Raw genomic sequence first — 225403 nt, 5'->3', positions numbered from 1 at the left:
CCTGCTGCGCGACAGCCTCGACGACGACGCGGCGATCGCCTGCTGCGTCTCCGGCATGCGGGTCGGCAAGGACATGCAGTTCTTCGGTGCGCGGGTCAACCTCGCCAAGTCGCTGCTGTACGCCATCAACGGCGGCCGCGACGAGATGAGCGGCGAGCAGGTCGCTCCGCCGACGCCGCCCATCACGGACGACGTGCTCGACTACGACAGCGTGCTCGCGGCCTATGAGCGGACGCTCGACTGGCTGGCCGGTGTGTACGTCGACGCGCTCAACGTCATCCACTACATGCACGACAAGTACTCCTACGAGCGCATCGAGATGGCGTTGCACGACTACCCGGTGCACCGGTTCATGGCCTGCGGCATCGCGGGGCTGTCGGTGGCCACCGACAGCCTCTCGGCGATCAAGAACGCGACGGTCCGGGTCCAGCGGGACGAGACGGGTCTCGCCGTCGGGTACGACGTCGAGGGCGACTTCCCGTCGTACGGCAACAACGACGACCGCGCCGACGACATCGCCGTCTGGCTCGTCGGCGCCTTCATGGACCGCATCCGCCGGCACCCGACCTACCGGGACTCGGAGCACAGCCAGTCGGTGCTGACGATCACCTCGAACGTCGTCTACGGCAAGGCCACGGGTTCGACTCCCGACGGCCGCAGGGCCGGGGAGCCGTTCGCGCCCGGCGCGAACCCGATGAACGGGCGCGACCGGCGCGGCGTGGTCGCCTCGGCGCTGTCGGTCGCCAAGCTGCCCTACGACGCGGCGCGCGACGGCATCTCGCTGACCACCACGATCACGCCCGCCGGGCTCGGGCGGGAGCGCGAGGAGCGGATCGGGAACCTGGTCGGCGTGCTCGACGGATTCTTCGACGCCGGCGGCTTCCACATCAACGTCAACGTGCTCGACCGGGCCACGCTCGAGGACGCGATGGCGCACCCGGAGGACTACCCGCAGCTGACGGTCCGGGTCTCCGGCTACGCGGTGAACTTCGTGAAGCTGACGCCCGAGCAGCAGCGCGACGTCATCTCGCGGACCTTCCACAAGGGGATGTGACCGTGCGGGCGAGGCGCGGGTGAGCGACGGCTGGGAGGCGTCCGTCCACTCGTGGGACCTCTCCACCGGGGTCGACGGACCGGGCACCCGCTTCGTGCTGTTCCTATCCGGCTGCCCGCTGCGCTGCCTGTACTGCCAGAACCCCGACACGTGGCACATGCGCGACGGGCAGCGGCGGCGGCTGGAATCGATCATGGAAGACGTCGAGCTGTACCGGCGGTTCCTCAAGGTCGCCGGCGGCGGGGTGACGGCGAGCGGCGGCGAGCCGCTGCTCCAGTCGGAGTTCGTCACCCGGTTCTTCCGCGCCGCGCGGGAGTGGGAGCTGCCCACCGCGCTGGACACCTCGGGCCATCTCGGCCTCCGGGCCGACGAGGAGCTGCTCGCGGTCACGGACCTGGTCCTGCTGGACATCAAGTCCTTCGACCCGCGCACGTACCGCCGCCTGACCGGCGAGGCGGTGGGGCCGACGCTCGCGTTCGCGGAGCGGCTCGCCTCGGTGGGCCAGGCGATGTGGATCCGGTTCGTGCTGGTGCCGGGCGTCACCGACGACCCCGAGAACGTGGCGGGGCTCGCCGGCTTCGCGGCCGCGCTCGGCCCGGCGGTCGAGCGCGTGGAGGTGCTGCCCTTCCACCGGCTCGGTCAGCACAAGTACGACGCCCTCCGGCTGCCGTTCCCGCTGGCCGACACGGAGCCGCCCGACGACGCGCTGATCCGACGGGTCGTCGGCCAGTTCGCCGACCAGGGGCTGCCCGTCCTCAGCGCGTAGCGCTGCGCGCCCGGCGCCGGTCCCCCAGACTGGGTCCGCTTGCGACGAGGCGACGACGAGGAGTGGCGATGGTCCTGGAGGTCCACGACGAGGCACGGGTGCGGACCCTGACGCTGAACCGCCCCGAGGCGCTGAACGCGTTCAACGAGCAGCTGTACGACGCCACCGCGGAGGCGCTGGTGGCCGCCGCCGAGGACCCGGAAGTCGCCGTCGTGGTGCTCACGGGCCGCGGCCGGGCGTTCTCCGCCGGCACCGACCTGCTCGAGATGGCCCAGATGTCCTCGGACCCCGATTTCGAGCGCGGCGAGCACGGCTTCAACGGCCTCATCGACGCCCTGGTCGACTTCCCCAAGCCGCTGATCTGCGCGGTCAACGGGATCGGGCTGGGCATCGGCACCACCATCCTCGGCTTCGCCGACCTGGCCTTCATGTCGGTCGAGGCCCGGCTCAAGTGCCCCTTCACCAGCCTGGGCGTGGCCCCCGAGGCCGCCTCGAGCTTCCTGCTCCCCCGGCTGGTCGGCCGGCAGAACGCAGCCTGGGTGCTGCTCAGCTCGGAGTGGATCGGGGCACAGGAGGCGGTCGAGATGGGGCTGGTCTACCGCGTCTGCGAGCCCGACGAGCTGCTGCGGGTGGCCGGCGAGCACGCCGAGACGCTCGCGCGGCGGCCGATCTCGTCCCTGGTCGCGGTCAAGGAGACGATGACCGCGCCGCTGCGGGAGCAGATCGGTGCGGCGCGCGAGCGGGAGAACGCCGCCTTCGGCCGCCTGATGGGTGGACCGGCGAACGCGGAGGCGCTGGCCGCCTTCGCCGAGGGGCGCGAGCCCGACTTCACCGCGCTGCCGCCCGGTCACTGAGCGATGCGGCGGTGGCTCCCGGGGCGGGAGCCACCGCCCGGTGGCCCGTCGATCAGCGCAGCGCGGCCTGCGCCCAGGGTGTGACGACGACGGGGCCGAGGAGCCCGTACTCCTGCCGGGTGCTGCCCCCGAAGTTCTCGGGGCGGCTGATCCGGAGGCGGTTGAGGAGCGTGGTCGCCACCTCGATCTCGACGGTGTTCCGGCCTCGCCGCAGCAGGCGGCCGATCTCGACCGTGGGCGCCAGCACGTCCATGCCGCCGACACGCCTGCCGTTCACCGCGACCCGCGCCGTGCCGCCGGCGACCGTACCGAGGTTGAGGGTGGCGCCCCACGCGCTGACCCACTCGTCGAGGACCAGGGTCGCCGTGTAGGTACCGATGCCGGAGACATCCTCCAGGCCGCCGATCTGGGTCCACGGGACGAGGTCGGTCGTCCCGACGTCGATCGCGCGCCTGGTGGTCTCGGCCGACCGGTCGCCCGTGGCGCCGGGGTACGTCGGCTCCCAGCTCTCGACGCGGAGGGACCAGTCACCGAGCGTGGCAGGGTCGGGCACGCCGGTGATCGTCGCGGACAGCCTGCCCGCGTTCGTCGTGGCGGTGTAGGTCCCGGTGCCCCCGCGCACCGCGAGCCTGCCGTCGGCATAGACCATCGACGGCGCGTCGGTCGACGAGGCGCGCGCGGTCGTGCCGATCCGGCACAGGTCCCGCCCGGTCAGGATGACGAAGCGGGAGTCGCCGCCGGCCAGGTCGACGTCGACGGAGACCCTGCCGCCCGAGGCCTCGTAGACGGGGACGGGCTCGATGCGGCCGGACCACGGGTCGACCAGGTAGGGACGACCGGAGCCCTCCAGCGCGACGGTCGCCGTGAGCCGGGAGGTGCCCGAGTTGTGCAGGTAGTAGTCGTCCCGGCCCTGACGCGCGCGCCGGACCGCCAGGAGTCCCGTCGGCGCTCCGCCCACGGAGGGCGTCGCGCCCAGCGTGGCCAGCGCGGCTGGCACGTCGGACATGGCGGCGACCTGCCGCACGCTGCGGAGGCGCACCAGGCGGGCCAACGTGCGGGCGAGGGCCCGATCGCGGGCCGCGGCGTCGGCGTACCCGGGCACCCGGGCGGGGAGGTCGCCGACCAGGACGATCGGCAGGCCGCGCCGCGCGTAACCGAGGAGTCCGCCGGCCACCTCGAGCAGCAGGCTGTCCCCGGCCGGGACGACGAGTGCCTTGAACGCCTGGTGCGCGGGCGCGAGACGCCTGCCCCGGACGGTTGCCGCCGGGAGTCCCAGCAGGCCCATCGTGACGGGCTGGTAGGTGAAGCCGGCCGCGGTCAGCGGGTCGCCGCCGACGTCGGTGTCGGTGGCATCGAATCCCTGGTGGTACACCGCGAGGTCCACGCGGTTGGTCCCGGTCTGGAGGAGCTGGTTGGTGGTGGCCATGTTGTCCGCCACCGGGCCGGAGAACTCCCACTGGGGCTGACGCGGCCCCCACGGCTCGGCGAAGGTGAACGTCGACGTCGGGCCGCCGAGCGGGAGGAAGGCGTGGTAGCCGGGCCACTGGGAGTCCGGCGCCGTGGCGTAGGCGAAGCCGTGGATCAGCTGCTGGTTGACGCCGACCGCGCAGTCGAACTGCGCCGTGGTCGCCAGTTGCGCCAGAGGGATCTGGTAAGCCCCGAAGAAGGCGCCGAGCTCGTTGCTCAGGACGGTCCGGTCGCCGAGGTCGCGGCCGGCGGCGATGACCCGGTAGGAGTCCGGCGAGCTGCCGAACGCGAGGCTCTCACCCTCGGGGACGTCGGTGTGCGCCGCGGCGAGGGCTCCGTCGATCGAGGTGCCGTACGCCTGGTTGCGCAGCGACATTCCCAGGGTATGGGCCCAGGCGCGCAGGGGGTCGGCGCGGTGGGCGATGAACAGGTCGCTCAGGGTCTGCTCGTAGTCCCAGCGGACCCGTTCGGCGACCGTGGCGTCCTCGAAGGTGAACCGGACCGTGTTCTGGTCGTGCACGAGCGGCAGCAGGTCCGCGACGTCGTACCCCCGGCGGGCCTCGAACTCGGCGAACAGGTCCGGCGTCCAGTGCCGCAGCGTCCTCAGCTCCAGGGAGTCCTCGAAGAAGGCGCCTCCGTTGCGGCGCAGCTCGCGCCGGAGCTCGCTGGTCAGCAGGTCCCGCTCCCACCAGTCGATGACGGCCTGGGCGCCGGGCTTCCCGAAGTGGTCGACGACGAACGACTGCGGGTCGGTGAGCTGGCTGTGGAAGCTCGGACCGAAGTAGAACATGTTCTGGATCTGCGCGGTGCCACGCGACCACGAGGCGATGACGATCCACTCCCCCGGGCCGGGCGGGGTCCAGTCCAGGGCGCCGTCCACCACGCTGCCGGTGAGGTTCACCAGGGACGTCTGGTCGAGCACCACCGGCGTAGCCGCGTCGCTGCCGACGAACCTCGCCGCATGGACGGCCTCGAGGACCGGCGTCACGGTGAACTCGATGCCTGAGAAGGCCCCGGAGGGATCGGACGTCGGCTTCGGCAGCTCGCCGGAGAAGGACTCGCCGCCGGCGAGGGTGTGCGTGGCGTAGGTGAGCTCCTTGGCGGCGGAGTCGTCGTCCGGCACGATCCCGGGCACGGCCGTCGGCCAGTGGGGCGCGAGCGTGATGTCCGCCTTGATGCCCCGCTGGTTGGCGGTGCGAACAGCCGCGAGCACGGCGGCCTTCCACCGCGGCGACCCCCAGCCGTACTCCTCGGGAGGCATCACCTCGTAGACGCTGTCGCGGACGTCGGCGATCTCGAAGCCGCCGAACCCGGCATCGGCGATGGCGCGCACCTCGGTCGCCACCTCCGCGGGATCGGGGTAGGCGCCCGGCCACCAGTAGCGGAAGCGGCCGCGCGTCGCGGCCGGCGCCGGGGGGACCTTCGCGAAAGCGTGGTGCGGCGCCGAACGGGAGCGCGCGCCGGCCGCCGCCAGCGCCGGCGAGAGCGCGTCGGAGGCGATGCCGGCACCGACGACGGCGGCGGTGGCGGTGGCTCCGCCGAGCCGCAGCGCGCTGCGGCGGGTGAGTGGGCTGGTCATGATGGCTCCTCTGCCGTTGGGGTGCGGCCCGGACGGCGGCTGTGCCGTCCGGGCCGCGGGTTGGTCGTGCGTCGCCCGGGTTAGCGCCCGCGGCCGCCCGTGGAGGCGGGCGCCGCCACGAACGTGTAGGTGCCGGAGCCCACGGTGAAGGCCGCGCGGTCGTCCGAGACCTCACCCGGCTGGGCGCCACGGGGCGTGCGGACCGTCTGGCCGTCCTCGATGGGGACGAGGACCTCGGCCGTCGACCCGACCGGGACCGTCACCCTCAGCGTCAGGCGGTCACCTCGCCGCCGCCAGGTCGAGGACACCTCGCCCTGGGGCGTCTCGATGGAGGCCGCGGCCCTGCGCAGGTCGCCGACCGGGTACGGCTGGATCCGGATGGTCCGGTAGCCGACCGAGGCGTTCTGGATGCCGGCCACGTACTCGTACAGCCAGTCGTCGATCGTGCCGCGGAACGCGTGGTCGTGCGAGCGGGCGCCCTCGCCCCAGGCCTCCCAGAAGGTGTCGACGACGATCTCCTCGCCGCCCGCGGCCGTGCTGCCGTCCAGCGTGAGGAACCAGTAGCCCCAGCCCGGGAAGGTCGGGTTGGTCGCGGCGGCGTACGCCGTCTCCGCGCCGCCGCACTCGGTCAGCGCCGGGAGGACGTCCTTGAGCACGACCGCACCGGTGGTGACGTGGTTCTCCTGGGTGACCGCGACGTCGTCGATCAGGTTCTCGCACAGCTGGTCGCGGTACTCCTCGGGCACCAGGCCGAGCTCCAGGGCGAGGACGTTGTCGGTCTGGAACTGGTCGGCGTTGATCTCGGCCAGCTCCTCCTCGGTGGGCTGCGGCGCACCCGGGAAGCCGCCGCCGCCGACGTACGGCCAGTCGTAGGTCGCCGTCGCGGGGTCGAAGTACTCGGCGTTCAGGGCGTCGCGCACCTGAGCGGCGAACGCCCGGTACTCGGCGGCCTTCTCCGCGTGGCCGAGCACGTCGGCGATGTCGGCCATCGTCGTGGCGGACTCGTAGACGTACGCCGTGCCGACGATGACGTTGTTCACCCCGCTGCCGTACGCCGGCTCGTGGTCGCCCCACGTGCGGTAGAGGGTGGTGTCGAAGAGGTAGCCGGTGTCGGCGACCATGCCGACCCACTTGTCCATGTAGGCCTCGAGGCCGGCCCAGTTCACCTCGAGCGTGCGCTCGTCACCGGTGCGTGCGTAGAGCGCCCAGTTGATCAGGGTGTAGCTGGACGACCAGATCGGGTCGTCGGTGCGGCCGATGAAGGGGTCGGACTGTGCCTCGCCGGGTGTCTGGTTCGGCACGATGACCGGGATGCCGCCGTCGTCGGCCTGGTTGGCCGTGTGGGTGACCATCCAGCTCTCCCAGAACGCGGCGGAGTCCAGGTTCATCAGCGAGTTGTCGCCGAACAGCATCGCGTCGGCGGTCCAGCCGCGCTTCTCGTACATCGGAGTGTCGGTGGGGATGCCGTGCAGGTTGTTGAGGGTCGAGCGGACCATCGCGTCGTGGTAGCGGTTCAGCAGCTCGTCGGAGCTGGAGAAGCTGCCGGTCACGTCGACGTCGGAGTGCAGGACCTGACCCTCGATCGCCGTCACCTCGACCCCCTCGGGGACGAGGACCTCGACGAAGCGGTAGCCGTAGTAGCTGTAGCTCGGTGTGTAGGACTCCCCCTCGGGGGCTCCCTTGAGGATGTAGTGGTTGGTCTGGCGCATCCCGGAGCTGAACTGGGCGTTGTAGTCGATGTCGACCGTGCCGTCCTCCTGCAGCTTCTCGCCGTAGGTGATCCGGACGTCGGCGCCCTCGGGACCGGTGAGGCCGACCTTCGCCCAGCCCGCGGTGATGGTGCCGAAGTCGTAGACCAGCGCGGTTCCGTCCTCGGTCTCGACCGTGCCCTGCAGCACCGGCTCGTCGAGCGTGTCGACGACCCGGATCGGCTCCATCTCCTGGGCCTCCAGCGCCCCGGTCGGCGGAGTGGTCAGCAGCGCGGGCTGCCAGGCGGAGTCGTCGAAGCCGACCGTGGCCCACCCGGGCTGCTCCTCGCGGGCGTCGTAGACCTCGCCCTCCTTGAGCGAGTTGGTGAGCGTCGGGCCCTCGTCGGCCGTCCAGGTGTCGTCGCTGACGATGGACTCGGTGCGGCCGCCGCGGTAGGTGACGTCGAGCTGGAGCTTCACCTCGGGCTCGCTCAGCCAGGGCGCCTGGTCGGTGTCGCCGTCGCCGTAGCCGGAGTAGTTGCCCCGCCCGAGGCTGACGCCGATGGCGTTGTCTCCCTTCCCGAGCATCTCGGTGACGTCGTGGGTGACGTAGAGGATGCGGGTGTCGTAGGGCGTGTACCCCGGGTCGAGCTCGTGGTCGCCGACGCGCTCACCGTTGAGGTACGCCTCGTAGAAGCCGAGGCCCGAGATGTAGAGCCGCGCCGACTCGATGCGGCGCTGGTCCAGGTCGAACTCCTTGCGCAGGAGCGGTTCGGGGGTCTCCTCGTCCGCCACGTCGTCGAGGCGGTCGACCTCGCGCAGGCCGATCCACTGGCCGCCGAACTCGTCGGCGTCGAGGAAGGCGGTCTCGAACCAGGCCGGACGGCTCCAGCCGGAGCTGCGCGCGCCGTCCCACACCCGGACCGTCCACCAGTACCGGGTGCGCGACTCGAGTGCGCCGCCGGCGTACTCGATGTCGGTCGAGTCGTCCGAACGGACCTTGCCGGAGCGCCACACGTCACCCGTCGCCGAGCGGGTCGAGGAGACCCGGATCTCGTAGGCGGACTGCTCGGCCCCGTTGTAGCCGGCCCCGACCACCCACGAGAAGCGCGGTGTCGACTCGTCGATCCCCAGCGGGTTGGTGAGCCGTTCGGTCGTCAGGTCTCCGACGGTGAGGCGGCCACCCGCCTGGTGGTTCACGGGGCTCGCTGCCGGGGCGGGTGGCGCGGCCCCCGTCGTCGCGCCCAGCGCGGCGATCGTGAAGCAGCTGATGAGTGATGCGGTGCGTCGACGTAACCTCATCGGTCCGTCCCTTCTGTCGTCCAGCAGATCCCGGCCGCCCGGTCTCTGAAAGGTTTCAATTCCCGGGCGTCAGCCATCCTGCATGGATGTGACGCAGGCCACATCCGTCGGGACGGGGACGATTTCGTACGTCAGACGACGTACGGATCACGGCGTGATGTGACTCACAATGGGCCCATGGTTGGTACGAGGAGTGGTGCACCGGGAGTTCTCTCCGGGGCGGGGTGGAGCGTGCTGCTGATCGGCTTCGTGTGGTGGACGACGCTGCTCGGGCCGGGGCCCCACGACGACTTCACGGTGCGCCTGCCCGGGCCCGTCGGCGTGCTGGTGCTGACGGCGGCCTCGGTCGGGCTGCTGGCCCGACGCCGCAACCCGGCGCTGTGCCTCGCGTTGACGGTGGGAGCCGACCTCGCCTCGGTGGTGCTCGACCTGGAGGGACTCGGCTACCACTACGCCGGCCTGTTCGGGGTGTTCTTCGTCGCCACGAGCTACTCGCTCGGCCGGGCGGTCGCCCTGGCGGCGCCCGCCATGGGCCTGGTGTACCTGGCCGAGGTGGTGAACGCCGGTGGGCGCTCGGTCGCGTTCGCCCCCGTCTGGGTCATCATCTCGACGGCGCTGGCCCTGGGCTTCGGGCAGGTGCGCTACCTCCGCGAGCACCTGGTGGTCTCGCTCCAGGAGCAGGTCGACAGCGCCGAGCGCACCCGGGAGGCGGTCGCCCGGACGCGCGTCGCGGAGGACCGTCTCCAGACCGCGCGCGAGCTGCACGACGTGGTCGGTCACCGGATCGCGGTCGTCCACCTGCGCGCGGCCGCCGCGCTCCGGTCGCTCGACGACGATCCCGAGACCACCCGCCGCGGCCTGGTGGACATCGACCACGCCGCGCGCGACATCCTGGTCGACATCGACCAGCTGCTGGCCGACCTCCGTGCCGACGAGCCGGCGCCCGCCCTCGACCACGGGCCCGTCAGGATCGAGCGCCTCCTGGACGAGTTCCGCAGCTACGGCCTGACCGTCCGCGCCCGCATCGACGGACAGCTCTCCGGCGTCCCGCCCCAGGTCGCGTGGACCGCCCACCAGGCACTCACCGAGGCCCTCACCAACGCGCTCAAGCACGGCGGGCCGGATGCCGTTGCCGAGCTGCACGTCCGGCTCGGCGCCGACGCCCTCGACCTGCGGGTCAGCAACCCCATCGGCGGGGCGGAGGGCGGCGCGGCCCGCGACGGCTGGGGCCTGCGCGGCCTCCGCGAGCGCGTGAGCGAGCTGGGCGGTCGGGTGAACGTCACGCGCGGCACCGACTTCGTCCTCGAGATCACGCTGCCGACGGCGAGGGCGGCGGTGACGCGATGATCCGGGTCCTGCTCGCCGACGACCACGCCCTGATCAGGGTCGCCATGCGCGAGCTCATCGACCGCGAGCCCGACATGACCGTCGTGGCCGAGGCCGGCGACGGCCACGAGGCGGAGCTGCGCGCGCTCGAGACCCGGCCCGACGTCGTACTCATGGACGTCCGGATGCCCGGCTGGGACGGGATCCAGGCCACCCGACGGATCACGATGCACCCCGAGCTCGAAGGGGTGCGGATCATCGTGCTGACCACCTTCGAGCAGGACGCCAACGTCGTGCGCAGCATCCGCGCCGGCGCCAGCGGGTTCCTCGGCAAGGCCGCCTCGGCGGAGGTGATCCTCGATGCGATCCGCACCGTCGACGAGGGTGGCAGCCTGTTGACCCCCGGCGCCACCCGCTCGCTGGTCGAGCACGTGGCAGCGTCGCAGAGCCGGCCGGACCAGTACCCCGGACTGGACCGGCTCACCGAGCGCGAGCGCGAGGTGCTCGAGCTCGTCGGCCGGGGCGCGTCCAACGACGAGATCGCGGACGCGCTCGGCATGTCCGCCGCCACCGCGCGGACGCACGTCGGCCGGCTCCTGTCGAAGCTGGAGGCCCACACCCGGGCGCACCTCGTCGTGGTCGCCTACGAGAGCGGCCTGCTGGTCCCCGGGGGCCAGTGACGCGCGTCGCCGACTACCTGCGGTCGATCCGGTACTGCAGCGTCAGGAACGGGAGTCCGAAGAGCCAGAACGCGTGCTCGGCGCGGAGCGCCCCGCCCTCGGCCCACACGTCGAGCTGCTCCTCGAACCCGTGGACGGCGAGGGCGGTCAGCTCGTCGGCCGCCGTGTCGATGTGGGTGAGGTAGTGGCCGGCCTGGCCGTCGTGGACCCGGCTGGTCAGCCTGAGCCCGGCGTCCGGTCTCGCCCGGGGCCGCAGCGTGGCGGTGAAGCTGCCCTCCGGGACCGGGAAGCCGACGCTGACGTAGCCACACCCGTCGACGCTGTAGGTGGTGTAGATGCCGAGCATGATCGGCTCGTCGTCGTCCGCGAACGACCGGACCCAGCCGCGGACCGAGATCGTGCCGTCGACGTCGGTGATGGTGTCGATGCGGCTGCGTACGCCGCGCTGGGCCTCCCGCTGGTTCATCGGCAGGCTGGCCTGCCCGAGCCGACGGGCGACCACGGTGCGGTACGCCAGGTACCAGGGCCGGACCCACGTCCGCCAGACCGGCACGACGTCGAGCGAGAAGCGCGTCGTGTGCTCGTAGAACTCGCGGACCAGCGGGTCCACGCGGGCCGGATCGAGCCCCGGACCGGCCAGGGCGTCCAGCGACGCCACGATCCCCGTGTCGGGCGCGGCGGCGGTGTAGGTCGCGCCGAGCTCGTCCGCGAGCTCGCGGACGTACCCGGTGCCGACGTACCCGGTGCGCGCGGGTCGCGGCACCACGAACGGCAGCTCCGAGGCCGGGACGCGCTCGGCGAGCAGGCTCACCTGGGCGTCCGGGAAGAGCAGCGCCGCCGCGGTCCGGTAGGCCACCACCGTGCTGCTCGCCACCAGCGCCGCCGACGCCCGCCGGCGCGACAGCAGCTGGCCGACGGCGAGGCCGATCGCCGGCCCCAGCGCCAGCTTCTGGGGACGCAGGCCCATCGCTCCCACGACGGCGCCCGCGCCGGTGCCGACCGCCCGCGGACCCGCGCCGCTCACCGCTCCGGCGGCCGCGCCCAGCGATGCCGCGAGCGCGCCGCTGACCGCGATCCGCTGCCACAGCGCCGGGATCTCCCCCTCGCGCTGCCGGGCCCTCGCCACGGCCTCGGAGGCACCCAGGGCGACCGCGCCGACCGCCGCTCCGCGACGCCCGCCCAGCGAAGCGCCCGCCGCGGCCCCGGCCAGTGCGGAGAACCCCACGGCCGACGCGACCTCGGAGGTCCGGCCCATGCTCGCCTCCCGCCGTTGCCGGTGCTCTGTTCCAGGATGGTGTCCCGGCGCGGTGCCGGTCCAGGGCGCGCTCTGGTAGTCATGCGATGTGATGCTGCGACGCCTGGAGTACCTGGTCGCCCTCGAGCGTGAGGGCCACTTCGGGCGCGCGGCCGAGTCGTGCCACCTGTCCCAGTCCGCGCTGTCGTCGGCCATCAAGAAGCTGGAGGCGGAGCTCGGCGTGCCGATCGTGCGCCGGGGCCAGCGCTACGAGGGGCTGACGCCCGAGGGGCTCGAGGTCCTCGCGTGGGCGCGGCGGGTGCTGGCCGACCAGGCCGCGCTCGCGCAGCGGCTGAGCGCCCTGCAGTCGGGCCTGACGGGCACGCTGCGGCTGGGCGTCATCCCGACCGCGGTGCCGGCGGTCTCCCGGCTGACCGCACCGCTGCGCGCCGCCCACCCGGACCTGCGCTTCCAGGTCCGATCGATGTCGGCCCGCCGGATCGTCGCCGAGCTCGACGGGTTCTCGATCGACGCGGGGATGACCTACCTCGGCGACGGGCTCGCCGGGTTGCGGGTCGTGCCGCTCTACGAGGAGCGGTACCTCCTGCTGACCCCGGCGGGTGGGGCGGCGTCGGATGCCGGCCCGGCCGCGTGGGCCGACGCGGCCGGCGTGCCGCTGTGCCTGCTCACCGGCGACATGCAGAACCGCAGGATCATCGAGGCCGAGCTCGCGGCCGCCGGGGTGAGCCCGGACGTGGTGGTGGAGACGGACAGCGTCGGTGGCGTGTACGACCACCTCACCACGATGGGGCTGTCCAGCATCGTCCCGCACGCCTGGCTCGCCAGCCACGGCGTCCCGCAGGGGTACGCCGCCCGGCCGCTGCCGCAGGCCGGCGAGTCCCACCCGGTGGGGCTGGTGCTCGCCGGGTCAGGCCCCGACCCGCTCGTCGTGCAGGCACTCCTGGGCGTCGCCCGCGACCAGGACCTGGGGCGCACCCTGTAGCGGCGCCTCGGCCACGCGGTCGGCGCGCGTGTAGACGTTCATCGAGGACCCGCGCAGGAAGCCCACCAGGGTCAGCCCGTGCTCGTCGGCGAGCTCGACGGCCAGCGACGACGGCGCGGAGACCGCCGCCAGCACGGGGATGCCGGCCAGCACCGCCTTCTGCACCAGCTCGAAGGACGCGCGCCCGCTGACCATGAGGACGGCACCGCGCAGCGGCAGCATCCCGTTGCGGGCGGCGTGCCCGATCACCTTGTCCACGGCGTTGTGCCGGCCGACGTCCTCCCGGAGCACGAGCAGCTCGCCGTCCGCGCTGAACAGCGCCGCCGCGTGCAGGCCGCCGGTGCGGTCGAAGACGCGCTGCGCCTCGCGGAGACGCTCCGGCATCTGCGCCAGTGCACCCGGCGCGACCACGACCGGGTCCGTCGCCACCGCCCAGGTCGTCGCCATCCGGACGGCGTCGATGCTCGCCTTGCCGCACAGCCCGCAGGACGAGGTGGTGTAGAAGTTGCGCTCGAGGCCCTTCTCCGGGAGGCGGACCGACGGGTCGAGCGCGACGTCGACGACGTTGTAGGTGTTCTGGCCGTCGGCGGTGGCCCCCGCGCAGTAGCGGATCGCGCGCACGTCCTCGGACGCGTGCACGACGCCCTCCCCGACGAGGAACCCGACCGCCAGGTCGAAGTCGTCGCCGGGCGTGCGCATGGTGACCGTGAGCGGGCTGCCCGCGAGCCGGATCTCGATCGGCTCCTCGGCGGCGAGCACGTCGGCGCGCCGGTCGACGACGCCGTCGCGGTACCGGACCACCGGCCGGCGCACCGTCACGCGGCCCATCAGCGCGTCCCCTCCGCGACCGGCTCCAACCGCACCACGATCCCCTTCGAGGTGGGCGTGTTGCTGATGTCCGCGACGCTGTCGAGCGGGATCAGCACGTTGGTCTCCGGGTAGTAGGAGGCCGCGGAGCCGCGCGCGGCCGGGTACGCGATCACGGTGAAGCCCGGTGCGCGCCGCTCGACGCCGTCGGACCAGACGCTCACGATGTCGACGCTCTGCCGGTCGGCGATGCCCAGGTCGGCCAGGTCGTCGGGGTTGACCATCACCACCCGGCGGGCGCCGTGGATGCCGCGGTAGCGGTCGTTGTCGGCGTACGGGATGGTGTTCCACTGGTCGTGCGAGCGCAGCGTCTGCAGGACGAGGTGACCCGCCGGTGCCTCCACCCACTCCAGGTCGTTGCGGGTGAAGACGGCCGTCCCGCTCGGCGTCGGGAAGCGGTACTCGTTGACCGGGTTGGGCAGGCGGAACCCGGCCGGGTCGGCGATCCGGTCGTTGAAGTCGTGGAAGCCCGGCACGACCCGCTCGATCCGGTCGCGGATCAGGCCGTAGTCGCGCGCGAGCTCCTCCCACGGGATCGTCGATCCCGGCAGTGCGCGGCGGGCGAGGCGGCTGATGATCGCGACCTCGCTGAGCAGGTGCTCCGACGCCGGGCGCAGCCGGCCGTAGGAGGAGTGGACCTGGCTCATCGAGTCCTCGACGGTGACGAACTGCTCCACCCCGTCCTGGAGGTCCCGGTCGCTGCGGCCGAGCGTCGGCAGGATCAGCGCGGTGTCACCGCAGACGGTGTGGGACCGGTTGAGCTTGGTCGAGATCTGCACCGTCAGGCGGCACCGGCGCAGCGCCTCCTCGGTGACGTCGCTGTCGGACATTGCCCGCACGAAGTTCCCGGCGACGCCGAAGAAGACGCTGGCGCGCCCGTCGCGCATCGCCCGCACCCCGTCGACGGAGTCGTAGCCGTGCCGGGTGGGCGGCGTGAAGCCGAACTCCTCCCCCAGCGCGTCGAGGAACCGCTGCGGCATCCGCTCCCAGATGCCCATGGTGCGATCGCCCTGCACGTTGCTGTGGCCGCGCACCGGGCAGACCCCGGCTCCGGGGCGGCCGATGTTGCCGCGCAGCAGCAGGAAGTTGACCACCTCGCGGATGGTCGGCACGCCGTGCTTGTGCTGGGTGAGCCCCATCGCCCAGCAGACGATGATCCGGTCGCTGGCCAGCACCAGGTCGCGGAGGCCCTCGATCTCCCCGCGGGTCAGGCCGGTCGCGGTGAGCACGTCGTCCCAGTCGGTACGGCGCAGGTGCGCCGCGGCCTCGGCGAACCCGCTGGTGTGGGCGTCGATGAACTCGCGGTCCAGCACGGTGCCCGGAGCGGCGTCCTCGGCCTCCAGCAGCAGCCGGTTGAGCATCTGGAAGAGCGCCAGGTCGCCGCCGGGGCGGATCTTGAGGAAGACGTCGGCCAGCGCGGTGCCCTTGCCGACGATGCCGCGCGCCTTCTGCGGGTTCTTGAACCGCATCAGGCCGGCCTCGGGCAGCGTGTTGACCGCGACGACCCTGCCGCCGTTGCGCTTGGTCTGCTCCAGGGCCGACAGCATGCGCGGGTGGTTGGTCCCCGGGTTCTGCCCGACCACGAGGACCAGGTCGGAGCCGTGGATGTCGTCCAGCGACACGCTGCCCTTGCCGATGCCGAGCGTCTCGTTGAGCGCCGAGCCGCTGGACTCGTGGCACATGTTGGAGCAGTCGGGCAGGTTGTTGGTGCCGAACGCCCGGGCGAAGAGCTGGAGCAGGAAGGCGGCCTCGTTGCTGACGCGCCCCGACGTGTAGAACATCGCCTCGTCCGGGGAGGCGAGCCCACGCAGCTCGTCGGCCATCAGGTCGAACGCCTCGTCCCAGGCGATCGGGACGTAGTGGCTGGCGCCGGGACGCTTCACCATCGGCTCGGTCAGCCGACCCTGCTCGTTGAGCCAGCGGTCGGAGCGCGTGCCGAGGTCGTCGATGGCGTGCTCGGCGAAGAAGTCGCGCGTGACACGGCGGGTCGTCGCCTCGTCGCTGATGTGCTTCGCGCCGTTCTCGCAGTACTCGTTCCGGGCGCGGTGCTCGCCCTCGGGCCAGGCGCAGCCGGGGCAGTCGATCCCCTTGGACTGGTTCAGGCTGAGCAGCGTCAGCGCGGTACGCCGCGTGCCGCTCGAGCCGATCGCGTAGGTGAGCGCGTGGCGGACACCGGGCACGCCGGCGGCGTACGTCTTGGGCGGCGTGACCCGGAGCTCGTCGTTCTCGTCCACTGCCTGGGTCATGACGCCGACCATCGGGTGTGACGCGGGTCCCGGTCAAACACGAAGTTCCGCTCGGCCGATCGGCTCCATCGATCACCCCAGGCGGAGGGGCCTCCGACCCGGTGCCGGGTCGGAGGCCCCTCGCGAGCGTGCCGACGCTCAGGCGTTCTTGATCGCCGAGATGTCGAACTCGAGCTTGATCTTCTCGGAGACCAGGACGCCGCCGGTCTCGAGCGCGGCGTTCCAGGACAGGTCCCAGTCCTTGCGGTTGATCGAGGTCGCGCCCTCGAAGCCGATCCGCTCGTTGCCGAACGGGTCGCGGGCCGAGCCGTTCGGCTCGAAGGTGATCGAGATGGACCGGGTGACGCCCTTGATGGTGAGGTCGCCGGTGATCACCCAGTCGGATCCGTCGCGCGCGACCTCGGTGGAGGAGAAGCTGATCTCCTTGTTGGTGTCAGCGTCGAAGAAGTCCGCCGAGCGCAGGTGGCCGTCGCGGTCCGCGACACCGGTGTCGATGCTGGCGGTCTGGATGGTCAGCTCGACCTTCGAGGCGGCCGGGTCGACGGTGTCGACGTGGGCCGTGCCGGCGAAGTCGGTGAACTGGCCGCGCACGGTGGTCACCATCGCGTGCCGGGCGCTGAAGCCGAGCCGGGTGTGGGTCGGGTCGATCGTGTAGTCGCCGCTGATGTCCTCGACGACGGCCGGCGCGGCGGCCTCCGGGGTGGTGGCCGCGGCAGCGGGGGCGGCCGTGGACTTCGTGGACTTGCGGGAGAAGAACGACATGGGAGTCTCCGATGAAGTAGTTGAATGTTGAACTCTTCACGCTGAACCAGGGCCGCGCCGGATCCATTCCCGCTCCGCCACATCTTCTGCGCGCGGCCCGCCGAGCGGTCGCCGCCGTCGCCACGCAACGACGAAGGAGCCCCGGGGACGACGACCCGGGGCTCCTTCGCGTTCCTGTTCAGCCCTGCTGGTAGAGGCCGAACTCGATCTTGCCGGCGTCGTCGACCCCGGCGTCCAGGATCTTGTCGTCGAGCGCGACGGCGGCGTCCGCGTCCAGGTAGACGATGGCGCCGTCCTGCGCCACGACGGCGTCGTCGGGCTCGGCCGCCTGGGCGGTCGTCACGGCGAACGTGTCGTCGGAGGCGCCGGAGATCCTCAGCCCGGGCGCCCCCTCGGCTGCGGGGTCCGCGGTCAGCTGCTTCACGATGGTCGCGGCGTTCTCGGTCAGGGCGAGCATGGGATGTTGCCTTCCCGTCGGGTGCGAATGAACCGTCCACCGTTCCAGGCCGATGGTTGCGGCTCAAGGGCCCGGGCGTGTCGGGCCCTCCATCACTAGAGTCGTCTGACCGACTCGTGGTCGAGCCTCGCCGGTCGCCGGGACCAGCGGCACGACCGACCGACGGGAGCTGGACGGATGACGTTGGGCCCACCCTCCGGCGGCGCGGCCGCCCCCGACGGCGCACCGCGCGGTGGCCGCACGTGGCTCCGCATCCTCCAGGTGGGCGGCGGACTCTGGGTCGTCACGCTGGCCAGCGTGGCCGTCAGCCGCAACGAGTACCTGGTGCCGACGCTGTTGGTGCTGGGGGCCTTCACGGTGCCGGTGGCCTCGGTCGCGTTCGCGCTGGACCGGGTCGGTCCCGCGCGGCTCGACGGGGCGACCGTGTTGTCGGCCTTCCTGGCCGGCGGCCTGATCGGCCTCGTGGCCGCAGCCATGCTGGAGTCCTCGCTGCTACCGGCGGTCAACTTCTACCTCGGCGTCGCGGTGATCGAGGAGCTGGTCAAGGGGGCGCTGATCGTCGCCTTCGCCCGCCAGCTGGCGACCCGGGAGCCCAGGGTGGGGATGGTGCTCGGCGCCGTCGTCGGTGCGGGGTTCGCGGCGTTCGAGAGCATGGGCTACGCGTTCAACGCCCTGGTGGACGGCACCGGCAAGCCGCTCCTCGCGGCCTCGACGGTCACGATCGCCCGCGCCTTCATCGCGCCGTTGGCCCACATCACCTGGTCGGCCATCCTCGGCGGCGCGCTCTTCGCGTCAGCGGCCCGGACCGGTCGCTACCTGTCCGTCCCGGTCGGGCTCACCTGGCTCGGCGTCACGGCGCTGCACACGCTGTGGGACATCGCGGCACCGATCGCGATCGTGGTCAACGAGGGGACCGACGGCCTGGGTTGGGACTGGAGCCTGCCGCTCCCCACGACCTGGGTGCCCCTCCCCGACGTCCGCGATGCCGCCATCTTCGTGGCGGCGTACGGCGTGCAGTTCATCGCCATCGTCGCCGTCGGGTCCTGGTGGCTCCTGCGCTCCTGGAGCCGCGGGGCCGAGCGAGGCGGCTGAGCCGGGTCAACCCGTCGCGCGGAGCCGTCGCCGCAGGTCGGTGGGGGTGAGCCCGTACCACCGGTTGATCGACCGGGCGAGGACGCTCTGCTCCGCATAGCCGAGCTCCCGGGCGACCTGGGTCACGGTCATCTCCGTGTCCCTCAGGTAGCGCTCGGCGTGCTCGCGGCGGACCTCCTCGAGGATCTCGCGGAACCGGGTGCCCTCCTCGATGAGCCTGCGCTCGAACGTCTTGGGGTGCAGCGCGAGCTGTCGGGCCACCAAGGGAGCCGTGACGGCGCCCGTCGGCAGCAGCTGCCCGACCAGGCGCCGCACTGGCGCCACCAGGCCGGGTTCGTCGCTGGCGACCAGTCCGTCCAGGTAGCGCAGGACCACCTGGTGGGCAGCGGGGTCGCCGTCGATCGGCGCCCCGAGGTCGGCGGCCCTGAGCGTGAACCCGGCCCGCAGCTGCGCGAAGAGCGCGGGGCATCCGTAGGACTCCTCGTAGGAGCGCGGCGGCGTCACCGGGTCGTGCGGGAGGTGCACGTCCAGCGGTTGGTAGGCGGATCCTCGCATGAAGCGGAAGACGGACAGCGCCAACGCCAGGGAGAGCTCCACTGTCTGGACCACGGCGCCGAGACCCTGCTCGACGATCCGGAACTCGAAGAACACGTGGTCGGGGTCGTCGGTCGGCTCGATCGAGACCGCGACCGACGGGCTGTACGCCGACAGGTAGGTCCCGCTGATCCGGATCGCCTCCCCCATGGTCGACGCCGTCCTGGTGGCCACCCCCACCGGCCCCAGCGTCTCCAGGCCCTGCCGGGCCCCGAGCAGGCGGCCGAAGTCCGCGCGACCGGTGACCCGGGCCGCCGCGTTCGTCACGGCGACGACGCTCCGATAGGTCAGGAAGGCGTCGTGGTCACCGGCGTCGACCGGCCGGATACCGGCGCTCCGGAGCAGCGGATCAGGGTCGGCGCCGAGCTCGGCGACGAGGTCTCGGTAGTACAGAAGGCCCGATCCTCGCAACAGCGCCATGTTCGTAACTGTCAGGGATCGTGTCGAAAAGTGTCAAGGCATGTGGGTCCGGTCACAGTCAATCTTGTGATGGCGGTCACCGAGAACCGCCGGCGCACGACCAACGTCGGGCTCTCCTCATCGCCGAACAAGCGAGGACACATGAAGGCACTACTGGCTGACATCGCCATCCAGCGCTACCTGTTCACGGCCGCCGCGCAGAAGCTGCCGCGCGGGCTCGGGAAGAACGCCGGATGGGGCCCCGGGGGCATCCTCCGCCTGATCGAGGACGACCCCGCGCCCCAGCTCCCCAAGGCCCCCGGTTGGGTGCGCCTGCGCCCCGAGCTCTCCCTGATCTGCGGGTCGGACGTCGGGCTCGCCCATGCGAAGGTGTCACTCGAGCTCGCCGCCTACTACCAGGAGACGCAGCAGATCCCCGGCCACGAGTTCGTCGCGGTGGTCGACGAGGTCGGACCGGGCGTGACCACGGTCAAGCCCGGCGACCGCGTCGCCGTGGACGCCGTGATCAGCTGCGCCCAGCGTGGCTTCGACGACCTCTGCCGCAGCTGCGAGGCGGGGATGCCGAACGTCTGCGAGCGGTTCGAGATGCCCGGCGTCAGCGGCTGCTGCTCGCCGACCCTCGGTTTCGCCCGGACCCTCGGCGGCGGCATGGCCGAGCAGGCGATCGCCCACGAGAGCCAGCTGTTCCCGATCGGCGACCTCCCGTCGAGGTTCGCCGCGCTGACCGAGCCGGCCTCGATCGGCCTGCACGCCGCGCTGCGCTGGCAGAAGCCCGCCAAGGGCGCCCGGGCGGTCGTCATCGGCCCCGGCGCGATCGGCCTGCTGACGGTGGCCGCGCTGCGCCGACTCCACCCCGACCTCCACATCTCGGTGGTCAGCCCCGGCCAGTTCGGCTCCGACTGGGCGTCCCGGGTGGGAGCGGACAGGATCCTCCCGGCCGGCCCCGCGGCCATCACCACGGTGGCCGAGCAGGACGGCGGCCGGCTGCTCAACCCGACAGCGACGCCCGGCAACCCGGCCGTCCCGATCCTCGAGCAGGGCGTGGACCTCGTCGTCGACTGCGTGGGCTCCTCCGACACGATCCACCTCGGACTGCACCTCCTGCGTGCCAAGGGCACCTTCGTGCTGGCCGGCGCGGCCGGGCAGCAGCAGATGAACTGGTCGCTGGTCTGGAAGCGGGAGCTCGACGTGCTGGGCACGACCGACCCCGGCCCGGAGCCGGCGCTGGGCGGTCGGCGTACCCAGGAGCAGGTGCTCGAGTGGATGAACGACGGCTACCCGGTCGACGGCATGGTCACCCACACCTTCGAGCTCGACGAGTGGCAGAAGGCCTTCGAGACCGCCTCCGCCGGCCCGGCCGCCCGAGCGATCCGGGTCGGCATCCGCACCAACCCGGACCTCCCGCTGGTCACCGGCTGACGGCCCCCTACCCCCACACCCACGAGGAGAGACATGAGCACGCAACGTCCCGCACCGGCCGTCCCGACGTCGGTCTTCATCACCGGCGCCGGCGGCTTCATCGGCCGGACGCTCGCCGCCCGCCTGCGTGAGCTCGGCGCCACCGTCACCGGCGTCGACCTCGTCGCCGACCCCGAGAACGGGATCGTCCAGGGCACGACCACGGACCCCAGCACCTGGGCGCACGCCCTCGAGGGCGTCGAGGCGGTGGTGCACACCGCCGCGATCGTCAGTACGGTCGCGCCGACCGCCGCGGCCTGGGAGGTCAACGTGCTGGGCACCAAGAAGGTGCTCGACGCCAGCGTCGCCGCGGGCGTGGGCCGCTTCGTCCACCTGAGCTCGATCGCGGCGTACGGCTGGGGCTTCCCGAAGTTCGTCACGGAGGACTACCCGGCACGGGTCACCGGCGGGGTCAGCACCTACGTCGACACCAAGACCAACTCCGAGCAGGTCGTGCTCGCCAACGCCCACCGCGGCACCGAGGTCACGATCGTCCGCCCCGCCGACGTCTACGGGCCCGGATCGGTCTGGGTCCGCGAGCCGCTGGCGATGGTCGAGGCCAACCAGATGCTGCTGCCTGAGGGCGGCCGAGGCGTCTTCGACGCGATCTACATCGACAACTTCGTCGACGCGATGGTGCTGCTGCTCGCCGCCGACGCCGCCGCCGTCGACGGGCAGATCTTCAACTTCGGCGAGGAGCTCGAACTGACCTGCGCCGAGTACTTCGGCGAGCTCGCGTCCTGGAAGGGCGGCAAGGTCAAGACCCTGCCGATCAAGGTCGCGGCGCCCGCGCTGACCGTCGTCGGCGCGGTGCAGCGCCGGCTCGGCATGAAGAGCGAGCTCGGCCCCGCGCTGATGCACATGCTCAACCGCGACGCGCTCGTCTCCAACGAGAAGGCCCGCAAGGTCCTCGGCTGGGAGCCGGCCGTGTCGTACGACGACGGAATCGCCCGCTCCAAGCAGTGGGCCCTGAACGAGGGACTGATCTGATGGCCACGAAGATGGACGCCGCGCGCGTCTACCGGATGATGGTCCGCAGCCGGATGGTGGAGGACGCCATCGTCGAGGCGTGGGCCGAGGGCCTGGTGCCCGGCGAGTACCACGCCGCGATCGGCGAGGAGGGCATCAACGCCGGCATCATCGCGCACCTGACCGAGCACGACACGATGGCGCTGGACCACCGCAACACCAGCCCCTTCATCATGCGCGGCACCGACCCCAAGGCGCTGATGCTCGAGGTGCTCGGCTCCGACGAGGGCATCAACCGTGGCATGTCCGGCCACATGCACATCTTCGACAAGTCGGTGAAGGCCGGCTCGGACGGGATCGTCGGCTCCGGCGGCCCGCTGGCCGTCGGCCAGGCCTACGCCCACACCCGGCTGCACCCGGGCAGCGTCGCGATCACCTTCCACGGCGAGGCGACCATGAACCAGGGCCTGCTGATGGAGTCCTACAACATGGCGGTGGCCTGGAACCTCCCGGTCGTCTTCGTCTGCAAGGACAACAAGTGGGGCATCACCACCTACTCCAAGGACGTCACCGGCGGTGACCCGGTCTCGCGCGCCAAGGGCTTCGGCCTGCACGTGGAGACCGCGGCCGGCCACAAGGTCCAGGACGTGTACGCCGCCGCCGGACGACTCGTCGAGCGCGCCCGCGCCGGCAAGGGCCCGGGCTTCCTCTACCTGACCTGCCACCGGCCCAACGGCCACTTCGAGGGCGACCCGCTGGTCGGGCTGCTGCGCAACCCGAAGAAGCAGCTCAGCGTCTGGGTGCCCGAGCTCCAGGGCGGCCTCGTCGCCGAGGGCGGCTCCGTGGCCGACAAGGCCAAGGCGATGGCGGGCGTCGGCGTCCGCGCCGGCCGCTACACCCGCGACGTCGCGCTGACGCTGCGCAAGGACCCGGTGCGCCGCGGTCGCTCGCTCGTCAGCAGCAGCGTCGCCACCAAGATCGAGGAGCAGGAGCGCGCCGAGATCCGGGCCGCGATGGACGAGGCGCGCGAGCGCGTCGGCCACCGCGTCGGCTTCGGCGTCAAGGGAGGAATCCGATGAGCATCACCGCCACCACCACCGCGACCACCACCATGCGCTACGACGAGGCCGTCGACCACGCGCTCGGCCAGGCGATGGCCGAGGACCCGACCGTGGTCACCTACGGCGAGGACGTCCAGATCCTGCGCCGCGTCCTGCACAGCCGCTTCGGCGGCGACCGGGTCAAGGACACCCCGATCTCGGAGTCGGCGTTCATGTACGCGGGCGTCGGCGCCGCGATGGCCGGCCTGCGCCCGGTCGTCGAGCTCTACATGATCGACTTCGCCACCGTCGGCTGGTCCGCGATCCTGAACGCCGGGTCGAAGTTCAAGGACTTCTCCGCCGGCGAGTGGAAGGTGCCGATGGTGCTCCGCGCGGGTGTCGGCGGCTGGTACTCCGACGGCGGGGAGCACGCGCAGACCCTGTGGGGCTCGCTGGCGTCGTACCCGTCCGTCGAGGTGGTCGTGCCGTCGACCCCGGCCGACGCCGCGGGCCTGATGCTGAGCGCCGTCCAGAGCGACGAGTTCACCGTCTTCCTCACGCCCAAGCTGCTCGACCAGCAGATCCTCGACTACCTGGCCGGCGACCAGCGCGACACGCTCGACCTGTCGCACATCCAGCCGGCCGCCGGTGTTCGCGGCGAGGTCCCCGCCCGTGTCGAGCCGATCCCGTTCGGCCAGGCCGCCCTCCGCCGCGACGGTGGCGACGTGACCCTGGTGTCGGTCGGCACCGGCGTGCACCGCTGCCTGGAGGCCGCGGACCGGCTGGCCGCCGACGGTATCGAGGCCAGCGTGCTCGACCTGCGCACGCTCGCCCCGCTGGACAAGGAGGCGATCGTCGAGCACGTGGCCCGCACCGGCCGCGTCGTCGTCGCCGACGAGGACTACGTCCGGGGTGGCCTCACCGGCGAGATCGCCGCGCTGCTGCTGGAGTCCGACACGAGCGCCCGCTACGCCCGGGTCGCGGTGGAGCAGACGATCCCGTTCGCCCCGCACCTGGAGTACGCCGCCCTGCCCAACGCCGAGCGCATCGCCGCCGCGGCCAAGTCCCTCGCCTGACCACGACGGTCAGCACCCCGAATGATCAGCCCCGAAGTGGAGCACTGACATGACCACCACCGACACCAACCGCCCGCTGGTCCAGATCGCACTGAGCGTCCACGACGTCCAGCACACGCAGCGCTGGTACGCCGACGTCTTCGGCCTCGCCGAGTCCGGCGGCACCCACGCCTTCATCCCCCTGCTCGGCTCCGAGGACGTCCAAGGCGTCCCGGGCGCCACCAGCGTCTGCTGGTGGATGCTCGACGGGAAGCCGGGCTTCCAGATGGAGTTCTTCGAGTTCTCGAAGCCGGAGCCCAAGCCGGTCCCCGCCGACTGGACCCCCGCGGACATCGGCTACACCACGGTCGGTTTCCACGTCGCCGACTTCGACGCGACGCTGGAGCGCCTCGCCCGCCGGCACACCCCGCTGCTCACCGAGCCGATGGGTGAGCCCGGTGCCCGCCGGGTCTGTGTGAAGGACCCCAACGGCGTGCTGTTGGAGCTGCTCGAAGCCGACGTCGCGCGCCCCGGCATGGCTCCCCGTCCGGCCACTCCGGCCGTCGCCCGGTTCGTCACGCTCTCGGTGCCGGACCTGGTCGCCGCCCGGAACACCTGGGTCGACGTGATGGGCCTGCCCGAGGTCGCCGACCCGATCCATGAGCCCGAGCACGAGGCCCTGTGGGGCCTGGAGGAGGCCAAGCGCGACTCGTTCGTGGTCCGCGCCGGCGATGCGCTGATCGAGGTCGTGCAGTACCTCGACCCGGCCGGCGAGCCGTGGCCCGAGGGCTACCACATCAGCGACATCGGCATCCTCAACATCGCGTTGGGCACCGACACCCGCGAGGAGCTCGACGCGCTGGTGGAGAAGGGGCGCCCGTTCGGGATCACCCCGAACTCGACCAAGGACACCATCGTCTCGAAGTGGTGGTACGCCTCCTACGTCAACGACCCGATGGGCTTCTCCATCGAGCTGCTCTGGCACGGCAGCAAGGGCAAGCGCTACCCGGTCGACCCGATGAACCTGCTCGAGCTCGGGTTCACCGCCAAGAAGCCGCCCGTCAAGCGCGCGGTCGCCACGGCAACCTCGAAGGCGTCCATCGAGGAGGTCTGGGCGGTGCTGGTCGACCACGAGGAGATGGCGGAGTGGGCTCCGTTCAAGTCGACCACGGTGGTCCGTGAGGGCGACCGCGACGGTGTCGGCCTGGTCCGTCGCCTCAGCGGCGGCCCGCTGGGCATGGGGCTGACCGAGACCATCGCGGCCGTCGAGGCGCCGTACCGCCTGGAGTACCGTGCCAAGGGTGTGCCGGGCCAGAGCCGTTACCACGGTTTCGTCACCCTCGACAGGGCCGGTGACGGTGGGACCCGCATCACCTGGGAGGCGCAGTACCGCAGCCTCCTCCCCGGGTCGGTGCCGATCACCGGCGCCATGCTGCGTACCCTGTCGGCAGCGCTCGCCCGGGCGGCCGAGGTCGCGCACGGCTGACGCGCGGGAGCCCCGTCGTGTCGGAGCAGCCTCCGGCCAGCCGTTGCCGGTCAGGGGCTGCTCCACCCGCACGACGGGGTGCTGCTCGTCCCGCGATAGACACCTTCCGCAACCGGCCGCACGGCGCGCTGGGGGCCAGGCCGCCCTGCGACGCTGAGAAACGACCGACACAGAAAGAGAGCCCGCCTTGCGCTCCTCCATCTTCGACGAGGACCACGAGTCCTTCCGTCAGACCCTGCGGTCCTTCATCGCCGCCGAGGTCTCCCCGCACTACGACGAGTGGTTCGCCGCCGGCGAGGTCCCCAAGGAGCTCTACAGCAAGCTCGCCGACCTCGGGGTGTTCGGCATCTCGGTGCCCGAGGAGTTCGGCGGCGCCGGGCTGGAGACGCACAAGTTCGAGGCCGTCCTGTACGAGGAGACGTCCCGCGCCGGCGTCACCCTCGGCGGTTCCGGCGTGCACGTGCTGCTCGCACTGCCCTACATCAAGATGCTCGCCACCGACGAGCAGAAGAAGCGCTACCTGCCGAGCTTCGTGGCGGCCGAGGAGATGTGGGCCCTGGCCATGACCGAGCCGGGCACCGGCTCGGACGTGGCCGGCATCCGGACCACCGCCAAGCTCTCCGAGGACGGCACCCACTACGTACTGAACGGGGCGAAGACCTTCATCACCGGCGGCGTCCTGGCCGACCGGGTGATCGTCGCGGCGCGGACCAGCGCCCCGACCGAGGGCGACCGCCGCTCCGGCCTCTCCCTGCTCGCCGTCGACGCCCACTCCGAGGGGTTCTCCATCGGTCGGAAGCTGGACAAGCTCGGGCTGCGCACCTCCGACACCGCCGAGCTGGCCTTCACGGACGTCAAGGTGCCGGTCGAGGACCTGCTCGGCGAGGAGGGCAAGGGCTTCTACTACCTGGGCCACAACCTCGCCTCGGAGCGCTGGGGCATCGCGTACGGCGCGTTCGCCCAGGCCAAGGCGGCCGTCCGCTTCACCCAGGAGTACGTCGAGCAGCGCACCGTCTTCGGCAAGACCGTCGCCTCCTTCCAGAACACCAAGTTCGAGCTCGCCGGCTGCAAGGCCGAGGTGGACGCCGCCGAGGCCGTCGCCCAGCGGGCCCTCGAGGCGCTCGACGCCGGCGAGCTCACCGCGGCCGAGGCCGCGTCGGCGAAGCTGTTCTGCACCGAGGTCGCCCACCGCGTGATCGACCGCTGCCTCCAGCTCCACGGCGGCTACGGGTTCATGAACGAGTACCCGATCGCCCGGCTCTACGCCGACAACCGGGTCAACCGGATCTACGGCGGCACCTCCGAGGTGATGAAGCTGATCATCGCCAAGGACATGGGGCTCTGAGGAGACACCACCAGCGGTGGAGCCGCCGTCCTCCTTCCGAGGGCGGCGGCTCTGCTGTGTGTGCGTGTCTGTGCCCGCGTCGGCCGGAGGGGGCGGAGCCAGCTCCGGCGTCACGGCACCCAGATCGAGGCCGCGCCTCATGCTCGCGGCGCTCTAGACACTCGCACCGACGTTGCGCGTCCGCGTCGTAGTCTGCCTGCGTGGACATCTCCAGCCTGAGCGCCTCGGAGATCGCGATCCAGGCGACGATCGCCGTCTTCATGATCGTCAACCCCATCGACCCGGTGAAGATCGTCATCTTCAACGACGTGACGTCGCGCCGGGGCCTGGACCGGCGGGCGGCCGCGCTCAAGATCGCGGTGATCGTGTTCGCGGTGCTCGGCACCATGGCGCTGGTCGGGCGCGAGCTGCTGCAGCTGTTCGGGATCGACCTCGGGGCGTTCGGCGTCGTCGGCGGCCTCGTCGTGGCGCTGATGGGATTCGAGATGCTGTACGGCGGCGCCTCGAGCCGCGCGCAGGGATCGGCGGAGGTCGCCGCGGAGACGCCCGAGCAGTCGGAGGAGGACGGGCTGATCATGCCGCTGGCCATCCCGCTGATGGCCGGACCCGGCGCGATCACGACCGTCATCACGATGTCGTCGGCGACCGACGACGTCGCGGCCCTGATCGCGACACTGATCGGCGTCGCCGTCGTCTCGGTGCTGGTGTGGGTCGGGTTCGCGCTCTTCGGGAACTGGTTCTCCCGGCTGAACGCCTCGACGACCGCCATGCTCGCGCGCATCGGCGGACTGCTCCTGGCCACGATCGGCATGCAGCTCGCCCTCGGCGGCATTCGCACGTTCTACGGGTTCTGACCCGCCCGGCGGCACCCCGGCTCGGCAGACGGAGACATCCCCACACGCCCATCCAGGAGGCGGAGCGACATGGACGAGGACCACCCCGACGGCCCCTCCCGCGCCGCCCGCCTGCGCCGCACCGCGCTGCGGATCCTCCTGATCGGCGTGGTGGCGCTGATCGTCTGGTTCGTCCTGAAGGACGTCCCGTGGGCGGACGTCGGCGACGTGCTGACCTCCGTCGCACCGCTGGACCTGATCCTCGTGCTCGGCCTGGTGCTGCTGCGGTGGGTCGTCGTCGGCTGGCCGATGAAGGTGCTGATCCCGGAGCTGACCATGACACAGGCGACGCGCAACGAGCTCGCCGCCCAGGTCGTCACCAAGGTCACGCCGCCACCGGCCGACCTCGCGCTCCGCTACGCGATGTTCCGGAGCTGGCGGATCGACCCCACCGACGGGCTCGCAGCGCTGACGCTCTCCTCCCTGATCTTCTACGTGGCTCGGTTCGCGGCGCCGATCATCGGCTTCGTCCTGCTCCTGCTGCTGCGCCGCTACGACGAGGAGTACCTGAAGTCGAGCCTGCCCGCCGCCCTCGTCGCCGTGGCCATCCTGGTGGCGATCATCCTCATCGCGCGGGCCGAGGGCACCGCCGCCTGGCTCGGACGGACCGCGGGGAGGATCGCGGCTCGTGTCCGTTCCGTCGACCCCGAGGCGTGGGAAACGGCGACCGTCATGTTCCGGCGCCGGATCCACGAAAGGTTGCGGGCGGGGTGGCCACGAGCGGTGCTCGCCACCTCGGTCCTGCTCGTCGTCGAGGCGGCCATCCTGGTCGCGTGCCTCCGCGCCGTCGGTGTCTCCGGGGAGACGCTCGCCCTCGCGGAGATCGCGGCCGCCTTCCTGATCACCTACCCGCTCAACAGCCTCCCCTTCGACGGCATCGTCGTGATCGACGGCGCGCTGCTGGAGATCTTCCTGCGGCGCGGGGCCGGGGAGGTCGAGGCCCAGGTCGCCGCAGGGCTCCTCCTCTGGCGACTGGCCACCCTGATCTTCCCCAGCATGCTCGGCCTCGGCGTGCTCCTCGACTGGCGACGCAGGGAGGGGCAGGACTTCAACTGGCGGCGCGCCCGCCCCGGCACGACGGAGGATCCCACCGCCGGCTGACCCCGCGGTACGGCCGGCGGTACGGCCGGCGGGAGTGGTCGACCGCCGCCGAGCCGCGCTGGCAGTCTGAGCGCATGAGCGAGCGAGACGGCAAGTCGTACGCCAAGTGGGAGTCGGCGACCGAGGGCCCGCTGCTGGTCCTGGCCCTCGTCTTCCTGGTCGCCTACGCGACCCCGATCGTCCTCCCGGACGCGTCCCTCGGCGTTCGGCGACTGGCCCGGTGGGTCGAGTGGCTCACCTGGGTGCTGTTCGCGGTCGACTACGTCGTTCGGCTCTCCCTGGCGCCGGACCGCCGCCGGTTCGTGCGCACGCACCTGGTCGACCTGGCCGCGGTGGCGCTTCCGATGTTCCGCGCGATGCGGCTGCTCCGGCTCCTGTCGATCATCGCGCTGCTGACGAAGCGGGACGGCGGCCGACGGCGCGCCACCGCTGCCACGGTCAACGTCGGCTCGTTCGCGCTCCTGCTCATCATCGTGTCGAGCCTGGCCGTGCTCGAGGCGGAGCGAACCGCACCGAAGGCCCAGATCGTCACCTTCGGCGACTCCCTGTGGTGGTCGATCACCACCATGACGACCGTGGGGTACGGCGACGTCGTCCCCACGACGGCCACCGGAAGGATCGTCGGGGTCGTCGTCATGCTCACCGGGATCGCCGTGCTGGGCGTGGTGACCGCGAACGTCTCGTCGTGGTTCGTCGCGGGCTTCCAGCGACCGGACGGCACCACGGACGCCGTCCCCGACGGCACGCCGACCCACGACGAGCTCCGGGCCCAGATCGCGGAGCTGACCGAACAGCTGGCGCTTGCACGCGGTGGAGCCGCTCCCACCGCGTCGGACGGCCCGGCGACGCAGACCTGACTCCGCAGGACGACAGGTCGTCGTCAGGAACGCTCTAGACCGGCCGCCGGGAGGGCGTTGCAGGCGCCGCCGGCCCCTGGGATGGTCGAGGAGCACCACCACCCGAGACAGGCGTGAGCACCATGCCCCTCAGCGAGTCCAAGGCCCCGCGGCCGGCCGACGCCATCGATACCGCCCCCACCTCCCGCCGGGGTGCGTGAGAGGCATGGGCACAGCCCGCGTTCCCACCGTCGGCCCCTACGAGATCTGGATGCTCGCCCAGGCCGCGATCGGGTTCTGCGGAGTCGGCGGGATGATGTTCCTCATCCCGGCCTACGTGCTGCAGCAGGGCGGCGACCCGGCGGACGCCGGCGCGGTCATGGCGGTCGCGGGCTCGATCGCCCTCGCCGCCCCGTTCCTGGGATCGTTCGCGGACCGCTTCGCCGTACATCGGGGCCTGCAGCTGATGTCGATCGCGCTGCTCGGGGCGGCGGCACTCGCGTTCGCCGCCGCCGAGCAGGTGCTGACGTGGCTCGTGGCCGCCTCCCTGCTGGGCCTGGGCATGGCGGGCCTCTCGGTGGTGAACGCGACCTTCGTCGTCGGCGCCGGCTTGGACCCGGCGACGTTGGCCAGGAAGCTGTCGCTGCTCCAGCTCTCCCTGCCGGCCGGACAGGTGCTCGGGCTCGCCACGGTGTCCGCGCTCGCCGGGGCCGGCGTGGCCTTCGAGTCGATGTTCGTCGTCCTGGCCGGGGCCGCCGCGGCCTTCGGCGTCGTGGTCGGTCTGGTGAACCGCGGGCCTTCGCAGCGGCTGGTGGCGGCAGCCGCCGCGACCGACTCCGGTGACCGCACCGACGGTGCGCGCGGTCCCACGTTGCGCGCGACGCTGGGTTCGCAGTTCGGTGTCGTGCTCGCGCTGGTGCTCCTCATCACGGTGAGCGCCCAGGCCATCGAGTCGCAGTACCCGAGCTACATGCAGTCGGCTTTCGGCATCGAACCGACCGAGAGCGCCGGGGCGCTCTCGGTGATCGTTCTCGTCTCCATCCCGCTGTACGTCGTCGCCGGCCGCTGGACCGCCCGGGCGGGTCCACGGGTACCGTTCCTCGCCAGCGCCGCAGCCCGAGCCGTCGCCGGTGCCGGCCTCCTGCTGATCCCCGGCGAGAGCGGCATCGCCGCGCTCGTGGTCTTCGGCGTCGTCATGCTCGTCTACCCCCTCTTCGAGCTGAACGCCGCGGCGCTGGTGGCCTCCACGTCGCCCATCGGCCCAGGAGGCGGCCAGGGCGCCCTCGGCGCCGCGATAGCGCTGGGGACGATCGTCGCCGCGGTGCTCGCCGGATGGGTGGCGGCGGAGATCGGATTCGCGGCGCTCGCCGGCATCACTCTCGCCGCGGCCGGTGCAGCGACCGGCCTGGGGCTCGTCGCCCTCAGGTCGCCCGCCCGAGGCCGCCGGGGCCCGGGCTCCTCAGCCGAGAGGAGCGCGCCGTGATCCTGGGGGCCGACGCCCGGGACCGGGTGGTGGCAGGATCGGTGCCGGACAGGGTCTCCTGCGAAGGGCGGGTCCATGCTGCGCGTGATCGCCGAGGTGGCGTTCTTCCTCGTGTTCGTCTGGGTCGTCCGCCGGATGCTGGGCACCCGCCACGCCGCGTTCCTCCGGGCCGCCGTGGCCGCGCTGCTCGGCCTCGCCGCCGGCGAGACCATCCGGGCGCTGCTCGTCCGCCGGGGCGAGCCGTCCGACCTGGCCGCGACCACGGGATTCGTGCTCGCGCTCGTCTTCGCGATGCTCGCGATCCTGGCCCTCGAGGCGCTCAGCGACCCGGCACGCCGCTCGGCCGGGCCAAGGTGGCGGTCGGTGCTCGACCTACGCCACCGGGTCGGCCAGGTGCGCCGGTCCGCGGAGATCGGCGCGATCGCGTCGCGCCACGGCCTCGGGCGCGGGTTCGGCCTCAGCCGTTCCACCGCCGACGACGCGGACCTCGCGGCCTACGGAGCGGACCTCCGTGCGGCGTTCGAGGAGGCCGGCGGCGTCTTCGTCAAGCTCGGTCAGCTGCTGGCCACCCGTGACGACCTGCTCCCTCCGGCCATCACCGGCGAGCTCGCGCTGCTGCACCAGGACGCCCGGCCCGTCGACCGCGAGACGCTCGAGCCGGCGCTCGAGGCGGCTCTCGGGCGGCCTGTCGAGGAGGTGTTCGACGCCTTCTGGTGGGAGCCGTTGGGTGCCGCGTCGATCGGGCAGGTCCACGCCGCGCGGCTACCGGACGGCACGGACGTCGTGGTCAAGGTGCGCCGCCCGGCGGTCTCCGCGACGATCGAGCGCGACCTGCGCATCGCGACCGACGTCGCCCGCGCGGTCCACGCTCGCAGCGAGCGAGCGGCGCGCCTCGACGTGGCCGGGGTGACCGCGCAGTTCGCTGCCCAACTGCGGGGCGAGCTCGACTACGCCGTGGAGGCCGACAACCTGCGCCAGGCCGCGGCCGAGCTCGAACCCGGCTCCCCCGTCGTCGTACCGGCGGTGATCGACGACCTGTCGTCCAGCTCCGTGCTCGTGATGACGACGGTCGTCGGCGTGCCGCTCGGGCGTGCCACGGCCGAGCAGCGCGCGGGCCACGCCCACCTGGCCGACACGCTCTTCCGCTTCCAGATCACGGCCATGCTCGCCGGCAAGCGCTTCCACGCCGACCCGCACCCGGGGAACATCATCCTGATGCCCGCAGGGCGCCTCGGCCTGATCGACTTCGGCTCCGCGGGCCGCCTCGACACGTTCGAGCGGGCATCGATGGGAGACATGCTGACCGCCCTCTCCCTGCGCGACCCGACGCTGCTGCGCAACGCGCTGGTCGAGGTGTCGGGCGACGCCGGCGACCTGGACCCGGCGACGCTGGACCGGGCCTTCGCCCGGATGATGGCGGACCACCTGGCGCCCGGCGCCGAGCCGTCGGCCGCGATGGTGGCCGACCTGCTCGGCATCGCCGCCGAGCTGCAGCTCGCCCTGCCGCCCAGCATGAGCCAGATGCTGAGGGCGCTGACGACGCTCCAGGCCTCCCTCACGACCCTGGACCCGGAGTTCGCGATCCTCGATGCTGCCCAAGCCTTCGCGGCGGACGAGGCCCGCCGCGAGCTGAGCCCCGACACCCTCACCGACCAGCTCAAGCGGGAGGTGATCACGCTCGCCCCGCTCCTGCGCCGCACCCCGCACCACCTGGACCGCATCGCGAGCCAGGTCGAGGGCGGCCGCCTGAGCGTCCGCGTCCGGCTCTTCACCGACGAGGCTGACGTCCGCGTCGTCTCCCGGCTGGTCAACCGGGTCGTGCTGGTGGCCGCGGCGGCGACGCTCGGGATCGTGTCGGTCCTCCTCTTCGGGCGGACGGGCGGGCCGTCGCTCTCCGAGAACGTCCAGCTCTACGACCTGCTGGGATTCCTCGGCCTGCTGGCCGGCGCGGTCCTCCTCATGCGGGTCGTCCTGGAGGTCCTGCGCGAGTCCTGACGAGCGCCTCGTTGGGGGACGACGCACGGCGCCGCCGTTGCTACGTTGAGGGCCATGATCTCGGACCCGTACGCGACCGCCGAGCAGCTGGGCCTCATGCGGGGGTTCCCGCCACCTCCGGAGAAGCGGGTCACCCGGGCCAACGCACTCATGACGCCGCCGTACAACCGGTGGTCCTACCAGCACATGCGCACCATCTATCCCTCGGCGCCGGTGCCGAGCGCGGAGCGCGCCGCGCCCCTGACCGTGGAGAGCGACGCCGGCATCCCGAGCCTCGAGGTGGCACGAGCCGAGGGGGGCGTCATCGACTTCGACGGCTACCTGCGCGAGTCCTACACCGACGCGCTGGTCGTGGTGACCCCGGACCGGGTCGTGCACGCGTCCCTGCTCAACGGGATGGGACCCCGCCAACCCCACCAGATGATGTCGGCGACGAAGTCGTTCGCCGGACTTCTCGGCCTGATGGCGGTGGCCGACGGCCTGGTCTCCGAGAGCGACCCGGTGACCCGGCACGTGCCAGAGCTCGCGGGGGCCACCGCGTTCGCCGACGCGACGTTCGGCCATGTCCTCGACATGGTCAACTCGATGGCGTTCGACGAGGACTACGCCGATCCCGCCTCCGGGATCATCCGGTACGGCCAGGCCCTGGGGTGGCTCGAGTCCCCCGCCGGCGGCCCGCCCGCGGACAGCCTCTACGACTTCCTCGCCACGCTGGAAAAGGACCCCACCGTCGAGCACGGCCAGGTCTTCCACTACCAGACCCCCAAGACCGACGTGGTCAACTGGATCACGAACCGGGCCACCGGGAGGTCGTTCCAGGACGCCCTGCACGACCGCCTGTGGTCCCGGCTCGGGACCGACGGTGAGACCTACGTCCTCCTCGACCGCAACGGGACGCTGGTCGCCGGCGGCGGGCTCAACGCGGGCCCGTGGGACCTCGCGCGCTTCGCGATGATGCTGCTGAACGACGGCGTCGCGGCCGGCGAGCGGGTCGTCGCCCCGGCGGTCATCGACACGATCGCGGCCGGCGCGAGCCGTGAGGCGTTCGCCGCAGGGCCCGACGCCACCGGCCCGTTCGCCGGCGGCGACTGGAGCTACCGGGCACAGTGGTGGGTCCGCCACACCCCGGGGCGGGAGGCGTTCACCGCCATCGGCATCCACGGCCAGTGGATCTACGTCGACCGCGCCCACGGCGTCGCCATCGTCAAGCAGTCCTCCCAGCCGGTGTCGCTCGACCTCGGGCTGGACGCGCTCAACCTCAACGCCTACGACGCGATCATCGACCACCTGTCGACCTGAACCCGGCGGCGTCGGCCCGAGGTTCTTCAGAGGAGGGAGGCGAGGAGATGGCGCGGCGTACCTATGCGGTCCGGCTGGAGCTGACGAGCGTCGACGACCTCTTCGCCGCGCCGTCCATCGACCCGTTCGACCCGCGGTACGGCGACCACAGCGACCGACCCGCGCTGGACTTCATCGCCGACGAGGTCTACTCGAACGGCTCCTACCGAGCCGCCACGGCCACCTTCGTCGTACCCGACCCCGAGCGAGCCGATCTCGACGAGATCCGGGCGGCGGTCCGACGCTGGTCCAGCGCCAGGGCGCGCAGCGCCCGCCAGGACGCCTCGGCCATGCGCTGGCGGGGCCTGCGGAGCCTGGTCTCGGGTCTCCTGCTCTTCGCGGTGCTGATCCTGGCCTCGAAGCTCCTGGAGAGCGACACCGACGGCGTGGCCGCCACCCTCTCCACCGGCCTGGAGGTCGCCGCCTGGGTCGTGCTGTGGTGGCCACTGGACACGCTGCTGTGGTCGGTGTGGCAGCACCGGCTCGACCGCCGCGCTTTCGAGGTGGTGCGTGACATGGACGTGCGGCTCGAGGCTGCCGGGCCCCGCGCTGCCCCATCCGCCGGGTGTGCCTAGACCGCCGGGACCACCGTTGCCATCGCCCTCGACTGCCTGGTAGAAATCGCGAGATGGCTCCGCCTCCGCTCCTGGTACGCCGTCTGGTGGTCGCACCGCTGGTGGTCCTGCTCGCGGTGCTGATGGTCCCCACCACGCTGATGCTGGCCCTGGTCGTCGGCGCGGCGCTGACCTGGGTGCTGCCCGGGCGGCTGCGGATCGTCCGGGCGTTCTGGATGCTGGCCTTCTACATCGTCTGGGACGCCGCGGCGCTCCTCGCGCTCCTCGGCCTCTGGATCGCCTCGGGCTTCGGGCTCGCCATGCAACAGTCGTGGTGCGTCAACGCCCACGTGGGACTGATGCGTCGGATGCTGGCCATCTTCTTCTGGCAGGTGCGCTGGACGCTGCGGCTGCACATCGTGGTGGAGCTCTGGGACGAGGACCACCGCCCCGTGCCCGACGTGCCGCTGGTCGTGGTGAGCCGTCACGCCGGGCCGGGCGACTCCTTCATCCTCGTGGACCAGCTCCTCGCCCTGCACGGACGGGCGCCGGCGATCGTGCTCAAGGACACCCTGCAGTGGGACCCCGCCATCGACGTGCTGCTCCACCGGCTGCCCTCGGCCTTCGTCACGCCCGCCCGGCGGCGTCGCCCCGGCCAGCCCACGACCCGGCAGACGATCGAGCGCATCGCCGGCGACATGGGCCCGGCCGACGCCCTGGTGATCTTCCCGGAGGGCGGCAACGTGACACCGCGACGACGGGCCGCGCGCATCCAGGCGCTGCGCGACGAGGGGCAGGAGTCGCTGGCGGAACGCGCCGAGGCGATGCCGAACGTGATGGCACCCCATGCCGGCGGCTTCGCCACCGCGCTCGACGCGGCGCCGACCGCAGCGGTCCTCGTCGTCGCCCACACCGGCCTCGAACGGCTGGTCACGTTCAAGGACATCTGGCGCGAGCTCCCGATGGACAAGACGATCGCGATCGGTGGCTGGTTGTCGACCGCCGACGAGCTGCCGGCGGGCGCCGTCGACCGGGCGGCCTGGCTCTTCGACCAGTGGATGCAGGTCGACGCCTGGATCAGCGAGCGCACCCCGGAACTCGAGCCCGAGGGCTGAGCCGAGCGCGTAGCCTGGGCATCCGCGATGCCCCGACGCGTCGGGAGGTGAACGCTCGTGCAGGAGGACGACCCCAGGGTGCCCTCCGGCGCGTCCCTGTCGCGCACCCAGAAGAGGCGCGCGCTGCTCACGCTCGCCCTCGGTCTGGCCGTCATGACCGTCGTCTTCGTGGGCATCCTGCCGCAGGTCATCGACTACGAGGCCGTCTGGGAGACGCTCACCTCCCTCAGCCCGGCCAGCCTCGCCACACTCCTCCTGGCCGGGCTGCTCTACCCCGTGCCCGAGGGGGGCAACTACGCCGCGACGGTGCCCGGTCTGTCGTGGTGGCGAGGGATCAAGGCATGGCTGGCCTCGGACGGCGTCGGGAAGACGGTGCCCGGCCTGGACTTCGTGACCCGGTTCGGCATGTACCGCTCCTGGGGCTGCACCGGCGCCGAGGCGACGCGCGGCATGTTCCTCTCCGGCGCCATCGACTGGAGCGTCAAGTTCGCCATGCCCGCCGTGGCGGCCGTCCTCCTCGTGATCGCGGGCGTCACCGACCTCGGCTACGTCGCCGTCTTCGCCGCGATCGGCTCCGTGGCCGCGGTGCTGATCCTCGGTCCGATCATCGTGGCCGTCCGGTCCGAGCGCGCCACGTCCTGGCTGGCCGCTCGCGGGGAGGCCCTGTCAGCCTGGGGGCTCCGGCGCCTGAAGCGAGCCCCCGTGGCGGACGTCGGCGCCCGGATCGTGGAGTTCAGGAACGACACCGCCGAGGTCGCCGGCAAGCGGATCTGGCGTGCCGCCGCCGCGTCCGCGGCAGGGAAGCTGTGGCAGTTCGTCATCCTGCTCCTGGCCCTGCGAGCCGTCGGGGTACCCGCTGACGTGGTCGGCTGGGACGAGCTGTTCATCGTGTTCGCCCTCGTCATCCTGATCACCATGATCCCTCTCACGCCGGGTGGGATCGGGATCGCGGAGTTCTTCTACATCGCGTTCCTGAGCGAGATCGCGGGCAAGGAGTGGGCCTCGATCCTGGCGGCGGGGGTGATGCTCTACCGCGTCTTCCAGTGGGCGCTGCCCATTCCGATCGGGTGGACGGTCACGCTCCGGTGGCGCAGGCAGGTCCAACGTGGTGACCTGCCGGATCCGTTCGCCCCCGGCGACGTCGGTCCGGCGAGATCCGAGGTGAGCGGCCAGGACCTCGGAAGCGGCGATGCAGGGTGAGCACCCATGAACCTCCAGCCTGATGTGGCTTGTCGAAGGCTCACCCCCACCGGACGCGCTACGCGCCGTAGCACGATGCCAGCACCGAACAGAAGAGCCCCTGACCTGTTCTCCCAGGTCAGGGGCTCTTCATCTGTGTCCGAGGGGGGACTTGAACCCCCACGCCCTAATACGGGCACTAGCACCTCAAGCTAGCGCGTCTGCCAATTCCGCCACCCGGACAGGGTGTCTTGCGACGGGTGAAACCGTAGCAAACACCCGCCCGGATCCCCGCATCGGGGACGCACTCAGCGTGCGCGCCAGCCGGTCACCTGCGCGCGGGTCGGCTCCCAGGGGTCGAAGCGCAGCCGCATGCCCGCCTCGACGGGGGTCCGATCGGCCTTGCGGCTGTTGCAGGAACCGCAGGCGGCGACGGCGTTGAGCCAGCTCCACGGTCCACCGCGGGAGCGTGGGACGACGTGGTCGACGGTGTCGGCCCGGGCGCCGCAGTAGGCGCAGCGGCGGCGGTCGCGGCGCAGCACCGCCTCCCGGCCGAACGCGGCCGGGCGGTGCATCCACGTGGCGACGACGTAGCGGACCAGACGCACGACCTTCGGCCACGGATGCGGGCCGATCGTGCGGTCAGCATCTGCCTCGTGCACCACGGCGACACCGCGGAACAGCATCCGCACGGCGTGCGGGAAGGAGACCAGGTCGTGAGGCTCGCACGAGGCGTTGAGCAGCACGACCGGCGCATGGTGGGCCAACGCGACCACCTCCTCGGCACCGCTGTTCTCTTCGAGTGTCAGTGTGCGTGACGGATACGTCCATCCAGTTTCGTCGATGTTGCCCCTCTGGTGCACCACTGTTGGCCTGACGCGCCGGGTCACGGCACCCGCCGACGCGTGCGGGATACTCGGCGGGTGGACCAGCTGCGCGTCGCCTTCGCCCCCGGTGTCACCCCCGACAAGTGGAAGCGCGTCTGGCGCGAGCGGCACCCGCGCCTGCCGTTGACGCTCGTCCCGGTCGAGGCCGACGAGGGGCGCGAGGTGCTCGACGAGGACCGCGCCGACATGGCGCTGCTGCGGCTCCCGCTGGACCGCGAGCGCCCGACCGCGCTGCACTGCGTCGTCCTGTACGACGAGCTCCCGGTCGTCGTCGCCGCCCGGGACCACTGGGTGGCCGCCGCCGGCGACCGCGACGAGATCCCGCTGGAGGACCTGGCGGGCGAGCAGCTCGTGCTCCCCCATCCGTCCGGGTGGACGCCGGACGTCGAGCAGCTGACGTTCCCACCGATGTCGGTCAAGGATGCGATCGAGGTGGCCGCCTCCGGCACCGGCGTGGCCATCGTGCCGATGTCGATGGCGCGGCTCTACCACCGCAAGGACGCCACGCACCGTGTCGTCGCCGGGCTTGATCCCACCCAGGTGGCACTGGTCTGGCACCGCGACGCCGACAGCCCGCTGCACCAGGACTTCGTGGGCGTGGTCCGGGGCCGGAAGGCCTCCAGCAGCCGCTGACGTGCCGGGGGTCGGCGTTCAGGCCCGCGTCACATGGATTCTCGTCGGCTTGCGGCCCGAGAGCGACCGGAATCCATGTGATGCGGCACCGGCTCACGCCAACGGATAGGCCTCGACCAGCCGCGCCGCGAGCACCCGCGCGCTCGCGTCGACCATCGCCACCCAGTCGTGGGCGGACTCGTCGGCGCTGTCCGAGACGTGCTTGATCAGGTGCGCCGGCACGCCGAAGAGGTCGGCGACGTACGCCACCGCGTACCCCTCCATGTCCACCAGGTCCGCCTGCTCCGCCAGGCGTGCACGGACCACCGGGTCGGTGACGAACACGTCCCCGGTGGCCAGCACCACGGACGAGTCGGAGAGCACGAGCCGCTCCCTCGGGTCCTCCCCCAGCGCCCGCAGCGCGTCGGCGCTCAGGTCGTGGTTGAGCACGGCGCCCGGCTCGAAGAGCCCGTCATGGTGGTCGTGCAGCGCGCCCGCGGTGCCGATGTTGACGACGGTAAGGCCGGCCAACCCGTCCGCCGCCTCGAGCGCCGCCAGCCGCCGGGAGACGACCGCGGCCGCGGCGGTCTTGCCCATGCCGGTCACCAGGACGTCGTACTCGTCCGGGACGTGGGCGGCCTCGGCCTCGGTGGCCGAGACCACCAGGACCCGCGCCCTCACCAGCTCGTCGCCAGCGGGCGACCCTCGTGGTAGCCGGCCGCCGACTGCACGCCCACCACGGCGCGCTCGTGGAACTCCGCCAGCGTCCGCGCTCCGGCGTACGTGCACGCCGAGCGGACACCCGCCGAGATCTGGTCGATCAGGTCCTCCACGCCGGGGCGCTCGGGGTCGAGATACATCCGGGAGGAGGAGATGCCCTCCTCGTAGAGCCCCTTGCGGGCCCGGTCGAACGAGGACTCCGTGGCCGTCCGGTTCGCGACCGCCCGCGCCGACGCCATGCCGAACGAGACCTTGTAGGCCCGGCCCTCCGAGTCGAGCATCAGGTCGCCCGGCGACTCGTGCGTGCCGGCGAACCAGGAGCCGATCATCACCGACGACGCGCCCGCCGCCAGCGCCAGCGCGACGTCGCGGGGGTGCCGGACCCCGCCGTCGGCCCAGACGTGGGCGCCGAGCTCGGCGGCCTGGGTGGAGCAGTCGAGCACCGCGGAGAACTGCGGCCGGCCCACGCCGGTCATCATCCGGGTCGTGCACATCGCGCCCGGCCCGACGCCTACCTTGATGATGTCGGCCCCCGCCTCCACCAGCGTCCGTACGCCGTCGGCGTCGACCACGTTGCCGGCAGCGACCGGCACCTCCGGGCTGAGCGCCCGGACCCTGCGGAGCGCGTCGATCATCCGGTCCTGGTGGCCGTGCGCGGTGTCGACGACGAGGCAGTCGACACCCGCGTCGAGCAGCTCGGTCGCCTTGGCGGCCACGTCGCCGTTGACGCCGATGGCGGCGGCGATCCGCAGCCGGTCCTTGGCGTCGACCGCCGGGGTGTAGAGCGTCGAGCGGAGCGCGCCCGTCCGGGTGAGCACGCCGACCAGGCGCCCGTCGCCGTCGACGCCGATCGCCAGCGGCGCGCGGGCGTGGCCCAGGGCGTCGAACGCGGTGCGGGGGTCGACGTCCGTCGACACCGTGACCAGCTCGGTGCTCATCACGTCCCGCACCTGGGCGAACCGGTCCACCTCGGCGCAGTCGTCCTCCGTGACCACCCCCAGCGGACGCCCGTCCCCGACGACCACCGCCGCGCTGTGGGACCGCTTCGGGATCAGCGACAGCGCCTCGGCGACCGTCTGGTCGGGGCGCAGCACGATCGGGGTGTCCAGCAGGACGTGGCGCGACTTCACCTCCGCGATCACGTCGGCCACGACCGGCAGCGGGATGTCCTGCGGGATCACCACCAGTCCGCCGCGGCGCGCGACCGTCTCGGCCATCCGCTTGCCGGCGATCGCGGTCATGTTGGCCACGACGAGCGGCAGCGTGGCGCCGGTGCCGTCCCCGGTGGCCAGGTCGACGTCGTACCGGCTCGACACCGATGACCGGCGCGGCACCATGAACACGTCGTCGTACGTCAGGTCGTGGGGCGGGGTCCGGTCGTCCAGGAAGCGCACCCTACGAATCTAGACGATCCCAGGCCTCCCCGATCGGGGATGATCGGCCGCGTGCGTTCCATCTCCGCCTTCGCGCCCGGCCGGGTCAACCTGATCGGTGAGCACACGGACTACAACGCCGGGCTGAGCCTGCCGTTCGCGCTGCCGCTGGGCACCTCCGTGACCCTCACCGAGCGTGCCGACGACCGGGTCCTGGTCTCCAGCCGCGAGGCGGGTGCGTGGTCAGGGACGCTGGCCGACATCGAGGCCGGCGGGGTGGCCGGCGGGGTGGCCGGGTGGGCGGGGTACGTCGCCGGCGTGCTCTGGGCGCTCGGCAGCGCGGGCCACCGGATCCCCGGCTGCGAGATCGAGCTCGCGTCGACCGTGCCGCTCGGCGCCGGGCTGTCCAGCTCCGCCTCGCTCGAGTGTGCCGTAGCGACCGCCGTCGCCGGCCTCCTCGGCCTGCCGCTCGACGACCCCGGGCGCCGGGCGCTGGCGGCGGCGTGCACCCGCGCCGAGACCGAGTACGTCGGCGCGCCGACCGGCGGCCTCGACCAGCTCGCCGCGATGCTCGGCGCCGAGGGCGAGGCCGTGCTGATCGACTTCGCCGACCACTCCGCGCACCGCGTCCCGCTGCACCTCGCGGAGGCCGGGCTGGCGATCCTGGTCACCGACACCGGGGTCCGGCACGAGCTCGCCGCCGGCGGCGGGTACGCCGACCGCCGCGCCGAGTGCGAGGCCGCGGCCCAGGCGCTGGGGATCGCCAGCCTGCGCGAGGCCGCCGCCGCGGACGTGACGCGCCTGGCGGCGAGCCCGGGCGGGTCGGTCACCACGCGGCGGGCCCGCCACGTGGTGACCGAGAACGAGCGCGTCCTGGCCGCCGTCGCGGCGACCGGGGCCGGCGACTGGGCGGGGCTGGGCCGGCTCCTCACCGCCTCCCACGCCTCCCTGCGCGACGACTTCGAGGTCACCGTGCCGGCGCTGGACCTCGCGGCGGCGACCGCCGAGGCGCACGGCGCCCTGGGCGCGCGGATGACCGGGGGCGGCTTCGGTGGGTCGACGATCGCGCTGCTGCCGCTCGACCGGGCGGACGCCGTACGCGAGGCGATCGACGGCGCGTTCGCCGGCGCCGGGCTCCCCCGCCCGGCCCACCACCTGGTGGAGCCGAGCGGGGGAGCCCGCCTGGGGTGAGGTCCCAGGCGCCCCGGGAGCGGCGGTCTACTTGAGCTCGGCGCTGGACAGGCCCAGGACGCGTCGCGCGATGATCAGCTGCTGGATCTGCTGGGTGCCCTCGAAGATGTCGAGGATCTTGGAGTCGCGGGACCACTTCTCCAGCAGCTCGCCCTCGCTGTAGCCGATCGAGGCGCACAGCTCGACGCAGGAGAGGGTCACGTCGGAGCCGACGCGGCCGGCCTTCGCCTTGGCCATCGAGGCCTCCAGCGAGTTGGGCTTGCGGTTGTCGGCCATCCACGCGGCCTGCATCATCAGCAGCCGGCCGGCCTCCCAGTCCGACTCGAGCTGGAGGAACGTCGCGGCGGCGGCCGACTGCAGCTGGGCCGGGCGGTCATAGTCGACCTCCACGCCTGCCCGCGCCAGGAGGTCCCGGGTGAGGTCGAGCGCGGCGCGGGCGCAGCCCACGGCCATCGCCGCCACCAGGGGCCGCGTGTTGTCGAAGGTCGCCATCGCGCCGGCGAAGCCCTGCTCGACGTTGACCTCCGGCGAGCCGAGCAGGTTCTCCTTCGGCACCCGGGCGTCGGTGAACGTGATCACCGCCGTGTCGGAGGCCCGGATGCCGAGCTTCTCCTCCAGGCGCTCCACCGTGACCCCGGGTGTGCCCTTCTCCACGACGAACGACTTGATGGCGGCGCGCCCCAGCGCCTTGTCGAGCGTGGCCCAGACGACCACGGCATCCGACCGCTCACCGGAGGTGACGAAGATCTTCTCGCCGTTGATCACGTAGTGATCGCCGTCGAGGACCGCGGTGGTGGTGATCGCGGCGGAGTCGGAGCCGAACGAGGGCTCGGTGATGGCCATCGACGCCCACATGCCGCGGAACCGTTCCTGCTGCTCGGCGTCGGCCACGGAGGCGATCGCGGAGTTCCCCAGCCCCTGGCGGGGCATCGAGAGCAGGAGCCCCGTGTCGCCCCAGCACATCTCGGCGATCGTGGCGACCGACGCCATGTTCGAGCCGTTCTTGACCTTGCCGGAGTCCGCGGTCTCCTCGCGTCCGACGCCGGCGGCACCGGCACCCTCGCTGGCGCCGGACTCGGCCAGCCCGTCGATCATCGCCGCCAGCATGTCGAGCTCCTTGGGGTAGGCGTGCTCGGCGGCGTCGTACTTGCGCGAGATCGGCCGCAGCATGTTCATCGCGACCTGGTGGGCCTGCTCGATGACGACCCGATGCTTGCGGGGTACCTCCAGGTTGATCGCCACTAGACCAGCACCGTCCCCTCCATGATCCCGATGGCCCGGAGATCGCGGTACCACCGCTCGACCGGGTGCTCCTTGACGAACCCGTGGCCGCCCAGGAGCTGGACGCCGTCGAGGCCGATCCGCATCCCCTTGTCGGCGCAGGCCTTCCGCGCCAGCGCGACCTCGCGGGCGAAGTCCTTGCCGGCGGCAGCCCGGGCCGCCGCGCGGTAGGTGAGCAGTCGCATCGACTGCAGCTCGATCGCCATGTCGGCGACCATGAACGCGACCGACTGGCGGTGGGCGATCGGCTCGCCGAACGCCTGCCGCTCCTTCACGTACGGCGTCACGTAGTCCAGCACCGCCTGGCCGGTGCCGACGGCGAGCGCGCACCAGGCGAGCCGCGACAGGCGGACGGCCTCGCGGTACGTCGAGCCGTCGGTCGCGCCGAGGACGGCCTCGGCCGGGACCCGGGCGCCCTCGAGCACCAGCCGGGTCATGCCGGCGGCGCGGACGCCCATCGGCGGGTCTGCCTCGACGCGCAGGCCGTCGGTCGAGGACTCGACCAGGAACAGCGTGGGCTGACCGTCGAGCAGCGCGCCGACGACGTACAGCTCGGCGTCGGCGCCGCGCGCGACCAGGCTCTTGACGCCGTCGAGGACGTAGCCGCCCGCGGTCCGCGTCGCCGTGGTCCGCGGCAGCAGCACGTCGGCGAGCACCGCCGGCTCGTTGAGCGCCAGCGCCGCGGCGGGCACGTCGTCGCCCGTAAATGCGGGGAGGTAGGTCTGCTGCTGCTGATCGGTCCCCCAGAGACCGATCGCGGTCGCCACGGACCCGGGCGCGAGCGCGGCCACCGCGAGGCCCATGTCGCCGTGCGCGAGCGCCTCGGCGACCAACGTGCCGGCCATCGCGGAGCGCTCGGGCGAGATGCCGCCCAGGTCCTCCGGGAGCCCGAGGATCGGCAGGCCGATCTCCAGGCTCGCCTTGAGCAGCGGGTCGGGAGCCGCGCAGGCGTGGTCGGCCTCGGCGGCCGCGGGCCGCAGCACCTCCGCGGCGAACTCGCTCACCACGTCGACGAGCATCTGCTCGTCCTCGGTGGGGGTCAGGTCGAAGATCCCGCTGTCCACGGCGGGCGCCGGCCGGACGCCGGGCGCCGCCTTCGTCCCCGCGCGGGCGAAGGTGCGGCTGGCCTTGGTGATCGTGCTGAACCCGGCACGGGTGACCGAGAAGACGGCCTGCTCGGTCTGTCGGCGCAGCCCGACGCGGTCGAGGAGGTCCGCCTGGGCGAGCCGGTGCAGCCCGGCGACCAGGTAGCCGATCGGGTCGCGGCTCTCGGTGGAGGGAACCCCGTTCCGGCCACCCGGCCGGAGTGCGTTCATCAGGGACATGATGTCACTGTAACTCAGAGTTACACTTACCGCCACGAAGTCGGGCAGGACTCCGGATTCGGAACGACCGCCGCCCCGGAGGGCCGCCCGCGGAATGCGTCCGTCGCGATGCTCGCACCTATGCTCGACGCCATGGCGACCGGCAGCAGCGAACCCGCGCAGGAGACCGTCCACGCCCCCTTCGGCCCGCTGCCGAGTGGCGGCTCGGTGCGTCCGATCACGCGCTGGGGGATGCCGGTCATGCACACCGCGCAGCAAAAGGTGACCGTCTTCGACGACGCGCTGCGCGCGCTGGCCGCGGACATGGTCGCCACGATGGAGGCCGCCGACGGCGTGGGCCTGGCCGCCTGCCAGGTCGGCGAGGACGTGGCGATGTTCGTCTTCGACTGCCCCGACGAGGCCGGCGAGCGCTGGGTCGGGGTGGTCTGCAACCCGGTGCTCACCCTGCCGGAGGGCAAGGACCGTCGCCTCGACGACAGCGACGAGGGTTGCCTGTCGTTCCCGGGTGCGTTCGTGGGCTGCGCCCGGCCCGACTACGCCACCGTCGACGGACTCGGCCTGGACGGCGAGCCGGTCCGCTTCTCCGGCGACGGACTGCTCGCCAAGTGCCTCCAGCACGAGACCGACCACACCAACGGGACCGTCTTCGGCGACCGACTCTCCGCTCGGGCCCGCAAGAAGCTGCAGAAGCAGCACGACGCGGCCGTCGACGAGTTTCCCGCCGACTGGCCCGCGTGACGCGCGTCACGCGCTAGCGTCGGGCCCATGCCCCTGGATCCCGACCTCGCTCCCCTGCTCCAGCTCGTCGCCGCCGGCACCCCGGTCCACCAGCTCTCCCCGGTCGAGGGCCGCGCGTCGTTCCGCACGATGGCCGTCGACCTGCGACCCGCCGGGTCCGCGCCCGACGTCGCCTCCGTCGAGGACGCCACCGTCGCCGGTGCCGACGGTCCGCTCGCCGCGCGCGTCTACCGTCCCGAGGGCGACGGGCCCTTCCCGACCGTGGTGATGTTCCACGGCGGCGGCTTCGTCCTCGGAGACCTGGACACCCACGACGCGATGGCGCGCGCGATCTGCGCCGGCGCCGAGGCCGTCGTGGTGAACGTCGACTACCGCCTGGCCCCCGAAGCGCCCTTCCCCGCCGCGGCGGAGGACGCGATCGCGGCCACCCGCGACGTGCTGCAGCGCGTCGCGGACTTCGGTGGGGCTCCCGTGGTCGCCGTGGCCGGCGACTCGGCGGGCGGCAACCTCTCCGCCGTCACCACCCAGCACGTCCCCGGGCTTGCGGCGCAGCTGCTGGTCTACCCGACCACCGACGTCCCCGGGGAGTACCCCTCCCGTGTCGAGAACGCCACCGGCTACTTCCTCGAGCAGGACACGATGGAGTGGTTCCGCGACAACTACTTCGTCGACGCCGACCGCTACGACCCCAAGGCCTCCCCGCTCCGCGGCGCCGTGGACGCCGTCCCGCCCGCCGTGGTCGTGACCGCCGAGCTCGACCCCCTGCGCGACGAGGGCATCGCGTACGCCGAGGCGATGGCCGCCGCGGGCGTCCCGGTCGAGCACACCACGTACCCCGGCCTCATCCACGGCTTCTTCGACATGGGCCCGTGGTCCGCGGCGTGCCAGAAGGCGATCGACGAGACCGTAGCCGCGTTCGGCGCCCTCCTCCGCCGAGCCGGGGCTTAGGGCAGGCCGAGCCGGGGCTCCGGGCAGGCCGAACAGGCGCTCGGGGCACGCCGAGCCGGGGCTTAGGGCACGCCGAACAGGCGCTCGGGCCGCGCCGAGCCGGGGCTCCGGGCACGCCCGGCGGACCACTTGTCTTCCACATGCTCCTGTCGAGGCGTCCCGTGCTCCACAGGTCGACCTCGCAGGCAACCGCTGAGCCCGGGCAGTACCGCACCGTCGGCGCATGCAGCCACCGTGCCCACCCCTTCCCGACCACCCGTTCACCGCCGCCCAGGCCCGCGACCTCGGCATCAGCAAGCACGCCCTCGCCCGACTGATCGCCGCCGGACGCATCCGCCGGGTCGTCCGGGACGCCTACGTGTCGACAGAGCTACCGGACACCATCGAGACCCGCACCGCCGCGGTCGCCCTCGGCGCCTCCGCCCACCACGTGGTCGTCGATCGGACGGCTGCCTGGCTCCACGGGATCGACATCCATCCGATGGTGGAGATGTCGCCGCTGCCTCCGGTCGAGATCTGCGCGATCCGTGGCTTCAACCCCACCCACCGGGACGGAGCTCGAGGACGGGAGCGGGACCTCACGCCGGCGGACATCATGCGTCTCGGACATGTCCAGGTGACGACGCCGCTGCGCACCGCGATGGACCTGGGCTGCGTGCTGCATCGCCGGGACGCGTACGCCGCCATGAACGCGCTCGCGAAGGGCCACGGGTTCGGCGCCGCCGACATCGTCGCCCGGCTGCCCCGCTACCGCGGCCGCCGCGGCGTCGTCCAGCTGCGCGCGCTGGCGGCCATTCTCGACCCGCGACCCGACTCGGTCAGGGAGTCGTGGGTGCTGTTCGAGCTCCTCGCCTCCGGCCTGCCGATGCCGGAGGTGCAGTACTGGGTGCACCGCGACGGCGTCCCGACCTACCGGCTCGACATCGCCTACCCGGCGGCGCGGGTCTGCGTCGAGTACGACGGGCGCGAGTTCCACGGCCCCGAGCAGCAGGAGGAAGACGAGAGCCGGCGCGCCTGGCTCCGCTCACGCGGATGGACGGTGATCGTCATCCGGAGCGGTGACTTCACCGGGCGCCACCTCGACCGCTGGCTCGGCGAGGTGCGGATGGCGCTGAGGGACGGCTTCACCAATCGCCGCTGGTGACACTGCGCGGATGCCTTCTCGACGCGGCACAAGCCCCGGTTCGACGCGGCGCAAGCCCCGGTTCGGCGCGCCCTAAGCCCCGGTTCGGCCTGCAGTGGGTCGCCGGATCAGCGGTGGGCGGTGACGTAGCAGGCGACGGCGCTGGCGGCCGCCACGTTGAGGGAGTCGATGCCCGCAGCCATCGGGATGATCGCCCGGCGGTCGGCCGACTTCTCCCAGCGCTGAGTCAGCCCGTGGCCCTCCGAGCCGAGGACGAGCGCGACCTTGTCGACGCCGGCCACCGCCTCCTCGATCGGGACCGCGTCGTCGGCGAGCGTCAGTGCGACCGTCGTGAATCCGGCCTGGGAGAGCGCCGGCAGGGCGTCGTACCAGTCCGGGAGGCGGGTCCAGGGCATCTGGAAGACCGCGCCCATCGCGACCTTGATCGCGCGGCGGTAGAGCGGGTCGGCGCAGCGGGGCGCCAGCAGCACGGCGTCGAAGCCGAGCGCCGCTCCCGAACGGAAGATCGCGCCGACGTTCGTGTGGTCGACGATGTCCTCGAGGACGAGCACGGAGCGGGCCCCGGCCAGCACGTCCTGGACCGGCGGCAAGGCCCGGCGCTCCAGCGAGGCGAGGGCGCCGCGGTGCACGTGGAAGCCGGTGACCTCCTCGGCCAGCCGCTCGGACATCACGTAGCAGGGGGCGTCGGAGGTGTCGAGGACGTCGGCCAGCCCATCCAGCCAGCGCGGCGCCATCAGGAACGACCGCGGCGTGAACCCGGCCTGGACCGAGCGTCGGACAACCTTCTCCCCCTCGGCGAGGAACAGGCCGTGCTCCGCCTCGAGCGCCTTCCGCAGCTGGGTGTCGCGCAGGTCGCGGTAGTCCGCGAGCCGCGGGTCAGCCGGGTCGTCGATCTCGATCAGGTGCGCCACCGGCCCAGCCTGACAGTGCGATCAGTCGACGAACGAATCGGGATGCGCGACCCGGACGACCTCGCCGATGACGATGATCGCCGGCGGGCGCACCGACTCCGCGACGAGGCGTTCGGCCAGCGTGCCGAGCGTGGCGAGCACGGTCCGCTCGGTGGGCATCGAGCCGTCGCAGACGACGGCGACCGGGGTCGAGCCCGACCTGCCGCCGGCGACGAGCGCCTCCGCGATGGCGGGTGCGTTCTCCACGCCCATCATCACCACGACCGTGCCGCGCATCCGCGCCAACGCGGCGTAGTCGACCAGCCCTTCCGGGTGCCCGGGCGGAAGGTGGCCGGAGACCACCGTGAACTCGTGCGTGATGCCGCGGTGGGTGACCGGGATGCCGACCAGCCCCGGGACCGCGACCGGCGAGGTGATCCCCGGGATCACCTGGACCGGCACACCCGCCTCACGGCACGCGATGATCTCCTCGAAGCCCCGCCCGAAGACGAAGTTGTCACCGCCCTTGAAGCGCACGACCCGCTTCCCCGCGAGCGCCCGGTCGACGATCACCCGGTTGATCTCCTCCTGCTGGGCGGAGCGACCGCGGGGCAGCTTGGCGACGTCCACCAGCTCGACGTCGGCCGGGATCTGGTCCAGCAGCTCGCGCGGTGCGAGGCGGTCGGCGACGACGACGTCGGCCTCCATCAGCGCCTTCCGCCCGGCCACCGAGATCAGCTCCGGGTCGCCCGGGCCGCCGCCGATGAGGGTGACCCCGGCGGTGTGGTCGCGGTGGTGGCGCGCGGTGATGCTGCCGTCCCGCAGTCCGGTCAGGATCTCGTCGCGGACCCCGGCGGAACGGCGCGGGTCCCTGTTTCCGAGAACCGCCACGGTGACGCCCGCATGGCGACCGACGGCCGGCGTCCAGGCGGTCCCCTGGGTGGCGTCGTCGGAGCGGACGCAGAAGATCCGCCGGTCCTCGCAGGCCGCAGAGATCGCGTCGTTGACCTCGCGGTCGTCGGTCACGGCGATCACGTACCAGGCGGGATCGAGGTCGCCCTCGTCGTACCGGCGCTCGTGCCACGTGATCTCGCCGCCCCCGGCCAGCCCCTCGATCGCCGGGGTCACCTCGGGTGACACGACGTGTACGTCGGCACCCACGGCGATCAGCCCCGGGATCCGCCGCTGGGCGACGTGGCCGCCGCCGACGATCAGGACATGGCGCCCGGCGAGGCGGAGGCCGGAGGGGTACGGCGCGAACTCACTCACTCCCCCATTCTCGCTGGTGAGCCCGCTGCGACCGTCGCGCGCGACCAGCCTGCGGACTACGTTGGCGCCATGAGCATCGAGCGTCCCGTAGCCCCCGACCCGTACCCGCTCCTACCGGCGGTGCCGTCCTTCAGCGTCACCAGTGCCGACGTCACCGACGGCGAGCCGCTCAAGGACGACCAGGTCGCCGCACTCGGCAACACGTCGCCGCAGCTGTCCTGGTCCGGAGCGCCGGAGGGCACGAAGTCCTTCACCATCACCTGCTTCGACCCGGACGCTCCGACGCCGTCGGGGTTCTGGCACTGGGTGCTGGTCGACGTGCCGGCGGACGTGACCAGCCTGGACACCGGCGCGGGCGCGGAGGGTGCGTCCCTGCCGGGCAGCGCCTTCATGTGCCGCAACGACGGCGGAGGTCATGCCTTCATGGGTGCCGCGCCGCCGCAGGGCGACCAGGTGCACCGGTACTACTTCGTCGTGCACGCGGTGAAGGAGGACACGCTGGGCGTGGACGCCGACGCCTCGGCCGCGGTCGTCTCGTTCAACCTGGCCTTCAAGACCGCCGGGCGGGCCATCCTGTACGGGACCTACCAGCACTGACCGGCAGGTCGGCGGTCAGGGACCGGCAGGTCGGCGGTCAGGCGTCGGGCGTGCTGGCGCGGCGGAGCAGCTCCTCGAACGGAGTGGGTGCGCCGAGCTCGTCCTCGACCAGGCGCCGAACCGGTACACCGGCCGCCACGGCTCCGGCTGCCGTCACGGTCGGGCAGCCGACGGCCTGGGCGAGCTCGGCGGTGGCGCGCTCGATGCGCTTGTCGAGCGCGGTCTCCGCTCCCGCGCCAGCAGACCCGAAGTCCTCGCTCGCGGCGAACACCCCGGTCGGTACGACGACGGCGTGGAGGTAGGCGAAGAGCGGCCGCAGCGCGTGGTCGAGGACCAGCGAGTGGCGGGCGGTGCCCGCGGTGGCGGCGATCAGGACGGGCTTGCCGTCGAGGGCGCCGTTCTCCAGGACGTCGAAGAACGTCTTGAACAGCCCCGAGTACGACGCCGCGAAGACGGGCGTCACCACGACCAGCCCGTCGGCGTGACGGACCTGGTCGATCGCGTCCGCCAGCGGCCCCGCCGCGAAGCCGGTGAGCAGGTGGTCGGCCAGCGGGTGGGCCAGCGGCCGCAGCTCGACGTACTCGACGTCGACCTCGGTGCCGCGGGCGTGCAGCGCGTCGGCGACGGCGTCGCCGAGCCGGTCGGCGAGCAGCCGGGTCGAGGACGGGACGGAGAGCCCCGCGGTGACGACGACGATCCTCCTGCTGGTCATAGCGCGTCGACCTCCTCGCGGTCGCTCGTGCCGGTGGCGGTGTCCTCGGCGTGCACGCTGGTGTCCTTCGCTCCGCCGGCCGCGGCGACCAGCGAGGCGTGGGTGGGCGCCTCCGGGATGTGGGCGGGACGTCCCTCGGCGAACCCCTTGCGCATCTCGGGCAGGATCTCGCCGAGCAGGTCGAGCTGCTCCAGGACCGTCTTCAGCGGCAGGCCCGCGTGGTCGATCAGGAAGAGCTGGCGCTGGTAGTGGCCGACGTAGTCGCGGAAGGAGAGCGTGCGCTCGAGCACCTGCTGCGGCGAGCCGACGGTCAGCGGCGTCTGGGAGGTGAAGTCCTCCATCGAGGGGCCTTGGCCGTAGACGGGCGCGTTGTCGAAGTACGGGCGGAACTCGTTCCAGGCGTCCTGGCTGTTCCTCCGCATGAAGAACTGGCCGCCCAGGCCGACGATGGCGGTGTCGGCGGGGCCGTGGCCGTAGTGCTCGAACCGCTGGCGGTAGAGGCCGACCATCTGCCGGGTGTGCGAGGCGGGCCAGAAGATGTGGTTGTGGAAGAACCCGTCGCCGTAGTACGCGGCCTGCTCGGCGATCTCGGGGCTGCGGATCGAGCCGTGCCAGACGAACGGCGCGACGCCGTCCAGCGGCCGCGGGGTCGAGGTGTAGCCCTGGAGCGGGGTGCGGAACCGGCCCTGCCAGTCGACGACGTCCTCGCTCCACAGCCGGCGCAGCAGCGCGTAGTTCTCGACCGCGAGGTTGATCCCCTCGCGGATGTCCTTGCCGAACCACGGATACACGGGGCCGGTGTTCCCGCGACCCATCATCAGGTCGACCCGGCCGTCGGTCAGGTGCTGGATCTTGGCGTAGTCCTCGGCGATCAGCACCGGGTCGGTGGTGGTGATCAGGGTCGTCGCCGTGGAGAGGATGATCCGCTCGGTCTGGGCGCCGATGTAGGCCAGCGTGGCGGTCGGGTTGGAGGCGATGAAGGGCGGGTTGTGGTGCTCGCCGGTGGCGAAGACGTCCAGGCCCACCTCCTCGGCCTTCTTGGCGATCGCGACGGTCGCCTTGATGCGCTCGTGCTCGGTCGGGGTGCGCCCGGTCGTGGGGTCGGTGGTGACGTCCCCGACGGTGAAGATGCCGATCTGCATGGTCCGCTCCTTGGTCGTGCGGTCATCCGGGCCGCTGCGGGTAGTTGACGTGGCAACTACCTGCTGAACCGCAGGCTCGTGCCGGCTATTCCCGACTCCCCCATGGTGCCCCACCCGGCACGTACGACGACGGCCCGCCCACCTCTCGGTGAGCGGGCCGCCGTACGCGTCGGCTAGTGCCTCAACGGCAGGTGCCTCAGAAGACCGGGGGCTCGCCCTCGGCCGCAGGGCCGGACTCGACCGGCTCGTGGTTGATCATCTGCGCGTACGCGTGGTTCTCGTGCTGGATCATCCGCACCAGGAAGCCGATGAACAGCAGCACGGCGACGATGGTGAAGATCACGGGCCACGCGGTGCCAGCGCCGGTGAAGACGGCGAACAGGCCGTCGACCTCGTCCCAGCTGTCGATCGGGCTCATCAGTTGTACTCCTCAGTGACGGTGACGCGGGTGACGGTGACCGGGATGCCCTCGGGGTACGGGGTGGCCGGGACCTCGGAGAGGTCCAGACCCGCGACCTCGACCTCGGCCGGGATCCGCAGCATGCCGAACTGCTTCAGCAGCAGCGAGATCAGGTAGCCCGGGATAAAGCCGAGGGCCGCCATCACGAGCATGCCGCCGATCTGGCCCAGCGGGTTGATCGCCGGCAGGTCGCCGACGTTCGGGTAGCCCCAGAGCACGAAGCCGGAGACGACCAGGCCGTAGACCGCGCAGCCGCCGTGGACGGTGACGGCGCCGACGACGTCGTCGATCTCGAACTTCTCGATGAGCTTGCCCATGTAGGGGATCAGCGCGCCACCGACGAGGGCGATGATGAACGCCAGCGCCGGGTGGTACAGGTCCATGCCCGGTGCCACCGAGATGACGCCGGCCAGGCCGCCGGAGATGGTCCAGAAGGGCTCACCCTTCGAGGACATGTACGCACCGAGGATGCCGCCCGCGAGGCCCATCAGCGTGCTGAACGCGACCGCCGAGAGGTTGGTCGGGTTGCCGAAGATCGAGAACATGCCCTCGTTGTCGAAGATCACGCAGCCCATCAGGAAGCCGAAGAAGCCGATGAAGATCAGGAACAGGCCGAGCATGGTCAGCGGCAGGTTGTGCGGCGGGATGGTGACGGCCTTGCCGTTGACGAAGCGGCCGATCCGCGGGCCGAGGTTGATCAGCACGCCGAGGGTGAAGGCGCCGGCGACGAGGTGCACGCAGCCCGCGGCGCCGAAGTCGTGCCAACCCCACTCGGTGAGCAGCCAGCCGGCACCGTGCCAGCCCCACGCGGCACCGATGATCCAGACGACCGACCCGAGCACGGCGGTCAGGATCAGGAAGGAGCTGGTGCGGATCCGCTCCAGCACGGCACCGGACATGATCGAGCCGGTGGTGGCGGCGAAGAGCGCGAAGGCACCCCAGAAGATGCCGGTGTAGTCCTGGTTGGCCGGGCCCATCGAGTCGCTCCACGGGAGCGCGGCCTTCGCGGTCTCGAGGTCGAGGCCACCGAAGGGGAACTCGTAGAACGCGTTGTAGAACCACCAGCCGAAGAAGAAGAAGGTGGCGATGACGACCGAGAACGTCAGCAGGTTCTTCATCGCCGAGGCGAGCACGTTCTTCGAACGCGACGCACCGACCTCGTAGGCGAGGAAGCCGGCGTGGATCGAGATCATCAGGGCGATCGAGATCCAGTAGAAGAGGTCATTGATGACGAGATAGTGCAAATCGGGATCCACGTGGACCTCCACATCTGGGACAGCAAGACAAGCCCGGGCAACACTGGCCGGCGATGCGAGAACGCTATTGACGCAGTGGCGCCCGATGGTCAACGCGTTGTTACGGATCCATGAACACTGCCAATGAACGGCGTCTACTCCCGGTAGCACAACAACGCCGGTCACCGTGGGGGTTTTCAGGCCCCGGGTGACCGGCGTTCGGTGCGGCAGCGGTCGGCTCGGCAGCGCTGCCGCAGGTGGCTCAGATCCCGTCGGGGAACGCGACCACCGAGAGGAAGCGGATCGGCAGCTCGATCAGCCGCACCGGGCCGTGCGCGCCCTCACCGTCCAGGGTGAGCGAGTCGCCGGGCGACATCCGGTAGACCGAGCGGCCGTGGCCGTAGTCCATGACGCCCTCGACCATGTGCAGGAACTCGGTGCCCGGGTGCTGGAACATCGGGTACACCTCGCTGTCCTCGGTCAGCGTCACCATCAGGCACTCCAGGCGCTTGTGCTCGCCGCGCAGCGCGCCGAGCAGCTCGTAGGAGTGGCCCTGCTTCGTCCCGTTGCGCGTGATCGTCGGGCCCGACCCCGACTTGGTGAACGACGCCTCGCGCTCCGCGTCCGCGCCGCGGATCAGCGCCGTGACCGGTACGTCGAGCCCCTGGGCGAGCCGCGAGAGCGTGTTGAGGCTGCAGGAGGTCTGGGCGTTCTCGATCTTGGAGAGCATCGCCTTGGAGATGCCGATCCGGTCGGCCAACTCCGTCACCGACAGGTCGTAGCGCAGGCGCAGCGCGCGCACGTTCTGCGCGATCGCCTCCTCGAGCTCCAGGTCGTCCCCGGTGTCACCGCGCACGCGGTCGCGAGCGATGCCGGCGACGTTGCGGATCAGGTCGTCGCGCTCGCTGGGGGCCTCTGCCATGCACATGAGCCTAGAGCCCCCTCGTCCGTCGGGTGAGCAGATGTTCCAGCGCGGCGGCCAGCGCCTCCGCGCCCGCCTCCGCGTCGGCGTCCTCGGCATGCTCCTCCGGCGCGTGCGAGACGCCGGACGGATTCCGGACGAAGAGCATCGCGGTCGGGACGTGCTCCTTGAGCACGCCGGCGTCGTGCCCGGCTCCGGTGGCCAGCACCGGCGCCTCCGGCAGTACGCCGCGCAGCTCGTCGCGCAGCGCCGCGTCGAAGTCGACGGTGGCGCTGAAGGACTCCTCCGTCAGCGCGGCGGTGCACCCCTGCTCCGCGGCTGCCGCGTCGGCGGCGTGCCGCACCTGCTCGACCAGGCCGAGCGTCGTCGCGTCGTCGGGGTGTCGGACGTCGAGCCAGAGGTCGACGCGGGAGGCGATCACGTTGGTGCCGCCGGGGACCGGCACCAGCCGGCCGACGGTGGCGCGCGCGTCCGGCACGGCGCGGGCGAGGCGCTGCACGGCGAGGACCAGCTGTGCCGCGGCGACCATCGGGTCACGGCGGTCGGCCATCAGGGTCGTGCCCGCGTGGTTGCCGACGCCGGCGATGCTGACCCGCCAGCGACCGTGGCCGAGGATCGACGAGCCGATCGCGACCGGCTGGTCGAGGTCGACCAGGCCCCGCCCCTGCTCGACGTGCAGCTCGACGAAGGCGCCGATCCGCCCGAGCGCGTCCCGGTCGACACCGACGTGCCGCGGGTCCGCGCCGCTAGCGCGCAGCGCGTCGGCGTAGGTGGTGCCGTCGGCGTCGCGCAGCCCCAGCGCCCGCTCCGGCGTGATCGCGCCGGCCATCAGGCGGGAGCCGAGGCAGGCGACGCCGAAGCGTGAGCCCTCCTCCTCCGGGAAGACCGCGATGGCGCGCGCCGGTGCGTCAGCGCCGCCGACGCCGCGCGCGGCGAGCCGGTCGAAGGCGACGAGCGCGGACGCGACGCCGAGCGGGCCGTCGTACGCGCCGCCTCCGGGGACCGAGTCCAGGTGGGACCCGGTGACCACCGCGCCGTCCCGGGATCCCGAGGGCGCGTGCCAGGCCCACAGCACGCCGTTGCGGTCGGTCTCCACGTCGAGCCCCCGCTTGCCGGCGTGGGCCAGGAACCACTCGCGCAAGTCGAGCTCCGCCGTGGAGAGCACCGGCCGGGAGTAGCCCCCGCGGACCGGGTCGAGGCCGATGTCGCCGATCTCGGCCAGCAGGCCCGCGACGGTGTCCCCGGAGCCGACGCCCGAGCCCGGGGTCACCGCATCTCCCCCGCGCCCACGTACGGGTGCTGGCTGCTCAGCGGCCGCCCCTCGGCGAACCGCTCCAGCCGGAAGTCGGCGGCGGGGATGTCGGAGTCGGTGCTGTCGCCCTCGAGCAGCAGGTCGGCGACCAGGTCGCCCACGGCCGGGCTGATCTTGAACCCGTGACCCGCGAAGCCCGCGGCGAGCACCAGGCCGGCGGGGCCGACGGGCGCGATCACCGGGTTCCAGTCCGGCGGCACGTCGTAGACGCCGGCGTAGGAGTGCGTGATCGAGGGGTCCGGGAAGCCGGGGAACCGGTGCATGACCTTCTCGGCGTACTTCTCGATGCTCGCCTCGCTGGCGATGTTGGAGTAGTGGTCGGGGTCGACGAACTTGTTCTCGGGCTCCTCGTGGTCGCTGTTGCCGACGAGGAACTGGCCGGTGCCCTCGATCCGGCAGTACTGCAGGCTGACGAGGTCCGAGACGACCGGCAGGTCGACCAGCGGCACGCCGGCGTCGACGATCAGCAGCTCGGAGCGGTAGCCCTCGACGGGGAAGTCGACGCCGATGTCGGCGAGCAGCTTCGCGGACCACCAGCCGGCGGCGACGATCACCGTGTCGGCCTCGAGCACCTCGCCGGAGGCCAGCTCGACGCCGGTGACCTTGTCCCCCTCGGTGAGCAGCCGCGAGACGGGCGTGTTCTGCCGGACCCGAGCGCCCTTGTCCCGGGCGAGCTGCCCGAAGTAGAGCGCGAGCTGGGTGGCGTCCGCGTAGCCGCCGCGTGCCTCGTAGCCGACCGCGGCCACGTCGTCGACGTTCATCATCGGCCACATCTGCGCGAACCGGTCGACGTCGAGCATCTCCGCCTCGATGCCGAGGGCCTGCTGCGCGGCGATGTTGGCCCGCAGCGCGGCCTCGTTCTCCTCCCCGACGATGACGCTGTAGCCGACCTGGCGGAACCCGACGGCGTCGCCGAGCTTCTCGAACAGCGGCACCCCGCGCCAGGCCATCGCCGCGATCGAGGGCACCCCGTAGTGGGCGCGGACGATGCCGCTGGACTTGCCGGTGCCACCGCTGGCCAGGCTGCTGCGCTCGAGGACGAGCACGTCCTCGATGCCGCGCTCGGTGAGGGCGCGGGCGATCGAGAGCCCGATCAGGCCGCCGCCGACGACGATGACTCGGTTGCTGGACATGGGACTTCTCCTAGTGGATGCGCAGGTGGATCTCGGCGACGGTGGCGTCGTGGAGGTCGAGGGTGAGGGGTGCTTCGCCGGCGACCACGGCGGTCGGGGCGGGAAGCGGATCGGTGGCGCCGGGGAGGGACGCCCCACCCGCCACCAGTACGACGGCACGGACCGCGGACGGCCAGGTGACCGCGCCGTCGTGGCGGGTCACCCGCACCTCGCCGCGGCCGTGGTCGCGCCACACCATCAGGTTCAGCGCCCGGGTCGGTGCGGGCAGGTCGTCGAGCGAGACGGCCGCCTCGCCGGGGAACGCGATCGGCTCCAGCGCCCGCGCCGCGACCGGCCGGCCGTCGACCGCCAGCGTGTACGCGCCGCCGAGCGGCACATGCACGCGGTCGACCCCGGGCAGGTCGGAGAACGGGCCGGGCGTGGTGAGGTCGGCGATGCTGAGCCGCCACCCGGGCGCGGTCCAGACCTGACGGGTGGTGCCGGCGCCGTTGTGCCACGGGCGCGGCGGGAGCGTGGTGGCGTCGACCACCACCGGCCCTCCCGCCGCGTCCGCTGCGTCCATCAGGGCTCAGAAGCCGCCCTGGCCGGGGATCCAGCTGGTGCCGGCGAGCGGCACGCGGGCCATCGCGGCGGCCTCGATCGTGACCGCGACCAGGTCCTCGGGCTCGAGGTGCGTCAGGTGTGCCTTGCCGCAGGCGCGTGCGATGGTCTGCGCCTCCATGGTCAGCACGCGCAGGTAGTTCGCGAGCCGGCGACCGCCCTCGACCGGGTCGAACCGGGCGGCCAGCTCGGGGTCCTGCGTGGTGATGCCGGCCGGGTCCCTGCCGTCCTGGAAGTCGTCGTAGAAGCCGGCGGCGGAGCCGATCTTCTCGTACTCGGCGGCGTACTTCGGGTCGTTGTCGCCGAGCGCGATCAGCGCCGCGGTGCCGATCGCCACGGCGTCGGCACCCAGCGCCATCGCCTTCGCCACGTCGGCGCCGGTGCGGATGCCGCCGGAGACGATCAGCTGGACCCCGCCTTCCGCCTGGCGGTGGACGCCGAGCTCCTGCAGCGCCTGCACGGCCTGCGGGACGGCGGCCAGCGTCGGGATCCCGACGTGCTCGATGAAGACGTCCTGGGTGGCGGCGGTGCCGCCCTGCATCCCGTCCACGACGACCACGTCGGCGCCGGAGTGCACCGCGAGCTTGGTGTCGTAGTAGGTCCGCGTGGCGCCGACCTTGACGTAGATCGGCTTCTCCCAGTCGGTGATCTCGCGCAGCTCGGCGATCTTGATGGCGAGGTCGTCCGGGCCCGTCCAGTCCGGGTGCCGGGAGGCGCTGCGCTGGTCGATGCCCTGCGGCAGCGTCCGCATCCCGGCGACCCGCTCCGAGATCTTCTGGCCCAGCAGCATGCCGCCGCCGCCGGGCTTGGCGCCCTGGCCCAGCACGACCTCGATGGCGTCGGCCTTGCGCAGGTCGTCGGGGTTCATGCCGTAGCGGGAGGGCAGGTACTGGTAGACGAGGTGCTTGGACTGGCCACGCTCCTCCGGCGTCATGCCGCCGTCACCGGTGGTGGTGGAGGTGCCGACCTCGGACGCGCCGCGGCCCAGGGCCTCCTTGGCGCGTCCGGAGAGGGCACCGAAGGACATGCCGGCGATGGTCACCGGGGTGTCGAGGTGCAGCGGGTACTTCGCGTTCCGGCCGCCCAGCACCACGTCGGTGCCGCACTTCTCGCGGTAGCCCTCCAGCGGGTAGCGCGACATCGAGGCGCCGAGGAAGAGCAGGTCGTCGAAGTGGGGCAGCGCGCGCTTGGCGCCCCAGCCGCGGATGTCGTAGATGCCGGTCTCGGCGGCGCGCTGGATGGCGGCGATGGCGCCGCGGTCGAAGGTGGCGCTCTCGCGGAGGCCCCAGGTGTCGGTGCTCATCAGTAGGCCCCCGTGTTGTCGACGTGGAAGTGGTAGAGGGACCGGGCGGAGCCGTAGCGGGTGTACGACGCCGGGTCGTCCTCGGTGAACCCGGCGGCCTTGAGCAGGCCGGTGAGCTCCTCGAGGTGCTCGGGACCCATCTCCTTGGCCACGCAGTCGGCGCCCAGCGAGGCGACGGTGCCGCGGACGTAGATCCGGGTCTCGTAGATCGAGTCGCCGAGACCGTCGCCGGCGTCGCCGCGGACGACCAGGCGACCGGCCTGGGCCATGAAGGCGCTGCTGTGGCCGACGTTGCCGCCCACCACGATGTCCACGCCCTTCATCGAGATGCCGCACCGGGCGGCCGCGTCGCCCTCGACGACCAGCAGGCCGCCGTGGGCGGTGGCGCCGGCGCTCTGCGAGGCGTTGCCCTTGACCACCACGGTGCCGCTCATCATGTTCTCGGCCACGCCGGTGCCGGCGTTGCCGTCGATGACGATCTCGGCCTGCTGGTTCATGCCGGCCGCGTAGTAGCCGACGTGACCCTCGACGGTGACCTTGACCGGGGCGTTGAGCCCGACGGCCACGTTGTGCGCGCCGAACGGGTTCACGATCGTGATGTCACCCTCGAGCTCGGGGGCGTGCAGGGCGGTGTTGACCTCGCGCAGGGGCGTCGCGGTCAGGTCATAGGTGGTCATGCGGATGCTCCCTCGGTGCTGCGGGTCCAGGCGTAGATGACCTCCGGCTCGGGCTCCCAGATCCGGGCGGACTCCACGCCGGGCAGGTGGGCGAGCGCCCGGAACTCGCTGGCCATCGCCACCCAGTCGTCGGTCTCGGCGATCACCGCGGGCTTGCACGCGATGGCGTCGCGGACCACGGCGAAGGAGTCGCGGTTGGAGACCAGCAGCGTGTAGAAGCCGTCGAAGGTCGCGCACAGCTCCTTCAGCGCGACCTCGACGTCCTTGCCCTGCGCGAGTTGGTGGGCCACGAACCGCGCGCCCACCTCGGTGTCGTTCTCGCTGTCGAACTCCACGCCGGCCGCGCGCAGCTCGCGCCGGATGGTGGCGTGGTTGGAGAAGGAGCCGTTGTGCACGAGGCACTGGTCGACGCCGACGGCGTACGGGTGGGCGCCCGAGGGCGTCACCGCGGACTCGGTCGCCATCCGGGTGTGCCCGACGCCCTGCCAGCCCTGGGCGCCGGCGAGGCCCCAGGAGTCCGAGAGGGTGCGCGGGTGGCCGACGCCCTTGAGCACGGCGAGGTCGGCCCCGAAGCCGGCGACGAGTGCGTCGGGCACCGCCGCACGGGCGGCCGCGAGGAGCGCCTCGCTCTCCGCCGCGGCGGTGAGCAGGTACGTCGCGTCCAGCACCTTCACGGCGACCGGGGAGCCCAGCTCCTCGGTCACGGCCGCGGCGACCTCCTCGGCGGTCGCGGTGACGTCCAGCAGCGAGACCGCACCGTGCCCGGGCGGGGTCCAGGTCGGGTCCCCGTAGACGGCGACGCCGGCGGAGTCCGCGCCGCGGTCCTGCATCTCGCACAGCATGCCCGAGAGCAGCTCGCCGAGGCGAGGGTGGAGATCGGGGTTGCGCAGGTGCAAACCGACGATGCCGCACATAGCTGTGGTCCTTTCTCTCTGTCGATTCAGACGGCCGTGATCAGAAGGCCGTGAGGTAGCGGTCGAGCTCCCAGGCGCTGACCTGGGCGTGGTAGTCGATGAACTCGCGCCGCTTGATGTCGGCGAAGTAGTCGGCGACGCCCTCACCCGCGGCGTCGAGGACGCCGCTCACCACGTCGTCGGCGCGCATCAGGTCGATGGCCTCGATGAGGGTGTTGGGCAGCTCCCTCTCGGGGCCGCTGCCGACCGGACCGGGGTGCGCGCCGCGCTTGATGCCGTCGAGGCCCGCGCCGAGCGCGCCGGCGACCGCGAGGTAGGGGTTCGCCGAGGCGTCGCCTCCGCGCATCTCGATCCGCTGGTTGTCGGGCACCCGGATGTAGTGCGTGCGGTCGTTGCCGCCGTACGTCGGGCGGCGCGGCGCCCAGGACGCGCCGGACGTCGTGGAGACGGCGCCGGTGCGCTTGTAGGAGTTCACCGTCGGGGCGATGAGGCCCTGCAGGGCCTGGGCGTGGTCGAGGATCCCGGCCACGAAGCTGTAGGCGGTCTCGGAGAGGCCCAGCGCGTCGGACTCCTCGCCCGGGAACACCGGGTCGCCGGCGGCCGTGAGCGAGAGGTGGAGGTGCAGGCCGCTGCCGGTCCGGTCGCCGAACGGCTTGGGCATGAAGGTGGCGATCATCCCGCGCTCCGCGGCCATGACCGACAGCAGGTAGCGCAGCGTGACGACGCGGTCGGCCGTCGTGAGCGCGTCGGCGTAGTTGAAGTTCTGCTCGAACTGACCGTTGCCGTCCTCGTGGTCGTTCGCGTAGTTGCCCCAGCCGAGCTGGTTCATCGCCGACGAGATCGAGGTGAGGTGGTCGTACATCCGGTAGACGCCGCGGGCGTCGTAGCACGGCTGGTCGGCGGTGTCGTCGGGGTCCGCGGTGACGATCGAGCCGTCGGCGTTCTTGCGGACCAGGAAGTACTCGACCTCGGCGCCGACCCAGGGCTTGAAGCCCAGCTCCGCCGCCTCGGCGATCACCTTCTTGAGGATGTTGCGCGGCGCGAACGGCCACGGCTTGCCCTCGACGTGCGGGTCGCAGTGGACCAGCGCCAGGCCCTCCTTGACGAACGGGATCGGCGTGAACGACTCCACGTCCGGGATCGCCATCACGTCCGGGTCCTTCGGCTCCTGGCCCAGCGCGCCGACGGCGTATCCTGCGAAGCCGACGCCGTCGGTCGCGAGCTCGTCGACGGCCTCGACAGGGACCAGCTTGGCGCAGGGCTTGCCCCGCAGGTCGACGAACAGGGCGAGGATGAACTTGGTGTCCGACTGCTCAGCGAGCTCGCGCAGTGTCTCCACGTCCGGTCTCCGTTTCTTGTCTTGAATCACCGTACACCCCTAGTAGACAGGGAGGGTGTTACGAACCCGTTACGCGGTGATGAGGTTTGTGGTTCGGGCGCTGCGGGCCGCGTCAGGCGCGCAGGTACGGCACCACGTGGTGCCGGTAGTCGAGGAAGCCCTTGTAGGCGGCCAGGTCCTCGGGGAGCTCCTCGATCACTCCTGCCAGCTGCGCGGCCCACGCCGGGATCTCCTTGATCTCGTCCAGCGACGCCATGTACGTCCGGATGTTGAAGGTGACCGTGCCGGTCATCGGCAGCCGGATGAAGTGCTCCACCTCCAGGCGCAGCTGCAGGGCGCCCCAGTCCTCGTCCCGGATCACCTCCGCGATGTCGGTTCCCCACTCGGGGAGCTCCTCGAGGCTGACGTCCAGCTTGCGCGACCCCGACGCCGACAGCGTCCAGTTCACCCGGCGGAACACCTGGTCGGCGGGGACCCGCCGCAGGAACTGCTCGGCCCGCGCCGTGATCCCGGTGTCGTTGAACCCGGGGACGTTGTGGTGGATCTCGTACATGTCCATGCCGACGTCGAACGAGACCGACCACGCGGCCGCGAACGTCACCGCGCCGGCGTCGAAGTAGAGACGGCCGTCCCGCTCGGTGACCAGCAGCAGGTCGTCGGGGACCTCGCGGGCCAGGAAGTCGAACGGGCCGCGGGGCAGCGAATCCCACTCGCCGAGGACGAAGGCCTGGTCGGTGCCGAGCAGGTCGTTGCGCCAGTGGAACCGGCGCGGGTCGCCGTCGACGCCCTCGGTGAGGTGCATCAGCTCCGGGTAGGAGGCGTCGAGGTCGCGCAGGTAGTAGAGCAGCAGGTCCCACGCCGCGAGCTCCATCCCCGGGCGCATCTTCACCCGGTGCGGGTCCTCGTCGAGGATCCTGCGCCGGTCGGCCATGATCGCCGGGTACTCCGCGCCGCCGAGGTCGCAGATCACGCGGCCCCACTCCCCCGCCGCCGTACGCCGCGGGGTCATCGCGGGGTCGACGTTCACGGTGTAGCGGAACGCGTCGAGGTCGTCCGGGAACGGCCACGGCAGCCCGGTGGTGTGGTCCACCGGCTGGGCCAGGTACGCCTCCGCGGCGGGCGTGAGCGGCGTCAGGGAGTTGCTCTCGGGGCTCTCGGGCACGTGCAGGGTCACAGGTCCACCTCGATCGTCGATCCGTCCGTTCCTCGCGAGACGCAGCACAGGATGCTGTCCCCGCTCTCCTTCTCCTCGTCGCTGAGCACCAGGTCGCGGTGCTCGACCAGGTCCGCGCCCGGCGCGCCGCGCAGGCCGATGCGACACTCGCCGCACACGCCCTGGCGGCACAGGCTGGGCACCGGGTAGCCGGCCTCGGTCAGCCGCGCCAGCAGCGAGACGCCCGGCGCGACCTCGAGCCGCTCGCCCGTCGAGGCGACCACCGCCGTGAACGGGCTGCCCGGGTCGAGCTCGGGTGCGGTGAACCGCTCCAGGTGCACGCGGGCGTCCGGCCAGCCGGCGTCCGCGGCGAGCGACAGGTAGCTGTCCAGCAGGGGCATCGGGCCGCACGCGTAGGCGTGGGTGCCCAGCGGCTGGTCGGCGAAGCGCTCCCTCAGCAGCGCGATGGTGCCCTCGACCGTCGTCGCCTCGAAGAGCCGGATGCCGGGCACCTCGGCCAGCTCCGCCAGCTCCGCCAGGTGCGCGGCGTGGCCGGGCCGGTAGGAGTAGACGATGTCGGCGGTGCCGCCGCGCGCCGCGACCGCGCGCGCGTGCGAGAGCACGGGGGTCACGCCGATGCCGCCGGCGACCAGCAGGGCGTGACGCTGGTCGAGGATCGGCGCGAACATCGAGCGCGGCCCCTCGACCTCCAGCAGGTCGCCCGGACGCAGGTGGTCGTGCAGCCAGTCCGAGCCGCCGCCGTCGCCGCGGCGCATCACCGAGATGCCGTACGACGTCGGCGCCATGCCGTCACCGACCAGCGAGTAGGCGTTGCGCTTCTCCCCCGCTGTCACCACCAGGTGGCTCCCGGGCTGGTACGACGCCAGCGGGGCGCCGTCGGCGGCGGCGAGCCGGAAGTGCGTGATCGTCTCGGTCAGCGGCACCACGTCGGTCACCAGCAGCGACCGGGCCTGGGTGCGGTAGGCGGCGTGGCGGTGCAGGTTGAGCTGGACCGGCCCGTCGGGGCCGGTCGGGAGCGTGGCGGTCACTCGGTCACCTCTCGGGCCTGGGAGTCGGATGCGAGGTAGCAGCCCATCGCGGTGGCGAGGAGGTCGTGCACCTCCAGCACGCGTGCGCAGCCGGGGCACTCGACGAGGCCGCCGGGCTCGCCGACGACCCGGCGGATCGCGCGGCAGTGGGCGCAGTAGACGGGCAGGTCGTCGGCGTGCGTGGCGCAGACCTCGATCTCGACCGGCAGCGCGCCGTGCTCGCGCAGCAGCGCGACCGCCCGGTGGGCGTCGTACCGACCGCCGACGACGATGATCCGGACGCCGACCCGGGCGGCGCCGGCCACCTCCTCCAGCGTGGCGAGGTCGGCGTCGGCGTCGATGTCGTCGAGCACGGCCAGCGTCGTCGGCGCGACGCCCTCGGCCAGCGCCGTCCGCTCGCGGGCCACCCGAGCCGTCTCGTCGTCCGCCCCGATCGCGATCACCAGGAACGAGCGGGCCGAGGTGTCGATCGTCGGAGTGGCGCTCATGCGGACTCCCCCGCGGCGAGCAACCAGGCCGCGGCGCGGTCCCGGTACTTGATGATCCCCTTGTAGTCGGCCATGTCCTCGGGCAGCTCCGCGATCACCGTCGCGGCGCGCACCCGCCACGGCTCGACCGTGGCGAGCTGCTCCAGCGGCAGCATGTAGGTACGGATGAGGAAGCAGATGGCACCGGACTCCGGCAGCCGGATCAGGTGCTGCACCTCGACGCGGAGGTGCACCAGCCGGCCGAAGGTCTCGTCGTCGACGTGCTGGATCATCTCCCGGTCCGGGCCCCACTCCGGGTAGAGCTCGGTGGAGACGTCGAGGCGGCGGCCGATGGTGAGCGTCCAGTTGGTGCGCCGGTAGGGCTCGTGCGGCTGGAGCCGCTTGAGGAACTCGTGGGCGCGCGTGATCACCCCGAGCTCGCGCAGCCGCGGCACCGGGCCGTGGATCTCCAGGAAGCTCATGCCCACGTCGAAGCCGAAGCTCCAGTCCGCCGCGAAGGTGACCACCCCCGCGTCGCCCCAGAGGGCGTCGTTGCGCTGGTCCAGCAGCACGATGTCCTCCTGGACCTGGCTGGCGATGTAGGCCAGCGGCTCGTCCGGGAGGGTCGCGTCGTCGCCGTACCGGAAGTCCTGGACGACGCCGAGCAGCCGGTTCTCCCAGCGCCAGGCGTGCGCGTCCCCGGTGCCGCCCGGGTCGCGGGTGAGCGTCATCTGGTCCGGGTTGGTCAGGGCCATCTCCCGCATCAGCGTGAGCAGCGTGTCCCAGGCCGCGCCGCGCATGTGCGGCAGCACGGCGTGGCGCCCGGGGTCCCGGGCCAGGATCTCGCGCCGCTCGTCCAGCTCGCGGACGTACTCGACGTCGATGTCCACCACGGCGGTGCCCCACTGGCCGGCGGGCGTGACCACGGCACCGCCTGCGGGCTCGACGTTGGTCGAGTAGCGGTAGCGGTCCTCGGGGAACGGGAAGGGGAACCCGGTCACCAGCGGGTCGTCGGTGCTGGTGGCGGTGCTGGTCGGGGGCATCAGAGCGGAACCTCCAGGGTCGGTCCGTCGGCGCGGGAGACGCAGGGCATGATCGCGTCGCACGCCTGCTTCTCCTCGTCGGTCAGGTACAGGTCGCGGTGCAGCGGGGTGCCCGCGGAGACAGGGATGCGGCACTCGCCGCAGACGCCCTGCCGGCACAGGTTCGGGACGTCGAGGCCGACGCCCTCGAGCGCCTCGAGCAGGCTGGTGCCCGAGGGCACCTCGACGTCGGTGCCCGTCTCGGTGAGGGTGACCCGGAACGGCTCGCCGGGGTCGAGCGCATCCAGCCCGAACCGCTCGGAGTGGACGCGGGAGGCGGGCCAGCCGGCCTCGGTGGCCGCCTCGAGGACGTCGTCGATCATCGCGCCGGGGCCGCAGACGTAGACGTGGGTGCCGAGCGGCTGCTCGGCCAGGACGGTCCGGAGCCGTTCGGTGAAGCCGACGCGGTCCCCGAAGAACTCCGCCGCGTCGCCGGCCAGCTCCTTGACGTCGTCGACGTGGGCACCGTGGCCCTCGCGGAAGACGTAGAGCACCTGGACGTCGCGGCCCCAGTGGCGCGCGGCGCGCAGGTGGGAGACGACCGGCGTCACCCCGATGCCGCCGGCCACCAGCAGGTGGCGGGTCGCCGAGGCGATCGGTGCGAACGCGCTGCGCGGGCGCAGTGCGCTCACCCGGTCCCCGGCGGCGAGGCCGTGCACCCACGCGGAGCCGCCCGACCCGTCCTCGACCAGGAGGACCGAGATCGCGTACTCCGCCGGGGCGATGGACTCGCCCACGAGGCTGTACGCGTTCGAGCGACCCCCGCAGTCGACGACCAGGTGGCTGCCCGGGACGAACGACGGCAGCGGGGCGCCGTCGGGGGCGACCAGCCGGACGGTGCGGACCGCGTGGGCGGACTCCTCGACCGCGGCCACGACGAGCTCGATCTGGGTGCCGGTCACGACACTGCCTCCTCGGCGTCGATCTGGAAGCCGAGGAACGTCCCGGTGCGCCTCGACACGTGGTAGTAGACGAGCAGCCGACGGTCGCAGCCGGTGCAGCTCACGACGTCGTCGATGCCCTTCTCGGACGGGGTGGTCGCCCCGCAGTGGCAGCACTGCACCGCGACGGGACCGCCGGAGGTCGGCGCGAGGTGGAGCTCGTCGTCCTCCACCCCGGCGCGGACGGCCACGCCGCGCAGCGCGAGGCAGTCGCCGACCGGGCCGGCGACCCGGATCCGTACGCCGACGCGGGCCGACGCGAGGGCCGTCGCCAGGCGCACACCGGCGGCCGCCTGGTCCTCGGCGAGGACCACCGTGACCGGGGCGCCGTCGAGGGCGTCGGCCCAGGTGGTCACCTGGCGCTCGCCCTCGGCGCCGACTCCGACCAGCAGGTAGGAGGTCCCCGTGGCGTCGGGTGCGGCCGGGGCCGCCCCCTCGGGAACGGCCCACAGCGGCACGCTGGTGTGCTCCAGGCGCGGCATCAGAGCAGCGAGGCGTCGCGGTGGCCGGCGTAGAACGCGAGCGCGTACGACGGGGTCGAGAAGTAGATCTTGGAGCCCTTCGGGAAGAAGATCGCGTCCTTCGCGCGGGCGACCATGCTCTGGCCGGTCTCCTTGTTCTCGAGGAGGAACTCGCCCTCGAGGACGACCTTCATCTCGTCGTAGTCGTATTCGTAGAGCAGGGGCTCGTCGGTGTTCTTCAGCTCGAAGAAGCCGCTGCACATCACGCTGCCCGCGGGGTTCTCGTACACGTCGGCGATGAAGCCCTCGGTGCCGGCGTACTGCGGCTCGTCCATCTTGGGGAGGTTCTTCCAGGCGTCGGGGATCACCTGGAACGGAGCCTGGGTGGTGGTGCTGTCCATCATCGATCCGTTCTCTACGAGGAACTGCTGACAACCACCATGAAACACAGCGCGTGTTTCGGGCATGTTGAGCCAGCGCGAAATCCGCGCGACGGATCGGGCTTTTACTGACCCATGGATCAGGAACTAGGACAGCTCGTGGGCGCCGGCCTTGAGCCGCACACCGGTGCCGCCCAGCGCCCGGGCGCCGACGATCAGCGACGCGATCGTCCGCGCCGCGGTGTCGTAGTCCAGGCCGTGCGGCGGCCGGATGTTGGAGACGCAGTTGCGCGCGGAGTCCAGGACGCCGGGACGCGGGTCCCAGGTCAGGTAGGCACCCAGGCTGTCGCTGGCCGAGAGCCCCGGACGCTCCCCGATCAGCACCAGGCACAGCCGCGCGCGCAGGGCCAGGCCCACGTGATCGCCGAACGCCACCCGCGCCTGCGTCGCGACGACCGGCGCGGCCACGCCGGTCGGCGCGTCCAGCAGGGGCAGCAGCGCGCCGAGCAGCGGCGCCGCGTGCGCCTCCACGGCCGCGGACGACAGCCCGTCGGCGACCACGACGGCGAGGTCGGCCTCCGCCCCGGCCGCGGGAGCGAGCTCCGTCAGCGGCGCGGCCGGCACCCGGCCCAGGTCCGGCCTCGTCAGGTACGTCGCCCGGTCCGGCGCGGCGGAGCCGACCACCCGCGCCTCACCGAGCCCCAGGCCGCCCAGCGCCGCGGTGAGCGCGGGCAGGTCGACCGGCCGGTGCACCGCGTCGCGCGCCAGCGCGTGGGCCGCACCCGCCTCGAGCACCGCCCGGGTGGTCAGGGCGTTGCCCGCCCGACCCAGCCCGATCCGGGCCGGCGTGGCGACCCGCAGGTCCGCCCAGAAGTCGCCGGCGCTCATGCCAGCGCCCGCAGGGGGCTCGTCGCGGGGTCGACCGGGCGGACCCCGCCTCCGGCGTCCAGCATGCCGAGGTCGGCCAGCCACTCCTCGAACTCCGGCGCCGCCCGCTTCCCGAGCACCTTCCGCGCCGCCAGGGCGTCGTGGAAGGACGTCGACTGGTACCCGAGCATCACGTCGTCGGCCCCCGGCACCGCGATCACGAAGGTGCAGCCGGCCACGCCGAGCACGGTCAGCAGCGTGTCCATGTCGTCCTGGTCGGCCTCGGCGTGGTTGGTGTAGCAGACGTCGACGCCCATCGGCAGGCCGAGCAGCTTGCCGCAGAAGTGGTCCTCCAACCCGGCCCGGATGATCTGCTTGCCGTCGTAGAGGTACTCCGGGCCGATGAAGCCGACCACCGTGTTGACCAGCAGCGGGTCGAACGCCCGCGCGACGGCGTACGCGCGGGTCTCCAGGGTCTGCTGGTCGACCGGCCGACCGTCGGTGCCCAGGTGGGCGTCGGCGGAGAGCGCCGAGCCCTGGCCGGTCTCGAAGTACATGACGTTGTCGCCGACCGTTCCGCGCCCCAGCGCGGTCGCCGCCTCGTGCGCCTCCGCGAGCATCGGGAGCTCGACGCCGAATCCGGCGTTGGCGCCCTGGGTGCCCGCGATCGACTGGAAGACGAGGTCCACCGGATGTCCCTGCGCGACCAGGTCGATCGTCGTGGTCACGTGCGTGAGCACGCAGGACTGCGTCGGGATCCGGTACCGCTCGCGCACCTCGTCGATCAGGTGCAGCAGCCGGGCCACCGTGGCCGGGTCGTCGGAGGCGGGGTTGATGCCGATCACGGCGTCGCCGCAGCCGAGCAGCAGCCCGTCCAGGATGCCGGCCGCGATCCCGGCCGGGTCGTCGGTGGGGTGGTTCGGCTGGAGGCGCGTGGAGAGCCGGCCCGGCAGGCCGAGCGTCGACCGGAAGCCGACGGTCACCTCGGTCGCCGCGCCGACCGCGATCAGGTCCTGGTTGCGCATCAGCTTCGACACCGCCGCCACCATCTCCGGGGTCAGCCCCGGCGAGACCGCGGCCAGGGCGGCACCGGCGTCGTCCTCGGCGGCCGTGGTCAGCAGCCACTCGCGCAGGCCGCCGACCGTCAGGTGGCTCACCGGCGCGAACGCCTCGGCGTCGTGGCTGTCCAGGATCAGCCGGGTGACGTCGTCGGTCTCCGGGGGCACGACGTGCTCGTTCAGGAACGTGGTCAGCGGCAGGTCGGCCAGGACCCAGCGCGCCGCCGCGCGCTCGGCGTCGCTGGTCGCGGCGCAGCCGGCCAGGACGTCGCCCGAGCGCGCGGGCGTGGCCTTGGCCAGGACGTCGACCAGGCCGTCGAAGGCGTACGTCCGTCCGTGCAGGGAGTGCTGGTACCTCACGCTCGCGGAGCGTAGGCGGCGATTGTTTCCGACTTGTGTTGCCGCCGCGTCGCGGGCGTGCGGCAGACTGACGGGCGTGACCAGCGACAGCTCCGCGACCCCGCTCGGCCTGCCCGACGTCCTCGGCGAGCCGTGGACCGCCGAGACGCTCCCGCTCGCGCCCGACGTGGAGGGCGAGGTCGTCGCCACGCTGGTCAGCCGGCACACGGCCACCACCACGGACCGCGCGCTGCTGCACGTGCACGGCTTCACCGACTACTTCTTCCACACCGAGTACGGCGAGTGGTGGCTCGAGCGCGACCACGACATGTACGCGCTCGACCTGCGCAAGTACGGGCGCTCGATCCGGCCGCACCAGTCGCCGACCTACGTCGACGACCTCGAGGTGTACTTCGAGGAGCTCGACGCCGCCTGGGAGCGCGTCACCGCGCGCGACGGGCACCGGAAGGTCGTCCTGGCGGGCCACTCCACCGGCGGCCTCGTCGTCGCCCTGTGGGCCGACTCCCGGCGGCCGCCCGAGCTCGCCGGCCTGCTGCTCAACTCGCCCTGGCTCGACCTCCAGGGCCCGGCGCTGCTGCGCACCTGGCTCGCCGGCTTCGCCCTCGACCACCTCGGCCGGGCGCGCCCGATGCGCGAGCTGACCCGCGACGTCTCCGGGTTCTACGGACGCAGCCTGCACCGCGACCACGGCGGCGAGTGGGACTTCGACCTCGACTGGAAGCCGCTGGGCTCGTTCCCGGTGCGCCTGGGCTGGCTGCGCGCGATCCGCCAGGGCCACGCCCGGCTGCAGGCGGGCCTCAAGGTGCCCGCACCGGTCCTGGTGCTCTCCTCGGACCGCTCCTCCTGGCCCACCGCCATGAACGAGGACGTCCACCGCACCGACATCGTGCTCGACGTCCGCCACATCCGGCAGTGGTCCGTCGCGGTCGGCAAGCACGTCACCTACGCGGCCGTGCCCGGCGCGATCCACGACGTCGTACTGTCCCGCAAGGCCGCCCGCGAGCGCGCCTACGACGAGATCGACCGCTGGCTCGGCGCCTACGTCCTGTAGCGCGAGTTGGGGGTTGCCGACACCCGAGTCCCGGGTTGACGACACCCGAGTCCCGGGTTGACGACCCCGGGCGGTCGCGAAGCCGCAACTCGAACGTCGTCAACCCCCAACTCGGCAGACGGGGTTCATCAGGTCAGCAGGACGACGAGCGCTGCCGTGCCGACGACCACGATGGTCGCGCGAAGCAGCAGGGGAGGCAGTCGGCGACCCACCGCCGCCCCGAGGAAGCCGCCGATCACGGCGCCCACGCCGATCAGCAGCACCAGCAGCCAGTCGACCTCGGCCTGCGTGCCGAACAGGTCGAGGCCGGCGACGACCACGAAGAGGATCCCGGCGATCCCGTTGACCACCGCGACCAGGACGTTCTTCAGCGCGTTCAGCCGCTGCAGGGCGTCGGAGATGCCGATGCCCAGGACCGCCATCAGGATCACGCCCTGCGCGGCGCCGAAGTAGCCGCCGTACACGCCCGAGGCGAAGGCGGCGAACGGCAGCCACCACGCCCCGTCCCCACCGTCGCGGCCGCGCGCCCGCTCGCGCGCGGCCACCCACGCGGACAACCGCGGCTGGACGATCACGAGCACGATCCCGAGCGCGATCAGGAACGGCACGACCGCCTCGAACGCGCCCGCCGGGAGCACGAGCAGCAGCAGCGCCCCCAAGGCGCCCGCCGGCGCGGAGACCAGCAGCAGCCGCCGCATCCGCGTGCGCTGGCCCGCCAGCTCGCGCCGGTACCCGACCGCTCCGGCCACCGAGCCGGGGACCAGACCCAGGCTGTTGGAGACGTTGGCGGTCAGCGGCGGTACGCCGAGCGCGAGGAGCGTCGGGAACGTGATCAGCGTCCCCGAGCCCACGACGGCGTTGATCGTCCCGGCCGCGACCCCGGCGAGCAGGACCGCGACCGCCTCGAGCGGGCTCACCTACCGGGCGTGTCCGGACCGTCCGGCTGGTCGCCCTGTACGTCGGCCTCGTCGGTCTGGCCGGTCGAGGCGTCCGTCCTCTTCCCGGGCTGCGCGGCGATCTCGGCCGCCTGGATGGCCGCCTCGACCGCGGCCTGGGCCTCGCTCACCTCGGCGTCGCTCTCCTTGCGCAGCAGTGCCTCGCTGGGGCCCATGTCGACGCGGGTGCGCGGTCCCTCGACCTCCTGCGGGATGCCCGGCAGGTTCGTGATCGTCGAGCCGAGACCCTTGAGCGCCTCGCCGATCTCGCTGGGGATGATCCAGAGCTTGTTCGCGTCGCCGTCGGCGATCTTGGGCAGCATCTGGAGGTACTGGTAGGCCAGCAGCGACTGGTCGGCCTGGCCGTCGTGGATCGCCTGGAAGACCGTCTGGATCGCCTGACCCTCACCCTGGGCGCGCAGGATCGACGCCTCGCGGTCCGCCTGCGCCCGCAGGATGGCCGACTCGCGGTCACCCTCCGCGCTCAGGATCGCGGACTGCTTGTTGCCCTCCGCGGTGAGGATCGCGGACTGCCGCTGGCCCTCGGCGGTCAGGATGAGCGCCCGCTTGTCACGATCGGCGCGCATCTGCTTCTCCATCGCGTCCTTGATCGAGACCGGCGGGTCGATGCTCTTGATCTCCACCCGGTTCACCCGGATGCCCCACTTGCCGGTGGCCTCGTCGAGCACGCCGCGGAGCCCCGAGTTGATCTGGTCGCGGCTGGTCAGCGTCTGCTCGAGGTCCATGCCACCGATGATGTTCCGGAGCGTGGTCATCGTGAGCTGCTCGATCGCGGAGATGTAGTTCGCGATCTCGTACGTCGCGGAGACCGGGTCGGTGACCCGGAAGTAGATGACGGTGTCGATGTCGACCGACAGGTTGTCCTCGGTGATCACCGGCTGCGGCGGGAAGCTCACCACCTGCTCGCGCAGGTCGATCTTGTGCTGCACGTTGTCGATGAACGGCACGACGAAGGACAGGCCCGCCGGCAGCGTCTGCTTGTACTTGCCGAACCGCTCGACGACGCCCGCGGTGGCCTGCGGGATGACCTGGACGGTCTTGTTCAGCACCACGATCACGAACAGGAACAGGAGTGCGAGCAGCACCCACGGGACGATCACGGGATCTCCTTCTCATCATGCGCGTTGGGGAGCGAGCGAGCGCGGACGTGGGCCGTGGCGCCCTGGATCTTCACGACCTCGACGTGCTCGCCGACCTCGAGGGGGGCGTCGGCCGAGGCGGTCCAGATCTCGCCGTCGAGGCGGACCCGGCCGGGGTGGAGCGCGGTGATCGACTCCGTGACGACCGCGGGCAGCCCGACCAGCCGGTCGTTGCCGAGCGCGATCTCGGGGCCACCGTGCAGCCGCTTGGCCAGCGAGGGGCGCACCACGGCGAGCATGGCGATCGACACCAACGAGGCCACGACCGCCTGGAGCGCGAAGGAGTCGGTGAGGAACGAGGTCCCCATGCCGGCGAGAGCGCCGACCGCGAGCATCGCCAGGAACAGGTCAAGGGAGAACATCTCGGCGATGAAGAGCAACCCGGCCGATCCGAGCCAGGCCGCCCACAGGTTCTCGCCCCACCAGTCCATGACTCGACCCTATCGGTGCGCCCTGAGGAAGCCCGGGGATTTTGCAGGTAACCGTGCCCGGTGGATCAAGCGCGGCGGCGCCGGCGCGCGGACCAGCGGCCGTCGTGCTGCTCGACGACCAGCGGCATGCCGAAGGTCGCGGAGAGCGAGGTCGCGTTGAGCGTGGTGTCGATCGGGCCCGCGTCGACCACCGCGCCGTCGCGCAGCATCAGCACGTGCGTGAATCCCGGCGGGATCTCCTCGACGTGGTGCGAGACCAGGACCGTGGCCGGCGAGTCGGGGTCGTAGGCGAGCACCGACAGCGTCGAGACCAGGTCCTCCCGCCCGCCCAGGTCGAGGCCGGCGGCGGGCTCGTCGAGCAGCAGCAGCTCGGGGTCGGTCATCAGCGCCCGCGCGATCAGCACCCGCTTGCGCTCCCCCTCCGAGAGGGTCCCGAACGTCCGGTCGGCCATCTTGGTGACGCCGAGCTCCTGCATCAGGTCGTCGGCGCGCTTGACGTCCATGTCGTCGTACTGCTCGCGCCAGCGGCCCAGGACCGCGTACGACGCCGACATCACCACGTCGCGCACCTTCTCCTCGCGCGGGATGCGCTCGCCCAGCGCGGCGCTGGTGACGCCGATCCGCGGACGCAGCTCGAAGACGTCGACCGTGCCCAGCAGCTCCCCGAGGATCCCGACGGCGCCGTCGGTCGGGTGCACCTGGGCGCTCGCGACCTGCAACAACGTCGTCTTGCCGGCGCCGTTCGGGCCGAGCACGACCCAGCGCTCGCCGTCCTGGACCACCCAGGTCACGCGGTCCAGGAGCGTCGCACGGCCGCGCCGTACGGAGACTTCGGCGAGTTCGAGAACTGCGGGCATGGCCGCAACCCTAACGGCCCGCCCCGGGCTATCGTCATCGACTCGTGAACCCCTCGACCGACCTTCTCCCGTACGCCGCCAGGCTGGCCTGGTGGGGTACCGCCTGGCTGCGCGGCGACCTCGGCCCGGACGACCTCCTGGACGCCGTCGTCGGCACCGACGTGGCCCACGTCGTGGTCGGCTCGGGCGCGGAGTCGGTCGGGCTGGTGCCCTTCCTGGCCACCGCGCGCGACCGCGGTGCCACGGCCGTCGGCGCCGCCTTCCCGGCGGCCGGGGACCCGGTCGGCCTGCGCGGCCCCCGCGGGTTGACCGCGGCCGCCGTCGACGCCGGGGAGGCCGCCCCCCTGCTGGGCGCCTCCGAGGCCCTGGTGCCGCGGGCGGTCGGGCGCGCCGTCGAGTGGGCCGCGCACCCCGCGGACCGGCGCCCCCCGCCCGACCTCGGGGAGGCGGACCGGGAGCTGCGGGCCGCGCTGCTCGACGCCGCGAACGGCCTGGCCGCCCTCGACGTGGCCTCGTGGAGCCCCGAGGTCGCCGACGAGCTGCACGACCTGCGGGCCGAGGAGCCGCTGCCCGCGCCGCCGGGCACGCCGGACCGGTGCCGCGCGCTCGCCGGTCGGGCGCTGCACCTGCGGGCGGTCCTCGACCTGGCGCTGGAGAGCGAGGGTGGCGCGCTCGGGCTGGCGGAGATCGCCCGGCGCCGCGAGCTGCTCGCGCCCCTCGACCGCGCCGTGCGGCGGGCGCTGACGGCGGCCTGCTCCCCCGACGGCTGGCCACCCCGATAGCCTCCTCGTCGATGAACGCTCACCCTGCAGCCGGCGAGACGCTGCTGATCACGGTCACCGGGACCGACCGCCCCGGCGTCACCTCGGCGGTCTTCGACACCCTGGCCCGCGCCGGTGTCACCGTCGTCGACCTGGAGCAGATCGTGCTCCGCGGGCGGCTGCTGCTCGGCGTACTGGTCTCCGCGCCGCGGGACACCGCCAAGCTGCGGGCGACCCTCAGCGCGGCGATGGCCGATCTCGGCATGGTGGTCGAGGTCGAGAAGGGCTCCGGCGACAGCGAGAGCCGGCGCGAGGGGCGCTCCCACGTCACCGTCATCGGCGCGCCGCTGCGGGCCGGCGCGATGGCCGCGGTCGCCGGCCGGATCGCCGACGCCGGCGGCAACATCGACCGGATCGAGCGGATGGCCCGCTACCCGGTCACCGCGATCGAGCTCGACGTCTCCGGGGCCGACCCCGACCGGCTGCGCGCGGTGCTCGCTGCCGAGGCGGCCGGCAGCGACTTCGACGTCGCCGTGCAACCGGCGTCGATCCTGCGCCACGGCGTGCGCCTGATCGTGATGGACGTCGACTCCACGCTGATCCAGGGCGAGGTCATCGAGATGCTCGCGGAGCACGCCGGACACGGCGCCGAGGTCGCCGAGGTCACCGAGCGGGCGATGCGCGGCGAGCTCGACTTCGCCGAGTCGCTCCGCGCGCGGGTGGCGCTGCTCGAGGGGCTCGACGCCACGATCCTGGACGAGGTCTACGAGCAGATCGTGATCAACCCCGGGGCCCGGACGCTCGTCCGCACGCTGCGCCGCCTCGGCTACCGGTTCGCGATCGTGTCGGGCGGGTTCAGCCAGATCACCGACCGGCTCGCGGCGGACCTCGGCATCCACCGTGCCCGGGCGAACACGCTTGAGGTCGTCGACGGTCGGCTCACGGGCCGGGTCGTCGGCGACATCGTGGACCGCGCCGGGAAGGCCCACGCGCTGCGGGAGTTCGCCGGTGAGCTCGGGGTGCCCGAGGCCGCCACCATCGCCATCGGTGACGGCGCCAACGACCTGGACATGCTCGCCGCCGCGGGTCTGGGGATCGCCTACAACGCCCGCCCGGTGGTGCGCGACGCCGCCGACACGTCGCTCAACGTGCCCTACCTGGACGCGATCATGTACCTGCTCGGGATCACCCGCGAGGAGATCGAGGCCGCGGACGCCGCGGCGGGCATCGTCACGCCGGCCCCGCCGCTCGACGCCTTCTGATCCCGCGCCGGCCGGTCGCTCCGGTCCGGCCGGGGGTCAGCCGCGACCGACGTGGAAGGACCGCAGCCGGGCCGACATCGGGTCGATCTCGGCCCACGGGCCGTGCAGGTCGAAGACCGCCACGGCGGAGGTCGGGAAGCCCCCGGAGAGCTCGCCGGACGCCTCACCGTCGCCGTCGTCGAGCAGCTGCGCGACCACCGCCATCGTCGGGTTGTGGCCGATCACCACCACGGTGCCGGTCTCGTCCTCGGTGGCGCGCAGCAGCTCCATCACGCCGCCCTCGTCGGCCCCGTAGAGGCTGTGGTCGAGGGCGGGCTCCAGCGTCCAGTCGGCCGCACCTGCGACGTCCTCCCAGGTCTCGACCGTCCGCTGGGCGGTCGAGACGTAGGCGACGTCCGGGACGATCCCCGTCTCGTCGAGCCAGCGTCCTGCGTCGTTGGCGTCGTCGTGGCCGCGCTGCGCCAGCGGCCGGGCGTGGTCGGTGGCAGCGAACGCCTCGGCCTTCGCATGGCGGATGAGGACCAGGACGCGCGAGGGCACGTGCCGAGCCTAGGGCAGCGCGCGGGACGCCGTGCGAGACTGCCGCGATGACGCCGTACGGCGTGACGCACCTGGTGCCGCTGGCGGTCTTCGCCGTCGGCCTCGTGGGCGTGGTCGCGGTCGGCCGCCGGCGCCGCGGGACGGACGCTCCCGGCACGCTGGACCGCGCCTGGGCGGTGGCGGTGGCGGCCGCGACGGTGCCGTTCCAGGTCGTCGACGTGCTCACCCGCTTCGAGGTGGGCGTCTCGCTCCCGTTCCACCTGAGCGACCTCGCCTGGATGGTGGCAGCGGTGGCCCTGTGGACCCACCACCGCATCGCCGTGGCGCTGACCTTCTACTGGAGCCTGCTCACGGTGCAGGCGGTGGTCACGCCCTCCCTCGGCGAGGAGTTCCCCGAGCTGCGGTACTTCGCGTTCTGGATGCTCCACCTGCTCGTCGTGTGGGCGGCGGCGTACCTCGCCCTCGGTCTCGGGCTGGCGCCCGGGTGGCGCGAGTACGGCGCCACCATCGCGCTCACGCTCGCCTGGGTGGCGGCGGCGTCGGCCTTCAACGCCGTCGCCGAGACCAACTACGGCTACCTGAGCGAGAAGCCCGCCTCCGGCTCCGCGTTGGACCTGCTCGGGCCGTGGCCCTGGTACGTCGTCGCGGAGATCGCGATCGTGGCGGGCATCTGGGCGCTGATGACCGTGCTCGTCGCCCCGAGACGGGCGCGAGTCGGCACCGTCTGACAGTCAGACGCCAGCAGTACGTGCTGGGTCAGGCACCCATCGCGTGGAAGCCGCCGTCCACGTGGACGATCTCGCCGGTCGTCGCGGGGAACAGGTCGGACAGCAGGGCGCAGACCGCGCGGGCGGTCGGCTCCTGGTCGCCGTTGTCCCAGCCGAGCGGGGAGTTCTGCTCCCACATCGAGTCGAGCTCCTCGAAGCCCGGGATCGCCTTCGCGGCGAGGGTCTTGAGCGGGCCCGCCGAGACCAGGTTGACGCGGATGCCGTCCGGACCGAGGTCGCGGGCGAGGTAGCGGGAGGTCGACTCCAGGGCCGCCTTGGCCACGCCCATCCAGTCGTAGACGGGCCACGCCACCGAGGCGTCGAAGGTGAGGCCGACGACGCTGCCGCCCTCGGACATCAGCGGCTTGCAGGCCATCGCCAGCGACTTCAACGAGTACGCCGACACCTGGACGGCCTGGGCGACGTCCGGCCACGGGCCGGTCAGGAACTTGCCGCCGAGCAGCGTCTCGGGGTTGCCGTAGGCGATCGAGTGCACGACACCGTCGAGCGTCGCGTCGGGGCCGAGGTGCTCGCGGACCTGGTCGGCCAGCCCGGCGAGGTGCTCCTCGTCGGTGACGTCGAGCTCGAGCACGGGCGGCAGCTCGGGGAGCCGCTTCGCGATCCGGCGGGTGATCCGCAGAGCCTGGCCGAAGTTGGAGATCAGCACCGTCGCGCCCTGCTCCTGCGCGAACTTCGCCACCGCGAAGCCGATCGAGGTGTCGAGCGTGACGCCGGCGACCAGGACCGTCTTGCCGTCGAGGATTCCCATGTGTGTGTCAGTGCCCCATTCCGAGTCCACCGTCGACCGGGATCACAGCCCCGGTGACGTATGCAGCTGCATCTCCGGCGAGCCAGGTGACTGCGCCGGCGATCTCCGCCGGGTCGGCGTACCGACCGAGCGGGACCTGGTTCTTGATCTCCGCCTTCTGCTCGTCGCTGAGCACGGCGGTCATGTCGGTGTTCACGAAGCCCGGCGCGACCACGTTGGCGGTGATGTTGCGCGACCCGAGCTCGCGCGCCAGCGAGCGGGCCATGCCGACCAGGCCGGCCTTCGAGGCGGCGTAGTTGACCTGGCCCGGCGAGCCCAGCAGGCCCACGACGCTGGAGATGAAGATGATCCGGCCGCGCTTGAGCCGCAGCATGCCCTTGGCGGCACGCTTGACCACGTTGTAGGAGCCGGTGAGGTTGGTGTCGATCACCGACGACCAGTCGTCGTCCGTCATCCGCAGGAGGAGGGTGTCGGCGGTGATGCCGGCGTTGGCGACGAGCACCTCCACCGGCCCGTGCGCGGCCTCCGCCTCCGCGAAGGCCGCGTCGACCGACGCTGGGTCGGTGACGTCCGCCTTGAGCTCCAGCGCGCCCTCGGGCGCGCCCCCGTTGCGGGTGGTGACGGCGACCTTGTCGCCCTGGGCGAGGAAGGCCTCGGCGATCGCGCGGCCGATGCCGCGGTTGCCGCCGGTGACGAGGACCGATCGGGGCTGGTTCACGTACTCGACGCTAGTGGTCGCCCCTGACGCTCCTCGCTGCCCCGGGACCCCAAGATCGGTGACGTTCTTTGTAGGGTTCCCACAAGGTCCGCCAGCGCGGCCCCGGGTGGCGTCACTCGTCCTCGAGGCGGAAGCCGACCTTCATCCCCACCTGGAAGTGCTCGACCTGGCCGTCCTTGATCTGGCCGCGCACCTGCGTGACCTCGAACCAGTCGAGGTGGCGCAGCGTCTGGCTGGCGCGCTCGATGGCGTTGTGGATCGCCTGGTCGATGCCCTCGGGAGAGGTGCCGACGATCTCGGTGACACGGTAGGTGCGGTTCGACATGAGGCGAGCCTATAGGCTGGTCGACGTGGCGACAGCAGGCGCCGGACCGATCCGGATCACCACGGCCGGCAGCGACCCCCGGGCCGATCTCGCACGGCGCCAGCGCAAGTACATCTTCTGGATGACGGTGCGGTCGCTCTGCTTCATCGGCGCCGCCTTCGCCGGCGTCGCCGGCATCACCTGGCTGTGGCCGTTCCTGATCGTGCTCGCGGTCGTCCTCCCCTACGTCGCCGTCGTGATGGCCAACGCCAACGACAGCCGCGACGACTCCCTGCCGCTGCCCGACGGCGGCTCGGCACAGCGCCAGCTGGGTGGCCCCGGTGGATCCTGACCTCTGCTCGGCCAAGGGGTGCCGGGCGGCGGCCACATGGCAGCTGCAGTGGAACAACCCCAAGATCCACACGCCCGACCGCCGCAAGATCTGGCTCGCCTGCGACGACCACCGCGAGTCGCTCGAGGCCTTCCTCGGCGCCCGCCAGTTCCTCAAGGACACCGTCCCGCACACCGCCGCCCCCTGAGACCCACCCCGCGAGTTGGGGGAAAGCGACACCCGAATCGGGGATGAGCGACCGTCGAGTCTCGGCGTAGCGACATCACCTCCGCACCACAGTGGGCCGGTTGTGCGGTCGAGCGCGGTGGATCCGGCGCCGGGCGTCCCCAGGCGGTGGCGACCGCTCACCGGATCGTCGGGCAGTGCCGGAGCGTGCGGTGGCATGAACCTTCCCGATCTCCCCCACCATCCGTTTCTCCTCCGGGACGCCGCACTGCTCGGCATCACCGAACGACAGCTCCAGCGCGCCGCCGCGCAGGGCCAGGTCTGCCGCAAGGCGCGGGGCGTCTACGTGCGCACCGACCTCGCAGACAGCGTGGAGCTCCGCGCCCAGGTCGTCGCGCTCGCCGCCTCGCCGCACCACGTGGCCGTCGACCGCACCGCTGCGTGGCTGCACGGTGTCGATGCGCTGACCTACGCGGAGCACGACCTGCTGCCGCCTGTCGAGACGTGCGCGCTGCGCGGCCACCACCCCACGGAGCGGAGCGAAGCCCGCGGTCGCACTCGCGACCTCCTGCCCTCGGACGTCGTCGATGTGTTCGGGGTTCTCACCACCACCCCGCTGAGGACCGCGTTGGACCTCGGCTGTCACCTGCGGCGGAGGGAGGCCTATGCCGCGATGTGCGCCCTCGCTCGGCTCCACGGCCTCCACGCGCACCACCTCGTCACCGAGCTGCCGCGGTTTCGCGGACGCCGGGGCGTGATCCAGTGTCGCGCGCTTGCGCCGCTCGTCGACCCCCGCATCGAGTCAGCGCGGGAGGCCTGGACCCTCCTCGCCATCGCCGACGCCGGACTACCGCGGCCGCTTCCGCAGTACTGGGTCGAGATCGACGGTGCTCAGGTGTACCGGCTGGACCTGGCGTACGTCCGGGCCAAGGTCGCGATCGAGTACGACGGCAAGGAAGCGCATGCCTCGCCTGCCCAGCGTCAGCGGGACCAGGATCGTCGAGAGCACCTCGCGGAACTCGGGTGGACGGTCGTCGTCATTCGGCTTGGCGACTTCTCGGAGGCGAGTCTCAGGCGATGGCTGGGCGAGGTCCGCGCGGCCCTGGGGCCGTCGTACACCAACCGGCGATGGTGACGGGGTGACGCGATCACCCAACTCGACGGTTGGTTTCCCCCAACTCGACGGTCGGTTTCCCCCAACTCGGCCGTCGGTTTCCCCCAACTCGCGGTGTGGGGGGTGTCAGCCGCCGATGGCGGACATGGGGCGGTCCGGCTGGAGGAAGGTGGGGTCGTCGATGCCGTGGCCGGGTGCCTTGGGGCGGACCGCGGCGAGCCAGCGCTCGGCGAGGTCGGCGTCGGTGGCGCCGGCGCGCAGCGGGCTGCGCAGGTCGGACTCGGTGCGGGCGAAGAGGCAGTTGCGGACCTGACCGTCGGCGGTGAGGCGCACCCGGTCGCAGTCGCCGCAGAACGGGCGGCTGACCGAGGCGATGACCCCGACCGTGGCCGGGCCGCCGTCCACGGTGAACAGCTCGGCGGGGGCGCTCCCCCGCGGCTCCTTGGCGGGCGCCAGCGTGAACGCGGCCTCCAGGCGCTCCAGGGTCTCCTCGGCGGTGACCATCGTGGACCGCGACCAGCCGTGCTGGGCGTCGAGCGGCATCTGCTCGATGAACCGGAGCTGGTAGCCACGGTCCAGGCACCAGCGCAGCAGCTCGGGCGCCTGGTCGTCGTTGATGCCGCGCAGCAGCACGGCGTTCACCTTGACCGGCCCCAGCCCGGCGGCGTCCGCGGCGGCCAGTCCGTCGATGACGTCGTGCAGCCGGTCGCGGCGGGTGATGGTGGTGAAGGTGTCCTCGCGCACCGAGTCGAGGCTGACGTTGACCCGGTCCAGGCCCGCCTCGGCCAGCGCCTCCGCGGTCCGGGCCAGCCCCAGCGCGTTCGTGGTCAGCGACAGCTCGACGCCCGGATCGATCGCGTGGGTCTGCCGCACGATGTCGACCAGGCCGCGGCGTACCAGCGGCTCGCCGCCGGTGAAACGGACCTCCCGCACGCCGAGCCGGGTGACGGCGACGCCGATCAGCCGGACCACCTCGTCGTCGGTGAGCTGGTCCTCGTTCGGCATCCAGTCCAGACCCTCGGGCGGCATGCAGTACGAGCACCGCAAGTTGCAGCGATCGGTGAGCGAGACCCGCAGATCGGTCGCGACCCGACCGAACCGGTCGACCAAGGGCAACACCTGCATGCGGCCAGCATAGGCACGCCGTCTACCGTTGGCCCGTGAAGATCGTGGCCTGGCTCGGGTCCTGGCGGTTCCTGCTGAGCCGACGCTGGGTCCTCTTCTTCCTCACCATCGTGCTCGTGGGCGCCGCGACCTGGTGGCTCGGCGAGTGGCAGTTCGGCCGTCTCGACGACCGCAAGGAGCGCAACCAGATCATCCGCGCGAACGAGACGCAGGACCCCGCGCCGGTCGACGACGTGCTCGCCGCCGACGAACCGGTGGCCGCCGAGGACGAGTGGCGGGTGATCACCGCGACGGGCGTCTACGACACCGCCGACACCGTGGTGATCCGCTACCGCACCGACGACCGCGGTCTCCCCGGCGTCGACGCGGTGGTCCCCCTGGTGACGGAGGACGGCACGGCGCTGTTGGTCGACCGCGGCTGGTTCGGCACCGACGACCCGCGGATCTCCCCCACCGAGATCCCCGCGCCGCCGACCGGCGAGGTGACGATCACCGGGTGGGTCCGCGCCGACGGCACCGGCGACAGCACCCGGGTCGACGACAACTCGGCCCGGGCCATCTCGAGCGTCCAGATCGGCGACGCGCTGGACCGGACCGTGTACGGCGGCTTCATCGACCTCCGCTCGGAGGACCCCGAGCCCGCCGAGCCGCTGGAGGCGGCCGAGCTGCCCGACCTCGGCAACGGCCCGCACTTCTTCTACGGGCTGCAGTGGTGGTTCTTCGGCGTCCTGGCCGCGGGCGGGTTCGCCTACCTCGCCTGGGACGAGCGGCGCCACGGACGTCGCGGCGAGCGCCGGCCGCAGCGTCGCGGCGGGCCGTTCTCGCGGGCGCCCCGCGACGACGTTCCCCCGGGCCTGCGCGCCCAGCAGGAGGCGCGCGCTCAGAGCGCCCGGGTCATCCCACCGTCCACCGGCAGCGCGACGCCCGACAGGAACGACGCGGCCGGCGAGAGCAGGAACGCCGCGACCCGGCCGAACTCCTCCGGCCGCCCGTAGCGGCCGAGCGGGATCTGGGCCACCGCTGCCGCCTTCGACGCCTCGGCGTCGCCGGTGGCCGCGTCCAGCTCGGCGACCCGGTCGGTGCCGATCCGTCCTGGCAGCAGCGCGTTGACCCGTACGCCGGCAGGCCCGAGCTCGTCCGCGAGCGTCTTCGCGACCATGGCCAGGCCCGGGCGCAGACCGTTCGAGATCGCGAGCCCGGGCACGGGCTGGCGGACGCTGGTCGAGAGCACCATCGCCAGCGCTCCGCCGGCGGGCAGCGCGGTGCCGATCTCGCGGGCCAGCCGCACGCCACCGAGGAAGACGCTGGAGAACGCCTCGGTCCACTGCTGGTCGGTCATCCTCGTGGCCGGTCCGGCGGGCGGCCCGCCGACGCTGATCAGCGCGCCGTCGACGCGGCCCCACTCGTCGCGGGCCGCCTCCAGGAGGCGCGACGGCGTCGCGGGGTCGGCGTTGTCGGCGGCCACGCCCAGCACAGCACCGCCCGCGTCCTGCGCCGCGGGGGCGAGGTCGACGACGGCGGCCTCGACGGCCTCGGGCGAGCGCCCCGTGAGCAGCACCCGGGCACCCTCGCCCACCAGGGCCTCGGCGGTGGCGCGGCCCAGGCCGCGGGTGCCACCGGTGACGATCAGGACGCGGTCGTGCAGCTGGAGGTCCACGCCCCGAATCTAGCGAGCGGCTCCGCCGACCCCGGCGGCCCCGCTACTCGACCGCGGCCACCTGGGTGACGGGCACGACGTCTGGCGCACCCTTGCGGGCGGCATCGGCGGTGTGGTCGTCGGGCTGGCGCTGGCTCTCGCGCTCGGCCTCGACGCGCTTGACGTAGTGCTCGACCTCGCGGGCGGTCTGGTCGGCGTCCCAGCCGAGGTGCCCGCGCACCAGCTCCGCGACGTAGGGGGCGGCGGCGACGCCGCGGTCGAAGGTCTCGAACGAGATCCGGGTCCGCCGGGTCAGGATGTCGTCGAGGTGCCGTGCCCCCTCGTGGGTCACGGCGTACACGGCCTCGACCGCCAGGTAGTCCTCGGCACCGGTCAGCGGCTCGCCCAGGACCGGCTCGGCGGCCACGATGTCGAGCACCTCCAGCACCAGGGACCCGTAGCGCTCCAGCAGGTGCTCGACCCGGTTCACCGCGAGCCCCGAGTTGCGGGCCAGCTGCCGGCGCTGGTTCCAGAGCGCCTGGTAGCCGTCGGCGCCCACGAGCGGGACGTTCTCGGTCACGCACGCGCCGACCGTCCGGCCCTGCACCGACTCCAGCCCGTGCACGGCCTCGTCGACGGCGTCGGCGGCCATCACCCGGTAGGTCGTGTACTTGCCGCCGGCCACCACCACGAGTCCGGGGACACCGTGCGCCACGGCGTGCTCCCGCGAGAGCTTCGACGTCGCGTCGCTCTCCCCCGCCAGCAGCGGCCGCAGGCCGGCGTACACGCCCTCGACGTCGTCGCGGCTCAGTGGCACCTCCAGCACGTCGTTGACCCGGTCGAGCAGGTAGTCGATGTCGCGCGAGCTGGCCGCCGGGTGGTCCTTGGAGAGCTCCCAGTCGGTGTCGGTGGTGCCGATGATCCAGTGCCGCTTCCAGGGGATCACGAAGAGCACGGACTTCTCGGTCCGCAGGATCAGGCCGGTCTCGCCGCGGATCCGGTCCCGCGGCACGACGAGGTGGATGCCCTTGCTGGACCGGACGTGGAACTGGGCCCGCTCGCGGGCCATGGCCTGCGTCTCGTCGGTCCACACGCCGGTGGCGTTGATGACCTGGGAGGCGCGGATGGTGAACCGGCGACCGGTCTCGAGGTCGATCACCTCGGCGCCGACCACCCGCTCGCTCTCCTTGACCAGTCCGAGGACGCGGGTGCGGGAGGCGACGGCGGCGCCGTAGGTGGCCGCGGTGCGGGCGAGGAACATGGTGTGCCGCGCGTCGTCCACCTGGGCGTCGTAGTAGCGGATCGCCCCGACCAGCGCGTCCTTGCGGAGCGACGGAAACGCCTTGCGCGCCCCGTGCCGCGTGAGGTGCCGGTGCAGCGGCGTGGTGTCGCCGTAGCCGCTGAACCGGGACATGGCGTCGTAGAGGGCGACGCCGGCGCCGGCGTACCAGCGCTCCCAGCCGCGGCCGGTGAGCGGGTAGAGGAACGGCACGGGCCGGACGAGGTGCGGCGCGAGCCGCTGCATCAGCAGTCCGCGCTCCTTGAGCGCCTCGGCGACCAGCCGGAAGTCGAGCATCTCCAGGTACCGCAGGCCCCCGTGGACCAGCTTGGAGCTGCGGCTCGACGTGCCGGAGGCGAAGTCACGCGCCTCGACCAGCCCGACCGACAGCCCGCGGGTCGCGGCGTCGAGCGCCGCACCGCCACCGACGACGCCTCCGCCGATCACCAGCACGTCGAGCTGCGTGGAGGCCATCCGCCGGAGGGCGGCCGAACGGGCGCGGGGCGAGAGTGACGCGGGTTGCATGGGTGTCTCCCTGTGGCGACTGGTTCCGACGGCTGGGTACGGCGGCTGGGTACGGCGTCGTGCTGCTGCGGGGTGGGGCTACCGGGCGGGGCCGGGCGAGCGCTCAGACCTCGACCCAGTCGAGCGTCCGCTCGACGGCCTTCTTCCACTGCGCGTAGCCGGCTGCCCGCCGCTCGTCGCCCCATTGCGGCTCCCAGCGGGTGTCCTCGCGCCAATTCTGGCGCAGCTCATCGGTCGATCCCCAGTAACCCACCGAGAGCCCCGCCGCGTAGGCGGCTCCCAGCGCGGTGGTCTCCGGCACCTCGGGTCGGCTCACGGGCACGCCCAGCACGTCCGCCTGGATCTGCATGCAGAGGCTGTTGAGGGTCACGCCACCGTCCACCTTGAGCACCTCCAGGGCGACTCCGGAGTCGGCGCTCATCGCCTCGACGACGTCGCGGGACTGGTAGCAGATCGCCTCCAGCGTGGCCCGCGCCAGGTGGGCGTTGGTGTTGAACCGGGAGAGCCCGACGATCGCGCCGCGGGCGTCGGAGCGCCAGTAGGGCGCGAAGAGGCCGGAGAACGCGGGCACGAAGTAGACGCCGCCGTTGTCCTCGACCTGGCGGGCCAGCGCCTCCGACTCGGCGGCTCCGCTGATGATGCCGAGCTGGTCGCGCAGCCACTGGACCGCGGACCCGGTGACCGCGATCGACCCCTCCAGGGCGTAGACGCAGTCCTCGTCGCCGAACTTGTACGCCGGCGTCGTCAGCAGGCCGGACCGGGACCGGACGATCTCGGTGCCGGTGTTGAGCAGCATGAAGTTGCCGGTGCCGTAGGTGTTCTTCGCCTCCCCCGGCGCGAAGCAGACCTGCCCGACCGTCGCGGCCTGCTGGTCGCCGAGGATGCCCGTGATCGGGACCTCGCCGCGGAACGGGCCGCTGGTCCGCGTGTGGCCGTAGGGCTCCGTCGCGGACGACTCCCGGATCTCCGGCAGCATCACCCGCGGGACGCCGAAGAGGTCGAGCAGCTCGGCGTCCCAGTCGAGCGTCTCGAGGTCCATCAGCATCGTCCGGCTGGCGTTGGTGACGTCGGTGACGTGCACACCGCCCTCGACGCCGCCGGTCAGGTTCCACAGGATCCAGGTGTCGGGGGTGCCGAACAGCGCGTCTCCGGACTCCGCCTTCTCCCGCAGGCCGTCGACGTTCTCCAGCAGCCATCGCAGCTTGCCGCCGGCGAAGTACGGCGCCGGCGGCAGGCCCGCGCGCTCCCGGATCAGGTCGCCGTTGCCGTCCCGCTCCAGCGCCGCCGCGATCGCGTCGGTGCGGGTGTCCTGCCAGACGATCGCGTTGTGCAGCGGACGGCCCGTCCGGCGGTCCCAGACGATCGTCGTCTCGCGCTGGTTGGTGATCCCGATCGCCGCGAGGTCCTCGTGCGAGAGGCCGGCCTGACCGAGCGCGGTCTGGACCACCGAGGAGGTCCGCTCCCAGATCTCGACCGGGTTGTGCTCGACCCAGCCCGCGCGCGGGAGGATCTGCTGGTGCTCGAGCTGGTGGTGGGCCACGACCCGGCCACCGTGGTCGAAGACCATGAAACGGGTGCTGGTCGTGCCCTGGTCGATCGCGCCGACGTACCGCGGCTGTGCCATGGCGACACTCTGGCACAGGCCCGCGACGCATCCGTCGCAGGTTCGCGGTGCGGGCGGGCCACCCGGGACCTACCCTGAGGGCGCCTCAGGGTCGATCCCGATGGCAGGTGTCGGCCCGTTCGGGCAGGCTGGTGCCATGACCAGTGCTCCGGCGTCCTCGCCTGCCCCCAGCACCGCCACCGATGCCCCGGCCGCCCGCGCGGTGGACCTGCGCAAGACCTACGGTTCCGGCGACTCCGCCGTGCACGCCCTCGACGGCGTCACCCTCGACCTCGCGGCGGGCCGGTTCACCGCGATCATGGGGCCCTCGGGCTCCGGCAAGTCGACCCTGATGCACTGCATGGCCGCGCTGGACGCACCGACCTCGGGCGACGTCGAGGTCGACGGCGTCGACCTGGGCCGCCTCAAGGACAAGGCGCTGACCACGCTGCGGCGCGAGCGGATCGGCTTCGTCTTCCAGGCGTTCAACCTGGTCCCCACGCTGACCGCGAAGGAGAACATCCTCCTGCCGCTCAACCTGGCCGGCCAGAAGCCCGACCAGGAGTGGTTCGACACCGTGATCGACGCGGTGGGGCTGCGGGACCGGCTCGGGCACCGTCCCAGCGAGATGTCCGGCGGCCAGCAGCAGCGGGTCGCCTGCGCGCGGGCGCTGGTCAGCAAGCCGTCGATCGTCTTCGCCGACGAGCCGACCGGCAACCTGGACAGCACGTCGGGCGCCGAGGTGCTCTCGTTCCTGCGGCGCAGCGTCGACGACTTCGGCCAGACCGTCGTGATGGTCACCCACGACCCCGTCGCCGCGTCGTACTGCGACAGCGTGGTCTTCCTCGCCGACGGTCGCGTCGTCGACGAGCTCCACGACCCGGAGCGCGAGCAGATCCTCGAGCACATGACCCGGCTCCAGGACGTCGCCGCAGCGCGCCGCGCCGAGGCCTGAGGCGGCCCGGCGTGATCAAGCTGACCCTGCGCAACCTGCTGGCCCGCAAGGTCCGGCTGGTGATGAGCGGCCTGGCCATCGTGCTCGGCGTCGCGTTCCTCTCCGGCGTGCTCGTCTTCAGCAACGGCCTGTCCAGCACCTTCGACGGGATCATCAACGGCTCCACGCCCGACGGCGTCGTCCGTCCGGCGGAGTCCGACTCGTTCCAGGCCACGCCGGCCCAGACCACCGAGACGCTGACGCCCGCGGTGGCGCGCGAGCTGGCGGCGCTGCCGGAGATCGAGCGGGCCGACGGCGACGTGGTCGGGATCGGCATGAGCCTGCTCGCGTCCGACGGGACGCTGGTCGGCGGCACCGGAGCCCCGACCCTGGCGTTCAACTTCAACGGCGCGCCCAACATGGCCGGCGAGTCCCCGATGGAGCTGACCAGCGGCCGGTGGCCCGACGCACCGGGCGAGATCCTGCTCGACGACGCCGCCGCTGAGAACGGCGACTACGCGCTGGGCGACGAGGTCCTGCTGCTCGCGCCCTTCGGGGAGCCGGAGCGCAGCGCCACGCTGGTCGGCACCGGCGAGTTCAACGGCGGCGGTACGGCGGGCGCGACCCTGATGGTGTTCAGCACCCAGGGAGCCCAGGACCTCTTCCTGGAGGGCCGCGACGAGTACAACCAGATCACGCTCACCGCCGCCGAGGGCGTCACTCAGGAGGAGCTGGTCGCCGCGGCCGACACCGTGGTCCCCGGGGGCTGGGAGGCCGTCACCGGCGACCAGGTCGCCGACGAGTCGCAACAGGCCATCGGGCAGTTCCTCGACATCATCTCCACGTTCCTCCTGGTCTTCGCGATCATCGCCGTGATCGTCGGCGGGTTCATCATCGTCAACACGTTCACGATCCTCGTCGCGCAGCGCAGCCGCGAGCTGGCGCTGCTGCGGGCGCTCGGAGCGGCCAGACGGCAGGTCACCACGTCGGTGCTGCTCGAGGCCGTCGTGCTCGCGATCGTCGCGTCGACGATCGGCATCGGCCTGGGCTGGCTGCTGTCCCGGGGCCTGGCGGCGATCTTCCGCGCCGCCGGCCTCGACATCGCCAGCGACGCCCTCACCCTCGGCGGCCAGGCGATCCTGGTCAGCTATGCGGTCGGCATCGGGGTCACCCTGGTCGCCGCCTACCTGCCGGCACGACGCGCCGGCAAGGTGGCGCCCGTCGCCGCGATGCGCCTGGACTCCACGCCCGAGCGCGGCTCCCTGCGCCGCCGGACGATCATCGGCGGACTGCTGCTGGCGCTGGGGGCCGGCGCGGCCGTGCTGGGCGTCGTCGGGGGCCCCGGCCCGGACGCACTGTGGATCGGCGTCGCGGCGGTGATCTGGATCCTCACCGTCGCCGCGATCGCCTCGGTGGTCGGGCATCCGGTCCTGGCGCTCTGCCGCAGCCTGTTCGGCGCCGTCTTCGGCACCACCGGCCGGCTCGCGGGCGAGAACGCGCTGCGCGACCCGCGCCGTACCGGGGCGACCGCGTCGGCCCTGATGATCGGTCTCGCCCTGGTCTCCACGATCGGGGTCCTCGCCGCCTCGCTGAACGCCTCCGTCGACGACCTGGTCGACGAGGAGTTCACCTCGGACTACCTGGTCCAGAGCTCGAACTTCCTGCCCTTCTCCACCGACGTCGGCGACCGACTCGCCGAGGTGGACGGCGTCGACCTGGTGAGCCGACAGCAGTGGACCGCGGCCCAGCTGGGCGAGGACACCGTGCTCGTCGCCGGCAACGACAGCGCCTTCGACGAGATCTACGAGCTGACGATGCTGGAGGGCACGCAGCAGGTGAGCGGGAACGAGGCCGTGATCACCGAGGACTTCGCGGCCGACCACGACCTCGGCGTCGGCTCGCAGCTCATGCTGAGCTTCCTCGCCGGCAAGGGCCTCGACCTCACGGTCGTCGGCATCGCGGAGACATCCGTGGCCACCGCCGAGATCAGCGTCCCCCTCGACCTCCTGGCCACGGTCGACATCCCGCGGCAGGACACCAACCTCTCGATCACCCTCGCGCCGGGCGCGGACCCGACCACCGTCGGCGATGCCCTCGACGAGGCGGCCAAGTCGACGCCGATCGTCGCCGTCAACGACAAGGAGGAGTTCTCCGACTCCATCCGCGGCCAGGTCAACCAGCTGCTCTACATGATCTACGGCCTGCTGGCGCTCGCGATCGTCATCGCCGTGATCGGGATCGTGAACACGCTCGGCCTCTCCGTGATCGAACGGACCCGCGAGATCGGCCTCCTCCGCGCGATCGGGATGAGCCGGGCCCGCCTGCGCCGGATGATCACCCTGGAGTCGGTGGCCATCGCGATCCTGGGCGCCGTGCTGGGCATGGTGCTGGGCGTGCTGATCGGCGTGCTGCTGCGCGAGTCGCTGAAGGACGACCTCACCAGCCTCGGGCTGCCGCTCGGGAGCCTGGCGGTGTTCCTCGGGATCTCGATCGTCGTGGGCGTGCTCGCCGCGGTGATCCCCGCGATCCGCGCGGCGCGGCTCAACGTGCTGGCGGCCATCGCCTCGGAGTGACTGCTCGCCGAGTCGGCAGGAAGTTTCTGCCGACTCGGCGCCGCTGCCTCAGGCCAGGCTGACCAGGTCGGCGTAATCGGCGTTCCAGAGGTCCTCGACGCCGTCGGGGAGGATCAGCACCCGGTCCGGCTCGAGGGCGTGGACGGCGCCCTCGTCGTGGGTGACCAGGATGATCGCGCCCTCGTAGCGCCGGATCGCGCTGAGCACCTCCTCGCGGGAGGCCGGGTCGAGGTTGTTGGTCGGCTCGTCGAGCAGCAGCACGTTGGCGGCCGAGACGACGAGCGAGGCCAGGGCGAGCCGGGTCTTCTCGCCACCGGAGAGCACGCCGGCGGGCTTGTGGACGTCGTCGCCGCTGAACAGGAACGAGCCGAGCACGGAGCGCGCCTCGGTGTCGGTCAGCTCCGGGGCGGAGGACTGCATGTTCTCCAGCACCGTGCGGCCGACGTCGAGCGTCTCGTGCTCCTGGGCGTAGTAGCCGACCTTGAGGCCGTGACCCGGGATCACCATGCCGGTGTCGGGCGCGTCGACGCCGGCGAGGATCCGCAGCATCGTCGTCTTGCCGGCACCGTTGAGGCCGAGGATGACCACCCGGGAGCCCTTGTCGATGGCGAGGTCGACGGCGGTGAACACCTCGAGCGCGCCGTAGGACTTCGACAGGTCCCGCGCGGTGAGCGGGGTCTTGCCGCACGCCGCAGGGGTCGGGAACTTGATCGCCGCGACCTTGTCGGACTGACGCTCACCCTCGACGCCGTCGAGCAGCCGCTCGGCACGCTTCAGCATCTGCTGCGCGGCGCTCGCCTTGGTGGCCTTGGCGCGCATCTTGTTGGCCTGGTCGGTGAGGGTCTTGGCCTTGTTCTGCGCGTTCATCATCTCGCGCTTGCGCCGGGCCTCGTCGGTCTCGCGCTGCGTGAGGTAGTTGCGCCACCCCATGTTGTAGACGTCGATGACCGCCCGGTTCGCGTCGAGGTGGTAGACCTTGTTGACGGTCTCCTCGAGCAGCTCGTTGTCGTGGGAGATCACGATGAAGCCGCCCTTGTAGGACTTCATCCAGTCGCGCAGCCAGGTGATCGAGTCGGCGTCGAGGTGGTTCGTCGGCTCGTCGAGGATCAGCACCTCGGCGCTGGAGAAGAGGATCCGGGCGAGCTCGACGCGGCGGCGCTGGCCGCCCGAGAGGGTGCCGAGCTCCTGGCCCATCAGCCGGTCGGGGATGCCCAGGCTCTGCGCGATCTGGAGCGCCTCGGTCTCGGCCGCGTAGCCGCCGCCGGCGTCGAGCTCGTCCTGCGCGCGCTGGAAGCGCCGCATGGCCTTCTCGCGCACGGTCCCGTCGTCGGAGCCCATGGCCACCTCGGCCTCGCGCATCCGGCGTACGGCGTCGTCGAGGCCGCGCGCGGAGAGGATCCGGTCGCGGACGATGACCGAGGGGTCGCCGACCCGCGGGTCCTGCGGCAGGTAGCCGATCTCCCCGCTGTTGCTGACGGAGCCGGACGCGGGCAGTACGTCGCCGGCGAGCACCTTGGTGAGCGTCGTCTTGCCGGCGCCGTTGCGCCCGACCAGACCGACCTTGTCACCGGGACCCACCCGGAAGCTGACGTTCTCCATGAGGAGCCGCGCACCGACTCGAACCTCGACCTGGTGCACCGTGATCATGACGGGCCCGATCCTCCCATGCTGGACGCCCCCGACCCGCATCTGCGCGGCCGGGTGGGACGAGGGTCACGCCACCGCCGGACCCGGGCGAGCGACGTCAGCCGCCGATCAGCGCCTCGATCATCGGGAACGTCCGCTGCAGGTTGCGCAGGTGCGGCGCCACCGCGGGGTGCCGGTACTTCGACGCGAGTGCGCCCTCGCCCTGGGCGACCCGGGCCAGCGCCCACTCCGCACGGGTCAGGGCGGTGAGCACCGCGACGACGCGGGCCCCGGCGAGCACCGCGTCCCGGTCCGCGACCTCCGGCGGCAGGCCGAGCAGGTAGGCGTCCAGCAACGGCTCGAAGTCCTCGCGCGCCGACAGCGCCAGGTAGCCCAGGTCGCCGCCCACGGGGCCGATCCCCAGCGTGCCCCAGTCGATCGCGATGGCGTCGTCCCCGTCGCGACCGGGCAGGTTGGCGGCCGTCGGATCACCGTGCTGCGGCACCTGGGGAAGCGTGTCCAGCAGGTCGAGGAGCCGCTCGCGGCCGCGCCAGAGGTGGTCCGCGACGTCGGCGACCGTGGTCCGGGCCAGGGTCGGCCACCCGCCCCGCCGTGCCACGCGGTCCATCCGGTCACGCAGCAGGCGCCTCGCGAGGAACCGGGGCCGGGGCAGGTCGCTGCCCGCGAACCGTCCCAGCGCCACGGCGCAGAAGAGGCCGCTGTTGGCGTCGTCCTCGACCCAGTCCCGGGTGATCGTGACGCCCTCGTCATCCTCCTCGACGGCCGCCGCGGGGCTGCGCAGCCCCGGGGTCCGCAGCGTGAGGCCGGTCATCAGGACATCGGCCTCGCGCCGCCAGTAGCCGACGTGCTCGGGGTTCGACAGCTCGGCCGGGTCGCCCGGCAGCGGCGCGCCGAGCCGCTTCACGACGACCGGGCGGCCGCCCATCGCCGTGCGCCACACCCCGACCGTCGACGTGCCGGAGCCGCCCGGAAGGGCCAGCCACTCCGGCTCGGGCTGCCACATGCGGCGAAACTAGCCGATGTCGCGCCGCCGGAACGCCATTTGGCCCGCGAACGACAGCAGCGCCGCGATCGCCGCGACGAGCAGCACCGGCACGGCGTCGAAGTCCTCCACCGGCATCAGGGGCATGTGGTCGAACGGCGACACCCCCTGGAGCCAGTCCGGGAACTTGAGGAACTCGCCGAAGATCAGCACGACCACGCAGAACACGAGGGCGAGCCAGCCGACCAGCAGCAGCCGCGGGGCGACGCCGTACACCAGCCTCGCGATCCCGCTGAGGACGAGCACGGGCGGCAGGTACAGCAGCGCCGGCACGCCGTACCGCGCCAGCGCGTCCCAGTCGCCGGTGGTCGCGGCGTACCCGAGCCCGAGGCCGAGGCCGCCGCCCGCGAGCACCACCAGCGTGCCGAGCACGGTGACCGTGACGTGGCCGAGCAGCCAGCCCGACCGGCTGAGGCCGGTGGCGAGGAGCGACTCCATGTGCCCGTCGTCCTCCTCCGATCGCGGCCGCTGGACCGAGGAGATCGCGAACCCGCTGCCGATCAGGGCGAGGATCACCAGTGACGTCGAGTAGAAGGCGTCGACGAGGTTCAGCGCTCCCCCGCCCGCCATCGCGTCCAGGGCGAACTGGTTGTCCCCGAGCAGGTCCTTCACGCTGTCGCCCATGGCGCCGTAGGCCAGTCCGGTCATGAACAGGCCCGCCGTCCAGCCGTAGACGCTGCCCCGCTGCAGCCGCCAGGCGAGGCCGAGGCCCGATTGCAGCCCCGCACCGGCGCGCGGCGGGCCGGGACGGCTGACCAGGATGCCGGCACCGACGTCGCGGCGCTCGAAGAGCAGGTTCCCCACGACGGCGGCGACGACGGCGGCGACGACCAGGAGCGCGAGGGGCCACCAGCGCAGGCCCGAGTAGGGGTACATCTGCTGGTACCAGCCGATGGGCGAGAACCAGGTGAGCACGCCGTTGCCGACGTCGCCGACGGCGCGCAGCACGTACGACGCGCCGATCACCACGCCGGCGATGCCGTACATGCCGCGAGCGCTGGTGGTCAGCTGCGCCGCGATCAGGGCGGTGCCGCTGAAGACCCAGCCGACCGCGGTCAGGCCGACGCCGGTGGCAACGCTGTCGGGGATCGAGAGCGGCATCCCCTTGAGGTGGGAGTCGACGTGGAGCGTGAACAGGCTGAGCGTGAGCACCGCCCCCATCACGACGCTGGCGATGAGCGCGACGCCGAACGCGGCGACCAGCGGGGCGTGCCGGCCGATCGGGGCACCCCGGATGAGCTCGTCGCGGCCGGTCTCCTCGTCGACGCGGGTGTGCCGCCCGACCAGGAACATGCTCATCAGGCCGACCACCACCGCGCCCATGGCGCTGGCCTGCCAGAAGATCTGTCCGCCGACGGTGTCCAGGGCGCGGGCGGGGCCGAGCATCGCGATGAAGGCGGCGTTCCCGTCGAGGCTCGCCGCGGCGCGGTCGAGCTCGCCCTGGGTGGCGTAGACGCCGGCCAGGCCCGCGCCCTGCGACCAGTACAGGAACGCGGCGCCGAGGCTCCACCACAGGATCATCCACTTGTCGCGCCACAGGTGGCTGCGCAGCAGCAGGCCCGTGCCGACCAGGCTCGCGGAGGCGCTCACGGGGTGGCCCCCGACTCGGCGGGCGCCCCTCCGGTGGCCGTGGGAGCCTCGATCTCGTCGCCGTAGTGGCGCAGGAAGAGCTCCTCGAGCGTCGGCGGCTGCGAGATCAGGGTGCGGACGCCGACCCGGTGCAACGCGCCGAGCACCTCGTTGAGCTGGTCGGTCTCGACCTGGCAGCGCAGCCGGTCGCCGTCGATCTCGACGTCGTGGACCGCCGCGTGCTCGGCGATGCTCGCCGGCGATCCGGTGATCACCACGTCCAGCGAGGTCCTGGTCAGGTGGCGCAGGTCGGCCAGGGAGCCGGACTCGACGATCCGGCCGGACCGGATGATGCTGACCCTGTCCCCCAGCTTCTCGACCTCGGCCAGGATGTGGCTGCTGAGCAGCACGCTGCCGCCATTGTCGCGGAACTCGTCGACCAGGGCCGTGAAGGTCTCCTCCTTGAGCGGGTCCAGGCCCGACGTCGGCTCGTCGAGGAGGAGCAGCTCGGTCTCGGCCGCCAGCGCGGCGACGAGCGCCACCTTCTGCCGGTTGCCCTTGGAGTAGCTGCGGCCGCGCTTGGTCGGGTCGAGCTCGAACATCTCGATCAGCTCGTCGCGCCGCCGGGGGTCGAGGCCGCCGCGCAGGCGTCCCAGCAGGTCGATCGCCTCACCACCGGTCAGGTTCGGCCAGAGACTGACGTCGCCCGGCACGTAGGCGAGGCGCCGGTGCAGCGCAGCCGCCTCCCGCCAGGGGTCGCCGCCGAACATCCGCACCTCGCCGGAGTCCCGGCGGAGCAGGCCGAGCAGCACCCGCAGGGTGGTCGACTTCCCGGCGCCGTTGGGCCCGAGGAAGCCGTGCACCTCCCCGCGGCGCACCTCCAGGTCCAGCCCGTCGAGGGCGCGGACGGGACCGAAGGTCTTGACCAGGTCACGGATCTCGATGACGGCGTCGCCGGCGCTCTGCATGAGGGTGACGCTACACAGGCCCGCCGGCTCCCGTGCGGCATGCGACGCCTAGCATTTCGCCATGCAGATCTCTCTCGACGATCCGCGCCGCGACGACGTGCTGGCGCTGCTCACCGAGCACCTGGACGACATGTACGCCACGTCGCCCGCCGAGAGCGTGCACGCGCTGGACCCCGACGCGCTCGCCCGACCCGAGATCTCGTTCTGGACGCTGCGCGAGGACGGCGCCCTGCTGGGCTGCGCGGCGCTCAAGGAGCTCGACCCGGCCCACGCGGAGATCAAGTCGATGCGCTCGGCGAACGCGGCGCGACGGCGCGGCGTCGGCGTACGGCTGCTGGACCACCTGGTCGCGGTCGCGCGCGAGCGGGGCTACGCCCGGCTGAGCCTGGAGACCGGCACCGAGGACTACTTCCTCCCGGCGCGCACCCTCTACGGGTCGCGGGGCTTCGTGGCGTGCGAGCCGTTCGCGGACTACACGCACGACCCCAACAGCGCCTTCCTCACCCTGGAGCTGGCGGCGGCGAGCGCCTGACGCGCTCCTAGCGGCCGGCGTTGGCGACCTCGACCGAGATCGAGCAGGCGTCCACCACCGCCTGCTCGAGCACGCTGCGGCGCGGGTCGGGCACCGGCAGCCACGGCCCGACGACGGTGGCGCCCTCCAGGCGCGGATCGCTCAGGACCGCGTCGACGGCCGCGTGGTCGCCGCCGGCGAGCAGGAGGTCCACCCGCCCCTCGTCGACCAGGATCCGTACGGCGTGGCCGGCCGCCGCCTCGTAGGCCTCGCGCGCCTGGTTGTCCCGGCGCCGCGCGAAGCGCTGCTGGGACTGTCCGCCCGCCTTCGTGCGGCCCTGCACGTGACGCTGCCCGACCTTGGACGCCTCGATCACGCCACCGGCGAGGCGGGCGACCGCGAACCCGCCCTTGCGCACCAGCAGGACGCCCCAGGCGGCCGGCGGCGCGGCCGCGGCCGCGAACGCGGCGGCGTCGGCCTCGCCGTCGTACCGCCGCTCGAACGGGAGTCGCGCGCGGAACCAGGAGCCGTCGTCGGCGCTCCCGCACAGCGCGCCGTCCTCGACCCGCAGCGCCACGCCCGTGCGGTCCCTCCCGAAGCCGGCGACCCAACGCTCCCAGCGTGCCGCGGCGACCGTGACCTCCCTCGTCATCCCTCTCCTCCACTCCCCTCGCCCGGAACGAGAACCTGTTCTAGTCTCGATCCGTGACGACCATGCACCCGTGCGAACGCGTCGGCCTCGACTTCCTCGAGACCGCGCCCCACCGCTACGCCAACAGCGTCGACCTGGCGATCACCCCGGCACAGCTGTGGGAGGTGCTCGCCGACGCCGACTCCTGGCCGCGCTGGGCCAACGTGATCACCGACGTCGAGTGGACCACACCCGAGCCGCGCGGCGTCGGCACCATGCGGACGGTGACGATGCGCGGGCGGATGATCGGCGCGGAGGAGTTCCTGGCCTGGGACGAGCACGCCCGGATGGCGTTCCGGTTCAACGAGGCGTCGAGCCGGATGGTGACCGCGTTCGCGGAGAACTACGACATCGTGCCCACGCCGGAGGGATGCCGGGTCACCTGGACCCTGGCGCTCGACGTGCGCGGGCCGTCGCGGTGGACGATGCCGCTGGCGGCGCCGCTGATGAACCGGACGTTCCAGAGGTTCCTGAGGAACCTGCGGGCCTACACCGATGAGCGGTACGGCACCGGGGCCGCTCACTCCTCGTAGAGCACCTTCAGCCGTTCGACCACGACCTGACCGTCCGGCCCGACCGCGCCCGGGAACGCCTCGGCGTCGATCAGCCCGGCGACGTCGACCTGGTGCGGCGCCATCACCTCGACCGACCGGGTCGACACGAGGGCGCGCGGCCGGCCGGAACCGTCGAGCACGATGCCGAGGGTCCCGACGACCGGCGGGGCCTCGCCGTACTCGGCCGCCGGTACCGCCGTTGCATCCCGCTCGCCGGCGAGCAGCACGCCGAGCAGCCGGTCGGACTCGGCCGGGTCCTCACCGAAGGACCAGGTCGGGGGCGGGACCGACGCCAGCGGGGACGGCCCGAAGTACCCCGGCATCGTGGCCAGCTTCGCGCGCTCGCTCGCGACGGTCCAGAACCGCCGCACGCGCTCGTCCTCGCCGGCCTCGTCGACCGGGTCGTGCTCGATGCTGTCGGTCACGGTGCGACGGTAGCGCAGGCGTCGGAATCACCGGTCGACCGGTGATTCGGTCGCTTGACAGGCATTGCAGCGCCCGTCAAGCGACCGAAGCGCCTGTCCGCTGGGACGCACGGGGCGCCTGGGACCGCCAGCCCGGGGCGCGCGCGTCGCGCGCTCAGACGTTGAAGCCCAGCGCCCGCAGCTGCTCGCGGCCGTCCTCGGTGATCTTGTCCGGGCCCCACGGCGGCATCCAGACCCAGTTGATCGCCACGTCGTTGACCAGGCCCTCGAGGGCCATGGTGGTCTGGTCGGTGATGACGTCGGTCAGCGGGCAGGCCGCGGAGGTCAGCGTCATGTCGAGCACGACGTTGGAGGACTCGTCCAGGTGCACGTCGTAGACCAGGCCGAGGTCGACGACGTTGATCCCGAGCTCGGGGTCGACGACGTCCTTCATCGCCTCGGTGACGTCCTCGACGGTCGCGGTGGCGGTGCCGCCGGTCGCCTGGGGCACCTCGGGCAGGTCGGTGTTGTCGGTCACGTTCTCGGTCATGCTTCCTCCAGTGGTGGTGGTTTCGAGGCTCACTTCGTTCGCGCCTCAACCACCGGCTCGGGCGGTGGCGTCCTTGAACGCCATCCACGAGAGAAGGGCGCACTTGACGCGCGCGGGGAACTTGGCGACGCCGGCGAACGCGATGGCGTCCTCGAGGACGTCCTCGTCGGGCTCCACGGTGCCCTTGCCCTGCATCAGGGTCAGGAAGTCGCCGTGGACCGACATCGCCTCGGCCACGGTCTTGCCGACCAGCAGGTCGTGGAGGACGGACATGGACGCCTGCGAGATCGAGCAGCCGAGCGCGTCGTACGAGACGTCCTCGACGACCGCGTCGTCCCCCTCACCCGTCAGGTGGACGCGCAGCGTGATCTCGTCGCCGCAGGTCGGGTTGACGTGGTGCACCTCGGCCTCGAACGGCTCGCGCAGGCCCTTGCCGTGCGGGTGCTTGTAGTGGTCGAGGATGATCTCCTGGTAGAGAGCGTCCAGGTCCTGTGCGGACGACATGCTCAGCCCACCTTGAAGTACGAACGGGTGTAGTCGAGGGCCTCGACCAGGGCGTCGATCTCGGCCGGCGTCGTGTAGAGGTACGACGACATCCGGGTCGAGGACTGCACGCCGAACCGCGCGTGAGCCGGCTTCGCGCAGTGGTGCCCCGCCCGTACGGCGACGCCGCGGCTGTCCAGCACCTGCGCGATGTCGTGCGGGTGCACGCCGGCCAGCTCGAACGAGATCGCGCCGCCGCGCGGGCCCGACGCGTCGCGCGGGCCGAGCACGGTCAGCCCGGGGATGCTCTGGAGGCCCTCCAGCGCGTAGTCGGTGATAGTCCGCTCGTGCCGGTGGATCGCGTCCAGGCCGATGTGACCGAGGTACTCGACCGCGGCGCCGAGACCGATCGCCTCGACGATCGGCGGGGTCCCGGCCTCGAACTTGTGCGGGATGCCCGCGTAGGTCGAGCCCTCCATGCTCACGGTGGCGATCATCTCGCCGCCGCCGAGGAACGGCGGCAGTGCCTCGAGCACCTCGCGGGAGCCCCAGAGCACGCCGATGCCGGTGGGACCCACGACCTTGTGACCGGTGAAGACCAGCAGGTCGGGACGCTCGGCCGGGTCCATCCCGGCCAGGTCGATCGGCAGCTGCGGCGCGGCCTGCGACGCGTCGACGACGACGAGGGCGCCGACCGCGTGCGCCTTGCGGGCGATCTCAGCGATCGGGTTGACCGTTCCGAGCATGTTCGACACCCAGGTCAGCGTGACGACCTTGGTCCGCTCGGTGATCAGCTCGTCGATGTTCGACAGGTCCAGCAGGCCGTCGTCGGTGAGCGAGAACCAGCGCAGCGTCGCGCCGGTGCGCTGGGTGACCAGCTGCCACGGCACGATGTTGGAGTGGTGCTCCATCTCGGTGGTCACCACCTCGTCGCCGGGGCGCAACTGCCGCTCGCCGGGGAACGACAGGGTCTGCGCGACGAGGTTGAGCGCCTCGGAGGCGTTCTTGGTGAAGATCACCTCGTCCCGCTCGGGAGCACCGATGAACGCCGCGACCTTGTCGCGGGCGCCCTCGAACGCCTCCGTGGACTCCGCGCCCAGCTGGTGCATCGCCCGCGCGACGTTCGCGTTGTGCCGCTCGAGGTGGTCGACCATCGTGTCGATGACGACCTGCGGCTTCTGCGAGGTGTTCGCGCTGTCGAGGTAGACCAGCGGCATCCCGCCCGCGAGCGTGCGCTCGAGGATCGGGAAGTCCTTGCGGATGACCTCCAGCTCGGGGAGTAGTCCGTCCATCGGTGCTCCTTCGTGGAACGTGGGTGCCGTGCGGCGGGTGTCAGGCGCGGGCGCCGACGTACTTCTCGTAGCCGTTGGCCTCCAGCTCGTCCGCGAGCTCGGGGCCGCCGGACTCGGCCACCCGGCCGTCGACGAACACGTGCACGTGGTCCGGCTTGATGTAGCGCAGGATCCGCGTGTAGTGCGTGATCAGCAGGACGGCCTTGCTCGGGCGCTCGCGGAACCGGTTGACGCCCTCGGAGACGACCTTGAGCGCGTCGATGTCGAGGCCGGAGTCGGTCTCGTCGAGGATCGCGACCTTCGGGTCGAGCAGGTCGAGCTGGGCGATCTCGTGGCGCTTCTTCTCGCCGCCGGAGAAGCCCTCGTTGACCGAGCGCTGCGAGAACGTCGAGTCCAGGTGCATCCGCTCCATGGCGCCGTTGACGTCCTTGACCCAGGTGCGCAGCTTGGGGGCCTCCCCGTCGATGGCGGTCTTGGCGGTGCGCAGGAAGTTCGCGACGGAGACGCCGGGGACCTCGACCGGGTACTGCATGGCCAGGAACAGGCCGGCGCGGGCGCGCTCGTCGACCGACATCTCGAGGACGTCCTCGCCGTCGAGGGTCACCGTGCCGCCGGTGATGTCGTACTTCGGGTGGCCGGCGATCGAGTAGGCCAGGGTCGACTTGCCCGAGCCGTTGGGGCCCATGATCGCGTGGGTCTCGCCGGACGAGATCGTCAGCGTGACGCCCTTGAGGATCTCCTTGGGGCCGTCCTCGGTGCTGACCGAGACCTGCAGGTCCTTGATCTCCAGGGTGCTCATGCGGGGGTGACTCCGTTCAGGGTGGTGGTGATGTCGACGTAGACCGCGGGCCCTTCGGGCTCGTCGCGGACCTCGACGGGGAAGGTCGCCACCGGCTCGGTGGCGGGGAGGCTGAGGGGCTTGCCCGAGCGCAGGTCGAAGGTGGAGCCGTGCAGCCAGCACTCGATCTGGCAGTCGGCGACCTCGCCCTCGCTCAGCGCCACGGCGGCGTGCGAGCACAGGTCCTGCAGCGCGTAGACGTCGTCGCCGTCCCGCGCGATCACGACCGTGTACTCGTCGACGTCGACCGCGAGGCCCTCGTCGGCGCGCACGTCGCCGAGGGCGCAGGCGCGCTGGAACGCCATGTCAGGCGTCCTTCAGGACGTTCTTCGCGAGCTCGGTCTCGACGGTCTCGCGGAGCTGGTCCTCGACCATCGGGATGTCGATCTTGCGGATCAGGTCGTTGAAGAAGCCGTGCACGACGAGGCGCTGGGCCTCCTTCTCCGAGACGCCGCGCGAGCGCAGGTAGAAGAGCTGCTCGTCGTCGAACCGGGCGGTCGCCGAGGCGTGGCCGGCGCCGGCGATCTCGCCGGTCTCGATCTCCAGGTTCGGCACCGAGTCGGCCTGGCAGCCGTCGGTGAGCACCAGGTTGCGGTTCTCCTCGTAGGTCTCGATGCCCTCGGCGACCTTGCGGATCAGCACGTTCCCGATCCACACGGTGTGGGCACCGTCGCCCTGCAGCGCACCCTTGTAGACCACGTTGCTCTTGGTCTTCGGCGCGTTGTGGTCGGCGAAGAGCCGGTGCTCGATGTGCTGGCCCTCGTCGGCGAAGTAGAGGCCGAGCAGCTCGGCCTCGCCGCCGGGGCCGGCGTACTCGACGTTGGCGTGCATCCGGACGACGTCGCCGCCGAAGGTGACGGCGGCGTGGCGCACCGAGGCGTCGCGGCCGACGCGGATCGCGTCGCGGCCGAGGTGCACCGCGTCGTCCTCCCAGTCCTGCAGGGACAGGATGTTGACGTGCGCGCCGTCGCCGACGACGTACGACGTCGTGGTGCAGTAGCGGGCCGAGCCGGTGTGCTCGAGCACGATGGTGACCTGCGCCTGGGCGCCGATGCGGAACAGCAGGTGGCCCCAGACGAGGTCGTCGACCGAGCCGCCCTTGAGGCGGATCACGAGGGGCTCCTCGCTGGTGAACTCCGCGGGGACGTCGACCAGCGTGGCGCCGCCGGCGTTGGCGACCGCCAGCGCGGCGGGCCGCTCGTTCGGCGGCAGCTCGCCCAGCTCACGCGCCCGCTCGGCGGTGATGGTCGAGATCTCGACGCCGGCCGGGACCGAGGTCTCGGTGGCGAGCGCGCTCTCGGAGGCCTCGCCGTCGAGGATGCCGCGCAGCCGCTTCAGCGGGGTGAAGCGCCACACCTCCTCGCGACCGGTCGGGACCGGGTGGTCCGCCAGGTCGTACGACGGCGGCGGGTTGAGGTGGCTCTCCACGCGCTCCACCTCGAGGGCGTCGCGCACCGAGTCGAGGGCCGGGGTGGTGGTGTCGATCGTGGCCGTCATCAGCCGACGGCTCCTTCCATCTGCAGTTCGATCAGTCGGTTCAGCTCGAGGGCGTACTCCATCGGGAGCTCCTTGGCGATCGGCTCGACGAAGCCGCGCACGATCATCGCCATCGCCTCGTCCTCCTCCATGCCGCGCGACATGAGGTAGAAGAGCTGGTCGTCGGAGACCTTCGAGACGCTCGCCTCGTGGCCCATGGAGACGTCGTCCTCGCGGATGTCGACGTAGGGGTAGGTGTCCGAGCGGCTGATCTGGTCGACCAGCAGCGCGTCGCAGAGCACGTTCGACTTCGAGCCGTGGGCGCCCTCGTTGACCTGGATCAGGCCCCGGTACGACGTGCGGCCGCCGCCGCGGGCCACCGACTTGCTCAGGATCGAGCTCGAGGTGTGCGGCGCGGCGTGGACCATCTTGGCGCCGGCGTCCTGGTGCTGGCCCTCGCCGGCGAAGGCGATGGACAGGGTCTCGCCCTTGGCGTGCTCGCCCATCAGGTAGACGGCCGGGTACTTCATGGTGACCTTGGAGCCGATGTTGCCGTCGACCCACTCCATGGTGGCGCCGGCCTCGCAGACGGCGCGCTTGGTCACCAGGTTGTAGACGTTGTTCGACCAGTTCTGGATGGTCGTGTAGCGGCAGCGGCCGCCCTTCTTCACGATGATCTCGACGACCGCGGAGTGCAGCGAGTCCGAGGAGTAGATCGGCGCGGTGCAGCCCTCGACGTAGTGCACGTAGGCGTCCTCGTCGACGATGATCAGGGTCCGCTCGAACTGGCCCATGTTCTCGGTGTTGATCCGGAAGTAGGCCTGCAGCGGGATGTCCACGTGGACGCCCTTGGGCACGTAGATGAACGAGCCGCCGGACCACACCGAGGTGTTCAGCGCGGAGAACTTGTTGTCGCCCACCGGGATGACGGTGGCGAAGTACTCCTGGAAGAGCTCGGGGTGCTCCTTCAGCGCGGTGTCGGTGTCGAGGAACAGGACGCCCTGCTCCTCGAGGTCCTCGCGGATGGAGTGGTAGACGACCTCGGACTCGTACTGGGCGGCGACGCCGGCGACGAGGCGCTGCTTCTCCGCCTCGGGGATGCCGAGCTTGTCGTAGGTGTTCTTGATGTCCTCGGGCAGCTCCTCCCAGGAGGTGGCCTGCTTCTCCGAGGAGCGCACGAAGTACTTGATGTTGTCGAAGTCGATGTCCGACAGGTCCGAGCCCCAGGTGGGCATCGGCTTGCGGTCGAAGAGCTTCAGGCCCTTCAGGCGGAGGTCGAGCATCCACTGGGGCTCGCCCTTCTTCGCCGAGATGTCGCGGACGACGGCCTCGTTGAGACCGCGCTGGGCGGCGGCGCCGGCGACGTCGGGGTCGCTCCACCCGAAGTCGTAGCGACCGATCCCCTTCAGCTCGGGGTTGAGCTCTTCGATCGAAGTCATGAGATGACCCGCTCCTTCTCGTTGTTCGCCGACGCGCTGTCGTTGCCGTCGGCGCTCAGGCCTGTGGCGACCCGGTGGGTGTCCGGGATACAGGTGGTGCAGACGCCGTCGCCGTGGGCGATCGTCGCCAGCCGCTGCACGTGGGTGCCGAGGACGCGGCTGATCGCCGCCGTCTCGGCCTCGCACAGCTGGGGGAACTCGTGGGCCACGTGGGAGACGGGGCAGTGCTGCTGGCACAGCTGCTCCCCCGCGATCGGGGCGGCACCCGCCGGGAGGTCCCGGACGGAGGCCGCGTAGCCCTGCTCGGTGAAGACCTTGGCCAGCACCTCGGCCGGGCTGGCCTCGGGGTGCGTCGCCGCGACGTCGCCGAACCGCTCCTCGATGAACGAGGCACGCTGCTCGGCGAACGCCTTGACCGCCTCCTCCCCCGCCGTGTCGGCGAGGAACCGCAGCGCGGCGGCGGCCAGGTCGTCGTACTGGGCCTCGAAGCCGTCGCGTCCGTGCTCGGTGAGCGCGAAGACCTTCGCCGGGCGGCCGCGGCCGCGGCTCCCGACGGGACGAGGGTCCCGGGCCTCGACCGCGCCCTCCGCGAGGAGGTGGTCGAGGTGGCGGCGAACGGCGGCCGGCGTGAGGTCGAGACGCTCCGCGAGATCGGCTGCCGTCGAGGGGCCGTTGACCAGGATCGACCGCGCGACGCGCTGTCGCGTCGACTGGTCACTCGTCTGGTCCACGAATTCCACAACGCAAGTGTGGCGTTAATGCTTCCGCGGCTTCAAGGAAGGTCAACCTAAGTGACCTGGGACTCAGGTCCCGGGGTGCTCCGGCACGCGGCCCGGACGCGTGTGCCACAGCCAGGCAAGGCCCGCCACCGGCAGCAGCAGCGGCAGGAACCCGTAGCCCTGGCCGAAGTGCGACCACACGGTCTTGTCCGGGAAGAGGTCCGTGGCCAGGTAGCTGAGCGTGCCCACGCTCAGCACGCCGACCAGCTCGACCACGACCGCGCCCGTCGCGATCCGCCAGCCCCAGCGGCCGCCCAGCAGCAGGCAGGTGGTGGCGACCAGGTAGATCACGGCGGCCAGCAGCGAGAGCGAGTACGCCAGCGGCGCCCGGTCCGGGTACATCCCCAGCTGCACCGCCGAGCGCCCGGTCGCGGCCACCGCGAAGACGCCGTAGGTGAAGACCAGGGCGCGGCCCCAGCCCGACGACAGCTCGTGGCGCGGGCGGGCAGCGTTCGTCTCCGTGGCCCGCGCGTCCTGCTCAGACACCGGCGCCTCCCCAGATGTCCCAGAGCCGGACCTGCAGGGCGGCGACCGTGAGCATCGCCAGGAGCAGCACCGCGGTGCCGCCGCGGCTGCGCTCCGCCAGCGACCAGAAGGCCCCGATCGGCGGCGCCACCAGCACCCCGATCAGGTAGCTCACGAAGAGCACCCCCGACACCTCGCGGTCGGTGGTCGCCAGCGCCACGACGCCGACGACGGTCTGCAGGACCAGCGCGACCTCGACGAGGCCGAGCAGGATGAAGGTGCGGTCGGACGGGATCTCGTCGCGCACGAGATGGACGACGACGGCCACCGCGGTCACACCGCAGAGCACCAGCACCGCCCCGAAGAGCCAGGCGTTCACGGCCGCCAGCGTAGGCGCCGGGGCCGCCATCTAGACTTCCCGGGTGCCTGCAGGTCCCGCCGTGTCCGTTGACGGTCTGGTGATGAGGTACGGCGACAGGACCGCCGTCGACGGGCTCTCCCTCGAGGTGGAGCCGCACACCATCACCGCAGTCCTGGGCCCCAACGGGGCCGGGAAGACCACCACCCTCGAGACGTGCGAGGGCTACCGCCGCCCCCAGCAGGGATCGGTGCGCGTGCTCGGGCTCGACCCGGTCCGCCAGCGCGCCGAGCTGATGCCGCGGATCGGCGTGATGCTTCAGTCCGGCGGCGCGTGGAGCGGCGCGAAGCCCGCCGAGATGCTGCGGCACTTCTCCCGCCTGCACGCGCACCCGCTCCCGGTGGACCTGCTGATGGACCGGCTGGCGCTGCACGAGTGCGCCCGGACGCCGTACCGGCGGCTCTCCGGCGGCCAGCAGCAGCGGCTCGGCCTGGCGATGGCGCTCGTCGGCCGTCCCGAGCTGGTCTTCGTCGACGAGCCCACGGCCGGGATGGACCCCGCGATCCGCCGGGACGTCTGGGACCTGCTGGAGGAGCTGCGCACCGACGGCGTCACCGTGGTGCTCACCACGCACTACCTGGAGGAGGCCGAGCGGCTGGCCGACCGGGTCCACATCATCGACCGCGGACGCCTCGTCGCCAGCGGCTCGCCGCTCGAGCTCACCCGCGGCGGCACCGTCGCCACCATCCGGCTGGTGGTGACCCAGCCGTTCCCGCCGGGCGCCCCGCAGGACCTGGCCGGCGCGCTGGGCGACAGCACCGAGCTGATGGTGCTCGACGAGCACAGCCTGCAGCTCTCCGGCCCCGCCGACGGATCCACGCTGGCGACCGTCGCCGCCTGGTGCGAGAAGCACGACGTGCTGCCCGAGTCGCTCAGCCTCGGCCAGCGCAACCTCGAGGACGTCTTCCTGGAGCTGACCGGCCGGGAGGACCTGTCGTGAGCACCTTCTCCCCCGCGCCCGGCGCGGCACCCCTGACGCGGCAGGTCGCCGCCCAGACCGCGATGGAGGCGCGGTTGATGCTGCGCAACGGCGAGCAGCTGCTGCTCGCCGTGGTGATCCCGATCGTGGTGCTGGTCGGCGCGGTCCGCGCCGCCGAGCACATCGACCTCGGCCTGTCGGGGCGCGCCGTGGACGTCCTCACCCCCGGCGTGCTGGCCCTGGCCGTCATGTCGACCTCGTTCACCTCCCTGGCGATCGCGACCGGCTTCGAGCGGCGGTACGGCGTCCTCAAGCGCCTCGGCACCGCTCCCCTGTCGCGCTCCACCCTGCTCGCCGGCAAGGTCGGCGCGCTGCTCGTCGTCGAGGTGCTGCAGTTCGTCGTGATCGGGTCGGTCGGCCTCGCGCTCGGCTGGTCGCCGGAGGTGTCGGTCGTGGGCCTCCTGCTGGCCGCGCTGCTCGGCACCGCGGCCTTCGCCTCGCTGGGGATGCTGCTCGCCGGGTCGCTCCGCGCGGAGGCGACGCTGGCCGCCGCGAACCTCGTCTACCTCCTGCTGCTCGCCGGCGGTGCGGTGATCCTGCCCGCCGACGCTTACGGTGGCCTCGGCGACATCGTCGCCTGGCTCCCCTCGGGCGCGCTGGGCGAGGCGATGCGCGACGCCTGCGAGGGCACGGTCGCGTTCCGCGACCTGGCGGTGCTGCTCGGGTGGGCCCTGGCGGGCTCGGTCCTGACGGCACGGACGTTCAAATGGGAGTGACGGAGAACGTGGAGACGGTGGAGACCTCGACCGGTCGGCGACCCGAGGGCGCCGTGGCCCTGCGCGGCATGGCGCGGTGGCTGTGGCCGCTGGCCCTGGCCAACCTCGTGGGCAACATCGCGATCGTCGTCACCGGCGGCGCGGTGCGGCTCACCTCGTCGGGCCTCGGCTGCCCGACCTGGCCCCAGTGCACCGACGGGTCCTACGTCCCCCACGGCGAGCTCGGCTGGCACGGCGCCATCGAGTTCGGCAACCGGACCCTCACCTTCGTGCTGGTCGCGATCGCCATCTCCTGCTGGCTCGCGGCGCGGTCCGCCCTGAAGGCCGGCGTCGCCGGCGGCCGGCGCTCCGTGCGGCTGGCCACCGTGATCGCGCTCGGCATCCCCGCCCAGGCGCTGCTCGGCGGCGTCACCGTGCTCACGGACCTCAACCCGTGGGTCGTCGCCGGCCACCTGCTGCTGTCCATGGCGATCATCGCCGTCTGCGTGCTGCTGCTCGACCACCTCCGCCCGGCCGCGCGCGCCGCGGCGCCCGCGGCGCTGTGGCGGCTCACGCTGGCCACCTTCGCGGCCGGGTGGCTGGTGCTCTACCTCGGGACTGTCGTCACCGGGTCGGGCCCGCACTCGGGCGACCTGGAGTCGCGTCGTACGGGGCTGGACCCGCAGGTCATGTCCCACGTGCACGCCTGGGCCGTCTACCTGCTGGTGGCGCTCTCCGTGGCGGTGCTCGTGCTCGCCCTGCGGCGCGGCCTGCCCGTGCTGGTCCGGGCCGCCGTCGTACTGCTCGGGGTCGAGGTGCTGCAGGGCGTCATCGGCTTCTGGCAGTACTTCACCGACCTCCCCGAGCTCCTGGTCGGCGTCCACATGCTCGGCGCCGCCCTCACCTCCGCCGCGCTCACCTGGCTGCTCCTCGCCGCCCGCCGCCGCCCGCGCGACTAACCCCGCCTGCGCGAGTTGGGGGTTCCCGACACGCGAGTCGCGGGTTGCCGTCGCCCGAGTCGCGGGTTGACGTCGCCCGAGTCGCGGGTTGCCGACCCCGCGAGCAGGGGCGCGGCCAGCAGTTCCTCCGACAGCGGGTGCGCGCGGCCCCACTGCGCCGCGACTCGATGGACGCTAGACCGCCACTCGACCGTCGCTAGGCCCCAACTCGCAGGTCGGCAACCCCCAACTCGCGCGATGGGTGGGGGTCGACTACTTGAGCAGCGGGTCGATCGCGACGGCGACGAAGAGCAGCGACAGGTAGAGGTTCGAGGAGTGGAAGAGGCGCATCGGCTGGATGACGCTGAGCTCCTCGCTGCGGCGGGTGCGGCGGAGCATCTGGTGGGCCTCGAAGAGGAACACGGCGCCGAGCACCGTGGCGGCGATCGGGTACAGCAGGCCGGTCTCCGCGACGGGCCACAGGAGCAGCGACGTCGCGACCATCACCCAGCTGTAGGCGACGATCTGGCGGGCCACGGACCGCGCCGACTTCACCACCGGCAGCATCGGCACGTCGACCTGCGCGTAGTCCTCGCGGTAGCGCAGGGCCAGGGCCCAGGTGTGCGGCGGGGTCCAGAAGAAGACCACCGCGAAGAGGATGATCGGCACCCAGGAGAGCTCCCCGGTGACCGCGGTCCAGCCGATCAGGGCCGGGAAGCAGCCGGCGATGCCGCCCCAGACGATGTTCTGGGTGGTCCGACGCTTGAGCAGCATCGTGTAGACGAACACGTAGAAGGCGTTCGCGCCGACAGACAGCGCCGCGGAGAGGCCGTTGACGAAGACGGCCAGGATCACCGTCGACAGGACGCCCAGCACCACGCCGAAGATCAGCGCGGCCCGCGGGCTGACGATGTGGCGCGGCAGCGCCCGGCGCCGGGTACGCCGCATCTGCTCGTCGATGTCGCGGTCGTAGACGCAGTTGAAGACCGACGCCGAGCCGGCCGAGAGGGTGCCACCGAGGACGGTCGCGGCCACCAGGCCCAGGGGCGGGACGCCGCCCGCGGCGAAGAACATCACCGGGACGGTGGTCAGGAGCAGCAGCTCGATCACCCGAGGCTTGGTCAGGCCGACGTAGGCCATGACCACGTCCCGGACGGTCGCCTTGGGCCGATCGCCGGCCGGCAGCTCACCGTTGACACCGCGCCGGGCGCTCCGGTTGCTCACCTCGCGGCTTGCGGGGTCGACGTACGTCACGGAGATCCTCACTGCAGCGGACAACCCGTAAAGGGCAGAGCGTCGTGATTGTAGCGAGGATCGGCCGTTCCGCCGCTACCGAGGCGGTGCACGGGCTCTGGCGGCCGCCGATAGGCTCGGACGCATGATCCCGGACCTCGAGTGGACCGACCTCGACACCAAGGCCGTCGACACCGCGCGCGTGCTCGCGATGGACGCCGTTCAGAAGGTCGGCAACGGCCACCCCGGCACCGCGATGAGCCTGGCGCCGGCCGCCTACCTCCTCTTCCAGAAGGTCATGCGGCACGACCCCGCGGACCCGGACTGGATCAACCGCGACCGCTTCGTGCTCTCCTGCGGTCACTCCAGCATCACGCTCTACACCCAGCTCTACCTCGGCGGCTTCGGCCTCGAGCTCGACGACCTCGAGGCGCTGCGCACCTGGGGCAGCCTGACCCCGGGCCACCCGGAGTACGGGCACACCCGCGGCGTCGAGGTCACCACCGGACCGCTCGGCCAAGGCGTCGCGAACGCCGTCGGCATGGCGATGGCGCAGCGCAAGCAGCGCGGCCTGCTCGACCCGAGCGCCGCCCCGGGCGAGAGCCCGTTCGACCACCACGTCTACGTGATCTGCTCCGACGGCGACCTCCAGGAGGGCGTCAGCGGCGAGGCCAGCTCCATCGCGGGCACCCAGGAGCTGGGCAACCTCACGGTCATCTACGACCGCAACCAGATCTCGATCGAGGGTGACACCGACGTCGCGTTCACCGAGGACGTCGCGGCCCGCTACGAGGCCTACGGCTGGCACGTCCAGACCGTCGACTGGACGAAGGCCGGCGACCGGACCAACGGCGCCGACTACCACGAGGACGTCCCGGCGCTGTACGACGCCATCAAGGCCGCCGACGCGGTCCCGGACAAGCCGAGCCTGATCGTCCTCGACACGATCATCGCCTGGCCCGCGCCGCACGCGCAGAACACCGAGGCCGCCCACGGCTCGGCGCTCGGCGCCGACGAGGTCGCGGCCACCAAGGAGGTCCTGGGCTTCGACCCGGAGAAGACCTTCGACGTCGCCGACGAGGTCATCGCCCACACCCGCGGCCTGCTCGAGCGCGGCAAGGCCTACGGCGCGGAGTGGGACAAGGCGTACGAGGCGTGGGCCGCGGGCCACCCGGAGGGCGTCGCGCTGCTGCACCGGCTCAAGGAGCGGGCACTGCCCGAGGGCTTCGCCGAGGCGCTGCCGACGTGGGACGCCGACCCCAAGGGCGTCGCCACCCGCGCCGCGTCCGGCAAGGTGATCAACGCGATCGCGCCGATCATGCCGGAGCTGTGGGGCGGCTCGTCCGACCTCGCCGGCTCGAACAACACCACCATCAAGGACGCGCCGTCCTTCGTGCCCAAGAGCCGCACCACCCACGACTGGGAGGGCGACCCCGTCGCCGGCCGCGTGCTGCACTTCGGCATCCGCGAGCACGGCATGGGCGCGATCATGAACGGCATCGCGGTCCACGGCGGCACCCGCGTCTTCGGCGGCACGTTCCTGACGTTCTCCGACTACATGCGCGGCTCGGTCCGCGTCGCGGCGCTGATGCAGGCGCCGGTCACCTACGTGTGGACCCACGACTCCATCGGCCTCGGCGAGGACGGTCCGACCCACCAGCCGGTCGAGCACCTGGCCGCGCTGCGCGCCATGCCCGGCCTCGACGTGGTGCGACCCGCCGACGCCAACGAGACCGCCGCCGCGTGGGCCGCGATCCTGGCCAACACCGACCGCCCCGCCGGCCTGATCCTCAGCCGCCAGGGCCTCCCGGTCTTCCCGCGCGGCACGGACGGGTACGCCGACACCGCCGGCGTCGCGCGTGGCGGCTACGTGCTGCTCGACACCGACGGCGAGCCCGACGTCGTCCTGATGGCGACCGGCTCCGAGGTCCAGCACGCCGTCGCGGCGCGCGACCTGCTGGCCGCCGACGGCATCGCTGCCCGTGTGGTCTCGCTCCCCTGCCTGGAGTGGTTCGAGGAGCAGGAGGCTGGGTACCGGGAGAGCGTGATCCCGCCGTCGGTCAAGGCCCGCGTCTCGGTCGAGGCCGGGGTCAAGCAGGGCTGGCGCGAGTACGTCGGCGACGCCGGCCGGATCGTCAGCATCGACCGGTTCGGCGCCAGCGCCGACGCCGCCACCATGTTCCGTGAGTTCGGGTTCACGCCGGAGGCCGTCGTCGCGGCCGCCAAGGAGAGCATCGCCGCCGCCAGCTGAACCGACCGGCACCGGCCCGGCACCGTCGCCGGACCACCACCACGTTCGTAGGAGGAATCTCATGAGTGACCGTCTGAAGGCCCTCGCCGACGCGGGGGTGTCCATCTGGCTCGACGACCTCTCCCGGGAGCGGATCGAGTCCGGCAACCTCGCCTCGCTCGTCGCGGAGAAGTCGGTGGTCGGCGTCACGACCAACCCGACCATCTTCGCGGCGGCGGTCTCCGGCGCCGACGTCTACGACGCCCAGCTGGGCGAGCTGGCGGCATCCGGGACCGGTGCGGAGGCGGCGATCTTCGCGCTGACCACCGACGACGTCCGCGACGCCTGCGACGTGATGGCGCCGGTGGCCGGGTCGACCGAGCACGACGGCCGCGTCTCGATCGAGGTCGAGCCGACCCTGGCCAACGAGACCGAGGCCACGATCGCCAGCGCCAAGGCGCTCTGGGCGGCCGTGGACCGGCCCAACGCGCTGATCAAGATCCCGGCGACCCGCGAGGGGCTGCCGGCGATCACCGCGGTGATCGCGGAGGGCATCAGCGTCAACGTGACGCTGATCTTCTCCCCCGACCGGTACCGCGACGTGATGGAGGCCTACCTCGAGGGCCTGGAGCAGGCCAAGGCCGCGGGCCACGACATCTCCGGGATCCGCTCGGTCGCGTCCTTCTTCGTCTCCCGCGTCGACACCGAGGTGGACAACCGCCTCGAGAAGATCGGCACCGACGAGGCGCTCGCCCTGCGTGGCAAGGCCGCGGTGGCCAACGCGCGTCTCGCCTACTCGGAGTTCCAGGAGGTCTTCGCCGGCGAGCGCTGGGAGGCGCTGGCGGCGGCGGGCGCGCACGTGCAGCGCCCGCTGTGGGCGTCGACGGGTGTGAAGAACCCTGCCTACCCGGACACCCTCTACGTGACCGACCTGGTCGTCGCCGACACGGTCAACACGATGCCGGAGAAGACCCTGGAGGCGTTCGCCGACCACGGCGAGGTCCGTGGCGACCTGGTCAGCGGTCACGGCGCGGACGCGCAGGCGCTCTTCGACCAGCTGTCGGCCGTCGGGGTCGACCTCGACGACGTGTTCGAGGTGCTGGAGACCGAGGGCGTCGACAAGTTCAAGGTGTCCTGGCAGGAGCTGATCGACACCGTGCAGACGCAGCTGGACCGAGCGGCGGAGCGGTAACCGGGATGGCGACACCCGTCGATCCGACCGCCACGGAGGCCTGGGCGCGGCTCGACGCGCTCGCCAGCTCCTTCCACCCCGACCTCCGCGGCTGGTTCGCGGCGGATCCCGAGCGCGCCCGCCGCTGGAGCCTGTCGGCCGCGGACCTGCACGTGGACCTGTCGAAGAACCTGGTCGACGGCCCGGTCCTCGACGCCCTCCTCGATCTGGCCAAGGAGGTCGCGCTCGAGGAGCGCCGCGAGGCGATGTTCGCGGGCCAGCACATCAACGTGACCGAGGACCGCGCAGTGCTGCACACCGCGCTGCGCGCGCCCGAGGACGTCGACCTGGAGGTCGACGGCCAGGACGTCACCACCGAGGTCCACGACGTGCTCGACCGGGTCTACGCCTTCGCCGAGGAGGTCCGCTCCGGCAGCTGGACCGGCGTCACCGGCGAGCGCATCCGCACGGTGGTCAACATCGGCATCGGCGGCTCGGACCTCGGGCCGGTGATGGCCTACGAGGCGCTCAAGGCCTACCGGACCGACGAGCTCGAGTGCCGCTTCATCAGCAACATCGACCCGACCGACGTCGCCGAGACGCTGGTGGGCCTCGACCCGCGCACCACGCTGTTCATCGTCTCCAGCAAGACCTTCGGCACGCTGGAGACGCTGACCAACGCCCGCCTCTGCCGCTCCTGGCTGCTCGACGGCCTGCGCGCCGTCGGCGCGGTCGACGACGGCGCCGAGGCCACCGCCGTCGCGCGGCACTTCGTCGCGGTGAGCACCGCGCTGGACAAGGTGGCCGAGTTCGGAATCGACCCGGCGAACGCCTTCGGCTTCTGGGACTGGGTCGGCGGCCGCTACTCGGTCGACTCGGCGATCGGCACCTCGCTGGTGATCGCGATCGGCCCGGACCGCTTCGCCGAGCTGCTGGCCGGGTTCCACGCGATGGACGAGCACTTCCGTCGTACGCCGACCGAGGCGAACGTGCCGTTGCTCATGGGCCTGCTCAACGTCTGGTACGCCAACTTCCTCGGCGCCCAGAGCCACGCCGTGCTGCCGTACGCGCAGTCGCTGCACCGCTTCCCGGCGTACCTGCAGCAGCTGACCATGGAGTCGAACGGCAAGAGCGTCCGCTGGGACGGCTCGCCGGTGACGACCGACACCGGCGAGGTCTTCTGGGGCGAGCCCGGCACCAACGGCCAGCACGCGTTCTACCAGCTGCTCCACCAGGGGACCCGGCTGGTGCCCGCGGACTTCATCGCCTTCGCAGAGCCGCACTACCCGCTGGCCGACGGCGCCCAGGACGTGCACGAGCTCTTCCTGGCGAACTTCTTCGCGCAGACCAAGGCGCTGGCCTTCGGCCGGACCGCCGACGAGGTGCGCGCGGAGGGCGTCGAGGAGCGCCTGGTCTCGGCGCGCACCTTCCCGGGCAACCGGCCGACGACGTCGATCATGGCGCCCGCGCTGACCCCCGGCGTGCTGGGGCAGCTGGTCGCGCTCTACGAGCACATCACCTTCACCCAGGGCATCGTGTGGGGCCTGGACAGCTTCGACCAGTGGGGCGTGGAGCTGGGCAAGCAGCTCGCGCAGCAGCTGGCACCGGCCGTCGCCGGCGAGCCCGACGCGCTCGCCGCCGAGGACCCCTCGACCCGCGAGCTGATCACCTACTACCGGGAGCACCGAAGCCGATGACGATCGACACCCCGCACGCGCCGCTGATCGAGGTCCACCCGGACCCGGAGGCGCTGGCGACCGCGGTGGCCGGGGAGCTGCTGAACCGCATCGCCGACGCCCAGGCGGCCGGCCACGTGCCCCAGGTCGGGCTGACCGGCGGCACCATCGCCGAGGCGATCCACCGCGAGGTCGCCCGGCTGGCGCCGGCCTCGGGCGTCGACTGGGGCGCGGTGCACTTCTGGTTCGGCGACGAGCGGTTCGTGCCGGCCGACTCCCCCGACCGCAACGCGGGCCAGGCACGCGCGGCGTTCCTCGACGAGGTCGGCGCCACCCGCGTGCACGAGGTCCCCGCCTCCGACCAGGTCGCCGACGCCGAGGCGGCCGCGGTCGCGTACGGCGACGAGCTGCGCGCCGAGGGCGGCGGGGCGTTCGACGTGCTGATGCTCGGTGTCGGGCCCGACGGCCACATCGCCTCGCTCTTCCCCGGCCACCCCGGCCTGGACGCGAAGGACGCGATCGCGGTCGCGGTGCACGACTCCCCCAAGCCGCCGCCGGACCGGGTCACCCTCACCTTCGAGGCGCTGGCCCACGCCCGCTCGGTGTGGTTCCTGGTCTCCGGCGCCGGCAAGGCCGACGCCGTCTCCCGGGCCCTCGCCGCGGAGGGCAGCCGGGACGGCACCAGCGTCACCGACACGCCCGCCCGCGGCGTGGTCGGCCACGACGAGACCGTCTGGTTCCTCGACCACGACGCCGCGTCGCAGCTCTGAGGTCTGAGGCGGCGCAGGGCGGCGAGCGGAGTGCCCGCGTCAGGGGCGCAGGCGCCGCCACCGCTCACGCAGCCACGCGCGCACCGAGCGAGCGCGTGCACGGGACCGCTCCCGGCTCGCCGCGCGGCGCTCGGCCTCCAGCTCCCGCTCCGCGAGGAAGGCGCGGGCGCCCTCCGGCGTCCGGGTACGGACCCAGTGGCCGCTGCCTCCACCTATCGTCGGCACCGCTGACACTCCCCCTCGCGTCGACCGTGTGCGTGGCGCCACGGTAGCGCGGCGGAAAGCGCCGTGCACGCGGTGCCGGGACGCAGAACGGCCGCGGGCCGGCAGGTGATCCTGCCGGCCCGCGGCCGTTCGTACCGGGCGTGTGCCCGATCAGAAGATGATCTCGCCCGACTTCCGGCGCGTCCGCAGCAGCTGGATCGCCTCGTCGAGGATCACCTCGGCCTCCTCGTCGGAGCGTCGCTCCTTCACGTAGGCGAGGTGGGTCTTGTACGGCTCGATCTTGGGCGCCGGCGGAGGGTTGTCGGAGTCCATCGACGCCGGCAGCCCGCACTTCGGGCAGTCCCACGACTCGGGCACCACTGCCTCGATCGAGAAGGTGATCACCGAGCGGTGCTCGTGGGCGCAGAAGTAGGTCACCGCCTGGCGCGGTGCGGCCTCACCTCGCTCCGCCTCACCCATGGGCCCAGCGCCCACCCGACTTCCGCGGATCGCATTCCCGCCTCCGGCCAACGCGCTCTCCTCACAATTGATCGTGCAATTCGTCGTGACAACAAGAAGGGTCGAACCAACGCCCCGGGAGCCGGGGCTGGTCGACGGTCAGCCCTGGTAGGCCAGCAGGAGTCCGAGTGCGATGACGCACGCGAACCAGATCACGCCGATCCCGATCGTGAACCGGTCGAGGTTCCGCTCGGCGATCGACGATCCGCCGAGCGAGCTGGAGACGCCACCGCCGAACATGTCCGAGAGGCCACCGCCGCGTCCCTTGTGCAGCAGCACGAGGACGATCAGCAGCAGGCTCGTGATCATGAGCAGGATGGTCAGAAGCGTCGACAACACGTGCGTGATCCTACGTCAGGCACCTCGTACAACCTGCACCCCGGTCACCCCAAGGACGGCATGTCGTAGAAGCGGCAGATCCCACCGAACTCGTCGGCCTGGAGACTCGCGCCACCGACGAGGCATCCGTCGATGTCGGCCTGAGCCATGATCCCGGCCACGTTGCCGGCCTTCACCGAACCACCGTAGAGGACCCGGACGGCGTCCGCGGCCTCATCGCCGAAGGACTCGCGCACCTGGGCGCGCACCGCGGCGCACACCTCCTGGGCGTCCTCCGGGGTGGCCACCTCGCCGGTGCCGATCGCCCAGACGGGCTCGTAGGCGATGACCAGGCCGGCGACCTGCTCGGCCGTGAAGCCCGCCAGCGAGCCGACCACCTGGGCCATCGTGTACGGCACGTGCTCGCCGGCCTTGCGGACGTCGAGCCCCTCGCCGACGCAGACCAGCGGGGTCATCCCGGCGGCCAGCGTGGCCTTGGCCTTCGCCGCCACCAGCGCGTCGCCCTCGCCGTGGTACTCGCGGCGCTCGGAGTGCCCGGCCAGCACGTAGGTGCACCCGAGCTTGGCGAGCATCGCGGCGCTGATCTCGCCGGTGTAGGCGCCGGAGTCGTGGACCGAGACGTCCTGCGCGCCGTACTTCAGGGAGAGCCGGTCGCCGTCCACGAGGGTCTGCACCGAACGGATGTCTGTGAAGGGCGGGATCACCGCGACCTCGACCTTGGCGTAGTCGTGCCGCTTGTCCGACAGCGTCCAGGCCAGCTTCTGGACCAGGACCACCGCCTCCTGGTGGTTCAGGTTCATCTTCCAGTTGCCGGCCATCAGCGGGGTGCGGCCGGCGTTCTTCTTGCTCGCCATGATCAGTTCCCCTCCAGGACGGTGATGCCGGGCAGCTCCTTGCCCTCCAGGTACTCCAGGCTGGCGCCGCCGCCGGTGGAGATGTGGCCGAACGCGGCCTCGTCGAAGCCGAGGCTGCGCACGGCGGCGGCGGAGTCGCCGCCACCGACCACGGACAGCCCCCGGACGCGGGTCAGCGCGTCCGCGACGGCCCGGGTGCCCTCCGCGAAGGCCGCGACCTCGAAGACGCCCATCGGGCCGTTCCAGAAGACCGTGGCGGCGTCGCCGAGCGCGGCCGCGAAGGCGGCGCCGGACTCCGGGCCGATGTCCAGGCCGAGGGTGGTCTCCGGGATGGCGTCGGCCGGTACGACGCGCGCGGACGCCTCGTCGCCGAACGAGTCCGCCACCACGATGTCGGTCGGCAGCAGGATCTGCACGCCGCTGGCCGCGGCCCGCTCCAGGTAGTCCCGGCAGGTGCCGATCTGGTCCTCCTCGAGCAGGCTCTGGCCCACGCCGTGCCCCTGGGCGGCCAGGAACGTGAAGACCATGCCGCCGCCGATCAGCAGCTTGTCGGCCTTCTCCAGCAGGTTGTCGATGACCCCGAGCTTGTCGGAGACCTTCGACCCGCCGAGGACGACCACGTAGGGCCGCTCCGGGGTCACGGTCAGCCGGCGCAGCACGTCGATCTCGGCCGCCACCAGGCCGCCCATCGCGTGCGGGAGGCGCTGGGCCACGTCGTACACGCTGGCCTGCTTGCGGTGCACCACGCCGAAGCCGTCGGAGACGAAGGCGTCGGCCAGGGCGGCCAGCTCGTCCGCGAACGCGCCGCGCTCGGCCTCGTCCTTGCTGGTCTCACCCGCGTTGAACCGGACGTTCTCCAGCAGCGCCACCTCGCCGTCGGCGAGCGCGGACACCACCTGCTGCGCGGAGGCGCCGACGGTGTCGGTCGCGAACGCGACCGGCGAACCGAGGAGCTCGCCGAGGCGGGCGGCCACCGGGGCGAGGGAGTACGCCGGGTCCGGCGCGCCCTTCGGTCGGCCGAGGTGTGCGGTGACCACCACACGCGCGCCGGCCGCCGCCAGCGCGGAGATGGTGGGCACGCTGGCCCGGATCCGGCCGTCGTCGGTGATCACCTTGGCACCGACCTCGCCGTCGAGGGGGACGTTGAGGTCGGACCGGACGAGGACGCGCTTGCCGCTGACCTCGCCGAGGCCTGGGTATTCCGCCATTGTTCTGCTGCGTTCCTTACTGGTGGTGGGTGTGCGGGCGCGGACCGGGGTCCGCGCCCGTCCGGGTGCGGCTCAGAGGCTGGCGCCGACGTACTCGATCAGGTCGGCGAGCCGGTTGGAGTAGCCCCACTCGTTGTCGTACCAGCCGGCCACCTTCACCTGGTTGCCCATCACCTTGGTGAGGGGGGCGTCGAAGATGCACGACGCCGGGTCGGTGACGATGTCCGAGGAGACGATCGGGTCCGTCGAGTAGCGCAGGAACCGGCCGTCGGCGGCCGCGCGGACCGCGTCGTTGACCTCCTCGACGGTGACCTCACGGGCGGCCTCGAAGGTGAGGTCGGTGAGCGACCCGGTCGGGGTCGGCACGCGCAGGGCGTAGCCGTCGAGCTTGCCCTTCAGCTCGGGCAGCACCAGGCCGATCGCCTTGGCGGCGCCGGTCGAGGTGGGCACGATGTTGAGGGCCGCGGCGCGGGCGCGGCGCAGGTCCTTGTGGATGTTGTCCTGCAGGTTCTGGTCCGCGGTGTAGGCGTGGACCGTCGTCATCAGGCCCTGGACGATGCCGATGCTGTCGTTGAGGGCCTTCGCCATGGGTGCCAGGCAGTTGGTGGTGCAGGACGCGTTGGAGATGACCGTGTGCGCCGCCGGGTCGTAGAGCTCGTGGTTGACGCCCATCACGACCGTCAGGTCCTCGTTCTTCGCCGGGGCGGAGATGATCACCTTCTTGGCGCCGGCGCCGTCCACGTGCGCCTTCGCCTTGGTGGCGTCGGTGAAGAATCCGGTGGACTCGACCACGACGTCGACGCCGAGGTCGCCCCACGGCAGCGCGGCCGGGTCGCGCTCGGCGTACGCCTTGATCTCGGTGTCGCCGACGACGATCGAGCCCTCGGTCGCCGAGACGTCGGCGTCCAGGCGTCCGAGGATGGTGTCGAAGGCCAGCAGGTGCGCGAGCGTCGCGTTGTCCGTCAGGTCGTTGACGCCGACGATCTCGATGTCGAGGCCGCTCTCGCGCACCGCGCGGAAGAAGTTGCGGCCGATCCGACCGAAACCGTTGATGCCTACTCGTACGGTCACAGGGTTGCTCCTCCGTGTCGAACAGGGATGGTCCTGTGACCCTATAGCGCGGAGGGCACTCCGATCAGGCGTCGCCGGCCAACATCTCAGGAGTGAGGGATGCTTCGGTGTCCGGGATGCCCAGCTCCTCGGCCCGCTTGTCCGCCATCGCGAGCAGCCGGCGGATGCGGCCGGCGATCGCGTCCTTGGTGAGCACCGGGTCGTGCAGCTGGCCCAGCTCCTCCAGCGACGCCTGCTTGTGCTCCAGCCGCAGGGTGCCGGCCATCCGGAGGTGGTCGGGCACCTCGTCGCCGAGGATCTCCATGGCCCGCTCGACCCGGGCACCGGCGGTGACCGCGGCGCGCGCCGAGCGGCGCAGGTTGGCGTCGTCGAAGTTGGCCAGGCGGTTCGCGGTGGCCCGCACCTCGCGGCGCATCCGCCGCTCCTCCCACGCCATCAGCGTCTCGTGGGCACCGAGCCGGGTGAGCAGCTGGCCGATCGCGTCGCCGTCGCGGATCACGACGCGGTCCACGCCGCGCACCTCGCGCGCCTTGGCCTGGATGCCGAGCCGGCGCGCCACGCCGACCAGTGCCAGTGCCGACTCCGAGCCGGGGCAGGTGATCTCCATCGCCGAGGAGCGGCCCGGCTCGGTGAGCGATCCGTGCGCCAGGAACGCGCCGCGCCAGGCGGCGACCGCGTCGCAGGCGCCGCCCGAGACGACCGCCGGCGGCAGGCCGCGCACGGGGCGCCCGCGCTGGTCGAGCAGCCCGGTCTGGCGGGCCAGGGCCTCGCCGTCGCGGACCACGCGCACGATGTAGCGGCTGCCGCGCCGGATGCCGTTGCCCTGCACCATGACCACGTCGGAGGTCTGGCCGTAGATCTCGGTGATGTCGCGGCGCAGCCGGCGCGCCGCGGCGCCGGTGTCCAGCTCGGCCTCGACCACGATCCGGCCGCCGACGATGTGGAGCCCACCCGCGAAGCGCAGCGTCGAGGCCACCTCCGCCTTGCGACAGCACGCCTTGGTGATGTTGATCGCGGCCAGTTCAGCCTTCACCTGGGGAGTCATCGCCATGCGGACGATCCTCCCATGAGCGTCAACGACCCTCGCGCCCGGCACGCGGGTGCGGCCCGGTCGATCGGTCCTGGTCAGGCGTGGTCAGGCGTCCTCGAAGATCCGCGCGTACGCCGCCGCGAGCCGCGCCGGGTCGTGCCGGGGCGTCCCGTCGCCGACCGCCACCTCGGCCAGCACGAGGCGCGCGCCGAGCGCCGCGACGACCTCCTCCAGGTGCGCCAGCTGCTCGGCCCGGTGGTCGGGGTCGCCGCCCAGGCTGGCGGGGTCGGCCAGCACGGTGTGCACGTGCAGGTCCGGCGCGTGCTGGACGAGGACCGCGAGGTGGTCGGCGGGCCCGAAGCCGCCGGTCTCCCCCGCCTGCTCGGCGAGGTTGAGCACCACGACGACGCGCGCCTCCGTGGCCACCAGCGCGCGTGCGAGGTCGGGCACCATCAGGTGCGGGAGCACCGAGGTGAACCAGGACCCGGGGCCGAGCACCACCCAGTCGGCCGAGCCGATCGCGTCGGTGACGGCGGGGCTGACGTCGGGGTCGGGCGGCACCAGCGCGATGGAGTCGATCACGCCGCCGGTCGTGGCCACCTCGACCTGGCCGCGGACGGTGACCAGCGCGTCCGGGTCGCCGGGGGCGATGCCGCGGACCTGTGCGGCGATGTCCATCGGGGTGAGCGCCATCGGCAGCACGCGGCCCTTGGCGCCCAGCAGCCGGCCCACCCAGTCCAGCGCGTCGACGTGGTCGCCGAGCAGCTCCCACAGGCCGACGATCAGCAGGTTGCCGACGACGTGGCCGCGCATGTCGCCGTCGCCGGCGAACCGGTGCTGCATCACCTTCGCCCAGGTGTCGCCCCACTCGTCGTCACCGCACAGCGCGGCCAGCGCCATCCGCAGGTCGCCGGGCGGGAGCACGCCGAACTGGCCGCGCAGCCGGCCCGAGGAGCCGCCGTTGTCGGCGACCGTGACCACGGCCGTCAGCTCGTCGACGGTGAGGTCGTCGACCAGCATCCGCAGCGCGCTCAGGCTGGCGTGCAGCCCGTGGCCGCCGCCGAGCGCGACGACCGCCTGCGCCCGCTCCGCCGGGCCGGGAGCGCCCACCATCACTCGCGCCCGAGGTCTCGGTGCAGGGCGCGCGCGGCGAATCCCTGTCCCTGGAGCCGCTGGGCGATCTCCTCGCTCATCGCGACGCTGCGGTGCTTGCCACCGGTGCAGCCGACCGCCACGCGCATGAAGCGCTTGCCCTCCCGCAGGTACCCCTCGGCCACCGTCCTCAGGACCGGCAGGTAGGCGTCGAGGAACTCCCCCGCGCCGGGCTGCGCCAGCACGTAGTCGGCGACGTCGGCGTCACGGCCCGTGTGGCTGCGCAGCTCCGGCACCCAGTGCGGGTTCGGCAGGAACCGCATGTCCGCGACGTAGTCGGCGTCGACCGGGATCCCGTACTTGAACCCGAAGCTGATCACGGTGACCCGCAGCCGGGTCACCTCCTCGGTGCCGAACGCCTCGGTGATCCGGTCCGTCAGCTGGTGCACGTTGAGGTTGCTGGTGTCGATCACCAGGTCCGCGTCGGCCCGGACCTCCGCCATCACGACCCGCTCACGCTCGAGCCCGTCGAGGAGCCGGCCGCCCTCCTGCAGCGGGTGCGGGCGCCGTACGGCCTCCTGGCGGCGGACCAGGACGTCGTCGGTCGCGTCGAGGAAGACCAGCGTGTGGTCGCGGCCGGTGATCCCGTGGGAGAGCGTGCTCTTGAGGCCGTGGAAGAACGAGCCGGACCGTACGTCGACGACGACCGCGATCGGCTGGCGCGGCCCGAAGTTCTCGTCGACCAGCCGGACCACGTCCGGGAGCAGGCTCGGCGGGAGGTTGTCGACCACGTAGAAGCCGAGGTCCTCCAGCTCCTTCGCGGCGGTGCTGCGGCCGGCCCCGGTCATCCCGGTGACCACCACCAGCTCGCCGGGGTGCTGCTCGTCCACGCTCATCCCTGCTGTTCCTCCGTCGTCGCCGCGCTGCTGGCCGCCCCAGTCTTCCGCATCGCCCCGGCGGGCTCGTCCCGACTCACCGCCTCCTTGATCGCCGCCGCGGTGCGCGGCCCGATGCCGGGCACCTCCGCGATCTCCTCGGCGGTGGCGGCGCGCAGCTTGCGCAGGGAGCCGAAGTGGCGGATGAGGGTCTTGCGGCGGACCTCGCCCAGGCCCGGGACGTCGTCCAGCACGCTCTCGACCATCGACTTCGAGCGCCGCGAGCGGTGGTGGGTGATGCCGAAGCGGTGCGCCTCGTCGCGGACCCGCTGCAGCAGGTAGAGGCCCTCGGAGGTCCGCGGCAGGATCACCGGGTCCTCCTGCTCCGGGAGCCACACCTCCTCGAGCCGCTTGGCCAGCCCGCACACGGGGATGTCGTCGAGGCCGAGCTCGGCCAGCGCCCGGGTGGCGGCCGCGACCTGCGGCGGACCGCCGTCGACCACGACCAGGCCCGGTGCGTAGGCGAACTTCCGCGGGCGGCCCGTGTCGGGGTCGACCAGCATCGGGCCGACCGACTCGCTCGCCCCGACGTCCGCGGAGTCGGCGACGACGCTGCGCGCCTGCTCGTCGAGCAGCCGGCGGAACCGTCGCGTGATGACCTCGTGCATCGAGGCGATGTCGTCCTGCTCCGCGTGCTCCGCCTTGGAGTCGCCGCGGATCACGAACCGCCGGTACTCGCCCTTGCGGGCCAGGCCGTCCTCGAAGACCACCATCGAGGCGACCACCTCGGTGCCCTGCAGGTGGGAGACGTCGTAGCACTCGATCCGCAGCGGCGCCTCCTCCAGCTCGAGCGCCTCGGCGATCTCGGCGAGCGCCTGGTTCCGGGTGGTCAGGTCGCTGGCGCGCTTGGTCTTGTGCAGGGCCAGCGCCTCGGTGGCGTTGCGGGCCACGGTCTCCTGGAGCGTCCGCTTGTCGCCGCGCTGCGGGACGCGGATCTCGACCCTGCTGCCCCGCAGCTCGCCGAGGAGCTGCTCGAAGGTGGCCGACTCGGCGGGCAGTTCGGGCACCAGGATCTCCCGGGGCACCAGGTCCTTCGCCTCCTCCGGGTCGGCGCCCGCGTAGAGCTGGAGCAGGAAGTCGCCGACCAGGGCGGCGGTGTCGCCGTCGTCGGTCCGGTCCGCGACCCAGCCGCGCTGGCCCCGGATCCGGCCGCCGCGCACGTGGAAGATCTGCACCGCGACCTCGAGCGGGTCCTCCGCCAGCGCGATGACGTCCGCGTCGGCGCCGTCGCCCAGCACCACGGCCTGCTTCTCCAGCGCCTTCTCCATCGCCTGCAGGTCGTCGCGCAGCCGCGCGGCCTTCTCGAAGTCGAGGGCGTCGGAGGCGGCGTACATCTCCTGCTCGATGCGCTTGGTGAACTGGCGGGTGCGGCCGGCCATGAAGTCGCAGAAGTCGTCGACGATCGCCCGGTGCTCCTCCGCCGAGACCTGGCCGACGCAGGGCGCCGCGCACTTGTCGATGTAACCCAGCAGGCAGGGGCGCCCGATCTGCGCGGAGCGCTTGAAGACGCCGTTGGTGCACGAGCGCATGGGGAAGACCCGCAGCAGGATGTCGACGGTCTCGCGGATCGCCCAGGCGTGGCTGTAGGGGCCGAAGTACCGGGTCCCCTTGCGCTTCGCGCCGCGGCCCACCATCACCCGCGGGAACTCGTCGCCGACGGTGACGGCCAGCCAGGGGTAGGACTTGTCGTCGCGGTACTTGACGTTGAACCGGGGGTCGAACTCCTTGATCCAGGAGTACTCCAGCTGCAGGGCCTCGACCTCGGTCCCGACGACCGTCCACTCGACCGACGTCGCCGTGGTGACCATCGTCGCGGTGCGGGGGTGCAGGTTCCCCAGGTCCTGGAAGTACGACGACAGGCGGGCCCGCAGGTTCTTCGCCTTGCCGACGTAGACGACCCGGCGGTGCCGGTCGCGGAACCGGTAGACCCCCGGCTCCGTGGGGATCGAGCCCGGAGCGGGCCGGTACGACAGCGGGGACGGCACGACGACCAGCCTACGGAGGGCCGTCAGGCGGCGAGGATGCGGTCGCCGTCCACGGTGATCGCGACCTCCGCGAGCGGCGACGGCGCCGGGCCGCTCTCCACCTCGCCGGAGTCGGCCGAGTAGGCGCTGCCGTGATGGCTGCACCGGATGGTCCCGGCGTCGACGGAGGTGACGGTGAGGCCCTGGTGGGTGCACACGGCGGTGAACGCCTTGAACTCGCCCGCCACCGGCTGGGTCAGGACGATCTTGGCGTCGGTCAGCACGATGCCGCCCCCGACGGGGACCTCGGAGGCGGTGGCCAGCTCGTCACCGGCGGTCACGGTCGGCGCGGAACCGCTGTCACCGGCGCAACCGGCCAGCGCCGCGGCGACCCCGAGGGCGCCGAGACCCGAGAAGACCATCCTCCGCGTCGCCCGCGCCTCGCGCAGGGGCGTGGTCACGACTCGACCACCTGGCCGTCCGTGACCTCGACGGCGACCTCGGGGAGCGGGCTCGACGCCGGGCCGGCGCTGACCGAGCCGTCCACGACGGAGAAGTGGCTGCCGTGGCACGGGCAGACGATCTGCCCGTCCTCCACGGAGCCGACCAGGCACTGCTGGTGGGTGCAGACCGCGGAGAACGCCGCGAACGTCCCGGCCTCGGGCTGGGTGACCACCAGCTGTTGCTCGTTGAGGATCACGCCGCCCCCGACCGGCACGGCGTCGGCCGCCACGAGCGCACCGGGGACCGCGGACGCGCTGGCGTCGCCGGTGGCGGTGTCGTCGGTGGCCGCCGACGGCGAGGACGTCGTCGGATCGGTCGTCGGACCGGTCGTCGGATCGGTCGCCGTGGCGGTCTCGGAGCCGCCGCAGGCCGCGAGCAGGGGCGCGCCGACGCCGATCGCGGCCGCGCCGCCCAGCGCCTGCCGCCGGTTGAGGGGAGCCATGCCCGTCAGCCTACGGACCCGACGCGGACGGCACCTGAGGGGCCACTGAGATTCCGGGCCGCGGTCACGACGCCGCCGACTTCCGGGGCGTGCGGGCCGGGGCCTTCTTCGCCGCCTTCTTCGCCGTCCTCGTGGCGGGCGCCGCCGCCGGGGCGGCCCGCCTCGCCTTGGACTGCTCCGCGTGCCGGCCCTCCAGCAGCGGCACCAGGAACTGGCCGGTGAAGCTCTCCGGGACGGAGGCGACGAGCTCGGGGGTGCCCTCGGCGACCACCGTGCCGCCGCGCGAGCCGCCCTGCGGCCCCATGTCGACGATCCAGTCCGCGGTCTTGATCACGTCCAGGTTGTGCTCGATGACCAGCACGCTGTTGCCCTTGTCGACCAGGCTCGACAGGACGCCCAGCAGCTTGCGGATGTCCTCGAAGTGCAGGCCGGTGGTCGGCTCGTCGAGGACGTAGACCGTCCGCCCGGTCGACCGCTTCTGCAGCTCGGCGGCGAGCTTCACCCGCTGCGCCTCACCGCCCGAGAGCGTGGTCGCGGGCTGGCCCAGCCGTACGTACCCGAGGCCGACCTCGCAGAGGGTCTTCATGTGCCGCGCGATCGCCGGGACGGCCGCGAAGAAGTCCGCGGCCTCCTCGATCGGCATGTCGAGGACCTCGGCGATGGTCTTCCCCTTGTAGTGCACCTCGAGGGTCTCCCGGTTGTACCGGGCGCCGTGGCAGACCTCGCACGGCACGTAGACGTCGGGGAGGAAGTTCATCTCGATCTTGATCGTGCCGTCGCCGGCGCAGGCCTCGCACCGCCCGCCCTTGACGTTGAACGAGAACCGGCCCTGCTGGTAGCCGCGCATCTTGGCCTCCGGGGTGGAAGCGAAGAGCTTGCGGACGTGGTCGAAGACGCCCGTGTACGTCGCCGGGTTGGACCGCGGGGTCCGACCGATCGGCGACTGGTCGACGTGGATCACCTTGTCGACGTGCTCGAGCCCGGTGATCTTCTGGTGCCGGCCCGGGATGGTGCGCGAGTTGTAGAGCTGCTTGGCCAGCGAGGTGTAGAGGATGTCGTTGACCAGCGTCGACTTGCCCGAGCCGGAGACGCCGGTGACCGCGACGAACATGCCGAGCGGGAACGACACGTCGATGTTCTGGAGGTTGTGCTCGCGGGCACCGTGCACCTTGAGCTCACGGCCGATGGTGCGCGGGCGCCGGATGGCGGGGACGGCGATCTCGCGACGCCCCGAGAGGTACTGGCCCGTCATCGAGTCCGGGTGCTCCAACAGGTCCTTGACCGTGCCGGAGTGCACCACCTGGCCGCCGTGCTCGCCGGCACCGGGGCCGATGTCGACGATCCAGTCCGCCACCCGGATGGTGTCCTCGTCGTGCTCCACCACGATGAGGGTGTTGCCCAGGTCCTTGAGCCGCACCAGCGTCTCGATCAGCTTCTGGTTGTCGCGCTGGTGCAGGCCGATCGAGGGCTCGTCCAGGACGTACAGCACGCCGACCAGGCCGGCGCCGATCTGCGTCGCCAGCCGGATCCGCTGCGCCTCACCACCGGACAGCGAGCCGGACGGGCGGTCGAGCGTGAGGTAGTCCAAGCCGACGTCGAGCAGGAAGTTGAGCCGTTCCTGGATCTCCTTGAGGACGCGCTCGCCGATCTGGCGCTCGCGGTGGGAGAGGTCCAGGTTCGCCAGATAGTCGGCCGCCTCGTTGATCGGCAGCGCGCAGACCTCGGCGATGTTCTTGCCACCCCCGGAACGGGCGCCGAGCGTCACCGACATCGACACCGGCTTGAGCCGGCTGCCCGCGCAGACGGGACACGGCACCTCGCGCATGAAGCCCTCGAACCGCTCCCGGCTGGTGTCGCTGTCCGCCTCGCGGTGGCGCCGCTCGACGTAGCGGCGCACGCCCTCGAACTCGGCGTAGTAGGACCGCTCGCGGCCGTAGCGGTTCCGCGTGACCACGTGGACCTTCGTCGCGTGGCCGTCGAGGATCGACCTGCGCGCCTTCGCCGGCAGGTCCTGCCAGGGGGTGTCGACGTCGAAGCCGAGCTCCTCCCCGAGAGCGATCAGCAGCTTCCCGAAGTAGTCCGCCACGTGGGCGTGGCTCCACGGCTGGAGCGCGCCCTCGGCGAGCGTCGCGGTCTCGTCCGGGACGACCAGCTCGGGGTCCACCTCCATCCGGGTCCCGAGACCGGTGCAGGCGGGGCAGGCGCCGAACGGAGAGTTGAACGAGAAGGACCGGGGCTCGAGCTCGTCGGTGTCGATCGCGTGCTCGTTGGGGCAGGCCATCTTCTCGCTGAAGCGCAGCTCGCGCCCCTCGGCGCCCTCGGGCAGGTCGACGAAGTCGAACAGCACCAGGCCGCCGGCGAGCCCCAGCGCGGTCTCGACCGAGTCGGTGAGGCGGCGCTTGGCCGACTCCTTGACGGCGAGGCGGTCGACGACCACCTCGATCGTGTGCTTGAGCTTCTTGTCCAGCGTCGGCGGGTCGTCCAGCGTGTGGGTCTCCCCGTCGACCCGGGCCCGCGAGAAGCCCTGCGCCTGGAGCTGGCGGAAGAGGTCGACGTACTCGCCCTTGCGGCCGCGGACCACCGGCGCGAGGACCTGGAAGCGCCGGCCCTCCTCGAGCGCCAGCACCCGGTCGACGATCTGCTGCGGCGTCTGCCGCTCGATCGGCGCACCGCAGGTCGGGCAGTGGGCGCGCCCGGCGCGCGCGTAGAGCAGCCGCAGGTAGTCGTAGACCTCGGTGATGGTGCCCACCGTCGACCGCGGGTTCTTGCTGGTCGACTTCTGGTCGATCGACACCGCCGGGGACAGGCCCTCGATGAAGTCGACGTCGGGCTTGTCCATCTGACCCAGGAACTGCCGGGCGTACGCCGACAACGACTCCACGTAGCGCCGCTGGCCCTCGGCGAAGATGGTGTCGAACGCGAGGCTCGACTTGCCGGAGCCGGAGAGACCGGTGAAGACGATCAGGGAGTCGCGGGGAAGGTCGATGGAGACGTCCTTCAGGTTGTGCTCGCGCGCGCCACGGACGATCAGCTGGTCTGCCACACGCTCAAGCCTACGGAGGAGGTCCGACATCGCCGTTTCCAGGCATGTTTCGGGCACGGAACGGACGGCTGGAAACGACGCGTCGATCCGGCAGACTGGCCGGCATGACCTACACCGGTGATGTGACCGTCGGCGGCCCGGCCGCCGTCCGCGAGCTGCCCTCGTTGACCGTGACCAAGGTCGCCGTGGACGAGAAGATGGCGAACAACGCCTACCTGCTGACCTGCGTCTGCACCGGCGACCAGGTGCTGATCGACGCCGCCGACTCCCCCGAGGTGCTGCTGCCGCTGCTCGGCGACGTGGGCCTCGACGCGGTCGTCACCACCCACCAGCACTGGGACCACCACCGCGCGCTGCCCGCGGTCGTCGAGGCGACCGGTGCGCCCGTCGTCGCCGGGGAGCCCGACGCCGACGCCATCGCCGAGCAGACCGGCGTGCCGGTGGCCCGCCGCGTGTCCGACGGCGACACCGTCACGGTCGGCGACTGCTCGCTCGAGGTGATCCGGATCACCGGCCACACGCCCGGGTCTATCGTGCTCGCGTACGACGACACCGACTCCGGCGGCACCTGGCACCTGTGGACCGGCGACTCTCTGTTCCCGGGCGGCGTCGGGGCCACGTTCGGCGACGCCGAGGCGTTCGCGTCCCTCATCGACGACGTCGAGGAGAAGATCTTCGGGCGGTTCGACGACTCCACCTGGTTCTACCCCGGCCACGGCGGCGACTCGACCCTCGGGGCCGAGCGACCGCACCTCGCCGAGTGGCGGGAGCGCGGCTGGTAGGCGGACCCACCAGCCGCGGCGGCCCCGTCGGCGCAGGTCAGAGCAGGTCGGAGTCGCCGATCAGCTTGCGCAGCCGGCCCAGGCCGCGGTGGCGTGCCACCCGCACCGCCGTCGCCGACATGTTCAGCGCGATGGAGGTCGCGTGCACGTCGAGTCCGACCACGTCGATGCAGGCGATCACCTCGGCCTCACGGGGGCTGAGCTTCGCCAGCAGGCGGCGGGTGGTGTCGTCGGCCTCCGCGGCGGCGTGCGGCGGCAGGTCGCGGGCGAGCTCGTCGGCGCCCACGTCGTCGGCGGGGAAGGTCTGCCGCCTCAGTGCCCGACGGCGGTGGTTGACGGCGATGTTGCGGGCGATCGAGAGCAGCCAGCCACCGAAGTCGTTGTCGGATCCGCGGAACTCGCCGATCTTCGTCGCTGCCACCGTCCAGGCCTCCGCGGCGATGTCGTCGGCAGCGGCGGCCGCGTCACCCGAGGGCTGGGACGCGAGCCACACCACCAGCCGCCGGGCATGCAGAAGGTAGAGGCCGCGCCATGCGTCCTCGTCGCCCTCCCGTGCGCCGGCGACCAGGTCGCCGTCGGCTCCTGGCGCCATTGATCCGGTGCCCTCCCGTCGCTTGGCGCGCACCCTACAAGTCGAGCCGGTGCGTAACGATGGGTGGGGGATATGACATGTTGTGGGTATGAGCCGGAACCACCGACGCCCCACGCGTGACGAGGTCCGCCGCGCGCTGGCCGCGGACGTGACCGGCACGCCTCCGCCGGACGACCTCGTCCAGCGACTCGCCGCCCTCGCGGCGGCCACCCCCGCACCGCAGCCGGCCGCGCCCTGGTGGCGCCGCGGTGCGGCCGCGATGGTGTTCGGTGGCGCACTCGTGGTCGGCGGCGGCGTGTCCTACGCCACCGGCGCCGTCGAGGCCCCCTGGCGGCCCACTCCCGTGGAGACGCCGGTGACCCCGCCCCCGATCAGCCCGGACCGCTCCGCCGCGGCGACCCCCACGCCCACCGAGCCGACGGAGGCTCCCGCGACGGAGTCGGTGCGCGTCGACGAGCCGTCCTCGCCGGCGGCGCAGCCCGCGACGGAGTCCACTCCGGCCGCGACCGGGTCCGAGGACGCGACCGGCCCGGGCAAGGCGAACGGCAAGGACAAGAAGAAGGACAAGGACGAGAAGAAGAAGTCCAAGTCCGAGGCCGAGGACAAGGACGAGCCGACGGCGGAGGACGCCGCCACTCCCCCCGGGCAGGCCAAGAAGGAGCTCGACGCCGACACCACCGACGGCTGGAAGTGGTCCGAACGCTGGTCCGACAAGTGGTCCGACAAGTGGTCCGACCGCTGGTCCGACCGTCGGGCCGACTGGCGCGAGGCCCGCGACCGCAACGGCTGGGGCTCGGACAACGGTCGGCGCTCGGGCGAGGGTCGCAGCGACGACCAGCAGACCGAGCGCGACCGGCGCTGGGACGACAGCGACGGCAGCGCCGGGAACGGCTCCGACAACCGCTGAGATTTCTCTCATCGGATGTGTAACGCCCCACACCGGGCGCGACATATACCCAGTGACAGAGCATCCGGGTCCTACCCCCCTGGTCCCCGGAACATGTCCCCCCGAAAAGAGCTTGTCGTCGCCCCCACTTCGACAGGCCACACAACACCCTGGCGCCCGGTCCCCGGGGCGCCAGGGTGTTGCGGGTTTTGGGGCCGCGCACCGGATCGGAGGCACCGGTTCTCGCGCGCCTCTCAAGTGCGCCGGCGAGCCAGCCGATGGTGTAACGACAGGTCGTCCTCGGGACATCTTCCAGGAGACAGCACGGCGGGCCACCTCGGGAGCCCGCACCGTCAACACTGTTTGGAGTCATTCATGAAGCACATCCGTACCGCAGCCGCGACGTTCGCCGCGGCCCTCGCCTTCGGCACGCTCACGGTGGCGGGCCCGGCGATCGCGGACGAGCAGCCCAGCGAGCCGTGCGCGGGGAAGCAGGCGCGCTACGACAAGGCCGTGGACAAGCTGGAGCAGCTGACCGAGCGCTTCGAGGCGAAGCACGAGAAGGTCAAGAAGGAGCGCAAGGAGCTCCGTGACTCCGACGCGACCCGCGGCAAGAGCGAGGAGCGCAAGGAGCTGCGCAAGGCCAAGAAGATGAAGGCCAAGGTGGCGAAGGCCAAGAAGTTCCAGCTGAAGCGCGTGGAGAAGGCCGAGGAGCGCCTCGACAAGTGCCTCGGCATCGAGGACCCCACGACTGAGGACCCCACCACCGAGGACCCCACCACCGAGGACCCGGAGGACGAGACCACCGGGGACGAGACCACGCCGTGATCTCACCGGTGTCCCGCGCCGCGGGTCACCTGCCCTGAACGAACGCAACGACGGCCGCTCCCCTGCCGGGGAGCGGCCGTCGTCGTACGTCCGGGGCCCGCGGGCCCGCGTCAGCTGTAGCTGACCTTCACCGTGTCGGTGAGCGGGTGGGACTGGCACCCGAGCCGGATGCCGTCCTCCAGGTCCTCCTCGTCGAGCACGTCGTTGTGGGCCATCCGCATGTCTCCCTGGAGCAGCCGGATGGCGCAGGCCGAGCACTCGCCCTCGCGGCACGAGAACGGCGCCTTGACGCCCTTCGCCTCGAGGAAGTCGAGCATGGTCTGCTTCGGGTCCCAGTCGTCGAAGGTGTGGGTCTCACCGTCCAGCTCGACCTCGAGCTTGACCGGACCCGCGAGCATCGGCTCGGCGCCCTCCTCGGACTCGGCCGCCTCGATCTCCTCCTCGGCCTGCCGGAGCTCGGCCACGTCGCCGAAGGGGTTGCCGCCCAGCGAGACGAACTTCTCCTGGTGCCGGCGCTCGCGGGGAAACTCCAGCTCCTTGAGCACGCCGGTGACCATCTTCATGAACGGCGCGGGACCGCAGACGAACGCGTCGGCCGCCGGGTGCTGGGCCGCGACGGCGCGCATCTGCTCCGCCGTGGGCAGGCCCTGCACCGACTCGAGCCAGTGGACGACCTGCAGCCGGTCCGGGTGCTCGCGGGCGAGGCGGGACAGCTCGTCGGCGAAGATCACCGACGCCTCGTCCCGGTTGGCGTAGAGGACAGTGATCCGGCCCGCACCGTGGGCAAGCGCGGTGCGCACGATGGACATGATCGGCGTCACCCCGGAGCCGCCGGCGAAGAGCAGCAGCTCGCGGTCCAGGTCCGCCGGGGAGAAGATCCCCGACGGCGGCAGCACGCGCAGGCTGCCGCCGACCTCGACGTGGTCGCACAGCCAGTTGGAGGCGTAGCCCTCGGCGGTGCGCTTCACCGTCACCGTCAGCGGCCCGCCGTCGTGGGGGCTGCTGGAGAGCGAGTAGCACCGCGCCGCGACGCCGGTGAGGTCGCTGGGCACCGCCACGGTGAGGAACTGTCCCGGACGGTAGGCGAACTTCTCCTCGGCACCGGGCGGCACCGCGAGGCTGATCGATCGTGCGTCCGCGGTCTCGTCGACGACGTCGACCACGTCGAGCACGAAGGACTCGATGTCCAACTCGTGTTCTCCCTGCTGCGATTCGGTGGGCCCCGGGCGCCTCAGGCGGCCCGGGCGGCCGGGTGGCCTCAGTAGCCGTCGTAGGCGCCGACGGGCACGAGCCCGTCCCGGACGGCGGCGTCGATGCTAGCCAGCATCCGGGGGCACGCCCGGAAGCGGTCCCGGCCACCGGTACCACCGGTCCGGTGGGCCAGGTCGGGGCAGGAGGCGACGGCGTCGGCGCTCCACTGGATCGACGTGTGGTGCTCGCTGTTCTTCTTCACGCCGACGACCGCCGTGCAGTCGAGGCAGGCGACCTCGACCAGCCGCGCCTCGGTGTAGAGCCGCCGGTCCTCGAGCGTCTCCTCGCTGGTCGGGACGAAGGAGGCCATCAGTGGGCCGCCGGAACCCCGGAGGCCGCGTCCTGCTCGGCCTTCCTGGCCAGGTTGTCCGCGACCTCGGCCTGCCAGTACTCGTTGGCCTTGGTGGTGTCGACCTCGAACTCGAACCGGTCGGTCATCTCGGGATCGATGTCGGCGGCGTCGACGTAGAACTGCTCGTACCAGCGGCGCAGCTGGTAGACGGGGCCGTCCTCCTCGCACAGCAGCGGGTTCTGGACCGGCACCTTGTTCTTCCAGATGTGGACGTCCTGGAGGAACCCGCCGCCGAACATGTCGGCGTACTTCTTGGCGATGAAGTTCGCGGTCTTGTCGTCCATCCCCTCGGGCTTCTTGACCGTGATGCCGTAGTGGAGGGTGAACGAGTCGGGCCCGGTCGGGACGTGGCAGTTGATCAGCACCACCTCGGTGCGGAACCCCTTGTAGTCGGTGTCGAGCCAGTTGATCATGTACGACGGTCCGTAGTAGCGCGCCTCGGACTTGAGGAAGAGCTCGGCGTCGCCGTAGCCGTCCTGCTTGTCGGGTCGGCCCTTGGACTCCATGAACTGCGTCGCCGTCGTGCCCTCGAAGACGTTGCGGAAGCTGGTCGGGAACGCGAAGTGCACGTAGTAGAAGTGCGCCATGTCGACCACGTTGTCGATGAGCTCACGGCAGTGGGAGCCGAGGATCTCCTCGGTGTTCCACACCCAGTCCGTGTACTCCCCCTCGGCGAGCCCGGGCAGCTGGGGCGGCAGGATGTCGTGGTCCGCCTTCGCCCCCTCGGTGTCGTGCCAGATGAGCAGCTGGTCGTTGACGATCGCGGTCTCGTACCGCTCGGTGCGCGCGCGCAGCGGCACCCGCCGGGCGTACGGGATCTCCTTGCACCGACCGTCGCCGGCCCACCGCCAGTCGTGGAACGGGCAGGCGATGTGGTCGCCCTTGACCTCGCCCTGCGTGAGGTCGCCGCCCATGTGGCGGCAGTAGCCGTCGAGCACGTTGAGCCGGCCCTGGGAGTCGGCCCAGACGACGAGCTTGGTGCCGAAGGCCTGCACGGCGTGCGGCTTCCCGTCGGCGTAGGCCGACGCGAGCCCGAGGCAGTGCCATCCACGCGCGAACCGCTCGGGCGCGGTCCCCTGGTCCAACATCCGGGTGCTGCTCATGTAGAACACGTTATAGTTTTGGGTCGACGGAGACAAGCGGAAGCGCAGGAGATCACACGCATGCACCTCGCCCTGGAACCACACCAGATCGCCCTGCGGGAGGAGCTCCGCGAGTACTTCGCCGCGCTGGTGACGCCGGAGATCCGGGCGGGGCTCGCCTCCGCGACCGGCGAGTTCGGCGAGGCGGGCGTCTACAAGGACGTCATCCGCCGGATCGGCGCCGACGGCTGGCTCGGGATCGGCTGGCCGAAGGAGTACGGCGGCCAGGCGCGCTCGATGGTCGAGCAGCTGATCTTCACCGACGCCGCCGCCATCGCCGGCGTGCCCATCCCCTACCTGACGCTCAACACGGTCGGTCCGACGATCATGCGCTTCGGCACCGACGAGCAGAAGAAGTACTTCCTGCCCAAGATCCTCGCCGGCGACCTGCACTTCTCGATCGGCTACTCCGAGCCCGGGTCCGGCACCGACCTCGCATCGCTGCGCACCAAGGCGACGCTCGAGGGCGACGAGTGGCTGATCAACGGCCAGAAGATGTGGACCTCGCTGATCCAGTACGCCGACTGGATCTGGCTGGCGTGCCGCACCGAGCCCGACGCCCCGCGCCACAAGGGGCTGTCGATGATCCTCGTGCCCGCCGAGGCCGACGGCGTCTCCTACACGCCGGTGCGCACGGTGGCCGGCGTGCACACCTCGGCCACCTACTACTCCGACGTCCGGGTGCCCGCGGACAACCTCGTCGGCGAGCGCGGCGGGGGCTGGGCGCTGATGACCAACCAGCTCAACCACGAACGGGTCGCGCTCACCTCGGCGGCCCCGCTGCAGCACTCCCTGCGCCTGGTCCGCGACTGGGCGGCCGAGACCCGCAACCCCGACGGCTCGCGGGTCATCGACACGGAGTGGGTCCAGGTCGCGCTCGGACGCGCGCACGCCCGCATCGAGGCGCTCACCCTGGTGAACTGGAAGCTGGCCGCCGACGCGGACCACGGCGTCCCGCTCTCCCCCGCCGAGGCCTCGGCCACCAAGATCTACGGCTCCGAGCTGGCCACCGAGGTCTACCGGTCGCTGATGGAGGTCGTCGGGCCCAACGCGGGCATCACCGGCGACTCCCCCGGCGCCGTGCTGGCCGGCCGCCTCGAGCGCTACTTCCGGTCCTCGCTGGTGATGACGTTCGGTGGCGGCACCAACGAGATCCAGCGCGACATCATCGGCTACGTCGGCCTCGGCCTGCCCGCCGCCAAGCGATAGGACGGACATGGACTTCCTCTTCACCCCCGAGCAGGACGAGGCCGCCGACCTGGCCGCGTCGATCCTCGCCGACCGCACCGCGCCGGACCGCCTCGCCGCCGTCGAGGCGGACGGGGACCGGTTCGACGCCGCACTGTGGAACGACCTCGCCGCCACCGGCCTGCTCGCCCTCCACCTCCCCGAGGAGCACGACGGCGCCGGGCTGGGGCTGATCGAGCTGGCCCGGGTCCTGGTGGAGATCGGGCGCCGGGTGGCTCCGGTCCCGCTCGCGGTGCACGGCCCCACGACGTACCTCCTGGCGGAGGTCGGCGACGCGGACCTCCAGGCGGCCTGGCTGCCGCGAGCGGTCGCGGGTGACGCCGTGCTGACGGCCGCCGTCGCCGAGGGCCGGGCGCACCTCCCGCAGGAGCCCACCGTCACCGCGACCGCCGACGGCGCACTCACCGGGACCAAGACCCTGGTCCGGGCCGGCATGCGAGCCGACGCCTTCATGGTGACGGCGACCGGCCCGGACGGGGTCGCCGTCTACCTCGTCGACGCGGCGACCACCGGCGTGGACCGGGCCGCACAGCACACCAGCGACGGCGACGTCACCGCCCTGGTCACGCTCGCCGGGGCGCACGGCACCCGGATCGGGGACGCCGGGACCGCCGGACGGCTCCACGAGCTGCTCGTCACGTGCGCGGCCGCCGAGCAGCTCGGGGTCACCGAGGGCGGCCTCCACCTCACCGCCGCCTACGCGAAGACCCGCGAGCAGTTCGGGCGCCCCATCGGCACCTTCCAGGCCGTGTCGCAGCGGCTGGCCGACGGCTTCATCGACGTGCTGGGCCAGCGGCTCACCCTGTGGCAGGCGGTCTGGCGGCTGAGCGAGGGGCTGCCCGCCGCGGAGCAGGCGGCGACCGCGAAGCTGTGGGCCGCCGACGCGGGCCACCGGATCGCGCACACCACGGTCCACGTCCACGGCGGGGTCGGGATCGACATGGACGGCGAGGCGCACCGTTACTTCACCGCCGGGAAGCGCTTCGAGATGCTCTTCGGCGGTGCCACCGAGCAGGCGCTGGCGATCGGCCGGAGCCTGGCCGCGACCTGAACGTCGCGCTCAGCCGGTGGTGGTTGAGGTGCGAGCGAAGCGAGCCTCGAAACCACCCGCCGCCGTCACCGCAGCAGGCGCCCGACGCCGTTCGTCAGCCGCACGGCCCAGAAGCCGCTGGTCCCGTCGGTGTACCAGATCGAGCGGTGCCGGCGGTCCCACGCCGGTCGCGACACGGCGTTGGCACCGTCCGGCCCGGGCCGGTTGAAGTACGCGACCTCGCGCGGGTGCGCCACGTCCCGGATGTCGAAGACCCGTAGACCGCTGCCGATCATCGAGCAGGCGGCGAGCCGCGGCGCACGACGCTGCGGCACCGAGCAGTAGTGCACCGAGTAGCCGCCGATCGGCAGGTCGTTGCCGGGGTCGGCGAGCACCGCCTTGGTCCGCTGCGAGCGTTGGTGCACCTGGAGCCGGATGTCGGAGACCACCTGCGGCGCCGTCGGATCGGTGACGTCGATGATCCGGGCCGCGCCGACCGGCCCGCCGGAGAGGTCGACCGAGAACCCGTCGCCGAACCAGTCGGTGAACTCGTCGACCTCCAGGACGTAGCTGCGTCCACCGCGCCGGAACGGCTCGGCGACCTGCGGGATGGAGACGCTCGGCCAGTCGGTCACGGAGAGCAGCTCGATCTCCGGGTCGTCGACCCGGTCCTGCACCTCCGAGACGTCGTAGACCCGGAGCCCGGGGTCATCGAGCACGCTGGTGGTCGAGGGCGACCCCATGTCGGCGACGTACATGGTGCGGCCGTCGCCCGAGAAGCGGATGCCGTGGGCGACGACGCCGGCCTCGACCAGCAGCGTCTCCGGGTCCCGCGGCCGGGAGAGGTCGACGGCCGTCATGGTGAAGCCCGCCGCGCCGGCGGACCAGAAGGTGCGGCCGTCGGGGCTGAACCCGCTCTCGTGGCCGAGCACGCCGTTCAGCGTCGAGGAGAGCAGCCGCGGGTGACGGCAGTTGCGCCGCACGTCGTACACGTCGAGGACACCGGGCGCGGTGGCGACCGTGCCCATCACCGCGACGAGCAGGCCGCGCCGCTCGTTCAGCAGCAGGGACTCGTGCGGGCTCAGCATCGCCGGGGAGACCAGGTTGTCGGTCTTCCGCGGCCGGCCGGGCCTGTTCATGTCCAGCACGACCACGCCGAGCCCCGTGCCGTTGCGCAGGTTCTGCTCGACGTCGGTGCCCAGGATGCGGGTGGAGTCGTAGTACGCACAGGTGTTGCCGCGCGAGTCCGTGTAGCGCAGCGTCTTGAACCCGCCGGTGCGCCCGTGCCGGCCGACCTGCCGCGCGTTGCAGGTGTAGCCGCGCCGGTAGCGCCCGGACGCGAAGTCCGCCGTGGGCACGCGACCCTGCAGGCGGGTGGTCTCCGGACGGGAACCGGGCCCGCAGGTGGCGGCGGGCGTGGCCCGCGCCTCCGGGGCCCGCTCCGCCTCCGCCTCCGCCAGCGAGAGCGACCCGGCGACCAGCACTCCGGCGAGCGCGATCGCCGCGCCGACGCGGAGGCCGCGCGGGTCGGCGACCACGTTCAGCAGACGCCCCATCGTCCGCCTCGCCCTCAGAACCCGGCGATCCCGTTCAGGTTCTTGACCGTCGCCTCGAACTCGGCGATCAGGTCCGCCATCACCTCGGCGACGGGCCGGACCTCGTTCATCCGGCCGACGATCTGACCGATCGGCATCGAGATCACGTCCGGGTCGCCCGAGGCGTTGATCCGGTTGTGCGCGTCGGCGACGAGGAGGTTCTGCAGCGGCATCGGCAGCGGGCTCGGTGCGCCCTCCTCCTCCCACGCCTGGGTCCACCTGGTCTTGAGCAGCCGCGCCGGCTTGCCGGTGTAGATCCGGGTGCGCACGGTGTCGGACGAGGAGGCGCGCAGGAAGGCGGTCTCCCACCCCTTGTTGGAGGAGAGCGTGCGGTACTCCTCCGTGCCGAGCCAGATCGATCCGGTCCACACGCCGTGTGCGCCGAGGGCGAGGGAGGCCGCGATCTGCCGGCCCGAGCCGATGCCGCCCGCCCCGAGCACCGGCACGTCCGGCCCGACGGCGTCGACGATGTCGGGGGTGAGCACCATGCTGGCGATCTCGCCGGTGTGGCCGCCCGCCTCGTACCCCTGGGCGACGATGATGTCGACGCCGTTGGCCACATGGCTCTGGGCGTGGCTGGGAGCACCCGCCAGCGCGGCGACCTTGAGGCCGGCGGCGTGGCACTCCTCGATCACGTCGTTGGGCGGCGTGCCGAGCGCGTTGGCGATCAGCACCGGGCGGTGCTGCAGTGCGACGTCCACGTGCGAGCGCGCCATCGAGTGGAGCCAGCCGAGCACGCCCTCCCGGCCCTCGCCCTCGGGCAGCGGCGGGACGCCGAGCTTGAGCAGCGTCTCGTCGACGAACCTCCGGTGCTCCTCGGGGATGTACGACGACAGGTCGGTCGAGGTGCCCTCGGTGGGGACCTTCATCGGCATGACCACGTCGACGCCGTACGGCTTGCCGTCGGTGTTCTCGTCCATCCAGGTCAGCGTGCGGTCCAGCTCGTCGGTGTCGTTGAACCGGACGCAGCCGAGGACGCCGAGCCCGCCGGCGCGCGACACCGCGGCGGCGACCTGCTCGGAGGGCGTGAAGGCGAAGATGGGGTAGTCGATGCCGAAGGCATCGCACAACGGGGTACGCATCAGGCGGGAGCTCCTGTGGTCTCGGACGGTTCGGTCTGGGCGGCGAGGGCCATCTCCTTGGCCTTCGGGTACTGGGCCTTCCCGGTCGCGTTGCGCGGGATCTCCTCGACGAGGGTCAGCGACCGCGGCAGCTTGTACCCGGAGAGGTGGGCGCGCAGGAAGGACCGCAGCTCCTCGAGCTCGATCGTCTCCCCCTCGCGCGGCTGGACGACGGCGGCGACCGCCTGGCCGTACCGCTCGTCGGGGATGCCGACGACCAGCACGTCGTAGACCCCCGGGTGGGCCTTGATGGCCATCTCGACCTCCTCGGGGTAGACCTTCTCCCCGCCGGTGTTGACGCAGTTCGACCCGCGGCCCAGCAGCGTCAGCCTGTTGCCCTCCTCGATCCGGGCGAAGTCGCCGGGGATCGAGTAGCGGACGCCGTCGATCTCGACGAACGTCTTGGCCGACTTCTCCGGGTCCTTGTAGTAGCCGACGGGGACGTAGCCGGCCTTCGCGGTACGGCCGATCCTGCCGACGTCCGCGACCGGGTCGAGCACCTGGTCGTCGTCGCCGAGCACCACGGTGCCGTGCGAGATGGAGACCACGGGGCCGTCGGTGGACAGCGCGCTCGCGTCCTGCAGGCCCGTGCCCTGGAAGCCGGTCTCGGAGGAGCCGACGGAGTCGGTGAAGACCGCGTTCGGGAAGGCCTTCATCCAGCGCTCCTTCACGGCCTTGGAGAAGACCGCGGCGCTGGAGGCGATGGCGAAGAGGGTCTGTCCGTCGAACCCACCCTCCTCGTAGGCCTCGATCAGGGGCCGGGCCATGGCGTCCCCGGTCATGAAGAGCATCTGGACCTTCTCGCGGTCCACGATCTCCCACGTCCTCACCGGGTCGAACTTCGGCTCGAGGATCGTGTTCTGGCCGGCGAAGAGGTGCATCAGCAGGCTCGCCTGGGCGCCACCGTGCATCAGCGGGCTGAGCGGGAGGGTGACCAGTCCCTCGTCGGCCGCGGAGGCGGACTGGTCGTACTCCTCCTTGAGCTCTCCGGTCATGAAGTCGACGCCGCCGCCGAGCACCCGCCAGAAGTCCTCGTGGCGCCACATCACGCCCTTCGGGAAACCGGTGGTGCCACCGGTGTAGATGATGTGGATGTCGTCGGGGCTGCGCGGGCCGAAGTCACGCTCGGCGCTCTGCCCGGCGACCGCGTCGGCGAGCATCACGCCGCCGAAGGGCGTGATGTCGCTGGCGTCGTCGGGCTCCATCGGGTCCGGCAGCACCACGAACGTGTGCAGCAGCTCGTGCTTCGGAGCGACCTCGGCCACCAGGTCGGCGTACACGCGGTCGAGCACGAGGCCCTTGAGGTCGGCGTTGCCGAAGATGTAGTCGAGCTCGCCGGCGACGTAGCGGTAGTTCACGTTGATCGAGACCGCGCGCAGCTTGAGGACCGCCAGCAGCGCGACGACGTGCTCGACGCTGTTCTTGGCGTAGAGGCCGACGTGGTCGCCCTTGCCGATGCCGCGGGAGGCCAGGAAGTGCGCGAGACGGTTGGACTCCGCCTCGAGCTCGGCGAAGGAGACCTTCCGGTCCCCCACCTGGACCGCGGGCTTGTCGGGCACGGCGTCGACGGCGTGTTCGAAGAGATCGGCGATGTTCAGGGCCACACCGCGACAGTAGAACACGTTTCACTTTTTCGCTAGCGTTGTTCGTATGACCAGCGCAGAGACCGCCATCAGGACCACTCCCGACTGCCTCGTCGAGCAGGACGGGCACGTCCTGATCGTCACCATGAACCGCCCCGAGCGCCGCAACGCGCTGTCCGCCGAGATGCTGCGGATCATGGAGGAGGCCTGGGACCGCGTGAACTCCGACCCGGAGATCCGGGTGTGCATCCTCACCGGCGCCGGCGGCTACTTCTGCGCGGGCCTGGACCTCAAGAAGGCGGACGAGCGTCCTCCGTCCGAGGCCTTCGAGTCCGGCACCTACGACCCGACGGTGATCAAGGGCCTGCTCAAGGGGTTCCGGCTCACCAAGCCCCTGATCGCCGCGGTCGAAGGGCCCGCGATCGCCGGTGGCACCGAGATCCTGCAGGGCACCGACATCCGGGTGGCCGGGGAGTCGGCGAAGTTCGGCGTCGCCGAGGCCCGCTGGAGCCTGTACCCGATGGGCGGGTCCGCGGTCCGCCTGCCCCGGCAGATCCCCTACACCGTCGCCGCCGAGCTGCTGCTGACCGGGCGGACGCTGAAGGCCCCGGAGGCCAAGGAGCTCGGGCTGATCGGGCACGTCGTCCCCGACGGGGAGGCCCTCACGAAGGCACGCGAGCTCGCGGAGATGGTCGCCGCGAACGGCCCGCTCGCGGTGCAGGCGATCCTCAAGACGATGCGCGACTCCGAGGGCAAGCACGAGGAGGAGTGCTGGGCCGACGACGCGACGGTCGGCGCCGCCGTCTTCTCCTCCGACGACGCCAAGGAGGGTCCGCGCGCGTTCCTGGAGAAGCGCGCGCCGGTCTTCAAGGGCCGCTGAGCCACCGGTGGTTGAGGTGCGAGCGAAGCGAGCCTCGAAACCACCCGACGCCCGGGTGCCTTGGTTTCGAGGCTCGGCGCCGGGGCGCCTCGCACCTCAACCGGCGGCGGTGGCGGCGCTCAGCCGACGCTGCGCCCGCCGGTCCAGTACGCCGCCCGCAGCGCCTTCTTGTCCGGCTTGCCGAGCGCGGTCAGCGGGAGGGCGTCGGCGATCTCGATCCGCTTCGGCACCTGCACCGACCCCTTGCGCTCCTTCACCGCCTGCTTGATCTCGGCGGTCATCGCCTCGATCGCGACCGGATCCCTCGCCGCGTCGGCGCGCAGCACCACCACGGCGGTGACCAGCTCGCCGAACTTCTCGTCGGGGGTGCCGATGACGCCGACCTGGGCGACGGCGGGGTGCTCGGCGACGACGTCCTCGACCTCGCGCGGGAACACGTTGAACCCACCGGTGACGATCATGTCCTTGGTGCGGTCGACGATGTGCCAGAAGCCGTCCTCGTCCTCCCGCGCGACGTCGCCCGTGTGCAGCCAGCCGTCGCGGAACGTCTCGGCGGTCTGCTCGGGCAGCTGCCAGTAGCCGCCGGCCAGCAGCGGGCCGGCGACGCAGATCTCCCCCGGCTCCCCCTGCTCGACCGGCTCGCCCTCGGCGTCGAGCAGCGCGGTCCGCACGAAGGCCGCCGGCCGGCCGCAGGAGGTCAGGCGGGACTCGATCGGCCGGCCCGTCGCGTCGACGTGGTCGCCCTTCGGAAAGTAGGCGATGGCCATCGGCGCCTCGGACTGCCCGTAGTACTGGGCGAAGATCGGGCCGAAGCGGGCGATCGCCTCCTTGAGGCGGACCGGGTTGATGGCCGAGGCGCCGTAGTAGACCGTCTCCAGCGAGGACAGGTCGCGGGAGTGGGAGTCGGGGTGGTCCATGAGGGCGTAGAGCATCGTCGGGACCACCATCAGCGAGGTGATCCGCTGCTCCTCGATGGTGCGCAGCACCTCGGCCGGGTCGAAGCGGGACGCGACGAACAGGGTCCCGCCCTTGATCACGACCGGCACGAAGAACGCCGCCCCCGCGTGCGAGAGCGGGGTGCACATCAGGAAGCGGGGCGCCTCCGGCCACTCCCACTCGGCCAGCTGGATCTGGGCCATCGTGTTCATCGCCCGGGCCGTGCCGACCACCCCCTTGGGCTTGCCGGTGGTGCCGCCCGTGTAGGTGATCGACACGACGTGCTCCGGCGGCAGCAGCCGGGCCTCGAGGGGCTGCGGGTCGAACCCGGCCGCGGCGGCGACCAGGTCGACGCCGACCTCTGCGAGCGCCTCGGGGACCGGCCCGATGGTCAGCACCTGCTTGAGCCCCGGGCACTTCTCCAGGAGCTCGACGGCCCGGTCCGTGAAGTACGGGTCGACGATGAGCGCGGTGATCCCGGCGTCGTTGATCACGTAGGCGTGGTCGTCGGCGCTGCCGAGCGGGTGCAGCGACGTGCGCTGGAAGCCCTGGGTCTGGCCGGCCCCGAGGATGAACAGGACCTCGGGCCGGTTCGGCGCGAGCAACGCGCTCGCGCTCCCGGTGCCGGCGCCGAGGGACTCGAAGGCCTGCACGTACTGGCTGATCCGCGCGGCCATCTCGCGGCCGGTCAGCGTGACGTCCCCCAGGTGGATCACCGGACGGTCGCGGTGGCGCTTGAGCGCCGCGACCATCAGGTGACCGTTGTGCGTGCCGGTGTAGAGCGAGTCCATGCCCCGCAGATTAGAACGTGTTCTAGTGCGCAGCAAGGCTCAGCGCGACACCACGTCGCGGGACCGCTCACCCCGCGCGACGTGACTCGGCCGGCACGGAGAGCGGGCGCACGCCGCCGAGACGCTTGCGGTAGCGCACGTGGGCCCCGTACGACGCCAGCGACTGCCACAGCGCCTGGTGCGCGGTCCACGGCAGCGGCTCGTCGCCGGTGCGCCACCGCTCGCCGAAGCCGATCCACACCGGCACCCAGGTCGCGGCGCACGCCCACGCGCCGCCGTGCTGCTCCACCAGCCGACGCCGGATCTGGAACGCCTGGCGCGGCCCGTCGATGCTGATCGGGGCGGTCGCGACCGGCCACACCCGCAGGTCCAGCTCCATCAGCGCCAGCTCGAGGTCGGGCAGCACAGCCGGGTCCACCAGCACGGTGGCCACGTTCTCGTGCGGGGCCCGCCTCATGTCGGCACGCTACCCCGCGCCCCGCGGCAGCACGAGGGGCCGATGCGCACGTCACCCAGACGTAACGACACCGACCCCCGCAGGCGCCGCGGACGGGCGCCGGTCTCCTAGGCCAGGACCTCCGCCACCTGGCGGACCTCGTCGGCACTGCGGCACGAGAGCAGCAGCGTGGTCACGCCCGTCTCCTCCCACTGCGCCACGCGCTCGCGGACCTCACCCGCGGTGCCGACGATGTGCATGTCGTCGACGAGCTCGTCGGGGATCATCGCCGTCGCCTTCTCCTTCTCGCCGTCGAGGTAGAGCTGCTGGACGTCGTCGGCCAGGTCGCCGTACCCCATCCGCTCGAAGACGTTCTTGTGGAAGTTCTGCTCCTTGGCGCCCATGCCACCCATGTAGAGCGACACCACCGGCTTCAGCGCGTCGATCACCACCTGCTTGGTCGCCGCGTCCGGCACCACCTGGAGGTGGCAGGTGGCGGCGATCTCGAAGTCGTCGCGCGTCCGCCGGGCACCCTCGCGGGCGAAGCCCTCGTCGAGCCACGGCTGGTACATCCCCGCGCTCCTCGGCGTGTAGAAGATCGGGATCCACCCGTCGGCGATCTCGGCGGTCTGCGCGACGTTCTTCGGCCCCTCGGCACCCAGCCAGATCGGGATGTCGGCGCGGAGCGGGTGCACGATCGGCTTGAGCGGCTTCCCCAGTCCGACGGCGCCGGGGCCGGCGTAGGGCAACGGGTAGTGCGGGCCGTCGTTGGTCACCGGGGCCTCGCGGGCCAGCACCTGGCGGATGATCGAGACCACCTCACGGGTGCGCGCCAGCGGGCGGGAGAACGGCTGGCCGTACCAGCCCTCGACGACCTGAGGGCCGCTGACGCCCATGCCGAGGATCATCCGGCCGCCCGACAGGTGGTCGAGGGTGAGCGCGTGCATCGCGATCGAGGTGGGCGTGCGTCCCGACATCTGGACGATCGAGGTGCCCAGGCGGAGGCGAGAGGTCTCGCGCCCCCACCAGGCCAGCGGCGTGAACGCGTCACTCCCCCAGGCCTCGGCGGTGAACACCGCGTCCCACCCGGCGTCCTCGGCGGCGGCGACGACGTCCGCGACGCCCGTCGGCGGCTGAGCGCCCCAGTAGCCGAGCTGCAGTCCGAGCTTCATCTGATCCCCTTCGATCGCGTGGCTGGCCCGTCGCACAGTAGTGGCGAATGCTTGTCGCCAATAGTAGAACGTGTTTCACTTTCGGCCATGAGCCGCACTCTCTCGGCACCGGTCACGGTGTCCTTCGACTACACCCGGTCGGTCGGGCCGGTGATCGGCCGCTTCCTCGCCGGCCTCCGGGACGGCACCTTCGTGGGTGCCCGGACGAGCGACGGCCGCGTCGTGATCCCGCCGCCGGAGTTCGACCCGGCGACGCACGCCGCCACCACCGACTTCGTGACGCTCGCTCCGACCGGGACGGTCACGTCGTGGACCTGGGTGAGCGAGCCCGTCGCCGGCCAGCCGTTCGACCGGCCCTTCGCGTTCGCCCTGGTCACGCTCGACGGAGCCACCGCCCCGATGCTGCACGCGGTCGACGTGGCCTCGCCGGAGGAGATGAGCACCGGGATGCGCGTGAGCGCCCGCTGGGCCGCCGAGCGGACCGGTGCGGTCACCGACTTCGTCTTCGAGCCCGAGGTCCCGACCGGCACCTCGCAGGTGGTCGAGCCCGCCGAGACGCCCACCGAGCCGGTCACCGAGCCGGTCACCGGCATCGTCACGCCGACCAGTCTCGACTACACCTACGCCGCCTCGCCCGAGGAGTCGGCATTCTTCCGCGGGCTCGCCGAGGGCCGCATCCTCGGCCAGCGCTGCCCCGCCTGCCGCAAGGTCTACGTGCCGCCGCGGCCCGCCTGCCCGACCGACGGCGTGCCGACCGAGGAGGAGGTCGAGCTCTCCGACACCGGCACGGTGACCACGTTCTGCATCGTCAACGTCCCGTTCCTGGGTCAGAAGATCAAGCCGCCGTACGTGTCGGCCTACGTCCTGCTCGACGGCGCCGACATCGCGATCCAGCACCTGATCCTCGAGATCCCCGTCGAGGAGATCCGGATGGGCCTGCGGGTCAGGGCCGTCTGGAAGCCGCGCGAGGAGTGGGGCACCACGATCGAGAACATCAGCCACTTCGCGCCGACCGGGGAGCCGGACGCGGAGTACGCCACCTACCAGCACCACCTCTGAGAGGCGAGGAAGAGATGCGTGACGTCGCCGTCGTCGGGTTCGCCCAGCGACAGATGCAGGACTACGACGGGTCGCCCCAGTGCGCGGAGCTGCTCGTCCCCCTCTTCGCCGAGTGCTACGAGCAGACCGGCTGGTCGAGGAAGGACATCGGCTTCTGGTGCTCCGGTTCCTCGGACTACCTGGCCGGCCGCTCCTTCTCCTTCGTGAGCGCGATCGACGCGATCGGCGTGCTGCCGCCGGTCAACGAGTCCCACGTCGAGATGGACGCCGCCTGGGCGCTCTACGAGGCGTGGCTGAAGATCCAGACCGGCGAGGTCGACACCGCCCTCGTGTTCGGCTTCGGCAAGTCCTCGGCGGGCGTCCTCCGCCGCACCCTGGCGCTGCAGCTCGATCCGTACACGATGACCCCGCTGTGGCCCGACACCGTGTCGATCGCCGCGCTCCAGGCGCGACTCGGCATCGACGCCGGCCTGTGGGACGAGGCCGCGATGGCCGAGGTGGTCGACCGGTCGCTGACCGACGCGGAGAAGAACGAGTACGCCGTGAGGTCCGGCGGATCCTCCGTCGAGGACCTGCTGGCGCGGCCGATGTACGCCGACCCGCTGCGCAAGCACGACGCGGCGCCCGTCACCGACGGCGCGGCGGCGATCGTCCTGGCCGCGGGCGACCGGGCCCGCGACGTACGCGACCGACCGGCGTGGATCGCCGGCCTGGCCCACAACGCCGACGGGCTGCACCTCGGCACGCGCGACCTGACCCGCTCGGGCTCGGCCGAGCGGGCGGCTGCCGCGGCCGGCGGAGCGGCCGGCGTCGACGTGGCCGAGCTGCACGCGCCGTTCAGCCACCAGGAGCTGATCCTCCGCACGGCGCTCGGCCTCGGCGACGAGACCCGGGTCAACCCCTCGGGCGGTGCCCTGGCCGGGAACCCGATGTTCACCGGCGGCGCCATCCGAATCGGCGAGGCGGCGCGCCGGATCTGGGACGGAACCGCGGACCGCGCGCTCGGCCACGCGACCAGCGGGCCGGCGCTCCAGCAGAACCTGGTGTGCGTGATGGAGGGACGGAACTGATGGGCAAGATGCCGGCCGCTGTGATCGGGGTGGGGCAGACCCACCACCGGGCCAAGCGCGAGGACGTGTCGATGGCCGGGCTGTGCCGCGAGGCGATGGACCGCGCCCTGGCCGACGCGGGGATGACGCTGGACGAGGTCGACGCGATCGTCGTCGGCAAGGCCCCCGACCTGTTCGAGGGCGTGATGATGCCCGAGCTGTACCTGGCCGAGGCGCTGGGCGCCGCGGGCAAGCCGCTGCTGCGGGTGCACACCGCCGGATCGGTCGGCGGCTCGACCGCGATCGTGGCCGCCTCCCTGGTGCAGGCCGGCGTGCACGAGAAGGTGCTGACGGTCGCCTTCGAGAAGCAGTCGGAGTCGAACGCGATGTGGGCGCTGTCGGTGCCGGTGCCGTTCGTGATGCCGGTGCACGCCGGCGCCGGCGGCTACTTCGCCCCCCACGTGCGCTCCTACATCCGCCGCTCGGGCGCGCCGACGCACATCGGCGCGATCGTGGCGGCCAAGGACCGCACCAACGCGCTGCGGAACCCCTACGCGCACCTGCGCGAGGAGAAGACCGTGGAGCAGGTGCTGGCCTCGCAGATGCTCTGGGACCCGATCCGCTACGAGGAGACCTGTCCGTCCTCCGACGGGGCCTGCGCCCTGGTGATCGTCGCCGAGGACGTGGCGAAGGCCTCCCCCAACCCCGCCTGGATCCACGGCACCGTGATGCGCTCGGAGCCGACCACGGCGGCCGAGCGCGACCAGGTGAACCCGCAGGCGGGGCGCGACGCCGCGGCCGCGCTGTGGAAGCAGGCGGGGATCACCAGCCCGATCGACGAGATCGACGCGGCGGAGATCTACGTGCCGTTCTCCTGGTTCGAGCCGATGTGGCTGGAGAACCTCGGCTTCGCGGCCGAGGGCGAGGGCTGGAAGCTGACCGAGGCCGGCGAGACGGCCCTCGGCGGGCGGATCCCGGTCAACTGCTCCGGTGGCGTGCTCTCCTCCAACCCGATCGGCGCCTCCGGGATGCTCCGCTTCGGCGAGGCCGCCCTCCAGGTGCGCGGCGCCGCGGGCGAGCACCAGGTCGACGGCGTACGGCGCGCGCTCGGTCACGCCTACGGCGGAGGGTCGCAGTTCTTCTCGATGTGGGTGGTCGGCGCGGAGAAGCCCACCAACTAGCACCGGTGGTTGAGGTGCGAGCGAAGCGAGCCTCGAAACCACCGCCGCCGAGACGCCTTGGTTTCGAGGCTCGGCGCCGGGGCGCCTCGCACCTCAACCGGCGGCGCAGTCCGCGACTCGGCGATCGGGCCGGTGGGCCGGGGTGCCCGTAGACTCGGGCGCGTGATCGAACTGCGCACCCCGAACCAGATCGAGCAGATGCGACCGGCGGGTCGCTTCGTCGCCTCCGTCATCTCCGCGCTGAAGGAGAAGGCGGCCGTCGGGGTGAACCTGCTCGAGCTCGACGAGCTGGCGCACCGGATGATCAAGGACGCGGGCGCGGAGTCGTGCTACATCGACTACCACCCGTCCTTCGGCGCCCGTCCGTTCGGCAAGGTGCTGTGCACCTCGGTCAACGACGCGGTGCTGCACGGCCTGCCCTTCGACTACACGCTCGCCGACGGCGACCTGCTCTCGGTCGACTTCGCGGCCGCCGTCGACGGCTGGGTCTCGGACTCGGCCCTCTCGGTGATCGTCGGCACCCCGCGCCCCGAGGACGAGGCGCTCATCGCCACCACCCAGCGGGCGCTGGACGCCGGCATCGCCGCCGCGCGCGCCGGCAACCGGCTGGGCGACATCTCGCACGCGATCGGCTCGGTCGCGGCCGAGGCTGACCTCAAGGTCAACCTGCAGTTCGGCGGCCACGGCGTCGGCCGGACCATGCACGGCGAGCCGCACGTGCCCAACGACGGGCGCGCGGGGCGCGGGCTCAAGCTCAAGCCGGGCCTCGTCATCGCCATCGAGCCCTGGTTCCTGCACACCACCGACGAGATCACCTTCGACCCGGACGGCTGGACGATCCGCTCCGCCGACGGCTCGCGCGGCGCGCACGTCGAGCACACGGTCGCCATCACCTCGGGCGACCCGATCGTGCTCACCGCCCGCGACTGAGAAGCGCCGCGGCACGACCCCCGGACACCTCGATGGCCCGGTCCCTGGTGGGACCGGGCCATCGCTGCACCCGAGACGTCGGTGGGGGTGATCAGGTCACTTGTAGTTGACCTGCATCTCCTTGATCGCGTTCAGCCAGCCGGAGCGAAGGCGCTTCGGCTCGCCGGCCAGGCTGATGCCCGGCGCGAGGTCGGCGAGCGCGTCGAAGATCAGCTTGACCTCCATCCGGGCCAGGTTGGCGCCGATGCAGTAGTGGGCACCGTGGCCGCCGAACGCGACGTGCGGGTTCGGGTCCCGCAGGATGTTGAACGTGAACGGGTCCTCGAAGACGTTCTCGTCGAAGTTGGCGGAGGCGTAGAAGAGACCGACCCGGTCGCCCTTCGCGATCGGCTGGCCACCGAGCACGGTGTCCTGCTTGGCGGTCCGCTGGAAGACCGTCACCGGCGTCGCCCAGCGGATGACCTCGTCGACCATGGTCTCCGGCCGCTCGTTCTTCCACAGCTCCCACTGCTCGGGGTTCTGGAGGAAGGCGTGCATCCCGTGGCTGATCGCGTTGCGGGTGGTCTCGTTGCCGGCCACGGTCAGCAGGATCACGAAGAAGCCGAACTCGTCGTTGGTCAGCGCGCCGTGGCCGTCGTCGCCGACGTGGATCAGCTTCGTGACGATGTCGTCGCGGGGGTCCTCGCGGCGCAGGTTCGCCAGCTGGTCGAAGTAGGCCAGGATCTCCATCGAGGCGATCGCCGGGTCGACGTCGAAGTCCGGGTCGTCGTAGGCCATCATCTGGTTGGACCACTCGAAGAGCTTCTTGCGGTCCTCCTGGGGGACGCCCAGGAAGTCGGCGATCGCCTGCAGCGGCAGCTCGGCGGCGAGGTCCTCGACGAAGTCGCCGGACCCCTGGGCCACGGCCTCCTCGACGATCTTGTAGGCCCGGTCGCGCAGGTTCTCCTTGAGGGTGGCGATCGCCCGCGGGGTGAAGCCGCGGGAGACGATGCCGCGCATCTTGGTGTGGCTCGGCGGGTCGTGGTGGATCAGCATCGCCCGCTGCACCTCGACCTGGTCACGGGTCATGTCCGGCCCGAACCGGATGATCACGCCGTTCTCCGCGGTCGACCAGTTCTCGTTGTCCTTGGAGACCTCGCGCACCTCCTGGTGGCGGCTGCAGGCCCAGTAGCCGGTGTCGAGGAAGCCGGCCCGAGCCTCGGGGACCTGCTCGACCCAGTGGATGGGCTCGTTCCTTCGCAGCGACGTGAACTCGTCGTGGGGCAGGGCGACGGCGTTGATGTCGGGATCCGTCGGGTCCCAGCCCTCCGGCAGCAGCAGATCGGTCACGTGCAGAAGCCTCTCGTCTCGGTCATCGCGGGAGCGCGATCACGTGTGGCGCGCGCCACATAGAACACGTTCTCAGCAACACTACAGACCATCCTTGCAATACGAAAGCCTTTCATTGCGAGTGGCGGGATCAAAAAGAGAACGTGTTCTAGTTCAGTGGTAGATTGCGCGGCATGGGCACCCCCGTCATCGTCGAAGCCGTCCGCACCCCCCTCGGCAAGCGCCGCGGGCACCTGGCGGGCATCCACCCCGCGAACCTCCTCGGGTTCGCGCAGTCCGAGGTCCTGCGCCGCGCCGGCGTCGACCCCGACCTGGTCGAGCAGGTGATCGGTGGCATCGTCACCCAGGCCGGCGAGCAGTCCAACGACACGGTGCGCCGCGCCTGGCTGCACGCCGGACTCGCCCAGCACACGGGAGGCACCACCCTGGATGCGCAGTGCGGATCGGGGCAGCAGGCCACCCACCTCATCAACGACCTCGTCGCCGCCGGCACGATCGACGTCGGCGTCTCCTGCGGCGTCGAGTCGATGTCGCGGATCCCGCTCGGCGCCAACGTCCCGGCCGGCCTGGGCGATCCCCGCCCGGAGGACTGGACGATCGACATGCCGAACCAGTTCGAGGCCGCGGACCGGATCGCCCGCAACCGGGGACTGAGCCGCGCGGACCTGGAGGCGTTCGGCGCCGCGTCCCAGGCCAAGGCGAAGGTCGCGGTCGAGGAGGGCCGGTTCAAGCGGGAGATCGCACCGGTCGAGGCCCCCGTGCTCGACGAGGAGGGCAAGCCGACCGGCGAGACCCGGATCGTCGACACCGACCAGGGCCTGCGCGAGACCACGGTCGAGGGGCTCGCCGGCCTGCGGACCGTGCTGGAGGGCGGGCTGCACACCGCCGGCACCTCCTCGCAGATCTCCGACGGCGCCGCCGCGCTGCTGATCATGGACGAGGAGAAGGCGCGGGCGCTCGGCCTCACCCCGCGCGCCCGGATCCGTAGCCACTGCCTGGTCGGCTCCGACCCGTACTTCCACCTCGACGGCCCGATCGACGCCACCCAGCGGATCCTGGACCGCACCGGGATGAGCATCGGCGACTTCGATCTCTTCGAGGTCAACGAGGCGTTCGCCTCCGTGGTCCTCTCCTGGGCCGGCGCTCACGCGGTCGACCTGGACAGGGTCAACGTGAACGGCGGCGCGATCGCCCTCGGTCACCCCGTCGGCGCCACCGGTGTCCGCCTCATCACCACGGCACTGCACGAGCTCGAGCGCCGCGACGCCACGACCGCGCTGGTGTCGATGTGCGCCGGCGGCGCGATGGCCACCGGCACCGTGATCGAGCGGATCTGACCCGCAGCCGGCGACGCGCGGTGGTCAGCGGCGCAGCGCCTCGGTGACCACCCGCGCGGCGTCGCGCACCGAGTACTCAGCGGCGCCCCGCGGTCGCGGGGCGCCGAGCCGAACCACGATCGTTCCGCTGTCCGGGTCGACCAGCACGACCTGGCCGCCGAAGCCGAGCGCTGCGAACATCTCCTCCGGCGCCCCCGGCACCAGCTGATCCTCGCCGGCCACGCCGGGCGGCAGCCCCGGGTTCGCTGCGTCCAGCGGCCGGCGCACGGTGCCCTCCTGGTTGAGCCACCACAGCAGGCCGTACGCCGCGTTCAGGTCCTGCGACGGCTGCCCGACCGCGGCACGCACCCAGCTGGCCGGGACCACCTGCCGGCCCTCCCAGCCCCCCCGCTGCAGGAAGAGCCGACCGAACCGCTCGAGGTCCCGGCAGGTCGACTGCATGCCGAAGAAGACCTGGTCGGCGCGGCCGCTCGCATCCGAGGTCATCCGGGTCTCGGTCATGCCGAGGGGGCCGAACAGCCGCTCCGCGGCGTACGACGCCGGGTCGCTGCCGGTCGCGCTGCGCAGCACCCGGTCCAGCGTCTGGATGGCGGCGTTGTTGTAGGCCCACACCGTGCCGGGCGGCGCGTCCTGGCCGAGCCCGACGGCGTAGGCGGTGCGGTCGTCGGCCCCGAGCAGCCCGGCGTAGTCGGTCTCGACGCTCCACTCCCGCCCGCTGTCGTTGCTGAGCAGGTCGCGGACCGTCACCCCCGCCGAGGCCGTGCCGCGCCACTGCGGGATGTACCGGGCGGCCGGGGCGTCGAGCGAGAGGTCGCCGTCTGCCTGCGCGATGCCGACCAGCGTGCTGGTCACCGACTTGGTGACCGAGTAGACCTCCTGGGGGCGGTCGGCGGAGCCGCCGCGCCAGTACCACTCCCCCGCGACGACGCCGTTGCGGGAGACGAGGAGGCAGCTGGAGCCGGCGCGGCGAGCGTCCCGCACCAGCCGACGCAGGGCGAGCGGGGCGAAGCCGAGGCGGATCGGCGCGGCCGACCGCACCGGCGCCGGACCGTCGGACGCGGCGCCCGGGGGCGCTGGCGACGTCGCCGTACCCGCCGGAGGCGGCGCCCCGGAGGTCGCCTCGCAGCCGGCGAGCGCGGCCGCCAGCGCCAGGAGCAGCCCGACGAGCAGGCCGGTGACCGGCGCGGTGACGGCCCGGGGACTCATGCGGTGCAGCGTAGGCCCCCGGGCCTCGCGCCGGCCCGGTTCGACGTCAGAGCAGGTCGTGCTCGGCCAGGAAGTCCTTGGCCACCGTGGCCGGGTCGTCCTTGTCGACCTGGACCCGGGCCAGCGCCTCGGTGAGGTTGTCGGTGGTGAGCGCCTCCGAGACGCCGTCGAGCGCCGCCACGACGTCGTCCGTCACCATCTCGGACAGGATCAGCGGAAGGATGTTCTCGGCCAGGAAGAGGTCCTTCGGGTCCTCGAGCACCACCCAGCCGGCGGTGGAGATGTTGGAGTCGGTGGAGAAGATGTTCGCCACGTCGATGTCGCCCTTCTTGAGCGCCTGGACGGTGAGCGGGCCGCCCGCGTCCAGCGGCTTGAACTCCTTGAACTCGACGCCGTAGAGGTCCTCCAGCCCGACCAGTCCCTGGTAACGCTCCTGGAACTCAGGCCCGGCCCCCACGACGAGCTCGCCCGCCACCGGTGCCAGGTCCTCGATGCTGGCCAGGTCGTACTCGTCGGCCGTCGCCTCGGTGACCGTCAGGGTGTCCTTGTCCTCGGCCTCCGACTGGGCCAGGGTCTCGCTGCCCTCGGGCAGCACCTCCTGGAGCGCGTCGTACACGTCGTCGGGCGAGGTGACGCCCTCGGGCGGCGTGCCGCCGGAGAGGTAGGCCAGCAGCGCGCCGTTGTACTCCGGGAGCAGGTTGATGTCGCCGTCCTCGAAGGCGCCCATGTAGACCTCGCGCGAGCCGATGTTGGGCTTGGTCTCCACCGCCACGCCCTTGGCCTCCAGCGCCTGGGCGTACATCTGCATCAGGAGCTCGCTCTCGGGGAAGTTCGCCGAGCCGATGACGATGGCGCCGTCGTCGGCCCCACCGGTGCTCAGCGGGTCGCCGTCGTCCCCGCCGCAGGCGGCGAGCGCGGAGCCGGCGATCAGGAGGCCCGCGAGGAGGGCGAACGGGCGGGTTCCGGTCGTTCGGATCATGGGTGGTGCCTCTCGGTTGGTGGGACGGTGACGGGTTGCTGCGGGTGGGGCTCGGTGTCGGCCTCGGCGGCCTCCGGGGACTCGGAGCCGCCGGCCGGGACCGGCCCGGCGACGGCACCGCGGACCCGGCGGCGCGCGGCGCGTCCGTCGACGCCCGGCGAGACCAGGAGGCGCTGGACGCCCCCGAGCAGCAGGTCCACCAGGACCGCCAGCACGGCGAGCACGATCGCGCCGGCCACCACCCGGGGGTAGTCGCGCAGCGCCAGGCCGTCGAAGAGGAAGCGGCCCAGGCCGCCCAGTCCGACGTAGGCGGCGATGGTGGCCGTCGAGATCACCTGGAGGGTCGCGTTGCGGATCCCTCCCATCACGATCGGCAGCGCGTTCGGGAGCTCCACGCCGAGCAGCACCTGCCGCTCGCTCATCCCGACGCCGCGCGCCGCGTCCACGACCTCCGCCGACACGGCCCGCACACCGGCGAAGGTGGACGTGAGGATCGGCGGCACCGCCAGGATGACCAGCGCGATCGTGACCGGGAGCAGGCCGATGCCGACCAGCGACAGGGCGAGCATCACCACGCCCAGGGTGGGCAGCGCGCGCCCCGCGTTGCCGAGGCTGATCACCGCGAACGAGCCCCGCCCCCAGTGCCCGATCAGCAGCCCGGCGGGGAAGGCGAGGACCAGCGCGACCACGAGCGCGAGGGCGGTGTAGCCGAGGTGCTCGAGGATCCGGTTCGGGAAGCCGGCGGGGTCGCCGAGGGACCAGTGCGCCCCGTCGAATAGGTACGAGAAGGTGTCGGCGTTCATCGCGCCGCCCCCACCCGTGCCCAGGGGGTGGCGAACCGCTGCACCAGGACGAGCGCCGCGTCCGCGACGATCGCCAGGAGCACCGAGAGGACCAGGCCGATGATGATCGGCGGCGCGTAGAAGCCCAGCTGGAAGCCGCGGGTGAAGAGCTGGCCGAGGCTCTGGATGCCCAGCAGCGCGGAGATGCTGACCATGCTGACGTTGGCCACGGTGGCGATCCGTGCGCCGGCGAGGACGACCGGGAGCGCGAGGGGCAGCTCCACGCTCAGCCAGCGGCGCAGCGGACGGTAGCCCATCGCGGTGGCGGCGGCCAGGACGTCCTCGTCGACCGAGCCCAGTCCGTCGGCGGTGGTGCGGACCAGCAGCGCCAGGCTGTAGAGCGTCAGCGCGATCAGCACGTTGACGGGGTCGAGGATGCTGGTGCCGATGAACCCCGGCAGCAGGAGCAGCAGCGCCAGCGACGGGATCGTGTAGACCACGCTGCTCAGGGTCAGCAGCGGGTGACGCGCCCAGCCGAAGCGGTGGACCAGCCAGCCCAGCGGCAGCGAGAGCACCAGCGCGATCGCCACCGGGACCAGCGCCAGCCAGACGTGGGCGACCAGCGCGTCCACGATGTCCTCGTGGTTGAGCTCGACGTAGTCGACGATGTCGCTGCCCAGGCTCATCCGGGTCCGCCGTCCCCGAGCAGCGCCACCTGGTGCTCGCGGATGTGGGTCGCGAGGTCCTCGTGCGGCACCAGGCCGTCGGCGCGGCCGCGGTCGTCGACCCGCACGGCCGCGCTCGCGGGCGAGAGGATCGCCAGGTCGGCCACCCTCCGCACGGTGTCGCCGTCCGAGAAGGTGCCGCCGAGCGGCAGGTCGCCGCCCGGACCGCGCCAGGCGACCGGGCGGCCCTCGGCGTCGACGACGAGCACCAGACCGGCGACGGCGGTCGAGATCGGGCGCACCGGCACGTCCCCCGCCGCGACGAAGGAGAGCCCGCGGTAGCCGCGGTCGCGTCCGACGAAGCCGCGCACGAAGTCGTCGGCCGGTCGGGCGAGCAGCTCCTCGGGCTCGTCGAACTGGGCGATCCGGCCGCCGTCGGCGAAGACGGCCACCCGGTCGCCGACCTTGATCGCCTCGTCGATGTCGTGGGTGACCATCACGATCGTCTTGTCCAGCGCCGCCTGGAGTCGCAGCAGCTCGGCCTGGAGCTCGGCGCGGACGACCGGGTCGACCGCCGAGAAGGGCTCGTCCATCAGCAGGATCGGCGGGTCCGCCGCCAGCGCCCGCGCCACCCCGACCCGCTGCTGCTGGCCGCCGGAGAGCTGGGCCGGGTAGCGGTCCCCCATCTGGGCGGTGAGGCCCACACGCTCCAGCAGCTCGTACGCCGCCGCGCGGGCCGTGCGGCGCGGCACCCCGGACAGCACGGGCACGGTGGCCACGTTGTCGACCACGGTCCGGTGCGGGAAGAGCCCGGCGTGCTGGATCACGTAGCCGATCGACCGGCGCAGCCTCGCCGGCGGCTGCGCCGTCACGTCGTCGCCGTCGATCAGGATCCGGCCCTCGGTGGGGTCGATCATCCGGTTGATCATCCGCAGCGACGTCGTCTTGCCGCAGCCGGAGGGGCCGACGAACACCGTGATACCGCGACTCGGGACGGTGAGCGACAGGCCGTCGACCGCGCGGGTCCCGTCCGGGTAGCGCTTGGTGACGTTCTCGAACTCGATCACCTTCGGAGCCTCCGGTCGATCGGGGTCAGCGCGGGCGGCAGGCGCCCCCTGACGGGCACCCGGTCTGACGTCCACCTTGGCACAACCCGGATTTCACGCGCGCGACTTCTCCGGGCCGTCATCGGGACGCGACGACGGCCCGGGGCCTCCCGCGCGCGGGTCAGGCCCCGTAGACCGGCTCCGGCGCGGGCGAGCCGGCGAGCAGCTTGCGCAGGGCGGGCCCGACCTCGAGCGCGTCCCAGCGCTGGCCGCGGTCCTCGGCGGCGGCGTGGCGCCAGCCGCTCTCCACGGTCAGCCGGCTGCCGTCGATCTCGACGACCCGGCCGGTCACGTCACCGGCCTCCTCGGAGGCGAGCCAGGCGACGATCGGCGAGTTGTCCTCCGGCAGCGCCATCGCGGAGGTGTCGAACGCGCCCTCGGTCATCCGCGTGCGGGCCACCGGCGCGATGGCGTTCACCGTGACGCCGTACCGGCCCATCTCCTGGGCCGCCACCAGGGTGAGCCCGGCGATCCCGGCCTTGGCCGCCGAGTAGGTGGCCTGCCCGACCGAGCCCTGGAGGCCGGCGCCGGAGGAGGTGTTGATCACCCGGGCGGCGCGCTGGCGCCCCTCCTTGGCCTCGGCCCGCCAGTAGGCGCCGGCGTGGCGCAGCGGGGCGAAGTGGCCCTTGAGGTGCACCCGGATCACCGCGTCCCACTCCTCCTCGGAGGTGTTGACCAGCATCCGGTCGCGCACGAACCCCGCGTTGTTGACGAGGATGTCGAGCCCGCCGAAGGTCTCGATCGCCTGGCGGACCATCGCCTCGGCGGCGCCGAAGTCGGCGACGTCGGCGCCGTTGACCACGGCCTCGCCGCCCATCCCCTCGATCTCGGAGACCACGTCGTGCGCGGGGGTCTCGGTGCTGTCCTCCCCGGCCAGGGTGACGCCGTAGTCGTTGACGACCACCTTCGCCCCGTGCCGCGCGAGCTCCAGCGCGTGCGCGCGGCCGATGCCCCGTCCGGCGCCGGTCACGATCGCGACGCGCCCCTCCAGCAGTCTGCTCACTTCTTCTCCTCCGGGTGGTGGGTCGTGGCCCCTTGGGCGATGTGCAGGAAGACCGGCATCTCCCCGCCGCCGTGGCAGGCGACGCGGGCGCCGGAGACGTAGGAGGCCAGGTCGCTGCCGAGGAAGGCGGCGACCCGACCGATCTCGGCGACGTCCGCCATCCGGCGGGCCGGGATGGTGGCCTCGATCGCGGCGACGGTCTCGTCGCCGCCGTAGTGGTCGGCTGTGTCGGCGGTGCGCACCAGTCCGACGTCGATGGCGTTGACGCGGACCGCCGGTCCCCACTCCTGCGCCAGGGACGTGGTCAGCGCGTCCACCCCCGCCTTCGCGGCGCCGTAGGCGGCGGTGCCGGGCGAGGGGCGTGCGGCCGAGACCGACGAGATGTTGACGATCGACCCGCCCCCCGGCTGCGCCTGCATCACCCGGTTCGCGGCCTGGCTGACCAGGAGCGCCGCCTGGAGGTTGAGGCCGATCACCTTGTCGTGGAAGCGGGGCGAGGCGTCCGCCGCCATCGCGTACGGCGCCCCGCCGGCGTTGTTCACCACCAGGTCGAGGCTGCCGAGGTCGTCGACGATCCCGCTCACCAGGACGGCGACGGAGTCGGGGTCGCGGACGTCGCAGATCCGGTGCTGGGCGCCGGCCGGCGGGTCCGCCTCCGAGCGGCCGCAGGTGACGACGGTGGCACCGGCCTCGAGCAGCACCTCGGTGATCCCGCGGCCGATGCCGCGGGCCCCCCCGGTGACCAGGGCGACGCGCCCGTCCAGGTCGATCGTGAGAGCCATGCTCGTACCCTACCAAGCAAATGCTTGGTAGGCTCCCCGCCATGAGCATCAGCAGCGAGCTGCGCGACGACGGCGTCCGCGTGATCACGATGAATGCGCCACCGGTCAACGCCCTGACCGTGCAGGGCTGGTTCGACGTCGCCGCCGCCCTCGACGCGGCCGGAGCGGACCCCGCGACGAAGGTCGTGGTGCTCCGCGCGGAGGGCAAGGGCTTCAACGCCGGCGTCGACATCAAGGAGATGCAGCACTCATCCGGCTTCGACGCGCTGATCGGCGCCAACAAGGGCTGCTACGCCGCGTTCAAGGCGGTCTACGAGTGCGCGGTGCCGGTGGTGGCGGCGGTCAACGGGTTCTGCGTCGGCGGCGGAGTCGGCCTGGTCGGCAACGCCGACATCGTGGTCGCCAGCGACGACGCCTTCTTCGGTGTCCCCGAGGTCAACCAGGGCGCCCTCGGCGCGGCCACGCACATGGCCCGCCTGGTCCCGCAGCACATGATGCGCACCCTCTACTTCACCGCGCGCACGATCCCCGCCGCCGACCTCGTGCAGTTCGGCTCGGTCCTGGAGGTCGTCCCGCGCGAGGATCTCCTCGACGCCGCCCTGCGGGTCGCCGGCGAGGTCGCCACCAAGGACACCCGGGTGATCCGCGCCGCCAAGGAGGCGCTCAACGGGATCGACCCGATCGACGTCAACAAGTCCTACCGCTGGGAGCAGGGGTTCACCTTCGAGCTGAACCTGATGGGCGTCAGCGACGAGCTGCGCGACGAGTTCGCCGGCACCAGCAAGAGCAACGGCACGAGCCAGACCGGCAGCAAGGAGAGCAAGTGAGCCGCAAGCCGCGCGACAAGCGGACGAGCATCGACGAGGTGATCGGGTCCCTCGAGAGCGGGATGACGATCGGCATCGGCGGCTGGGGTCCGCGACGCAAGCCGATGGCGCTGGTCCGGGCGCTCTACAACTCCGACCTCACCGACCTCACCGTCGTCTCCTGGGGCGGCGCCGACGTCGGCCTGCTCGCCCGGGCCGGCAAGATCCGCAGGCTGGTCTACGCGTTCGTCTCGCTCGACTCGGTCCCGCTGGAGCCGAACTTCCAGCGCGCCCGCCAGACCAAGGCCATCCCCGAGGTCGTCGAGCTCGACGAGGGCATGTTCCAGACCGGCCTGCGCGCCGCGGCCCAGCGGCTGCCGTTCCTGCCGATGCGCGCCGGGCTCGGCTCCGACGTGATGGTCAACAACCCCTGGCTGGCCACGGTGGCCAGCCCCTACCCCGACGCCGACGGCGTGCGGGAGGAGCTCGTCGCGGTGCCGGCGCTGAAGCTCGACGTCGCGCTGATCCACCTCAACCGGGCCGACGAGCACGGCAACGCGACGTACCTGGGCCCGGACCCGTACTTCGACGACCTCTTCGCGATGGCCGCCGACCGCACCTACCTCAGCGTGGAGCAGGTGGTCGACACCGCCGGGCTGACCGTGGACACGCCCGTCCAGCGGCTGCTCGTCAGCCGGATGATGGTCGACGGCGTCGTCGAGACGCCGAACGGCGCCCACTTCACCACCTGCACGCCCGACTACGAGCGGGACGAGCGGTTCCAGAAGGCGTACGCGGCCGCGGCCGGCGGGACCGACGAGGAGTGGCAGGCGTTCCACGACCGGTTCCTGGCCGGCGACGAGGCGTCCTACCAGGCAGCAGTGACCGCGTTCGCCGAGGAGGCCAAGAAGTGACCAGCACCGTGACCCGCGCCGACGTGTGCGCCGCCGCCATCGCCGACGCGTTCGCCGACGACGGCGAGATCTTCGCCAGCCCGATGGGCATGCTGCCGATGCTCGGGGTGCGGCTGGCCAAGCTCACCTCGAACCCGGACCTGGTGATCTCCGACGGCGAGTCGCTCTTCCTGGCGGGCGTGCCGCCGCTGTTCGCCAAGGGCGACGTCGTCGAGGGCTGGATCCCGTTCCGCAAGGTCTTCGACGTGGTCGCCTACGGCAAGCGCCACGTGATGATGGGCGCCACCCAGGTCGACCGCGAGGGCAACCAGAACATCTCCGCGATCGGCGACTTCGCCCAGCCCAAGCGCCAGCTCCTCGGCTCGCGCGGAGCCCCCGGCAACACGGTCAACAACCGCACCTCGTACTGGGTGCCCCGCCACTCCCCCCGCGTCTTCGTCGAGCAGGTCGACATCGTCTCCGGCGTCGGCCCGCGTCGCGCGGCGGCCGCGGGACCGGCGGCGGCCAAGTACAACGACATCCACCGGATCGTCTCCAACCTCGGCGTCTTCGACCTGACCGGCGCCGGCGGAACGATGCGGCTGCGCAGCATCCACCCCGGGGTCGCGCTCGACGAGGTGATCGAGTCGACCGGGTTCGCCCTGGAGCTGCCCGCGGAGGTGCCGACCACCCGGGAACCCACGATGGAGGAGCAGATCATCATCCGCGAGGTCCTCGACCCCAAGGGACTCCGGTTCCGCGAGGTGCCCGAGCCCGAGGCGGCTCACCAGTGATCGGCCAGCTGCTGCGGACCCCGCTCACCGACCTCGTCGGCGTGCGGCACCCGGTCGTCCAGACCGGCATGGGCTGGGTCTCGGGCCCCCGGCTGGTCTCCGGCACCGCGAACGCCGGCGGGCTGGGCATCCTCGCGTCGGCGACGATGACCTTCGAGGAGCTCGAGAAGGCGATCGTCGAGGTCAAGAACCGCACGGAGGCGCCGTTCGGGGTCAACCTGCGCGCCGACGCCGGCGACGCCGCGGCGCGCTGCGACCTCCTCATCGAGTACGGCGTCAAGGTCGCCTCGTTCGCGCTGGCACCCAAGCCGGAGCTGATCGCCAGGCTCAAGGAGCACGACGTCGTCGTGATGCCCTCGATCGGCGCGGCCAAGCACGCCAAGAAGGTCGCCGCCTGGGGCGCGGACGCGGTCATGGTCCAGGGCGGCGAGGGCGGCGGCCACACCGGCCCCGTGCCGACCACGCTGCTGCTGCCGACGGTGCTCGACGCGGTCGACATCCCGGTCGTGGCCGCGGGCGGCTTCTTCGACGGGCGCGGGCTGGCCGCGGCGCTGTCCTACGGCGCCGCCGGCGTCGGCATGGGGACCCGGTTCCTGCTCACCCGCGACAGCGCCGTGCCGGACGCCGTCAAGGAGCTCTACCTCGAGCGCGGCCTCACCGACACGGTCGTCACCGCCAAGGTCGACGGGATGCCGCACCGGATGCTGCGCACCGACCTGGTGGCGGAGCTGGAGGAGACCGGCGCGGTGCGCCGGATGGGACCGACGATGCGCCGCACCCTGGCCTTCAAGCGCGAGTCCGGGATGACCTGGCCGCAGCTGCTCAAGGACGGCCGCGCGATGCGCAAGCAGCAGGGCCGCACCCTGGGCCAGATGGCGCTGGCCGCGAACACGCCGATGATGCTCAAGGCCGGACTCGTCGAGGGCGACACGTCCGCCGGCGTACTGGCCAGCGGGCAGGTGGTCGGCGTGATCGACGACCTGCCCAGCTGCGAAGAGCTGATCGACCGGATCGTCACACGCGCCGCCGACGAGCTGCGGCGCGCCGCCGGCTGCGTGCTGTGACCGTGTTCCGGCGAGGCGCGCTCAGGGTGTCGCGCGAGGTGTGATCGGTGGGGGCAGGTAGGTGTTCTCGGCGACGCTGCTGCCCTCGACCACGCCGTAGACACGGAGCATCACGTTGAACTGGCGGCGCCGGACCGGCAGCCAGTTCGCCTCGGGCACGCCGGCGGGCTTCACCCGGGAGATGTAGACGGTGAGCGAGCCGTCGTCGTTGTAGGTCAGCCCCGGCGTGTAGCGCGCCACGAGGTACTTGTCGGCGCGGTTCGGGATCAGCTCGACGGTCTTGGGCGTGTAGGCGGTCAGCGACCAGAACCGGGACGCGTCGGGCGTGGTGCCGTTCGCGCTGCCCGGAGCCGCGAAGTCGATGACGTAGCCACCCCGGGTGGCGCCCACCAGCGGCTCCCCGGCGACGTCGTAGAACGCGTGGTAGTAGGCCGCGGTGGAGATGCCGTTGCAGTACTGGCAGAACTCCGTGATCGAGGACCGGTCCAGCACGTTCGTGCCCCAGTCGCCGATGTTGGTGAAGTGGGTCCAGTTGGTCGCACCGCGGTGGTCGAGGTAGTTGTCGATGATCGCCGCGTGGGCCGCGCGCGTCGCCGCTTCGAACTCGGCCCGGTCCTCGGGGCTGAGGCCCCGACCGTCGCCGAACGCGGCGTCGAAGGTCTCGGACAGCTCCTCGTCCGCCGCCGAGAGCGGCGGGTGGACCGAGGAGGCGACGGCGCGCTGGAGACCCCGCAGGAAGCCGATCGGCCGGTTGTTCGCGCGCCGGTCGGCGATCAGCTTGAACGGCGTCGCGTAGTCGCGCTCGGGCACGACGGCCGTGGCCTCCCGGTTGATGCGCAGCCGCCGGCGGAACGCCTCGGCCCGCGTCGTGAGGTCCGTCTGGCCGCTGTACTTGTCGGCGCGGAAGATCATGAACATGAAGTCGTAGGGCAGCACCGCGGCGCTCCCACCCGGGTGGCTCCTCGCGTCGGCGCCGGGGCCGACGAGCGTGTAGCGGGTGGCCGGCATCCGCGTGCCGGCCGCCTTCGAGGGCACCGGGGAGTCGTAGACGTTGCCGAACGCGTCGAGCAGCAGGACCGAGTACCCGACCTTGCGGGACGCCGGCACCCGGATGTGGACCGGACCCTCGCTGGTGTCGATCGGGCTGCTGGCGTAGAGCGTGTCGTCGTTGATCGCGACGACCGACTGGTAGATCGGCGAGATCCTGTCGGGACCGATGAACTTGTTCTTGGGCGCCAGGGCGAACTGGAGGTTCGTGAACCACAGCGGGTAGAACGTCTCGACGTACTGCTGCGTCGTCGAGCCGATGTCGTCGGGTGGGTCCGCTGCCTCCGCCGGGCCGCGTGGGACGCCGCTGAGGGTCACGGCGAGGGCCATCGCTACCGCCGCGGCGGACCAACGCCCGGCCGCGGACTTCCTGAAGTGAAGCATCGCGCCTCCGAGGGATGCGACTCCATCGTCACCGCCGTCGAGCGTGACCCGCGGCGCGGCGGGGTGTCAAGGTCAAGGTGGAGGATCTGGCCTACTCGTCGCGGACCCGGCCACGCAGCGCCTTGGTCCGGCCCGCGCGCTTCTTCGACTCCACGCGGCGCCGCTGGGAGGCACGCGACGGCTTCGTGGCGCGCCGGGGCGGTGGCGGCGGCGCCAACGCGTCGCGCAGCACGGTGGCGAGGCGCTCCCGGGCGGCCGCCCGGTTGCGCAGCTGGGATCGGTGCTCCGAGGCGGTGACCACGACCTGCCCCTGGGTCAGCACGTCCGCGAGGTTGCGGAGCAGCCGAGCCCGCTGCGCCTCGGTGAACGCCGTAGAGGTCGCCGGGGCGAAGAGCAGCTCGACGCGGGAGTCGGTCGTGTTGACCGACTGCCCACCGGGGCCGGGGGATCGCGAGAAGCGCTCGACCAGCTCGCCGAGCGGGATCGTGGCGCCGGAGGGAAGCCCGGGACCGGGCGGGACCACGAGGTCTCGACCGGGCGCGCTCATGGCCCGACGGTATCGCCAGCACGCGCCCCAGGGCTCACGGGATGTGGGGCAGGTCCCACGTCTGGCCGGTGGCGCTGTCGATCAGCGCGGCCCGGTCGACGCGCACGGTCAGCGGCAGCGCGTCGGAGATCGCCTTCACCACCGTCACCAGCTGGTCGCCCTGGGCGCGGGTGGCGACCGCGACGTGCGGCACCCACTCCCCCGACTCGTAGTTGCGGTGCAGCTCGGCCCCCGTGGCCGCCAGCGCGGTCGCGATCCGCCACTGGCGCAGCGCGAGGTCCGCCGTGACGGCCGGGGCGAGCGCCGCCCGCCCCCGCGGGAACGCGAGCGTGCCGTGGAAGGACATCGGCCACGGCCGGGCCGGCGGTAGGGCGGCGAGCGACTCCCGCACCCGGTCCAGGTCCCACGCGCGGAGCACCGCGTAGGAGAGGTGCGGCTGGTGGCGCCCGTGCGTGTGCGTGGCCAGCGTGGCGATCCCGGCCGACTCCAGCCGGGACCACAGCTCCCGCACCAGGCGTTCGGAGCGGTCGTCGAAGAGCAGGCAGACGGCGAGCGCCATCTCCCCAGCATCGGCCCTCCGGCCCGAGCGGTTCCAGCCGGCGCCGGCGCGGCCTAGCCTGTCTTCCGGGAGGCACCGTGGACGCGACCGTCGACACCCAGTGGCGCAAGGAGCAGAGGCGCCGGGCTCAGGCGCGGGCGAACGCGCTCCTCGAGGAGGGCGTCGACGGCGTCGCGCTGAGCTACGTCGACAACGCCGGGGTGACCCGGGTCAAGGCGGTGCCGGTCGCGCGACTCCCCCACGCGGCGGCGTGGGGCGTCGGGATGTCGCCGGTGTTCGACGTGTTCTGCGTCGACGACTCCATCACCGCCGGACGGCTGGCCGGCGGGCCCGCCGGGGACCTGCGCCTGCACCCCGACCTCGACCGGCTGGTCCGGCTCGCCGGCCAGCCCGGCTGGGCCTGGGCACCCGTGGACCGCTTCACCCAGGACGGCCGGGAGCACCCCGGCTGCCAGCGCTCGTTCGCGCGCCGCGCCGCCGACCGCGCCGCCGCGGCCGGGCTCGACGTGCGGATGGGCTTCGAGATCGAGTGGGTCGTCGGCAGCGACACCGGCGGCGGGCCGGGAGCCGACTTCGCGGCGGCGTGCCGCGGGCCGGCGTACGGGATGACGCGGATGGTGGAGCTCGGCGACTACTGCCGCGACCTGCTGACCGCCCTGGCGGAGCAGTCCGTGGAGGTGCTGCAGCTGCACCCGGAGTACGCCGCCGGCCAGTTCGAGCTCTCCGCGGCACCGTTGGCGCCGGTGGCGGCCGCGGACCAGGTGCTGCTGGTCCGGGAGACGGTCCGCGCCGTCTCGCGCCGGCACGGGATGGAGGCGACGTTCGCGCCGGTCGTGGTCGCCGGCGCGGTCGGCAACGGGCAGCACCTGCACCTCTCGCTCCGGCGCGACGGGGTGAACCTGCTCGCCGACGGCCCCGGGCGCTACGGCATCACCGCCGTCGGCGAGTCGTTCCTCGCCGGCATCCTCGGCGCCCTGCCCGCGCTGACCGCGATCCTCGCGCCCAGCGTGCCCAGCCACCTCCGCCTGGTCCCGTCGACGTGGGCGGGCGCCTACCGGTGCTGGGGTCGCGAGAACCGGGAGGCGGCCCTCCGGCTGGTCACCGGCTCCACCGGCGAGACGCGGGAGGCCGCCAACGCGGAGGTCAAGTGCCTCGACGCCAGCGCCAACCCCTACCTCGTCGTCGGCGCCGTGCTGGACGTCGGCCTGGCCGCGCTCGACGCCGGGCTGGTGCTGCCGGAGGAGGTGCCCGGCGACCCCGCGGCGCTCGCCCCCGGCGACCTGGAGCGGCTCGGGGTCGAGCGGCTGCCCCGATCCGTCGCCGAGGCGCTGGACCACCTCGACGCCTCGGAGCTGTTGACCGACGCGCTGGGCGAGTACCTCTGCGACGCGTTCACCGCCGTGCGCCGTGCGGAGGCGGCGCTCTTCGCCGACCGGACCCCCGCCGAGGTCGTGGCCGCCACCCGCTGGCGCTACTGAGGCCCGCCGAGCCATGCCCCTCGCCGACGATCTCGCCGGGCTGCCGCTCGTGGACCAGCACTGCCACCCCGTCGTCCTCGACCCCCTCGACCGGCCGGCCTTCGAGCTGCTGCTCACCGAGGCGCACGAACGCGGGCCGGAAGGCACGAGCGAGCTCGACTCGCAGGCCGGGCTCGCCGTGCGGCGCTGGTGCGCGCCGGCGCTCGGCCTGCCCCCGCACGCGGCGGCCGAGGAGTACCTCGCCCGGCGCGCCGCGCTCGGGCCGGACGAGGCCGCGCGCCGCCTGCTCGGCGCCTGCGGGGCCGTCGACCTGCTCGTCGACACCGGCCTGAGCCACCCCGGGCTGTGCTCGCCCGGCCGGCTGGGCGAGCACGCCGGCGCGCGGGTCCACGAAATCACCAGGATCGAGGCGGTCGTCGAGGAGATCGCTGCCTCCGGCGTCGACGCCTCCGGCCTTGGCGCCGCGGTCGCCGACGCCCTCGCCGCGCGGACCGCCGGATCGGTGGGCTTCAAGACGATCGCGGCCTACCGCACCGGACTCGACCTCCCGGCGAGCCCGCCGGCCGCGGCCGAGGTGCGCCGGGCCGCGGACCGGTGGCTCCACACCGGCGCCGCGGGCGGACGGTCGCGGCTCGACGAGCCCGTGCTCATCGCGCACGCCGTCCACGCCTGCCTGCGCCTCGGGCTGCCGCTGCAGGTGCACACCGGGTTCGGCGACCCCGACCTCGACCTGCACCGCGCCGACCCGTCCCTCCTCGTGCCGCTCCTGCGGGCACTCCCACCCGAGGCCGGGCCCGTCGTGCTGCTGCACTGCTACCCCTACCACCGCCAGGCCGCCTACCTCGCCCACGCCTTCCCCCGCGTCGCGCTCGACCTCGGCCTCGCGATCAACCACGTCGGCGTACGGGCTGCGGCGGTGGTGGCCGAGACGCTCGAGCTGGCGCCGTTCGGGTCCGTGCTGCACGCCACCGACGGCTTCGCGCTGCCCGAGCTGCACCACCTCGGCTCCGTGCTCTTCCGCCGCGCCCTCGCCCGGGTCCTGGAGTCCTGGCTCGCCGACGACGCCCTGACCGCCGACGACGCCCTCCGGTACGCCGGCATGATCGGCGCCGGGAACGCCCGGCGGGTCTACGGGCTGCCCGCCGAGGCGGGTAGTCCCTGACGAAAAGCACCCGAAAGCCGCGGCGGGCGGTGCTTTTCGTCAGGGACTACCGCTCACCCGGCTGGATCGTCGACAGAGTGGGCGGCTGATTCGGGGTGTGGGGCGTCCGGTGGCGCCCCACACTGATGGCGTGCTCCTCCTCCGACATCTCCGGTGCCGCCTCGCCGGCCATCGGATGTTGCCGTACGGCCCACCTCCCGGGCGACGGCATGCCGACTACCTACCCCAGGTGGAGTCGTGCGAGCGGTGCGGCGAGTCCCGGTACTCCGACGGCCGGCCGGTGGCGGCAGCCGACCGCCCGGACGTGCGCCGGTACGGGGCGGCGGCGGTGGCGCCACCCGACGACCTTCCCGCCTGACAGCGCGGATGCCTATCCGTCCGCGGCCTGCCAGATCAGGTCGTCGGGCATCGGTCCGGCCTCGAACGCCCAGGCGACCACCGCCTCTTCCAGGATCTCCTGGTCGCGCGTCCGTGCGACGTGCTTCGTGCGGCCTCCGCCCTCAGGCACCTCGAGCCGCTCGAGGCGGACGTAGCGACCGTCGCGTTCCAGCCGGAGGCGCTCGAGGCCGTCCGTCCCGATGCGATCGATCTGGACGAAGGCCTCGGCCCGATCGAGGACGTCCTCGACCAGCATCTGCAGGAGCCCCTCCGAGGGGTCCACGTCGTCCTCACCGGTCGACGTCGTGATCCGGAGGAACGCGTCGCGCCGCGCCTCGCGACCGGGATCGGGCGCTGCGGGTAGCGCTGAGCCCGGGCGGACCGGGGCGGGCCCCAGCTCCCGCGTGCGCCGCAGCATCCAGCGCGTCGACGGCAAGTCGTCGGCCAGGTGGCGCCGCCGCGCGTAACTGCGTGCGGCCTCCACGACCTCGTCCGCGAGGTCCAGGACGGCCGTGACCGGATCGTCCGGAGGGATCGGCGGTAGCGCGACCTCGGCGCTCAGCACTCCGTGCCGCTTCGACAACCGCCCCAGCCGCACCCCCGACCAGTCCGGTCTCAGGTACCGGTTCGGGGCGATGAACGTCACCGAGAGCGCGAACGGGTCCCCGAACTCGCTCTCGTCCTCCAGCTCCGACAGCCGGCGCGACAACGCCATCACGACGTCACCCCAGCGGTGGGATGTCTGGTCCGGCCCCGTGATCACGTTGAAACCGACCGTCATCACCGACGTCTCCTGTGCGTGCTGACCCTGGAGGGCGGCGTTCGCGGACCCGCCGAGTATGGGCCGCCGGAGGCGCCTGCGTGGCAGTTCGGTCGAGGTGGTCCGCTCACTCCGGAGGCGGGTAGTCCCTGACGAAAAGCACCCGAAAGCCGCGGCAGTCGGTGCTTTTCGTCAGGGACTACCCGCCTCAGCGCCGAGCGTCGATGAGGTGCCGGGTCGAGTGGGCCACGAACGGCTGGCCGCTCCGGAGTCGCGCGTCGAGCTCCCGCAGCCTGTCGTCGTACGAGGCGACCGAGAAGTCCGGCACCCACCACGGGCACTTGCGCAGCAGCCAGACGACGGCGCCGACGTCGTGGAGCTCCATCCGGCACCGCGCGGTCCGCAGCATCTCGACGTCCAGTCCCGCGGCGCGGGCGGCCTCGGCCTCCCGCGCGGGGTCGCGCAGGGAGCGGGCGTCGGGCAGGGGCCCGAGGAAGTACTCGATCAGCTCGAACGCCGATCCCGGGCCCACGTGCTGGGCGAAGTAGCGCCCACCGGGCACCAGGACCCGGTGGAGCTCGGTCCAGTCCGGACGGACCGGGTGGCGGGACGAGACCAGCTCGAACGACTCGTCGGGGAAGGGCAGACGCCCACCGTCGGTCTCCACGACCTCGACGCCGCGGGTGCCGAGCAGCTCGCGGGCGCGCGCGGCGTTCGGCGCCCATCCCTCGGTCACGACCATGCGTGGCGGAAGCACGGGGGCGTCCGCCACGACCTCGCCTCCGCCGGTGTCGATGTCCAACGCCGACCCGACGCGGCCGAGGCGCTCGCCGAGCGCACGGGCATACCCCCAGGGCGGACGCTCCTCAGTCGCCCGCCCGTCCAGCCACCCGAACCCCCAGCCCGACACGTCGGCCGCCTCGGCCTCGTCGACCAGCTCCTCGTACGTCCGCACCCGCGCATCCTGTCGCCGCGGCCGACCCACCGCCACCCGGCCGCGGCCAGCCCACCACCACAGTCAGGCGGAGACGACGACGCGCATCAGCGCGGCACCGGCTCCTGGCGCAAGGTCTGCATCGGCTCCCACGCGACGGGCAGGCGTCGCATGAGCAGTCCGTTGTCGAGGACCGCCGTGCCACGCGGGAACTCCTGCGGGTCGTCGAACAGCGAGGACGTCGCCTCGGTGACCCGGACCGGTTCGACCTTCCACGCCGAGGTGTGCATCCGGAGGCCCTCGAAGCGGCCCGCGGTATGGGTCGCGGAGTAGCCGAGCGCGCCCTGCTCGAAGAACCGGGAGGCCTCGTCCACCGTGTCGAACAGGCCGGAGCCGCCCAGGTCCGGCGCGACGGTGGCATCGACGGAGACGCTCGCGGAGCCGTCGCGGGCGGAGAAGGCGACGTGGAGGTCGTCCTCGGTCTCGGACACGTCGAAGCGGGCCAGGTGGTGCTCACCGGGGAACGCCCGGCCGCCGAGTAGCACGCCGAGCCGCGAGTCGGTGTCGCGGCGCGGGATGTAGACGCCGGTACGGCGCCCGGCCGCCGGGTCGTCCCACTCGACGGCGAAGCGGTGAGCGGCGTTCTCGCTCCGCACGCCGACCATCCCAGGCAGGCCGGCCGGCCGCATCGCCCCGAGGCGGATCAGGCAGATGCCCGCGACGGCGTGGCCGTTGTGCAGCTGCGGACGGAACGGCGCCGGGATGTGCGAGCGGGCCACCTCCGGATCGAGGCGGTAGTTCACCAGCAGCCGGCGCTGAATCTCGCCGCGCAGGGTAGGCGTCCACACGTCGCTGCTCCGTTCTGCCGTCGGCCACGAGTCGGGGCCGTGACGGTAGCGCGCGAAGCGCCGCCCCGTGCTCCGTTTTCGGCCGAGCGAGCGAACCGGGCGCATCGCGAACCGCGCCCGCACCTCGGCGCTGCCCCGTGACGATCGACGCCGAGCCGACCGGGACGAGGGCGCCCGGCAACCAGGCGGGCGACCAACCTCACGGGGCGGGTAGTCCCTGACGAAAAGCACCCGGAACCCGCGGGTCGCGGTGCTTTTCGTCAGGGACTACCCCCTTCACAACACTCAGCCGGCCGCCGAGCGCTGGTAGACGATCTCCCGCCCCATCACCCGGTAGCCGAGCACCTCGTTCACGCCGATCATGTGGTCGTTGGACTCGGCGTTCCACGTGTCGATCGTCGCCAGCTGCGGTTCGGCGTCGCGCAGCCACCGCATCATGTCGGCCTTCAGCAGCAGCCCGAGGCGGTGGCCACGGTGGGCGCGGGTGACCGAGGTGTCGTGCTGGTCGCCACGCTCGGGGTGGTCGGCCTCCACCGCCACCACCGTCTGGCCGGCGAGCTCGCCGGACGGCACGTGCCGGGCGACCACGCGGTACATCCGCTCGTTGCGGCCGGCGCTCGCCGCCTCGTAGGCCCGCATCCGGGCGTCGGTGAAGACCTCGTCCTCGTAGTCGAGGTGGTCCAGGGGTGCGTCGTTGATCGCCGACGCCATCTCCGCGAGGGCGGGCAGCACGTCGTCGGGGGTCGGGACGTCCCACCGCTCGAGCGCGTACTCCCCGGCGTACGGCAGCGCGGCGTCGTACCGGCTGTCGAGCTCCGGCCAGTCGATGTCGGCCAGGAGCTGGCGGCGGTTGATGTTCGACTGCTTGGCCACGAACCCGTGCCGGGCGGCGAACGCGGCGGCCGCCGGGCTCTCCCATGCATCGGCGCCGAGGCTGGAGCGCCCCAGGTCGTGCGCGGCGCCGACCATCGCCTCCAGGATCTCCGAGCCGTGGCCGGACCGCCGGTGGTCGGGATGCACCGCGACGCCCAACCACGCGGCGTCGAGGTTGTCGTAGTCGCTCACGCTGACCGCTCCCCCACCCACGACCGTGCCGTCGACGCGGGCCAGGTACGGCGTCGACGGCTCCCCGTCCCAGCCGTGCCGGAACCGCGCGGCGCCGATCGCGGCCGTCACCGGGTGCTCCCACGGCGCGTCGACCGCCGCGACCGCGTTGGTCAGCGCGGCCCACGCCTGGAGGTCGGCCGCGTCATCGGGGCCGAAGGATGTGATCTCCATAACACCCCAGGATGCCCCCTGGGGGATATCGGCGCCAACGATTATCGTGGTGCTCGTGAGCACCGCCCAAGGTCAGACCACCCCCCAGGGTCAGAGCACCGCGGCGACGCCGGCTCCGCGCCGACGCCACCTGATGGACCCGAACGCGCCGCGGAAGAAGCCCGACCCCGAGGCGATGAAGCGCCTCGAGACCGTCCAGCGCCGGGTCATCTCGGCCGTCGTCCTCACGACCGTCGGGCACATGGTCGCCGGCTTCATCATCGCCGCCGACCACGTCAACGCCGACCGGCTGGACGCGCAGATCGGCCTCAACGTGATCGCCGCGGCGTTCGGCGTCGGCGGCATCGCCGGGACGCTGGTGCTGAACCGGCGCTCCCCGTGGTCCTGGTGGCTGCTGCTCGGCGTGATCCCGAGCATCTTCGGCATCTGGTGGATCTGCTTCTGACCCACCGGGCTCCGACGGGCCGACCTGCGCCCGCCGGAGCGACACGCCGGGGCGCGCAACCTCGCGCCCGGGTCGGGCGTCACCCGGATGTGTTCTACACCTACGCCGGAATCCTCTGGTCCGCGATCTTCATGGTGGCGCTCCTCGGCGTCATCCGACACCAGTGGCGGTCGCACCGGCGACGAACACGCGGGCCGCGGCCCTCACACCCCTGAGCCGGTCGCGACACCCGATCCCGTCGGCAGCCGGATCCGGAACCGGCACCCCGTCCCGGGGTCCAGGTTCTCCACGGTGACCGCGCCGCGGTGCGCCTCGACGATGCCGCGCACGATCGCGAGGCCCAGGCCGGCGCGCCCCACGGACGGCTCCCCCGGCGTCCGCGCCGCGGAGCCCTGCCACCCCACCTCGAAGACCCGCTCCATGTCGGCGACGGGGATGCCGCCGCACTCGTCGGTCACGCTGAGCTCGACGGCGCCGGGCAGCGGCTCGGCCACGACGCGGACCGTGCCGTCGTCCGGCGTGTGCCGGATCGCGTTCATCACCAGGTTCGAGATCGCCCGCGACAGGGCCGCGGCATCCGCGGTCACCTTGATCCCGTCCGCCACGTGGCCGCCGAGGCGCACGTTGCGGGTCCGCGCCACCGGGTCGGCGCTGGCGATCGCCTCGCTGACCAGGTCCCGCAGCAGCACCGACTCCAGCACCGGCTGCCCGACGCCGGCGTGGATCTTGGAGAGCTCGAAGAGGTCGTCGACCATCAGCGTCATCCGGTCCACGTCGCGCCGGATCTGGGCCAGGTAGCGGTCGGGGTCGACCGCCAGCCCGTCCTCCAGTGCCTCGGTCATCGCCCGCAGCCCGGCCAGCGGGGTGCGCAGGTCGTGGGAGACCCACGACACCAGCTCGCGGCGGGACTGGTCGAGCCGCCGCTCGCGCTCCCGCGAGGCGGCCAGCTCGCCCTGGGTCTCCGCGAGCGCCTCGGTCAGCTCGCGGAACTCGCTCGGGCCGCGCGGCGGGTCGATCTCGCCGTCCACGTCGCCCAGGCGCCGGACGTTGGTGCGCACCGCCCCCACCCAGCGCGCGACGAAGGACCCGAGGGCCAGCACGGCGAGCAGGGAGACCACGGCGGCGGCGGAGCCGACGTACATGGCGACGGTGAGGTCGTGGCCGGAGATGAACATCCGCTGGGTGACGGCGACCAGGCCGGCGTACGGCGCGGCGACCGCGACCAGCGCGATGACGGCCAGCTGCCAGCGCAGCGAGCGGTCCCGCAGCAGCCAGCTGGCCAGCAGCCCGAGCAGGCCGACGCCGGCGGCACATACCACCGAGATGAGCAGGATCTCCGCCTGCACCGCGGGCGTCACCGGGCGACCTCCGCGGGCGCGGTGGCGCCGTCGGCGGGCTCCCACAGGTAGCCCGCGCCCCAGACGGTCAGGAGCCGGCGGGGCTCCGCGGGGTCGTCCTCGACCTTCTCGCGCAGCCGCCGCACGTGCACCGTCACGGTCGACCGGTCGCCGATCGACCAGCCCCAGACGTTCTCGAGCAGGTCGTCGCGGGACAGGGTGACGCCCGGGTGCGCGACCAGGTAGCGCAGCAGGTCGTACTCGCGGGAGGTCAGTACCAGCCGCTCCCCCGAGCGGAGCACCTGTCGGCGCGGGTGGTCGACCACCAGGTCGCCGTCGCGCAGCACGTCCGGCAGCGCGGGCTCGCGCCCCGACGTACGCCGCAGCACCGACTCCACCCGCAGCGCGAGCTCACGCGGGCTGAACGGCTTGCTGACGTAGTCGTCCGCGCCCAGCTCCAGGCCGGTCACCCGGTCCACCTCGCCGCCCAGCGCGGTGAGCATGATGATCGGCACCTCGCGGGTGCTGCGGATGCGGCGGCAGACCTCGAGTCCGTCGATCCCGGGCAGCATCAGGTCCAGCACGACCAGGTCGGCCGGGCGGCGGGCCATCGCGACGATCGCCTCCTCGCCGTCGGCGGCCTCGGCCACCTCGTGCTGGTTCGCCCGCAGGTAGGTCGCCACCACCTCACGGACGGTCGGGTCGTCATCCACGACGAGGACGCTTGCCACGGTCACCTCCGGTTCTCTCTCGCGAGCGTACGACGAGCGCGGCCGCCACCGCGGCGACCACCACCAACGCGGCCAGGCCGCCCCATCCGGCCCAGTAGTCGCGGTCGAGCAGCGTCGGGTTGTCGGCGCGCCGGCCCCACCCGCCCAGCACCGGGATCGCCATCACCGTGAGCGTGCCGAGGACCAGTCCGGCGACCACGGCGGGCCCACGCGCCCAGGACGGCAGGAGCCGCGAACCGAGCCAGGCCGCGGCGATCACGAGCGGCGCCAGCAGGAGGTCGTGGGCGACCACGCCGCCCGCCAGCCAGAGCGCGGTCGAGACGAGGTCGCCCAGGCTCGATCGCGTGAGCAGCAGCCAGCCGCCGTACGCCGCCAGCAGGACGCCCGCGCCGCCGACCACGAGCCGGGTCATGCGAGCACCTCCATCCGGGTGACCCACTTGGTCTGGAGCACGCCCGGCCGGTTCGGCGCGATGATCCGGGCCGGGAACCCGTGGTCGATGTCCAGTGGCTCGCCGTTGAGGCCGAGCGCGAGCAGCGTGTCCGGGTGGTCGGCGAAGTTGCCCGGCAGCACCGAGGAGGAGCTGGCCCCGCGGGTCTGGAGCGACTCCACCCGGACGCCGGCACCGCGCGGCGCCTGCACCAGGTCCAGCAGCGTGCGCACCGGCACGCCGGTCCAGGTCCCGGAGGCGCTCCAGCCCTCCACGCAGGCGATCGGGAGGGTGCGGGTCCGCTGCTCGAGCGCGGCCAGCTCGGCCCGCGTCAGGGTGATCGAGCGCTCGCCCCGGACGACCTCGAGACGGTAGCCGTCGCCGACGGCCTCGGCGGTGACGCCCGCGGCGGACGCCGTCCGGTTGATCGGGACGCCCTGCGGCCCCTCGCCGGTGCGGACCGCGAAGATCGAGACCTTGCGCAGCAGCGGCACCGAGGCGCCGGCGGTGAGCAGCACCGCGCCGGCCGCCGCGCCCCAGGTGCCCCGCAGGAGCGTGCGCCGCGAGACCGGGCCCGGAGCGGTGGCGTTCGGCCGGTCCAGGCCGGTGTCGTCCACGGGCGAGCCGAGCGCGCCGCGGATCACCGGCAGCTTCACCGCGACGTGCAGCAGGAGCGCCCCGATCGCGACCCACGCCACCGCGTAGTGCGTGCGCCGGAACGAGAAGTCCCACGGGTACCACTGCGTGACGTTGGCCAGCCCGGAGGCGAGCTGGAAGATCGCGGCGGCGACGAGGACGCCGATCGAGCCCCGCAGCAGCGCGGTCATCACGAGCGCCCGCGGGATCCGGGGCGGCCGCTCGAACAGCTTCGGGTAGACGCTCCACAGCTTGACCAGCAGCAGCGGCACCGCGGCCGTCCCCGCCGCCACGTGCACCGCCTGGCTCACCCGGTAGCCCCACACCGGGCCGGTCGGGAACGGCACCGACGGGTCGGGCAGCTGCGCGTAGTGGCTGATCAGCCCAGTCAAGAACGCGATTCCGAAGCAGATCCCGAGCCACATACCGACCCGCGCGGCGACCGCCGCGCTGCGCAGCCGCGAGGTGAACCGGTCCTCCAGCGGCGTCCCCGCCCCACCGGCCGTCCCGGGCTCGGCGGACTGCTCCGTGGGCCGGGCCGACTCCCGGTCCGTGTCGTGCGCGCTCATCGGCTCTCCCCCTTGTGCAGCACGGCGCACCAGCGCGCCCCGACGCGGTGCAGCGGGTCGAGCACGAGCCCGACGCGCGCCGCGAGGTCGGCGATGTCGTCCACGCCGACGACGGCCCACCGGAACGGGCGGCTGCGCCGCCCCTCGCAGTCCAGCACCGCCCACACCGCGCGCGAGGCCACCCCCGGCTCGGCGACCTCGACGACGATCCGCCCCTCACCGGCGAGCAGCTCGCCCACCCGGCCGAGCAGGGCGAGGGGATCCCCGCCGATGCCGATGTTGCCGTCGGCCAGCAGCGCCGTGTGCCAGCGCCCCTCCGCGGGCAGCACCCCGAAGACGTCCCGGCGCAGCGCGCTGGCGCCCCGCCGGTTCGTCTGGTCCACGGCCTCCGGCACCACGTCGATCCCCAGCACCACCTGCCCCCGCTCCGCGAGCGCGGCCGCCATCCGGCCCGGCCCGCAGCCGATGTCCAGCGTCGGGCCGCAGCACAGGTCGAGGATCGCCCGGTCCTCGTCGTCGGCCGCGGCCGACCACCGCCCGGTCGGCACCTCCGCCGGGTCGGGGTGCAGGCCGAGGACGTAGCAGGCGCCGCCCCGCAGCGCCTGCGAGAAGGTGGCCGTGAACGAGGAGTCCGCGCTCATCGGGCACCCCCGGCGGTGGTCCGCGCCGCCCGGTCGTGCCAGGCCCGCCCGAACAGCGTGCCGGGCGCCTCCTCGGCGACGGCGTCGGCGTCCGCGACCCGGTCGACGTCGCGCAGCGTGCGGGTGGTGGCCACGCGCAGCCCGCGACCGACCAGCGCGGCCCGGGTCAGCGCACCGGTCCGCGACGTCGACATCGGTACGCCGGCGAGGACCGCCGCGGCCGACGGGTCGTGCAGCCCGAGCAGCCACCAGCCGCCGTCCGTGGCCTGGCCGAGCACCGCATCCGCGTCCGCCAGCCCGTCCGCGGCGGCCGCGAGGTCCCCCGCGGTCGCCTGCGGCGTGTCCATGCCGACCTGGAGCAGCGGCCCCGGTGTGGCCGCGTGGGCGGCCGCGAGCCGATCGGCGAAGGTGGCGCCCACCTGGGGCCCGACCCGCCACCCGTCGAGGGCGCGGCGCAGCTCGTCGGCCCGCCGCGCCCCGGCCAGGTCGCCGGCCAGCGCCAGGTGGCACCGGTCCGGGCCGACCGCCTCGGCGCAGGCGCCGAGCGTGTCCAGGAGCGCGAGCGCCGCCAGCTCGGCGGCGTCCTCCTCGGCCGCCGCGCCGCCGCCCAGGTCCGCGGCGAGGCGGGTCTTCACCCGTCCCGGGACGGGTGCCTTCGCGACCACCAGCACGCGCGGGGTCACGAGAGCACCCGGTAGAAGTCGCGGGCCGTGCGCACGGTGCCGACCACCGAGCCCGACACCTTGGAACGGGTGCCCTCGGCGCGCGGCAGGTAGCGGACGTCGTACTCGGCGAAGGTCCAGCCGGCCGCGACCGCCGAGCGCATCAGCTCGACGGGGTAGCCGAACCGCCGGTCGCGGACGTCGAGTGCGACCAGGGCGTCGCGACGGCAGACCCGCATCGCGGGGAGGTCGTGCAGGGGGAACCCGGTGCGCCGCCGCAGCCAGCGGACGACGAGCGAGTTCCCGGCCCGCGCATGCCACGGCCAGGTCCCCCGCCGAACCGGCCGGCGGCGTCCGGCCGCCATGTCCGCGGCGCCCGAGGCCACCGCGTCGACCAGGGGCAGCAGCTCGGTCGGGTCGAACGACCCGTCGCCGTCCATGAACGCCACCAGGTCGCCGTCGGCCGCGGCCAGCCCGGCCGCGACGGCGGCGCCGTAGCCCGGCTCGGCCTCGCTCACCACCGTCGCTCCGAGGCGGGCCGCCACGTCGGCCGTGCCGTCACCCGACCCGTTGTCCACGACGATGACGCGGAGGTCCGACGGCACCCGCGGGAGCAGCTCCTGCAGCGCGGGAGCCTCGTCGCGGCACGGGAGGATGAGGTCGGCTCGCGGGCCACCGGTCGTCATGGTTCCCACGCTAGGCACGTTCACGCCCCGAAAGCGCCTGCGACTGCTTACGAACCCGTGACGTCCCGTCGCGGTCAGGGCACGGCTCACCCACGCTCCCTACGCTCACCAGGGTGAGCAGCTGGCGCCGGACCGCACCGTGGATCGCGCTGGGCGCCGCGTTGCTCCTGCTCGCGGCGGCCATCGCCTACCAGGCCGTGACCGGCGTGGACGTCCACGCGCGCAACGCCAAGTACCCGCTCAGCCAGACCCTGCCGCCCTGGCACGGCTACCTCGACCCGCGGACCGGGCCGGGGACGGTGCCCGCCCTCGCCCTCGCGCTGGCGGGCGTGATGGTCGGGGGCAGGCTGGCGGCGACCCTGCCGTTCGGGCGGCTCGTCGCCCTGTCCTACGTCGTCTCGCTGGGGTGGCTGCTGGCCCTGGTCACGGTCGACGGGACGCGCGGGCTGACCCGCGTCCTCGGCCACACCTCGGAGTACCTGCGCACGGCGCGCCGCACCGACGACGTACCCGCGATGCTCGCCGAGTACGTCGACCGGATCCCCCACGACGCGCCGGACAACTGGCCCGTCCACCTCGCCGGCCACCCACCCGGCGCGGTCCTGTTCTTCATCCTGCTGGTCCGGATCGGCCTCGGCGGCGACCTCGCGGCGGGCCTCGTGGTCACGGTCGTCGCAGCATCGATCGCCCCCGCCGTGCTGCTGACGCTGCGCGCCCTCGACGCGACGCTGACCGCCCGGCGAGCGGCCCCGTTCCTGGTGCTCACCCCGGCCGCGGTGACCATGTCGGTCTCGGCCGACGCCGTGATGGCCGCCGTCGCCGCCTGGGCGACGTTCCTTCTGGCGCTGGCGGCCACCAGGGCCGGTCCCGCCGCCCTCGGCTGGGCGGTCGGGTCCGGGCTCCTGTTCGGCTACCTGGTGATGATGTCCTACGGGCTGGTGCTGTTCGCGGCGATCGCGCTGGCGGTGCTGGTCGCGGCGCGGACGTGGCGTCCCCTGGTCCCGTGCGCGCTGGCCGCCCTCGCCGTGGTCCTCGTCTTCGCCGCCCTCGGCTTCGCCTGGTGGGAGGCGTTCCCGGTGCTGCGCGAGCGGTACTGGGACGGGGTCGCGAGCGAGCGGCCGACGAGCTACTGGATCTGGGGCAACCTCGCCGCGCTGGTCGCCACCGCCGGGCCGGTGGTGGCCGCGGGCCTCGCCCGGCTGGGGCACGCCGAGCGGCCCGCCCGGTGGTTGGTGGTCGGCGCGGTCGCCTGCATCGTCGTCGCCGACCTGTCGCTGATGAGCAAGGCGGAGGTGGAGCGGATCTGGCTGCCGTTCGTGCCGTGGCTGACCCTCGCCGTCGCCGGACTGCCCGACCGCTGGCTGCGGCCGGCGCTGGCGCTGCAGGTGGCGACGGCCCTCGTGGTGCAGCACCTGCTCAACACGTTCTGGTAGGCCGGCCGCGCGGGGCGACCGCCGACGAGCCGGCCGCGGGGGCCGTGACAACTCAGGAGGGGTGCCCTAACGTCGAAACCGTTCTCGGCGGCCGCAGGTCAGGGCCCGTGTCCGCCTGGGGCCTCATCTCGGGAGGCGACGTGACGGCGCTGGCGTACGACGGGCGCGACTACGACCTGATCGTCATCGGGGGCGGTGGCGCCGGGTTGTCCACGGCGTACCACGCCGGGAAGAACGGGCTCCGCACGCTCGTGCTCGAGCGGTTCGGTGTGCTCAACGACTCGGGCAGCTCCGCGGGTGCGTCGCGGCAGTTCCGACTGCAGTACGCGCAGCAGTACATGGCCGAGCTGTCACTCGCCTCGCAGTCGTTCTGGGCGGACCTCCAGGGATTCACCCAGAAGACCCTGATCACGCAGTGCGGCAGCCTGTGGTTCGGGGACCCCGCGCTGAGCTCGCAGGAGGGCGGCATCCAGGCCGCCGAGAAGGTGATGGACACCCTGCGGATCCCGTACACGAAGCTGGACGCCGCCCAGATCGAGGCCGCGTTCCCCTTCACGGACCTGCCGAGCGACTACGCCGGGTTCTTCCAGGCCAGCGGGGGCATCATCGACCTCAAGGCCACCGAGGAGGCCTGCTACGACGCCGCCCTCGCGACAGGGCGGGTGGACATCCACGAGTACGAGCCCGTGACCGGCATCAGCGAGCAGGCCGACGGGAGCCTGACCGTCACGACGGGACGAGGCGACTACGGCGCGGCGAAGCTCGCCGTCTGCGCGGGCGCCTACGCGAACGACGTGCTGGCCCACCTCGGCCTGTCGGCGGGGATCACCATCTGGCAGATGTCCTCCGCGTACTTCCGGAAGAGCGACCCCGACCTCAGGCTGCCCACCTGGTTCGTGTTCCAGGACCCCAGCGCATCGGCTCTCTTCTACGGCTTCCCCGAGGTGGACTGGGCGCACCCCGGCTATGCGCGGGTGGCCACGGACTTCCCCGACGCCATCCTCACCGACCCCGGCCAGCGCACCTTCGTCCCCAGCCCGACCAGCCTCGGCCTGGACTCGCGGTGGGTGGCCGAGCACATGGTCGGCCTCGACCCGACCCCCCGGTTCACCTCGACCTGCCTCATCGCGCTGGCAGAGGACAGCACGCGTGAGCTCCTCCTGGACTACACGCCGGCGTGGGGCACGCCGCACCCGAACATCGTGACGTACACGGCCGGTTGGGCGGCCAAGTACCTCCCCATCCTCGGCGACATGATCGTCCGGATGCTCGCGCAGCCGACGCAGCAGCTGACCTACGGCGACTTCACCATCCCGCTGGCGAACTTCGCCATCGCGTGGGCACCCGCCGCCGAGCCGGATCAGCGCACCACCCCCAGCCGGGCGATCAAGGAGGAACGCTGATGGCGAAGCAGTACGTGATCTTCGGAGCCGGGCCGGGAGGGCTGTACACGGCGTGGCGGCTGCTGCAGTCCGGCCACCTGAGCGCCGGTGACACCCTGCGGCTCCACGAGTGGGGTACCTACGACTTCGACGGCACCGGAGCGACCCGGCCGCCCGCGGGCAGGATCTGCTCCCACCACTACGCGGGCGAGGCGGGCGCCAGCTACATCGAGATCGGCGGGATGCGCTACATCGAGTGGGACCCCCAACGGGGGCCGGCCGGGCATCGCCTGGTCACCACGGCCATCCGCGAGGTGGACCTGGAGCAGGACGTCATCGACTTCCTCACGACCGACGACCCCCTCTTCTACCTCCGCGGGGAGCACTTCCGCAGCAGCCAGCTGGGCACCGGCAAGGGCCACGTGGAGGCGCCGTACGACACACCGGGCAACAACGTGCGGCCCGCGGACGACCTCTACAACCAGGTCTCCTCGCTCATCGAGGGTGACGCCCCGCTCTCGAACCGCAGGGCTCAGTGCGACTTCTACGCCACGGGCACGCTGCCGGCCGACTTCAACTCGTTCGTGTACTCCGGCGGGGAGACCGCCAGCAACGTCGGGTACTGGAACGTCTTCTACGACCAGGCCGGGAACGAGGGCTTCAACTACGCGGCCGACGCCGGCGGCTACAGCTCCAACGTCATCAACTGGAACGCGGCGAACGCGGCGGTCTACAACGGCGAATTCCAGCCCGGCGGGAACTTCAAGACCATCTCCGGCGGGTACTCCCGACTGTTCGTGGGGCTCTACCGGAAGGCCGTCGCGAAGGCCGCGGACGCGGGAGTCGACTTCTCGCTGCACCAGGGAGAGCGCCTGCACTCGATCTGGCTGGAGCAGGGTCAGATCCGGTACCGGCTCGCGTCCGCCCTCGATCCCTACGCGCCGACCGGGGCGGCCTCGACCGCCGACGTGGCGTTCCTGGCCATGCCTCCGCGGTCCGTCGAGCTGGTGGCGCAGGCGACCCGCTACGACGACGCGCCCGGCCGGCAGGACTTCCTCAACGCGGACCGGGTCGCGAACTACCTCGAGTCGGTGATCCTGCAGCCCTCCTACAAGGTGGCGATGTTCTTCGACCGCTGCTGGTGGCAGGAGTCCACGTACCCGCCTGACCTGGTCTCGAAGGGGCATGCTCCCAACGACGTCTTCGGGCCGACCATCACCGACCTGCCGCTGCGCCAGATCTACTACTTCCGCAACAGCGCCACCCCCGGGCAGCCGGGCGAACCCGTCTACGGCCTGCTCGCGTCGTACGACGACATGCGGTTCGTGAACTTCTGGAGGGAGCTCGAGCTCGCGGTGGACGAGCGCCGCGACCAGGCGACGTCCCGCGACCTGCAACCCCTGCTGGGCGGGGGGAAGGCGCCGCCGGAGATGGTGCGCATGCTGCTGCTCCAGCTGGCCAAGGTGCACTACGGCGACCCCGACGCGGCCGGCACGATCCCCGAGCCCCTGGAGACGGTGTTCATGGACTGGGGGCTCAACCCGTTCGGCGCCGGCTACCACGCGTGGGCGGCCCACTACGACATCTGCGACGTCATGCAGACCGTGCGGGCCCCGGGCGAGCTGGCGGGCGTCGACGGTGCGCCGGTGTACCTCGTGGGATCGGCGTTCTCCAACGACCAGGCGTGGGTCGAGGGTGCCTTCTGCACCGCCGAGTCCGTGCTGGTCGACAAGCTCGGGCTGGAGCCGCTCATCGACACGAGCGACTACCCCCTCATCTGCGGCCCCCGCTGACCTGTCCCCCACACCCACCAACCGAGGAGAGCGTCGTGTCGACCGAGCCACAGAAGTCGTCGGTGAAGCCGTACGTCGAATGGGAGCGGGGCCTGCCCGCCGGTCCTCAGTTCGGCGTCCTGTCGAGGCTCCACGGCACGTGGGTGAACTGGGCGGACGGCCCGACGGGCCTGCACACCACCCCGATGCCGTCGCCCGGCACGTCGTCGGAGACGGTCTTCGGCGTCTTCCACTTCAAGTCGCAGGCGTACACCGAGGAGCTCCGCTTCACCCAGGTCAACGCCCCGGTCCGGAACCGCGCGGGCTCGAACGAGCAGTTCAACGGCGCCGTCAAGTACGAGACGGCGATCATCGACACGGAGAGGAAGCCGGAGCTCCAGCACTTCGAGAACGGGATGTACCTCTGGCTCGGCGACAACACGATGCCGTGGTCCGCCGACAGCCCCACCCAGAACCCGCCGACGATGTTCAAGCACCGATCCGACGCGGAGTCGGTGAGGACGGACGGAGCCGAGCCGGTCCTGGGGCCGGGAGAGCTGGGTCCCCAGTTCATCCCGCCCCACACCATCTCGCGCTCCGGCGTGATCCCCCACGGGACGTCCATCCACCTGACCGGCAACGTGACCTCGTCGGACGGCCGACCGGAGATCGCCGAGCTCTGGGAGCAGCAGTACCTCTCCGTGTCGCCGACCATGGGGATCAACCTCGCGAAGGACCTCCACTCGGGATCGCGCCAGAAGCCCGACTGGACGAAGCTCCCCCGCGAGAAGCAGTCCCCTGACGGCGGGCCGCGCGAGAGCGGGGTGAACAGCGCGCGCGCCTACTTCGAGAAGATCTTCAACTACGACCACTTCGGTGCGGCGTTCCCGTACACGGTCCAACCGAACCTGAAGCTGATCGACGCCAACCAGGGCATGGTCGACGCGGGCCAGGAGTTCCTGGGGTACGACCTGATCCAGCTCGACTCCGTCCAGAGCACGGGCGTGCAGGGAGCGACGGTCAACAACGTCATGATCGAGCGCTACTGCCGGGTCGTCCGGATGCGTTTCCGCATGTGGCTGGAGAGGATCCTCGACCACGAGACGGGCCGCACCGTCGACCAGCTCCAGTACGAGCAGATCGTGGACTTCGAGTTCATGTTCGGCTCCGACGGCGCGACGACGCGGTGGCCCCACATCCAGGTCAACACGCTCCGCCGGGTGGAGGACGTCCCCGCGGAGCGGCGCCTGCCACCGATCCAGCTGCCGACGGAGGCCACCGCCGCCGGGGTCGAGCGGCCGGAGCCCCAGGTGTACGTGATGGGGCACGAGCGGGGCTGACCGTCCGCGGAGGCGTCGGGTCCTCAGGCGCGCAGCGGTGCCGACGCGAACGCCGGGATGCCCTCCTCCGGCCCGATGCCGGCGGTGAAGCCGAGCTCGCGCGCGGCACGCGCCGGGGAGGCCACCACGTGGCGCACGTCGCCCGCGCGGAACTCCCCCGTCACGACCGGCTCCGGCCCGCGACCGCCGGCCAGGAGCCCGGCCACCTCGCGGATCGTGATCGGGCGGCCCGAGCAGACGTTGAAGGCGTCGTACCAGCCGGAGTCGGCGGCGCCGACGGCGGCGATCGCGGCGAGGTTGGCGCGGGCCACGTCCTCGACGTGCACGAAGTCGCGCACCTGGGCACCGTCCTCGAACACGCGCGGCGCCTCGCCGCGCTCGAGGGCGGAGCGGAAGATCGCCGCGACCCCCGCGTAGGGGGTGTCGCGGGGCATGCCGGGGCCGTAGACGTTGTGGTAGCGCAACGCGGCGACGGCGCCGGGGGCCTGGCGCGCCCATGCCGCGGCGTAGTGCTCCTGGGCGACCTTGCTGGCGGCGTAGGAGCTGCGCGGGTCCGTCGGTGCCTCCTCGGGCACCAGCTCCCAGGCCAGAGCCCGGCCGCAGACCTCGCAGGCGGGGTCGAACTCGCCGCGTCGCAGCGCCTCCACCGGCCGGGGCCGCGGCCGTTGCCGGCCGTGCTCGGCACACGCGTACCGGCCCTCGCCGTAGACGACCATCGAGGAGGCGAGGACGAGCCGGTGCACGCCCGCCTCGTGCATCGCGGCCAGGAGCGCCGCGGTGCCCAGGTCGTTGTGGGAGGCGTAGAGCGGGAGGTCCGCGACGGTCGTTCCCGCACCGACGACGGCGGCCTGGTGGCAGACCACGTCGACGCCGTCGAGCACCGGCCCCCAGGTCGCGGCGTCCCGCACGTCGAGCCGCCGCACCCCGGTGGGCGGCTCGGCCCCGCCGTGGGCCTGCTGGATCATCAGGTCGACGCCGACCACCTCGTGGCCGGCCGCCGCCAGCGCCGAGCGGACCGCGCCGCCGATGAACCCGGCCGCGCCGGTGAGCAGCACCCTCACGGGATCTCGTAGGTCAGGTCGATGCCGTCCGCCCACGCCGAGCACCCGCAGCCGGTCGGGTCGGGCAGCCGGGCGATCGTGTCGGTGAGCAGCCCGCCGAGCCGGTCGAGGTTCGCCCGGAAGAGCGCGAACACCTCCTCCTGCCCCACCCCCTCGCCGGTGTCGGCGCCGGCGTCCATGTCGGTGACCAGGGCCAGGGACGCGTAGCAGAGGCGCAGCTCCCGGGCGAGCACCGCCTCGGGGTGACCGGTCATGTTCACCAGGGACCATCCGGCGTCGGCGAACCACCGCGACTCCGCCCGGGTGGAGAAGCGCGGCCCCTCCACCACGACCACGGTGCCGCCCGCGCTCACGGCCGGGTCCGCGGCCAGCGCCGCCGACAGGCCGGGGCAGTAGGGGTCGGCGAACGGGACGTGGACGGCGCCGGTCTCGACGAAGGTCTGCACCCGCCCCGAGGTGCGGTCGACCAGCTGGTCGGGGACGACCAGGTCCCCCGGCGCGACCGCGTCGCCGAGCCCGCCGACGGCACACGGCGCGAGCACCTGGCGCACGCCGAGCGACGCCAGCGCCCAGAGGTTGGCGCGGTAGTTGATGACGTGCGGCGGGAACTCGTGGTGCGGGCCATGCCGGGGCAGGAACGCGACGCTGCGCCCGGAGACGGAGCCGAGCGCGATCGGGGCCGACGGGGCGCCGTACGGCGTGGCGACGTCGACCTCGCGGGCGTCGTCGAGGAATCGGTAGAAGCCGGTGCCGCCGATGACGGCGACGTCGGCCTGCGGTGTGGTCACACCGCGACTCTGGCAAGAAACGCCGCGCTCCGGAACGTGATGCGACCCGGTTTCGCTCCTCGTAAGGAAATCCGGGCGCCGTCCGCACGCCGGGTGGTGGGCGATACTGGGTTTGAACCAGTGACCTCTTCCGTGTCAAGGAAGCGCGCTACCGCTGCGCCAATCGCCCGAGTATGGAGTTGTCGCCCCTCGCCCCGGCAGCGACCGGGCGAAATTGGCTCAGCCCCGCTCGGATCGGCTGATGCCGTGCCGAGCGGGGCTTTGGAGCGGACGACGAGGCTCGAACTCGCGACCTCAACCTTGGCAAGGTTGCGCTCTACCAACTGAGCTACGTCCGCATGCTGTCGCGGGCCGTGCGGCCCCTCCAGCGCCAGGTCCCTCCCCTGGCCGCTTCGGGCCCCTCGGGACCCTCCGCTCGATGAGTGGTGGGCGATACTGGGTTTGAACCAGTGACCTCTTCCGTGTCAAGGAAGCGCGCTACCGCTGCGCCAATCGCCCAAGTCTTTAGTTATTTCGAGGTGGGTACGGGATTTGAACCCGTGTACACGGATTTGCAGTCCGTTGCCTCGCCTCTCGGCCAACCCACCACGCAGATCCCAGGGCCCTGGATCCGAATTCCTCCGGAGCCAGACTGACCTGTGGTCAGCCAGTGGCCTGGCCTCTCCGAGCGGACGACGAGGCTCGAACTCGCGACCTCAACCTTGGCAAGGTTGCGCTCTACCAACTGAGCTACGTCCGCATCGCAACCGCTTCGCCTTCCGTTTCCGGCCGGCTTGCTGCTGCGTGCAGAACATTAGCGGATGGCCGGGGTCGTGCAAAAACGGGGGGTCCCTCCGGGTGTCTCCCGCCCCGTTCCGGCACCCTCCCCGCGCCCGCCGGAGCGAGCGGTCACTCGCAGGCCAGCTCGTCGCGGATGGTGGTCATCAGGTCCTGCACGTCGGACGCGAGCGCGGTGAGCGCGTCCCGGAAGCCGCCGAGCGAGCCGCTGTCCCGCAGGGCCTGGAGGTCCTCGTCCACCTTGTCGGACCTCTCCTGGATCGCGTCGCGCGTGTCCGGGTCGAGATCGTCCAGCGCGGCGCGCAGGTCGTCGAGCGCGGTGCGGACGCCGTCGAGGTCGTCGCGCGCGGCGGCCAGCTTCCCCGAGCCCAGGTCGTCGGTGACGGTCTGCACCGCGTCGCTGACGTCGTCCCGCGCGGCGCACACCGCCTCGTTGCCACCGGTCGCCGTGCCCGACTCCGACCCGGTCGCCTCGGACGACTCCGTCGTGGCCGAGGAGGCCTCCGGCGACGCCGACTCCTCGGAGTCGGAGCCGGAGTCGTCGCTGCAGCCGACGGCTCCCCCGAGCAGCAGGACGAACGTCGCCAGCACGATGCCGGCGCGAGTGGTGGGACGCTTCATCGGAACCTCCGAGACCGGCGGACGCCGCAAGACGAGCGGTACGCCGCCGACGTTACCCCCGGCGCCGCGCCGCGTCTGCGGGCGAAAGGTCCCGAAATGACTTGAGGGCCGCACGTCTCCGTGCGGCCCTCCTGCGGTGGGCGATACTGGGTTCGAACCAGTGACCTCTTCGGTGCCAACGGCAGAGCCGCGCTACCACTGCGCCAAAAGCGAGCGAGGGCCGCACGTCTCCGTGCGGCCCTCATGCGGTGGGCGATACTGGGTTCGAACCAGTGACCTCTTCGGTGTGAACGAAGCGCGCTACCACTGCGCCAATCGCCCGCTCTCGGCCATCGGTGACGACCGCGGAGCGACTCTAACCCATGCGCCGCACGGAGTTCACATCGGGGGCGCCGGCCGCGCTCCGTCGGCGTGGGCGACCCCGCCGCCGGCCTGCTCCGGCCGGCCGGCGACGGGGTGGATCAGCGGCACCTCAGGTGCCGTGCGGCCGGACCACCTGGCGCACGGCGCGTCCGGCGGCGAGCTCGTCCATCGCCGCGTTGACGTCGTCGAGCGCGACCTCGGCGGAGACCAGCCGGTCCACCGGGAGGCGGCCGGCGCGCCACAGCCCGATCATCGCCGGTACGTCGACGGCCGGCTGTGCCGAGCCCATGTAGGAGCCGAGCACCCGGCGGTTCTCCGCCACGATGCTGAGCGCCGGGAGCTGGAGCGTCGCGGACGGGTGCGGCAGCCCCATGGAGACCGTGCCGCCGCCGCGCCCGGTGACGGCGTACGCGGCCTCGAAGACCCGTGCCGACCCCACCGCCTCGAACGTCCAGTGGAACAGGTCGGGCGCCACCTCGGCGGCGAGCGCCTCGAGCTCGTCGGGGCCGCAGGCGTGGCTGGCCCCGACCTCGAGCGCGAGCTTCTGCTTCTCGGGCACCGGGTCGACCGCGACCACCGGCCAGGCGCCGGTCGCGGCGGCCCCCATGACCGCCGCGAGGCCGACGCCCCCGAGCCCGAAGACCGCGACCGACTCCCCCGGCGCGACGCCGGCCGTCCGGGTCACCGCGCCGTAGCCGGTGAGCATGGCGCAGCCGAAGAGCGCCGCGGTCCCGAGGGGCACGTCGCGGTCCACGACCACGGCCGAGGAGCGGTCGACGACCGCGTGGGTGGCGAACGCCGACACCCCCAGGTGGTGGCGGACCTCCGTGCCGTCGTGGCTCAGCCGCGACCCGCCACCGACCAGGTCGCCGGCCGCGTTCGCACCGGCCGCCGCGGCGCAGAGCGCCGGCCTGCCCGACGAGCAGAACCGGCACGACCCGCAGCTGGGCACGTAGACCAGCACCACGTGGTCGCCGACCGCGACGTCCCGGACGCCGTCGCCGACCACCTCCACCACCCCGGCGGCCTCGTGACCGAGCAGCATCGGCGTGGGCCGCAGCCGGTTGCCGTCGATCACCGAGAGGTCGGAGTGGCACACCCCGGCCGCCTCCACGCGCACCAGCAGCTCGCCCGGCCCCGGCCCGGCCAGCTCGAGCGGCCCCACCTCCAGCGGCCGGCTGTCGGCGTACGGCGCCTCGGCCGGGGCGTGCCGCAGCACGGCGCCCGTGATCCTCATCGTCCCCACCCCACCGGTCAGCCGAGGTGCCCGCGGACCGACGCGTAGCCCTGGAGCAGGTTGCGCGCGATGGTCCGGCGCTGGATCTCGTCGGTGCCCTCGTAGATCCGCAGCAGCCGGAGCTCGCGGTACCACCGCTCGACCGGCAGCTCGCGGGTGTAGCCCATGCCGCCGTGGACCTGGAGCATCCGGTCCACGATCTCGTTGGCGCGGGTGCCGCCGTAGAGCTTGGCCATCGACTGGGCCTGGCGGGAGTCGTTGCCCTGGTCGACCTGCCACGCCGCACTGAGCACCAGCCAGCGCAGCGCCTCGATGTCGACCGCGGAGTCCGCGACCATCCACTGGATCGCCTGCCGCTCCGCGATCGGCTGGCCGAACGTGACCCGGTTGCGGGCGTGCTCCATGGCCATCTCGACCAGGCGCTCGCAGGCGCCGAGGGCCCGGGCGGGGAGCAGGTAGCGGCCCTTGCCGATCCAGCGCATCGCCATCGCGAAGCCGCGCCCCTCCTCGCCGAGGATCGCCGAGTGGGGAACGCGGACGTCGTTGAAGACCAGCGACGCCGGGCCCCACTCCCCCATGGTGTCGATCGGCTCCGAGTACCAGCCCTGGTCCCGGTCGACCAGGAAGCAGGTGACCGACTCACCCGACCTCCCGGCCCGGTGCTTCTCCGGGTCGGTGACGGCGAAGACCATCGTGAAGTCGGCCTCGTGGCCGCCGGTGATGAAGGTCTTCTCGCCGTTGATCACCCACTCGTCACCGTCCCGTACGGCGGAGGTGCGGATCGCCCGGGCGTCGGACCCGGCGCCCGGCTCGGTGATCGCGAAGCACGACCGCCGATCGCCCGCGATCGTCGGCACCAGGTAGCTCGCCTGCTGCTCCTCGTTGGCGTCGAACAGGATGTTGTCCGCCTCCCCGGCGAACCGGAACGGGATGAAGGAGCGACCGAGCTCGATCTCGATCAGCGCCGCCATCGTCGCGCCGAGCCCCATCCCGCCGTACTCCTCCGGGGTCTGCACCCCGAAGAAGCCGGCCTGCTTGGCCCTGTCCTGCAGGTCGCGCATCTCCTCCGGCGTGACGCCACGCTCGTGCTTCCGCTCCCGGGACAGTGCCTCGGGCTCTAGCGGCATGATCTCCTTGGTCACGAACGCGCGCACCCACTGGCGGATCTCGCGCTCCTCGTCGGTCAGGGTCAGGTCCATCGCAGTCCTCTTCCAGGTGTTCGTCTCGGGTCCGGTCGTCCCGCCCGGTCCGCCGGGCGGGACGACCGTCGGTCAGCCGACGGGCTCGACCTCGGGGATGCCGCTCTCCGGCGGGGCGTCGCCGGCCGCGGAGTCGTCCTCCTCGATCGGGGCGTCGCCGAGGTCGGTGACCAGCACCGGGGTCAGCGCCTTGCTGGCGCCGCTGCCCTCGATCTCCACGACCTGGATGCCGGAGAGGCCGAGGTGGGACTCCTCGGAGTAGCGGAACGGACCGAAGCCCGGCCCCTCGAAGCTCCCGCCGGCCTGCTCGATCGCCGACACGATGCCCTCGCGGGAGACGTCCTCACCGGCGGCCTGGAGCGCCTGGACGAAGGTGTAGGCCTCCGCCATGCCGTAGATCTTGTAGTTGGTCAGCTCGCCCTTGCCGCCCTGCTCGTCCCAGACCTTCTCCCACAGCTGCATCCACGGGTCGTCGTCGTCGCCGATCCCAGGCATGTACTCGGTGGTGATGACGCCGCTCAGCAGCGCCGCGCCGTCCTCGACCGCGCCCTCGGAGAAGTCGGCCAGCAGCGAGCCGACCAGGTCGGGGTCGGAACCGATGTTGCTGTAGATCCACTGGGGCGCGAAGCCGAGCTTGAGCGAGACCAGCTGGGAGAGCGCGGTGTAGGAGGGCACGTTGAACCCGACGACGAGGTCCACGCCGGCGGCCTGGAGCTTCGCGATCTGCGGCGCGATGTCGGTGTTGCCCGGCGTGTAGCTGACCGTCTCGACGATCTGCTTGTCGGCGTAGGTCCGGATCCCGGCCTCGCCGTCCTCGCCCAGGTCGTCGCCCTGGAGGAACAGCCCGACCTTGGCGTCGGGGAGGTTGTCGGCGATGTACTGGCCGATGACCTTGCCCTCGATCACGTAGTCGGGCTGCCAGCCGAAGGTGTACGGGTACTCCTCGGGGGTCTCGCCCCACTGCCGGGAGCCGGAGGAGACGAAGAGGTCCGGGACCTCCTCGTCGTTGAGGAAGTCCACCACGGCGCCGTGGGTCGGCGTGCCGAGGCCGCCGACGATGCCGAACACCTCGTCCTGCAGGACCATCTCGTTGGTGACGGAGCTGGTCTTGGTGGGGTCGTAGGCGTCGTCCTTGACCTCGAACTCGATCTGGCGGCCGTTCACACCGCCGTTCGCGTTCACGAAGTCGTAGTAGGCCTGGTGGCCGGACGGGATCTCGCTGTAGCCGGGCGCCGCGACGCCGGTCAGCGGGAAGTGCCCGCCGATCTTGATCGAGTCGTCGGTGATCCCGACGGTGCTGCCGGTCGACTCGCTGGAGTCATCCCGGTCCGCGCCGGCCCCGCACGCGGAGATCGCGGCGCTGACGGCGAGGACGGTGACGACCGTCGCAGCCGGCTTCCAGCCTCCTCGGGATGTGCTGGATCGCTTCATGCTCGTGCCCTCTCGGTGGTGTTGTGGTGGGTGGTTGACGTGCGTTCGGGGTCCGGCGGCTGTGCGGAGCGCGCGGCGCGGCGGTGGCGCCAGGTGCGCAGGGAGCCGACCAGGCCGGTGGGCGCGAGCAGGATGACGAGCACCATGACCACGCCGTAGACGAGCGGGGCGAGCTCGGCGGACCGGACGTCGTCCAGGCCGAGGTCGCCGCCGAACTGGGTGACCAGCTGCGGCAGGAAGGTGAGCAGCGCGGCGCCGGCCAGCGCGCCGACCAGGCTGCCGAGGCCGCCCAGCACGATCGCGGCGACCAGCGTCAGCGACAGGGTCAGGGTGAAGCCGCTCGGCGCGGCGATCCGGACCACGAGCGCCATCAGCGCCCCGGCGAGTCCGGCGCAGGCCGCGCTGACCACGAAGGCCAGCACCCGGCTCCGGGCGAGGTTGATCCCGGCGAGCTCGGCGGCCACCTCGTCGTCGCGGACAGCCCGCCAGGTGCGGCCGACGCGGCTGCGCGACAGGTTGGCCAGCAGCACGAAGACGGCGACGAGCACCAGCCACGCGACGTAGGCGGTGTAGCGCCCGCGGGTGGGATCGGTGGCGGTGAGGAAGAAGACCGCGTCGGCGAACCAGGCCGGTACGTCGGGGACGCGGACGGTCAGGCCCTGCTCACCGCCGAGGGTGCCGTCCCAGAAGATCGCCAGGCCGGGGACGGCCACGGCGAGCGCGAGCGTCGCGCCGGCCAGGTAGGGGCCGTGCAGCCGGGCGGCGGCGATGCCGACGACCAGTCCGACCAGCACGGCGACCGCGGTGGCGGCCAGCAGGATCACCGGCAGCGGCGCCAGCGGCTCCGCGTCCTGGAGGCAGAGCGCGGCCGTGTAGGCGCCGATCGCCATGAAGGCGCCGTGGCCCAGGGAGAGCTGGCCGTTGAGGCCGGTCAGCAGGGTGAGGCCGGCCGCCGCGATGCCGAGGTAGGCCATGGCGGCGAGCTGGGTGGCCCGGAACTCGCTGACGAGGCTGAGGACGAGGATGCCGACGACGGCGGCGACCAGGCCGGCGGTCAGGTGGCGCGCCAGCACCGACTGCCGGGCGGAGGCGAGGAGGCTGCTCATCAGACCCTCCTCTGCACGGTGCTGGCGAACAGGCCGCCGGGTCGCACCAGCAGCACCGCCACCAGGACGAGCAGGGCGGCCATCGCCACCAGCTCCGACCCGAGGTACCCGCTGACGAAGCTCAGGCACAGGCCCAGCAGCAGGCCGCCGGCGACGGCGCCCATCGGGCTGTCCAGGCCGCCGAGGACCGCGGCGACGAAGCCGTAGACCACGACCGGGTCCATGTAGGAGGGGTGCACCAGGCCGCCGCCGGCGATCAGCAGGCCGGAGAGCGAGCCGACGAGGGCGGCGAGCGCCCAGCCCAGGCTGAGCATCCGGCCGACGCGGACGCCCAGGAGGCGGGAGACCTCCGCGTTGAACGCCGAGGCCCGCATCCGCAGGCCCACGTCGGTGAAGCGGAACAGCAGGAGCAGCAGCCCGAGGACCGCGAGCACGGCGAGGATGGTGAACACGCCGAAGCCGGTGAGGGCGATCGTGGTGTCACCGACCTCGAACCCGCGCACGCCGAAGGGCGCCGGGAAGGAGCGGAACTGCGACCCGAAGACGAGCGCGGCGACCGAGTGGAAGACGATGAAGAGCCCGAGCGTGAGGATCACCGGGTTGATCTCGACCGTCGAGTCCACCCGGCGCACGACCAGCCACTCGACGGCGGCGCCCAGGACGAACCCGGCGACCAGGGCCGCGGCGAAGCCGATCCAGTAGGAGTAGCCGGCGTCGATCACCGTCAGCGCGACGTAGGTCGTCAGCATCGCCATCGGGGCCTGGGCGAAGTTCACGATCCGTGTGGACCGCCAGATCATCACCAGCGCCAACGCGAAGGCGGCGTACACGAAACCGAGCGTGATCCCGCTCAGCGTCGTGGTCAGGAGCTGTTGCACCGTGGTTCCTCTCAGTTCCCGGGTCAGTTGCCCAGATAGGCGTCGCGGAGCCGTACGTCGTCGGCCAGGTCGGCGGCGGGCTCGTCGGCGACGACCCGCCCGAGACCGAGGACCAGGCCCCGGTCGGCGATGGAGAGGGCGCTCCTGGCGTTCTGCTCCGCCAGGAGCACCGTGAGCCCGTCGGTGTCCACGAGGTCCCGCACCAGGGCGAAGATCTGCGCGACCACCCGCGGCGCGAGGCCGAGCGAGGGCTCGTCGAGCAGCAGGATCTCCGGCTCGGCCAGCAGCGCCCGGCCGATCACCAGCATCTGGCGCTCGCCACCCGAAAGGGTGTGGGCGACCTGGTCGCGGCGCTCGCCGAGCACCGGGAAGAGCTCGTAGATCCGCGGCAGGTCGAACCGCCCGCGGCGGCCCCGGGGCGCGCCGAGCGCCCCGAGCCGGAGGTTCTCGCGGACCGTCAGCTCGGCGATCACGCCACGGCCCTCCGGCACGTGCGCGAGGCCGGTCCGGGTCATCTCCTCCGCGGGGGTGCGCAGGAGGTCGGTGCCGCCCAGGTGGGCGGTGCCCGCGATCGGGCGGACCAGGCCGGAGAGGGTCCGCAGCAGCGTGGTCTTGCCGGCTCCGTTGGCGCCGAGCACCGCGGTGACGCAGCCGGGCGCCACCTCGAACGAGACGCCGTCGAGGGCGCGGACCGGACCGTAGGTGGCGGTGAGGTCGGTGACCGTGAGCGCGTTCATCGGGCGCCCTCCCCGTGACCCGGCACCTCGACGCCCAGGTAGGCGGCCAGGACGGCCGGGTCGTCGCGCACCTCCGACGGCGCGCCGCGGGCGATCACCCGGCCGAAGTCGAGGACGACGAGTGCGTCGCAGACGTTCATCACCAGGTCCATGTGGTGCTCGACGAGCATCACCGACATCCGCGAGCGGAGGCTGGTGATGAGCGCGCCGAGCGACTCCATCTCCTCCTCCGAGAGGCCGCTGGCCGGCTCGTCCAGCATCAGCAGGTCCGGGTCGCCGACCAGCGCCCGCGCCAGCGCGACCCGCTTGCGGAGCGCGTAGGGCAGCGACCCGGGGTAGCGGCCGGCGTACTGGGCGATGCCGAGCTCCTCCAGCGTCGCCATCGCCCGCTCTCGGAGCCGGCGCTCGTCGCGGCTGCTGCGCGGCAGGGCCAGCAGCCCCGACCAGAACCCGGCCCGCGCGGCCCGGTCCAGCCCGACCACGACGTTGTCCAGCACGGTCATGCCGTTGAACAGCCCGAGGCCCTGCAGGGTGCGGGCGATGCCCAGGCCGGCCAGCCGGTGCGGCCGGACGCCGGTGACGTCGCGCCCCTGCCACGACAGCTCGCCCGTGTCGGGGCGGATGAACCCGCAGGCGACGTTGAACAGCGTCGTCTTGCCGGCGCCGTTCGGCCCGATGACCCCGAGCACCTGCCCGGGGGCGACCTCCAGGTCGACGTCGCTGAGCGCGGTGAGTCCACCGAACGTGACGGTGACGCCTCGCATCGCGAACACCGGATCGGCAGTTGGTGTGGGCACCGGTTCTCCTCGGTGGGCAGGCGGCTGTGGCGTGCATCACTCTGGACGAGGTGCACAAAGGGCCGACATGGACGCCCTGCACAAAATGACTCGGGCGGTTCGCATCGAGACTGGAAGACGGCTTGGCGAGACTGTGCATCGAGTGCAACCCTGTGGCGCATGTCACGCCATTCCGGGTCCGACGGACCACCGAGTCGAGTGCTGGCCCGCACCGCCCGCGCGGACGCCCTGGAGGAGCGCCTGCGCCGCGCCTGGGGCGCCCTCATCCCGTACTCCGACGAGATCGCCGACTCGATCGGCGCGCGGCTGCGCCACAACGATCCCGAGTGGTTCGAGAAGGCGGCGCCCGACCTGCTCGCGGACGTCCACCGCGACACCCGCGAGCACATCCGGCGCGGACTGCTGGCACTGTCGGGCCAGCCCGAGGGCGAGCACCGGCCGACGGACGTGTGGCGGGAGACCGGACGGCGGCGCGCGCGCCAGGGCGTCTCCCTGGAGCTGACCCTCAACGCCTACACGCTCGGCACCCGCGTCCTGTGGGAGGCGCTCGTCGAGCTCGACGACCCGGACCTCGAGATCGACGACCACCTGCTGGTGGTCGCGGGCCAGCGACTGTGGCACGACCTGGACGTCCAGAACCTCGTCGTCATCGACGCCCACCGCCGCGAGAGCGTCCGGCTGGCCCGCCGCGACCTGCACCGCCAGCAGGGCCTGCTCGACCGTCTCGTCGACGGCCGGGGCGCGGATCCCGCCGTCGCGGCCGAGGCGGCGACGCTCCTCGGCGTGACCCCCGGGGAGCCGGTGGCCTGCATCGCGGCGCCGATGGAGGACTCGCTCGACGAGCCGCTCCGGGCGGCCGACGACCGGCTCGAGCGCGCCGGCTGGGGCTCGTTCTGGCACGTGCGCCGCGGGACGCACTTCGGCATGGTGCCGATGGGCACCCTGGAGCCGGGCGCCCTGGCCGAGCTGATCAAGCCGGTGGTCGGCCGGGTCGGGGTCGCGGTCTCACCCGACGGCCTGGCCGGCTTCGGCTCGGCCTTCCAGCTGGCCACCCGCGCCGCGCAGACCATCCCGCGCGGCCAGACCGACGTGGTGCTGGTGAGCGACCGCCTCCCCGAGCTGCTGGTCAGCGGGAGCCCGGAGGTGTCCTCGCTGCTGGTCGAGGAGACCATCGGGCCGCTGCTCGGCCTCGGCGAGCACCAGTCGGAGGTCCTGCTCAGCACGCTGGCGACGTTGATCAGGTGCAACGTGTCCCCCACCAGGACCGCCGAGGAGCTCTACTGCCACCGCAACACGGTGCTCTACCGACTCCAGCAGATCGAGCAGATCACCGGTCGCGACCTGCACTCGGCGCGCGACCGGCTGCTGCTGACGCTGGCACTGGTGTCGGTGGGCCGCGGCGACGCGGTCGGCGGGACGGGCGTGCCGGCCTGAGCCCTACCCCCGGGCCCTACCCCGGTGCTACTCCGCGTCGTTCGCGGCGCCGGCCGCGTTCTCGCGCTGCACCGCCTCGACGAACCACGCCGCCACGGCCGCCGTGACCGAGCCGACCAGCGCGATCCCGACCACCATCAGGCCGGTGGCGATCAGCCGCCCCTCGACGGTCACCGGGTAGAAGTCGCCGTAGCCCACCGTGGTCACCGTCGCCATCCCCCACCACAGCGCCTCGCCGAACGTCTGGATCGGGGCGCCGGGCACGCCGCGCTCGGCATCGAGCACCGTGAGCGCACCCAGGAAGAGCGCCGCGACGGCCGTGCCGACCACGTACACGGTGACCCGGCTGACCAGGCGGTGGCCCGTGACGCGGACGAAGAGCCGCGCGAAGGCCAGCACCCGGAGCAGCCGGAGCGGCCGGAGCATCGGCACGACCACCAGCACGACGTCGTACCAGTGGTGCAGCGCGTAGGCGAGGCGCCGCTCGGCCAGCGCCACCCGGACGACGACGTCGATCGAGAACGCCGCCCACACCGACCACGAGACCTGCTGCAGGAACCCGCGCAGCCCCTCGTCCATGGAAGGGTCGAGGATCGGCCAGGCGTAGGCCACCAGGAAGGCGACCGCCAGGAAGATCAGCGGGGCGTCGGTGCGACGCTCCCAGGCCTCGACCCTGCCACCCCACCTGGTGCCGTCCGGCGCGCGCTCCGTCATGGCGGGTCACTCTAGGCAAGCCGGACCGGCCACGGGGTGGCAGGACGGGGCGACACGACGCCGCCGCCCACCCGCGGGGCGCGGGCGGGCGGCGGCGTACCTGCTCAGACCGTGCCTGCTCAGACTCCGGGAGCCGGCGGCAGGTCGTCCTCCGGCTCGGGCGCCGACGACCTGGACCGCCGTCGTGCGACCACGGCGACGATCGCCGCGGCGAGCGCCACGCCGACCAGCAGCACGAGCAGCTTCCGGCTGCCCTCGTCCTCGGGGAGGTGCTCGGAGACGTTCTCCGGCAGCGCCTCCACCACGGCGTCGGCCACCTGCCCGCTCTTCTCCGAGACGACCTCGGAGACCTGGGAGCCGCGCTCGCTCACCGCCTGCGCGGCGGCCTCGACCTTCGGGGTCACGGCCTCGACCAGCTGCTCGACCTCGTGCTGAACGTCCGTCTTCGTCATAGGAGCTCCTCCTCTGGGGATTCGACGACCCCTGTCCCCTACCCCGGTACGACGTGCGCCACACCTCGCCGAATCGCGGAATACTGGCCGGTACACAACGTTGAATGACACATGAGCACTCTCGACCTGACCGCCGCGAACTTCGAGCAGACCGTCCTCGACAACGAGATCGTCTTCGTCGACTTCTGGGCCTCCTGGTGCGGACCGTGCCGCCAGTTCGCCCCGATCTACCAGGCCGCCTCGGAGCAGTACGAGGACATCGTCTTCGGCTCCGTCGACACGGAGGCCGAGCAGGAGCTCTCGGCCGCGGCCCGGATCACGTCGATCCCCACGCTGATGGCGTTCAAGAAGGGCGCCCTGGTCTTCTCGCAGGCCGGTGCCCTTCCGGCTCCTGCCCTGGAGCAGGTGATCACCGCCGTGCGCGAGTTCGACGTCGAGGCGGCCATCGCCGCCGAGTGACCTCCGCGGCGCGAGCCTCGGACCGGCTCAGTCGCTCTCGGTGGCGAAGTCCTCGTTGTGCGTGCCGGGGCGCGGCGCCCACGGCAGCTCACGCGCGGGGCGCACGACGATCAGCCGGTCGCCGCGGGCCAGCAGCGTGACCACCGGGTCGAAGTAGCGGTACACCTTCTCGTCCCGCACCACCGCGATCACCTGGTCCGGCAGCGACTGCGGCGGTCGACCGACCTCCGAGACCAGCAGCTCACGCTCCGCGACCTCCAGACCCTCGCCGTAGGTGAGCAGGTCCTCCATCACCGAGCCCAGCTTCGGCGAGAGCGTGGACAGGCCGAGCAGCCGCCCGACGGCGTCGGAGGACGTGATCACCGAGTCCGCGCCGGACTGCTTCATCAGCGGCGCGTTCTGGTGCTCGCGCACCGAGGCCACGATCCAGGCGTCGGGATTCGCCTGGCGCACCGTGAGCGCGGCCAGCACGTTGGTCGCGTCGTCGTCGGTCGTGATGATGATCTGGTCGGCATCCGCGATCCGCGCCTGGGCGAGCACCTCGCGCCGGGTCGCGTCGCCGCTGATCACGGCGAGGCCCTGGGCGTTCGCCTCGGCGAGCGCCACCGCGTTGGGGTCGACCACCACGACCTTCTCCCGGTCCAGGCCGTTGTTGACGAGCGTCTCGATGGCGCTGCGCCCCTTGGTGCCGTAGCCGATCACCACGACGTGGTGTCCCATCTGATTCCTCCATCGGGCGATCCGGAACTGCTCTCGACCGCGCTGCGCGAGCACCTCGAGCGTGGTGCCGATCAGCAGCACCAGGAACGCGATGCGGGCCGGGGTGACCACGAACGCGTTGATCATGCGCGCGTTGTCGGTGACCGGCGCGATGTCGCCGTACCCGGTCGTGCTCAGCGTGACCGTCGTGTAGTACAGCGCGTCGCTGAGCGACACGGAGCCCATCGGGTTGGCCGCCGTCGCGTCGCCGGCGTCCCGGTAGCCGTCGCGGTCCAGGTAGACCAGCAGGACGGTGCCGACCAGGATCGCCATCGCGGCGAGCAGGCGGCGACCGAGCTCCCACCACGGCGAGCGGACCGTCTCCGGCAGCACCACCCGGCCGAGGGCCATGCCGCTCGCGGACGCCTCACTCTCTTCCTCGGTCACGGGCGCGAATCTAGTCCACCTCCGGCGCCGGACGTCGCAGGAGGCGACTCATCAGCTCCCGGCGCGCCCTGCTCGTGGCCTGCTGCGGGAAGACCGTGTCGAACGCGGCGTTGACCGCGGCCCCGATCAGCACGGCCAGCGCGACCAGGTAGAGCCACAGCAGGACGGCGATCGGCGCGGCCAGCGGACCGTAGATCGAACGCGAGTCGGCGGCGGTGACGGTCAGGAACCAGCGCAGGGCGTAGGAGCCCACGATCCAGGCCACCAGAGAGAACGTCGCGCCGGGCAGGTTGAACCGCCACTTCGTCCGGACCGGGACCGAGACGTGGTAGAGCGTCGCCAGGTAGCAGATGCAGAGCACCACGACCGTCGGCCAGTAGAAGTGCATCAGGAAGTCGGCGCGGCTCGGGAGCCACTCGCGGACGAGCTTCGGGCCGGCGACCACGAGCGGGATCGTGATGCCGCCGGTGACCATCGCGAGCACGTAGAGGACGAAGGACAGGGCCCGGGTGCGCACGATCCCGCGCTGGCCGCCGAGCCCGTGCATGATCGTGATGGTGTCGACGAAGACGTTGAGCGCCCGCGAGCCCGACCAGAGCGCGAGCACGAAGCCGAGCGAGATGACGTCGAAGCGGCCGCCCTCGAGCACGTCGTCCAGCGTCGGCTCGATCACGCGGCGCACCGCCCGGTCGGTGAGGAACGTCGAGAAGAGGTCGACCACCGACTCCTGCACCTCCGCGACCTGCGTGGCGCTGAACTGGTCGGAGACGTAGCCGACCGCGCCGGCGAGGGCGAAGATCAGCGGCGGCACCGAGAGCACCGCGAAGAAGGCCCCCTCCGCGGCCAGGCCCGTCACCCGGTAGCGCAGGCAGGAGCCGACGGTGGTGACGAGCAGCCGCCAGGCCAGCTCGGCCTGGCGGTCGAGCAGTCGCCGCCAGGCCGGCCCGGGGCCCGGGCCGGCGCTGGCGGCGGCGTTGGGGTCGGCGTCCGCCGGACCCTCGGGGTCGCTCAGACCAGCTCCAGGCCCGGGTACAGCGGGTGCTTGTCCAGCATCTCGGCCGAGGCCGCCCGGGTCCGGTCCGCGACACCGTCGCCGAGCAGGTACGACGCCTTCGACGGCGCGCCGGCCTTGGTGGTGCCCGCCTCGGTGTCGGAGAGCACGCCCACGATCAGCTCGGCGACGCGGTCGAACTCGTCGTGGCCGAAGCCGCGGGTGGTGAGCGCCGGCGTGCCCAGCCGGATCCCGGAGGTGTACCACGCGCCGTTGGGGTCGGACGGGATGGAGTTGCGGTTGGTGACCACGCCGGCCTCCAGCAGCGCGGACTCCGCCTGGCGGCCGGTGAGGCCGAAGGAGGTGACGTCGAGCAGCACCAGGTGGTTGTCGGTGCCGCCCGTGACCAGGCCGGCCCCGCGCTTGAGGAAGCCCTCGGCGAGCGACTGGGCGTTGTCGGCGACCCGCTGGGCGTAGTCGGCGAACGAGGGCTGGCGCGCCTCGGCCAGCGCGACGGCCTTGGCGGCCATCACGTGCGAGAGCGGGCCGCCCAGCACCATCGGGCAGCCGCGGTCCACCGAGGAGGCGTACTCCTCCTGCGCCAGCACCAGGCCGCCGCGCGGGCCGCGCAGGGACTTGTGCGTCGTGGTGGTCGTGATGTGGGCGTAGGGAACGGGGTTCTCCTCGCCGGTGAAGACCTTGCCGGCGACGAGGCCGGCGAAGTGCGCCATGTCGACCATCAGGGTGGCGCCGACCTCGTCGGCGATCTCGCGCATCTTCGCGAAGTTCACCCGCCGCGGGTAGGCGGAGTAGCCGGCGACCAGCACCAGCGGCTTGAACTCCTTGGCCTTCGCGCGGACGGCGTCGTAGTCCAGCAGCCCGGTCTCCGGGTCGGTGCCGTACTGCTGCTGGTGGAACATCTTGCCGCTGATGTTGGGGCGGAACCCGTGCGTGAGGTGGCCGCCGGCGTCCAGCGACATGCCGAGCAGGCGCTGGTTGCCCAGCTCGTGGCGCAGGGCCTCCCAGTCGGCCTCGGAGAGGTCGTTGACGTTCTTGGCGCCGTACTTCTCGAGCCAGGGGCCCTCCACACGGTGGGCCAGGATCGACCAGAAGGCGACCAGGTTGGCGTCGATGCCCGAGTGCGGCTGCGCGTAGGCGTAGGGCGCGCCGAAGAGCTCGCGGGCGTGCTCCGCGGCGAGCGCCTCGACGGTGTCGACGTTCTGGCAGCCGGCGTAGAAACGGTGGCCGACCGTCCCCTCGGCGTACTTGTCGGAGAACCAGGTGCCCATCGTCAGCAGCACGGCCGGGGACGCGTAGTTCTCCGAGGCGATCAGCTTGAGCGAGGCGCGCTGGTCGGCCAGCTCCTGGCGGGTGGCCGCGGCGACCCGCGGCTCGACGCCCTCGATCACCTGCAGCGCCTGCTGGTAGGCGCTCGAGACGAGGGCGGCGGAGGCGGAATCAGAGGGGGTCACGGCGGCGTTGTCGCTCATGGCGCACAGCGTATCCGCGGCCCGGCCGACCGGGCACCACGGCCGGCCGGCGCGGACGATGGCGTCGTAGCCGATGTGACCTCCGTCGCACTCCGGCGCGGATCAGGCGTAACGCGGCCGAGATTTGTCTTGATAATTGAGACGGCTGTCCACAACATGAGATCAGGCGTTGTGGGCCCGGCGTCCGCAGGGTGAGACTCGTTGACATGGTCTCCGCTGCAACGCACGCCTTCCTCGTGGTACGTCGCCACGTGGACCTCGGGCGCACCCGCAGCGCGATGTGTTGGCCCCGCTGATCCCACAGCAGACCTCCCCCACATCCGCGCGCCCCGACGAGGCCGGCGCGCCCCTCAGCGAAGGACCGAACCCCGGCATGTCCGACCTGCGTTTCCAGGCCAAGAAGGCACAGGCCACCGAGATCCCCCGCCCCCGTCGCGCCGAGGGCCAGTGGGCGCTCGGCTACACCGAGCCGCTCAACAAGAACGAGCAGTCGAAGAAGGACGACGACCCGCTCAACGTCCGGGCCCGGATCGTGCACATCTACTCCAAGCGCGGCTTCGACTCGATCGACCCGGCCGACCTGCGCGGCCGGTTCCGCTGGATGGGTCTCTACACCCAGCGCAAGCCCGGGATCGACGGCGGCAAGACCGGCTCGCTCCCCGAGGAGGAGCTGGACGACCGCTACTTCATGCTGCGGGTCCGCTCCGACGGCAAGCTGCTCAGCGCGGACGCCGTCCGCGCGCTCGGCAGCATCGGCGTCGACTACGCCCGGGACACCGCGGACGTCACCGACCGCGAGAACATCCAGTACCACTGGATCCGGATCGAGGACGTCCCGGCGATCTGGGACCGGCTCGACGAGGTCGGCATGCACTCGCTGGAGGCGTGCGGCGACTCGCCGCGGCCGTTCCTCGGCTCGCCCGTAGCCGGCGTCGCCGCCGACGAGATCATCGACGGCACCCCGGCGCTGGAGGAGATCGAGCGCCGCTACATCGGCAACCCCGAGTTCTCGAACTTCCCGCGGAAGTTCAAGACGGCGCTCACCGGGCACCCCAGCCACGACGTCTCCCCCGAGACCAACGACGTCGCCTTCGTCGGCACCGTGCACCCCGAGCACGGTCCGGGCTTCGACGTCTGGGTCGGCGGCGGGCTGTCGACCAACCCGATGCTGGCCCAGAAGCTCGGCGTGTGGGTGCCGCTGGCCGACGTCCCCGACGTGTGGTCCGCCGTCGCCGGCATCTTCCGCGACTACGGCTACCGCCGCCTGCGCTCGCGCGCCCGGCTCAAGTTCCTGGTCGCCGACTGGGGCGTGGAGAAATTCCGCGAGGTGCTCGAGAACGAGTACCTCGGCCGCACGCTGGTCAGCCTCGACTCCCCCGGCTCCCCGGTCGGGCACCGCGACCACATCGGCGTGCACCAGCAGAAGGACGGCAACGTCTACATCGGCGTGGCCCCGACCGCGGGCCGCGTCTCCGGCAGCATCCTGGTGGCGCTCGCCGACCTGATGGACCGGCACGGCGTCGCCGGCGCCCGCCTGACGCCGTACCAGAAGATCGTGCTGATCGGCGTCGCGCCCGAGCGCGTCGACGCGCTGCTCGACGGGCTGGACGCGATCGGGCTGTCGGGCCGGCCGTCCCAGTGGCGCCGCAACACCATGGCGTGCACCGGGATCGAGTTCTGCAAGCTGGCGATCGTCGACACCAAGAACCGCGCCCGCGACCTCGTCGCGGAGCTTGAGCGCCGCTTCCCCGAGCTGGACGTCCCGATCTCGGTCAACGTCAACGGCTGCCCGAACGCCTGCGCCCGCACGCAGGTCGCCGACATCGGCCTCAAGGGTCAGCTCGTGCTCGACGAGGACGGCAACCAGGTCGAGGGCTTCCAGGTGCACCTGGGCGGAGCGACCGGGCTGCACGCCAACTTCGGCCGCAAGCTGCGGGCGCACAAGGTGACGAGCGCCGGTCTCGACGACTACGTCACCAGCGTCGTCACCAACTTCCTCACCGACCGGGCCGAGGGCGAGACCTTCACCACCTGGGCCGCCCGCGCGGACGACGACCTGCTGCGCGGCGACAAGACATTGGAGCCGATCGGATGAGCGCCGGAGGCGCCGGCGAGCGGGCCGTCCCGTTCCACTGCCCCTACTGCGGGGAGACCGACCTCTTCCCCGCGGAGAAGGGCTGGGAGTGCCGGGCCTGCCTGCGCGCCTTCACGGTGACGATGCTCGGCATGGTCCGGCCGGGTGGTGCCCGATGACCACGCGCACCACCGCCCTGGCCCGCGACTTCCGCGGCGCCCACACCGACGGTCGCTCGCCCGAGGAGCTGCGCGAGATCGTCTCGCACTGGGGTGCCGAGCTCGAGCTGGCCCCGGCCGAGGTGATCATCGAGTGGGCCGCCGCCACGTTCGGCGAGCGGTTCTGCATCACCTCCTCGATGGGGGACGCCGTGCTCGCGCACCTCGCGGCGAAGGTCGTGCCGGGGGTCGACGTGGTCTTCCTCGACACCGGCTACCACTTCGTCGAGACGATCGGCACCCGCGACGCGGTCGCGGCCACGATGGACGTCAACCTGCTCACGATCACGCCCGTCCAGAGCGTCGCCGAGCAGGACGCCGAGCTCGGCAAGGACCTCTACCGCACCGACCCCGACCTGTGCTGCGCCCTGCGCAAGGTCAAGCCGCTCGCCGAGGCGCTCTCGGGCTACGACGCCTGGGCCACCGGACTGCGCCGCGCGGAGACCCAGAACCGGGTGATCGCGCCGGTGATCGGCTGGGACGCCAAGAAGGGGAAGGTCAAGGTCTCCCCCATCGCTCGGTGGAGCGACGAGCAGGTCGAGCGCTACATCGCCGAGAACGGCGTCCTGGTCAACCCGCTGGTCTACGACGGCTACCCGTCCATCGGCTGCGCACCGTGCACGCGGCGCGTGGCGCCCGGCGAGGACCCGCGCAGCGGGCGCTGGGCCGGCACCGGCAAGACCGAGTGCGGGATCCACTCCTGACCGAGCCCGCCACCCACCCGCAGCACCGATCGCAGCACCGTCCGATGAAGCACCGGAAACAGCACCGCACCGAGAAGCACAGCACCGAGTAGTTCTGGAAGTCCGAGAGGAGGAGCGAGAGATGACCGCTCCCGCCCTGGTTGCCCTCGCCCATGGCAGCCGTGACCCCCGCTCCGCTGCCACCATCTCCGCGCTGGTCGCGGAGGCCAAGGCCCAGCGCCCCGACCTGCGGATCGAGAAGGCGTTCCTGGAGAAGTCCAAGCCAGGGTTCCAGACGGTCGTCGACCGGCTGGTCCGCGCCGGCTACGACGAGATCGTCGTCGTACCGCTCCTGCTCGTCGAGGCGTTCCACGCCCGCGTCGACGTGCCGGCGATGATCGCCGAGGCCACCGAGCGCCACCCCGGCCTCAAGATCCAGGCCACCGCCGTGCTCGGCCTCGAGGCCTGTTTCCTGGAGGTCCTCGACCAGCGGCTGCGGAGCGCGCTCAAGGAGGCGCGCGTCCGCGAGCTCGACGCCCTCGTGCTCGCGGCCGCCGGCACCTCCGACCCGCTCGCCAACCAGGCCGTCGCCCGGCTGGCCCGCGTGTGGGGCGCCCACCACAAGCTGCCGGTGACCGCGGCGTACGCCACGAGCGCACCGCCGGCCACCGGGGAGGCGGTGCGCGCCTTCCGCGGAGAGGGCCGGCGCCACATCGCCGTCGCCTCGCTGTTCCTCGCCCCCGGCACGCTGGTCGACAGGGCCACCGAACTGGCGCTCGAGGCCGGCGCCGTGGCCGTCTCCGAGCCGCTCGGCGCCCACCCCGAGGTGGCGCGCATCATCCTGGCCCGGTACGCCGTCGGCGCGGTCGAGCTCGTCCCCGTCTGAGGCGCGAGTCGGCACAAACTGACGGTGAGTTTGTGCCGACTCGGCGGTGAGTCTGTGCCGACTCGGGGGTGCGCTCGTCCCTGCCCGAGCGGGACGGGTCAACCGACGAGCGTCTCCAGCAGGCGCTCCAGCGTCCGGCCGGGGTCCGTGGTCACGCCTCCGTGCACCGGGCCCGGCTGCAGCACCGTGCTGCGGGGCGCCTTGAGCAGGCCGAAGCGCGTGCCCTGGTCGTCCTTCGCCAGGCGCGTGCCGTAGGCGGTCGCGCGCTGGCCGACGCCGAACGCGGCGTGCGCGTCGCCGCGGCACACCGACTCCACCGCCGCCAACGCGGAGCGGACCGCGGCCACGTCGATCCCCGGTGCGAACGCCGCCAGGCGCGCCTCGTCGACCAGCGACAGCGAGCCGAGGAAGCCACGGTCCGGGCAGTAGAGCACCACGCCGACATTGACGAACTCCTCGCGCTCCACACGCGGCACGCACCGCAGCGCGACGTACTGGTACGGCGCGGCCTCCGTGCTCACCGGGTCACCTCCGGCAGCCACGCGCGGTCGCCGCCCACCCGGGCGTGCAGGAAGTCGACGTACCGGGCGCGCACGGCCGCGGCGTCCTCCGCGCCGGGGACCGGCTCGAGCCACTCGTCGGGGATCTCGCCGACGATCCCGGCCAGGGCGTCGCGGTCCAGCAGCGCGGCGAGCTCCGCGTCCTGCTCGCGTGCGGTGCCGGCGAAGCGGGCGAAGATGTGCTCGCTCACGTCGAACGGCTGACGGGCGAACCGCTGGGGGTCGCCGGGGCCGCCCGGCCAGGAGTAGTGGAAGTACAGCGACGCCCCGTGGTCGATGGCGTAGAGGACCCCGCGCCACACCAGCAGGTTCGGGTTGCGCCAGCTGCGGTCGACGTTCGCGGTGAGCGCGTCCAGCCACAGCACGCGACCGGCCACGGCGGGGTCGGGGTCGACCGAGGAGTCGAAGCCGAAGGACCCCGGCAGGAAGTCGATGCCCAGGTTGAGGCCGGCGCTCGCCTTGAGGAGGTCCTGGACCTCCTCGTCGGCCTCGTAGCGGGCCAGGGCCGGATCGAGGTCCAGCACCACCTGGTCGGGCGTCGGGATCCCGAGGCGCCGGGCCAGCCCGGCCACGATCACCTCGGCGACCAGCACGCGCAGGCCCTGCCCGGCCCCGCGGAACTTGCACACGTAGGTCCCGAGGTCGTCGCCCTCCACGATGCCGGGGAGGCTGCCCCCCTCGCGCAGGGGCGTGACGTACCGCGTGACCATGACGGTCGGCATCACAGGTGGAGCTTCTCCTTGATCAGGCGTCGCCGCTGCTCGGCGACGTCGAAGTCGGCGACGGGCCACCGCAGGTCCAGGCCGAGCAGCGCCTCGCGCAGCAGGTGGGCGACCGCGAGGTTGCGGTACCACTTCCGGTCCGCTGGGATCACGTGCCACGGCGCGTGCTGGGTGTGGGTGCGCTCCAGTGCGATCTCGTAGGCACGCTGGTACTCCGGCCAGAGCCGCCGGTCGTCGATGTCGCCCGGGCTGAACTTCCAGTGCTTCTCCGGGTTGTCCAGGCGCTGCAGGAGCCGGCGCTTCTGCTGCTCCGGGCTGATGTGCAGCATGCACTTGATGAGCACCGTGCCGCGCTCGATCTGCTCCCGCTCCCAGGCGTTGATGGCGTCGTAGCGGCGCTCGATCTCGTCCGGCGCCGCCAGTCCCCGCACCCGTGCGGCCAGCACGTCCTCGTACTGGGAGCGATCGAACACCCCGACGTACCCGGGCTCGGGCAGCGCGTTGGTGATCCGCCACAGGAAGTCGTGGGCGAGCTCCTCGTCGGTCGGCGCCTTGAAGGACGTGATCCGCACGCCCTGGGGGTCCACCAGCCCGACCGTCGAGCGCAGCGTGCCGCCCTTGCCGGAGGTGTCCATCCCCTGCAGGACCAGCAGCACGCTGCGTTCCCCGCCGGCCTGGCCGTGGGCGAAGAGCCGCTCCTGCAGCTCGGCGAGCTCCGCGCCCAGCTTGGCCAGCGCCTTCGTCCCGGACTTCTTGCCGCCCGCGAAGCCCGGCGTCCCGTCGGCCCGGTACGACGTCAGGTCGACCTCGCCTCCGGGCACCCGCAGCGCCGCGCCGAACTTCATGGCGCGAAGCCTACTGCCGGTCGGGCCGCGTCCGACGGCACGCCCCGGCGCCCGGCACGACCGGCGTGCCCGGCCCCGAGGTCGTGCTCAGTGCGCCAGGCCGCCGCGCCGGTTGACCAGCGGCGGCAGCGAGGACCACGGGAAGTCGATCCACAGGTCGGTCGACTTCCAGGAGTACTCCGGCTTGATCACCGAGCGCGGCTTCTCGTAGACCACCGCGGTGCGGGTCTCGGCGACGTGGTCGGCGCAGAAGTCGCGGACCGCCTCGAGCGTGCGCCCGCTGTCGGCCACGTCGTCGGCGATGAGCACCTTCATGCCGGTCAGGTCGATCGCCGCCGGCGTCGGCGGCAGCATCATCGGGACGTCCAGCCGCTGGTCCACCCCGGTGTAGAACTCGACGTTGACGGCCGAGAGGTTCTTCACGTCGAGGGCGTAGGCGAGGCCCATCGCGAGACCGAGGCCGCCGCGGGCGATGGCCAGCACGATGTCGGGCTCGAAGCCGTCGTCGACGACCTGGCGTGCGAGGTCCCGCACTGCCTCCCCGAAGGCCTCGTAGGTCAGGACCTCCCGCTCCGGCGCGGCCTCGCTCATCTCAGTGCTCATCCGCCCATTCTGTGGCACCGAGCTCCTCGCGCACCACCGCGAAGGCGACGCCCGCGGAATATCCCTTCCGCGCGAGCATGCCCGTCAGTCGCCGCATCGCGACCGTCTCGTCGAGGCCGCGCATGGACCTCATCTTCTTGCGGACCAGCACGCGGGCGGACTCCGACTCGGCTCCCGGATCGACCTCGTCGAGCACGCCGCGCAGCGTCTCCTCGTCGATGCCCTTGCGGCGCAGCTCCTGCGCCAGCGCCGGGCGCGCCAACCCTCGGGTCCGCCGCCGGCTGTCGACCCAGGCGCGGGCGAACGCCTCGTCGTCGATCAGGCCGACCTCGGTGAAGCGGTCGAGCAGACGCTCGGCGATCTCCTCGGGGACGTTGCGCCGTGCCAGGCGCGCAGCCAGCTCGTGGCGGCTGCGCGCCTGACCCGTCAGCTGGTCGAGCAGGATCTTGCGGGCGATGGCCTCGTGGTCGGGCTCGGGGTCGACGTCTCGCTGCGCGTCGCCGACCCCGGGCCCCGCGCCGACGCCCTTGCCGTCACCGCTGCCCAGCATCAGAAGCTGTCGACGCCGATCGGCTCGTCGGACAGGTCGTCGACCTGCGGGGTGACGCCGAGCTTCTCCAGGATCTTCTTCTCCAGCTCGTTGGCCAGGTCAGGGTTGTCCTTGAGGAAGTTGCGGGCGTTCTCCTTGCCCTGGCCGAGCTGGTCGCCCTCGTAGGTGTACCAAGCGCCCGCCTTACGGACCAGGCCCGCCTCGACGCCCACGTCGATCAGGCCGCCCTCGCGGCTGATGCCCTGGCCGTACATGATGTCGAACTCCGCCTGCTTGAACGGCGGGGCCACCTTGTTCTTGACGACCTTGACCCGGGTCCGGTTGCCGACCATGTCGGTGCCGTCCTTGAGGGTCTCGATCCGGCGCACGTCGAGGCGGACCGAGGCGTAGAACTTCAGCGCCCGACCACCGGTGGTGGTCTCCGGCGAGCCGAACATGACGCCGATCTTCTCGCGCAGCTGGTTGATGAAGATCGCGGTCGTCTTGGACTGGTTGAGCGCACCGGTCATCTTCCGGAGCGCCTGGCTCATCAGGCGGGCCTGGAGACCCACGTGGCTGTCGCCCATCTCGCCCTCGATCTCGGCCCGCGGCACCAGCGCGGCCACGGAGTCGATGACGATCAGGTCGAGCGCGCCGGAGCGGACCAGCATGTCCGCGATCTCCAGCGCCTGCTCACCCGAGTCGGGTTGCGAGACCAGCAGGGCGTCGGTGTCGACGCCGAGCGCCTTCGCGTACTCCGGGTCGAGCGCGTGCTCGGCGTCGATGAACGCCACGATGCCGCCGGCGCGCTGGGCGTTGGCCACCGCGTGCAGGGCGACCGTCGTCTTACCGGAGGACTCCGGACCGTAGATCTCCACGACCCGGCCGCGCGGCAGGCCACCGAGGCCCAGCGCGACGTCGAGCGAGATCGCACCGGTCGGGATCACGTCGAGCGGGGCCCGGGTCTCGTCGCCCAGGCGCATCACCGAGCCCTTGCCGTAGGACTTCTCGATGTTGAGAAGGGCGGCGTCGAGCGCCTTCATACGGTCGTCAGCGGCCATGGCTGATCTCCTTGTGCTGGATTGCTGCGCGGAAGTCTTCGTCGCGTTCTTGGCGGTTTTGCGTGTCATCTCGGGCGGTGACGCTAGACCAGACCTCCGACACTTCGTCCCTCCCCCCGCCGTCCTGGGGAGGGACGCCGTGTGCTGCGTGGCGATCCCCAGGGACCGAGCCTGCGGAGGGCGGACGACGTGACGCCGGTGCTCGTCTCGCCGCTCGCTCACCGACTACGCTAGGCGAACGGGTGTTCGAACGCAGGATTTCCTCGGCGTGTCGCTCATTCGCCGCCGACGGCGGCGTCGAGGGCGGCCTCCTCGGCCGGCACGGCGTGCCGCTCCGCGTGGGCACGGACGGCGGCGCCGATCACGCCCAGGGCGAGCGCCAGGGTCACCAGCGCCAGCGTCGGGTAGCCGGCCAGGTCCACGATCAGCCCGGCGAGCGCGCCGGCGCCGGCCGCGGTCATGCCCATCACCAGGTCCGACGTGCCCTGCACGGCGGTGCGCGCCTCCAGCGGCGCGTGCTCGGCGACCAGGGTCGACGCGGAGACCATCGCGAACGACCAGCCCACGCCGAGCAGGAAGAGCCCCGCCGAGACCTGCCACGACATGCCGCTGGGCGAGGAGGCGCAGAGCAGCAGCGCCGCGATCAGCACCCCGCCCCCGGCGCCCAGCACGGGCGGCCGGCCCACGCGGTCGGCGAGGACGCCGACCAGCGGCGAGAAGGCGAACATGCCCAGCACGTGGCCGCTGATCACCAGGCCGATGATCTCCAGCTCGGCACCGCCGTGCTCCATGTGCAGCGGCGTCATCACCATCACCCCGACCATGGCCGCGTGCGCCATCGCCAGGCCGGCGATGGCGTAGCCCAGCACCGGGCGCGCGGCCACCGCCGCTCGGGCGGCCCGCCACGACGACGTACCGACCGGGGGGACGGTCGCGCCGGCGGCCGGCACCGCGCGCTCGGTCTCGGCCAGCCGCTGGGCCAGCTGCAGCGGGTCGGGGCGCAGGCCGACGGTCACCACGATCGCCGCCAGCAGCATGCCCATCGCGGCGATGGCGAACGGGCCGGCCAGCTCCGGGATGCCGACGGTCCGGGCGAAGGCGCCCGCCGGGCCGGTCAGGTTCGGGCCGGCGACGGCACCGATCGTGGTCGCCCAGACCACCAGCGACAGCGACCGGGCGCGGTCGTGGTCGGTGGCCAGGTCGGTGGCGGCGTACCGCGCGGCGCTGTTGGCCGCCGTCGCCGCGCCCAGCAGGACCGCACCACCCAGGAGCACGACCATCGACTCCACCACGCCGGCCAGGACCACCAGCGCGCCGCCGCTGGCGCCGAGCAGGTAGCCGGTGGCCAGGCCGAAGCGTCGGCCGCGGCGCCCCATCAGCCCGGCCAGCAGGAACGAGATCACCGCCGCGCCCAGCACCTGCGACGTCTGCGCGAGCCCGGAGAGCGCCTCGGAGCCCGACAGGTCGCGGGCGAGCAGCGAGGCCGTCGCGATGCCGATGGTGATGCCGATGGCGCCGACCGCCTGGGTCAGCACCAGGACGCGCACCGTCCGGCGCTGGGCCCACGCGCGGTCATGGGAGTGGCTCAACGGTCGCGCTCCGGAAGCCCGAGCGTCTCGTGGACCGCGCGCCACACCTCCTTGGGCGTCACGCCGGCGTCGAGCGCCTCGCGCGCCGTCCGGTGCTCCAGCGAGCCCATCACGACCTGGTCGGCCCATGCCGAGGCGTACCCCGCCCCGAGGTGCTCTTCCATCCGCGACCAGAACTCCGTGTGCCTCACGGGTCCATCATCCCCGACGCCTCCGAACCCCGGCGATCGGATTCCGGTCAGCACTCCGGGCCTTCCTGCCACAGCGGGGCGGCCCGAGGCGGGTAGTCCCTGACGAAAAGCACCTGAATCCCCGTCCGCGGGGTGCTTTTGGTCAGGGACTACCCCGCTCTTGGCGGTCAGCCCTCCCGGCCTTCCTGCCACACCCGGGTCACGAGCGGCACGCCAGGGCGGTACGCGAGGTGGACGTGGGTCGGTGCGTCGAGCAGGGCGAGGTCGGCGCGCGCGCCGACGGCGATCCGCCCCACGTCGTCGCGGTCCAGCGCGAGGGCGCCGGTCGCGGTCGCGGCGTGCACGGCCTCCTCGGGGGTCATCCCCATCTCCCGCACCGCCATCGCGATGCAGAACGGCAGCGAGCTGGTGTAGCAGGAGCCCGGGTTGCAGTCGCTGGCCAGCGCGACCCGCACACCGGCGTCGAGGAGCCGGCGGGCGTCCGGGTAGGGCTGGCGGGTGGAGAACTCCACGCCCGGCAGCAGGGTGGCCACCGTGCCCGAGTCGGCGAGCGCCGCCACGTCCTCGTCCGAGAGGAACGTGCAGTGGTCGACCGCGGCCAGGCCCAGCTCGCAGGCCAGGCGGACCCCCTCGCCGTACGTCAGCTGGTTGGCGTGCAGCCGCCCCCGGAGGCCGGCCGCGGCGCCGGCCGCCAGGATCCGCCGCGCCTGGTCGGCGTCGAAGGCGCCGGTCTCGCAGAAGACGTCGATCCAGCGCGCGTGCGGTGCGGCCGCCTCGAGCATCGGACCGGTGACCAGGTCGACGTAGCCGGCCGGGTCGTCGGCGTACTCGGCGGGGACCACGTGGGCGCCGAGGAACGTGGTCTCCGGCGTGGCCTCGCGGGCGATCCGCAGTCCGCGGGCCTCGTCCTCCACGCTCAGGCCGTAGCCGGACTTGATCTCCACCGTCGTCGAGCCCTGGCGCCGCATCTCGTCGACCAGCCGGGCCACGTTGGCGCGGAGGTCGTCGTCGCTCGCACCGCGGGTCGCCGCCACCGTGGTGCGGATGCCGCCGGCGGCGTACCGCTCCCCCGCCATCCGGGCGCGGAACTCCAGCGCCCGGTCGCCGGCGAAGACGAGGTGGCTGTGGCTGTCCACGAAGCCGGGGATCACGGCGCGGCCGCCGGCGTCGATCCGGGTGTCGGCGTCGGGGGCGTCCGAAGCGCGGCCCACCCACGCGATCCGCCCGCCCTCCCAGACGACCGCCGCGTCGGCGAGCGTCGCCAGCGGACCGGCACCGGTGCCGTCGAGCGTCGGGTCGTTCGTGGCCAGCTCACCGATCCCGGTCAGCAGCGTCGCGGTCATCTGGGTGCTCACTTCCCCGTCGTGGTCCACAGTCGTCCGATGGCGCGGCCGAGGTCCGCGCCCACCTGTGGGTGGTCGCCCTCGAAGACGACCCGCCCGTCCACCATCACCCGCCGGACGTCGGCCGGCGCGGCGGCGTACACGGCCGTGTGCTGGTCGGCTCCGCTGCCCGCGGTCCGCGGGCTCTCCGGGTCGATCGTGACCAGGTCCGCCGGCTCGCCCACCGCGATCCGACCCGCGCCGAAGCCGAGCAGCTGGTCGGCGGTGAACCGTCCGCGCCGGATCGAGGCGAGGCGCTCGTGGCCCTCCAGGGCACGCATCTCGTCGAACGGGTCGATGATCGCCTGGCTGTCGCTGCCGAGGCTGAGCCGCACGCCGGCGTCGTGCAGCGCCCGGGCGGGGCCGATCCCGTCGCCGAGGTCGCGCTCGGTGGTCGGGCAGAAGCTGACCTCGGTGTCGGTCTCGGCGAGCAGCCCGACGTCGTCGGCGGTCAGGTGCGTGGCGTGCACCGCGGTGGTCTCCGGGCCGAGCGCGCCGGCCTCGGCGAGCAGGCGGACCGGGGTCATCCCGTACGCCGCCAGGCAGGCCTCGTTCTCGGCGGGCTGCTCCGAGACGTGGATGTGCAGCTGCCGGCCCTGCGTCGCCTTCGCGACCGTGGCGAGCTGGTCCCGCGGGACCGCGCGCACGGAGTGGATGGCGCCGCCGACCCGGTCGTGCTCGATGTCGGCCACGCGCGCCGCCCACCGGTCGGCGTCCCCGTCGTCGAAGCGCCGCTGCAGCGGTCCCAGGGGCTGGCCGATGCCGCCGGCCAGGTAGCAGGTGTCGATCAGGCGGAGCCGGATGCCGGCCTCGGCCGCCGCGGCGACGACCGCGTGCCCCAGGGCGTTCGGGTCGTCGTACGGGGTGCCGTCGGGCTGGTGGTGGACGTAGTGGAACTCGCTCACCGAGGTGTAGCCGGCCGCCACCATCTCGGCGAACGTGGCGCGGGCCAGGTCGAAGTAGGTGTCCGGGTCGAGCCGGTTGGCCACCTCGTACATCCGGTCGCGCCACGTCCAGAAGCTGCCCTGGCCGACCTGGACGCGGCCGCGGAGGGCGCGGTGGAAGGCGTGGCTGTGGGTGTTGGTGAAGCCGGGGAGGGTGAGGCCGGGGATGGGGGTGGCGGAATCACCGGTCGACCGGTGATTCCCGCGCTTGACAGGCGTTGCAACGCCCGTCAAGCGCGGGAACTGCCCGTCCGGCGTGACCGGAGTGACGGCAGTGAAGACGCCGTCCTCGACCTCGACGAGCACGTCGTCGCACATCGCGCCGTCGACCCACGCCCGCTCCAGCAGGTACGCCGTCACGCCGCCCCCTCCTCGACCGGCCCGGGGCCGGGACCGGTGACCAGCCCGGTCAGCGCCGTCGCCAGCGCCTCGACGCCGGCCAGGCAGTCGTCCATCCCGGCCGACTCGTCCGGCGCGTGCGAGACCCCGGTGGGGTTGCGCACGAAGAGCATGGCGGTCGGGATGCCGGCCTCCTGCAGCACGCCGGCGTCGTGGCCGGCGATGCTGGGCAGCACCGGGACCGATCCACCGAGCAGCCCGTCGACCCGCCCCCGCAGTACCGGGTCGAAGGTGACTGCTCCGGTGACCGACTCGGGGGTCACGGCCAGCGAGGTGCCGTCGCGCTCGGCGCGGGCCCCCGCCTGCCGCTCGATCTCGGCCACGAGCCCGGCCATGCCCTCCGGCGAGTCCGCGCGCGCGTCGAGCCAGCCGGTGACCCGTGACGGCACCACGTTCGTGCCGTTGGGCGCGACCTCGACGCGGCCGAACGTGGCCCGCTGCCCCGACAGCCGGGCCTGCTTGTTCGCCGCCAGCGCCGTCATCGCGTAGGCGAGCATCGGGTCGGCGCGGTCCTCCATCCGGGCGGCGCCGGCGTGGTCCGCGCGGCCGGTGAAGTCGAAGCGCCACCGGCCGTGCGGCCAGATCCCGCTCGCGGTCCCCACCGCCGCGTCGCGATCCACCAGCCCACGTCCCTGCTCCACGTGGAGCTCGACGTAGGCCCCCACACCCCCCAGCCAGGCCGAGGGGTCCCCACCCTCGACCACGTCACCCAGGCGGACGCCGTCGGCGTCCGTGAGCGAGCGGGCGTCGTCCCAGGACGCCGCTCCCACCGCCAGCCGCGAGCCGAGGCAGGCGCGGCCGAACCGCGACCCCTCCTCCTCGGCGAAGACGCCGATCCCCAGCGGCCGGTCCGGCCTCACCCCGGCCGCGACCATCCGGTCGTACGCCGCCAGCGCGGACACCACTCCCAGCGGGCCGTCGAACGCGCCGCCGTCGAGGACGCTGTCCAGGTGGCTGCCGGTCAGCACCGCGGGGCCCTCGACGCCGGCCGGCCGCCACCAGGCGACCACGTTGCCGAAGCGGTCATCCTCGACCGACAGCCCGCGCCGCGTCGCCTCCTCGACGAACCAGGCGCGCAGCTCGCCCTCGGCGCTGTGCCAGGGCTGGCGGAAGTAGCCCCCGCTGGCCGCCGACCGTCCGATCGGCAGCAGCGAGGACCACATCTCCTCGAAGTCCGGAACGGTCATCGCGGAACCCGCACGCCGCGCTCGGCGGCGACCTCCTCGGCCCGCTCGTAGCCCGCGTCGACGTGGCGGATGACGCCCATGCCCGGGTCGTTGGTGAGCACGCGCTCGATCTTCTGCGCGGCGAGCTCGGTGCCGTCGGCGACGATCACCTGGCCCGCGTGGATCGAGCGGCCGATGCCGACCCCGCCGCCGTGGTGCAGCGACACCCAGGTGGCGCCGGAGGCGGTGTTGACCAGGGCGTTGAGCAGCGGCCAGTCGGCGATCGCGTCGGAGCCGTCGGCCATCGCCTCGGTCTCGCGGTAGGGCGAGGCGACCGACCCGCAGTCGAGGTGGTCGCGACCGATCACGATCGGGGCCTTGAGCTCACCGTTGGCGACCATCTCATTGAACTTCAGGCCGGCCTTGTGCCGCTCGCCGTACCCCAGCCAGCAGATCCGGGCGGGCAGGCCCTGGAACTCGACGCGCTCCTCGGCCATGGTGATCCAGCGGCGCAGCTTCTCGTTCTCCGGGAAGAGCTCGAGGATCGCCTTGTCGGTGGCGGCGATGTCGGCCGGGTCGCCCGACAGCGCGGCCCAGCGGAACGGGCCCTTGCCCTCGCAGAAGAGCGGCCGGATGTAGGCGGGCACGAAGCCGGGGAAGTCGAAGGCCCGGTCGAAGCCGCCCTTGCGCGCCTCGTCGCGGATCGAGTTGCCGTAGTCGAAGACCTCGGCGCCGCGGTCCATGAAGCCGACCATCGCGGCGACGTGCGCGGCCATCGAGGCCTGCGCCTCCTTGGTGAAGCCGACCGGGTCGGCCTCGCGGCGCTGCTGCCACTCCTCGAACGGCACGCCGACGGGGAGGTAGAACAGCGGGTCGTGGGCGGAGGTCTGGTCGGTGACGATGTCGATCGGCGCCTCCATCTCCAGCAGCTGCGGGAGGATCTCGGCGGCGTTGCCGAGCACGCCGATCGAGAGCGCGCGGCGCTCGTCGCGGGCCTGCACCGCCAGCTCGAGGGCGTGCTCGAGGGAGTCGGCCTCCACGTCGAGGTAGCGGGTCTCCAGGCGGCGCTGGATGCGGTGCGGGTCGCACTCGATGCAGATCGCGACGCCGTCGTTCATGGTGACCGCGAGCGGCTGGGCGCCGCCCATGCCGCCGAGGCCGGCGGTCACGGTGATGGTGCCGGCCAGGGTGCCACCGAAGCGCTTGTCGGCGACCGCGGCGAAGGTCTCGTAGGTGCCCTGCAGAATGCCCTGGGTGCCGATGTAGATCCACGAGCCGGCCGTCATCTGGCCGTACATGGTCAGCCCGAGGTCCTCCAGCCGCCGGAACTCCTCCCAGTTGGCCCAGTCGCCGACCAGGTTGGAGTTGGCGATCAGCACGCGCGGGGCCCACTCGTTGGTCCGCATCACGCCGACCGGCTTGCCGCTCTGGACCAGCAGCGTCTCGTCGGGCTCGAGGTCGCGCAGGGCGCGGACGATCGCGTCGTACGCCTCCCACGAGCGCGCAGCGCGGCCGGTGCCGCCGTACACGACGAGGTCGGCGGGGTTCTCCGCGTTGTCGGGGTCGAGGTTGTTCATCAGCATCCGCAGCGCGGCCTCGGTCTGCCACGACTTCGCGGTCAGCTCGGTGCCGGTGGCGGCGTGGATGGGCAGGCGCGGGTTGTCCTGCTGGGTCAGGTCGGTCATGCGAGTTCTCCGATCACGTTCTCGGCGGCCCGGAGCACCGCGCCGTCGCGGACGAGGTCGACACAGGTGGCGATCTCGGGGGCCAGGAAGCGGTCCGTGCCCGGGCCCTCGATGCCGTGCTCCCGGAGCAGGGAGACGACGGCGCCGGTGGCCGGGGACGGGTCGAGCGGGGCGCGCAGGTCGAGCGCGCGGGCGGCGGTGAGCACCTCGACGGCGATCACCCGGGTGAGGCCGTCGATCGAGCGGCGCAGCTTGCGGGCGGCCGACCAGCCCATCGACACGTGGTCCTCCTGCATCGCGCTGGAGGGGATCGAGTCGACCGAGGCCGGGACCGCGAGGCGCTTGAGCTCGGAGACGATCGCGGCCTGCGTGTACTGGGCGATCATGTGGCCCGAGTCGACGCCCGGGTCGTCGGCGAGGAACGGCGGCAGGCCGTGGTTGCGGGCCTTGTCCAGGAACCGGTCGGTACGGCGCTCGCTGATGCTGGCGATGTCGGCGGCCGCGATCGCGAGGAAGTCGAGCACGTAGGCGACGGGGGCGCCGTGGAAGTTGCCGTTGGACTCGACGCGGTCGCCGACCACGACGGGGTTGTCGACGGCGCTGGCGAGCTCGACGCGGGCGACGCTGGCGGCGTGGGCCATGGTGTCGCGGGCGGCGCCGTGCACCTGCGGGGTGCAGCGCAGGGAGTAGGCGTCCTGGACCCGGTTGCAGTCGGGGCCGCGGTGCGAGGCGACCACGCCGGAGTCGGCCAGCAGCGCGACCAGGTTGGCGGCGGAGGAGGCCTGGCCGGGGTGCGGGCGGATCGCCTGCAGCTCGGCGGCGAAGACGCGGTCGGTGCCGAGCTGGCCCTCGACGCTCATCGCGGCGGCGATGTCAGCGGTGCGCATCAGGCGGCCGAGGTCGTCCAGGGCCATCACCAGCATGCCGAGCATGCCGTCGGTGCCGTTGATGAGGGCCAGGCCCTCCTTCGCGGCCAGCTCGACGGGCGTGAGGCCGGCGGCGGCCAGTGCCTCGGCGGCCGGCATCAGCGTCCCCGCGGCGTCGCGGACGTCGCCCTCGCCGAGCAGCGCCAGCGCGCAGTGCGAGAGCGGGGCCAGGTCGCCGGAGCAGCCCAGCGAGCCGTACTCGTGGACGACCGGGGTGATCCGGTGCGTGAGCAGGTCGGCGAGGAGCTGGGCGGTCGCCGGCCGGACGCCGGTGTGGCCGGTGGCCAGGGTGGAGAGCCGCAGCAGCATCAGCGCGCGGGTCACCTCGGCCTCGACCTCGGGGCCGGAGCCGGCCGCGTGCGAGCGGACCAGCGAGCGCTGGAGCTGGGCGCGGAGCTCGTTGGGGATGTGACGGGTGGCCAGGGCGCCGAAGCCGGTGGAGATGCCGTACGCCGGCGTCGGGGCGGACGCGAGGTCCTCGACGACGCCGCGGGCGTGCTCGATGGCCTTCTGCGCTTCCTCGGTGAGTCGCACGCCGGCCCCGTCACGGGCCACGGCGATCACGTCGGCGAACGACACCGGTCCGGTGCCGACCTCGATGAACTGCTGCATGCCTCCATCAAACGCCCACCGGGTGGCCCGGACCAGCCACCCGTGGCACCCTAGTGTCTCGGATACGAGACATTCCGGGTCGTGTGCCTGAGGCCCCGCCAGGCCGGGGTCTCAGGCACACGACCCACCCCCGACGCAGGAGGACCGATGAGCAACGTGCCGGCGGCCACGCGAGCCCTCCGGGTGCTGCGCTTCCTGGCCGCCCAGCCCGAGCCGGTCCCCGTCGACCGGATCGCCCGCGAGGTCGGCATCCCCCGCTCGACGACCTACCACCTGCTGACCGCCATGGCCGACGAGGGCTTCGTGGTGCACCTGCCCGACGAGCGCCGGTACGGCGTGGGCGTGGCCGCGTTCGAGGTCGGCTCCGGCTACGTGCGCCAGGAGCCGCTGCAGCGGGTCGCGCGCCGCCCGCTGGCCGCCCTGGTGGACCGGGTCGGGCAGTCGGCGCACCTGGCCGTGCCCCACGGCCGCGACGTGCTCTACGTGATCGAGGAGCGGGCGCCCGGCCGCCCGCCGCTGGTCACCGACGTCGGCGTACGCCTGCCGGCGCACCTGACCGCGAGCGGCCGCGCCATCCTGGCGGACCTGCCGGCGGCCCAGGTGCGGGCGCTCTACCCGGACCGGTCGGCCTTCATCGACCGGCACGGGCTCGGGCCGGACGGCCCGCGGGCGCTGCGCAGCCTGCTCACCGACACCCGGGCCCGGGGCTACGCGACCGAGGCGGGCGAGATCACGCCCGGCTTCGCGTCGGTCGCGGTGGCGGTGCACGACCACAACGGGCACCCGGTGGCCGCGATCGCCGTCACCTACCCCGACTCCCCCGGGACCGGTCGGCCCGAGGGCGCCGCGGGCGCCGCGGGCGCCGCGGGCCCGGCCCAGGAGATCAGGGAGACCGCGGAGGCCGTGACCAGGACGGCCCGCGCCATCACCGCACGGCTGCGCGGCGCCGCCCGCCCGCGCTGAGCGGTGGCTTCAGGCCGCCATGCCGCTCACGTCGGCGGTCCCGAACGCCACGTTGAACTGGTCGCACCAGATCACCACCGACGTCAGCCCGGCCAGGTCGGCGCCCTTCGGGATCTCGTAGTTCTGCGAGCCCTGGTTGCCCTTCAGCTCCCCGAGCCGCACGTAGTCGCCGTCGTCGTAGATGCCCCAGGAGCCGAAGCACCCGTTGCAGTCACCGCCGCTGGGCTGGTCGGTGATCCACACGTGCAGGTCCGGGCCGTTGGAGGTGTCGAGGTCCTCCAGCCGCAGGTAGCGGCTGCCGTCGTCGCGGCGGTAGACGACCGCGGTCCCCGACGTGCCGTGCTCGGCGTCGATGAACTTCCCGCGGGCCAGCTCCACCCGGGTCGGCCCGGTGGGCGTCTCCTCGGATCCGTCGGCCGACGGGGCCGGCGACGGGATGCTGGTGTCACCGATGCCGCCGGTCGCGGTGCTGACCACCTCGGCCGCGTCGTCGGCCTCCTCGACGGTCTCGTCGATGAAGAGCAGCCAGGGCTGGAAGAGCAGCATCCCCGCCACCAGGACCACCAGTGCGACCCCGCCGAGGGTCCACCACACCGTCCGCTTCCGACTCATCCGTCCTCCGTTCGCGGATCGTCCGCCCCAGCCGTCGTGCCCAGCCATCATGCCCCGCGCCGGCCCACCGGTGGGGAGCCGCCTCAGGTCAGCAGCAGGCGGTCCAGACGGCGGCGCACCACGGCCAGCCCGATCGCGCCCATCACCAGCAGGTAGACCACCGAGACCAGCGAGGCGGCCGACGGGGTACCGAGGGTGAGCTCGCGACAGAGCACGACGCCGCGGTAGAGCGGGGTGCACTCGACGATCCAGCGCACCGGGCCGGCGAACGTGTCGACCGGGAAGAAGGTCGCCGAGAAGAGGAACAGCGGCAGCTGCACCAGCGTGATCTTGTCGAAGTCCTGGAACGTGCGCATCCAGGTGGTGGCGGCCATGCAGACCGCGCTGAACGCGAACCCGATCAGCACCGCGGCCGGCAGCGCGAGCAGCGCCCACCACGACTCGATCAACCCCATCGCGAGCATCACCAGCAGGAACGCGGCGGCGTACACACTCCCCCGCAGCTGGCCCCACGCGATCTCCCCGCGGGCCACGTCGCGGGTGGTCATCGGGGTGGCCAGGATCTGGTCGTAGAGCTTCAGGTACCGCAGCTTGAAGAACACGTTGTACGTCGAGTCCAGCAGCGCCCCGTTGAAGGCCGAGGCCGCCAGCATCCCGGGCGCCACGAAGGCCGCGTAGGACACCTCGCGGCCGCCGACGGTGAACCCCTCGACGAGCGCGCCGACCCCGATGCCGATGGAGAACAGGTAGAAGACGGGCTCCAGGAAGCCGGTGAGGAAGAGCTTCCAGGCGCGGCGGTAGCAGAGGAAGTTGCGCAGCACGAGCAGCCGGACCGCCGCCCATCGGGTCAGCGGTGCGGGTGCGGCGGCCGGGCCCGCGAGGGCGGTCACGTGATCATCCGTTTCGTGAGGCCCGAGACCGACCACCGCCAGCCGATCGCGGCGAGCACCAGCAGCACGCCGGCGTTGACCGCGGCGACCCACCAGGTGACGTTGTCGAGGGCGAACATCCGGGACAGGTTGACCCCGTGCCACAGCGGCGTCAGCCGGGCCGCCCAGGCGCCGACCTCGCCCAGGTTGGAGACCGGGAAGAAGGCACCGGAGAAGAGGAAGAGCGGGAAGACGCCGAGCCGGAACAGCACCCCGAAGGCCTGGTCGTTGGTGACCCGGGTGGAGAAGCCGTAGACCAGCGTCGCGAACGCCGTGCCGCACAGCACCTGCGCGCCGAACGCCAGGAGCGGGCCCCACCAGGTCGCGAAGACCCCGAACGGCACCATCACCAGGGTGTAGAGACCGCAGGTCGCCGCCAGGTGCAGCACCACGGAGGAGAGGTGGGCGCCGACCACGTGACGCGGCTCCAGCGGCGTGGCCAGCATCGACTCGTAGATCCGCTGCCACTTGATCATGCCCATCACCGGGTAGGTGGTCTCGGAGACCGCGGTCTGCATCGCGTGCGCCGCGATCAGGCCGGGGACCACGAAGGCCAGGTACGACGTCGCGCCCTCGAGCCGGGCGGGGTCGGCCTCGATGAAGCCGCCGAGCAGCACACCCATCGCGATCACGTACAGGAACGGCGAGAGGAACGAGGAGACCAGGACGCCGCGCCAGGTGCGCCGCCACAGCGTCGCCCAGTAGTCGGCCTGCCGGCCGATCCCCTGCCACAGGCCGAGCGACGTGCGGGGCGCGAGGACCGGGTGCTCGAGCGTGCCGTCCATCAGACCCCTCAGTCCACCAGGGTGCGGCCGGTGAGCCGGAGGAAGACGTCCTCCAGCGTGGAGCGTCGGACCAGGGTCGCCAGCGGGACGAGCCCCCGCTCGTGCACCCGGGTGACGACCTCCTCGCCGTCGTGCGCGTAGACGAGCAGACGGTCGGGCAGCACCTCGACGCGCTCCCCGAGGTCCTCGACCTTCGCGGCGAGCGCGTCGTGCTCTCCGACGCCGAACCGGAGCTCGGCGACCTCACGCGTCGAGTGCTCCCGGATCAGGTCCTGCGGGGCGCCCTGGGCCACGATCAGCCCCTTGTCCATCACCACCAGCCGATCGGCCAGCTGCTCGGCCTCGTCCATGTAGTGGGTCGTGAGGACGAGCGTCACCCCGGACTGCTTGAGCCGGAACAGCTGGTCCCACAGCAGGTGCCGCGCCTGCGGGTCGAGACCGGTCGTCGGCTCGTCGAGCAGCAGCAGCTCGGGGCGGTTGACCAGGGACCGGGCGATGGTGAGCCGCCGCTTCATGCCGCCCGAGAGCTCCTCGACCATCGCGTGCGCGCGGTCGGTCAGCTTCGCGAACTCGAGCAGCTCCCCGACCCGCTCCCGGATGACGGCCTTGGGCAGGCCGAAGTAGCGGCCGTAGACGTAGAGGTTGTCGGCGACGTCGATCTCGATGTCGAGGTTGTCCTCCTGCGGGCAGACGCCGAGCCGCCCGCGGATGGCGGGGCCGTCGACCGCGGGGTCCATGCCGAGGATCCGCAGCTCGCCGCCGCTGACCGGCGAGACCGCCGCGATCATCCGCATCGTGGAGGACTTGCCCGCGCCGTTCGGGCCGAGGAACGCGAAGACCTCGCCGCGGCGGACGTCGAGATCGATGCCCCGGACCGCCTCGAAGCCGCCGAACGACTTGCGCAGGCCGCGCGCCCAGATCATCGACCCGGTCGCGGGATCCGCCGTCTCCGCGGCGCTCGTCGAGGGCTGGGGCTGCTGCACCCGATCGATCCTAGGAGGCCCCTCCGACGGTGGGCGACCGGGTTATCGGCGGGTCCCGGCCGCGGCCCGGTCGCCGCGCGGCAGCCGGTCGCGCCACCACGCCAGCACCTCCGCGCCGTCGCCCTCCGGGTCGAGGCCGTAGGCGCGGGTCATCGCCGCGCCGACGGCGGCCAGCACCTCGGGGCGCTCGTCGGACGGCGCCTCCTGCGCGCGCCGAGCCAGCTCGGCGCCCTCGGCCCAGGCCGTGCGGTCGGTCGGCAGCGGCAGGCCGGACAGCTGGCGGGCGCTGACCTTGATCGAACCCGGGGTGAGCCCCGTGCCGAGGTAACGGGCGGCTGCGTCCGCGACGACCGGCGGGGCCAGCGTGAGGGCGAGCACCCGCCACAGGACTCCGGGCTCCGGACCCCTGGGTACGACGGTGAGCACCGGCACGGACGGCAGCCAGCCGCCCGCCGCGTCGGCGACGGCCTCGATCACCCGCCCCTGGGCGGCGACCAGCACCTTGGGCACCAGCCGCGCCTCCGCCCACCGTGCCAACGCCGGGTCCGGCCCGGCGCGGAGGGCGGCGAGGTCGACCAGCGGGGCGTCGTACGGGTTGCGGGCGAAGCGGGTCGGCACGCTCCCCCAGCGCGGCTCGGCCGGGTCGATCAGGCCGCTGGTCACCAGCGGCGCGTGGTCGGGTGGCGGCGCGGCCACCTCGCCGGGGCGGGCGTCGCGGACGTAGGGACGCAGCCCGTAGTACTGGTCGCGGAAGTCGGCCGTGCAGGCGGCGACGTCACCGAGCACCCCGGCAGCGGTGGGCAGGTCCACCGCGGGGATGCCGAACGAGGGCGCCGCGAGCGCGCCCCACCCGTCGGGCCCGACACCGCCGGTCGCCCCGGCCCGGACGACCGGCACGCAGGTGAGCACCGGGGTCCCCTCGAACACCGGCCGCTCGTGGCACCAGAAGTCGACGACCGCGCCGCGCTCGGCGACCCCGGCGCGGACCGGGCCGGCGTCGCGGGCGGCCAGCACCGACAGCGGCTGCACCAGGGCGACGATCCCGCCGGGACGCACCAGGGAGAGCGACCGGTGCAGGAAGGCCGCGCTGGTGTCGGTGTAGGCGCCCAGGCCACCCGTCTGTCCCGCCGTACGGCGGCGCAGCTGGCCGAGGAACGGCGGGTTGCCGACGACGGCGTCGAACGCCTCCCCCGCCCAGGACTCCAGCCCGTCGGCCACCCGCACCCGCGCGGCGATCTCCTCGGCCGGCACCGTCGGGTCCAGCGCCGCGAGCCGGGCGCGGGCCAGGCGGACGGCCTCGGGGTCCAGGTCGGAGCCGTGCACCGCGCGCACGTCGCCGAGGCGCCGCGCGGCCGCGACCAGGAAGTGGCCGGTGCCGCACGCCGGGTCCAGCACGCGCCGGGTCTCCGGCGTCAGGGCGCGGTCGAGGATCCAGGCGACCAGCGCGGGCGGCGTGTAGAACGCGCCCCGGGCGCGGCGGTCGCCGCGGGCGTCGCCGAGGGCGGCCTCGTAGGCCGCGGCGGCGGCCTCCGCGCTCTCCCGGTCCGGTTCCTGCGACACGCCTCGGGAGCGTAGTTGCCGGGGCGCGGCGAGCGGGTGCGACCCGCCCGCTCCGCAGACGCGGGTCCTGGGCACTACGACCTGCCGTCCAGCTGGATTTGGGCCGGCCGAATGGTGTCATGCCTGATACCGTTGCAGCATGGCGATGACCCTGCGGCTGACCGCTGACGAGACGGAGGCGCTGCGCCGCCGCGCTCAGATGGAGTCACGGTCGATGCAGGAGGTGGCCCGGCAGGCCGTGCGCGAGTACGTCGAGAACCACAGCCGCGCCGAACTCCTGGACCAGATTCTCGATGACGAGCTGCCGCGCTACGCGGAGGCACTGGAGCGCCTCGGTCAGTGATCTACCTGACCCTGACCGAGTTGCTCCACGTCGCAGAGCGAACACTCGGCCCGGAGGTGCCGGTCCGCGATCCCGGGCTCCTGGAGTCCGCCCTGGCGCGTCCGCAGGCGTCCGTGTTCGGCGCCGATGCCTATCCGAGCGTCGAGGACAAGACAGCAGCGCTGTTGCACTCGCTGGCGCGCAACCATGCCCTGGTCGACGGCAACAAGCGCCTGTCGCTGGCGGCCACGATCGCCTTTCTGGGGCTCAACGGCCTCCGGCTCACGCTGACCAACGATCAGGCGTACGACGTGATCATCGAGGTGGCCTCAGGACAACTGGACGACGTCGGTGACATCGCCGAGCGGGTCCGGAACGGGACCGAGCCGAGGCGCCGCTAGACAGCTCGGCAACCGTGCGTCCCGCCTCGTGCGAAGGCGCTCCCCTGGTGCATCGCGAGCCGCTCCCGTCCCGGTACGTACCTCCGGACAGGTCGTGCGGGAGGCGGCGTCGCCGATCGTGGTGCGGACCTGGCGGTCATGTCTGACGTTCGACTTCTTGGGTGAGGACGCGCGGGCGGCGGCGGGCGTGGGTCGTGTGCCCGAGAGCCCGCTATACCGCTGGCTGGGGCACACGACTCGAGACGGGCTGGGGTGCGGATGGGTCGTGTGCCCGGGAACCCCGTATTCCGATGTGTTGTGTCTCGGGACATCGCGGACACATATGTCTCAAGACATCGCGGACACTTTCCTACCGCGGGGGTTGGCTGACTGGTAGCCCGCTCGTGATTTCAGGTCGAA

Annotated in this window: 220 protein-coding genes and 7 tRNA genes (1 of these 227 cut by a window edge); 78 read left to right on the top strand and 149 right to left on the bottom strand. The window is 72.4% G+C overall.

What is annotated here, in order from left to right; all coding sequences use genetic code 11:
• From pflB to ABLM29_RS01125, 3 genes are all read left to right on the top strand, one after another.
• Positions 1-1054 carry the 3' end of a formate C-acetyltransferase gene (pflB, locus tag ABLM29_RS01135; RefSeq protein ID WP_349711619.1) on the top strand. The gene continues 1205 nt to the left of window position 1, outside the view, so 1054 of the gene's 2259 nt are visible here — the last part of the coding sequence; its start codon lies off the left edge, out of view; its stop codon occupies positions 1052-1054.
• 19 nt (positions 1055-1073) lie between these two features.
• On the top strand, positions 1074-1820 hold the full coding sequence (gene pflA, locus ABLM29_RS01130) for a pyruvate formate-lyase-activating protein (protein WP_349711618.1): 747 nt from the start codon (positions 1074-1076) through the stop codon (positions 1818-1820).
• Between the two features lie 68 nt (positions 1821-1888).
• The gene (locus ABLM29_RS01125; RefSeq protein ID WP_349711616.1) at positions 1889-2674 is read left to right on the top strand and encodes an enoyl-CoA hydratase/isomerase family protein; all 786 of its coding nucleotides are present in this window, start codon (positions 1889-1891) and stop codon (positions 2672-2674) included.
• Positions 2675-2726: 52 nt separating this feature from the next.
• Here the strand turns inward: ABLM29_RS01125 and ABLM29_RS01120 are convergent, their stop codons facing one another.
• Complete coding sequence (locus tag ABLM29_RS01120) at positions 2727-5720, bottom strand: glycosyl hydrolase (protein WP_349711614.1); 2994 nt, start codon at positions 5718-5720, stop codon at positions 2727-2729.
• Between the two features lie 80 nt (positions 5721-5800).
• Entirely contained in the window at positions 5801-8710 is a 2910-nt protein-coding gene (locus tag ABLM29_RS01115) for a family 78 glycoside hydrolase catalytic domain (RefSeq protein WP_349711612.1), read from the bottom strand.
• 231 nt (positions 8711-8941) lie between these two features.
• Between ABLM29_RS01115 and ABLM29_RS01110 the strand changes: the two genes are divergently transcribed.
• Together ABLM29_RS01110 and ABLM29_RS01105 are read left to right on the top strand one after the other, a co-directional pair.
• Positions 8942-10057 (top strand): sensor histidine kinase, encoded by a 1116-nt coding sequence (locus ABLM29_RS01110; protein ID WP_349711610.1) that lies wholly within the window; start codon positions 8942-8944, stop codon positions 10055-10057.
• Positions 10054-10716: a response regulator transcription factor gene (locus ABLM29_RS01105; RefSeq protein ID WP_349711608.1), complete on the top strand. Its 663-nt coding sequence runs from the start codon at positions 10054-10056 to the stop codon at positions 10714-10716. Before ABLM29_RS01110 ends, ABLM29_RS01105 begins: the two co-directional genes overlap by 4 nt.
• A gap of 13 nt (positions 10717-10729) precedes the next feature.
• On the opposite strand, the gene ABLM29_RS01100 is transcribed toward ABLM29_RS01105, so the two are convergent.
• The gene (locus ABLM29_RS01100; RefSeq protein ID WP_349711607.1) at positions 10730-11971 is read right to left on the bottom strand and encodes a hypothetical protein; all 1242 of its coding nucleotides are present in this window, start codon (positions 11969-11971) and stop codon (positions 10730-10732) included.
• 91 nt (positions 11972-12062) lie between these two features.
• Here ABLM29_RS01100 and ABLM29_RS01095 point away from each other — a divergent pair, with 91 nt between their 5' ends.
• The gene (locus ABLM29_RS01095) at positions 12063-12953 is read left to right on the top strand and encodes a LysR family transcriptional regulator (protein ID WP_349711850.1); all 891 of its coding nucleotides are present in this window, start codon (positions 12063-12065) and stop codon (positions 12951-12953) included.
• Here the strand turns inward: ABLM29_RS01095 and fdhD are convergent.
• The 4 genes from fdhD to ABLM29_RS01075 form a co-directional block, all read right to left on the bottom strand.
• Positions 12879-13781, bottom strand: coding sequence for a formate dehydrogenase accessory sulfurtransferase FdhD (gene fdhD / locus ABLM29_RS01090; RefSeq protein ID WP_349711605.1), 903 nt, complete (start codon positions 13779-13781; stop codon positions 12879-12881). The genes ABLM29_RS01095 and fdhD overlap by 75 nt on opposite strands.
• A complete protein-coding gene (locus ABLM29_RS01085) occupies positions 13781-16066 on the bottom strand; it encodes an FdhF/YdeP family oxidoreductase (RefSeq protein WP_349711603.1) in 2286 nt (761 codons plus the stop codon). Before ABLM29_RS01085 ends, fdhD begins: the two co-directional genes overlap by 1 nt.
• Positions 16067-16204: 138 nt before the next feature.
• Positions 16205-16828 carry a YceI family protein gene (locus ABLM29_RS01080; protein ID WP_349711601.1) on the bottom strand — a complete coding sequence of 208 codons (624 nt, stop codon included), beginning with the start codon at positions 16826-16828 and terminating at the stop codon, positions 16205-16207.
• A gap of 178 nt (positions 16829-17006) precedes the next feature.
• The gene (locus ABLM29_RS01075; RefSeq protein WP_349711599.1) at positions 17007-17285 is read right to left on the bottom strand and encodes a Fe-S cluster assembly protein HesB; all 279 of its coding nucleotides are present in this window, start codon (positions 17283-17285) and stop codon (positions 17007-17009) included.
• 177 nt (positions 17286-17462) lie between these two features.
• Between ABLM29_RS01075 and ABLM29_RS01070 the strand changes: the two genes are divergently transcribed.
• Positions 17463-18377 carry a PrsW family glutamic-type intramembrane protease gene (locus ABLM29_RS01070; RefSeq protein ID WP_349711597.1) on the top strand — a complete coding sequence of 305 codons (915 nt, stop codon included), beginning with the start codon at positions 17463-17465 and terminating at the stop codon, positions 18375-18377.
• 6 nt (positions 18378-18383) lie between these two features.
• On the opposite strand, the gene ABLM29_RS01065 is transcribed toward ABLM29_RS01070, so the two are convergent.
• On the bottom strand, positions 18384-19391 hold the full coding sequence (locus ABLM29_RS01065; protein WP_349711595.1) for an AraC family transcriptional regulator: 1008 nt from the start codon (positions 19389-19391) through the stop codon (positions 18384-18386).
• A 69-nt stretch (positions 19392-19460) separates the two neighbouring features.
• Between ABLM29_RS01065 and ABLM29_RS01060 the strand changes: the two genes are divergently transcribed.
• The 15 genes from ABLM29_RS01060 (at position 19461) to ABLM29_RS00990 (ending at position 37259) form a co-directional block, all read left to right on the top strand.
• The gene (locus tag ABLM29_RS01060) at positions 19461-20810 is read left to right on the top strand and encodes a zinc-dependent alcohol dehydrogenase (protein ID WP_349711593.1); all 1350 of its coding nucleotides are present in this window, start codon (positions 19461-19463) and stop codon (positions 20808-20810) included.
• 33 nt (positions 20811-20843) lie between these two features.
• On the top strand, positions 20844-21839 hold the full coding sequence (locus ABLM29_RS01055) for an NAD-dependent epimerase/dehydratase family protein (protein ID WP_349711591.1): 996 nt from the start codon (positions 20844-20846) through the stop codon (positions 21837-21839).
• Entirely contained in the window at positions 21839-22897 is a 1059-nt protein-coding gene (locus ABLM29_RS01050; protein ID WP_349711589.1) for a thiamine pyrophosphate-dependent dehydrogenase E1 component subunit alpha, read from the top strand. The genes ABLM29_RS01055 and ABLM29_RS01050 overlap by 1 nt, the downstream gene beginning before the upstream one ends.
• Positions 22894-23934, top strand: a complete 1041-nt coding sequence (locus ABLM29_RS01045; RefSeq protein WP_349711587.1) for an alpha-ketoacid dehydrogenase subunit beta — start codon at positions 22894-22896, stop codon at positions 23932-23934. The genes ABLM29_RS01050 and ABLM29_RS01045 overlap by 4 nt, the downstream gene beginning before the upstream one ends.
• A gap of 49 nt (positions 23935-23983) precedes the next feature.
• Positions 23984-25399 (top strand): SRPBCC family protein, encoded by a 1416-nt coding sequence (locus tag ABLM29_RS01040; RefSeq protein ID WP_349711585.1) that lies wholly within the window; start codon positions 23984-23986, stop codon positions 25397-25399.
• Positions 25400-25586: 187 nt separating this feature from the next.
• Positions 25587-26744 carry an acyl-CoA dehydrogenase family protein gene (locus ABLM29_RS01035; RefSeq protein WP_349711583.1) on the top strand — a complete coding sequence of 386 codons (1158 nt, stop codon included), beginning with the start codon at positions 25587-25589 and terminating at the stop codon, positions 26742-26744.
• 200 nt (positions 26745-26944) lie between these two features.
• Positions 26945-27598, top strand: a complete 654-nt coding sequence (locus ABLM29_RS01030) for a MarC family protein (RefSeq protein WP_349711581.1) — start codon at positions 26945-26947, stop codon at positions 27596-27598.
• A gap of 69 nt (positions 27599-27667) precedes the next feature.
• The gene (locus tag ABLM29_RS01025) at positions 27668-28738 is read left to right on the top strand and encodes a lysylphosphatidylglycerol synthase domain-containing protein (protein WP_349711580.1); all 1071 of its coding nucleotides are present in this window, start codon (positions 27668-27670) and stop codon (positions 28736-28738) included.
• Positions 28739-28812: 74 nt separating this feature from the next.
• Positions 28813-29595: a potassium channel family protein gene (locus ABLM29_RS01020; RefSeq protein ID WP_349711578.1), complete on the top strand. Its 783-nt coding sequence runs from the start codon at positions 28813-28815 to the stop codon at positions 29593-29595.
• Positions 29596-29800: 205 nt separating this feature from the next.
• Positions 29801-31057 (top strand): MFS transporter, encoded by a 1257-nt coding sequence (locus ABLM29_RS01015; protein WP_349711576.1) that lies wholly within the window; start codon positions 29801-29803, stop codon positions 31055-31057.
• 75 nt (positions 31058-31132) lie between these two features.
• Positions 31133-33052 (top strand): ABC1 kinase family protein, encoded by a 1920-nt coding sequence (locus tag ABLM29_RS01010; RefSeq protein ID WP_349711574.1) that lies wholly within the window; start codon positions 31133-31135, stop codon positions 33050-33052.
• A gap of 54 nt (positions 33053-33106) precedes the next feature.
• Positions 33107-34351: a serine hydrolase domain-containing protein gene (locus ABLM29_RS01005; protein WP_349711572.1), complete on the top strand. Its 1245-nt coding sequence runs from the start codon at positions 33107-33109 to the stop codon at positions 34349-34351.
• Between the two features lie 47 nt (positions 34352-34398).
• Entirely contained in the window at positions 34399-34965 is a 567-nt protein-coding gene (locus tag ABLM29_RS01000) for a hypothetical protein (RefSeq protein WP_349711570.1), read from the top strand.
• Between the two features lie 53 nt (positions 34966-35018).
• The gene (locus tag ABLM29_RS00995; protein WP_349711568.1) at positions 35019-36059 is read left to right on the top strand and encodes a 1-acyl-sn-glycerol-3-phosphate acyltransferase; all 1041 of its coding nucleotides are present in this window, start codon (positions 35019-35021) and stop codon (positions 36057-36059) included.
• Between the two features lie 57 nt (positions 36060-36116).
• Complete coding sequence (locus tag ABLM29_RS00990; RefSeq protein ID WP_349711566.1) at positions 36117-37259, top strand: lysylphosphatidylglycerol synthase transmembrane domain-containing protein; 1143 nt, start codon at positions 36117-36119, stop codon at positions 37257-37259.
• 136 nt (positions 37260-37395) lie between these two features.
• On the opposite strand, the gene ABLM29_RS00985 is transcribed toward ABLM29_RS00990, so the two are convergent.
• A tRNA-Leu gene (locus ABLM29_RS00985) sits at positions 37396-37481 on the bottom strand.
• Between the two features lie 65 nt (positions 37482-37546).
• Positions 37547-38005 carry an HNH endonuclease gene (locus ABLM29_RS00980; RefSeq protein WP_349711564.1) on the bottom strand — a complete coding sequence of 153 codons (459 nt, stop codon included), beginning with the start codon at positions 38003-38005 and terminating at the stop codon, positions 37547-37549.
• A 156-nt stretch (positions 38006-38161) separates the two neighbouring features.
• Between ABLM29_RS00980 and ABLM29_RS00975 the strand changes: the two genes are divergently transcribed.
• Positions 38162-38758, top strand: a complete 597-nt coding sequence (locus tag ABLM29_RS00975) for a LysR substrate-binding domain-containing protein (RefSeq protein WP_349711563.1) — start codon at positions 38162-38164, stop codon at positions 38756-38758.
• 93 nt (positions 38759-38851) lie between these two features.
• Here ABLM29_RS00975 and ABLM29_RS00970 read toward each other — a convergent pair whose 3' ends face one another.
• A complete protein-coding gene (locus tag ABLM29_RS00970) occupies positions 38852-39418 on the bottom strand; it encodes a nucleosidase (protein ID WP_349711562.1) in 567 nt (188 codons plus the stop codon).
• On the bottom strand, positions 39415-40851 hold the full coding sequence (locus tag ABLM29_RS00965) for a GuaB1 family IMP dehydrogenase-related protein (RefSeq protein WP_349711560.1): 1437 nt from the start codon (positions 40849-40851) through the stop codon (positions 39415-39417). Before ABLM29_RS00965 ends, ABLM29_RS00970 begins: the two co-directional genes overlap by 4 nt.
• Positions 40852-40902: 51 nt before the next feature.
• On the opposite strand from ABLM29_RS00965, the gene galK reads away from it, so the two are divergent.
• Positions 40903-42021: a galactokinase gene (gene galK, locus ABLM29_RS00960; protein WP_349711557.1), complete on the top strand. Its 1119-nt coding sequence runs from the start codon at positions 40903-40905 to the stop codon at positions 42019-42021.
• 27 nt (positions 42022-42048) lie between these two features.
• On the opposite strand, the gene ABLM29_RS00955 is transcribed toward galK, so the two are convergent.
• Both ABLM29_RS00955 and ABLM29_RS00950 read right to left on the bottom strand, forming a co-directional pair.
• Positions 42049-43263 (bottom strand): acyl-CoA dehydrogenase family protein, encoded by a 1215-nt coding sequence (locus ABLM29_RS00955; protein ID WP_349711554.1) that lies wholly within the window; start codon positions 43261-43263, stop codon positions 42049-42051.
• Positions 43263-44627, bottom strand: a complete 1365-nt coding sequence (locus ABLM29_RS00950) for an acyl-CoA dehydrogenase family protein (RefSeq protein WP_349711551.1) — start codon at positions 44625-44627, stop codon at positions 43263-43265. The genes ABLM29_RS00955 and ABLM29_RS00950 overlap by 1 nt, the downstream gene beginning before the upstream one ends.
• Positions 44628-44759: 132 nt before the next feature.
• Between ABLM29_RS00950 and def the strand changes: the two genes are divergently transcribed.
• From def to ABLM29_RS00935, 3 genes are all read left to right on the top strand, one after another.
• Positions 44760-45365, top strand: coding sequence for a peptide deformylase (def, locus tag ABLM29_RS00945; protein WP_349711548.1), 606 nt, complete (start codon positions 44760-44762; stop codon positions 45363-45365).
• 27 nt (positions 45366-45392) lie between these two features.
• Entirely contained in the window at positions 45393-46313 is a 921-nt protein-coding gene (locus ABLM29_RS00940) for an alpha/beta hydrolase fold domain-containing protein (RefSeq protein WP_349711545.1), read from the top strand.
• 223 nt (positions 46314-46536) lie between these two features.
• Complete coding sequence (locus tag ABLM29_RS00935; RefSeq protein WP_349711543.1) at positions 46537-47457, top strand: type IV toxin-antitoxin system AbiEi family antitoxin; 921 nt, start codon at positions 46537-46539, stop codon at positions 47455-47457.
• 107 nt (positions 47458-47564) lie between these two features.
• On the opposite strand, the gene ABLM29_RS00930 is transcribed toward ABLM29_RS00935, so the two are convergent.
• Positions 47565-48368, bottom strand: coding sequence for a TrmH family RNA methyltransferase (locus tag ABLM29_RS00930; protein ID WP_349711540.1), 804 nt, complete (start codon positions 48366-48368; stop codon positions 47565-47567).
• 21 nt (positions 48369-48389) lie between these two features.
• A complete protein-coding gene (cobA, locus tag ABLM29_RS00925; protein ID WP_349711538.1) occupies positions 48390-49616 on the bottom strand; it encodes a uroporphyrinogen-III C-methyltransferase in 1227 nt (408 codons plus the stop codon).
• Between the two features lie 69 nt (positions 49617-49685).
• Between cobA and ABLM29_RS00920 the strand changes: the two genes are divergently transcribed.
• Positions 49686-50213, top strand: coding sequence for a YbhB/YbcL family Raf kinase inhibitor-like protein (locus ABLM29_RS00920; protein WP_349711535.1), 528 nt, complete (start codon positions 49686-49688; stop codon positions 50211-50213).
• Between the two features lie 37 nt (positions 50214-50250).
• Here ABLM29_RS00920 and ABLM29_RS00915 read toward each other — a convergent pair whose 3' ends face one another.
• The 21 genes from ABLM29_RS00915 to ABLM29_RS00815 all read right to left on the bottom strand — a co-directional run bounded on the left by ABLM29_RS00915 (position 50251) and on the right by ABLM29_RS00815 (position 69780).
• Positions 50251-50925, bottom strand: coding sequence for an FMN reductase (locus ABLM29_RS00915; protein WP_349711533.1), 675 nt, complete (start codon positions 50923-50925; stop codon positions 50251-50253).
• Positions 50922-52067: an LLM class flavin-dependent oxidoreductase gene (locus ABLM29_RS00910; protein ID WP_349711531.1), complete on the bottom strand. Its 1146-nt coding sequence runs from the start codon at positions 52065-52067 to the stop codon at positions 50922-50924. The genes ABLM29_RS00915 and ABLM29_RS00910 overlap by 4 nt, the downstream gene beginning before the upstream one ends.
• Before the next feature lie 196 nt (positions 52068-52263).
• Entirely contained in the window at positions 52264-52485 is a 222-nt protein-coding gene (locus ABLM29_RS00905; RefSeq protein ID WP_349711530.1) for a hypothetical protein, read from the bottom strand.
• Positions 52485-53771 (bottom strand): ammonium transporter, encoded by a 1287-nt coding sequence (locus ABLM29_RS00900; RefSeq protein ID WP_349711527.1) that lies wholly within the window; start codon positions 53769-53771, stop codon positions 52485-52487. The genes ABLM29_RS00905 and ABLM29_RS00900 overlap by 1 nt, the downstream gene beginning before the upstream one ends.
• A 253-nt stretch (positions 53772-54024) precedes the next feature.
• Entirely contained in the window at positions 54025-54684 is a 660-nt protein-coding gene (locus ABLM29_RS00895) for a helix-turn-helix domain-containing protein (protein WP_349711526.1), read from the bottom strand.
• Between the two features lie 10 nt (positions 54685-54694).
• A complete protein-coding gene (locus ABLM29_RS00890) occupies positions 54695-55954 on the bottom strand; it encodes an allantoate amidohydrolase (RefSeq protein ID WP_349711525.1) in 1260 nt (419 codons plus the stop codon).
• Complete coding sequence (locus tag ABLM29_RS00885) at positions 55951-57129, bottom strand: NAD(P)/FAD-dependent oxidoreductase (protein WP_349711523.1); 1179 nt, start codon at positions 57127-57129, stop codon at positions 55951-55953. Before ABLM29_RS00885 ends, ABLM29_RS00890 begins: the two co-directional genes overlap by 4 nt.
• A gap of 10 nt (positions 57130-57139) precedes the next feature.
• Entirely contained in the window at positions 57140-57691 is a 552-nt protein-coding gene (locus tag ABLM29_RS00880; RefSeq protein WP_349711521.1) for a HutD/Ves family protein, read from the bottom strand.
• A gap of 6 nt (positions 57692-57697) precedes the next feature.
• Complete coding sequence (locus ABLM29_RS00875) at positions 57698-59032, bottom strand: FMN-binding glutamate synthase family protein (protein ID WP_349711519.1); 1335 nt, start codon at positions 59030-59032, stop codon at positions 57698-57700.
• Complete coding sequence (locus tag ABLM29_RS00870; RefSeq protein WP_349711518.1) at positions 59032-59709, bottom strand: hypothetical protein; 678 nt, start codon at positions 59707-59709, stop codon at positions 59032-59034. Before ABLM29_RS00870 ends, ABLM29_RS00875 begins: the two co-directional genes overlap by 1 nt.
• Complete coding sequence (locus ABLM29_RS00865; protein ID WP_349711516.1) at positions 59706-60623, bottom strand: class II glutamine amidotransferase domain-containing protein; 918 nt, start codon at positions 60621-60623, stop codon at positions 59706-59708. Before ABLM29_RS00865 ends, ABLM29_RS00870 begins: the two co-directional genes overlap by 4 nt.
• Before the next feature lie 40 nt (positions 60624-60663).
• Positions 60664-61962: a type III glutamate--ammonia ligase gene (gene glnT, locus ABLM29_RS00860; protein WP_349711514.1), complete on the bottom strand. Its 1299-nt coding sequence runs from the start codon at positions 61960-61962 to the stop codon at positions 60664-60666.
• Between the two features lie 112 nt (positions 61963-62074).
• On the bottom strand, positions 62075-63136 hold the full coding sequence (locus ABLM29_RS00855; RefSeq protein WP_349711513.1) for a heme-dependent oxidative N-demethylase family protein: 1062 nt from the start codon (positions 63134-63136) through the stop codon (positions 62075-62077).
• Positions 63133-64164 (bottom strand): PDR/VanB family oxidoreductase, encoded by a 1032-nt coding sequence (locus tag ABLM29_RS00850; protein ID WP_349711512.1) that lies wholly within the window; start codon positions 64162-64164, stop codon positions 63133-63135. The genes ABLM29_RS00855 and ABLM29_RS00850 overlap by 4 nt, the downstream gene beginning before the upstream one ends.
• Entirely contained in the window at positions 64161-64652 is a 492-nt protein-coding gene (locus ABLM29_RS00845; RefSeq protein WP_349711511.1) for a dimethylamine monooxygenase subunit DmmA family protein, read from the bottom strand. Before ABLM29_RS00845 ends, ABLM29_RS00850 begins: the two co-directional genes overlap by 4 nt.
• The gene (locus ABLM29_RS00840; RefSeq protein WP_349711510.1) at positions 64649-65674 is read right to left on the bottom strand and encodes a heme-dependent oxidative N-demethylase family protein; all 1026 of its coding nucleotides are present in this window, start codon (positions 65672-65674) and stop codon (positions 64649-64651) included. The genes ABLM29_RS00845 and ABLM29_RS00840 overlap by 4 nt, the downstream gene beginning before the upstream one ends.
• Positions 65674-66615: a PDR/VanB family oxidoreductase gene (locus ABLM29_RS00835; RefSeq protein ID WP_349711509.1), complete on the bottom strand. Its 942-nt coding sequence runs from the start codon at positions 66613-66615 to the stop codon at positions 65674-65676. Before ABLM29_RS00835 ends, ABLM29_RS00840 begins: the two co-directional genes overlap by 1 nt.
• Positions 66612-67136: a dimethylamine monooxygenase subunit DmmA family protein gene (locus ABLM29_RS00830; RefSeq protein ID WP_349711508.1), complete on the bottom strand. Its 525-nt coding sequence runs from the start codon at positions 67134-67136 to the stop codon at positions 66612-66614. The genes ABLM29_RS00835 and ABLM29_RS00830 overlap by 4 nt, the downstream gene beginning before the upstream one ends.
• Positions 67136-67519, bottom strand: a complete 384-nt coding sequence (locus ABLM29_RS00825; protein ID WP_349711506.1) for a cupin domain-containing protein — start codon at positions 67517-67519, stop codon at positions 67136-67138. Before ABLM29_RS00825 ends, ABLM29_RS00830 begins: the two co-directional genes overlap by 1 nt.
• Before the next feature lie 123 nt (positions 67520-67642).
• Positions 67643-68383 carry an ethanolamine ammonia-lyase subunit EutC gene (gene eutC / locus ABLM29_RS00820; RefSeq protein WP_349711504.1) on the bottom strand — a complete coding sequence of 247 codons (741 nt, stop codon included), beginning with the start codon at positions 68381-68383 and terminating at the stop codon, positions 67643-67645.
• Positions 68380-69780 carry an ethanolamine ammonia-lyase subunit EutB gene (locus tag ABLM29_RS00815; protein WP_349711502.1) on the bottom strand — a complete coding sequence of 467 codons (1401 nt, stop codon included), beginning with the start codon at positions 69778-69780 and terminating at the stop codon, positions 68380-68382. The genes eutC and ABLM29_RS00815 overlap by 4 nt, the downstream gene beginning before the upstream one ends.
• Before the next feature lie 76 nt (positions 69781-69856).
• Between ABLM29_RS00815 and ABLM29_RS00810 the strand changes: the two genes are divergently transcribed.
• Positions 69857-70831: an alpha/beta hydrolase gene (locus ABLM29_RS00810; protein ID WP_349711500.1), complete on the top strand. Its 975-nt coding sequence runs from the start codon at positions 69857-69859 to the stop codon at positions 70829-70831.
• Between the two features lie 128 nt (positions 70832-70959).
• Here the strand turns inward: ABLM29_RS00810 and ABLM29_RS00805 are convergent, their stop codons facing one another.
• The 4 genes from ABLM29_RS00805 to ABLM29_RS00790 all read right to left on the bottom strand — a co-directional run bounded on the left by ABLM29_RS00805 (position 70960) and on the right by ABLM29_RS00790 (position 74214).
• A complete protein-coding gene (locus tag ABLM29_RS00805) occupies positions 70960-71748 on the bottom strand; it encodes a sulfite exporter TauE/SafE family protein (protein WP_349711497.1) in 789 nt (262 codons plus the stop codon).
• Complete coding sequence (locus tag ABLM29_RS00800) at positions 71745-72887, bottom strand: SPFH domain-containing protein (RefSeq protein WP_349711495.1); 1143 nt, start codon at positions 72885-72887, stop codon at positions 71745-71747. The genes ABLM29_RS00805 and ABLM29_RS00800 overlap by 4 nt, the downstream gene beginning before the upstream one ends.
• Positions 72884-73357, bottom strand: coding sequence for an NfeD family protein (locus ABLM29_RS00795; protein WP_349711493.1), 474 nt, complete (start codon positions 73355-73357; stop codon positions 72884-72886). Before ABLM29_RS00795 ends, ABLM29_RS00800 begins: the two co-directional genes overlap by 4 nt.
• A 65-nt stretch (positions 73358-73422) precedes the next feature.
• Complete coding sequence (locus tag ABLM29_RS00790) at positions 73423-74214, bottom strand: ABC transporter ATP-binding protein (protein WP_349711491.1); 792 nt, start codon at positions 74212-74214, stop codon at positions 73423-73425.
• Between the two features lie 44 nt (positions 74215-74258).
• Here ABLM29_RS00790 and ABLM29_RS00785 point away from each other — a divergent pair, with 44 nt between their 5' ends.
• Positions 74259-74996: an Rv1486c family protein gene (locus tag ABLM29_RS00785; protein WP_349711489.1), complete on the top strand. Its 738-nt coding sequence runs from the start codon at positions 74259-74261 to the stop codon at positions 74994-74996.
• An 11-nt stretch (positions 74997-75007) separates the two neighbouring features.
• A complete protein-coding gene (gene serB / locus ABLM29_RS00780; RefSeq protein WP_349711486.1) occupies positions 75008-76237 on the top strand; it encodes a phosphoserine phosphatase SerB in 1230 nt (409 codons plus the stop codon).
• A gap of 36 nt (positions 76238-76273) precedes the next feature.
• Here serB and ABLM29_RS00775 read toward each other — a convergent pair whose 3' ends face one another.
• A complete protein-coding gene (locus ABLM29_RS00775; RefSeq protein WP_349711484.1) occupies positions 76274-76777 on the bottom strand; it encodes a SixA phosphatase family protein in 504 nt (167 codons plus the stop codon).
• A 47-nt stretch (positions 76778-76824) separates the two neighbouring features.
• Between ABLM29_RS00775 and ABLM29_RS00770 the strand changes: the two genes are divergently transcribed.
• Entirely contained in the window at positions 76825-77505 is a 681-nt protein-coding gene (locus ABLM29_RS00770; RefSeq protein ID WP_349711482.1) for a YwaF family protein, read from the top strand.
• 28 nt (positions 77506-77533) lie between these two features.
• Here ABLM29_RS00770 and fabI read toward each other — a convergent pair whose 3' ends face one another.
• From fabI to ABLM29_RS00755, 3 genes are all read right to left on the bottom strand, one after another.
• Positions 77534-78313, bottom strand: a complete 780-nt coding sequence (gene fabI, locus ABLM29_RS00765; protein WP_349711480.1) for an enoyl-ACP reductase FabI — start codon at positions 78311-78313, stop codon at positions 77534-77536.
• A gap of 7 nt (positions 78314-78320) precedes the next feature.
• Positions 78321-79031, bottom strand: a complete 711-nt coding sequence (fabG, locus tag ABLM29_RS00760; protein ID WP_349711478.1) for a 3-oxoacyl-ACP reductase FabG — start codon at positions 79029-79031, stop codon at positions 78321-78323.
• A gap of 112 nt (positions 79032-79143) precedes the next feature.
• A complete protein-coding gene (locus ABLM29_RS00755; protein WP_349711476.1) occupies positions 79144-79356 on the bottom strand; it encodes a dodecin in 213 nt (70 codons plus the stop codon).
• A 25-nt stretch (positions 79357-79381) separates the two neighbouring features.
• On the opposite strand from ABLM29_RS00755, the gene ABLM29_RS00750 reads away from it, so the two are divergent.
• The 3 genes from ABLM29_RS00750 (at position 79382) to ABLM29_RS00740 (ending at position 80987) form a co-directional block, all read left to right on the top strand.
• Positions 79382-79687, top strand: coding sequence for a DUF3099 domain-containing protein (locus ABLM29_RS00750; RefSeq protein WP_349711474.1), 306 nt, complete (start codon positions 79382-79384; stop codon positions 79685-79687).
• Entirely contained in the window at positions 79677-79874 is a 198-nt protein-coding gene (locus ABLM29_RS00745; RefSeq protein WP_349711472.1) for an acetone carboxylase, read from the top strand. The genes ABLM29_RS00750 and ABLM29_RS00745 overlap by 11 nt, the downstream gene beginning before the upstream one ends.
• 195 nt (positions 79875-80069) lie before the next feature.
• The gene (locus tag ABLM29_RS00740) at positions 80070-80987 is read left to right on the top strand and encodes a type IV toxin-antitoxin system AbiEi family antitoxin (RefSeq protein WP_349711470.1); all 918 of its coding nucleotides are present in this window, start codon (positions 80070-80072) and stop codon (positions 80985-80987) included.
• Between the two features lie 105 nt (positions 80988-81092).
• On the opposite strand, the gene moaA is transcribed toward ABLM29_RS00740, so the two are convergent.
• Positions 81093-82091 carry a GTP 3',8-cyclase MoaA gene (gene moaA, locus ABLM29_RS00735; RefSeq protein WP_349711468.1) on the bottom strand — a complete coding sequence of 333 codons (999 nt, stop codon included), beginning with the start codon at positions 82089-82091 and terminating at the stop codon, positions 81093-81095.
• Positions 82092-82126: 35 nt separating this feature from the next.
• Between moaA and ABLM29_RS00730 the strand changes: the two genes are divergently transcribed.
• On the top strand, positions 82127-83086 hold the full coding sequence (locus ABLM29_RS00730; protein WP_349711466.1) for an SURF1 family cytochrome oxidase biogenesis protein: 960 nt from the start codon (positions 82127-82129) through the stop codon (positions 83084-83086).
• Here ABLM29_RS00730 and ABLM29_RS00725 read toward each other — a convergent pair.
• From ABLM29_RS00725 to glpK, 3 genes are all read right to left on the bottom strand, one after another.
• Positions 82972-83748 (bottom strand): SDR family oxidoreductase, encoded by a 777-nt coding sequence (locus ABLM29_RS00725; RefSeq protein WP_349711464.1) that lies wholly within the window; start codon positions 83746-83748, stop codon positions 82972-82974. The genes ABLM29_RS00730 and ABLM29_RS00725 overlap by 115 nt on opposite strands.
• Positions 83749-83791: 43 nt before the next feature.
• Positions 83792-85531: a glycerol-3-phosphate dehydrogenase/oxidase gene (locus tag ABLM29_RS00720; RefSeq protein ID WP_502889129.1), complete on the bottom strand. Its 1740-nt coding sequence runs from the start codon at positions 85529-85531 to the stop codon at positions 83792-83794.
• A 103-nt stretch (positions 85532-85634) separates the two neighbouring features.
• Entirely contained in the window at positions 85635-87155 is a 1521-nt protein-coding gene (gene glpK, locus ABLM29_RS00715) for a glycerol kinase GlpK (protein WP_349711460.1), read from the bottom strand.
• Between the two features lie 136 nt (positions 87156-87291).
• Here glpK and ABLM29_RS00710 point away from each other — a divergent pair, with 136 nt between their 5' ends.
• The gene (locus ABLM29_RS00710) at positions 87292-88089 is read left to right on the top strand and encodes an ABC transporter ATP-binding protein (protein ID WP_349711458.1); all 798 of its coding nucleotides are present in this window, start codon (positions 87292-87294) and stop codon (positions 88087-88089) included.
• Between the two features lie 11 nt (positions 88090-88100).
• Entirely contained in the window at positions 88101-90641 is a 2541-nt protein-coding gene (locus ABLM29_RS00705) for an ABC transporter permease (RefSeq protein ID WP_349711456.1), read from the top strand.
• 48 nt (positions 90642-90689) lie between these two features.
• Here ABLM29_RS00705 and abc-f read toward each other — a convergent pair whose 3' ends face one another.
• The 4 genes from abc-f to ABLM29_RS00685 form a co-directional block, all read right to left on the bottom strand.
• Positions 90690-92288 carry a ribosomal protection-like ABC-F family protein gene (gene abc-f / locus ABLM29_RS00700; RefSeq protein ID WP_349711454.1) on the bottom strand — a complete coding sequence of 533 codons (1599 nt, stop codon included), beginning with the start codon at positions 92286-92288 and terminating at the stop codon, positions 90690-90692.
• A 97-nt stretch (positions 92289-92385) separates the two neighbouring features.
• The gene (locus ABLM29_RS00695; protein WP_349711452.1) at positions 92386-93291 is read right to left on the bottom strand and encodes a phosphotransferase family protein; all 906 of its coding nucleotides are present in this window, start codon (positions 93289-93291) and stop codon (positions 92386-92388) included.
• Between the two features lie 9 nt (positions 93292-93300).
• Complete coding sequence (locus ABLM29_RS00690) at positions 93301-94920, bottom strand: ABC transporter permease (RefSeq protein WP_349711451.1); 1620 nt, start codon at positions 94918-94920, stop codon at positions 93301-93303.
• Positions 94917-95867: an ABC transporter ATP-binding protein gene (locus ABLM29_RS00685; protein WP_349711449.1), complete on the bottom strand. Its 951-nt coding sequence runs from the start codon at positions 95865-95867 to the stop codon at positions 94917-94919. Before ABLM29_RS00685 ends, ABLM29_RS00690 begins: the two co-directional genes overlap by 4 nt.
• A 61-nt stretch (positions 95868-95928) precedes the next feature.
• Between ABLM29_RS00685 and ABLM29_RS00680 the strand changes: the two genes are divergently transcribed.
• On the top strand, positions 95929-96399 hold the full coding sequence (locus ABLM29_RS00680) for a GNAT family N-acetyltransferase (protein WP_349711448.1): 471 nt from the start codon (positions 95929-95931) through the stop codon (positions 96397-96399).
• Between the two features lie 7 nt (positions 96400-96406).
• Here ABLM29_RS00680 and ABLM29_RS00675 read toward each other — a convergent pair whose 3' ends face one another.
• Positions 96407-97030 carry an acVLRF1 family peptidyl-tRNA hydrolase gene (locus ABLM29_RS00675; protein ID WP_349711446.1) on the bottom strand — a complete coding sequence of 208 codons (624 nt, stop codon included), beginning with the start codon at positions 97028-97030 and terminating at the stop codon, positions 96407-96409.
• A gap of 62 nt (positions 97031-97092) precedes the next feature.
• Between ABLM29_RS00675 and ABLM29_RS00670 the strand changes: the two genes are divergently transcribed.
• Positions 97093-97602: an SRPBCC family protein gene (locus ABLM29_RS00670; protein ID WP_349711848.1), complete on the top strand. Its 510-nt coding sequence runs from the start codon at positions 97093-97095 to the stop codon at positions 97600-97602.
• On the opposite strand, the gene ABLM29_RS00665 is transcribed toward ABLM29_RS00670, so the two are convergent.
• The 11 genes from ABLM29_RS00665 to ABLM29_RS00615 all read right to left on the bottom strand — a co-directional run bounded on the left by ABLM29_RS00665 (position 97590) and on the right by ABLM29_RS00615 (position 105728).
• Entirely contained in the window at positions 97590-98048 is a 459-nt protein-coding gene (locus ABLM29_RS00665) for a hypothetical protein (RefSeq protein ID WP_349711445.1), read from the bottom strand. The two genes, ABLM29_RS00670 and ABLM29_RS00665, sit on opposite strands and share 13 nt — an antisense overlap.
• Before the next feature lie 154 nt (positions 98049-98202).
• On the bottom strand, positions 98203-98565 hold the full coding sequence (locus tag ABLM29_RS00660; protein WP_502889141.1) for a metal-sulfur cluster assembly factor: 363 nt from the start codon (positions 98563-98565) through the stop codon (positions 98203-98205).
• Between the two features lie 57 nt (positions 98566-98622).
• Entirely contained in the window at positions 98623-99081 is a 459-nt protein-coding gene (gene sufU, locus ABLM29_RS00655; RefSeq protein ID WP_349711441.1) for a Fe-S cluster assembly sulfur transfer protein SufU, read from the bottom strand.
• A gap of 2 nt (positions 99082-99083) precedes the next feature.
• On the bottom strand, positions 99084-100352 hold the full coding sequence (locus tag ABLM29_RS00650) for a cysteine desulfurase (RefSeq protein ID WP_349711439.1): 1269 nt from the start codon (positions 100350-100352) through the stop codon (positions 99084-99086).
• A gap of 40 nt (positions 100353-100392) precedes the next feature.
• Entirely contained in the window at positions 100393-101151 is a 759-nt protein-coding gene (gene sufC / locus ABLM29_RS00645; RefSeq protein WP_349711437.1) for a Fe-S cluster assembly ATPase SufC, read from the bottom strand.
• On the bottom strand, positions 101148-101495 hold the full coding sequence (locus ABLM29_RS00640; RefSeq protein WP_349711434.1) for a non-heme iron oxygenase ferredoxin subunit: 348 nt from the start codon (positions 101493-101495) through the stop codon (positions 101148-101150). Before ABLM29_RS00640 ends, sufC begins: the two co-directional genes overlap by 4 nt.
• A gap of 1 nt (position 101496) precedes the next feature.
• A complete protein-coding gene (gene sufD / locus ABLM29_RS00635; RefSeq protein ID WP_349711431.1) occupies positions 101497-102687 on the bottom strand; it encodes a Fe-S cluster assembly protein SufD in 1191 nt (396 codons plus the stop codon).
• Positions 102687-104105, bottom strand: a complete 1419-nt coding sequence (sufB, locus tag ABLM29_RS00630; RefSeq protein ID WP_349711429.1) for a Fe-S cluster assembly protein SufB — start codon at positions 104103-104105, stop codon at positions 102687-102689. Before sufB ends, sufD begins: the two co-directional genes overlap by 1 nt.
• The gene (locus ABLM29_RS00625; RefSeq protein WP_502889127.1) at positions 104102-104836 is read right to left on the bottom strand and encodes a helix-turn-helix transcriptional regulator; all 735 of its coding nucleotides are present in this window, start codon (positions 104834-104836) and stop codon (positions 104102-104104) included. The genes sufB and ABLM29_RS00625 overlap by 4 nt, the downstream gene beginning before the upstream one ends.
• A 72-nt stretch (positions 104837-104908) precedes the next feature.
• Positions 104909-105370: a hypothetical protein gene (locus ABLM29_RS00620; protein WP_349711424.1), complete on the bottom strand. Its 462-nt coding sequence runs from the start codon at positions 105368-105370 to the stop codon at positions 104909-104911.
• On the bottom strand, positions 105363-105728 hold the full coding sequence (locus ABLM29_RS00615; RefSeq protein ID WP_349711422.1) for a hypothetical protein: 366 nt from the start codon (positions 105726-105728) through the stop codon (positions 105363-105365). The genes ABLM29_RS00620 and ABLM29_RS00615 overlap by 8 nt, the downstream gene beginning before the upstream one ends.
• A gap of 82 nt (positions 105729-105810) precedes the next feature.
• Between ABLM29_RS00615 and ABLM29_RS00610 the strand changes: the two genes are divergently transcribed.
• Genes ABLM29_RS00610 through ABLM29_RS00600 form a run of 3 tightly spaced genes read left to right on the top strand, consistent with a single transcriptional unit; the run spans position 105811 to position 108400 of the window.
• Complete coding sequence (locus ABLM29_RS00610) at positions 105811-106707, top strand: ABC transporter ATP-binding protein (RefSeq protein ID WP_349711419.1); 897 nt, start codon at positions 105811-105813, stop codon at positions 106705-106707.
• Positions 106704-107462, top strand: coding sequence for an ABC transporter permease (locus ABLM29_RS00605; protein ID WP_349711416.1), 759 nt, complete (start codon positions 106704-106706; stop codon positions 107460-107462). The genes ABLM29_RS00610 and ABLM29_RS00605 overlap by 4 nt, the downstream gene beginning before the upstream one ends.
• Entirely contained in the window at positions 107453-108400 is a 948-nt protein-coding gene (locus tag ABLM29_RS00600; protein ID WP_349711414.1) for a COX15/CtaA family protein, read from the top strand. The genes ABLM29_RS00605 and ABLM29_RS00600 overlap by 10 nt, the downstream gene beginning before the upstream one ends.
• 252 nt (positions 108401-108652) lie before the next feature.
• Here ABLM29_RS00600 and ABLM29_RS00595 read toward each other — a convergent pair whose 3' ends face one another.
• Complete coding sequence (locus ABLM29_RS00595; RefSeq protein WP_349711846.1) at positions 108653-109564, bottom strand: heme o synthase; 912 nt, start codon at positions 109562-109564, stop codon at positions 108653-108655.
• 193 nt (positions 109565-109757) lie between these two features.
• Here ABLM29_RS00595 and tkt point away from each other — a divergent pair, with 193 nt between their 5' ends.
• The 4 genes from tkt to pgl all read left to right on the top strand — a co-directional run bounded on the left by tkt (position 109758) and on the right by pgl (position 115459).
• On the top strand, positions 109758-111863 hold the full coding sequence (tkt, locus tag ABLM29_RS00590) for a transketolase (protein ID WP_349711413.1): 2106 nt from the start codon (positions 109758-109760) through the stop codon (positions 111861-111863).
• A gap of 61 nt (positions 111864-111924) precedes the next feature.
• Complete coding sequence (gene tal / locus ABLM29_RS00585) at positions 111925-113034, top strand: transaldolase (protein ID WP_349711411.1); 1110 nt, start codon at positions 111925-111927, stop codon at positions 113032-113034.
• 5 nt (positions 113035-113039) lie between these two features.
• Complete coding sequence (gene pgi, locus ABLM29_RS00580; protein ID WP_349711408.1) at positions 113040-114710, top strand: glucose-6-phosphate isomerase; 1671 nt, start codon at positions 113040-113042, stop codon at positions 114708-114710.
• Positions 114707-115459 (top strand): 6-phosphogluconolactonase, encoded by a 753-nt coding sequence (gene pgl, locus ABLM29_RS00575; protein WP_349711407.1) that lies wholly within the window; start codon positions 114707-114709, stop codon positions 115457-115459. The genes pgi and pgl overlap by 4 nt, the downstream gene beginning before the upstream one ends.
• Positions 115460-115834: 375 nt before the next feature.
• On the opposite strand, the gene ABLM29_RS00570 is transcribed toward pgl, so the two are convergent.
• From ABLM29_RS00570 to uvrA, 12 genes are all read right to left on the bottom strand, one after another.
• Positions 115835-116194, bottom strand: a complete 360-nt coding sequence (locus tag ABLM29_RS00570; protein WP_349711405.1) for an RNA polymerase-binding protein RbpA — start codon at positions 116192-116194, stop codon at positions 115835-115837.
• Positions 116195-116281: 87 nt separating this feature from the next.
• Positions 116282-116518 carry a preprotein translocase subunit SecG gene (secG, locus tag ABLM29_RS00565; RefSeq protein ID WP_349711844.1) on the bottom strand — a complete coding sequence of 79 codons (237 nt, stop codon included), beginning with the start codon at positions 116516-116518 and terminating at the stop codon, positions 116282-116284.
• A gap of 47 nt (positions 116519-116565) precedes the next feature.
• Positions 116566-117375: a triose-phosphate isomerase gene (gene tpiA, locus ABLM29_RS00560; RefSeq protein WP_349711403.1), complete on the bottom strand. Its 810-nt coding sequence runs from the start codon at positions 117373-117375 to the stop codon at positions 116566-116568.
• 2 nt (positions 117376-117377) lie between these two features.
• Positions 117378-118583 carry a phosphoglycerate kinase gene (locus tag ABLM29_RS00555; RefSeq protein ID WP_349711401.1) on the bottom strand — a complete coding sequence of 402 codons (1206 nt, stop codon included), beginning with the start codon at positions 118581-118583 and terminating at the stop codon, positions 117378-117380.
• A 72-nt stretch (positions 118584-118655) separates the two neighbouring features.
• Positions 118656-119654 (bottom strand): type I glyceraldehyde-3-phosphate dehydrogenase, encoded by a 999-nt coding sequence (gene gap, locus ABLM29_RS00550; RefSeq protein ID WP_349711399.1) that lies wholly within the window; start codon positions 119652-119654, stop codon positions 118656-118658.
• A gap of 64 nt (positions 119655-119718) precedes the next feature.
• Complete coding sequence (gene whiA / locus ABLM29_RS00545) at positions 119719-120705, bottom strand: DNA-binding protein WhiA (RefSeq protein ID WP_349711397.1); 987 nt, start codon at positions 120703-120705, stop codon at positions 119719-119721.
• Positions 120706-120789: 84 nt separating this feature from the next.
• Positions 120790-121797 carry a gluconeogenesis factor YvcK family protein gene (locus tag ABLM29_RS00540; RefSeq protein ID WP_349711395.1) on the bottom strand — a complete coding sequence of 336 codons (1008 nt, stop codon included), beginning with the start codon at positions 121795-121797 and terminating at the stop codon, positions 120790-120792.
• The gene (gene rapZ, locus ABLM29_RS00535) at positions 121797-122672 is read right to left on the bottom strand and encodes an RNase adapter RapZ (RefSeq protein WP_349711392.1); all 876 of its coding nucleotides are present in this window, start codon (positions 122670-122672) and stop codon (positions 121797-121799) included. Before rapZ ends, ABLM29_RS00540 begins: the two co-directional genes overlap by 1 nt.
• The gene (uvrC, locus tag ABLM29_RS00530; protein WP_349711390.1) at positions 122669-124696 is read right to left on the bottom strand and encodes an excinuclease ABC subunit UvrC; all 2028 of its coding nucleotides are present in this window, start codon (positions 124694-124696) and stop codon (positions 122669-122671) included. The genes rapZ and uvrC overlap by 4 nt, the downstream gene beginning before the upstream one ends.
• A 23-nt stretch (positions 124697-124719) precedes the next feature.
• Positions 124720-125136 (bottom strand): Rieske (2Fe-2S) protein, encoded by a 417-nt coding sequence (locus ABLM29_RS00525; RefSeq protein ID WP_349711387.1) that lies wholly within the window; start codon positions 125134-125136, stop codon positions 124720-124722.
• On the bottom strand, positions 125133-125621 hold the full coding sequence (locus ABLM29_RS00520; protein WP_349711385.1) for a Rieske (2Fe-2S) protein: 489 nt from the start codon (positions 125619-125621) through the stop codon (positions 125133-125135). The genes ABLM29_RS00525 and ABLM29_RS00520 overlap by 4 nt, the downstream gene beginning before the upstream one ends.
• Before the next feature lie 64 nt (positions 125622-125685).
• The gene (gene uvrA, locus ABLM29_RS00515; protein WP_349711383.1) at positions 125686-128664 is read right to left on the bottom strand and encodes an excinuclease ABC subunit UvrA; all 2979 of its coding nucleotides are present in this window, start codon (positions 128662-128664) and stop codon (positions 125686-125688) included.
• A gap of 104 nt (positions 128665-128768) precedes the next feature.
• On the opposite strand from uvrA, the gene ABLM29_RS00510 reads away from it, so the two are divergent.
• Positions 128769-129446 (top strand): MBL fold metallo-hydrolase, encoded by a 678-nt coding sequence (locus ABLM29_RS00510; protein WP_349711380.1) that lies wholly within the window; start codon positions 128769-128771, stop codon positions 129444-129446.
• 37 nt (positions 129447-129483) lie between these two features.
• Here the strand turns inward: ABLM29_RS00510 and ABLM29_RS00505 are convergent, their stop codons facing one another.
• Positions 129484-130071 (bottom strand): RNA polymerase sigma factor, encoded by a 588-nt coding sequence (locus ABLM29_RS00505; protein WP_349711378.1) that lies wholly within the window; start codon positions 130069-130071, stop codon positions 129484-129486.
• Between the two features lie 55 nt (positions 130072-130126).
• Here ABLM29_RS00505 and ABLM29_RS00500 point away from each other — a divergent pair, with 55 nt between their 5' ends.
• The gene (locus ABLM29_RS00500) at positions 130127-130945 is read left to right on the top strand and encodes a hypothetical protein (protein WP_349711375.1); all 819 of its coding nucleotides are present in this window, start codon (positions 130127-130129) and stop codon (positions 130943-130945) included.
• A 354-nt stretch (positions 130946-131299) separates the two neighbouring features.
• Positions 131300-131752 (top strand): hypothetical protein, encoded by a 453-nt coding sequence (locus ABLM29_RS00495; protein ID WP_349711373.1) that lies wholly within the window; start codon positions 131300-131302, stop codon positions 131750-131752.
• 110 nt (positions 131753-131862) lie between these two features.
• Here the strand turns inward: ABLM29_RS00495 and ABLM29_RS00490 are convergent, their stop codons facing one another.
• The 3 genes from ABLM29_RS00490 to ABLM29_RS00480 form a co-directional block, all read right to left on the bottom strand.
• On the bottom strand, positions 131863-132942 hold the full coding sequence (locus ABLM29_RS00490) for a 2Fe-2S iron-sulfur cluster-binding protein (protein ID WP_349711371.1): 1080 nt from the start codon (positions 132940-132942) through the stop codon (positions 131863-131865).
• A 68-nt stretch (positions 132943-133010) separates the two neighbouring features.
• Positions 133011-133313 carry a hypothetical protein gene (locus tag ABLM29_RS00485; RefSeq protein ID WP_349711369.1) on the bottom strand — a complete coding sequence of 101 codons (303 nt, stop codon included), beginning with the start codon at positions 133311-133313 and terminating at the stop codon, positions 133011-133013.
• Positions 133313-134458: a 3-ketosteroid-9-alpha-monooxygenase, oxygenase component gene (locus tag ABLM29_RS00480; RefSeq protein WP_349711366.1), complete on the bottom strand. Its 1146-nt coding sequence runs from the start codon at positions 134456-134458 to the stop codon at positions 133313-133315. The genes ABLM29_RS00485 and ABLM29_RS00480 overlap by 1 nt, the downstream gene beginning before the upstream one ends.
• A 60-nt stretch (positions 134459-134518) precedes the next feature.
• On the opposite strand from ABLM29_RS00480, the gene ABLM29_RS00475 reads away from it, so the two are divergent.
• A complete protein-coding gene (locus tag ABLM29_RS00475) occupies positions 134519-135706 on the top strand; it encodes an acyl-CoA dehydrogenase family protein (protein WP_349711363.1) in 1188 nt (395 codons plus the stop codon).
• Between the two features lie 7 nt (positions 135707-135713).
• Complete coding sequence (locus tag ABLM29_RS00470; RefSeq protein ID WP_349711361.1) at positions 135714-136796, top strand: acyl-CoA dehydrogenase family protein; 1083 nt, start codon at positions 135714-135716, stop codon at positions 136794-136796.
• A 65-nt stretch (positions 136797-136861) separates the two neighbouring features.
• On the opposite strand, the gene ABLM29_RS00465 is transcribed toward ABLM29_RS00470, so the two are convergent.
• Genes ABLM29_RS00465 through ABLM29_RS00455 form a run of 3 tightly spaced genes read right to left on the bottom strand, consistent with a single transcriptional unit; the run spans position 136862 to position 141095 of the window.
• Entirely contained in the window at positions 136862-138331 is a 1470-nt protein-coding gene (locus ABLM29_RS00465) for an LVIVD repeat-containing protein (protein ID WP_349711358.1), read from the bottom strand.
• 14 nt (positions 138332-138345) lie between these two features.
• On the bottom strand, positions 138346-139452 hold the full coding sequence (locus tag ABLM29_RS00460; protein WP_349711355.1) for an NAD(P)H-dependent flavin oxidoreductase: 1107 nt from the start codon (positions 139450-139452) through the stop codon (positions 138346-138348).
• On the bottom strand, positions 139452-141095 hold the full coding sequence (locus ABLM29_RS00455; protein ID WP_349711353.1) for an acyl-CoA synthetase: 1644 nt from the start codon (positions 141093-141095) through the stop codon (positions 139452-139454). The genes ABLM29_RS00460 and ABLM29_RS00455 overlap by 1 nt, the downstream gene beginning before the upstream one ends.
• Positions 141096-141141: 46 nt before the next feature.
• Here ABLM29_RS00455 and ABLM29_RS00450 point away from each other — a divergent pair, with 46 nt between their 5' ends.
• Complete coding sequence (locus tag ABLM29_RS00450) at positions 141142-141954, top strand: crotonase/enoyl-CoA hydratase family protein (protein WP_349711350.1); 813 nt, start codon at positions 141142-141144, stop codon at positions 141952-141954.
• Positions 141955-142073: 119 nt separating this feature from the next.
• On the opposite strand, the gene fadD8 is transcribed toward ABLM29_RS00450, so the two are convergent.
• From fadD8 to ABLM29_RS00435, 3 genes are all read right to left on the bottom strand, one after another.
• Positions 142074-143681 (bottom strand): fatty-acid--CoA ligase FadD8, encoded by a 1608-nt coding sequence (fadD8, locus tag ABLM29_RS00445; protein WP_349711348.1) that lies wholly within the window; start codon positions 143679-143681, stop codon positions 142074-142076.
• A 67-nt stretch (positions 143682-143748) separates the two neighbouring features.
• Entirely contained in the window at positions 143749-144138 is a 390-nt protein-coding gene (locus tag ABLM29_RS00440; RefSeq protein ID WP_349711345.1) for a hypothetical protein, read from the bottom strand.
• A 107-nt stretch (positions 144139-144245) separates the two neighbouring features.
• Positions 144246-145289 (bottom strand): LLM class F420-dependent oxidoreductase, encoded by a 1044-nt coding sequence (locus ABLM29_RS00435; protein WP_349711342.1) that lies wholly within the window; start codon positions 145287-145289, stop codon positions 144246-144248.
• Positions 145290-145376: 87 nt separating this feature from the next.
• Here ABLM29_RS00435 and ABLM29_RS00430 point away from each other — a divergent pair, with 87 nt between their 5' ends.
• The 4 genes from ABLM29_RS00430 to map all read left to right on the top strand — a co-directional run bounded on the left by ABLM29_RS00430 (position 145377) and on the right by map (position 149508).
• Complete coding sequence (locus ABLM29_RS00430) at positions 145377-146348, top strand: Zn-ribbon domain-containing OB-fold protein (protein WP_349711339.1); 972 nt, start codon at positions 145377-145379, stop codon at positions 146346-146348.
• Between the two features lie 14 nt (positions 146349-146362).
• Positions 146363-147418, top strand: coding sequence for a thiolase family protein (locus tag ABLM29_RS00425; RefSeq protein WP_349711336.1), 1056 nt, complete (start codon positions 146363-146365; stop codon positions 147416-147418).
• Positions 147418-148578 carry a thiolase family protein gene (locus ABLM29_RS00420; protein ID WP_349711334.1) on the top strand — a complete coding sequence of 387 codons (1161 nt, stop codon included), beginning with the start codon at positions 147418-147420 and terminating at the stop codon, positions 148576-148578. Before ABLM29_RS00425 ends, ABLM29_RS00420 begins: the two co-directional genes overlap by 1 nt.
• 162 nt (positions 148579-148740) lie before the next feature.
• A complete protein-coding gene (map, locus tag ABLM29_RS00415) occupies positions 148741-149508 on the top strand; it encodes a type I methionyl aminopeptidase (RefSeq protein WP_349711332.1) in 768 nt (255 codons plus the stop codon).
• A 96-nt stretch (positions 149509-149604) separates the two neighbouring features.
• On the opposite strand, the gene ABLM29_RS00410 is transcribed toward map, so the two are convergent.
• Positions 149605-150837: a cytochrome P450 gene (locus ABLM29_RS00410; RefSeq protein ID WP_349711330.1), complete on the bottom strand. Its 1233-nt coding sequence runs from the start codon at positions 150835-150837 to the stop codon at positions 149605-149607.
• A gap of 173 nt (positions 150838-151010) precedes the next feature.
• Between ABLM29_RS00410 and ABLM29_RS00405 the strand changes: the two genes are divergently transcribed.
• Entirely contained in the window at positions 151011-152174 is a 1164-nt protein-coding gene (locus ABLM29_RS00405) for a steroid 3-ketoacyl-CoA thiolase (protein ID WP_349711327.1), read from the top strand.
• 24 nt (positions 152175-152198) lie between these two features.
• Here ABLM29_RS00405 and ABLM29_RS00400 read toward each other — a convergent pair whose 3' ends face one another.
• The 7 genes from ABLM29_RS00400 to ABLM29_RS00370 form a co-directional block, all read right to left on the bottom strand.
• Entirely contained in the window at positions 152199-153380 is a 1182-nt protein-coding gene (locus tag ABLM29_RS00400) for a serine hydrolase domain-containing protein (protein ID WP_349711325.1), read from the bottom strand.
• Positions 153381-153426: 46 nt separating this feature from the next.
• Positions 153427-154359, bottom strand: a complete 933-nt coding sequence (locus ABLM29_RS00395; RefSeq protein ID WP_349711323.1) for an ABC transporter substrate-binding protein — start codon at positions 154357-154359, stop codon at positions 153427-153429.
• Entirely contained in the window at positions 154356-155162 is an 807-nt protein-coding gene (locus ABLM29_RS00390) for an ABC transporter permease (RefSeq protein ID WP_349711321.1), read from the bottom strand. Before ABLM29_RS00390 ends, ABLM29_RS00395 begins: the two co-directional genes overlap by 4 nt.
• Entirely contained in the window at positions 155159-155827 is a 669-nt protein-coding gene (locus tag ABLM29_RS00385) for an ABC transporter permease (protein ID WP_349711318.1), read from the bottom strand. Before ABLM29_RS00385 ends, ABLM29_RS00390 begins: the two co-directional genes overlap by 4 nt.
• A complete protein-coding gene (locus ABLM29_RS00380; RefSeq protein WP_502889126.1) occupies positions 155824-156873 on the bottom strand; it encodes an ABC transporter ATP-binding protein in 1050 nt (349 codons plus the stop codon). Before ABLM29_RS00380 ends, ABLM29_RS00385 begins: the two co-directional genes overlap by 4 nt.
• A gap of 160 nt (positions 156874-157033) precedes the next feature.
• Positions 157034-157915, bottom strand: a complete 882-nt coding sequence (locus tag ABLM29_RS00375; protein WP_349711316.1) for an SDR family oxidoreductase — start codon at positions 157913-157915, stop codon at positions 157034-157036.
• Entirely contained in the window at positions 157912-158697 is a 786-nt protein-coding gene (locus ABLM29_RS00370; protein ID WP_349711314.1) for an SDR family oxidoreductase, read from the bottom strand. The genes ABLM29_RS00375 and ABLM29_RS00370 overlap by 4 nt, the downstream gene beginning before the upstream one ends.
• A 41-nt stretch (positions 158698-158738) precedes the next feature.
• On the opposite strand from ABLM29_RS00370, the gene ABLM29_RS00365 reads away from it, so the two are divergent.
• Genes ABLM29_RS00365 through ABLM29_RS00350 form a run of 4 tightly spaced genes read left to right on the top strand, consistent with a single transcriptional unit; the run spans position 158739 to position 162254 of the window.
• Positions 158739-159524 carry an enoyl-CoA hydratase family protein gene (locus ABLM29_RS00365; RefSeq protein WP_349711313.1) on the top strand — a complete coding sequence of 262 codons (786 nt, stop codon included), beginning with the start codon at positions 158739-158741 and terminating at the stop codon, positions 159522-159524.
• A complete protein-coding gene (locus ABLM29_RS00360) occupies positions 159521-160417 on the top strand; it encodes a CoA transferase subunit A (protein WP_349711311.1) in 897 nt (298 codons plus the stop codon). Before ABLM29_RS00365 ends, ABLM29_RS00360 begins: the two co-directional genes overlap by 4 nt.
• Positions 160414-161190 (top strand): CoA-transferase subunit beta, encoded by a 777-nt coding sequence (locus ABLM29_RS00355; protein ID WP_349711309.1) that lies wholly within the window; start codon positions 160414-160416, stop codon positions 161188-161190. Before ABLM29_RS00360 ends, ABLM29_RS00355 begins: the two co-directional genes overlap by 4 nt.
• Positions 161187-162254: an NAD(P)H-dependent flavin oxidoreductase gene (locus ABLM29_RS00350; RefSeq protein ID WP_349711308.1), complete on the top strand. Its 1068-nt coding sequence runs from the start codon at positions 161187-161189 to the stop codon at positions 162252-162254. Before ABLM29_RS00355 ends, ABLM29_RS00350 begins: the two co-directional genes overlap by 4 nt.
• 21 nt (positions 162255-162275) lie before the next feature.
• Here ABLM29_RS00350 and ABLM29_RS00345 read toward each other — a convergent pair whose 3' ends face one another.
• The 3 genes from ABLM29_RS00345 to ABLM29_RS00335 all read right to left on the bottom strand — a co-directional run bounded on the left by ABLM29_RS00345 (position 162276) and on the right by ABLM29_RS00335 (position 164791).
• Positions 162276-163631, bottom strand: coding sequence for a DUF1214 domain-containing protein (locus ABLM29_RS00345; protein ID WP_349711306.1), 1356 nt, complete (start codon positions 163629-163631; stop codon positions 162276-162278).
• A gap of 145 nt (positions 163632-163776) precedes the next feature.
• Positions 163777-164232, bottom strand: coding sequence for an alternative ribosome rescue aminoacyl-tRNA hydrolase ArfB (gene arfB / locus ABLM29_RS00340; protein WP_502889125.1), 456 nt, complete (start codon positions 164230-164232; stop codon positions 163777-163779).
• Positions 164233-164266: 34 nt separating this feature from the next.
• Positions 164267-164791 (bottom strand): 2'-5' RNA ligase family protein, encoded by a 525-nt coding sequence (locus ABLM29_RS00335; RefSeq protein ID WP_349711305.1) that lies wholly within the window; start codon positions 164789-164791, stop codon positions 164267-164269.
• A gap of 77 nt (positions 164792-164868) precedes the next feature.
• Here ABLM29_RS00335 and ABLM29_RS00330 point away from each other — a divergent pair, with 77 nt between their 5' ends.
• Together ABLM29_RS00330 and ABLM29_RS00325 are read left to right on the top strand one after the other, a co-directional pair.
• Positions 164869-166269 carry a type I glutamate--ammonia ligase gene (locus ABLM29_RS00330; RefSeq protein ID WP_349711303.1) on the top strand — a complete coding sequence of 467 codons (1401 nt, stop codon included), beginning with the start codon at positions 164869-164871 and terminating at the stop codon, positions 166267-166269.
• A gap of 13 nt (positions 166270-166282) precedes the next feature.
• Positions 166283-167431, top strand: a complete 1149-nt coding sequence (locus ABLM29_RS00325; RefSeq protein WP_349711300.1) for an amidohydrolase family protein — start codon at positions 166283-166285, stop codon at positions 167429-167431.
• 370 nt (positions 167432-167801) lie between these two features.
• Here the strand turns inward: ABLM29_RS00325 and ABLM29_RS00320 are convergent, their stop codons facing one another.
• The 4 genes from ABLM29_RS00320 to ABLM29_RS00305 all read right to left on the bottom strand — a co-directional run bounded on the left by ABLM29_RS00320 (position 167802) and on the right by ABLM29_RS00305 (position 171629).
• Positions 167802-168590, bottom strand: coding sequence for a hypothetical protein (locus ABLM29_RS00320; protein WP_349711298.1), 789 nt, complete (start codon positions 168588-168590; stop codon positions 167802-167804).
• A gap of 187 nt (positions 168591-168777) precedes the next feature.
• Positions 168778-169524, bottom strand: coding sequence for a class I SAM-dependent methyltransferase (locus ABLM29_RS00315; RefSeq protein ID WP_349711296.1), 747 nt, complete (start codon positions 169522-169524; stop codon positions 168778-168780).
• Positions 169525-169610: 86 nt separating this feature from the next.
• The gene (locus ABLM29_RS00310; protein ID WP_349711295.1) at positions 169611-170351 is read right to left on the bottom strand and encodes a DUF2071 domain-containing protein; all 741 of its coding nucleotides are present in this window, start codon (positions 170349-170351) and stop codon (positions 169611-169613) included.
• Between the two features lie 285 nt (positions 170352-170636).
• A complete protein-coding gene (locus ABLM29_RS00305) occupies positions 170637-171629 on the bottom strand; it encodes a GNAT family N-acetyltransferase (RefSeq protein ID WP_349711294.1) in 993 nt (330 codons plus the stop codon).
• A 55-nt stretch (positions 171630-171684) separates the two neighbouring features.
• Here ABLM29_RS00305 and ABLM29_RS00300 point away from each other — a divergent pair, with 55 nt between their 5' ends.
• Entirely contained in the window at positions 171685-172074 is a 390-nt protein-coding gene (locus ABLM29_RS00300) for a hypothetical protein (RefSeq protein ID WP_349711293.1), read from the top strand.
• Positions 172075-172277: 203 nt separating this feature from the next.
• On the opposite strand, the gene ABLM29_RS00295 is transcribed toward ABLM29_RS00300, so the two are convergent.
• The 7 genes from ABLM29_RS00295 to ABLM29_RS00265 are packed head-to-tail and all read right to left on the bottom strand — an operon-like array spanning position 172278 to position 177766.
• Positions 172278-173432, bottom strand: a complete 1155-nt coding sequence (locus tag ABLM29_RS00295) for a sensor histidine kinase (protein WP_349711291.1) — start codon at positions 173430-173432, stop codon at positions 172278-172280.
• Positions 173429-174142: a response regulator transcription factor gene (locus ABLM29_RS00290; RefSeq protein ID WP_349711289.1), complete on the bottom strand. Its 714-nt coding sequence runs from the start codon at positions 174140-174142 to the stop codon at positions 173429-173431. The genes ABLM29_RS00295 and ABLM29_RS00290 overlap by 4 nt, the downstream gene beginning before the upstream one ends.
• The gene (locus tag ABLM29_RS00285; RefSeq protein WP_349711287.1) at positions 174117-174554 is read right to left on the bottom strand and encodes a hypothetical protein; all 438 of its coding nucleotides are present in this window, start codon (positions 174552-174554) and stop codon (positions 174117-174119) included. Before ABLM29_RS00285 ends, ABLM29_RS00290 begins: the two co-directional genes overlap by 26 nt.
• A complete protein-coding gene (locus ABLM29_RS00280) occupies positions 174551-175777 on the bottom strand; it encodes a molybdopterin-dependent oxidoreductase (RefSeq protein WP_349711285.1) in 1227 nt (408 codons plus the stop codon). The genes ABLM29_RS00285 and ABLM29_RS00280 overlap by 4 nt, the downstream gene beginning before the upstream one ends.
• Positions 175774-176418 (bottom strand): methyltransferase domain-containing protein, encoded by a 645-nt coding sequence (locus tag ABLM29_RS00275; RefSeq protein WP_349711284.1) that lies wholly within the window; start codon positions 176416-176418, stop codon positions 175774-175776. The genes ABLM29_RS00280 and ABLM29_RS00275 overlap by 4 nt, the downstream gene beginning before the upstream one ends.
• Positions 176415-177101 carry a DUF2064 domain-containing protein gene (locus tag ABLM29_RS00270; RefSeq protein ID WP_349711283.1) on the bottom strand — a complete coding sequence of 229 codons (687 nt, stop codon included), beginning with the start codon at positions 177099-177101 and terminating at the stop codon, positions 176415-176417. Before ABLM29_RS00270 ends, ABLM29_RS00275 begins: the two co-directional genes overlap by 4 nt.
• Positions 177098-177766 (bottom strand): glycosyltransferase family 2 protein, encoded by a 669-nt coding sequence (locus tag ABLM29_RS00265; protein ID WP_349711282.1) that lies wholly within the window; start codon positions 177764-177766, stop codon positions 177098-177100. Before ABLM29_RS00265 ends, ABLM29_RS00270 begins: the two co-directional genes overlap by 4 nt.
• Before the next feature lie 113 nt (positions 177767-177879).
• On the opposite strand from ABLM29_RS00265, the gene ABLM29_RS00260 reads away from it, so the two are divergent.
• The 4 genes from ABLM29_RS00260 (at position 177880) to ABLM29_RS00245 (ending at position 183693) form a co-directional block, all read left to right on the top strand.
• A complete protein-coding gene (locus ABLM29_RS00260; protein WP_349711280.1) occupies positions 177880-179199 on the top strand; it encodes a hypothetical protein in 1320 nt (439 codons plus the stop codon).
• A 107-nt stretch (positions 179200-179306) separates the two neighbouring features.
• Complete coding sequence (locus ABLM29_RS00255) at positions 179307-180602, top strand: FAD-dependent oxidoreductase (protein WP_349711278.1); 1296 nt, start codon at positions 179307-179309, stop codon at positions 180600-180602.
• Positions 180602-182374 carry a flavin monoamine oxidase family protein gene (locus ABLM29_RS00250; RefSeq protein ID WP_349711276.1) on the top strand — a complete coding sequence of 591 codons (1773 nt, stop codon included), beginning with the start codon at positions 180602-180604 and terminating at the stop codon, positions 182372-182374. Before ABLM29_RS00255 ends, ABLM29_RS00250 begins: the two co-directional genes overlap by 1 nt.
• A gap of 35 nt (positions 182375-182409) precedes the next feature.
• Positions 182410-183693: a peroxidase, FMP-type gene (locus tag ABLM29_RS00245; protein WP_349711273.1), complete on the top strand. Its 1284-nt coding sequence runs from the start codon at positions 182410-182412 to the stop codon at positions 183691-183693.
• Positions 183694-183716: 23 nt separating this feature from the next.
• Here ABLM29_RS00245 and ABLM29_RS00240 read toward each other — a convergent pair whose 3' ends face one another.
• From ABLM29_RS00240 to ABLM29_RS00165, 16 genes are all read right to left on the bottom strand, one after another.
• Entirely contained in the window at positions 183717-184754 is a 1038-nt protein-coding gene (locus ABLM29_RS00240) for an NAD-dependent epimerase/dehydratase family protein (protein ID WP_349711272.1), read from the bottom strand.
• Positions 184751-185542, bottom strand: coding sequence for an S-methyl-5'-thioadenosine phosphorylase (locus ABLM29_RS00235; protein WP_349711270.1), 792 nt, complete (start codon positions 185540-185542; stop codon positions 184751-184753). The genes ABLM29_RS00240 and ABLM29_RS00235 overlap by 4 nt, the downstream gene beginning before the upstream one ends.
• Positions 185543-185636: 94 nt before the next feature.
• Positions 185637-185711 (bottom strand) — tRNA-Val (locus tag ABLM29_RS00230).
• Between the two features lie 93 nt (positions 185712-185804).
• Positions 185805-185880: transfer RNA gene (locus ABLM29_RS00225), tRNA-Gly, on the bottom strand.
• An 85-nt stretch (positions 185881-185965) separates the two neighbouring features.
• A tRNA-Val gene (locus tag ABLM29_RS00220) sits at positions 185966-186040 on the bottom strand.
• 18 nt (positions 186041-186058) lie between these two features.
• Positions 186059-186129, bottom strand: a tRNA-Cys gene (locus ABLM29_RS00215).
• A gap of 79 nt (positions 186130-186208) precedes the next feature.
• Positions 186209-186281 (bottom strand) — tRNA-Gly (locus ABLM29_RS00210).
• 149 nt (positions 186282-186430) lie between these two features.
• The gene (locus tag ABLM29_RS00205) at positions 186431-186940 is read right to left on the bottom strand and encodes a hypothetical protein (RefSeq protein WP_349711268.1); all 510 of its coding nucleotides are present in this window, start codon (positions 186938-186940) and stop codon (positions 186431-186433) included.
• A 249-nt stretch (positions 186941-187189) separates the two neighbouring features.
• Positions 187190-187261: transfer RNA gene (locus ABLM29_RS00200), tRNA-Val, on the bottom strand.
• A 151-nt stretch (positions 187262-187412) separates the two neighbouring features.
• Positions 187413-188540, bottom strand: coding sequence for an alcohol dehydrogenase catalytic domain-containing protein (locus ABLM29_RS00195; RefSeq protein ID WP_349711266.1), 1128 nt, complete (start codon positions 188538-188540; stop codon positions 187413-187415).
• A 17-nt stretch (positions 188541-188557) separates the two neighbouring features.
• A complete protein-coding gene (locus tag ABLM29_RS00190; RefSeq protein ID WP_349711264.1) occupies positions 188558-189739 on the bottom strand; it encodes an acyl-CoA dehydrogenase family protein in 1182 nt (393 codons plus the stop codon).
• A 72-nt stretch (positions 189740-189811) separates the two neighbouring features.
• Positions 189812-191170: an ABC transporter substrate-binding protein gene (locus ABLM29_RS00185; RefSeq protein WP_349711261.1), complete on the bottom strand. Its 1359-nt coding sequence runs from the start codon at positions 191168-191170 to the stop codon at positions 189812-189814.
• Positions 191167-192276 (bottom strand): branched-chain amino acid ABC transporter permease, encoded by a 1110-nt coding sequence (locus tag ABLM29_RS00180; protein ID WP_349711259.1) that lies wholly within the window; start codon positions 192274-192276, stop codon positions 191167-191169. The genes ABLM29_RS00185 and ABLM29_RS00180 overlap by 4 nt, the downstream gene beginning before the upstream one ends.
• Complete coding sequence (locus tag ABLM29_RS00175; protein WP_349711256.1) at positions 192276-193154, bottom strand: branched-chain amino acid ABC transporter permease; 879 nt, start codon at positions 193152-193154, stop codon at positions 192276-192278. The genes ABLM29_RS00180 and ABLM29_RS00175 overlap by 1 nt, the downstream gene beginning before the upstream one ends.
• A gap of 23 nt (positions 193155-193177) precedes the next feature.
• Positions 193178-193891: an ABC transporter ATP-binding protein gene (locus ABLM29_RS00170; RefSeq protein WP_349711254.1), complete on the bottom strand. Its 714-nt coding sequence runs from the start codon at positions 193889-193891 to the stop codon at positions 193178-193180.
• Positions 193888-194688 (bottom strand): ABC transporter ATP-binding protein, encoded by an 801-nt coding sequence (locus tag ABLM29_RS00165; protein ID WP_349711251.1) that lies wholly within the window; start codon positions 194686-194688, stop codon positions 193888-193890. Before ABLM29_RS00165 ends, ABLM29_RS00170 begins: the two co-directional genes overlap by 4 nt.
• Before the next feature lie 198 nt (positions 194689-194886).
• On the opposite strand from ABLM29_RS00165, the gene ABLM29_RS00160 reads away from it, so the two are divergent.
• On the top strand, positions 194887-196122 hold the full coding sequence (locus ABLM29_RS00160) for a PucR family transcriptional regulator (protein WP_349711248.1): 1236 nt from the start codon (positions 194887-194889) through the stop codon (positions 196120-196122).
• A gap of 27 nt (positions 196123-196149) precedes the next feature.
• Here the strand turns inward: ABLM29_RS00160 and ABLM29_RS00155 are convergent, their stop codons facing one another.
• Together ABLM29_RS00155 and ABLM29_RS00150 are read right to left on the bottom strand one after the other, a co-directional pair.
• Positions 196150-196836: a potassium channel family protein gene (locus ABLM29_RS00155; protein ID WP_349711246.1), complete on the bottom strand. Its 687-nt coding sequence runs from the start codon at positions 196834-196836 to the stop codon at positions 196150-196152.
• A gap of 119 nt (positions 196837-196955) precedes the next feature.
• Positions 196956-197288 (bottom strand): hypothetical protein, encoded by a 333-nt coding sequence (locus ABLM29_RS00150; protein ID WP_349711244.1) that lies wholly within the window; start codon positions 197286-197288, stop codon positions 196956-196958.
• Positions 197289-197399: 111 nt separating this feature from the next.
• Between ABLM29_RS00150 and trxA the strand changes: the two genes are divergently transcribed.
• Positions 197400-197747, top strand: coding sequence for a thioredoxin (trxA, locus tag ABLM29_RS00145; protein ID WP_349711242.1), 348 nt, complete (start codon positions 197400-197402; stop codon positions 197745-197747).
• Between the two features lie 27 nt (positions 197748-197774).
• Here trxA and ABLM29_RS00140 read toward each other — a convergent pair whose 3' ends face one another.
• The 3 genes from ABLM29_RS00140 to ABLM29_RS00130 all read right to left on the bottom strand — a co-directional run bounded on the left by ABLM29_RS00140 (position 197775) and on the right by ABLM29_RS00130 (position 201374).
• A complete protein-coding gene (locus tag ABLM29_RS00140) occupies positions 197775-198857 on the bottom strand; it encodes a potassium channel family protein (protein WP_502889140.1) in 1083 nt (360 codons plus the stop codon).
• A gap of 46 nt (positions 198858-198903) precedes the next feature.
• Positions 198904-199749: a YihY/virulence factor BrkB family protein gene (locus ABLM29_RS00135; RefSeq protein ID WP_349711236.1), complete on the bottom strand. Its 846-nt coding sequence runs from the start codon at positions 199747-199749 to the stop codon at positions 198904-198906.
• 152 nt (positions 199750-199901) lie between these two features.
• On the bottom strand, positions 199902-201374 hold the full coding sequence (locus ABLM29_RS00130) for a glycine hydroxymethyltransferase (protein ID WP_349711234.1): 1473 nt from the start codon (positions 201372-201374) through the stop codon (positions 199902-199904).
• Between the two features lie 373 nt (positions 201375-201747).
• On the opposite strand from ABLM29_RS00130, the gene ABLM29_RS00125 reads away from it, so the two are divergent.
• The 4 genes from ABLM29_RS00125 (at position 201748) to ABLM29_RS00110 (ending at position 205235) form a co-directional block, all read left to right on the top strand.
• The gene (locus ABLM29_RS00125; protein ID WP_349711232.1) at positions 201748-203469 is read left to right on the top strand and encodes a nitrite/sulfite reductase; all 1722 of its coding nucleotides are present in this window, start codon (positions 201748-201750) and stop codon (positions 203467-203469) included.
• Positions 203466-203627: a hypothetical protein gene (locus ABLM29_RS00120; protein WP_349711231.1), complete on the top strand. Its 162-nt coding sequence runs from the start codon at positions 203466-203468 to the stop codon at positions 203625-203627. The genes ABLM29_RS00125 and ABLM29_RS00120 overlap by 4 nt, the downstream gene beginning before the upstream one ends.
• The gene (locus ABLM29_RS00115; RefSeq protein ID WP_349711229.1) at positions 203624-204370 is read left to right on the top strand and encodes a phosphoadenylyl-sulfate reductase; all 747 of its coding nucleotides are present in this window, start codon (positions 203624-203626) and stop codon (positions 204368-204370) included. The genes ABLM29_RS00120 and ABLM29_RS00115 overlap by 4 nt, the downstream gene beginning before the upstream one ends.
• A gap of 121 nt (positions 204371-204491) precedes the next feature.
• Positions 204492-205235: a sirohydrochlorin chelatase gene (locus ABLM29_RS00110; RefSeq protein WP_349711227.1), complete on the top strand. Its 744-nt coding sequence runs from the start codon at positions 204492-204494 to the stop codon at positions 205233-205235.
• A gap of 98 nt (positions 205236-205333) precedes the next feature.
• Here ABLM29_RS00110 and ABLM29_RS00105 read toward each other — a convergent pair whose 3' ends face one another.
• The 13 genes from ABLM29_RS00105 to hutH form a co-directional block, all read right to left on the bottom strand.
• Entirely contained in the window at positions 205334-205756 is a 423-nt protein-coding gene (locus ABLM29_RS00105; protein WP_349711225.1) for a DUF3037 domain-containing protein, read from the bottom strand.
• On the bottom strand, positions 205753-206517 hold the full coding sequence (locus ABLM29_RS00100; protein WP_349711223.1) for a HipA family kinase: 765 nt from the start codon (positions 206515-206517) through the stop codon (positions 205753-205755). Before ABLM29_RS00100 ends, ABLM29_RS00105 begins: the two co-directional genes overlap by 4 nt.
• On the bottom strand, positions 206517-207362 hold the full coding sequence (locus tag ABLM29_RS00095; RefSeq protein WP_349711221.1) for a PPK2 family polyphosphate kinase: 846 nt from the start codon (positions 207360-207362) through the stop codon (positions 206517-206519). Before ABLM29_RS00095 ends, ABLM29_RS00100 begins: the two co-directional genes overlap by 1 nt.
• An 87-nt stretch (positions 207363-207449) precedes the next feature.
• Positions 207450-207965 carry a phosphoribosyltransferase gene (locus tag ABLM29_RS00090; RefSeq protein ID WP_349711218.1) on the bottom strand — a complete coding sequence of 172 codons (516 nt, stop codon included), beginning with the start codon at positions 207963-207965 and terminating at the stop codon, positions 207450-207452.
• Positions 207955-208515: a regulatory protein RecX gene (locus ABLM29_RS00085; protein ID WP_349711216.1), complete on the bottom strand. Its 561-nt coding sequence runs from the start codon at positions 208513-208515 to the stop codon at positions 207955-207957. The genes ABLM29_RS00090 and ABLM29_RS00085 overlap by 11 nt, the downstream gene beginning before the upstream one ends.
• Positions 208515-209555, bottom strand: coding sequence for a recombinase RecA (gene recA, locus ABLM29_RS00080; RefSeq protein WP_349711214.1), 1041 nt, complete (start codon positions 209553-209555; stop codon positions 208515-208517). The genes ABLM29_RS00085 and recA overlap by 1 nt, the downstream gene beginning before the upstream one ends.
• A 275-nt stretch (positions 209556-209830) precedes the next feature.
• On the bottom strand, positions 209831-211144 hold the full coding sequence (locus ABLM29_RS00075) for an MFS transporter (protein WP_349711212.1): 1314 nt from the start codon (positions 211142-211144) through the stop codon (positions 209831-209833).
• Positions 211141-211335: a DUF3046 domain-containing protein gene (locus ABLM29_RS00070; protein WP_349711210.1), complete on the bottom strand. Its 195-nt coding sequence runs from the start codon at positions 211333-211335 to the stop codon at positions 211141-211143. Before ABLM29_RS00070 ends, ABLM29_RS00075 begins: the two co-directional genes overlap by 4 nt.
• A 167-nt stretch (positions 211336-211502) precedes the next feature.
• A complete protein-coding gene (gene hutI, locus ABLM29_RS00065) occupies positions 211503-212678 on the bottom strand; it encodes an imidazolonepropionase (RefSeq protein WP_349711842.1) in 1176 nt (391 codons plus the stop codon).
• Positions 212679-212686: 8 nt separating this feature from the next.
• Positions 212687-214021, bottom strand: coding sequence for a formimidoylglutamate deiminase (locus tag ABLM29_RS00060; protein ID WP_349711208.1), 1335 nt, complete (start codon positions 214019-214021; stop codon positions 212687-212689).
• Complete coding sequence (locus tag ABLM29_RS00055) at positions 214018-215247, bottom strand: allantoate amidohydrolase (protein ID WP_349711206.1); 1230 nt, start codon at positions 215245-215247, stop codon at positions 214018-214020. Before ABLM29_RS00055 ends, ABLM29_RS00060 begins: the two co-directional genes overlap by 4 nt.
• Entirely contained in the window at positions 215244-216911 is a 1668-nt protein-coding gene (gene hutU, locus ABLM29_RS00050; RefSeq protein ID WP_349711204.1) for a urocanate hydratase, read from the bottom strand. Before hutU ends, ABLM29_RS00055 begins: the two co-directional genes overlap by 4 nt.
• Positions 216908-218449: a histidine ammonia-lyase gene (hutH, locus tag ABLM29_RS00045; protein WP_349711202.1), complete on the bottom strand. Its 1542-nt coding sequence runs from the start codon at positions 218447-218449 to the stop codon at positions 216908-216910. Before hutH ends, hutU begins: the two co-directional genes overlap by 4 nt.
• A 147-nt stretch (positions 218450-218596) precedes the next feature.
• Between hutH and ABLM29_RS00040 the strand changes: the two genes are divergently transcribed.
• The gene (locus tag ABLM29_RS00040; protein WP_349711200.1) at positions 218597-219412 is read left to right on the top strand and encodes an IclR family transcriptional regulator; all 816 of its coding nucleotides are present in this window, start codon (positions 218597-218599) and stop codon (positions 219410-219412) included.
• A 9-nt stretch (positions 219413-219421) separates the two neighbouring features.
• Here the strand turns inward: ABLM29_RS00040 and ABLM29_RS00035 are convergent, their stop codons facing one another.
• The 5 genes from ABLM29_RS00035 to ABLM29_RS00015 form a co-directional block, all read right to left on the bottom strand.
• Positions 219422-220024 (bottom strand): DM13 domain-containing protein, encoded by a 603-nt coding sequence (locus ABLM29_RS00035; protein WP_349711198.1) that lies wholly within the window; start codon positions 220022-220024, stop codon positions 219422-219424.
• A gap of 83 nt (positions 220025-220107) precedes the next feature.
• Positions 220108-220914 carry an ABC transporter permease gene (locus ABLM29_RS00030; RefSeq protein ID WP_349711196.1) on the bottom strand — a complete coding sequence of 269 codons (807 nt, stop codon included), beginning with the start codon at positions 220912-220914 and terminating at the stop codon, positions 220108-220110.
• Positions 220911-221738, bottom strand: coding sequence for an ABC transporter permease (locus ABLM29_RS00025; protein ID WP_349711194.1), 828 nt, complete (start codon positions 221736-221738; stop codon positions 220911-220913). Before ABLM29_RS00025 ends, ABLM29_RS00030 begins: the two co-directional genes overlap by 4 nt.
• A gap of 8 nt (positions 221739-221746) precedes the next feature.
• Complete coding sequence (locus ABLM29_RS00020) at positions 221747-222721, bottom strand: ABC transporter ATP-binding protein (protein WP_502889124.1); 975 nt, start codon at positions 222719-222721, stop codon at positions 221747-221749.
• Positions 222722-222763: 42 nt separating this feature from the next.
• Positions 222764-224281, bottom strand: a complete 1518-nt coding sequence (locus tag ABLM29_RS00015; RefSeq protein ID WP_349711191.1) for an HsdM family class I SAM-dependent methyltransferase — start codon at positions 224279-224281, stop codon at positions 222764-222766.
• 139 nt (positions 224282-224420) lie between these two features.
• On the opposite strand from ABLM29_RS00015, the gene ABLM29_RS00010 reads away from it, so the two are divergent.
• Positions 224421-224624, top strand: a complete 204-nt coding sequence (locus ABLM29_RS00010) for a DUF6290 family protein (RefSeq protein WP_349711189.1) — start codon at positions 224421-224423, stop codon at positions 224622-224624.
• Complete coding sequence (locus tag ABLM29_RS00005; protein WP_349711187.1) at positions 224621-225004, top strand: type II toxin-antitoxin system death-on-curing family toxin; 384 nt, start codon at positions 224621-224623, stop codon at positions 225002-225004. Before ABLM29_RS00010 ends, ABLM29_RS00005 begins: the two co-directional genes overlap by 4 nt.
• Positions 225005-225403 lie beyond the last annotated feature (399 nt).

Source organism: Nocardioides sp. YIM 152588, from assembly GCF_040191335.1.
Classification (GTDB): Bacteria; Actinomycetota; Actinomycetes; order Propionibacteriales; family Nocardioidaceae; genus Nocardioides.
Note: the sequence above shows the minus strand (reverse complement) of the source record. Positions and strands in the feature narration are given on the sequence as shown.

Bases quoted from the DNA above. Each gene is read 5' to 3' on its own strand.
- ABLM29_RS00740 (WP_349711470.1), top strand. From the start codon at position 80,070: ATGAACCTTCCCGATCTCCCCCACCATCCGTTTCTCCTCCGGGACGCC.
- ABLM29_RS00425 (WP_349711336.1), top strand. From the start codon at position 146,363: ATGCGTGACGTCGCCGTCGTCGGGTTCGCCCAGCGACAGATGCAGGAC.
- ABLM29_RS00205 (WP_349711268.1), bottom strand. From the start codon at position 186,940: ATGAAGCGTCCCACCACTCGCGCCGGCATCGTGCTGGCGACGTTCGTC.
- ABLM29_RS01105 (WP_349711608.1), top strand. From the start codon at position 10,054: ATGATCCGGGTCCTGCTCGCCGACGACCACGCCCTGATCAGGGTCGCC.
- ABLM29_RS00770 (WP_349711482.1), top strand. From the start codon at position 76,825: ATGACGCCGTACGGCGTGACGCACCTGGTGCCGCTGGCGGTCTTCGCC.
- ABLM29_RS00610 (WP_349711419.1), top strand. From the start codon at position 105,811: ATGAGGTACGGCGACAGGACCGCCGTCGACGGGCTCTCCCTCGAGGTG.
- ABLM29_RS00115 (WP_349711229.1), top strand. From the start codon at position 203,624: ATGACCACGCGCACCACCGCCCTGGCCCGCGACTTCCGCGGCGCCCAC.
- fadD8 (WP_349711348.1), bottom strand. From the start codon at position 143,681: ATGGACTCGCTCTACACCGGCACGCACAACGGTCACCTGATGGTCGCG.
- ABLM29_RS00995 (WP_349711568.1), top strand. From the start codon at position 35,019: ATGGCTCCGCCTCCGCTCCTGGTACGCCGTCTGGTGGTCGCACCGCTG.
- ABLM29_RS00390 (WP_349711321.1), bottom strand. From the start codon at position 155,162: ATGAACGCCGACACCTTCTCGTACCTATTCGACGGGGCGCACTGGTCC.
- ABLM29_RS00405 (WP_349711327.1), top strand. From the start codon at position 151,011: ATGGGCACCCCCGTCATCGTCGAAGCCGTCCGCACCCCCCTCGGCAAG.
- ABLM29_RS00485 (WP_349711369.1), bottom strand. From the start codon at position 133,313: ATGGCCTCCTTCGTCCCGACCAGCGAGGAGACGCTCGAGGACCGGCGG.
- ABLM29_RS00935 (WP_349711543.1), top strand. From the start codon at position 46,537: ATGCAGCCACCGTGCCCACCCCTTCCCGACCACCCGTTCACCGCCGCC.
- ABLM29_RS01080 (WP_349711601.1), bottom strand. From the start codon at position 16,828: ATGTCGTTCTTCTCCCGCAAGTCCACGAAGTCCACGGCCGCCCCCGCT.
- ABLM29_RS01000 (WP_349711570.1), top strand. From the start codon at position 34,399: ATGGCGCGGCGTACCTATGCGGTCCGGCTGGAGCTGACGAGCGTCGAC.
- tal (WP_349711411.1), top strand. From the start codon at position 111,925: ATGAGTGACCGTCTGAAGGCCCTCGCCGACGCGGGGGTGTCCATCTGG.
- ABLM29_RS00895 (WP_349711526.1), bottom strand. From the start codon at position 54,684: ATGGCAGAGGCCCCCAGCGAGCGCGACGACCTGATCCGCAACGTCGCC.
- ABLM29_RS00755 (WP_349711476.1), bottom strand. From the start codon at position 79,356: ATGTCGAACCGCACCTACCGTGTCACCGAGATCGTCGGCACCTCTCCC.
- ABLM29_RS00170 (WP_349711254.1), bottom strand. From the start codon at position 193,891: ATGAACGCGCTCACGGTCACCGACCTCACCGCCACCTACGGTCCGGTC.
- eutC (WP_349711504.1), bottom strand. From the start codon at position 68,383: ATGAGCGCCGGCGACTTCTGGGCGGACCTGCGGGTCGCCACGCCGGCC.
- ABLM29_RS00040 (WP_349711200.1), top strand. From the start codon at position 218,597: ATGAGCAACGTGCCGGCGGCCACGCGAGCCCTCCGGGTGCTGCGCTTC.
- moaA (WP_349711468.1), bottom strand. From the start codon at position 82,091: ATGCAGGTGTTGCCCTTGGTCGACCGGTTCGGTCGGGTCGCGACCGAT.
- ABLM29_RS00385 (WP_349711318.1), bottom strand. From the start codon at position 155,827: ATGAGCCTGGGCAGCGACATCGTCGACTACGTCGAGCTCAACCACGAG.
- trxA (WP_349711242.1), top strand. From the start codon at position 197,400: ATGAGCACTCTCGACCTGACCGCCGCGAACTTCGAGCAGACCGTCCTC.
- ABLM29_RS00370 (WP_349711314.1), bottom strand. From the start codon at position 158,697: ATGGCTCTCACGATCGACCTGGACGGGCGCGTCGCCCTGGTCACCGGG.
- ABLM29_RS00720 (WP_502889129.1), bottom strand. From the start codon at position 85,531: ATGCAACCCGCGTCACTCTCGCCCCGCGCCCGTTCGGCCGCCCTCCGG.
- ABLM29_RS01085 (WP_349711603.1), bottom strand. From the start codon at position 16,066: ATGACCCAGGCAGTGGACGAGAACGACGAGCTCCGGGTCACGCCGCCC.
- tpiA (WP_349711403.1), bottom strand. From the start codon at position 117,375: ATGGCGAGCAAGAAGAACGCCGGCCGCACCCCGCTGATGGCCGGCAAC.
- ABLM29_RS00130 (WP_349711234.1), bottom strand. From the start codon at position 201,374: ATGAGCGACAACGCCGCCGTGACCCCCTCTGATTCCGCCTCCGCCGCC.
- ABLM29_RS01025 (WP_349711580.1), top strand. From the start codon at position 27,668: ATGGACGAGGACCACCCCGACGGCCCCTCCCGCGCCGCCCGCCTGCGC.
- ABLM29_RS00335 (WP_349711305.1), bottom strand. From the start codon at position 164,791: ATGGCGCTCGCCGTCTGCCTGCTCTTCGACGACCGCTCCGAACGCCTG.
- ABLM29_RS00510 (WP_349711380.1), top strand. From the start codon at position 128,769: ATGACCTACACCGGTGATGTGACCGTCGGCGGCCCGGCCGCCGTCCGC.
- fabI (WP_349711480.1), bottom strand. From the start codon at position 78,313: ATGGGAATCCTCGACGGCAAGACGGTCCTGGTCGCCGGCGTCACGCTC.
- hutI (WP_349711842.1), bottom strand. From the start codon at position 212,678: ATGACCGCGACGCTGCTGACCGGGATCGGTGAGCTGGCCACGAACGAC.
- ABLM29_RS01125 (WP_349711616.1), top strand. From the start codon at position 1,889: ATGGTCCTGGAGGTCCACGACGAGGCACGGGTGCGGACCCTGACGCTG.
- ABLM29_RS00450 (WP_349711350.1), top strand. From the start codon at position 141,142: ATGACCAGCGCAGAGACCGCCATCAGGACCACTCCCGACTGCCTCGTC.
- ABLM29_RS00285 (WP_349711287.1), bottom strand. From the start codon at position 174,554: ATGACCCGGCTCGTGGTCGGCGGCGCGGGCGTCCTGCTGGCGGCGTAC.
- ABLM29_RS00870 (WP_349711518.1), bottom strand. From the start codon at position 59,709: ATGACCACCTATGACCTGACCGCGACGCCCCTGCGCGAGGTCAACACC.
- glpK (WP_349711460.1), bottom strand. From the start codon at position 87,155: ATGGCACAGCCGCGGTACGTCGGCGCGATCGACCAGGGCACGACCAGC.
- ABLM29_RS00265 (WP_349711282.1), bottom strand. From the start codon at position 177,766: ATGACGACCGGTGGCCCGCGAGCCGACCTCATCCTCCCGTGCCGCGAC.
- ABLM29_RS00185 (WP_349711261.1), bottom strand. From the start codon at position 191,170: ATGAAGCGATCCAGCACATCCCGAGGAGGCTGGAAGCCGGCTGCGACG.
- ABLM29_RS00710 (WP_349711458.1), top strand. From the start codon at position 87,292: ATGACCAGTGCTCCGGCGTCCTCGCCTGCCCCCAGCACCGCCACCGAT.
- ABLM29_RS00095 (WP_349711221.1), bottom strand. From the start codon at position 207,362: ATGAAGTTCGGCGCGGCGCTGCGGGTGCCCGGAGGCGAGGTCGACCTG.
- sufC (WP_349711437.1), bottom strand. From the start codon at position 101,151: ATGAGCACCCTGGAGATCAAGGACCTGCAGGTCTCGGTCAGCACCGAG.
- ABLM29_RS01095 (WP_349711850.1), top strand. From the start codon at position 12,063: ATGCTGCGACGCCTGGAGTACCTGGTCGCCCTCGAGCGTGAGGGCCAC.
- ABLM29_RS00465 (WP_349711358.1), bottom strand. From the start codon at position 138,331: ATGGGGCGTCTGCTGAACGTGGTCGCCGACCCGCGCGGCCTCCGCGTC.
- ABLM29_RS00090 (WP_349711218.1), bottom strand. From the start codon at position 207,965: ATGAGCACTGAGATGAGCGAGGCCGCGCCGGAGCGGGAGGTCCTGACC.
- ABLM29_RS00150 (WP_349711244.1), bottom strand. From the start codon at position 197,288: ATGACGAAGACGGACGTTCAGCACGAGGTCGAGCAGCTGGTCGAGGCC.
- tkt (WP_349711413.1), top strand. From the start codon at position 109,758: ATGATCCCGGACCTCGAGTGGACCGACCTCGACACCAAGGCCGTCGAC.
- ABLM29_RS00910 (WP_349711531.1), bottom strand. From the start codon at position 52,067: ATGCAGATCGGCATCTTCACCGTCGGGGACGTCACCACCGACCCCACG.
- ABLM29_RS00475 (WP_349711363.1), top strand. From the start codon at position 134,519: ATGCACCTCGCCCTGGAACCACACCAGATCGCCCTGCGGGAGGAGCTC.
- pgl (WP_349711407.1), top strand. From the start codon at position 114,707: ATGACGATCGACACCCCGCACGCGCCGCTGATCGAGGTCCACCCGGAC.
- ABLM29_RS00940 (WP_349711545.1), top strand. From the start codon at position 45,393: ATGCCCCTGGATCCCGACCTCGCTCCCCTGCTCCAGCTCGTCGCCGCC.
- ABLM29_RS00600 (WP_349711414.1), top strand. From the start codon at position 107,453: ATGGGAGTGACGGAGAACGTGGAGACGGTGGAGACCTCGACCGGTCGG.
- ABLM29_RS00905 (WP_349711530.1), bottom strand. From the start codon at position 52,485: ATGAGCCCGATCGACAGCTGGGACGAGGTCGACGGCCTGTTCGCCGTC.
- ABLM29_RS00250 (WP_349711276.1), top strand. From the start codon at position 180,602: ATGGCGAAGCAGTACGTGATCTTCGGAGCCGGGCCGGGAGGGCTGTAC.
- ABLM29_RS00275 (WP_349711284.1), bottom strand. From the start codon at position 176,418: ATGAGCGCGGACTCCTCGTTCACGGCCACCTTCTCGCAGGCGCTGCGG.
- ABLM29_RS00495 (WP_349711373.1), top strand. From the start codon at position 131,300: ATGAAGCACATCCGTACCGCAGCCGCGACGTTCGCCGCGGCCCTCGCC.
- ABLM29_RS00795 (WP_349711493.1), bottom strand. From the start codon at position 73,357: ATGGACTGGTGGGGCGAGAACCTGTGGGCGGCCTGGCTCGGATCGGCC.
- ABLM29_RS01070 (WP_349711597.1), top strand. From the start codon at position 17,463: ATGACGTTGGGCCCACCCTCCGGCGGCGCGGCCGCCCCCGACGGCGCA.
- ABLM29_RS01040 (WP_349711585.1), top strand. From the start codon at position 23,984: ATGACCACCACCGACACCAACCGCCCGCTGGTCCAGATCGCACTGAGC.
- ABLM29_RS00865 (WP_349711516.1), bottom strand. From the start codon at position 60,623: ATGTGCGGCATCGTCGGTTTGCACCTGCGCAACCCCGATCTCCACCCT.
- ABLM29_RS00440 (WP_349711345.1), bottom strand. From the start codon at position 144,138: ATGAGGCGGGCCCCGCACGAGAACGTGGCCACCGTGCTGGTGGACCCG.
- ABLM29_RS00345 (WP_349711306.1), bottom strand. From the start codon at position 163,631: ATGGCCCTCGCCGTGACCCTCAGCGGCGTCCCACGCGGCCCGGCGGAG.
- ABLM29_RS00280 (WP_349711285.1), bottom strand. From the start codon at position 175,777: ATGAGCGCGCACGACACGGACCGGGAGTCGGCCCGGCCCACGGAGCAG.
- sufB (WP_349711429.1), bottom strand. From the start codon at position 104,105: ATGACTTCGATCGAAGAGCTCAACCCCGAGCTGAAGGGGATCGGTCGC.
- ABLM29_RS00100 (WP_349711223.1), bottom strand. From the start codon at position 206,517: ATGCCGACCGTCATGGTCACGCGGTACGTCACGCCCCTGCGCGAGGGG.
- ABLM29_RS00470 (WP_349711361.1), top strand. From the start codon at position 135,714: ATGGACTTCCTCTTCACCCCCGAGCAGGACGAGGCCGCCGACCTGGCC.
- ABLM29_RS00025 (WP_349711194.1), bottom strand. From the start codon at position 221,738: ATGGACGGCACGCTCGAGCACCCGGTCCTCGCGCCCCGCACGTCGCTC.
- rapZ (WP_349711392.1), bottom strand. From the start codon at position 122,672: ATGAGCGTGGACGAGCAGCACCCCGGCGAGCTGGTGGTGGTCACCGGG.
- ABLM29_RS00085 (WP_349711216.1), bottom strand. From the start codon at position 208,515: ATGCTGGGCAGCGGTGACGGCAAGGGCGTCGGCGCGGGGCCCGGGGTC.
- ABLM29_RS00400 (WP_349711325.1), bottom strand. From the start codon at position 153,380: ATGAGTCCCCGGGCCGTCACCGCGCCGGTCACCGGCCTGCTCGTCGGG.
- ABLM29_RS00650 (WP_349711439.1), bottom strand. From the start codon at position 100,352: ATGGACGGACTACTCCCCGAGCTGGAGGTCATCCGCAAGGACTTCCCG.
- ABLM29_RS00435 (WP_349711342.1), bottom strand. From the start codon at position 145,289: ATGAAGCTCGGACTGCAGCTCGGCTACTGGGGCGCTCAGCCGCCGACG.
- ABLM29_RS01045 (WP_349711587.1), top strand. From the start codon at position 22,894: ATGAGCATCACCGCCACCACCACCGCGACCACCACCATGCGCTACGAC.
- ABLM29_RS00120 (WP_349711231.1), top strand. From the start codon at position 203,466: ATGAGCGCCGGAGGCGCCGGCGAGCGGGCCGTCCCGTTCCACTGCCCC.
- ABLM29_RS01020 (WP_349711578.1), top strand. From the start codon at position 28,813: ATGAGCGAGCGAGACGGCAAGTCGTACGCCAAGTGGGAGTCGGCGACC.
- ABLM29_RS01050 (WP_349711589.1), top strand. From the start codon at position 21,839: ATGGCCACGAAGATGGACGCCGCGCGCGTCTACCGGATGATGGTCCGC.
- ABLM29_RS01055 (WP_349711591.1), top strand. From the start codon at position 20,844: ATGAGCACGCAACGTCCCGCACCGGCCGTCCCGACGTCGGTCTTCATC.
- recA (WP_349711214.1), bottom strand. From the start codon at position 209,555: ATGGCCGCTGACGACCGTATGAAGGCGCTCGACGCCGCCCTTCTCAAC.
- ABLM29_RS00195 (WP_349711266.1), bottom strand. From the start codon at position 188,540: ATGAGGATCACGGGCGCCGTGCTGCGGCACGCCCCGGCCGAGGCGCCG.
- ABLM29_RS00480 (WP_349711366.1), bottom strand. From the start codon at position 134,458: ATGAGCAGCACCCGGATGTTGGACCAGGGGACCGCGCCCGAGCGGTTC.
- ABLM29_RS00035 (WP_349711198.1), bottom strand. From the start codon at position 220,024: ATGAGTCGGAAGCGGACGGTGTGGTGGACCCTCGGCGGGGTCGCACTG.
- ABLM29_RS00190 (WP_349711264.1), bottom strand. From the start codon at position 189,739: ATGGACCTGACCCTGACCGACGAGGAGCGCGAGATCCGCCAGTGGGTG.
- ABLM29_RS00325 (WP_349711300.1), top strand. From the start codon at position 166,283: ATGCCCCTCGCCGACGATCTCGCCGGGCTGCCGCTCGTGGACCAGCAC.
- ABLM29_RS00920 (WP_349711535.1), top strand. From the start codon at position 49,686: ATGAGCATCGAGCGTCCCGTAGCCCCCGACCCGTACCCGCTCCTACCG.
- pgi (WP_349711408.1), top strand. From the start codon at position 113,040: ATGGCGACACCCGTCGATCCGACCGCCACGGAGGCCTGGGCGCGGCTC.
- ABLM29_RS00395 (WP_349711323.1), bottom strand. From the start codon at position 154,359: ATGATCCGAACGACCGGAACCCGCCCGTTCGCCCTCCTCGCGGGCCTC.
- def (WP_349711548.1), top strand. From the start codon at position 44,760: ATGGCGACCGGCAGCAGCGAACCCGCGCAGGAGACCGTCCACGCCCCC.
- hutH (WP_349711202.1), bottom strand. From the start codon at position 218,449: ATGCAGCAGTTCATCGAGGTCGGCACCGGACCGGTGTCGTTCGCCGAC.
- ABLM29_RS01115 (WP_349711612.1), bottom strand. From the start codon at position 8,710: ATGAGGTTACGTCGACGCACCGCATCACTCATCAGCTGCTTCACGATC.
- ABLM29_RS00875 (WP_349711519.1), bottom strand. From the start codon at position 59,032: ATGAGCACCGACACCTGGGGCCTCCGCGAGAGCGCCACCTTCGACCGC.
- whiA (WP_349711397.1), bottom strand. From the start codon at position 120,705: ATGGCGATGACTCCCCAGGTGAAGGCTGAACTGGCCGCGATCAACATC.
- ABLM29_RS01065 (WP_349711595.1), bottom strand. From the start codon at position 19,391: ATGGCGCTGTTGCGAGGATCGGGCCTTCTGTACTACCGAGACCTCGTC.
- ABLM29_RS01120 (WP_349711614.1), bottom strand. From the start codon at position 5,720: ATGACCAGCCCACTCACCCGCCGCAGCGCGCTGCGGCTCGGCGGAGCC.
- ABLM29_RS00555 (WP_349711401.1), bottom strand. From the start codon at position 118,583: ATGGCGGAATACCCAGGCCTCGGCGAGGTCAGCGGCAAGCGCGTCCTC.
- ABLM29_RS00540 (WP_349711395.1), bottom strand. From the start codon at position 121,797: ATGGTGGGCGCTCCCGGCCCGGCGGAGCGGGCGCAGGCGGTCGTCGCG.
- ABLM29_RS00430 (WP_349711339.1), top strand. From the start codon at position 145,377: ATGAGCCGCACTCTCTCGGCACCGGTCACGGTGTCCTTCGACTACACC.
- ABLM29_RS00460 (WP_349711355.1), bottom strand. From the start codon at position 139,452: ATGCGTACCCCGTTGTGCGATGCCTTCGGCATCGACTACCCCATCTTC.
- ABLM29_RS00365 (WP_349711313.1), top strand. From the start codon at position 158,739: ATGAGCATCAGCAGCGAGCTGCGCGACGACGGCGTCCGCGTGATCACG.
- ABLM29_RS00685 (WP_349711449.1), bottom strand. From the start codon at position 95,867: ATGCAGAGCGCCGGCGACGCCGTCATCGAGATCCGTGACCTGGTCAAG.
- ABLM29_RS00125 (WP_349711232.1), top strand. From the start codon at position 201,748: ATGTCCGACCTGCGTTTCCAGGCCAAGAAGGCACAGGCCACCGAGATC.
- fdhD (WP_349711605.1), bottom strand. From the start codon at position 13,781: ATGGGCCGCGTGACGGTGCGCCGGCCGGTGGTCCGGTACCGCGACGGC.
- ABLM29_RS00950 (WP_349711551.1), bottom strand. From the start codon at position 44,627: ATGTCCCTGATGAACGCACTCCGGCCGGGTGGCCGGAACGGGGTTCCC.
- ABLM29_RS00675 (WP_349711446.1), bottom strand. From the start codon at position 97,030: ATGACGAGGGAGGTCACGGTCGCCGCGGCACGCTGGGAGCGTTGGGTC.
- ABLM29_RS00010 (WP_349711189.1), top strand. From the start codon at position 224,421: ATGGCGATGACCCTGCGGCTGACCGCTGACGAGACGGAGGCGCTGCGC.
- ABLM29_RS00155 (WP_349711246.1), bottom strand. From the start codon at position 196,836: ATGACGGAGCGCGCGCCGGACGGCACCAGGTGGGGTGGCAGGGTCGAG.
- arfB (WP_502889125.1), bottom strand. From the start codon at position 164,232: ATGAGCGCGCCCGGTCGAGACCTCGTGGTCCCGCCCGGTCCCGGGCTT.
- ABLM29_RS00520 (WP_349711385.1), bottom strand. From the start codon at position 125,621: ATGGCTCCCCTCAACCGGCGGCAGGCGCTGGGCGGCGCGGCCGCGATC.
- ABLM29_RS00880 (WP_349711521.1), bottom strand. From the start codon at position 57,691: ATGGACGCAGCGGACGCGGCGGGAGGGCCGGTGGTGGTCGACGCCACC.
- abc-f (WP_349711454.1), bottom strand. From the start codon at position 92,288: ATGATCACGGTGCACCAGGTCGAGGTTCGAGTCGGTGCGCGGCTCCTC.
- hutU (WP_349711204.1), bottom strand. From the start codon at position 216,911: ATGACCGACCTGACCCAGCAGGACAACCCGCGCCTGCCCATCCACGCC.
- ABLM29_RS00320 (WP_349711298.1), bottom strand. From the start codon at position 168,590: ATGACGGTCGGTTTCAACGTGATCACGGGGCCGGACCAGACATCCCAC.
- ABLM29_RS01015 (WP_349711576.1), top strand. From the start codon at position 29,801: ATGGGCACAGCCCGCGTTCCCACCGTCGGCCCCTACGAGATCTGGATG.
- ABLM29_RS00885 (WP_349711523.1), bottom strand. From the start codon at position 57,129: ATGTCCAGCAACCGAGTCATCGTCGTCGGCGGCGGCCTGATCGGGCTC.
- ABLM29_RS00640 (WP_349711434.1), bottom strand. From the start codon at position 101,495: ATGGCGTTCCAGCGCGCCTGCGCCCTCGGCGACGTGCGCGCCGACGAG.
- sufD (WP_349711431.1), bottom strand. From the start codon at position 102,687: ATGACGGCCACGATCGACACCACCACCCCGGCCCTCGACTCGGTGCGC.
- ABLM29_RS00110 (WP_349711227.1), top strand. From the start codon at position 204,492: ATGACCGCTCCCGCCCTGGTTGCCCTCGCCCATGGCAGCCGTGACCCC.
- ABLM29_RS00670 (WP_349711848.1), top strand. From the start codon at position 97,093: ATGCACCCGTGCGAACGCGTCGGCCTCGACTTCCTCGAGACCGCGCCC.
- ABLM29_RS00825 (WP_349711506.1), bottom strand. From the start codon at position 67,519: ATGATGGACAGCACCACCACCCAGGCTCCGTTCCAGGTGATCCCCGAC.
- ABLM29_RS01075 (WP_349711599.1), bottom strand. From the start codon at position 17,285: ATGCTCGCCCTGACCGAGAACGCCGCGACCATCGTGAAGCAGCTGACC.
- ABLM29_RS00840 (WP_349711510.1), bottom strand. From the start codon at position 65,674: ATGCCCCCGACCAGCACCGCCACCAGCACCGACGACCCGCTGGTGACC.
- ABLM29_RS00845 (WP_349711511.1), bottom strand. From the start codon at position 64,652: ATGAGCGCCACTCCGACGATCGACACCTCGGCCCGCTCGTTCCTGGTG.
- ABLM29_RS00790 (WP_349711491.1), bottom strand. From the start codon at position 74,214: ATGCCCGCAGTTCTCGAACTCGCCGAAGTCTCCGTACGGCGCGGCCGT.
- ABLM29_RS00830 (WP_349711508.1), bottom strand. From the start codon at position 67,136: ATGCCGCGCCTGGAGCACACCAGCGTGCCGCTGTGGGCCGTTCCCGAG.
- ABLM29_RS00055 (WP_349711206.1), bottom strand. From the start codon at position 215,247: ATGACCGTTCCGGACTTCGAGGAGATGTGGTCCTCGCTGCTGCCGATC.
- sufU (WP_349711441.1), bottom strand. From the start codon at position 99,081: ATGTCGTCCGCACAGGACCTGGACGCTCTCTACCAGGAGATCATCCTC.
- ABLM29_RS00140 (WP_502889140.1), bottom strand. From the start codon at position 198,857: ATGGCCCTCGGCCGGGTGGTGCTGCCGGAGACGGTCCGCTCGCCGTGG.
- ABLM29_RS00695 (WP_349711452.1), bottom strand. From the start codon at position 93,291: ATGTGGCAGCCCGAGCCGGAGTGGCTGGCCCTTCCGGGCGGCTCCGGC.
- ABLM29_RS01060 (WP_349711593.1), top strand. From the start codon at position 19,461: ATGGCGGTCACCGAGAACCGCCGGCGCACGACCAACGTCGGGCTCTCC.
- ABLM29_RS00915 (WP_349711533.1), bottom strand. From the start codon at position 50,925: ATGACCAGCAGGAGGATCGTCGTCGTCACCGCGGGGCTCTCCGTCCCG.
- ABLM29_RS00305 (WP_349711294.1), bottom strand. From the start codon at position 171,629: ATGGAGATCACATCCTTCGGCCCCGATGACGCGGCCGACCTCCAGGCG.
- ABLM29_RS00180 (WP_349711259.1), bottom strand. From the start codon at position 192,276: ATGAGCAGCCTCCTCGCCTCCGCCCGGCAGTCGGTGCTGGCGCGCCAC.
- ABLM29_RS00500 (WP_349711375.1), top strand. From the start codon at position 130,127: ATGAGCCGGAACCACCGACGCCCCACGCGTGACGAGGTCCGCCGCGCG.
- ABLM29_RS00680 (WP_349711448.1), top strand. From the start codon at position 95,929: ATGCAGATCTCTCTCGACGATCCGCGCCGCGACGACGTGCTGGCGCTG.
- ABLM29_RS01010 (WP_349711574.1), top strand. From the start codon at position 31,133: ATGCTGCGCGTGATCGCCGAGGTGGCGTTCTTCCTCGTGTTCGTCTGG.
- ABLM29_RS01005 (WP_349711572.1), top strand. From the start codon at position 33,107: ATGATCTCGGACCCGTACGCGACCGCCGAGCAGCTGGGCCTCATGCGG.
- serB (WP_349711486.1), top strand. From the start codon at position 75,008: ATGAACGCTCACCCTGCAGCCGGCGAGACGCTGCTGATCACGGTCACC.
- ABLM29_RS01100 (WP_349711607.1), bottom strand. From the start codon at position 11,971: ATGGGCCGGACCTCCGAGGTCGCGTCGGCCGTGGGGTTCTCCGCACTG.
- ABLM29_RS00420 (WP_349711334.1), top strand. From the start codon at position 147,418: ATGGGCAAGATGCCGGCCGCTGTGATCGGGGTGGGGCAGACCCACCAC.